Origin of the sequence: Wocania ichthyoenteri Th78, from assembly GCF_000789235.1 — a bacterium.
GTDB lineage: Bacteria > Bacteroidota > Bacteroidia > Flavobacteriales > Flavobacteriaceae > Wocania_A > Wocania_A ichthyoenteri.
On record NZ_KN525716.1, the window covers coordinates 3,083,500 to 3,314,185 of the forward strand.

Consider the following 230,686-nt stretch of genomic DNA (forward strand, 5'->3'; position numbering starts at 1 on the left):
ATAATTAAACTTAAAAAAAACTGATACTAATGCAAAAGCTAACAAACAAAGAAGAAGAAATTATGCATATTTTATGGAAGCTTGAAAAGGCTTTTGTAAAGGATGTTCTTGCAGAAATTACAAACGATAAACCGCATTACAACACTCTGTCGACTATTATAAGAAATTTGGAATATAAAGGTTTTGTAGCTTACAATGCCTACGGAAAGACGCACCAATACTACCCTATTGTTACTAAAGAGGATTATAAAAAACGGTTTATGACTGTGGCTATTGATAATTACTTTAACAACTCGTATAAAAATATGGTATCGTTTTTTGCGAAAGAAGAAAAAATAAGCGTGGACGAGCTTAAGGAGATTATTGCATTAATTGAGAAACAAAAATAACCATGGAATATTTACTTAAAGCCAGTGCTGTTATTGCTATTTTTTACGTGTGTTATAAATTGTTTTTACAGCGTGATACGTTTTTTCAGTCTAACCGTTGGTTTTTGTTAATAGGACTAATTACTGCTTTTACGTTGCCTTTTGTGGTTATTCCTATTTACATTGAATATACACCAATGCCTATTGAAAATTTTGTAATTAATGATGCTTCTGCTTTAGTTGAAGTTGATGAAGAGCCTTTTAATTTATGGCAATATGCTTTTATTGTATATATAATTGGAGTTATTGTGTTTTCAATTTGGTTTTTGATACAATTGGGCTCGTTAGCATTGCTTATTTTAAAAAACAAAAAGCACAAACAAAACGGATTTACATTTATTGAAACTCAAAACGAAACACCTCCTTTTTCGTTTTTTAGATGGATTGCGTACAACCCAAGTCAGTTTAATAATGAAGAGTTAAAACATATTATTACTCACGAAAAAGTACATGTAAAACAATATCACTCTATAGATATCATCATTTCACAATTAGCAGCTATTGTGTTTTGGTTTAACCCTGTAACATGGTTTTACAAAAAAGATTTACAACAAAATTTAGAGTTTATCGCAGATTATAAAACGCAAAATTCTACAAGCTGTAAAATAAGTTATCAGCATTTATTATTAAAAACAAGTGTGCCTAATCAGCATATAGCATTAACCAATAATTTTTATAATTCATTAATCAAAAAACGAATCGTTATGTTACACAAATCAAAATCGAAAAAAATTAATCTTTTAAAATATGCTTTGGTTTTACCTTTTCTCGCTCTGTTTTTAATGGGGTTTAATACTGAGGAGGTTTATATCTCAAAGATTTTAGAGGATAATAAATCTGAAAATGCGAAAATTTATAATTCAAATTTCAAAACTAAAATAATTGCGAAAAACTTTACTGACGACGATTTAAACCAATTAAAATCACAATTAGAGTTAAACCAAATTACAATAGCTTTTAGTGATATTATAAGAAATAGTAATAATGAGATAATCAAATTAACTATAAATGTAAAAAACGCTAAAGGAAGTGCTGGCACTACATGGTTCAATAAAAACAAACCCATACCAAATATTGAAGTTGGAGAAAATAAAAAAGGTGTAGCAATAGCTAGAACAGTTTTAAACGCTAATGAAAAAAAGACGCTGCTATTAAAAAACCTTAACTTAAATAACATTAAATCAGAAAATAAAACTGAACCAAAGCCAAACGTTTCAAAACCTAATAAAGCCCCTCAGCAAATAAAACCTTTCAAAGCAACCATTACCAAAGATTTAACTGAATCGGATTTCAACAGGGTTATTAAAGAAGGAAAAAACCATGGAGTAACTTTAAAATTTAGTAAAATAAAACGAAACTCTAAAAACGAAATTATTGCAATTCATGCAGAGTTTAAAAATAAAAAAGGATCAGGGAACTTTGATTTAAATGGCAAAAATCCCATCAAATCATTTTCATACAAACAAAACAATGAAGGTTTTGGCTTTGGTACTGAGTGGGAAACAAAATTTATAGTTGGAAAGCCAATGCAAAATGTGCAAGTTATTGGATGTGGCGATGTTAAATTTAAAGAAGGTAATAAAATAGTTTCTTCTGATAGTATAATATTCAACAAAAATAACAATACAGCGTATGCTTTTGGAATTCATTCAGACTCAATAAATAAAAGTCCTTGGAAAATAACTGTTGGAACAAACGCAATAGATTCAATTAAAACTACACCTTGGAAAACAACAATAGGTTATCCCACATCAAACATAATAGCATATAGTAATTCATTAAAAACAAAAGACAGCAAAACCCCACTTTACATTTTAGATGATATAGAAATCACTGAAGAAAAAATGCATGCTGTTAATACAAATGAAATAGAATCTATTACTGTACTTAAAGACGATATAGCCATCGCATTGCATGGCGATAAAGCAAAACATGGTGTTATTATTATCAAAAGTAAAAACAATACAACCTCAAAAATTAAAATAGGAAAACCTCTTAATTCAACTAAAATAAAAACTAATGGCAACAGTAAAATTTATATTTCTACTGATGATGACAAAACACCTTTATATGTTTTAGATGGCAAGAAAATTAAAAAAAATAAGTTTGAAAATATTGACCCAGAGAATATTGAAAGTATAAGTATACTTAAAGGTGATTCTGCCATTGAAAAATATGGTAAAAAAGCAAAAGAAGGCGTTGTTGAAATTACTACCAAAAAGAAAAACTAAATCTACTAAAATATAATGTTAAAAGACACTCTTTTCTGAGTGTCTTTTTTTTGTGCTAAAATTTAAAAAAAAAAGACGAAACAGCTAAATTCCTTCATTTTTTAAACAAAACCTCCCTTGGTTTAAAAAAATCAGTCTAAAAAACGCCTACAAATATTACATATTATAACAATTAACACAATTAATGCTTTAAAATTAAAACTTAAATAAAGAAAGTCACATTAATATTGAAATCAAAACTGTTTTTTTAATTACAAATCAGCATTCAATTTCATAGATTTAGCTAAAAACGTTTGGTAAACATATTCCCAAATATATATCTTCAAAAAACATTGATAATATTAAACCAATTACTAACCTTTAAAACCATAAAATTATGATCACACTTGCTAAACTTATAATCGATATTATCTTCATTATATTCTCGATTATATAAATTCAAAAAAAGGTAAAGCTTAGTCTAGAATAAGTTTTACTATTTTTACCTTCTAAGAAGGTTTTTAAATATGAAAAAGCAAGTATTCAAATTTTTAGCAAAGGTTAATAAAACAATCTTACCAAGCTATACTAAAAAACGATTAGATTTAGCCAAAGCCACTAAACTGCAAATGGTAATTTTTGGTTGGCGGGTTTATGTAACAAAAAATGCTTTAGATTAAATTAGTACAACTTTTAAGGTGTAGTCGCTTTATATAGAGTTGCATTAGACTTTGAAGATATACTATATTTACAATCTGCTTCTAAAAAAATCGATTCGCCTTTACTAATGGCTAACGCGTTATCGCCTTCTACAATTTCTGCTTCACCATCAATAACAATTAAAATTTGAGCTGTTTTTGCTTTAGATTGATAAATGTCTGATTTATTTAAATCTATTTTACTCAACTTAAAATCTGGTGCTGGCGTTTTGTAAATCCTCTCAATACCATCATTTTGCAAATTTCCTTGCATGACATTAGGTATGGTTTCTTCAAAAGCAACATGCTTTAATAACTCAGGCACATCAATGTGTTTTGGTGTTAATCCACCTCGCAAAACATTATCTGAATTTGCCATAAGTTCCATGTTTTGACCTTCAAGATATGCATGTGGAATTCCGGCGTCCTGAAAAACAGCCTCTCCTTTATTTGCTTTAACGATGTTGAAAAAATAAATAGAATAAATTCCTTTATCTAAAGTTTTCTTATCTGTTGCAGTATCAACCGCTTTTGCAGCCCAATAATCAGGACTTGATTTATCTAGTTTTCCCTCAGAATACAAAGGTGTAATACGGTTTAATAATGGCGTTAACATGCGGTTAGTTTCTTCAGTAGATTGCTCCATCACTTTTTTGTACAAACCTAAATAACCTTCAGTTTTAAAAACTGGTAATAAATTAACAAACTCTGGGGTTTCATTTAATCTTTCGGTTAATTTATCTTTAGATAAAAACCCGTGTAGCAACCAAAACTCACTAAGTGCCACCATAATTTCTGGTTTGTGGTTATCGTCTTTATAATTTCTATGAGATGCTGTTAATGGTATTCCTAATTCATTTTCTCGCTTAAACCCTCTTTCAGCTTCTATTTTTGTTGGATGTACTTGAATAGATAACATATCATTTACATCCAACACTTTAAATAAAAAAGGTAATCGTCTAAAGTTTTTAGCAACTTCTGTTCCTAAACTTTCTGCACTACGAGAAGCCAAATAACTATCTAAGTTTTGACTACCACTCGCAGTAGAAATTACAGAAGGTGCGTTTACGTGAGCGCCTAACCAATATTCTGCACATTTATCGTGATTGCTTTCAATTCCTAATAACTTAGGAATAAATTTAGTTCCACCCCAAGCATAATTTTGAATTTTTCCTTTTAGAGCAAATAATTTCGACATATTTTTTTGTTATTGATTAGTGCTATGCAAATTTAAAACTAAACATATCAAAAGCGAAATAAAACAGGAAAAGCTTAATACGAATTAGTAGATTTTTAAAAAAAAAAGTATATTAAAACAAAAAATGCAACAAACCATTCTATAGTATGTTGCATTTTTATTTCGTGACCTCGACTGGATTCAAACCAGTAACCTCTTGAGCCGTAATCAAGTGCGCTATTCAGTTGCGCCACGAGGCCTTTTTTGTGGGTGCAAATATAGTATTTTTATTAAAACTGCACCAAATATTTATTTCAAATTTGTAATTCATTACTTTTGAATATGTCAAAGGAATTATTAAAACAAAAATTTAATCATCTTTTAGATGACAATCTTATTGAAGAAATCTATGTATCTGGAGTTTTTAAAACCTTCAAAAAGCGAGATATTATTATAGATATTAATCAAACATTAAACCACATTCCGCTTTTATTAAGTGGTAGCATTAAAATTTTAAGAGAAGATAACGATGGGAACGACTTACTTATTTATTTTTTAGAATCTGGAGAAACTTGTACCATGTCGCTTACCTGCTGCATGGGAACATCAAAAAGTAAAGTTCGCGCAGTTGCCGAAAAAGATTCAAACTTAGTAATGATTCCCGTTAGCGTTATGCAAAAATGGTTTCACAACAACGAGAGTTGGAGAAATTTTATTTTAGAAAGCTATCAAACACGCTTTAACGAAATGCTTGAAACTATCGACAATCTTGCTTTCATGAAAATGGATGAGCGCTTATACAAGTACTTAATTAATAAAACGAAGTTAGATAATTCAAAAACCATTATTGTAAAACATCTAGATATTGCAGAAGATTTACACACCTCTCGTGTAGTAATTTCTCGATTGCTTAAACAATTTGAAAATGAAAAAAAAATTAAGCTAAGTAGAAATAAAATTGAAGTTTTATAATATATTTTTGGGCGTTACCACAACACTTCGACTACGCTCAGTACAAGTGGTCGGGCTTTCACTACTCAATCTTTTTGCAAAAAAAGCAAAAAGATTTCAAACATTTAGCCTGCTGTCAGCGCAGTCGAACCGTTCAATCCACAACGCAAACCCCGTATTAATAACAATCAGTTATAACCCATTAAGTAACATATATTACAAAGTAAAGCTAAAAATCAATTTACCTTTGTTTTTTTAATTCATAATCCATGGAATACATTTTAAATCCTTGGCCTTGGTATATTACAGGCCCTTTAATTGCCTTTGTTATGGCATCACTACTTTATTTCGGAAAAACTTTTGGAATGTCGTCAAACCTCAGAACTTTATGCACAATAGGTGGTGCAGACAAATTTTCAGATTTTTTTAAGTTTAATTGGAAAGATCAAGTTTGGAATTTAATGGTCGTTTTTGGTGCCATTATAGGCGGTTTTATTGCAACACAATACCTATCCAATAATGCGGTTACCAACTTAAATCCAGAAACAGTTACTGAATTACAACAAATGGGATTTAAAAATGCTGGCGCAACATTAGTACCAAATGAAATATTCAGTTTAGAAACATTAACATCAAAGAGTATACTATTATTAATTATTGGTGGTTTGCTTGTTGGTTTTGGCACAAGATATGCCGGTGGCTGTACTTCTGGTCACGCCATTACAGGCTTAAGCAGTTTACAAAAACCATCGCTAATTGCTGTTATCGGTTTTTTTATTGGCGGATTAATTATGACTAACCTTCTTTTACCTTTAATTTTTTAGTTATGAAGTTTTTTAAATTTTTATTAGTTGGTATTTTCTTTGGTATTGTGCTAGTTAAATCTGAAGCCGTCTCTTGGTATCGTATTTATGAGATGTTTCGTTTTCAATCCTTTCATATGTATGGTATTATAGGAACAGCAATTGCAACAGGTATTCTATTTTTACAAATATCAAAAAAAGGATATATAAAAAGCATAAAAGGCACAGATATTATTGTTCCAAAAAAAGACAACGGACTAATTAGATATATTGTTGGTGGCACAATTTTTGGGTTCGGTTGGGCACTTATTGGCGCATGCCCTGGACCAATGTATATATTGTTAGGCACTGGTGTTTTTAGTATGCTTATTGTAATAGCTGCTGCTTTATTAGGCACATTTATTTACGGTGTCCTAAAAGACAAACTACCGCATTAATGGATACAACACAGCTTTTAGGGTACATTGGCGCATTAATAGTTGGTTTAGTTTTAGGGCTAATTGGAGGCGGGGGGTCCATACTTACCGTACCTTTATTAGTCTATTTGTTAGGCTATAACCCCATTATTGCTACGGCATATTCCTTATTTGTTGTTGGCACAACATCTATGGTTGGTACGTACCAAAAACATAGAAAAGGCTTAGTCGATTTTAAAACAGGTTTAGCATTTTCTTTTCCATCGTTTATAGCCGTTTATTTATCACGTAGATATTTAGTTCCAGGCATTCCAGACACCCTTTTCACCATAAGTAATTTCTCTTTAACAAAAGAAATGAGTATCATGGTATTTTTTGCCATTATCATGCTTTTGGCTTCCATTTCTATGATAAAAAACAAAAAAGAACCAGATGTTATAACAGAAAAACAAGCGTATTACAAAACCTTTATTCAAGGGTTAATAATCGGTACTATTACAGGACTAATTGGTGCTGGAGGCGGTTTTCTATACGTACCTGCACTTGTACTTTGGGCAAACATTCCTATGAAAAAAGCCGTAGGAACTTCATTAATTATCGTTACTATTAATTCGTTAATAGGCTTTATTGGTGATATACAAACCCTCGAAATTGAGTGGATATTTCTACTTACTTTCACTTTAATTTCTGTTATTGGAATTATAATTGGTGTATTTCTTTCAAAATTTATAAGTGGAAAAAAACTTAAAAAAAGCTTCGGATTTTTTACATTAATTATGGCAGTTTATATAATATATAAAGAAACCAATTAAAGGAATGTGACAAAAGTCACAAATGAGACCAATTTGGTTTCATATTTTTGAATGATTATTATGTTGAAATGATTTTCGATTTCGCAGAAATGAAAAAGTTTATAAAATGAAAATAGAACAAATTTATACAGGTTGTTTAGCTCAAGGCGCATATTATATTGAATCTAATGGCGAAGTTGCAATAATTGACCCATTACGAGAAACACAGCAATACGTAGACAAAGCAAATAAAGAAAATGCTAAAATCAAATATGTTTTTGAAACACATTTTCATGCAGATTTTGTTTCTGGCCATGTCGATTTAGCTAAAAAAACAGGTGCAACAATTGTTTTTGGACCTAGTGCAAAAACAGATTACGACGCCTATATAGCAACAGATAATGAAGAGTTTAAATTGGGTGATGTAACCATAAAAGTATTGCACACACCTGGGCATACATTAGAATCGGTAACCTTCCTTTTAATTGATGAAAATGGTAAAAATCATGCTATTTTTTCGGGTGATACTTTATTTTTAGGTGATGTTGGTCGACCAGATTTAGCTATAAAATCAGATCTTACTAAAGAAGATTTAGCAGCAATGTTATATGATTCGTTACGCAATAAAATTATGCCTTTAGAAGACGATGTTATTGTTTATCCAGCACATGGTGCAGGTTCGGCTTGCGGTAAAAATTTAAGTAAAGAAACTGTTGGTATTCTTGGTGAGCAGAAAAAAACCAATTATGCTTTGCGCTCAGATATGACGAAAGGAGAATTTGTAGAAGAAGTGCTTGATAGTATTCCACCACCACCTCAATATTTTGCAAAAAATGCAATGATGAATAAATCGGGTTACGATACTTTTGAAACCGTTTTACAAAAAGGCGATGTCGCTTTAAATGCTAAAGATTTTGAAGCTATTGCCAATCGAGAAGATGCTTTAATACTTGACGTTAGAAACGAAAAAGACTTCGTGAAAGGACATATACCAAACTCCATATTTATTGGTATTCATGGTGGTTTTGCACCATGGGTTGGTGCACTAATTACCGATTTAAAACAATCCATTTTACTAGTCACACCAAAAGGAAAAGAAAAAGAAACCGTTACACGATTGTCTCGTGTGGGTTACGATAATACTTTAGGGTATTTAGATGGTGGCATGGAAACATGGAAAGCTGCTGGAAAAGATATTGAAACTATCGAGTCTATTTCGGCAGAAGAGTTTTCTAAGCGATTTAAAAATGAAAACATTAGCACTCTTGATGTTAGAAAAGATGGCGAATATAAATCTGAACATTTAGAAGGTGATAATGTGCAACATTTTCCATTAGATTTTATTAATGATAATATGAATGCTATTAATAGCCACAAAACATATTACATACATTGTGCTGGCGGTTATCGTTCGGTAATAGCGGCATCTATTTTAAAAGCGCGTGGATTTAATAATTTAGTAGATATTGTTGGCGGATTTGGAGCGCTTAAAAACACCAATTTACCAACAACAGATTTTATTTGTCCTTCAACTCTATAAAACATGGAAGCTACTCTAAAAATACAAAACTTAAAATGTGGTGGTTGTGCTAACACCATTATTACTAAATTAGATGAACTCAATCATTTATCAAAAATTAGTGTTGATAACACAAATGATTCTGTTTCTTTTAATTATTTAACTGAAGAGGATTTTACAGAAGCTAAAACTTTATTAGCAAAACTTGGTTATCCTATCGTTGGAGAAAAAAACGCCTTAACTACAAAAGCAAAATCTTTTGTGAGTTGCGCTGTAGGAAGAATAAGTAAATAAAAAAAGGCTCTGATTAAATTAGAGCCTTTTTTTATACAATTTCTGCACTTAAACCAGCTTCGAGAAGCATGGAGCAGCGTGGTTTTAAATCTTTATATTCCCCTGTTTTAACGGTGCATTTCCCGTTGTGATGCACAATAATCGAACACTGTTCTGCTTGCTCTGGCGTGTGTTCGCAGGCATAAATGAGGGTATCTATAACATAATCGAAGGTATTAACTTCATCGTTGTAAAGCACAATCTCATTTTGAGTTATTACTTCTTCTTTTAAAAGTAATTCTTCTGATGTTTTTTCTCTTGTACTCATTTGTAATTTTTATACTAATTTAAAAATTTTAGCGAAACCCAATTGTTTCTTTCTAATTTTTCTTCAAATTTTAACAAATTCTTTTCACATTCAGTTTTTATGATAGGAATATCATCAGCATAAAATCCGCTTAAAAACAACATGCCATTTTTGTTTAAGCAAGCCGCATAAGTTTTCATATCTTGTAGTAAGATATTTCTGTTAATATTAGCAATAATTATATCGTAAGACTTATTTACCAGCAAACTCGAATCACCTTCTAAAACGGTAATATAACTACTATTATTACGCAGTATGTTTTCAATACTGTTTAGGTAACACCAATTATCGTAATCTATAGCATCAATTGGTTTTGCGCCTTTCATTTCTGTAAGAATTGCCAAAACGCCAGTGCCACAACCCATATCTAAAACTGATTTATTGGTAAAATCGTTTTTTAATATATGCTGAATCATCATGTGTGTGGTTTCGTGATGTCCAGTGCCAAAACTCATTTTGGGCTCTATGATGATATCATATTTGGTATCTGGTTTTTCATGAAATGGTGCACGAACAGAACACAAATTATCAACAATTATAGGATTGAAATTCTTTTCCCATTCAGCATTCCAGTTAACTTGCTCTATATCATTAAAATCATAACTAATCTCAAATTCATCAGAATTCAAAATTTGAATGTCATCAAGAATACTTTTGTTCCATTCTTCTTTTTGAATGTACGCTGTAACACCATCTTCGTTTTCTACAAAACTTTCAAAACCTGCATAACCCAATTCTGCAATTAGAATTTCTGTTGCTGGTTGCAATGGTTTTACTTTAAAGTAGTAACCTATATAAACTGTATTAGACATTGGTACTATTATTAATTTTTGCAAATATGTGCGTTAACAGTTGCAGTGGCATCTTTTTTGAGGCACGAGAAAAAGATATAACACTTCGACTACGCTCAGTATAAACTGCAAGTGCAACCCCAAAATTTTTATTTGGGGTAACGCCAAAAATAATATTTTAAAATGCGTTTACGATAGCAAAAAAATCGTCGGCATTAAGTGCTGCTCCGCCTATTAAACCACCATCTACGTCTGGTTTTGAAAAAATTTCTTTAGCATTTGTAGGTTTACAGCTCCCACCATAAAGAATGGAGAGATTGTTAGCTACTTCATTTCCGTATGTATTTGCTATGATTTTTCTTATAAAGGCGTGCATGTCTTGTGCTTGCTCTGGACTTGCTGTTTCGCCTGTGCCAATTGCCCAAACTGGCTCGTAAGCCAATACTATATTTTTAAATGCTGAAGCTTCTAAATGAAATAAGGCATTTTTAATTTGGTTTTCAACTATGTTTTCTTCGTTTCCAGATTTTCTATCGGCTAATTCTTCTCCAAAACAGAAAATAACTCGCATGTTATTAGCTAGTGCTGCATCTACTTTTTTAGCTAACATATCATCGGTCTCGTTAAAATAAGCGCGACGTTCACTATGTCCTAATATAACAGTTTGTACACCTACACTTTTTAACATGTTTGCACTAATCTCACCCGTGTAGGCACCATTCTCGGCAAAGTGCATGTTTTGTGCAATAACTTCTATTTCTGAGTTTTTAAGACTGTTATAGGCTTGCCATAAATTTGTTGCTGTTGGAGCAACCATAACCTCTGCATTTGTTGTTTTTATTTGTGCTTTTAAAGCTGTAATTAAAGCTTCGGTTTGAGATAAATCGTTATTCATCTTCCAATTTCCTGCTACAATTTGTTTTCTCATGTGAGTTGGTATTAAATTTTATATATTTTGAAGTATTGTGTTTTTCTGATTTAATCTAGAATTTAAATACAAAAATACTACTTTTTTATGGCTTGAATTAACTTGATATCGTCTGCTTTTATTGCTTTAAATAATTCTATATTTCCTGCTTTATTTATTACCATATATCTAGGAATCCAGTCTAAATTTACAAATTTACCAAAAGCTCCTTTCCAGCCAGATTGCATAAAATAGTGAGTGCCTTCTACATTGTACTTTTTAATGCCTTTTTTCCAAGCTTCTTGACTTTTATCTAAAGATAAAAACATATAAACAACATCTTTGTATTCGGATTGTAATGTTTTTACTTTTGGCATGCCTTTTATACAGTCTTTGCACCAAGATGCCCAAATATCTATAACTATTGTTTTTCCTTTATGGGTTTCTAAAATGTCTTTGAAAGCTATATTGTCTCCATCTAAAGTTATAAACGTGTCATTTAGGGCACCTTCTGAGAATTGTGTTGGTACTTCTGTATTGCAACTAAAAATACTGAGTAATAAAATTATTAAGTAATTCATCTTTTTCATTTTATAATGTTAATTGTTCTGTTTTTTCACCACAAATTCACTAATGCTTTTAGTGAACAACCTACTCGTTTTTCAATATAACCTCAACAATTCCAGTGTAAACTGTATTGTTTTCAGTATTATACTCTTTTAATGCTATCGCATTTTTATTAGCATTAACGCTTTCAATCAACGTGGTGTCTAAAGCCTCGACTTGTTCTTTAGTTGAAGGTTCGTCGTTGATAAAATAGGCAATAATTCCTTTAGCTTTTTTTGGTTCTGGCTTTCTTTCAACTTTTGGTAACTCCAAATCATCAATATCATTCCAATGTACTTTTTGTTTTACAGTTCCAGCATCTAATTCTAAAATCCCGGGGTTAGAACGCACTACTGTTTTAAGTGCTTTTTCATCACAGAGATACCAGTTAAAATCTAAATTATAGGCTTCGTTTATACGCTGTTTTACATCGTTACCAGATGCTGTTAATCCTATAACTTTATAACCATTTTTAATCGCTTCATCAGTTGTTGCTTTTAGTTTTAAAGCACCCTCTTTTTCAATTTTTTCTAAACTATATGAAACTATAACGATTAGATTTTTTTCACTTAAAAAGTGCTCAGTTAAATCTTCATCATCAGTTTCAATTGAAAAATCTAAAACTGGTGGTTGATAAGCTTCTCTAATAACTTTAGTCTCTACACCTACATATTCGCCATCAACAGTTGGATAGCTTCCGTCTGTAACAATTTCTTTTTCTTCACCATTAATATTAAATGTCCATGTGTATTCTTGAATAGCTTTTGGTGCGTCCTCTGGAATTATCATGCCCTCATAAATATTATTTCCAATTTTATAGGCTCTAAAATCTATTGTTGGCAAATGCATCAGTACATGATAGCCAAACCATAAACTAACCACAAAGCTTAATAGTGCTAGAATTGTGGTTGGCAATTTGCTAAATACAGGTTTTATGTGTTTTAATCCAAAGACTAAAATCAGGATAAAAAACAGTAATATAATGTCTTTTGTGAAGCTCTCCCATGGTGTTAGTTTTAAAGCATCGCCAAAACAACCACAATCTTTCACCTTATCGAAATAAGCTGAATAAAAGGTTAAAAATGTAAAAAATACAATCATTGCTAACAAACTCCAAACAGTGAGTTTAGGTTTGTAACCAATGAGTAAAAATACACCTAAAACGACTTCGAAAACCACAACAAGAACAGAAATACCTAAAGCATATGGTATTAAAAACTCTATGTTTAAAACATCTGCACTAAAGTATTCTTCTAGCTTATACGAAAACCCTAAAGGATCATTTAACTTTATAAATCCAGAAATGATAAATAAAACACCGACGAATATTCTACTTAATGCTACTAATATTTTCATATTACTCTTTTAAATGAATTAATGCAAAAACTGCATAATTAATCATGTCTTGATAATTAGCATCAACACCTTCGCTTACCAAAGTTTCACCTTTGTTATCTTCAATGGTTTTAACGCGTAATAATTTTTGCAAAATTAAATCGGTTAAACTGCTTACCCTCATATCGCGCCAAGCTTCTCCGTAATCATGATTTTTATCTTCCATAAGCTTTTTGGTAATAGCAGCTTGTTCGGTGTATAGTTTTGTAGCCTCTTCTGTAGTCATATCGGGTTGTTCAACCACACCTTTTTCTAACTGTATAAGTGCCATAATACAATAATTAATTATACCAATAAACTCACTTATTTCGCCCTCATCTACCTTTCTTACATCGTTTTGTTGTAAGCTCCTAATGCGCTGCGCTTTTATAAAAATCTGGTCAGTTAACGAGGGTAAACGTAATATTCTCCATGCACTACCGTAATCACTCATTTTTTTAATAAATAAACTTTTACAGGTATCTATTACAGCATCATATTGTTTTGAAGTATCTTGCATCTATAAAATCAATTTTGTGTAAATTTCGCTTAAATTGTTTAAAGTTCAAAAGTTTAGTGTTTAAAGTTTTGGAGTTTATATTTCTACTTTCAAGTTTAAAGTTTTAGGTTTGGAATTTGATATTTTAAATATTGAGATTTTAAGATTATGACCATTAATTGCAAAGGACAACTCATCGATTTATCATCACCAAAAGTGATGGGGATTTTAAATATTACTCCAGATTCGTTTTACGATGGTGGCTCTTATAAAAATGATAAAGACATTTTAAACAAAGTTGAAAAAATGCTTAATGAAGGTGCAACATTTATTGATGTTGGTGCATACAGTTCGCGTCCAAACGCAAATCATGTTAGCGAAACTGATGAATTAAAACGCATATTACCCATCGTTAATTTGATTTTGAAAGAATTTCCAAAAGCCTTACTTTCTATCGACACTTTTAGAAGTGAGGTTGTGAAACGCTGTATTGAAACAGGCGCTAGTATGATTAATGATATTTCGGCAGGAAAATTAGATGATACCATGTTACAAACTATCGCTGATTTAAAAGTACCATACATTATGATGCACATGCGTGGTACTCCGCAAAATATGCAAGAGCAAACGCATTATGATGATTTGATAAAAGACATCATATTTTATTTTTCTGAACGCATTGCAGCTGCACAACAATTAGGTATTATTGATATGATTATAGACCCTGGTTTTGGTTTCGCAAAAACTCTAGAACAGAATTTTGAAGTTTTAAATTATTTAGAATTATTTAAAATGTTAGACAAACCTATTTTGGCTGGTGTTTCCAGAAAATCTATGATTTATAAAACTTTAAAAACCTCAGCTAGTAATGCTTTAAACGGTACAACGGCTTTAAATACGGTGGCTTTACAAAAAGGCGCTTCTATTTTACGAGTGCACGATGTTAAGGAAGCTATGGAGTGTATTAAATTGACTAGATTGTTAGATTGTTAGAAATTATGAAGCATATATTTTTCTTAATTATTTTATCTATTTTCTTTTCCTGTGGAAAAGAAAAAGTGATTTTACTGCCAGAAATAACGCATTCTGAAATTACCGATATTAAGGATGTTTCTGCTGCTTATTTGTTTTATGATGAAATTCAAAAAGATAGTGTTGAGCTCAATAGAAAAAACTTAATTGTTACCACAAATTGGTTGGTAAATGTGGATAAGCGTTTAACGCTAAAGCAAGTGATTCCCCATATTAAATTCCTACAAGAGAAAAAACAAAACTCCAGCCATAAAAACGAAAAGGCTAAAAACTATTTTACTTGTAATGATATTAGTAGAAAAAACCTCGGGTTTATTGAGTTTACGGATGTGATTTATCATAAGGAATCTTCAAATGATTATTTTAACAAAAATTCAAACTTAAAGCTTTCTGAATCATCTATCGGAATCAATTTTAACTCCACTGAAAACATAACAATTATAAACCCTAATTCTGATTCGTTTATATTTCAAACAAACGAAAATAATCTTATTAATGATTTAAAAAAGATTAATAATAATTCTAAAAAAGCGTATTTGAATTTTAATAGCTCAATAAGTTTTCAAGATTACATCTCATTAAAGTCATTAATTTTATCAATTGAAAAAGAATCAATAGACATTTCAAATAACGAATTTATTTATTAACCATATTTTACTAAATTTACCAAAACCCACTGCCTTTGGAAATTTTTAAAGACCTTTTAAAATTCACAGTAGTCGATGTTATCGATGTTATTTTAGTTGCACTTCTGCTCTACTATATTTATAAACTTGTAAAGGGTACTGTTGCCATCAATATTTTTATTGGTATCATCATTATTTATCTTGTTTGGCGATTAACCGATTTTTTAAACATGGAACTCCTCACTGGTATTTTTGGTGGTTTTATGAAAGTGGGAATTATTGCCTTAATAGTCGTGTTTCAGCCCGAAATTCGTAAATTTTTGCTCATGGTTGGTTCTACAAATTTTAGTAGGCGACGCAAGTTTTTACAACAATTCAGCTTTATAAAAAACGAAACAGGAGACGAAACCAATGTAGATGCCATTGTTTCGGCTTGCGTTAAAATGGGAGCTTCAAAAACAGGAGCTTTAATTGTTTTTGAACGTAATAACAACCTTGATTTTTTATCATCTTCTGGTGATGAAATGAATATAAAAGTTACTCAACCTATTATAGAAAGCATCTTTTTTAAAAACAGCCCGCTACACGATGGGGCCATTATAGTAAACAATAATATTGTAAAAGCTACACGTGTTATTCTACCGGTTAATAACGAAAAGAACATACCACAACGCTTTGGTTTACGTCATAGAGCCGCTATTGGTGTTACCGAAAAAACCGATGCTTTAGCTTTGGTTGTTAGTGAAGAAACTGGACATATTTCTTATTTTAAAGATGGCGAATTTGTAGTTTTTGAAAATACTAATCAGCTTAACGATATGATTAAAAAAGATATAGCTTAATGAAATGTAGAAATTGCAACAACAAGCTAAGAACCGATTTTAGCTATTGTCCAGACTGCGGATCCAAAATTGTTAGAAATAGGTTGACTGCTAAAAGCTTAAGCTATGATTTTTTAGAACGTTATTTTAATCTGGATAACACATTTTTAAAGACTATATGGCATATGATAACTAAGCCTAAAGATGTCTGCGGTGGTTATATCTCTGGCTTGCGAAAAAAATATTTAAATCCTGTGAGTATGCTAGCCATTTCATTGACATTGTCTGGGTTTATTCTTTTTTTAATGAAAAAAATTGCTTGGAGTGATATTGATTTTTCAAAAATAAGTTACGCACAAACGAGCTCTGGGGGAGCTGGAACTGAAAAAATCATGTCTTCAACCATGGAATATAGTTCTTTGCTTTTTTTATTTTACATTCCAATTTTAGCATTTGCTAGTTATTTATTTTTCAATAAACAAAAATATAATCTCGCTGAGCATATAGTTACTTCAATATATGCCTTAACTAGTTTTAGTATTATTTCAGCAGTTTATGCTATAGTAGTATTGTTAATAAGCCCACAGTTTTATATAAACACAGCTCTTATTTACTCATTAATAATGGTTTTATTCTGTGTTTATGTCGCTTATAAAAATTCTATGAACACTCTAAAATCTTTGTTTTGGAGAGTTCCTATGTTTTTGCTAATTTTTTTAGTGGGTTATATGGGCATTTCAATTGTGACTGTAGCAATTTTATTTCTTACTGGTGAAATATCAATTCAAGACTTTACACCTAAATAAATCGTCTAAGCCACTTCCTCTTTTAAAAACTGTACTTCGTATAGATTTTTATAATAACCATTATCTTTCTTAAGTAATTCTTCGTGGGTACCTTGTTCAACAATTTCGCCAGCATCCATAACTATAATTTTGTCTGCTTTTTTAATGGTTGCCAACCGGTGTGCAATAACAATTGAAGTACGCCCTTTTGTAATTTTATCGGTAGCATTTTGAATAAGTTGCTCTGAGTATGAATCGACTGACGATGTGGCTTCGTCTAATACCAAAATACTAGGATTAGTTACATAAGCGCGTAAAAATGAAATCAATTGTCGCTGACCAGAAGATAGCATCACACCGCGTTCTTTTACATTATAATGATAACCATTTGGCAAACTCATAATAAAATCATGAATACCAATGTCTTTAGCAGCTTGTTGGACATCTGCTTCAGTAATTTCTGGATGATTAAGCGTAATATTATTTAAAATAGTATCTGCAAACAAAAACACATCTTGTAAAACTACTGCAATTTGTGAACGTAAAGATGCTAAAGTGACCTCTTTAATATCAATACCATCAACTGCAATTACGCCATCTTTTATTTCGTAAAAACGATTTAATAAGTTTATAATTGTCGATTTTCCTGCGCCAGTTGCTCCCACAATAGCAATGGTTTCTCCAGTTTTTACTTTAAAAGAAATGCCTTTTAAAACTTCTTCATTTTCAACATAACTAAAATAAACATTTTTAAATGCAATATCACCTTTAAAACCTTCAGCAACATGTATTCCTGTATCGTCAATTTGCGACGTTGTATCAATAACTTTAAATACTCTGTTTGCAGCAACCATACCCATTTGTAGCGTATTAAACTTATCGGCTATTTGTCTAAGCGGTCTAAACAACATGGGGATAAACATTATAAAAGCCACTAAGGTCCCTTTGGTTACACTGCCTTCTAAAACCACATTTAAGCCGCCGTACCACGCTACCAAACCAATAGTAATTGAGCTTGATAAATCTGCTAAAGGAAAAAATATAGAGTTATACCAAACGGTTTTTAACCAACCTTTTTTATGGCGTTCGTTAATGGCTTTAAACCTTTTATATTCTGTGGTTTCTCGAGTAAAAAGCTGTAATATTTTCATTCCCGTTAATCGTTCTTGCACAAAGGAGTTCAAGTTTGATACTTCATTCCTTACTTCCTCAAAAGCTTTTTTCATGTATTTCTGAAAAATACGAGTCGCATATAATAATAGTGGCAACATTACTAATACGATTAAACTCAACTTTAAATTCGTATAAACCATAAACCCGAAAACAACAAACATGGTTAGTAAATCTCTAAAAATCATAAACAAACCCTGACCAAATATATCTGCGATACGTTCCATATCTGTTACGGCTCGTGTTATTAAAACACCAACCGATGAGTTGTCATAATACTTCATTTTAAAACGAAGCAAATGGTTAAAGAGTTTTACGCGAACATCCATCACTAAGTTCTGACCTAACCAAGCTGCATAGTAAATAAATGTGAGTTGAAATAGGGTTTGAAAAACTAAAACCCCTAACATAATGGTAATGTAAAACAGGAACTTATCTGGGTTTTCGCCAGCAATACTATCGTCAATGGCAAATTGCGTTAATTTAGGCGTTGCAGCACCAAAAACAGCCAACAATATCACCAATAATAACAACCCAAAAAAGACCGCTTTATAAGGTTTTATATATTGAAAAAGACGTGTGAATAACTTTATGTCGAAAATATTTTCTTTCTTCTTACTCATTTATAGTTTTATATCGTCTGGATATTCAATTTTTGTTAAATATAACGCTTGCGCAGGCACCGAAAAACCAGCTTCACTTCTATTTTTAGATTTAATAATAGTGTGTAAATCTTCAATAGTAGTTTTACCTAAACCAATATTAATCATTGTGCCAACAATAGCTCGCACCATATTACGTAAAAATCTATCGGCTTTAATTGTAAATTGCAGCTCGTTATTTTTAATAACCCATTCTGCTTTCATAATATTACAATAATACGTTTTTACATCGGTATTACTTTTTGAAAAGCATTGAAAATCTTTATAATCAAATAAAATTTTTGAAGCTTCATTCATTTTTTTAACATTCAAAGCTTGCTTCACATAAAACGTATTATTAAAAGTAAACACATTTTTCTCTAAAGTTATTCTATATAAATACGTTCTGCTTAACGCATTAAAACGTGCATGTGCATCATCTTTCACTTTAAAAATATTATGAATAGCAATGTCTTTTGGTAAAAACGAATTGAGCTTAAAAATTAAATTAACGTCATTCAACTCCTCATTAGAATCAAAATGAGCAAACATTTGCGATGCATGGACTCCTGTATCTGTTCGTCCTGCGCCCATTACAGAAATTGGTGTTTTTAACACTGTAGATAAGGAGCTTTCTAAAACTTCTTGAACAGATATGGCTGTGGGCTGATTTTGCCAACCATGATACGCATCACCATTATAAGAAAGTTCTATAAAATATCGCAATTTGTTTATTCTTTTTATGAACCAACAAAGATAGACAGATTTGTTATTCCACCGAAAACAGTTGTCTTAATTAAATATTAAAAGATTCTTTTTGGGCGTTATCCTAGCCTTTCGACTACGCTCAAGGCGGTAGGGCAGGTCGGGCTTTCCGATATATCTTTTTAAAACGTCGTGGCGAGGAGTGAGCGCCGTGGCAATCTGTTACATTTTAGTTCTAGTGTTAATTTAAGGTTAGCTATTTTTAAAAAGGATGTCACTGCAATCTCTAACGCACTTATTTGCTAATTTTTGTTTTAGTATTGAAAAGTTGTTTTGTTTTTGTGAAGGTTCGTTTACCGTGTTTGGCTATGTTTCGTTGCGTGAAAATCCGCGAGGATTTTCCGCCGTAAACCGAAGATAGCAAATTTACAAGGACTTTCAGATAGGAAAGTCAGAAGCAATGTGTTATAGCCGGTGTTAAACGACTTAACTTATTATTTTTTTTATGACAAAGTCAATAAAAGTCCACTACCTAGTAAGAGTTTATAACCAATTAAAAATAAGTAGTTAATAAAACGCCTTTCATATTTCCATTAAACACAATTAATTTTTAAAATATTCCTTTTCTTTGCATTACAATACAACATTATGAGTCAAGAAGTTTCAAAACGTTATGCGCAACGTGGTGTTTCGGCATCAAAAGAAGACGTACACAATGCTATAAAAAATATTGATAAAGGATTATTTCCAAAAGCATTCTGCAAAATAGTGCCAGATTATTTAACAAATGATAATGATTATTGTTTGATTATGCATGCCGATGGTGCAGGAACAAAATCATCATTAGCCTATATGTACTGGAAAGAAACTGGAGATATTTCAGTCTGGAAAGGCATTGCGCAAGATGCTCTTATAATGAATATTGACGATTTATTGTGTGTTGGAGTTACTAATAATATTATGCTGTCTTCAACTATTGGAAGAAACAAAAATTTAATTTCAGGAGAAGTGCTTTCAGCAATCATTAATGGTACAGAAGAGTTGCTAGAAGACCTAAAATCGTTTGGAGTAACCATTCATTCCACTGGCGGTGAAACTGCCGATGTTGGCGATTTAGTGCGTACAATTATTGTAGATTCCACAGTTACCGCAAGAATGAAACGTAGCGATGTTATTGATAATGCGAATATTAAAGCTGGCGATGTTATTGTTGGTTTAGAAAGCTTTGGGCAAGCCACTTACGAGAAAGAATATAACGGTGGTATGGGAAGCAACGGATTAACATCTGCTCGACACGATGTGTTTAATAAGTATCTTGCAGAAAAATATCCAGAAAGCTTTGATGCTTCGGTGCCAGAAGATTTAGTGTATTCTGGCAATATTAAGTTAACTGACGAAGTTGAAAATTCACCAATCGATGCAGGTAGGTTAGTGTTGTCTCCAACACGAACTTATGCGCCTATTATAAAAGCTATTTTATCTAAATATAATGCTGAAACAGTGCACGGAATGGTGCATTGCTCAGGTGGTGCTCAAACTAAAATTCTTCATTTTGTAGATGAGTTTCATATTGTAAAAGATAATATGTTTCCTATTCCGCCACTATTCAAATTAATTCAAGAACAGAGTAAAACCGATTGGAAAGAAATGTACCAAGTGTTTAATTGTGGTCACAGAATGGAGCTTTATGTAACTCCAGAAATTGCAGATGACATTGTTTCAATATCAAAAACGTTTAATGTTGATGCAAAAATAATTGGTAGAGTGGAAGCTTCTAAAACTAAAAAACTAACAATAAAATCTGAGTTTGGGGAGTTTAATTATTGATTTTAATACTTTTTGTTACATTGGAATGGTTTTTGATAAAATGATGTGTTAATTATATCCAACCCTAATTATGAGAAATACGTTTTTAGCTTTAATTTGTTTGTGTGTTCAATTTGCATTTGCTCAACCCGATTCTTTATTTATAAAACCCATTACGCCTAAAGATGAGCTCAAGGAGTTAAGACCAGAATGGACTCAAAAAAACAAAGCTACTTTCGATTTAAGTGAAGTTGCCTTTGTAAATTGGAATGCTGGTGGTAGTAACTCTATATCTGGTTTGCTTGGTATTAGGTCTGAAGCAAATTACAAAGACAAATATTTTTTTTGGAACAACAACGTATCAATGCGTTATGGAATAAACAAGCAGCAAAGCAGAGAGGTTAGAAAAACGGATGATTTATTCGAAATTAATTCTAATATTGGTTATAAGCCAGATAGTATTTCTAATTGGTTTTATTCAGCAAGACTTAATTTTAAAACGCAGTTAGCAAATGGTTATAAATACCCAAATACAGACGAGCCTATTTCAAGGCTAATGGCTCCAGGTTATTTGTTTTTTGGTGGTGGGATGGAGTATGGAAAACATATTGAAGAATTATCTTTTTACTTTTCGCCAGTTACCTTAAAAGCGACTTTTGTTTTAGATGAAGATCTCGCAAATGCTGGATCTTTTGGTGTAACGCCAGCAGTTTTAGATGAAAATGGAAACGTAATTGTTGATGGTGAACATGTTAGAAAAGAAGTGGGTATTTTAGTAACGAACAGTTATAAAATGCAAGTGGCAGAAAACATATCAATGGTACACCAGGTAAATTTATATACTGATTATATAAATAATTTTGGTAATGTTGATATGGATTGGCGAGTGGACTTTGATTTTAAAGTAAACAGTTTTATTAGAGCTACTTTAGGTTCTCATTTAAAGTACGACGACGATGTTAAAACAACTAAGCCTTCAGAAGTTGAAGGTGAGTTTGATGAAGCTGGTGCAAAAATACAATGGAAGCAGTTTTTGGGTATTGGTTTCGCGGTAGATTTTTAAAATAGTTAACTCTATTTTTGTTTAAAAAACTTGTTAACTTTTTGATGTTGATAAATTTTTAACAACCTGTTAATTAGTTTTTTAGGTATTTTATTTTGCAAACTTTATGATTTTTATCATGTTTTAAGTTGATTTTTTTTAGTTTATTTATAGCTTGTTAAATAATCTATAGTGAACTAAAACCGAAATCAACTTATGAAAGTAAACCTCACCAAAACTCAATCTAAAACTTACACACAAGATGAAGCTTTTAACGCTGCTTTAAAATACTTTAAAAATGATGATTTAGCGGCTCGCGTATGGCTAAATAAATATGCCTTAAAAGATTCAAAGGGTAATATTTATGAGCTTACTCCAAACGATATGCATCGTAGAATAGCAAAAGAAATTGCTAGAGTGGAAGCCAAATATGCAAATCCTTTAAAAGAGGAAGACATCTTCAGTCTAATTAAAGACTTTAAATATATTGTGCCTCAAGGAAGCCCCATGGCAGGCATAGGAAATCCGTTTCAAATAGGTTCATTATCAAATTGTTTTGTGATTGGTAACTCTGGAGAGTCTGATTCTTACGGAGGTATTATGAAAATTGACCAAGAACAAGTGCAACTTATGAAACGTCGTGGTGGTGTCGGTCACGATTTATCGCATATTCGCCCTAAAGGCTCTGGAGTTAAAAATTCGGCTTTAACATCTACAGGACTTGTGCCTTTTATGGAGCGTTATTCTAATTCAACAAGAGAAGTAGCGCAAGACGGTAGGCGAGGAGCGCTAATGTTATCGGTGTCTATTAACCATCCAGATTCTGAAGATTTTATCAATGCGAAGCTAGAACAAGGCAAAGTTACAGGTGCCAATGTATCGGTTAGAATTGACGATGAATTTATGAAAGCCGTAAAAAACGAAACCCAGTACACTCAAAAATATCCTATATTTTCAGATAATCCAAAAGTGTCAAAGTCTATTGAAGCCAATTCCCTTTGGAAGAAAATAGTACATAATGCATGGAAATCCGCCGAACCCGGGATTTTATTTTGGGATACTATTATTAACGAATCCATTCCAGATTGTTATGCCGATTTAGGTTACAAAACGGTATCTACAAATCCGTGTGGAGAAATCCCTTTATGTCCGTATGATTCTTGTAGATTATTAGCAATCAATCTGTTTTCTTATGTAGAAAACCCTTTTACAGAAAACGCTTCGTTTAATTTCGAATTATTTAAAAAACATGTCGCGTTTGCACAACAAATTATGGATGATATTATCGATTTAGAGCTTGAAAAAATCGATAATATTTTACAAAAAATTGATTCGGATCCTGAATTGGATGAAGTTAAAGCAACCGAGCGTAACTTGTGGGTTAATATAAAAAGAAAAGCTGAAGAAGGTCGTAGGACAGGTGTTGGTATTACAGCAGAAGGGGACATGTTGGCGGCTTTAAATATTCAATATGGAAGTGAAAAAGGCAATGCATTTTCTTTAGAAGTTCATAAAACGATTGCTATTGAAGCTTACAGAGCATCGGTGCATTTAGCAAAAGATCGTGGTGCATTTTCAATTTTTGATGCAGACCGTGAAAAAGACAACCCATTTATACAACGCTTAAAAGAAGCCGATAGTAAATTGTATTACGAAATGCTAGAATATGGTAGACGTAACATTGCTTTATTAACCATTGCTCCAACAGGAACTACCAGTTTAATGACACAAACTACCTCGGGGATTGAACCGGTATTTATGCCTGTTTATAAACGTAGAAGAAAAGTAAACCCAAACGATAAAGACGTGCGTGTAGATTTTGTTGATGAGGTTGGTGATTCTTGGGAAGAATACGTCGTATTTCATCATCGATTTAAACAATGGATGCAAGTAAATGGTATTGATACGTCTAAAAACTTTTCACAAAGCGAATTAGATACTTTGATTAAAGAATCACCTTATTATGGCGCCACATCAAACGATGTGGACTGGTTAAGTAAAGTGAGTATGCAAGGTGCTATACAAAAATGGGTAGATCATTCCATTAGTGTAACCATCAATTTACCAAATGATGTAACAGAAGATTTGGTTGGCGATTTATATTTAAAAGCGTGGGAGGTAGGTTGTAAAGGCGTTACCGTTTATAGAGATGGTTCGCGTTCTGGGGTTTTAATTTCTAATGAAGAAAAGAAAGAGGAAACCGATGATAAATTAACAGCTTTTCCTATGAAGCGACCTCAAATTTTAGAGGCTGATGTGGTTCGTTTTCAAAATAATAAAGAAAAATGGATTGCTTTTATTGGTTTGATAGATGATAAGCCATACGAAGTATTTACAGGGCTTGTAGATGATGAAGATGGTATTTTAATTCCGCGTTGGGTTAACGAAGGGTTGATTATTAAAAACAGAAATGAAGATGGTACATCGCGTTACGATTTTCAATATAAAAATAAAAGAGGTTATAAAACCACTATTGAAGGCTTGTCGCATAAATTCAATCCAGAATTTTGGAACTATGCAAAACTATTTTCTAGTACGTTGCGCCACGGTATGCCAATTGATAAAATTGTAGATTTAATTAATAGCTTACAACTTGATACCGAATCGATTAATACATGGAAAAATGGTGTGGCTCGGGCTTTAAAGCGTTATGTGGAAGATGGTACCAAAGCTAAAGGACAACGTTGTGATAATTGCAAATCAGAACATTTAATTTATCAAGAAGGTTGTTTAACCTGTAAAGATTGTGGCTCTTCTAAATGTGGATAGTCATTAAGTTTTAGTTAAAAAAAAGGAAGTCAATAGGCTTCCTTTTTTTATACAAACTCTTTCAAAATTAAAAGAAACGGAATGCTAAAAAATAAGTCAATTAGGTATAAGAAAGCAAATAGTTTTAAGGTTGAAATACCTGAATTTTTATAACATGCAAGTTTCCGTTTGGCATTCGTTTCATTTAAAAAATACCATAAAAAAGCAACTAATAATAGCTTTACAATTGCAATTGGAATGATTTCATATTTTAAAAAAGCCAGAAAAGTATTTATTCCAAAAGACCACAAAATTAATGGTCTGTAAAAAATGAATATGGAAAATAATTGCTGCATAATTACTTAAATAACGCACTTGATACAAAAATATTCTAACAATTACATTATAACAGCCGTAGGATTGTATTAAAAATTCATAAATTATCGTATTTTTGGCTATCAATAAAACAGGCAGATGTTAGAGAAATTACAAATAGTAAAACAACGTTTTGATGAGGTTAGCGATTTAATTATCCAGCCCGATATAATTACCGATCAAAAGCGTTATGTTGAGCTAAATAGAGAGTACAAAGACTTGCGAATTCTTATGGATAAGCGGGAGCAATATATAGAGTTTACCAATAATTTAGCAGAAGCTGAAGCCATTACTTCAGATGGTAGTGATGCAGAAATGGTAGAAATGGCTAAAATGCAATATGACGAAGCTAAAGAAGGTATTTCGAAATTAGAAGAAGAAATAAAAGTACTCTTAATACCTAAAGATCCTGAAGATGCTAAAAATGCTGTGGTTGAATTACGCGCAGGAACTGGTGGAGATGAAGCCAGTATTTTTGCAGGCGATTTGTTTAGAATGTACACCAAATATTGCGAAAGTAGAGGTTGGAAAGTTGATACTGTAGATTTTAGTGAAGGCACTAACGGTGGCTTTAAAGAAATCCAATTTGAAGTTTCTGGCGACGATGTTTATGGTACATTAAAGTTTGAAGCTGGTGTGCATCGTGTACAACGTGTACCACAAACCGAAACTCAAGGGCGTGTGCATACAAGTGCAGCAACTTGTATGGTATTTCCAGAAGCCGAAGAATTTGATGTAGAAATTAATCCAAAAGATGTACGAATCGATTTTTTCTGTTCGTCTGGTCCTGGGGGGCAGTCTGTAAACACAACTTATTCTGCGGTACGATTAACACATATACCAACAGGTTTGGTGGCGCAATGTCAAGACCAAAAATCGCAACATAAAAACAAGGAAAAGGCTTTTAAAGTGTTGCGTTCGCGTTTATACGAAATGGAGTTGGCTAAAAAGAATGCTGAAGATGCCGAAAAGCGAGGCAGTATGGTAAGTTCTGGTGATAGAAGTGCTAAAATTAGAACCTATAATTATTCACAAGGTCGAGTTACAGATCACAGAATTGGTTTGACACTTTACGATTTAAGTAATATTATGAATGGAGATATTCAAAAAATAATAGATGAATTAATGCTAGCTGAAAACACGGAGAAGTTGAAAGCTAATGATGATGTAATCTAGGTTTTTGGTCTTAGGTATTAGGTGTTGAAATAAGAATTATATTTAATGAGAAACTTTAGGGAATTAGATGTATGGAAAGATTCAATAGTACTAGTAAAAGAAGTTTATGTTTTAATAGGAAAATTGCCTGAATCAGAAAAGTTTGGTTTGAAATCTCAAATATCAAGATGTGTAGTTTCAATACCTGCAAATATCGCTGAAGGTTGTGCGAAAGATTCTCAAAAAGACTTTGTTCGATTTCTCCAAATAAGTTTAGGTTCTGCTTTTGAATTAGAAACCCATTTTGTAATCTGTAAAGAACTATCTTTTGTAAATGAAGAAGATGAAAAAGTATTGAAGGAGAAAATTAATATTCTCCAAAGAAGAATTAATGCCTTGATAAAATATTCAAAGAGTCAGTTTTAAGACCCGAAACCAATGACCCAAAACCAATTAACAGAAGAAATTAAAAAAAAGAAATCCTTTCTATGTATAGGATTAGATGTCGATTTAAATAAAATCCCACTGTATCTTTTAAAGGAAGATGATCCCATATTTGCATTCAATAAAGCCGTTATCGATGCGACGCACCACTTATGTGTAGCCTACAAACCCAACACCGCATTTTATGAAGCCTACGGATTAAAAGGGTGGAAGTCTTTAGAAAAAACCATTAACTATTTAAACGTAAAGCATCCTGAAATTTTTACAATCGCAGATGCTAAACGTGGAGACATTGGGAATACAAGTACGATGTACGCAAAAGCTTTTTTTGAAGACTTAGCATTCGATTCTGTGACTGTTGCACCGTATATGGGTAAAGATTCGGTTGAGCCTTTTTTAACCTTTAAAGATAAACATACTATTCTTTTGGCATTAACGTCTAATCAAGGCGCTTTCGATTTTCAAACCAAAACAGTTGATGGAAAAGAATTGTATAAACAGGTTTTAGAAACCTCTAAAACTTGGGAGAATTCTAAAAACTTAATGTATGTTGTTGGTGCTACAAAAGCAGAATATTTAGCAGATATTCGGCAAATTATTCCAGATAGTTTTTTGTTGGTTCCTGGTGTTGGTGCCCAAGGAGGGAATTTACAAGATGTTTGTAAATATGGAATGAGTGAAAATATTGGTTTGCTAATTAATTCTTCTCGCGGTATTATTTATGCGTCAAAAGAAAGAGATTTTGCGCAAGCCGCAGCGTTAAAAGCTAAGGGACTTCAAAAACAAATGGCTGTTGAATTGAACCGTCATTCTGAGGAATCACGTTAGTGATGACGTAAGAATCTTATCCTATGGAATTCAAAGACCAACTCAATCGTAAAGTTCAAATAAGAAAAACACCAAAGCGCATCGTGTCGCTAGTGCCAAGTCAAACCGAATTGTTAGTCTATTTGGGTTTAGAAACGAGCATTGTTGGTATTACAAAATTTTGTGTGCACCCTAAAGACTTATTAAGGAGTAAAACAATTGTTGGAGGAACTAAACAAATAAAGCTTGAAAAAATAAAAGCTTTAAATCCAGATATTATTCTTTGTAATAAAGAAGAAAACACTAAAGACCTTGTTGAAGCTTGCGAGCAAATTTGTAATGTCCACGTGTCTGATATTTTTAATATTGAAGATAGTTTAGAGTTGATTAATCAATACGGAACAATTTTTAATAAAAAAGAAGACGCTCTAAAAATTACAAATGAAATTCAAAAAGAAACGGATGATTTTAAAGTTTTCATTCAAAAAAAGCCAACTTTAAAAGTGGCTTATTTTATTTGGAAAAACCCATGGATGGTTGCAGCAAATGATACATTTATTAATTGTTTATTAGAGTTGAATAAGTTCGAAAATATTTACAAAACTAAAAAACGTTACCCAGAAATAGAACTTAACGGTGCGACAATTAATAAAGATGTAGAAGTAATTTTATTGTCAAGCGAACCCTTTCCTTTTAATAATTCACATAAAAAAGAAGTACAAATGTTTTACCCCAATGCTCATATTGTTATAGCAGATGGCGAAATGTTTTCGTGGTACGGCTCAAGACTCACAAAAGCGTTTACTTATTTTAAAAACTTGCGCTTAAATCTTGAGGCGTTTCAAGCTTTGTAGTATCATCTACAAAATTCGCAATTTTAGTTTCTAATTCTTTTAAACTAATTAATTTATTTAGGTTGGGTTTAATTTTTCCAACTCTACAAAAATGTGGATTCATAACGTTCTTTTTTATATATAAAGTACGTATTTATCAGTCTTTTAGATGTGACTAAAAAGTTAAAAAATTGCTAAACTTATACAGATGTTTGAGTTAATTCTCTAGATAAATATTTTAGCCTATTAAGTTTATTAAGAAGTTTTATAGCTCTGTATTCCGAAATATCACTCAAAGCAGAATCGGTTTGACGAAAATTATAAGCTTGCTCAATAAGTTCTTTGTAACGTTTATTAAGTTTTGTTTGATTGCTTTTTATAATGTCAATTCTGTTCATCTTACTATTTGAAAGTCAAGCTATTAAATATACGTTTTTTTATTTGAAAACTAAAGGCGTAATTCAATAAATTTTGAATTGTAAGTGTTTATTTTTTGTAAAAATGATTTTAAAAATCAATATTACAAATAGTAAAAGTATTATTGTTGCTTTTGGTGGGTTGTTTAAATAACTAGGTTTATTCTATATAATAATACAAAACATTTTTATTTTAGAATTGACTAACTACTTTAAGGAGTAAAGCAGTCGGTGCAATTATTAATCCTAAATAAAATATATATTTTCCGTGTTTTCTATCGTTTTCCGAATAATAATAAACTTTTTGTCCATTTGGTAGAGTTTTTTTAGAAGTCCAAAAAAAATAACCAATTATTAAACCCAAGAAGCCGCTTAAAAGAGAAAAAACGTATCCTCCAATAATCCAAGGCTTTTGGTTTCCTTCAGGTTTTGCTAATTGATTTATGCGTTCATTTTTTAAAGAATTCAATAAGTCTTTGTCTATTGACTTGCCCCTTTGAGTTAATATCTTTTGAGCTAAAGTATAGTTAAATGCATTCCATTCGTCAGATTTTAGCAAAACTTCATAAAGTTCTTCATTTGTAAATTCAAATAAATAATAATCTTTATCAATTTGGTCTATTAAAGTTTCTGCATTTTTTTCTAAAAGTTCATCAGCCTTTTTAAAGTCTGATTGCTTTATTAGTATTTCAATTTCGTTTTGTAGAGTGTTCCCCGAAAAAGTAACATCAACTGGAGGAACGTTGTCTGCAAGGATTGATTCGATTCCATTTTCTTTCAACAAATCTTTTAATTCATTAGCTTGTTCTAAAGTTGGAAATTTTCTAAATATCGAATAACTTACTCCCATTTATGGTTGTCTTTTAGATGTTTTATAACTAAAGTTGTTTTTGAAAATAGTTTTCTAATCCTGCAAAGCAAAAACCTTCTTCAATAAATCTGTAGTTCTTGATGATAGTTTGGTGCGGATTTCTTTTTCTTCAACAGCAATCATAGTGTAAACACCTTTTAAAGCTTCGCCAGTAACATAATCAGTTAAATCTGGGTTTACATTATTTGTAAAAGGGATATTGTTGTATTTATTAATCAAATTTTCCCAAATCTGGTCGGCACCAACTTTACTAAACGAGTTTTTTATAACAGGATTGAATTTATCGTATAAAGCGGTTTGTGTTTTACTAGTTAAATATTGTGTTGCGGCATCATTATTTCCTAATAAAATATTTTTTGCATCGGCAAACGTAATACCTTTAACGGCGTCAATAAAAATGGGTGTTGCTTCTTTTACAGCATCTTCAGCAGCTCTGTTAAGTACTTTTAAACCTTCATCGGCTAATTTACTTAAACCAATATCTCTAAGCGCTTTATCAACTTTTTGTAATTCTTCGGGTAATAAAATTTTAACCAATTCATTTTTATAAAAGCCGTCGGTTTGTGTTAGTTTCGTTACTTGTTTGTCTATTCCAAAGTCTAAAGCTTGTCGTAATCCAGAAGCAATTTCGGTATTTCCAATACCTCCACTTTGTGGTAATTGTTTTGCTATTTCTTGTAATTCTGCACATGCAGTTAAATTGAATATTAAGAAGACTGCTAAAAATTTACGAATCATAATTTATGTTTTATATATTTAACAAAGATATATTTTTACAAATGAAGTTATTTCAAATATTATGCTTAATATTTTGTGTTTCATTGTTTAATTGTGAAGCTAACAAAAAGAAAGAAGCAGAGAAATTAACCGAAAAACCAATGCAATACATTACGATTTTAGGCATTGCTCAAGATGCTGGATTTCCTCAAATTAATTGTAATAAAGTGTGCTGCGAAGCCTTTTATAAAGGTGAAGAATCAAAGAAATTAATTTCGTGTTTAGGTTTGGTAGATTTAGAACACAGCAAAAAATGGTTGTTTGATGCCACTCCAGATGTTGTAGCACAAACACAGTTGCTAAAAACGCATTTAGATAATAATAAAGTGATTGATGGTGTGTTTTTAACGCATGCACATATTGGGCATTACACAGGATTGATGTATTTTGGAAGAGAGGCTTTAGGCGGAAATAACATTCCAGTTTATACGATGCCTAAAATGAAAATGTATTTGCAAAATAACGGTCCGTGGAGTCAGTTAGTAAGCTTAAATAATATTGATTTGAAAACGCTCCGAAATGATTCGACAATCACATTAAATTTAAAATTAAAAGTAACACCCTTTTTAGTGCCGCATCGCGATGAATTTTCAGAAACGGTTGGTTATAAAATTGAAGGACAAAATAAATCAGCTTTATTTATTCCAGACATTAATAAATGGCAGTTATGGGAGAAAAGTATTATTGAGGAAGTTAAAAAAGTAGATTATGCCTTTTTAGATGCTACTTTTTTCAAGGAAGGTGAAATACTAAGACCTATGAGTGAAGTTCCACATCCGTTTATTCAAGAAACCATTAAGTTATTTGAAAAGGAATCAAATGCAACTAAAAACAAAATTCATTTTATACATTTTAATCATACTAATCCTACGTTAAAAGACAAGCACAAATTAAAAGATAGTATTCAAAACTTAGGATTTCATTTTGCTAACCAAGGTGCTATTTACAACTTGTAGTTAATAAGTATACTTTTAATGAAAGGCACCTTGAGAGAAAGATGCCTTTTAGTAAAACTCCAATTAATCCCTTAATTAGCGACTTAGGTTTTATCGTTATTTTCTTAAGACACTAAGAAAAAAATAAAGTCACATCTTAATTTTAAGTGTCAAAAAACGAAAATTTAAAGCTTTATATAATTTAATATAAATGGCCTAATTTTTTGAATATTCCGTAAATTTGCAACACAAAATTCAAGATTCTTTAAGAATGATACAAGTAACACCTTACAAGCCAAAGTATAAAGTTAGAATTGTAACCGCAGCATCACTTTTTGACGGACACGATGCATCCATTAATATTATGCGTCGAATTATTCAAGCAACTGGCGTAGAGGTAATTCACTTAGGTCACGATAGAAGTGTTGAAGAGGTTGTAAACACAGCTATTCAAGAAGATGCTAATGCTATTTGTTTAACCTCGTATCAAGGAGGTCATAACGAATATTTTAAGTATATGTTCGATTTGCTTAAAGAAAGAGGCGCAGAACATATTAAGATTTTTGGCGGCGGCGGCGGTGTTATTTTGCCATCTGAAATCAAGGATTTAATGGATTATGGGGTTACTCGTATTTATTCGCCAGATGATGGTCGCGAAATGGGCTTACAAGGCATGATTAACGATTTGGTTAAGGAATCTGATTTTGGAATAGGAGATACTTTAAATGTCGATATTAAAGATTTATCAAAGAAAAATCCAAAAGCAATTGCACGTGTCATTTCTTCAGCTGAAAATTTTCCAGAAGTAGCCAAAGCAACTTTAGACAAAATTCATAAAAAAAATAAAGATTCTAAAACTCCCGTTCTAGGAATTACAGGAACTGGTGGTGCAGGAAAATCGTCGCTAGTTGATGAATTAGTACGTCGTTTTTTAATCGATTTTCCAAAAAAAACAGTGGGTTTAGTATCTGTCGATCCCTCAAAAAGAAAAACTGGAGGTGCACTTTTAGGTGATCGTATTCGTATGAATGCGATTAATTCTCCACGAGTTTATATGCGAAGTTTAGCAACGCGTCAATCTAATTTAGCCTTATCTAGATATGTAAACGAAGCTGTTGAGGTTTTAAAAGCTGCTGAATACGATTTGATTATTTTGGAAACTTCTGGAATTGGACAATCGGATACCGAAATTATAGAACATTCAGATGTGTCATTGTATGTAATGACTCCAGAATTTGGTGCAGCAACACAGCTAGAAAAGATTGATATGCTTGATTTTGCTGATTTAGTAGCGATTAACAAATTTGATAAAAGAGGTTCTTTAGATGCGTTGCGTGATGTAAAAAAACAGTACATGCGTAATAATAATCTTTGGGATACACCACAAGATGAATTGCCTGTTTTTGGAACGATTGCGTCTCAATTTAACGACCCAGGAATGAATACGCTTTATAAAGCCATCATGGATAAGTTAGTTGAAAAAGCAGGTTCTGATTTAAAATCTACTTTTCATATTTCTGATGAAATGAGTGAGAAGATTTTTGTAATTCCGCCATCTAGAACACGTTATCTGTCTGAAATTGCTGAAAATAATAGAGCTTATGATAAAAAAGCAAATGAGCAGGTTGAAGTTGCTCAGAGACTATATGGGGTTTATAAAACAATCTGTTCAGTCGCTAATGTCACCTTGAGCACAGTCGAAAGGTCTTTCATTGGAAAATTAGGTTTAATTGAAGATGAGATTTTGAACCAAGTTCAGGATGACAGTTCTAAGCAATTTGTAGGTTTATTGATTAAAGAATTCGACAGAGTAAAACTAAATCTCGACCCATACAATTGGGAAATAATTACAGGTTGGGATGAAAAAGTAAACACATATAAAAACCCTATTTATTCTTTTAAAGTAAGAGATAAGGAAATAAAAATTGAAACACATACAGAATCGTTATCTCACACGCAAATTCCAAAAGTGGCGTTACCAAAATACCAAGCTTGGGGTGATATTTTAAGATGGTGTTTACAAGAAAATGTACCAGGAGAGTTTCCCTATGCATCAGGATTATATCCTTTTAAACGCACCGGAGAAGATCCAGCGCGTATGTTTGCTGGCGAAGGTGGTCCAGAACGTACTAATAGACGTTTTCATTATGTGAGTGCAGGGTTACCTGCTAAACGTTTATCGACTGCTTTTGATAGTGTAACACTTTACGGAAACGATCCAGATTTACGTCCAGATATTTATGGTAAAATCGGGAATGCTGGAGTTAGTATTTGCTGTTTAGACGATGCTAAAAAACTATATTCTGGTTTCGATTTAGCAAATGTAATGACATCGGTGAGTATGACCATTAATGGTCCTGCACCCATGTTGTTAGGCTTTTTTATGAATGCTGCAATCGACCAACAATGCGAGCTTTATATTAAAGAAAATGGTTTAGAAAAAGAAATAGAAGCTAAAATTGTAAAAATCTATAATGAAAAAGGAATTGAAAGGCCAACATATAATGGCGATTTACCCGAAGGTAATAATGGATTAGGATTAATGTTATTAGGAGTTACTGGAGATCAAGTATTGCAAGTAGATGTTTACGCAGATATTAAAAGGAACACGATTGCACAAGTTAGAGGAACCGTTCAAGCCGATATTTTAAAAGAAGACCAAGCTCAAAACACCTGTATTTTTTCAACTGAATTTGCTTTGCGTTTAATGGGCGACGTTCAGGAATATTTCATAGAAAATAATGTACGTAATTTCTATTCAGTTTCTATTTCCGGTTACCATATTGCAGAAGCTGGAGCAAACCCAATTACGCAATTAGCATTGACTTTATCTAATGGTTTTACTTACGTGGAGTATTATTTAAGCAGAGGAATGGACATCAATAAATTTGGTCCAAACTTATCGTTCTTTTTCTCTAACGGAATCGATCCAGAATATGCTGTTATTGGTCGTGTAGCGCGAAAAATTTGGGCTAAAGCCATGAAACATAAATATGGAGCCAATGCAAGAGCGCAAATGCTAAAATATCATATTCAAACATCTGGACGTAGCTTACATGCTCAAGAAATTGATTTTAACGATATTCGTACAACGCTTCAAGCCTTATATGCTATTTATGATAATTGCAATTCGTTACACACCAATGCTTACGACGAAGCCATTACAACACCAACTGAGGAATCTGTTCGTCGTGCCATGGCAATTCAGTTAATTATTAATAAAGAATTGGGGTTAGCTAAAAATGAAAACCCAATACAAGGTTCTTTTATTATTGAAGAATTAACCGATTTGGTTGAAGAAGCTGTTCTTTTAGAATTTGATAGAATTACCGAACGTGGGGGTGTTTTAGGAGCCATGGAAACCATGTATCAACGTTCTAAAATACAAGAGGAAAGTTTGTATTATGAAACTTTGAAACATAATGGGAAATTCCCAATTATTGGAGTAAATACGTTTTTAAGTTCTAAAGGATCTCCAACGGTTATTCCTAAAGAGGTTATTCGTGCAACTGAAGACGAAAAACAATTTCAAATAAAAACATTGGAAAATCTTCATAAGTCAAACGATACAAAAACCTTATTAAAAGATCTTCAGATAAAAGCTGTTAATAATGAAAACATCTTTGAAGCTTTAATGGATGTCTGTAAAGTGTGTTCTTTAGGTGAAATTACTTCAGCCTTATTTGAAGTAGGTGGGCAATATCGAAGAAATATGTAAGCAGGATTCCAGTTTAGTAGAGCAAAGCGATTACTAAATTGTGAATATCGCTTATGCTGAGAACAGTTGAAAAATATTTTAAAATTTCATTATAAATGCATCTTTTTTGTAAAAGTTTCGTCTTATAGATGTAACATTAAAAAAGAATAATTATGAAAAATAACGAATGTACTTGTACTTGCGATAGTTGTACAAATGGTCAATGTAAAAATTGTACTTGCGAATCTTGTAGCTGTAGTGGCTGCAATTGTTAGATCTTAATTTTTATGAGCGTTGGTAAATACTTCCAACGCTCATTTTATCTTATGAATACAAATCACATTTGGGAAACATATCATCAAGATGTTAAGCAATTTCTTCTATCAAGGATAAAAAACGAAGAGATTGTAAACGATGTGCTACAGGACACATTTATTAAAATACACACGAAACTCGATTCACTTCAAGACCACAAAAAGCTTAAATCATGGGTTTTTACTATTGCTAGAAATACCATGTTAGATTTTTTTAGAACGAATAAAATAAGTGCCGAATTTAAGGAGCATGATACTCAAATTGAAGAAGAGCCTTCCAATCATAACGAAAAAGATTGTCTTTACGGAATTATTAAAAGGCTTCCTAAAAAGTATCGAGACCCTTTATTTTTGGCAGACATTAAAGGAAAGAAACAAGCAGAAGTTGCAGAACAGTTAAAACTAGCCTTGCCAACTGCAAAATCGAGAATTCAACGTGCTAGAAAATTAATTGCACAAGGGTACATGGAATGCTGTGACTATAAAATGAATCAAAAAGGCCATTTAATTGGAGAAGTTAAGACTAAAGAAGATTGTAAAATTTGTAACTAATTTATAAGGTCATTATCCAATTACGTTGCAATTTTTTAAATTTTTTCAATTCTCTACGCAAAATTGGTAAAAAATCTCTCCCATTACTATTAGATTGTTCTAGGCGGTATGAGTTTTTATAAAGCATATTTGTAATACGCTTAAGTGAGGCAATATGTTTATGTTTTCTCTCTGAAAAACGCTCTAATTCTGCGTTTACAATTTCTGGAACTAAAGCCACAGATTGTTGAACAATATCACCTGAAAAATAAATATGAATATCTTCAGATCCATCGTCTTTTAAAACAGATAAATCTTGATTTAAGTAGGCAGATATATTTTGCGACAAGGCAAAAATATCTAATGCTTTTTTATAAATCGGTAATTCCGATAGGTTTTGTGGGGTATTAGATAACATGTTTATTTTTTCTTAAGCAATTTTATCAAAATTACTCACAAGAATTCATATTATTCTTTTGATTTTAAAGTAAATGTGTATATTTACTTTAAATATTAATGTTTTATAGTCTAATTTGTTTAAATGAGTATTGATAGCCTTAATAAGAAGATTTTGAAGTGTTTACAGCAAAATGCTAGACAATCTAATGCAGAAATTGGTAGGCAAGTAGGCATTAGTTCTCCAGCAGTTTCTGAGCGCATAAAGAAGATGGAAGATTTGGGTATTATTGAAGATTATAAAACCATGGTTTCTCCATTCGATTTGGGTTATCAGTTTAAAGCTATTATTACATTGCGTGCTTTTATGGGTAAACTAAAACCGTTTTTAGAAAAAGTAAAAACCTATGACGAAGTTATAAATTGTTACCGCATCACTGGCGACGAAAATATAGTTATGGAAGTGGTTTTAAAAAACCAAAAACATTTAGAGGTTTTTATAGATCAGCTTATTACTTATGGGGAAACTAAAACACAAATTGTTTTATCGCGAGTAGTAAAACAAAAAGAAGTTAAACCGGTTTAATAAGTTGTTTTTTTGTCCTCAAATTTTTTTTAGCGAAAACTACTTTATTCGCCAAGGTGGATTTTTTCTGTTTTTACCTGCTTTATATAAAATAATTGAGTTACCGTCCAAATCGTTTAAATGTGCTTCGCGCCATAACCACATTTTATCTTCAGGTTCACTTGTAAATATAATGTCTTTTGATTTTAATTGTTCTACTAATTCATCAAGGTAATCATCTTCAAAATAGATAGTAATGCCATGTCCTTTTTGTAATTCATCTACTTTATGAATTGAAAATGTTGAGTTTCCGTTAGGACATTCAAATCTTACATAACGTGGTAAGGCATTAACTATTAAAATTAACCCTAACTTTTTATAAAATTCCGTCGCTTTTTCAACGTCTAACGACGGAATTGTTATTTGGTTTAAATCCATAATATTTCTTTTTCTTCTTTTATTAATTGTTTTTTCTTTTTAGCATTTAAGTATTGTTTTAAAAAGAATAATAAAAACACACAAAGTGCAGCAAGACCAGTAATAATATACCATGTGTTATCAAATCCTAATTTATTTGTCATTTGTAATCCAGCATTATGCCCAAAAATATGAGCGATTGAAAAAGCGATAGAATATAATGCCATATACTCACCTTGATTTCCTTTTTTTGCTCTATCCATGGCAAAAGCATTAGAAAAAGGAAATGCTATCATTTCTCCAAAGGTCATTAAAAGCATACCAATTATTAAAACACCAACCCAAGATGTAAAGTTTAATATAATAAAACTTAGTCCAGTAAGGATAGCTCCAAAAAGCATTAACCCAGTTTTAGTAAACGTTGTATTTTCTAACCATTTTATTAGAGGCATTTCAAAAGCAAAAATTAAAAACCCGTTCATTCCTAAAAGAATACCAATCTCCAATTCTGTTAATTGATGAGCTTCTTTATAATAGATTGGCATTGTTGAAAAATATTGTAAAAACACAACACCAAACAGTACCATAGCTGCTAAAAATATTAAAAAAGCCTTGTCGTGGTATGCTGATTTTGGGTTTAGGACTTTTATATCATCTAATGTTTTTGTTGTTTTTGGATTCAATACATTTATTAATACAAATGTTGCTAAAATACATGTAATGCCATCTACCCAAAATAAACCACCATAGCTTAAAGTTGTAATTATTATTCCTCCAATAGCAGGGCCAGCTGAAAAACCAAGATTAATAGCTAGCCTAATTAAAGTTACAGAACGTGTTTTGTTTTCTGGTTTGCTATAAGCACTTAACGCCACAAACATGGCTGGACGAAACATATCTGCTACCAACATAACTAAAAGAATACCTACACAAAAAGAAACAAATGTTGTTAAAAATTGCAATGCAATAAACATTAAACCAGTAGTTAACAGGCTAAATACCATAACTTTGTAGTATCCAATTTTATCAGTTAATCGACCGCCTAACCAAGAACCAATTACAGACCCTAAACCAAAAGCACTCATAATCCAACCAACATCACTTAGGGTAAAGTTTAAACTTGTTGTTAAATAAAGCGATAAGAACGGAATGACCATAGTTCCAGCTCTATTAATTAATGTTATTAAAGCGAGCCACCAAACTTCTCTAGAAAGCCCGCTAAACGTGTTTAAGTAATTGTTAAATAATGTTTTCATTAGTTCTGATTGTTCAAGTTGTTGTTTCTACATGTTTTGATTTTAAATTTGAAGTCTAAAGTTGACTAAAAATAAAAAGTCCGACTGTGAAGTCGGACTTTTTAATATTGTAATATTTTATAATCATATCACCACAATATATAATAAGCCCAACACCTTGTCTTTAAACAAGAGGTCCATTGCTTTCTATAAATTGTGACGTTACTACGCATTTTTACTTTTTTGATGCTTCAAAGCTAAAAAAAATATTCTTAAGTTGTACTTTTGAAATGAATAAAATTTAAAAAATGAAAAATTTAGTTTTACTATTCTTAATAATTTCAGTAGCTGGTTGTGCACAAGAAAAGAGACCTATTTTGGGTGAAACCGAATTTCAAAAAGAATTAAATGCCGAATATAAAGATGCTACAACATCGCCTTTAAAAGATGAAGATAGAACCATTTTTCAGGGTTTAGATTTTTTTAAATTCGATTCTACTTATGTGGTTACTGCAAGTTTTAAAAGAACACCAAACGAAAAAGTTTTTAAAATGAAAACGACCACAGACAGAAAACCAGAATATGTTAAATATGGGGAATTGAATTTTAATTTAAAAGGAAAAGACTACACGTTAAACATTTATCAAAACCTAGGTTTAATTGAAAAAGATGGATATGAAGATTATTTGTTTCTACCTTTTTTAGATGAAACCAATGGGTTAGAAAGTTATGGTGGCGGACGCTATATTGATGCTAAAATACCCAAAGGAGATACGATGATAATAGATTTTAATAAAGCCTATAATCCGTATTGCGCTTATAACGATAAATATTCTTGCCCGATTGTACCAAGAAAAAATTATTTAAAAACTGGGATTGAAGCTGGAGTTAAAGCTTTTGAGAAGCATTGAGTTTTGTGAGGTTCGTTTACCGTGTTTGTATAAGATTAGTTGCGTGTTTTGTGTGCGAGGATTTTCCGCAGTAAAATCAGATGTAACAAAAGTGCACGGACTCTTAATAAAGCACTAAACTAAGCATTATTTTTATATGGCGTTTATTTCGATATTTTTTCGATATTTTCAATTAATTTATTGGTGACAGATATTGCAATTTTGAATTCATCAATAATTTGATTTGTAGTGTCGGTAAATTTAATCTTTGCTTTTTTTAAATGTGAGTATTTAATCGGCAAGTTTGATACTGAATTTCGCATAACCTTTACTCCATTAATAGCATTTTCCATTGCAGGTATTATTGGTCTTAAACTATCAGAAGTGTCATTAAGTTTTTTATAATTTTTAGTAATATGAAAACTCATTAATGTAGCTTTTTCATAAGCATAAATTCCACGTGCATAATGAAAGGAAAAGTCATCAATTTCTTTATTTAATTTTAAAGTAATAGAATTCATAAATTCAGCGTATTTTTTCACTGTTCTCAAAACACGTTTATCAAATTCAGTTAACCCTTGTTTTCCGTAATTATCAATTACATTATTGTTTTCGGTTGTTTTTTTTCCAAGAAGAGTTACCAATTCAACAATATTAGATGTTGCTTCTCTAAAAAATTTCGAGGACTCTGATTCTTCAACAATTTTTTGAAGCTCTAAATCTGTAATTGAGCCGTTTTCTATATCTGTTAGGAAATTATTAGGTTCGGCTCCTTCAATAATATTAGTAAGCTCATCAATTGATTTGACATCTAATTCTTTTTTTTTGGAAACTGAAATTTTCCACTGTGTTTTGGTTTTTTGAAGAGTTGTTTTTGTGATGTTTTCCCAGTATGTTTTATCATCATCAGGTAGATGTCCAACTAGAATTACAGGGACATTAAAATTGAGCCAATAATTATAATGTATTTTTGATACATAATGTGTTAAATGATTTTCACTAATATGGAAATTTCCTTCTCCTGTTTTAATTTGAGCTGCAATGAATTGACCAGTTGGATTTCCGTTTGTAGATTGCTCTATTAAGGCATCTATTCCGACATCAACAATTGGTTGCTCGCGAAAAATCCATTTTACTTCCTTCGTAAAAATGAATCCAGTCTTATAAATTCCTATTCTTTCGGTGTTACTATCTCTCATTTAGTTTAATGCCATATAATGTTGTTTTGCGGATATGAAATCGTTTTATGTTTTATATCCGACGGTAAATGAAGGTAACCGAAATTTTTTACAAAGTCAAATTTCACTTCACCAAAAAAAGTCCCAAAAAAACAGCTAAAAATCCAATAACAAAACTTGCAATGGTATAAATAGCAAAACTTGTAAAATCGCCCGATTTTAAAAATAGATGGTTTTCGTAAGCAAAGGTAGAAAAGGTTGTAAAGCCACCACAAAACCCAGTGGCTAGTAATAAGGTTTGATTTTGTGTTAGTGTATCGTTTTTTGCTGCCAACCCTAAAATAACACCAATAAGTAAACTGCCTATAATGTTTGCAGCAAATGTGCCGTAAGGTATTCCAGTTGTTGTAGAGTTCAAATATTTACCAATTACAAAGCGTAATACACTACCAAAACCACCACCAACAAAAACTAATAAAAGTTGTTTCATTTATAATATTATTCTTTTATTGGAATATAAATTTCGGTTATCCAATCTGCTGGATTTGGTTTACTCGTCGGGTCTGTTAAATACACTTCCAAAGCTGGTAAATTATGTACCTCTTCAAAATTATTCTCTTTTATATGTTTAGTGGCCGTTTCCCAAGCTTCTTTTAAATTGTTATAATCTCCATTTAGAGTAGTTTTTATAGCTTTAAATGGTTGTAATTGTCCGGTTAAAATATTGCTATCAGTTGTAATTATTTTTTCGGTAGTCGGTACACAATAAGAAAACATGACGGCATTATTTTCTTCATCCCATTTATGATAGGCTACAAAAGGAGACCCAGCCATATTTATATTGTTTTTCAAAGCATACTCAATAATCTTAGGCAGCATTTCTGTCATTTTATTTTCTAAATCACTTATTTTGCAAGAGGTTGTGTTATATAAATAATAACCCCCGCTATGATTAGTAAGTCCATTAACAGTAACGCTGTATTTTTTCATACTAGCAATAACAATACTATCTAATTTCTCAAGGCTTCGTTCGTAGTGCGGACCAATTTGTTTTTCCATGCCACCCATTAGAATAGAGAACATTTTAAAAACGAACGGTAAATTTTTTCCAGAAATACTCCATTTAGCTTCTGTTGAACCATCATCGTTGGGTATAAATTTCCAACTCACATCTGATGACGGAAATTCAGCAAATTGCATCTCTTGTTTTATTGAAGTGTTAGGTACTGTTTCAGTAATTTTCATCGTACCAACACCATCTTTATCTTCCCAAGAGTACGATCCGTTAACGCCTTTGGTTTGTTCAGATAATGTAATTTTCATATCAGGGTCTGCTTCAACCCAAGACGACCATGCTTCCCAGTTTTTAAGGTCGACAACATTATCGTAAATAATTGAAACGGGTGCTTTTATGGTTCGAGTTCTGGTAACTTCAAATTCATTGGGTTGTACAGCAATATAAATGGCTGAGCCAATAATGCCTATTAGCAATAAAAACAGGATGTATTTTAGAGTTTTCATGTGTTTATGATTAATGATTTTTAATAGTCACATGTAGCATCCATATAATCATTTTTACTAAATACTTACCATTTATTAATGGATGTTTCATCTTGAAAAAAATTAAAATAATAACGAAAATCAAATATAATCATTTTAATCTTTGATTAATAAATTATTACATTTGCTGCTCTAAAATTAAGTATTTAATAATTGAGTTTATTTATTTTGAGAAAATCATAAATTATTTAAACTTAATTAGCTTCATTTTATTGAATAACTAAAAATAAAAATAAATCAATGAAACTAAAAACAGTATTAAGTTTTGCTTTAGTAGCAAGCTTTTTGTTATCGTGCGGAAATGATAAATCTGAAAAAACTAGCGATAGCATGAAAAAGAAAGAATCAACAGCATTTAACCACAATGTTGAGCAATTTGCAGATATTAAAATATTGCGTTATCAAATTCCTGGGTGGGAGCAACTTACTTTAAAAGAGCAAAAATTGGTCTACTATTTAACGCAAGCAGGTTTGGCTGGAAGAGATATGATGTGGGATCAAAATTACCGACATAATCTTAAAATCAGAAAAGCATTAGAGCATGTTTATGCAAATTATAAGGGTGATAAAACAACTGATAATTGGAAAGCTTTTGAAACCTATTTAAAGCGTGTTTGGTTTAGTAATGGTATTCATCACCATTATTCAAACGCTAAATTAGAACCAGAATTTTCATCAGATTATTTAAAAGAATTATTAGCAGAAACTAACGCAATTTTAGAAGGCGAAGCTTTTGATGTAATTTTTAATGATGCAGATTCTAAAAAAGTAAATCAGGCAAAAGGCGTTGATAATGTGGCGCTTTCAGCTGTTAATTTTTACGGACCTAATGTAACTAATGCCGATGTAGAAAGTTTTTATAAAGCTATGATATCTCCAAATCCAGAAAAACCTTTATCCTATGGATTAAATTCTCAATTGGTAAAAGAAAATGGTGTTTTAAAAGAACGTATTTATAAATCTGGAGGTTTGTACGGCTCTGCAATCGATGAGATTGTTAAGTGGCTAGAATTGGCAAAAGGTGTTGCCGAAAACGAAGCTCAAGGTAATGCTCTTGGGTTGTTAATTGAGTATTATAAAACAGGTGATTTACAAACGTGGGATGATTATAATGTGGCATGGACAGCTGCAACTGATGGTAATGTAGACTATATTAATAGTTTTATTGAAGTATATAACGACCCTTTAGGATATAGAGGGTCTTATGAGAGTATCATTCAAATTAACGATTTTGATATGTCTCAAAAAATGAAAGTTTTATCGGATAACGCACAATGGTTTGAAGACAATTCACCTTTAATGGACGCTCATAAAAAGAAAAATGTGGTAGGTGTAACTTACAAAGTGGTTAATGTTGCAGGAGAAGCTGGTGATGCCTCACCAAGTACGCCAATTGGTGTAAACTTACCTAATGCCAACTGGATTCGTGCCGCTGTTGGTAGTAAATCGGTCTCCTTAGGTAACATTATTCATGCCTATAATAATGCAGGAAGCACAGGACGTTTAAAAGAATTTGTGCATGATGAAGAAGAATTAAAATTAGAAGAAGAACATGGACAATTAGCAGATAAACTGCACACGGCATTACATGAAGTTATTGGGCATGCATCAGGACAATTAAACCCTGGAGTTGGAGAAACTAAAGAAACTCTAAAAAATTATGCATCAACTCTTGAAGAGGGTCGTGCAGATTTAGTGGGGCTTTACTATTTGTACAATCCTAAATTACAAGAATTAGGATTGGTAAAAGATTGGAAATCAGTTGGTAAATCCGCTTACGATGGGTATATTAGAAATGGATTAATGACACAGTTAATTCGTTTAAACTTAGGCGATGATGTTGAAGAAGCACACATGCGTAATAGACAGTGGGTTTCGGCTTGGGCTTTTGAAAAAGGAAAAGCAGATAACGTTATTGAAAAAGTAACTCGCGATGGTAAAACTTATTTTAACATTAACGATTACAATAAATTACACGATTTATTTGGGCAATTGTTACGTGAAACACAACGTATAAAATCTGAAGGCGATTATGCTGCAGTTGAAGCTCTAGTTGAAGGCTACGGTGTAAAAGTAGATCAAGCAATTCATGCTGAGGTTCTAGAGCGAAACAAACAATTTACATCGGCACCATATAGTGGTTTTGTAAATCCTGTTTTAGTTGCAGAAAAAAATGAAGCTGGAGAAATTATAGCTATTAAAGTAACACAACCAGAGACATTTCCTGGTCAAATGTTAGAGTATAGTAAAAATTATAGTTTTTTACCTGAGGTTAATTAAACTCTTTTAAAAAAGTAAACAAAAAAACAGACCTTTTTTCAAGGGTCTGTTTTTTTGTTTACGCTAAACGCTAAAAGAATTAAATTAAAAATAATAAGGATGGCAATGATTAAAAGTATTTTCATGATTTAGGCTTCTCTAGTTATTATCTAGATGTAAAATTTAACATTTGGTTGCGTCAAATCTTACATTTATTTATATAACAGTTAAAAACCTTTTTTTCCTAGTTTTTATATTTTTTTAATACCTAAAAAAGTTATCATATAAAAGTTATTGCTTAATTATACGTTTATTAGTAATTTGATTTTTAGATTTAAGTCTTAAAATATAGATGCCTTTTGAAAGTGCTGAAATATCTAATGTTTTGCTTGGCGATTCAATTTTTGATATTATTTTTCCAGTAATATCTATTATTTCAGCATACTCTATTTTAGATTTAGATATTAAATTTATGAGATTTTTAGCAGGATTTGGAAATATTTTTAAGTCTAAGTCATTTGTTAATGAAGAGGCAGATAAAGTGCTTTTATCAACTTTAAACAACCAATAATCTGTGTCACCAACAGGAGCTTCGGTGTTGTCTCCAGATAATTCGTCTACACTACTAACCACTACAAAATTACCATCGCTGGTTTCAATTATTTGCTCAGGATATTCTGTTGAGTTTGTACCATAAGTTTTGTCAGCAACAAGGTTTCCAGTTGCATCTAATTCTATCAACCAAATATCATTACTATTGCTATTTTCGGTTTTGTCACCAGAGATGGGAGACAATGATTCTGCAGCAAATACATAGCCACCTCCTGTTTTTTCAAAACCATAAGGTGTGTAATCATCATCCGATCCACCAACAGTATTTTGCCATTGAATATCTCCAGTGCTATTCGTCTTTATAAACCATAAATCGAAACCACCATTTGTGTTTTCTGTTTTTTCGCCTCCTATATTAGAGTCTGTATCTCCAGCTAAAAGATAACCACCATCTGATGTTGCAATTAAGCATGAAAGCGCAGTAACCGAAGTAGATGTGCCTCCGTATGTTTTTTGCCAATTTATTGTATTAGTGTTACTTACTTTTACAACCCAGTAATCTTCATTATTACTTGTATTAACAGTTTTATCGCCAGAAATACCTGATTCTGCTATTACTCCTAGTATGTAACCACCATCAGGGGTTAATAAAACACTCCTAACTTCTTCATCGGCATCACCGCCTAAAGTCTTGTCCCATAAAAGGGTTCCTGTGCTGGTTATTTTTATAGTCCAAACGTCGGTAAAACCCCGCGAGCTTTCAGATTTATCGCCAGAAATATTTGAAGCAGAGTCTCCAGTAATAATCAAATCGTTAGTAGCTGTTTCTTTTAGATCAACACCATACTCATCATCAGCACCACCAAAAGTTTTATCCCAAATTTTTGTTCCAGAACTATTTATCCTAACAATCCAAAAATCGTAACCTCCTTTTGAGTTTTCAGATTTATCGCCAGAAATACCTGAGTTAGAATCACCCACAATTACAAAATCACCATTTGCAGCTTCAATAGCAGATACTGGATATTCGTTACCGCTACCACCAAAGGTTTTATCCCATTCTACAACTCCAAGACTGTTGGTTTTTACAATCCAATAATCGCTTCCTCCTCTTGAGCTTTCAGATTTATCACCAGAAATTCCTGATTCGGATACACCAATAATTAAAAATCCACCATCAGAGGTGTAAATAACATTTTCAACATCATCAAATGTATTTCCTCCAATTGTATTTTGCCATATAATTTGAGAGTTTAAGTTAAAAGATGTAAAGATTGTAAATACGAAAAAGAGTAGTAGTTGTTTCATATAGAGTGTTTTAAATGGTTGGTTAATAATATAGCTATTGTTACTAAAAGAGAATAACAATTTAGAAATTTCATTTACTTGTTACATGATAAAATAGATGAAAGGCTAATAAATTCGAACAAAACCCCTATTTTAAAAGAAACTTAATAGCAACAATAAATAGAATAAATGAAATAAAAGCAAGCAACATCCAAGAACTACCTTTATAAAAACGTTTGTGTAGTTTTAAATCTTTTCGGTAAGTAAAACCAATAATGATAGCAAAGACAATAAAAAATAAAACTCCGAAAATGATTTGACCTTTACTAAACATATAGTTATTTTTATGCAAATTTAATGAAAACACTAAAGATTTCCTTCTTCAAGGAAATGAAAAAATAGTTTATTTATGAAAAATAAAATTGAAGCCGTAAAAGCATTTCATACTGCATTTAAAATAGGACACAGAGAAACGCCTAAAGCAGATTTAGGATTAGCTAAAAATATGTTGCGTTATAAGCTCATGCGAGAAGAAAATGAAGAGTATTTAGATGCGGCAAATAATAATGATTTAGTTGAAGTTGCAGATGCGCTGGGAGATATGCTTTATATTTTATGTGGAACGATTATAGAACACGGTATGCAATATAAAATAGAAGAAGTGTTTAACGAAATTCAAAGAAGTAATATGAGTAAACTAGGTGAAGATGGACAACCTATTTATCGTGAAGATGGTAAAGTGCTTAAGGGGCCAAATTATTTTAAGCCTAATATTGAAGCTATATTAGATAAATAGATATTATACCCTTTCGTCATTCTGAATTTACTTGTTCTAAACTTGTTTCAGTATTTCAGAACCTCAGAAAAAACATGATTAAAAAAAGAGAAGTATTTTTAACTTCTCTTTTTTTAATTCGTTTGAGTATCGCCTTCCCTTTGGGAAGGAATAGGGAAGGGCTTTTTAAACATTATACCTCCATCCAAAAGGATCTTCAACTTTGTTAGTTTGTATATCGGTAATGCGCTTTTTTAAAGAACTCGCATACGTATTTTCTAATTCTGGTAAATCAAAATCTTCATCTTTATAACCAAATCCAGCTATTGGAGAAATTACCGCAGCAGTACCAGCTCCAAACATTTCTTTTAACGAACCATTCTTTGCAGCTTCTACAACCTCGCTAACTGAGATTTTTCTAACTTCTACATTAATACCTTCAGTTTTTGCTAACTCAATAATACTTTTACGAGTAATACCATCTAAAATTCTATCGCTGGTTGGACCCGTAATAAGTGTGTTATTTATACGAACAAAAATATTCATCGCACCAGCTTCTTCAATATATTCATGTGTATTGTCATCTGTCCAAATAACTTGTTGGTAGCCTTTTTCAATGGCTAATTGTGTTGGATAAAACTGTCCTGCATAATTTCCACCTGCTTTAGCAAAACCAACACCACCGTTTGCAGAACGCGAATATTTTTCTTCAATTAAAACTTTTACTTTTCCAGCAAAATAAGCACCTGAAGGGGCGGTACAAATTATAAATTTATATTCGTCTGCTGGTGATGCATGAAACCCTTTGCCAGTAGCAAAAACGAAAGGTCTTATGTATAATGAGCTGCCATCTTTTTTAGGAATCCAATCGCTATCAACTTTCAAAAGCGCTTTTAAGCCTTCCATAAAATAAGCTTCTGGCAATTCAGGAATTGCAAGACGTTTTGATGAAATATTTAAGCGTTTAAAATTATCTAAAGGACGAAATAATAGTACATTATCATCTTCATCTTTGTAAGCTTTCATACCTTCAAAAACAGATTGTCCGTAATGAAAAATCTTAGCAGAAGGGTCTAAAGTAATAGGCGCATAAGGCACCACTTTTGGCGCTTGCCATTTACCATCTTTATAATCACATTCTAACATGTGATCAGAAAATGTTTTTCCAAAACTTAAATGGTCAAAATCTACATCATTAATTTTTGTAGTTTTTGTTTTTATAACCTCTATATCATTGATTAAAGCATTCATAATTTGAGTTGTTTTATGGTACAAATTTAAGTAAAAACGTGATTAAAAAATGATATATTTGTAACAAATCGCTTAAAATTGAAAATTATATACTATGAAATCAATTACCTTAATAATTGTCTGTGTATTCATGTTAAATTCTTGCAAAAACAAAGATGAAAAGCAGCAAGAAACTCCAGTTGAAGTAGCAAAAACGGAGTACACCTCTTTTGGAAATACTATAATTTCTGATGATGCTATTGAAGCTGCATCTATGGCATCGCACTATAAAACTATGAATGTTGGTGATAGTATCAATTCTAAAATAGTGGCAACCGTTAATAAGGTTTGTCAAGCAAAAGGCTGTTGGATGACTTTAGATTTAGGAGATAAAGAAGAAGTAATGGTGAAGTTTAAAGATTATGCCATTTTTATGCCTAAAGATATTGAAGGAAAAGAAGTTATTATAAACGGTAAAGCTTATGTAAAAGAGGTTTCGATAGACGAACAACGTCATTATGCAGAAGACGAAGGGAAATCAGCCGAAGAAATAGCAAGCATTACCGAACCGAAAAAAACGTACTCGTTTGAAGCCGACGGCGTATTATTAAAACAATAGTTTGCAACGCGAAATTGTAATAACAGCAGATGGTTCATCAACCATTCATTTGCCAGAATGGGGTGAGCAATACCATTCTAAGCACGGTGCAATACAAGAAGCCTATCATGTGTTTATTAAACATGGGTTGCATCATTATTGTGATTCTGAACAAATCGAAGAACCTCATATTCTTAATTCAAAAACAGATATTTTAGAAATTGGTTTCGGCACAGGTTTAAATGCTTTTATTACTTTATTAGAAGCTGAAAAATTAAAGATTGATGTTGACTATTTTGGAGCTGAAGCGTATCCAGTTTTAATGGATGAAATCAAACAATTAAATTATTCAAAAGAACTAAAAGCCGAAAATGAAGTGTCTCATTTTAATAAATTACACGAAGTTTCTTGGGAAGCATCTCATAAAGTCACATCTCATTTTTCATTAACAAAGCAAAACCGATTCTTTTCAGAAATAAAAGAAAAAGATTGTTATAACATTATTTATTTTGATGCTTTTGGTGCGCGTGTTCAACCAGAATTGTGGACAGAAAAAATATTCCAAAATATGTTTGATGCTCTTAAAACTAACGGTGTTTTAGTCACCTATTCTGCAAAAGGCAGTGTTAGGCGCGCTATGGAAACTGTTGGATTTAAAGTTGAACGTTTACCTGGGCCACCTGGAAAACGTGAAATGTTACGCGCTTGTAAAGAAGCGTAACATTCAATGGCTTCAAAAAATAAAGTAGAATTTTATAATTTACAATAACAAGTAAGTTTAACGTCATATTGAACTTGTTTCAGCATCTCATCATGTTTTAAATTATTAAAATGAAAACTGATGTCACCTTGAGCACAGTAGAAAGGTCTTTAAAAAGTGAATTTATAATTAGGTTTCAACTATAGTTTATCTTGAGTACACAGTTGAAGGGTCCAACCTTACAATGGGTTAAAAGTTAAAACCCCGTTAAATCTGTTAAACCAAATATAAATGTATAGTTATTGAAGCTTACATTTTGTAACTTTATGTAAAAAGGAATTATGCGCGTTTTAATAACAGGAGCTACAGGATTAATAGGGCAGGAGATTGTTAAGCTTTGCCATGAAAAAGGCATTGCTGTAAATTACTTAACTACAAGTAAATCTAAAATTAAGAAGGCTGAAAATTACCAAGGTTTTTATTGGAACCCTAAAACACAAGATATTGACGCAAGCTGTTTTGGTGCAGTTGATGCTATAATTCATTTAGCGGGCGCTACCGTTTCAAAACGATGGACACCAGCTTATAAAGAAGAAATTATTTCTAGTAGAATTAATGGCACACGGTTATTAATTAATACTTTAAAAGGCGAACCACACTCTATAAAACAAGTGGTTTCAGCAAGTGCTATTGGTGTTTATCCAGATTCTTTAATTCATTATTACGATGAAACTTTTAATGATTTTGATGATTCATTTTTAAGTGATGTCGTACAAAAATGGGAGCATGCCGTTGATGGCTTTTCGCAAGTTTGCATTACCGTTTCTAAAGTTAGAATTGGTTTAGTGTTATCAAATAAAGGTGGTGCTTTACAAGAAATGGTAAAACCGATAAAATTTGGTTTGGGTGCTGCTTTTGGTAGTGGAAAACAATGGCAATCGTGGGTACATATTAACGATTTAGCACGTATATTTTTATACGTTTTAGAAAATAAACTAAGTGGTATTTATAATGGTGTTGCGACAAACCCAGTTACCAATTTAGAATTAACAAAAACCATTGCTAAAGCATTGGGTAAGCCTTTGTTTTTACCAAATATTCCTAAGTTTTTTATGAAACTTGCTTTAGGTGATATGCATACTTTATTATTTGATAGCCAGCGTGTTAGCTCTAAAAAAATTGAAGATAAAGGCTTTCAATATGAAGCACATCATTTACAGTCTGCTTTAGAGGATTTGTTGGGATAGAAATAATTTTTTAGAGTGTTTCGTTTAACGGTTAGTGTATAAAATGTATTTTACATAGTATTGTAGGTATGTATTCTTTATTTGGTATGTTTTTTATTCTTGTTGTAAGCAGAAGTAATAATCTTTTCTAGAATTTCGATGTTTACATCAGCAAGTTTGTTTATATATAGACATATATTGCCTGTTTTATGTTTACCTAAATTATTTAATAATTCTTCCTGATTTTCAAAACCATTTAATACATACAAAACTAAATGTTGCTTTCTAGGCGAAAAGGAAGCCAAAGGTAGCTTTGTTTCCCGTCCACTTTCGTATTTGTGCACATAGCTCCCGAATCCAATTATAGAAGGACCCCATTTTATGGGTTTCATGTTTGTAATTTTATTCATCATTTCCACAATTACAAGTCCATCTTTTTGCCTTGTTTCATTTGGAACGGATTTTATGAATTCCATTACGTTGCTATTTGTTGGTTTCATTTCTTTATTCTCTAGATGTTTTTATATTACCTACAATAATCAACGAATATAAATTGTTGTTTAGAATTGTTTACATCCACCGTCAAACGAAATTAGCTAATTTTTCTAGCAAAGCCAAGTGGCAAAAATCAAAAGTAATCTACTTTTCAACCGCAGTCAACTCTGCAATTTTACAAATAACTTGCGTTGCTTTTATCATGCTTTCAACGGGTACATACTCGTAACGCCCATGAAAGTTATGCCCGCCAGCAAAAATATTCGGGCACGGTAATCCCATATAGCTTAACTGTGAACCATCGGTACCACCACGAATGGCTTTTATAAGCGGTTCGATATCTAATTGTTTCATGGCTTCTTCGGCAATATCTACAATATGCATTACAGGTTCTACCTTTTCTTTCATATTGTAATATTGATCTTTTATGTCTACAACAATAGCTTCTATTCCATATTGCGAGTTTAACTCAGCTGCTAATTTTTCAAATAATGCTTTTCTAGCTTCAAATTTCTCTTTATCGTGGTCGCGAATTATATATTCTAAAATAGTTTCTTCAACATCTCCATGGATATTATGTAAATGGAAAAACCCTTGATAGCCTTCAGTATGTTCGGGTGTTTCTAAACGTGGTAAGGAGTTAATAAATTCGGTAGCGATGTACATAGAATTTATCATTTTTCCTTTGGCATATCCTGGATGCACAATTTTTCCTTTAACTTTTACTTTAGCACTAGCAGCATTAAAATTTTCGTATTCTAATTCTCCTATTTGGCTACCATCCATAGTGTAAGCCCAATCTGCATCAAATTTTTCTACATCAAACTTATGTGCACCACGACCTATCTCTTCATCTGGCGTAAAACCAACTCGAATCTTTCCGTGTTTAATTTCTGGGTTCTTAATTAAGTATTCCATTGCCGAAACAATTTCGCAAATACCGGCTTTATCATCAGCACCTAAAAGGGTTGTGCCATCTGTAGTAATTAAAGTTTGTCCAATATATTGGCGTAAATCATCAAAATAATCTGGCGATAACACAATGTTTTCTTCTTTATTTAATAAGATGTCTCCACCATGATAATTTTCAAAAATTTGAGGTTTTACATTAGCACCAGTAAAATCTGGTGAGGTATCAAAATGAGAAATAAATCCAATAGTTGGTACATCATGTTCCACATTGCTTGGTAAGGTTGCCATAATATATGCGTTATCATCAATAGTAACATCGTACATACCAATGGCTTTTAATTCTTCGGCTAATTTATTGGCTAAATCCCACTGTTTTTTGGTGCTTGGTGTGGTGTTTGAATTCGGATCCGATTCAGTATCAATAGTGACGTAACTGATAAATCGTTTTATAATGTGTTCTTTTGAAATCATTTTATAATACTTGAGTGAGAAAATTAATAGCCCATTATGGGCTTAAAGTTACGACTTATAAGTTTTTTAGCTTTTTAAATTGCTCATTTTTTTAATTAGAAGTATTTTTGCATAAATAATACTGATGTACAAATTATTACTTCGTCCGCTATTCTTTTTATTCGACCCAGAAAAGATTCATTATTTTACGTTTTCATTAATAAAATTCACTTCTAAAATACCTGGATTTACTTCGATATTTAAAAGTTTATATGTTGTAAATGATAAGCGATTAGAACGAAAGTTATTCGGTTTAACCTTTAAAAACCCCGTGGGTTTAGCAGCAGGTTTCGATAAAAATGCGGTATTGTACAATGAGTTAGCAAACTTTGGATTTGGTTTCATTGAAATTGGTACGGTAACTCCAAAGACACAAGCTGGAAATCCTAAAAAGCGATTATTTCGATTAAAAGATGACCAAGGGATTATTAACCGCATGGGCTTTAATAATGAAGGTTTAGAAGCAGCAATTACTCAATTAAAAAAGAACAAAGGTAAACTGATTATTGGCGGAAATATTGGAAAAAACACCCAAACCAAACCAGAAGATTACACTAAAGATTATTTAGAATGTTTTAATGCCTTGCATCCTTTTGTTGATTATTTTGTGCTAAATGTAAGTTGCCCAAATGTTGGGAGTCATGCCAAATTGAATGATAAAGATTATTTAGAAGAATTGATAAATGCTGTACAAAACGCTAATAAAACTTTTAAAAAACAGAAACCCATTCTTTTAAAAATAGCACCAGATTTAAACAATAATCAATTAGATGAAATTATTCAATTGGTTGCCGATACTAAATTAGATGGCGTTATTGCAAGTAATACCTCGATGGATAGAAGCGGATTGAAAGCTTCTCAAAAACAACTGGAAAGCATTGGTAACGGGGGTTTAAGCGGGCAGCCTATAAAAGAAAAAAGTACACAAGTCATTAAATATCTTTCAGAAAAAAGTAATAAAGCGTTTCCCATTATTGGCGTTGGCGGTGTACATTCAGCTCAAGATGCTCTAGAAAAAATTAGTGCCGGAGCAGATTTAATTCAAGTTTATACAGGCTTTATCTACGAAGGCCCAAGTTTAATTAAAGGGATTAACAAAGCGATTTTAAAAGAAAGCTAAGTAGTTTGTTTATTTGATGATTTTTTTAAGAACTCTAGATTTGCCATCATTTAAAATAAGTAAGTAAGTCCCAGATGGTAAGTTGCTCATATCTATTGGCCGTTTTGATACTGTACCAGATAAAAATGTTTGACCCACTAAATTAGAAATGTTGTAGTTTGAAACTAATTCTGAATCATTAGTTTTTACATAAAGTAAGTCGTTTTTAACAGGATTTGGATATACTTTAAACGTTTCGTCTGATATTGGTGTATAAATCGTTTTAATAAAAACATCATCAATAGCAATATCGCCTTCCCAACTAGAACCTCTAATAGCTATAAATCTAACTTTTATAGTTTGATTGGTATACGAAGATAAATCGACAGATTTCGTTAAAAAAGCATCATTTTGATTGTTCTGTTGACTGCCAATTATAGCAGGAATAACATCGTTAATATAACCAGTTTCGGTTTTTAAATCCACATGTAATTCACCTATGCCACCTCCAAACATATGGTATGCAAATTCAAGTTCAGAGTTTTCTTTGTCAATAGTGAAACAAGGTGAAATGAATTCGGCAACATCACCAGGTTCGGCACCAGAAGCTTCAGCATAAATATATTTGCCTAAAATGTCGTTGTTAGTATTGTCGTTATTTGGACCCGTATTATCTGTATAAGTTTCACCAAAATTAGCATACCAATTATATCCGTTTTTTGATACATCGTTGGCTGTCCAACCATAATCTCCTGCTATTTCAAAACTATCAAAATTTTCATCTAACATATCTGGCTGCGTACCAACTTTAATGTATTTTGAGTAGATTTTACTTATAGATTTTGATTTGTTTGTAACCCTTAGTGTTACATCGTAAATTCCAGAATTATAAGTATGTACAGGGTTTTGTGTTGTGTAATCAATTATTCCATCAGAATCAATATCCCATTCCCATTTAGTAATATTTGAGCAATCGGTTTTAAAATGAACCGTTAAATTGTCTTCGCAAGTTTGACTTACATCTGTACTAAAATCGGCATTAAACGAAGGGCATGACAAATAGTTTTTAGTTGTTTGGTAAAAGGCATACATACGTGCCAATTGCTGCTGTGTAAAATGAGTTCTGCATCCTTTTTTTGAATACGACATCATATTCTGTGTATCTGGATTAAAAGTATCTCCGTGAGCATCAGTTTCTGTGCCAGTATATTTGCAAAAATTATTTACATTTTTATCTGTAAGTTTCGGGTCTGCTGGTGTATCGCAAATACCATCACCATCGGTATCGCAATTACTACCATCTACTAACTCAGTAGTTAAGGTTTCATTTTTTGGCCCGTGAGTATGCATTAATGAGAAAAAATGCCCCATTTCGTGTGCTAATGAAGAACCGTTAGTGGCGCAGTCATTTTTCATAACAATAACATCTTGTCTTGCAACATTATTGCTGTAACCACATATATTTTCGTCTGAAGTGTTTTTAATATAATCTGTAAAATAAATATTAATTAAACCCGCAACGTTATGCTTTTCGGTTAATGTGTTTTCGTCTTTTTTGTTAAAATGACACAACCTATCATCATCAATATAATTAATACCATCACATAAAAAAAACTCCATTAAGGCATCTTGATAAATTTCGTTTAGGTTAGAGATAGCATCATTAAGTTCAGGAATACTTAATCCTCCAGTTCCATTTGAATTTCTAATTATATGTGCTTTTACTGGGATTGCGTTTATGGTTTTTACAGGGATATCGCCTTTGCTTAATTTCGCATTTAAAAACTCTTGTTCAAAGGATTTAATCTGAGGTTTTATACTTTGAATATATTTTATAGATTCTGCAGAAGTTATGGTGCCGCAATTAGTTTCAGTATTTTGACTATACAGAACACTAGTGAATGTAAAACATACTAAACAAAAAAGAAATTTAATTCTTAAAGTGAAAATATTCATTGGGGCAAACATTTACTCAAATGTATATCTAATTGAATATTTTGTATAATAAAAACGTTTAAGCGTTATATTTTATCGGTTATGTATAATTATTAACTTAAAATCAGTTAATTACTAGTTTTTTAGTCATGCTTTTATTGGCAGATTTTAAACTTAAAAGATAAACCCCTTTGCTTAAATGAGACAAATCAATCTCTAGTTTTGATAGTCCTTTTTCAACTGGAATATCTTTTACTAATCGCCCCAAAATACTGTAGATTTTTGCAGATTTTAACTTGATATTTTTAATGTTTGAAAGTGTTACTTTTCCTTTCGTTGGATTCGGATAAATAGTAGCGTTTTCTAAAGCCTCAACAACATCATTACTTAAAGTAGAATCTATATAGTTAAAAGTAACTGTTCCTATTCTATGGCTCATGTTACTATTTATACCGTCAAATGGAGGCATATTAGATAGACTTGTAATAACACCTAGTGGGTTTGTTGCAGGATTACTTCCTGAATAACCACTTCCATCTTCTGTACCTGCATCATAAGGAAACACATCTACTGTAAAAGAAGTTTTCCAGCCATTATTTACGGCATTGTTACCTGACCTTAAATTTTCACTATTAATAGCAATAAACCAATCTGGACTAGGAGCAATCATTGAAGCAAGACTTACAAAAGGATAATCTGCGCTAACTTGAATATTTTTAGTAATAGTACCTTGTGCAGCATTTAATCCGCCACCTATTTCAAATTTATCAGCATCTGCATTAGCAGTAACCTCGCTTTGAAAAGCACTCGTGCTTCCTGTTTCTGCTATCGATTCAATGCCAGCAGAAGCAGCAGCTCCCATTTCTAATATAGAGTTTGCTGTTTGATGAGTGGCAATAGCTAATTGCGACCAATGTGCATTCCCTGGTAAGGGAATTGTACTAACACCATGTACTGGATCTCCAGCTGGAGTTTCCCAAAAACTTTCAAAAACAATGCTATAACTAGCAACACTTTGTGCGTAGCAATTAATAGAAATAAATAAACAAAAAAGTAAGCCTGTAAAAGAAGTAAAGTTTTTCATGAGTTTAATAGCTAGTGGATTTATAAAGATTTAAGTCTGATTTAATTACTATCCCTTACAAAATAATAGTATTTTTATCGTCGAATTTTTATTTGTTAAATGCCTAATAAAGTAAAAATAATTGAATGCCCTCGTGATGCTATGCAGGGTATAAAAGATTTTATTCCAACTGCGAGTAAAGTGCAGTATATACAATCGTTATTGCGTGTTGGGTTTGATACTATAGATTTTGGGAGCTTTGTATCACCAAAAGCTATTCCGCAAATGGTAGATACAGCCGAAGTTTTATCGCAATTAGATTTAAGTAAAACAATAAGTAAATTATTAGCTATTGTAGCCAACCAAAGAGGAGCAGAGAATGCTTCAGTTCATAAAGAAATTGATTATTTAGGCTATCCGTTTTCAATTTCCGAAAACTTTCAAATGCGTAACACCCATAAAACCATTTCGCAATCCGTCTTAATTTTAGAAGATATCTTAAATATTGCAGATAAGACTAATAAAGAAGTTGTGGTTTATATTTCTATGGGATTCGGTAATCCTTACGGCGATCCGTGGGATGTAAATATAGTAGGCGAGTGGACAGAGCGTTTAAGTAAAATGGGTGTGAAAATTCTATCGCTTAGTGATACTGTTGGCACATCGAATCCAGAAAGCATCAATTATTTATTTTCTAATTTAATACCGCAATACCAAGATATAGAATTCGGAGCACACTTGCATACGACACCAACTACTTGGTTCGAAAAAGTTGATGCTGCTTACAAGGCAGGATGTATGCGTTTTGATGGTGCCATACAAGGTTTTGGAGGTTGCCCAATGGCAAAAAACGAGTTAACCGGTAATATGCCAACCGAAAAGCTATTATCCTATTTTACTTCGCAAAAAAGTAATAATTTAAATGCGCTTAGTTTTGAGAGTGCTTACAATGAAGCTTCAAAAATATTTAATATATACCATTAATTTTGTTCTAATTATTTCATTTTCAGTTTATAAAGTAATCTTGTCTATTTTTATTTAAAATAATTCTAAATAAACTTGTATAATCTAACATTCAGTTTTATTTTTGCAATCGAAAATAACAACCTATTTATAATTAGTCTAAATAAAAACTGATGAAGAATACAATTACAATTTTAACATTATTAATAAGTGCTTTCACTTTCTCACAAACAGTAAGTCAAGATACGACTTCAACAAAAAACCAACAACAAAATGCAGCCCAAAACATTTTAAATGGTACAGCTTCAAAAGGTATTACTGTTGGAGGTTATGCACAAATAGATTACAATCAGCCAGAAGGCGCAAATGGTAAAATGGATGTACACCGTATGGTTATGCTTTTAGGTTATAAGTTTAACGATAAAGTTCAGTTTGTTACAGAAATTGAATACGAACACGTTAAGGAAGTGTATATCGAGCAAGCTTTTTTAAACTATAGTTTAAACGATAATGTAAATATTCGTGGTGGTTTAATGCTAGTGCCAATGGGTATTGTAAACGAATATCATGAGCCAACAACTTATAATGGTGTTGAGCGACCTAATGTAGATAAAAGCATTGTACCATCAACATGGAGAGAAATTGGTGTAGGTGTAACTGGTAAGTTTAACGACGCTAATCTACGTTATCAAGCCTATGTTTTTAACGGATTTACATCATTAAACGGTACTAAAGCTTTAGGTGGAAGTAACGGTTTGCGTAATGGCCGCCAAAAAGGAGCAGAATCTACAATTAATACACCAAACTTATCTGCTAAAGTAGACTATTACGGACTTCCTGGGTTGCGTTTAGGGCTTTCTGGTTATTTTGGAAGAACCCAAGCTGAAGATGATGTAGATATGATTGATGGTTCAGATGTTGGAATATCAATGTTTGGTTTAGATGCTAGATACATTAACAAGCGTTTCTCGGCAAGAGGTCAATATATTCACGCATTAATTAGTGATGCTACTGCATATAACAACTTAAATAGTGCCAATTTAGGGAGTGAACTTAAAGGATGGTATGCCGAGGCTGCTTACAATTTATTGCCACTATCTAATACTCAAAAACTAGATGCTTTTGTACGTTACGAAATGTACGATACACACGCCGCAACCCAAGATGCAGGCATTACAAGAAACTTAGGTTATAACAGAAACGAGTGGACAACTGGTTTAAGTTATCATGTTGCGCCAGGCGCTGTAGTAAAGGCAGATTATCAAATTTTCGATAATGACGCTATTGGCAATGAGTCTAAAGGGCAGCTAAACTTTGGGTTAGGGGTTTGGTTCTAAAAAAATAATTTGGGCGTTACCACAACCCTTCGACTCCGCTCAGGGCAAGTGGTCGGGCTTTTACTACTCGCTTCCTCCTACGTCGGCGAGCTCAAACAGACCGTTCAATCCCTAACGCGGTCAAGCACAGTGGTTACTCACCAAACCTAAATTTGGTGGTTAACCATTTGGCTTGTAAAACAAATAAAAAAGAATACTTTTGCAATATGAATTTTAAACACATTTCATTATTATTAATAGCATTTTTTTTAATGGCTTTTGGACTTCCAAAAAATATTCAAAAAAAAGTAGATAAAGAAATTAAAGATGTTTTTAATATCGAAACGTTTTTGTTTAACACCAAAATAATTCCTTCAGAAATTGCAAAAAAACTACCTTCTAAATTTGGAGATAATAACTTATTCAAAATAGAATCAAATAGCAAATTTTTAGGATACGCCTACGTTTCAAAAGCACCAAGTAAAACTGATGAGTTTGATTATTTAGTATTATTAGATAAAAATTTAGTGGTTTTAAAAGCCAAAGTATTAGTATATCGAGAAGATTACGGTGGAGAAATTGGTAGTAAACGTTGGTTAAAACAATTTACAGGTAAAACCCAGCAAGACGCTTTACGTTATGGCGATAATATAGTCGCTATTTCTGGAGCAACTATTTCGGTGCGTGCTATGACTAATGCTATGAACGATTTATTAAAATCGTTAAAAATCCTTCACTCAAAAAACATATTGTAAATGCAGCTAAACGGATTAATATTTACGCTTCCTAAAGAGATTAAATTATTAATCGGTGCTTTTATAATTGTACTAAGTATTGGGTTTTATACAGGTTTATTATTTGTTGGAGAAACCTCTTCAGCAAATCCAAATGGTATAGAAGAACAATATTTGGGAAACGAAAATGATGAAAATGCCACAGTAATGCGTTTTAAAAAAAGCGATAAAGAAATGCTTACATTGGTACATAATCATATTTTATCAATGTCTATTATTTTCTTTTTGGTAGGGCTTTTAGTTTCCATAACTAAGCTGAATAGAACCTTTAAACTATTTTTAATTGTAGAGCCATTTGTATCTGTTGTACTTACTTTTGGCGGACTTTATTTATTATGGAAAGGTATGCTTTGGATGAAGTATATTGTTATGTTTTCTGGTATATTAATGACGCTTACTTTTTCGCTCTCGGTATTAATTATACTAAAACAATTACTTCAAAAAAGATAGCTTCAAATATATTTTCTCGTACTTTTATCAAGACATGAGATGGATTTTAATTTTTGCCTTTATTCTTTTTAATAATTCGGTTTCAGCCAAAGAATGGCGAAACCTAAGAACCTACCAAAACACCACTTTAAAACAAAACCTATCTCCATCCGATTGGTTAAAATCTGACCGACTAAAAAACACAATGGTTTGGCAGCTCGCTAATGAATATAATTTAACTAACAATTTACCAGATGAGTATTATAAAATAAATGAACGAAAGGATTTTTACAAATGGTTGTATCAAGAACTCGATAAAAAAGGGCATGAAGTGGTTTGGGTAAAAATGGCACATTATATTTCTACTAAATTGCGCAAAATGGAGTCTTTTCCATATTCATTATTTTTAAATATAAAGATTTTAGAATATGCTAATTCGGGCAGTAAACAGGTTTTTAATAAAGCCTTTGTGGAGTTAAATTCAATTTACAAATCAAATAGAATTTATAAAGGAAATCTAGCCATAAAATGGGATGAAAACATGTTATACAAAGAGCAGTATAAATGGATTGATGGTATTTATAAAACTATGGATAAAAGCAGTTTAAAGAAAATACAACGCATCGCAAAGGGAACATTTTTATACGGACTGGTTGTGCCTAAAGCAATTCGGTTTAAAGGCAATCTTTCAAATGCTGAGGCACGATATAATTATGCCTTTAATTACCTTAGAGTATATTGCGAAAACAGATATAAATAATTAACAATTACTTTATATAAATATTGTATATTTGCACGCAATTATAACGTAATTGCACAATGACTTCACATCAAAACAAATTAGTAGGAGAAGGTTTAACTTACGACGACGTACTTTTAGTTCCAGCATTCTCAGAAGTACTTCCGCGCGAAGTTAATATTCAAACAAAATTTACACGTAACATTACCATTAATGTCCCTATTATTTCGGCAGCCATGGATACCGTTACAGAAAGTAAAATGGCAATAGCAATGGCGCAAGAAGGTGGTATTGGTGTGTTACATAAAAACATGACTATTGAGGCTCAAGCTTTAAAAGTTAGAAAGGTTAAGCGTGCAGAAAGTGGTATGATTATAGATCCAGTAACGTTGCCACTTACCGCTAAAGTTAGTGATGCTAAACAATATATGGCAGAGTATGGTATTGGAGGTATTCCTATTGTTACTGAGGATGGCACATTAAAAGGGATTGTAACTAATCGCGATTTACGTTTTGAGCATGATAATGCTAGACCAATTGTTGAAGTTATGACAAGCGAAAATCTAGTAACATCTTCTATTGGAACCTCATTACAAGATGCCGAAAAAATTCTTCAACAACATAAAATCGAAAAGTTGCTTATTGTTGATGATAGTTTTAAACTTTCTGGGTTAATAACCTTTAGAGATATTACAAAAGTTACCCAAAAACCTATAGCAAATAAAGATGAATATGGGCGTTTACGTGTGGCTGCTGCTATTGGTGTTACTGGTGATGCTGTAGATAGAGCAGAAGCTTTAGTTAATGCAGGTGTAGATGCTGTGGTTATTGATACCGCTCACGGACATACAAAAGGAGTGGTAACCGTTTTAAAAGAAATAAAATCTAAATTCCCAGAACTTGAAGTTATTGTTGGAAACATTGCAACAGGTGCTGCTGCTAAATATTTAGTTGAGGCTGGCGCAGATGCGGTAAAAGTTGGTATTGGCCCAGGTTCAATCTGTACAACACGTGTGGTTGCAGGTGTTGGTTTTCCACAGTTTTCTGCAGTATTAGAAGTTGCCGAAGCTATAAAAGGAACAGGTGTTCCGGTAATAGCAGATGGTGGAATTCGTTATACAGGTGATATTCCAAAAGCTATTGCAGCTGGAGCAGATACAGTGATGTTAGGTTCGCTTTTAGCAGGTACTAAAGAATCTCCAGGAGAAACTATTATTTACGAAGGAAGAAAGTTTAAGTCGTATCGTGGTATGGGGTCTGTTGAAGCTATGAAACAAGGTAGTAAAGATCGTTATTTTCAAGATGTTGAAGACGACATTAAAAAATTAGTACCTGAGGGTATTGTTGGTCGTGTACCTTATAAAGGCGATTTATACGAAAGTATTCACCAGTTTATAGGTGGTTTACGTGCAGGTATGGGCTATTGTGGAGCTAAAGATATTGCGACTCTAAAAGAAACTGGACAGTTTGTAAAAATTACAGCTAGTGGTATTAATGAAAGTCATCCACACGATGTAACTATTACTAAAGAATCTCCTAATTACTCGAGATAATTTCTAAGGGTTCGTTTAGTGGTTTTGTATATAAATAATAGCGATTTGAATTTAAATTCAAATCGCTATTATTTATTAATCTTGTTTGTAACCTTATTTACTTACTTTGTAGTTTCCGGGAGTAAATTCAAAAGTTTTCATTAGTCTATTCCAAGTATTACTTTGAGATATAGTCAGTGTTAAATAGCAAATTTCTTCTTTAGAAAAGTAACTAGTCAAATTATCAAATAATTCTTGAGAAATTGGACTACTTTTTAGTTTTGTTAATGTGTCAGTAAATAACAAAACAAGTCTCTCTTTTTCTGAGAAATAAGGCGTTTCTTCCCAAACACATAAAGAAGATAATCTTAGTTCCGTTTCTTCAAAATGTTTCAACTCTTTGTAGTGCATATCTACACAGTAGGCACATCCATTCATTTGAGCAGTTCTTAATCTTATCATTTCTATCAATTTTCTATCTAAAGTAGAATTGATAATTGAGTCTTCAATAGTTCTTAAGTTTTCAAACATTCCATTTGGGATGTCTTGATAGGTAATTCGTTCCATAATTTTATTGTTTAATGATTTATGAAGCAAATTTATTGTGTCTCGTTACTGTAATGATTAAGGTATCTTAAGAAATGAAATTTTTAATTTTTTCTCAGTTCGCTTAAATATTCAGGAGTGATTTCTAGGTAGGATGCTATCATATATTGTGGAACTCTTTGAATGAAGTTTGGGAAATGTTTTACTAAATCATTATATCTATTTTTACTTTTCATTTGTAAATAAATATCATTTTTACGTTGAATAGCAATCAACATATTTTCAGTAATAATTCTGAACAGTCTTTCGAGTTTAGGAATAGAAATGTAGAGTTTTTCTAATTCCTTCTTATCAATTATCAATATTTCAGTTTTCTCAAGTGCTTGAATAGATATAGTAGAGGGCGTTTTTTTTATAAAACTTTCCAAATTTGTTACCCACCAATTTTCAATGGCGAATTGAGTTATTTTTTCATTGCCTTTGTTGTCAATATAAAATGAGCGAACTAAGCCACTTACAATAAAATATTTACTGTTGCATATTTTTCCTTCTTGAAGAATGTAATCTTTCTTTTGAAATAATTTTGGTGTTAATTTCGAAAATATTTCATCTATTTCAGCATCACTAAATTTAACATATCGATTGAAATATGCTTTGATTTGGTCTTTCATTTAGGATGGTTTTTTATTGTTTTTATGCAAAGATAAAGTTCCGCTTTAATGAACTTTATTGGATGTTAAATGAAGTTATAAGCTTTTTTCTTATAAAGTCAAATAGTTATTACGACAATTTTTAAATATATAATATAAACTTTATCAAAAAGTAACACGAATACTTACATTTGGTGTAATGCCTAAAGAGTGGTTTTCAACTTTATTAATCATATTATCAGCATCTAAAGAGTAGTAAGTGTTAATTATGTTTTTTTGATTAAAAATATTCCAAACCGAAGCACCAACAACAGCTCGCGATCTGTTAAAAATATTAAACGAGTAAGTTGTAGAACAATCTGCGCGTAAATAATTGTCTAAATTACTACCGTTTGGTGTGGTATAAGTAATGGTGTTATCGTCCGGATCATCATTTGCATAATCAGGCAATGTTGTAGGTTTTCCAGAGCGCCAATTTAACCCTAACGCAAATTTAATGTCATTATACGTATACACTCCAGAAAGTGCTAAAGCATGACGAATATCAGCATTGTTAGGAAATGAAATACCGCTATTCAAATCAGGAAAGGTATAATCGTTTTTGCTGTAAGAATAGCTTAACCATGTGCTAAAAACATTATTAAATTGTTTGTTTACCAAAAAATCAACGCCTTTAATTTGGTAACTTCCAACACTGTTTACAAACTGATATTGGTTTTGAAATCCTTGACTACGAGTACTAATACCATTAACTTTTTTAAGATAGCCTTCAGCGCTAATCATCAATTTGTTTTTGTTATAATGCAAACCAACTGAAGCTTGTTTACTTTTTATAATAGGAACAGGTTGAATATTTTTATTGTTAATAGTAATAACCTCGGGGTTATTATTCGATAAAATCCATCGTCTGTTTTCAATCCCTAAAAAATCGTTTTGTAAATCGATAATTTGAGATGTGGTTTGGCTTTTAAGTTCGCTCAATAATTCAAATCTAAAATTGTTTAAAAACCGCTGACTAAAACTTAAACGCGGTTCATTTATAGTCATGTTGAATTTCGGAAAATGGTTTATTCTATTCCCAAATTTCAAATTGGTTTTTGCATCGTTTGATAAAAAAGCAGCTTCGGCATAAAGTGAATGACTCCGCACAACATCTCTTATAAAGCTTCTAAAAATCGGATTATTTACATCTTCAAGGTTACTAATCCCAACTTCGGTAAATTGATAGCCTCCATTTAGTTTTAACTGATTATTGTGGTTGTAATTAATATCTAATTTTGCCGAACCATCAACGACTTCATTTTTTTGAATTAATCGTTGGTTGTTTATTATATCGAAATTAATAGCGTCTAAATCATAATTAGTAACATATACTTGCGCAGTGGTTGAAAGTTTTGAAGTCCAACCTCTGGTGTAGCTTAATCCTAATGCAGAATTACGTTGCGACAATTTGCTGTTTAAAGCTTCGTTTCTGTCATTAATATTGGCTAGTTCTTCATAATTTAATTTGTTGTTTGCGTTTAAAAAGTGAAACCGAATTTTATCTTTTTTAGTAATGTCATATAGAAATTTTGCAGTAATATCGTAGAAATAGAACTGTTCGTTTTTGTCAATAGCTTCATCATCTTGATTAAAATTGGTTAAATCTGAATCTTGAAAAACACGTTTTTTATAAAGATTGTAAGTTGGTGTGGTAATCAAATCTGTTACCGAACGACGCATGGAAATTTGCAATTCGGTATTATACGATAAAGGAATTTTAGCAAAAACATCGGCATTAATTAAATTAAATCCACCGCCAGCTTTAAACACATTGTCAATATCATTGGGTAATTGCATATCGATAATACTAGAAATACCATCGCCATATTTGGCGCGTGTTCCGTTTTTTGAAACGTTTACTTGTTTTGTGGTGTATGGATTGAATGCTGAAATTAATCCAAAAAAATGTCCAGATTGATACATTTTAATACCATCCCAAAGCAGCAAGTTTTGGTCGTGCGTACCTCCTCGAATATTAATATTCGACACGGTTTCGTCAATACTTAAAACTCCTGGAAGCGATTGAATGGTTTGTAAAACATCAGGTTCAATTAAACCTGGAAGAATACCAAAAGTTTCTGGTTTTATGGTAATGGAGCCATCGTTTAATTTTGTAATCCCTGTGGTTAGATAGTTGGTTATTATGACTTCGTCGAGTTTTTGAATGTTGTTTTGCAGACTTAACGGTTTATTAATTTTAATGGCGACAAATCGATTGTCTAACAATTCAAAATCTAGCTTCGTTTCATCTTTAAGAACATCTAAAACTTCAATTAAAGTTAAATTTTCATCTGGAATTGTTGCTTTTTTATTATGAATGGTCGCATCAGCATAAGAAAAACTAATGTTATAGCGGGTTTCAATAATTTTTAAAACGACAGTAAGTGGGTGCTTTTCTTTTTGAATAGTTTGAGAACTTAAATCCAAAACATTCAAAAAAAACAATAGTATAAAGATAGAACCTGTACCTTTTCTACTCACGTTTTAATGTTATAGTATTGTTGGTTTTACTATGGGTTAAGTGTAAAGGTAAGGTAATAGATTCAATTGCAGTATCTAAACTATCGTGTGGAAAACCACCTGTAAATAGTTGATTGGTATCAACATTTGTTACATCAAAAGTAACGTTGTATTGTCTTTCAAATTCTGCAATAACTTCTTTAAAAGGTAAACTTTTAAATTGGCTTTCGTTATTTAACCACGAAGGTGTTGTACGGTTTTCTTTTTCTTTAACAATAATTTTCCCATCGATAATTAAAAAACGGTCTCCCAGTTTTAATTTTGTTTCTTGAGAATTGTGCGTTACGCCAACTAATCCTTCGTAGCAAATAACCTCAAAATAATTGTCCCGTTGTTTTACATTAAATTGAGTACCATAAACCGTAACGGTTCCTGATTTTGTAATAACTTTAAATGAAGAGCCTTTGGCAACTTTAAAAAAAGCTTCGCCATTAAGTTCTACTTCGCGCTCGTGTTTCCAATTGTTTTTATTAAATGCTAACAACGATTTTGCATTAAGTGAAACACTAGAAGCGTCTGGTAATTCTATAGTCGTTTTTTGGGCAAATTTAGTAGTAATCGTCGTGTCTAAAGTGGTTGTGTAATAGTATAAACTAAAACAAACAGCAAGTATTGCAGCAACACGCATTAATGGTTTTACCCAATGTATAGTCTGCTTTTTAGAGCGTTTAATTTTAGATAATACGGTTTCTAATTCGGTAGACGTATTAAAATTATCAGCCTTAAAAGCTTGCACGCTGTTATTTAACTTTACTAAATCATCGTAATCTTCAAGGTTTTTAAACGCTTCAAGTTCCTGATCATTTAGATTGTTATTTAACCATTTCGATATTAAAATTTCTTTGTCCATAATTCTTATACAACTATATAACAGTTAACTTTTATTTTTTCCTACCCTTGGAGTGATTTTTTTTAAATTAATATTTACTTCCCAAGTTTTAATATTCTTATAGCGCCTTGAACTACTAAAATAAAAACGATAGTTCCAATGATCAAGTCAGGTTTATTCGAATTAAGCCAGTTGACTAATAATCCAGCAGAAATAACACCTAAATTGATAATGATGTCATTTGAGGTGAAAATCATACTTGCCCTCATATGTGCTTCTTTTTTGCTTTTAGATTTTTGGAGAAGGTAAAGGCAAACACTATTTGCTATTAAAGCTAAAAAGGAAATAATAATCATGGTAGAAAAGTTGGGAAGATTTTCTGTGCCAAAAAAGCGCCTTAGTACTTCCAAAAAACCGATAATGGCAAGCGTTATTTGAAAATAACCTGCAAGTTTTACTACACGCTTTTTTGTTGATAATGTTCTGCCAACTGCTAAAAGGCTTAACCCATATACGAATGAATCAGCAAGCATGTCTAAACTATCTGCAACAAGTCCCATTGACTTGGAAATGATTCCAGTTGTCATTTCTAAAAGGAAAAACAAGAAGTTTATAGATAAAACAGCCCAAAGTAGTTTTCTTTGGTTAGAATTTTCTATAAATTCAATTTGTTCACTGTGTTCGGTTTTTAATTTTTTTTCGCCTAAGTTTAATTGGGCTATAGATTTTTCAATTTGGTCAATTTTCCCAATATGAAAAACTGTTAATATTCGGTTAGGAATGTCAAATTCCAAATTTTTAATACTAGAAATTCCTTCTAATTTCATTCGAATTAAATTTTCTTCAGAAGGACAATCCATTTTATTGATTTGAAATAACGTTTTTTTCATCATCACAACTCCTTAATATCCTCCCTCAATTTCGCCAAAGCACCATAAATCCGTTTTTCAACCGCTTTGGTCGATATGTCTAAAAGCTCTGCAATTTCTTTAAAACGTTTTCCTTCAACTCTATTCATCATAAAAGCAACACGTTGTGATTCGGTTAAATTTGCTAAGGCTTTTTGTAACTTGTCATTATACTCAGTTTCCTGCATTAAAAACTCAGGGCTTTCGTTAGTAGACATTTTCGGTTTCGTTTGCTGGTATTTTAGCACTACTTTTTGGTGTGCCGCTTCATTCAACATTAAATTATTGGCGGTAGTAAATAAAAAACTTTTGGCTTTGTCTGGAGAAATCTTCGCGCAGTTTTGCCATAACTTTATAAAAGCTTCTTGCGTTTTGTCTTTTGGGTTTAGCAACTCGCCAAACTTATAGTATAAAAAGTTGTGTAAATCTTTAGCGTGTTTATTAAATATGGAAGAAAAAATACGTTCCTCGCAAATATTATCGTGTAATTGTTTCTCCATTGTAATTAGCTGTTAATACTACTAAAATAAGCTTTTTTAGAGTTTATAATTTGGAATTTTTTAAATTTTTTTAAAAAGTAGGGTAGGAATTTTTAAAGTTATCTTGTTTTATATTCAAAATGCTATGTTTAACCCAAATTTTAATATTATGAAAACTAAAATTAGTACTTTATTGCTATTACCTTTTTTTGCCCTTTTAATGTTTACATCTTGTCAGGAAGAAGTTGTTGACATTACACCACCAGCAGAGACTGAAGCTCTTACAGCTAGTGCTCCATTAACGGCGCTAATGAGTTCTGCTTCTAAAATGGATGGCTCTAAAGACAATATTATTGACAGAGCAAGTTGTTTATCTATTAAATTACCTGTTACGGTTGTTGTTAACGGACTCGAAATTATTATAGATTCAGAAGAAGACTATAAAGTGATTGAAGCTATTTTTAATGAGTTTGAAGAAGATGACGATCGTTTAGATATCATCTTTCCTATTACAATTATTACAGCAGAACATGACGATATTGTAATCAATAATGCCGCTGAATTAAAAGAATTTGTTGATGAATGTAAAGGTGAAAATGAAAATGACGACGATATAGAATGTATCGATTTTAAATATCCAATTTCTTTTTCGATTTACGATGCTAACTTTCAAGTTATTGATGTGATTACTGTTGAAAATGATAGACAATTGTATAAATTCATTAAACGTGTAAAAGAAGGAGAAGTGTTTGCAAGTCTTAACTTTCCTGTAACTATGGTTTTAGCTGATGGCACAGAAATAGTTGTAAATAATAACCAAGAGCTAGAAAGCACTATTAATGAAGCTAAAGACACTTGTGATGAAGATGATGATAACGATTATGGCGACGACGATTTTACAAAAGAACGTTTAGACGAATATTTAAAAATTTGCCCATGGGTTGTACATGAGTTTAAAAGAAACAATCAAGATAACACTACTGATTATAAAGAGTATGCTTTAAACTTTAAAGAAGATGGTGTTGTGAAAATGCGTGCTAGAAATGGTGATATATTAACTGGTACTTGGAGTACTCGTGTAACCCCTAGAGGCGCACTTTTAAAATTAGAATTCGACACCTTAGCAGACTTTACTTTAGAATGGATTGTTTACGATATTGAATACGGTAAAATAAAACTATACGAAGAAGGTGGAAATAGAATTATCATGAAGAAAAACTGTGATGTGGTTATTGACATTACTAAAGAAAGAATTGAAAACTACTTACAAGAATGTTTGTGGAGAGTTGCCAGATTACAGGTTGATGGTAACGATAATGATAAAAATTATATAGGAACACCATTAAAATTCTTTGCTAATAATGTTGTTAAAATTCGTGTAAATGGAGAGTTTGTTGAAGGTACTTACGAAATAGGAGTTAGAAACGCTGGTTTCATCTTACAAATTACTTTAGATGGCAGACCAAATTTAAAATTAGAATGGTTTATTACATTCTTAGAGCCAGGTGTGATTAAGCTTGAAAATGATAACAATCAAATGGTTTTAAGAAGACACTGTCCAGATGGTGATAGCGATATAAATTATATTGATGATGTACTTGTAACTGGAGAATGGGAAATAGCTTTATATAAAGATGGCGATGTAAATAAAACGGATGAATACTTTATGTATACAATTAATTTCTTAGAAAACGGATGGATTAAAGTAACCGATCCTAATAACGGAATTATTGATGGTAATTGGTTAGCTTATAGATATGAAGGTTTGCATTTAGGAATGCATTATGGTATTGAGCCACCGTTTCAAGTGTTAAACCACAGATGGAAGATTTTAGAAATTAATCCAAATAGAATAGAGTTAAAAGATTTAAGCTCAACAGGAGAAATAGAACGCATATTAGTCCTTGAAAAGAAAGCATAATTATGTTTTTGGTGAAAAAGGAAACTCATCTTTTCGGTTGGTTAGGTTAATTATTAAGTAAGTTTCCTTTATATAGGCTGTCAAATTAAAATTTGGCAGCCTTTTTTATTCTTCTTTTTTATAGAATGTTACTTCTATAATACGCTTCAAATCCTTAAATTTGCATTTCTTAAAATTTCAATAAAAATTATGTTTAATAATTTAAGCGATAAATTAGATAAAGCCTTACACGTTCTTAAAGGACATGGAAGCATTACAGAGGTAAATGTTGCCGAAACTTTAAAAGAAGTTCGTCGTGCTTTACTTGATGCCGATGTTAACTTTAAAATAGCCAAAGAGTTTACCAATAGAGTTAAAGAAAAAGCTTTAGGGCAAAACGTACTAACAACGCTTCAACCAGGGCAACTTATGGTTAAGATTGTTAAAGACGAACTTACCGAACTTATGGGAGGTGATGCCGAGGGTATTAATCTTTCTGGTGCGCCAAGTGTTATTTTAATGTCGGGTTTACAAGGTTCTGGTAAAACAACGTTTTCTGGTAAGCTTGCTAATTATCTTAAAAATAAAAAAACTAAGAAGCCACTTTTAGTAGCCTGTGATGTGTACCGTCCAGCGGCGATAGACCAATTACATGTGGTTGGAGAGCAAATTGGTGTTGAGGTTTTCAGCGATAGAGGAAACAACAATCCGGTTGCCATTTCTAAAGCTGGTATTGCTCATGCTAAAGCTAACGGGTTTAATGTGGTAATTATAGATACCGCAGGTCGTTTAGCTGTTGATGAGGTGATGATGACCGAAATATCGAACATACATAAAGCCATTCAACCGCAAGAAACATTGTTTGTTGTAGACTCTATGACAGGGCAAGATGCAGTAAATACAGCGAAAGCCTTTAATGATACGTTGAATTTTGATGGTGTTATTTTAACCAAATTAGATGGTGATACACGAGGTGGAGCTGCTATTTCAATTAAATCTGTAGTTAATAAACCTATTAAGTTTATTGGTACGGGAGAGAAAATGGAAGCTATTGATGTGTTCTATCCATCGCGTATGGCAGACCGTATTCTCGGAATGGGAGATGTGGTGTCGTTAGTTGAAAGAGCACAAGAACAATTTGATGAAGTTGAAGCTAGAAAACTTCAAAAGAAAATAGCGAAGAACCAGTTTGGTTTTGATGATTTCTTAAAACAGATTCAGCAAATCAAGAAAATGGGTAACATGAAAGACCTTGTTGGAATGATTCCAGGTGCTGGAAAAATGATTAAAGATGTTGATATTGATGATGATGCTTTTAAAGGTATTGAAGCGATTATTCATTCTATGACACCTAAAGAGCGAAGTAACCCTTCTGTTATTGACGCGAGTAGAAAAAAACGCATTGGTAAAGGATCGGGTACATCAGTTCAACAAGTAAATCAGTTGTTAAAACAATTCAACCAAATGAGCAAAATGATGAAGATGATGCAAGGTGGTGGCGGTAAAAAAATGATGCAAGCTATGAAAAACATGCGTTAAATAAGTAAACAGCATTCAGTAGCAGTACTCAGAATAAAAAATAAAATTCATGGATTTTAAAAAACTTATGGCTTATCAAAAATCGTTTGATTTAGCTATGCTAGTTTTTGAAATCTCAAAATCCTTCCCTAAAGAAGAAATCTATTCTTTGACAGATCAAATTAGAAGAAGTTCACGTTCAGTATGTGCAAATATCTCGGAAGCTTATAGAAAAAGGAGATATCCGAAACATTTTATAAGTAAACTTACAGATGCTGATGGCGAGAATTCCGAAACCAATACATGGTTAGATTTCGCATTGGCTTGTAACTATATTTCGTCTGAAGATTATACGAAATGTTCAGAAGAAGGTAAAGAAATTGGGAAGCTAATAAATTATATGATTAACAATCCAGGGAAATTTGGAGTAAAAAGTGAAAACTAATTATAAGCATGAGTAAGTTGACAGAGTAAGAAACTGTGACTGCGACTGCGACTGAAAACTATTTTATAATGACAATTTTAGACGGAAAAAAGACTAGTAACGACATTAAAGAAGAGATAGCTGATCATGTAAAGTCTATGGTTTCAAAAGGAGAAAGAGTACCGCACCTAGCTGCAATTCTAGTGGGGTCTGATGGTGCAAGTATGACTTATGTAAATGCCAAAGTAAAAGCTTGTAAGCTTGTTGGATTTAATTCTACACTTATAGAGTTGCCAGAATACACTTCTGAAGAAGCTTTACTTGAAAAAATAAATGATTTAAACACAAATGATGAAATTGATGGGTTTATTGTGCAATTACCTTTACCAGAACAAATTGATGAGCAAAAAGTTTTAATGGCAGTAAATCCTGATAAAGATGTTGATGGATTTCACCCTACAAATGTTGGAAAGATGGCTTTAAGTTTACCAACTTTTTTACCAGCAACACCTTACGGAATACTTGAGTTATTAGAACGCTATCAGGTTGAAACTTCAGGTAAAAATGTTGTGGTTATGGGAAGAAGCCATATTGTTGGTCGCCCTATGAGTATACTGATGAGTCAAAAAAGAAAAGCAGGTGATGCTACAGTAACCGTGGTTCATAGCCGATCAAAAAACTTATTAGACATTACCAAAAAAGCAGATATTATAGTTGCAGCTATTGGGATTTCGGAATTTTTAACAGGCGATATGGTTAAAGAAGATGTGGTTATTGTTGATGTAGGAATCACTCGTGTTCCTGATGCTACAAAGAAAAACGGATATAGATTAGCAGGCGATGTGCATTTTGAAAGTGTAAGCAAAAAAGCAAGTTATATTACTCCAGTTCCAGGAGGCGTTGGTCCTATGACGATTGCAATGCTACTTAAAAATACATTGTTAGCAAGAGAAAGACACTCAAATTAATACATATACTTTTGTTAAATTGCGTTATGGATTATCTTATTTATAACGTAATTTTTTTATTTAAAAGAGTTGCTATTGGTAGTTTTGAGCATATACTACCAATTCTTTTTTCGGTTATATTTTGTATTTTATTTATTAAATACTCCAGACAAAAATTAAGTAAAAAGCAACAGCAGAAAGCGTTACACGTATTTGGGTGGTTGGTTTCTTTTACCGTACTAGCATTTCATTTATACAGCATAGGTATGGGTAATTACAACATTACCACAGATTTGCCTTTGTATTTGTGCAGTTTAATAGCATTGTTAGTTCCCATATTTACTCACTACAGAAAATTTTGGATGTTCGAAATATTAACATTTTGGATTATTGCAGGAACCACACAAGGCGTTTTAACACCAGATATTCATGAAGGATTTCCAACATTCGACTATTTTAGGTATTGGGTAGTTCACCTAGGGCTTTTAATAATAATTTTTTATGCCATTTTTGTATTTAAAATGAAACCAACTTTTAAAAGTATTTTTAAATCGTTTTTTGCATTGCAGTTCTACGTTATCTTTATGGTAATTATCAATTTCACATTAAATGCCAATTATTTTTATTTGAATGAAAAACCACAATCGGCATCCGTATTAGATTATTTTGGGGAATGGCCATTTTATATAATAGTTGTGCAAATAATAATAATCCCCTATTTTTTACTGATTTATTTTCCTTTTTATATAATTGAAAAAAGACGTAAAAGAAACTATCAGTTATTTAGCAAATAACTGATTTATATCTTTAAAGGCTTTAAACTCTAAAGCATTACCAGATGGATCATAAAAAAACATAGTGGCTTTTTCGCCTACTAAACCTTCAAACCTAATGTAAGGCTCTATAACAAATTCAATATTTTTACTTTTTAAATCCTCCGCGAAAGCGTGAAAAATGTCCCAATCTAAAACTACGCCAAAGTGGGGTACAGGAACAGCCTTTCCGTCAACAGCATTGGTGTGTAAATCACTATCAGATTTTGGTTTGTAATGAATAACTAATTGATGCCCAAAAAAGTTAAAATCTACCCAATGGTCACCACTTCGCCCTTCTTCACAATTTAAAATATCACGATAAAACGTTCTACAAGTTTCTAAATTGTAAACTGGAATTGCTAAATGAAAAGGTGATGCCATGTTGGATATACTTTTACTTTTTTATTCTATTTGTAGATGCTATATATTCTTTGTTAGATGTGCTAATTAATCGATTTAATTCACTAAGCTCATCTTTGGTGAGTTCCCTGTATCCGCCTAAAGGCATATCGAGTTTTATATTCATTATTCGAATACGTTTTAAGGTTTCAACCTCGTAAGTTAAATATTCGCACATACGACGAATTTGCCTGTTTAATCCTTGAGTTAAAATGATGCTAAACGTATTTGAATTTATTTTTTTGACTTCACATTTTTTTGTCGTTTTCCCTAAATCTTCAAGATAAATACCGCTAGACATTCTATTAATAAACGTTTGCGAAATAGGTTTATCAACCGTAACAATATATTCTTTTTCGTGATTATTACTGGCTCGAAGAATCTTGTTTACAATATCGCCATCGTCTGTTAAAAGGATTAAACCTTCGCTGGGTTTGTCTAATCTACCAATAGGAAAAATGCGTTTTGGATAGTTAATATAATCGATAATATTATCTTTTTCCACACTTGTATCTGTGGTGCAAACTATTCCGACGGGTTTGTTAAACGCTAAGTAAACAAAAGATTCTTTAGTGTTTTTAATTTCTTTTCCATCAACATGTACAATATCATTTAGCGAGATTTTTGTTCCCATTTCTGGCACTACACCGTTAATGGTAACTCTACCAGCTTCAATTAATTTATCTGCTTCTCTACGCGAGCAATATCCAGCTTCGCTTAAAAATTTGTTGATTCGTTTTAATGCTTCACTCATGGCTCAAAAGTACAATAAACTTAGGTGTTTAAAAATTCTATTATATGATTATAGACTTTATCTGATTTGAGTCCGTGACCAAACCCCATGGTTTTAATTAGTTCGGCATTTTGGTAATGTTTTTTAATTTCTAAAGCATCTCTGTAAGGAATAATCCTGTCTTTTTTATCGTGAATAATTAACCCCTTTGCTTGAATATTTTTCGAAAAATTTGCTACAGTAAAATATTCTGGTAAATAACCAAAATGTTTTAAATAGTATGTGTTAATAGCTTTAATAACATTTTTATTAAACCCCATCATGCTATTATAACTTTTAACCAAGCCAATAAAGTTTGAAGGAGCTCCTAGTGAAATTAATTTTTTAATCGATAATTTATTGTTACTATCTAATGCAATAGCACTAGCAGTACCACCAACAGAGTGCCCAATAATAGTATCGACTTTAAACTGCTTTAGAGTAACATTAATGCATTCTGAGTATAACAAAGCGTTGAATGTTTTGCTGCCAGAATTACCATGAGCAGGTGCATCTAAGGCAATAACGGTATAATCTAAATTTCGAAGTATCTCGATTAAATCTTTCCACCTAAAAGAGTTGCTTTCCCAACCATGTGCAAGTAGAACGGTTTCTTTATTTCCTTTCCAGTGATATGTTTTTAGCGTAAAATCATTGTAAATAATGTCTTTTTCTATAGCAGATTTTAAATAGTTTATTTCCTCTTCTTTTAGCTTACCTTTTCTTGGTTTTGAAAAAATATAAATGGCTATTTTTGCTGCACGTGAAGATGAAAAATAACTTATAAGGTTTATAGAAAAACCAATAATTTTTGGAAGATACTGCTTCATTTAATCCTCTCTATTTACTAAATTCATAGAAAATGCAGGCGTGCAAATGGCAATATATTCGCAAGTTTCTTTAAACGGATTGGAATATTGTACTCTTGTATTTTTTTTAATTTTGATAGATTCACCAGCTTTTAAAACAATGGTTTCGCCATCAATAATAAATTGTTTTTTGCCTTTGATAATGAATGTGTATTCATCAAATTCTGGAGTTTGAAAAGGCTCGCTCCAACCTGCTGGCGCTTTCATATGCGCGAGACTTATTTTAGAATTCCTATCGGTTGCTATTCCAAAATGTTCACTTATAATTTTACCATCTGTAGTTGGTACAACAAAAGGCTTATTTTGTATGGTGTATTTTTTTTGAGGCATATTTTTATTGTAATACAATTTTTGTTAATTCGATTATTTCATCGGTTTCTTCTTAATCATTCCTCCTTTTAAATCTTTAACAACACCCATAATAACAAAGGCTTTTTCGTCAATCTTATCAATTTCAGTTTGTAGTTTAGCAAGTTCTAATCGTGTAACAATAGTATAAATTATGTCTTTATTGTAGCTTTCACCATTACTTCCAAAGCCACCTTTTCCTGCATAAATGGTGCAAGCACGTTGTAATTTTTTTACAATCATAAGTCGCAACTCTTCATGTTTGTTCGAGATTATAGTAACGCCTACATATTCTTCAACACCATCAACCACAAAATCTACGGTTTTTGCTGCTGCTAAATATGTTAAAATAGCATAAAGCGCTGTTTCCATAGATAAAATATAACCACCTATAGAGAAGATTATAATGTTAATAAGTAACAATACATCGCCAATAGTAAGCGATAATTTTCTGCCCAAATAAATGGCTAAAACTTCGGTGCCGTCAATAACGCTTCCACCTCGCATAGACATTCCAATTCCTAAACCTAAAAAGAAACCACCAAAAACGGCAATTAATAATTTGTCCTCTGTAATAATTGGATAGTCTACAAAATGAACAACAAATGCTAAAAGTGTAATGGCTGCAATACTTCTTAAAGCAAACTTATTGCCTATGGTTTTAGAAGCTAGAAATACAAAAGGAAGGTTAACTAAGACTAATAATAATCCTAAATTTAGGGATGTTATATGTTCTAATAATAGTGAGATTCCTGTGGCGCCACCATCTATAAATTTATTAGGCAATAAAAAACCTTTTAAACCAAAACCAGCAGAAAATACACCAATTAATATGAAAATATATTCTTTGATACCATGAGATAATTCTACTTTTAGTTTTCTAACAGCAGGAGCAAGTTCATTTATATTTACTGGTTTGTGTGTGTTTTTATCTTCAAGCCTTTTGCGAGCGATATTAACTAAAAGCTTTGAGAATAAAGGGTTCATAAAGTTTTCTTTTATTATAGTTTACTCCAATTTAAAAAAAAGTATTTTACTTTTGCATCATCAGGAATATGTGCAGATTCAATATTTAAATTCATATCGAAACGAAGGTTTGCAGGTAATTCTTTCTTATCAATTGTAAAAGCAGCATTAATGTCGTTTACAGAAATTACAATAGAATTTATTAAATTATCTATTCTTGAAATTTTATAATTATTAGTGATGTCTTTAAAAGTGCTTAAAGTTGTTATGTTTTTATCGGTTTTAAAACGAGGATCGAAAATTTGAACACTTTCAATAACCGAAGTAGAATCTAAAGATTGTCTTGGGGTTAACGATAATAGTTTTTTACCACCCTTTTCAAAAATTTTAACGTCACTATTGTTGCCAGTAAATTCATCACCACTAATAAATTTTACAACTGAATCTTTACTGAAAACAAATTCTAAATCTTTAACTTGTGTAGAATCGGTTAGTGATCCAATATGATGCTTACTAATTTGAAATGGGTCTTGTTCCTTTTTACAACTAACTACAAATAGGGTTAAGATTATGAGGCTGAAAATTGATTTGTGCATTGATTATTTTTTATTAGAATTATTGAAGTGTTGATATGCGATTATTTTTTTAAGACTTTATTTAAAATGCCAAAAACACTTCTTATAAATGTAGCACTTGTAAGTACTTTTACTACGGGATTAATACGTGTACTCCTTTGTCTGGATGTTGATACGCGTTGTTTAGATTCAGCTTTTTTGAGTGCTTCTCTTTCACGTTGTGCCTTTTCTTTGGCTTCTTCTGCTTCGGCTTGTTTTATTTTTTCGTTAAGCATTTCGTAAGCACTTTCTCTATCAATAGTTTCATTATATTTTTTAACCATTTTAGATTCAGATAATAAATTACTCAATTCGCCATCGGTTAAAACATCCATTCTGCTCATTGGTGCACGCATCATGGTTGCGGCAAGTGGCGTTGGTCGTCCTTTTTCATCTAAAGCCGAGACTAAAGCTTCACCAATACCTAAGGATGTTAAAACTTCGGTAGTATCGTAATACTCAGAATCTGGATAATTTTGCGCCGTTAATTTAATGGCTTTTCTATCTTTTGCCGTAAAAGCTCTTAAAGCATGTTGCACTTTTAAACCTAACTGACTTAAAACAGCTTCGGGGACATCGGTTGGGTTTTGGGTTACAAAATACAATCCGACACCTTTACTACGAATCAATTTTACTATGCTTTCAATTTGATTTAATAATGCTTTTGATGCTTCGTTAAAAATTAAATGTGCTTCGTCAATAAACATGATAAGTTCTGGTCTATCGCTATCGCCTTGTTCTGGGAAAGTTGAATAAATTTCAGCCAATAAACTTAACATAAATGTCGAAAATAATTTTGGTCTATCTTGAATATCGGTAAGTCTAATAATGTTAATATAACCTCTACCATTATCATCAACTCGTAATAAATCGTCAACATCAAAAGAGGTTTCGCCAAAAAACAAATCAGCACCTTGCTGTTCAAGTTCTACAACTTTACGTAAAATAGCACCTGTTGATGCTGTTGATATTCTGCCATAAGCTTCGGTAAATTCTTTCTTACCTTCATTTGTAGCGTATTGTAGTATTTTTTTAAAATCTTTTAAATCAAGAATTGGGTATTTATTATCATCACAGTATTGAAAAATAACAGCAACAACACCGGATTGCGTTTCGGATAAATCTAGGATACGCGATAATAAAACAGGCCCAAATTCACTAACAGTTGCTCTTAGTCTAACTCCATCTTGCTCAGAAAGTGTTAAAATTTCAACAGGAAATGATTTAGATTCAAACGGCAATCCAATTTTTTCGTGACGTTCATCAATTTTAGGATGCCCAGGACTTGGTTGCGCTAATCCGCTTAAATCACCTTTTATATCCATAAGTAAAACGGGAATACCTTTATCACTCAAGTTTTCGGCTAAAACTTGTAACGATTTGGTTTTTCCTGTTCCAGTAGCTCCTGCAATTAAACCATGGCGGTTCATGGTTTTTAAAGGAATTTTTACATGTGCACCTGTAACAGTTTCACCATTTAACATTGCAGCTCCAATAGGAATAAAATCGCCTTTGGTGGTGTTGCCCTCAGAGATATGCTTAAAAAAAATGTCCTTATTACTCATGCCTAATAATTTTGCATAAAAATACAGGAAAAATGAAGAAGAAAAAAATAAGGTTTTTAGTAAATAAAGTTAATTATTTTATTCTTTCAATGTAAATATTTGAGGTACCAACACTTCTAAAATTTGCTGGAGCACTATTTCCACCTCTTATGGTTTGTACACTTATGGTTTGTCCAGCTATAATATTAAAAACCTCGGTTATATGTAATGATGCTTCATTATGGTTATTAGCACGCCTTACATAGCCTGTATTGGCAATAGCTCCTGTTGGTGTTCCATTAATTGCTAATCGAGCCTCTACAGAAACACGCTGATGAGCACTGTTACCCACACTTGGCACAGTGTAAGCAATATTAGCAGTAATTTTATACCTTCCAGTAGTGTTTATAGTTATTGTATTTCCAGATTGGGAATACAACGTAGTATCATCATTCCAATCTAATAACCCAAAAATAGGAATATTAGTATATGACGAAGAGTTTAAATTAGACGTTATATCTATGTTACTATATTTTACAGAGTTTCCATGAGAAATTTTGCTCCAGTCTGGTATTGCCGTGGTACCACAATTAAACTGAAACTCATTTAAATCAGTATTATATATCATTAACCCGTTAGCTGGATTAACTATAGCATTAATTTGAACTGTAGTAAGTCTAGGGATAAGAACACCTTTGTCTGTAGATTCTACATCAAGTATAGACGATTGATCTGGATTTGTTGTGCCAATACCAACTTGAGCGGCACTGTAATAATAGCTGCAGCAAAGCAGTATTATTAAATACGCAGTTTTTTTCATTTGAGAGAGAGGTTGAGAGCAATTTACTTTATGATTTTAATAAGACACGAAAGTAGGTAATTTCATTTGGAAATCAAAATAGCAAATTTATAATAGGAATACGTATCTTTGCAAACTATGAAAAAAGAGCTTCAAAGTTTAGTTGATAAAGGTGAAATGTTACCATTAATGGAAGAGTTTTATACTATCCAAGGAGAAGGGTATCATAAAGGAACTGCGGCTTATTTTATCAGAATTGGAGGATGCGATGTTGGATGTCATTGGTGCGATGTAAAAGAAAGCTGGAATGCCGATTTACATCCGCCAACCCATACAAACAAAATTGTAGAAAATGCAAAAAAATATAGTGACACTATTGTAATAACTGGAGGAGAACCTTTAACTTGGGATATGACACTTTTAACTAATAAGCTTAAAGCTGAAGGCTTACAAATACATATTGAAACCTCTGGCGCTTATAAATTGACAGGAACTTGGGATTGGATTTGTTTGTCTCCGAAAAAAATGAAACTTCCAACTAAAGAGGTTTACGAAAAAGCACACGAACTTAAAGTGATTGTTTATAATAAAGATGATTTTCGCTTCGCTGAAGAACAAGCTTCTAAAGTAAATAAAGATTGCATTTTATATTTGCAACCCGAATGGAGTAAACGTGATAAAGTTGTTCCAGAAATTGTAGATTATGTAATGGCAAATCCTAAATGGAAAGTGTCGCTACAAACACATAAGTATTTAAATATCCCATAAATTAAAAAAGCCTTGAATTTTCAAGGCTTTTTTTATATTTGTAATTACTTAGTAAAAGGAACAGTTAATCTTGCGGTTCCCCAACCCAAATGCATATTTACACCATTGTCAGCTTTATCAAATGCTATAGAGAAAGCTTCTATGGATTCTTCTGATGAATTTAAAGGCACCGACAAGCGAGCAACATCATTAGCTTCCTTATAAAAATAAGAACCCCAAACATTTAAATCTTTACTTATTATTGCAGTACATTCTTCTTCTCCAGGAATTATGTAAAATGTGTAAGTGCCAGCTTTTACAGTTTTGTTACCTAATTTCATATCTGTATAAAGCGTTAATTCTGCTGCTTCATTGGCACCAGTTCTCCAAACCTTTCCATTAGGAGCTAGAGTTTCTAAGTCTCTTCCTTTTAATTGTGGTCTGCTGTAAATAATTTTTATAAGCTTATTTGATTCTTTATAGCTAGCAGGATAAGCAGCAGCATCCATTGGACTTTTGTCCATTTTAGGAAACTCTTGGGCATTCACATTAGTAGCCAATAGCATAATAAATGCAAAGGCAATAGTTGTAATACATGATAATTTTTTCATAATGAGTTTTTAAGTTTTTATAATGGTTTAAAGGTAAAGCGTTATTGTCTTAAAGTTTTTATAAAAGTCATTTCAGTATGTTAAAGTTTACAATATTCAATAAAATATTTATAAAATACAATGTTTTAGTTTCATATTTATGTTAATATTAACTATTTGATTTTAAATTGAAACTAATTAGTCGACTTATGTTTTTATAATAAAACTATAATAGCATTTTTGTATCATTAATTAGAATAAAATATATTAAAAGATAAAGATTATGTGTGGAATTGTATGTGCATTCGATTTAAAGCAAAAGGCTGAAGATTTAAGACCTCAAATATTAGAAATGTCTAAAACCATTCGTCATCGTGGACCAGATTGGAGCGGAATCTATAGTGACGACAAAGCAATAATGGCACATGAGCGTTTGGCTATAGTAGATCCAGCCTCAGGAAAGCAGCCACTATTTAGTGAAGATAAAAAGTTAATTCTAGCAGCAAACGGTGAGATTTATAACCACAGAGAATTACGTAAACAGTTTGAAGGTAAATATACATTTCAAACAGAAAGCGATTGCGAAGTTATTTTGGCATTGTATAAAGAAAAGGGAGTAGATTTTGTAGATGAAATGAACGGTATTTTTGGCTTCGCTATTTACGATGTTGAAAAAGATGAATATTTTGTAGCAAGAGACCACATGGGAATTATTCCACTTTATATAGGTTGGGATCAAAACGGAACATTCTATGTAGCTTCAGAATTAAAAGCTTTAGAAGGTGTTTGTACTAAAATAGAATTGTTCCCTCCAGGTCATTATTTAAGCAGTAAAGATGGTGAGTTTGTAAAATGGTATAACAGAGAATGGACAGAATATGATGCTGTTAAAGATAACGAAACCAGTATCAGCGAGATAAAAGAAGCGCTTGAAGCTGCTGTACACAGACAATTAATGAGTGATGTACCTTATGGTGTTTTGTTATCTGGTGGTTTAGATTCATCTGTTACTTCAGCAATAGCGAAAAAATATGCAGAAAAACGTATAGAGTCTGATGACAAACAAGCGGCATGGTGGCCACAATTACACAGTTTTTCAGTTGGGTTAGAAGGCTCGCCAGATTTAGCTGCAGCACAAAAAGTAGCAGACCATATTGGAACCATTCACCACGAAATAAAGTTTACTATTCAAGAAGGATTAGATGCTATTCGTGATGTGATTTATAACCTAGAAACTTACGATATTACTACGATTAGAGCTAGTACGCCTATGTATTTAATGGCTCGTGTTATTAAATCGATGGGAATTAAAATGGTGTTATCTGGAGAAGGAGCAGATGAGTTGTTTGGTGGTTATTTGTACTTTCATAAAGCACCTAATGCTCAAGAATTTCATGAAGAAACGGTACGTAAATTAAGTAAGCTGCACATGTACGACTGCTTACGTGCTAACAAAAGTTTAGCAGCTTGGGGAATTGAAGGTCGTGTTCCATTTTTAGATAAAGAATTTATGGATGTTGCGATGAGGATTAACCCTCAAGACAAGATGATTAACGGTGAGCGTATGGAAAAATGGGTAGTACGTAAAGCTTTTGAAGATATGTTGCCAGAAAGTGTAGCTTGGAGGCAAAAAGAGCAATTTAGCGATGGTGTTGGTTATAGTTGGATTGACACGCTTAAAGAGGTTGTTGACGAAGCTGTAAGCGATGAGCAGATCCAAAATGCACATTTCAGATTTCCAATTCAAACACCGCAAAACAAAGAAGAGTTTTATTACCGTTCTATTTTCGAAGAGCATTTTCCGAGTGATGCAGCAGCTTTATGCGTACCACAAGAGCCTAGTGTAGCTTGTAGTACTAAAATAGCTTTAGAATGGGATGAGGCCTTTAAAAACATGAATGACCCATCGGGTAGAGCAGTAGCAAAAGTTCACGATGATGCGTATTAATTGAGTATTCAGTTATATATTTTTATTAGTAAAGACCAGCATTTTTGTTGGTCTTTTTCATTATAATAAAATCTATAATATGCGATTTAAGGCGTTTTATAATTTTTTAAATTCAAGAATGATTAAAAAAGCATTAAAATTAATTTTAAGACACTTTTTAGTCGATTTAAGAGCGTTTTAAGTAATTAACAATTGTTGATAATTATTAAGTAAACTCGCTAAAAGGCTTTTTAAAGGCTTTGTAATTTTGTATATTTGTTTGTATTCAAAAGGATGCTTTATAGCGTCTTTTTTTGTGAAAAAAATAACCAGAATAGATCATAAATAATATAAATATGAGCGAAAAAAAAGAAGAATTTAACAAGCATAATTATTCGGCAGATAGTATTCAGGCTTTAGAGGGTATGGAGCACGTGCGTATGCGTCCATCTATGTATATTGGAGATGTTGGTACGCGTGGTCTACACCATTTAGTTTATGAGGTGGTGGATAACTCAATTGATGAAGCTTTAGCTGGACACTGTAATAATATTACAGTAATTATTAACGAGGATAATTCGATTACTACTGAGGATGATGGTCGTGGTATTCCTGTAGATTTACATAAAAAAGAAGGGGTTTCTGCACTTGAGGTTGTTATGACTAAAATTGGAGCAGGTGGTAAGTTTGATAAAGATTCTTATAAGGTCTCTGGTGGGTTGCACGGTGTTGGTGTTAGTTGTGTTAATGCACTATCTGAACATTTAAAAGCAACTGTTTTTAGAGAAGGTAAAGTTTATGAGCAAGAATACGAGCGCGGTAAAGCTATGTACCCAGTCAAACATATTGGCGAGACTGATAAAAGAGGAACTACAGTAACCTTTAAACCAGACTCAACTATCTTTACACAAACACTAGAGTATAGTTACGATACTTTAGCAAGTCGTTTACGGGAATTGGCTTATTTAAATAAGGGAATTACTATTCATTTAGTAGATAAAAGAACTAAAAAAGAAGATGGTGAATATGAAGGTGAAACATTTCATTCTACTGAAGGACTAAAAGAATTTATAAAGTATTTAGATGCAACTCGTGAGCCTTTAATGAAAGATGTGATTGCTTTTGAAGGTGAAAAAAATGGGGTACCTGTTGAGGTAGCCATGATTTATAATACATCGTATGCTGAAAATTTACACTCTTATGTAAACAATATTAATACACATGAAGGTGGAACACATTTGTCTGGATTTCGTCGTGGATTAACACATACATTAAAAAAGTATGCAGATGAATCTGGAATGTTAGATAAGTTGAAATTTGATATTGCAGGTGATGATTTTCGTGAAGGCTTAACTGCTATTATTTCGGTAAAAGTTCAAGAACCACAATTTGAAGGTCAAACCAAAACCAAATTAGGAAACAGAGAAGTTTCTGCAGCAGTAAGTCAATCTGTTTCAGAAATGTTAACTGATTATTTAGAAGAAAACCCAGACGATGCTAAAATTATTGTACAGAAAGTAATTCTTGCGGCTCAAGCGCGTCATGCAGCTCAAAAGGCTCGTGAAATGGTGCAACGTAAAACGGTAATGAGTATTGGAGGTTTGCCTGGGAAACTATCTGATTGTTCTGAGCAAGATCCTGCAAAATGTGAAGTATTTCTTGTTGAGGGAGATTCGGCAGGTGGAACTGCAAAGCAAGGTCGTGATAGAGCGTTTCAAGCTATTTTGCCATTAAGAGGTAAAATCTTAAACGTTGAAAAAGCGATGACTCACAAGGTTTTTGAAAACGAAGAGATTAAAAATATATTTACAGCACTTGGTGTAACTATTGGTACTGAAGAAGATAGTAAAGCTTTAAACCTTTCAAAGTTGCGTTACCATAAAGTAGTAATTATGTGTGATGCAGATATTGATGGTAGCCATATAGCGACGTTAATCTTAACGTTCTTTTTTAGATACATGAAAGAGTTAATTGAAGGCGGACATATTTATATTGCAACACCACCATTATATTTAGTAAAACGTGGTGCTAAAAAACAGTATGCTTGGTCTGATAAAGAACGTGATGAGATTGTTTCAGAATTTGGAGATGGATCAAAAATACAACGTTATAAAGGTCTTGGAGAAATGAATGCAGAACAACTTTGGGATACTACTATGAACCCAGAATTTAGAACGATGCGTTTAGTTCAAATAGATAATGGTACTGAGGCAGATAGAATTTTCTCAATGTTAATGGGAGACGAGGTTCCTCCTCGTAGAGAATTTATTGAGAAAAATGCTATTTATGCTAATATTGATGCTTAAATAATAATTTATAAAATAAAAAAATAGGCTATCTTTTTTCTGATAGCCTATTTTTTATTGTAATATGTTTAGAATAAGCCTAAACGTACATTTGGAGTACTTACGTTTACTCTCGTGTTTATAGTACTTCTTCTAGGATATCTCTCATAGTAATATCCATCGTACCTGTAATAATAAAATGTTGCGTGGTGATAATAATAATCACTATGATGACAATTATGGCTACAATGCTCGTAATGTTCTGCATAGGCATCTTTTTTACCCTTCATATAAGCTTTATAGGCTTTTCTATCTTTTCTTTTTAAATTACTTTCATAATTTTTTTGATCTTTCCAAAAGGTTTCTTCTTCTGCTTTAGTTTCTGCACTAAATTGTTGTTCATATTTAGCATCTTCTAATGCTCTTTTTTGATAATATGATTTTTTATCAATTTTTGTTTCATTTGACGATTCAGAATCTTGAGCTTGTATCACAAATGAAAAACTTAGAACAATAATAAATACTGATGTTTTAAATATTTTCATGACTTAATAATTTTAATGTTATTAATAATTGACTTTCAATATTAAGACACCTTAAACCTTTTTTACCCTACTATTATTTTAATTTAAATTTGAAAAGTGTAGTTTAAATTATACATCTATGATTAATAAACCTCGTAGGTTTATATATAAAAAGACCATCAAAACTATTAGTTTTGATGGTCTTTTTGGTTTGAGTTCTTAAGTTTAAAAATCAAAGCCCAATGAGAATTACCATACTCTATTTTTTGGACTTCCTTCGTCGTAAACATTACCCATTCCTATATGATAACGAATGCCTAAAGATACTCCTGAGTTTGTTTTAAAACCACCACCTAAGTTTATACCCCAATCATAGTTGCTAGGGTTAAATTCTTGAGAGGTATCAAATAAACCAAAGCTGCTATCAAACTCTTCTTTATGAGAAATGGCTAAACCAATTTGAGGACCAGCTTCTAAAAAAAAGTTTTCACTTGGATATATTTTTAGTAGTAATGGTAGATTTATATAATTTAATTTTTGGGTAAAAGTGCCGCCATTATCTTGTAATTCGTAACCTTGTTGTGAGTATAATAATTCAATTTGAAGAGCAACACTTTCGTTTAAAAAAGATTCTCCATAAAAACCCACATGAAATGCATGTCTTTGTCCGGTTTCAGTATCGCCATCAAAATTAACAGCTGCTAAATTATAGCCTAGTTTTATACCAGCATTAGACTTAGTTGAGTTTTTATTTTCTTGTGCTTTTGCATTAAAAAGCACCGTTATAATTAATATTGTTGTTAAAAATTTAGTTTTCATATTTCTATAATTTTGAGTTAAAAAAAATTATTTCCCGCCATTAGCTTGCAAATCAGCTATACATTGCGAATCTAATTGTGGGGCATTACTATTTCCAATTAAATTTGATAGACCATCTCCAGTTTCTGCAGACCAATACATTAAGCAGCTTTCAACATTACAATGTTTAGCATGCTCTGAATCTTCATGGTCATTAACCATATCTGAACCCAGGTTTGTAAGACCTAAAATATGCCCAAACTCATGTGTTATAACTGTTGTTTCTAAAACACTTCTATCGGGTTCAAAAGTACTATTGCTTAAATCTTTAATAGTTTCTTCAAAAATCACAAAAGAGGTGTTTCTATAAGCAGTGCCTAAAACAGCACTATTATTAGTATTTTTGTCTGACTCTCCATCTGCAAAAAATGCCCAAACGGCTATTTGATTATTTGTGTTGTATTTGGTTCTATTTGCATCTTCAATAGTTATAATATCTTGAATAGTGTATTTTGTTTTTCCAGTAGGTGTAAAAGCTCTTTTTTCAACAGTAATCCCATTAGGCTTAAAAGTTCGAGCTTCTAAAAATGATTTAAAATTATTAATAGTATTTTGGGTAGGTTCAAACCCTTCAACATAAACAACTTCAATAACCATACTTTTAAATATATTATCAGATAAAAGATCGTTAGATGAAGATCCTGTTGCTTTTTGATTCGCAGTTATATTTACATTATCTGTACCATTATCAAGGTCTGTATTAGTTATGTCTTCTTTAGAACAAGAATTTATAAAGGCTAAAAGCAAAAGTGTTATTAAAAATTTATGTTTCATATAGTTGTTTTTAATTGTTAAAAACAGCTGTCTATTCTTGACAGCTGTTTTACCATAACATACGTAACAAATGCGAATCTAGTTTTATATTTGGGCTAATACTAGAGTTATTGCAGCATTTGTTGTGCTTTGCAGAGAGATCGAACTTTCGGAGTGGCTTGTAACTTCCCATGTATTATTTAATAATTCGAAAGTAGCATTTCCTGAAAAAGTTAGATTTAAAAACACTTCAAGCTCTGATGTTACGGCATATGTACCTTGTACATCATCAATAGTTGCATTTACTGTATGTTTTGCTAAACATGTTAAATCGTTAGCAAAATCTATAGAATAGTTAGCATAATCATTAGCTGTATCAACACCAGCTGTTACAAATGATTCTACTTTAAATGCCCCATCAACTAAAACACCTTCTAATGTATTAGCGTTTTCTTCAGCCTCTTCTTTTAGTTTGTCTGTAGCTAAACATTCAGTAATTTGAGTTTTTAAATCAATATCGCTTGTAATTTCTACTATAGTATCTCCATTTAAAGTAGCTGTTATTGGATAATTAATAGCAAACTTTTCATCATTACCAAAGTTATTCATATAGGTGTACAATTGTTGCTCAGATTCAATAACAACACTACCTGTTTGCTCTATGTTTAAGTTGTAAGTTAGAATGGTTATTGGGAAATCTATATCTAAGCAATTAATAGCATCTTCAGCATTTTGTTCAGCCTGTTCGCAAGCATTCATAAGTGCATCATATTCCGTTTGATTTGCAATCTGTACTTCTGTATAATTACTTAACTTTACTGAAAGTGGGAATTGAAATTCAATAGAATCTTGATCATTAGTAAGTTCTCCAAGTATGTTTAAAACTAAGTTATATTGAGATTCGCTAACAATAGTTATTTCCGTGTTGTTAATTGTTGCTGTAACTGGTAATAAAATAGAAGAACAAGACATGCCATCTAAAAAATCGTCAAAACTACCATCGTACATTGATGAGCGTTCTAAATTACTTGCTGTTTCTGAGTTTGCTGAATTTGTGTTTGGATTTTGTCCATTTTCATTATCAATTTCATCTTGACAAGATGTTAATCCTAAAAATGATAGAAATAAGATTGCTGTAAATAATTTTAAGGTTTTCATAATACTAATTCTTTTTTTTTGGGTTTATATATTTTTTCTTTTTCATAGCGATTTTTTCGCCTTTCTGTAGATAAGACAACTGTATTTAAATTTACCCTACCATAAACTGATATTTTTTTTAATTACTTTATATAACTTAATGTTTTTAGCATAATTGTGTTTTTCAAATTAAAAACAGCTGCCAAATTTTGGCAGCTGTTTTCATAACATAAGTTACAAATGCAAACTTAATTATATTTGGGCTAAAACTAAAGTTACAGCCGCATTTGTTGTGCTTTGTAAAGAAATTGAGCTCTGAGAATAACTTGTTACTTCCCAAGAATTATTTAGTAATTCGAAAGTAGCATTCCCAGAAAAGGTTAAGTTAAAATACACTTCTGTTTGTGAGGTTACCTCGTAAGTACCTTGTACATCTTCAACTGTTGAATCTACTGTATTCTGTGCAGTACAAGATAAATTGCCAGCTAAATCAATGGTATAATTGGCATAATCATTTGCTTTTTCAATACTTGCATCAATAAACGATTGTACTTTAAAGGTTCCTTCAACTAAAATAGCTTCTACAGTTTTAGCATCTTCTTCAGCTTCTTCCATCTCATCTTCTATAGCAATGCATTCAGTAATTTTAGTTTGTAAGTCTAAGTCGCTTGTAATACTAATTACTGTATCACTGTTTAAAGTTGCAGTAATTGGGTAATTAACGGTGAAATATTTATCGTTACCAAAGTCATTGATGTAAGCATATAATTCTTCTTCAGATTCTATAACAACACTACCATTTTGATTAAAATTTAAATTATAAGTGAATATAGTGATTGGGAAATTGATATCTAAACAATTAATAGCGTCTTTAGCAGTATTTTCAGCTTGGTTACATGCAATTATTAACGCATCATATTCTATTTGATTTGCTATTTGAATTTCTGTGTAATTGCTTAATTGAACAGATATTGGAAAATGTAAAACAACTTCATCGTCATCGTTATTGTATTCAGATAAAATATCTATCACTGTTGAATAATCAGACTCGCTAATTACATTAACTTCAGTTCCATTAACGGTAGCCGTAACTGGTAATAATATAGATGAACAAGATACGTTATCTAAAAAGTCATCAAAACTACCATCATGCATAGACGATCGTTCTAAATTTTGTGCTGTTTGAGAGTCTGCTGCATTTGCCTTCGAATTGTCTCCATTAATTTTATCGTCTTCATCTTGACAAGATGTAAATCCTAATAAAGACATAAATAAGATTGCTGTAATAAATTTTAAATTTTTCATGATATTAATTTTTTGGGTTATTATTTTTGCGATTTTTTCGCTTTCTAGAAGTAAGACAACTCTTTTTAAGTTTACCCTACTTTTTAAAATATTAATTCAATTATTAAATGAATTGAAACTAAAATGCAAATTGTTAATATTATTTTTAAAATGATTTCAATTACTTTAATTATAATTTCGTTTTTCATAGCATACTTTATGATTTCATACAAACTATAGACAGCTAAAAATAAATTTACCCTACTTTTGTAATTGTTTTTTAATTTTAAGATTTAGATACCTATTTAGAATGACAAATAATGACTCCAAACTTTGTGAAGAGACTTACTTTAATAAATTTTATTTAGAGCACATTCAGCATGCTAGTAATTTTGCGTACTATAAATGTGGTGATAAGAATAATGCATTAGACTTGGTTCAAGATGCATTTTCTAAAATTTGGGAGAATTGTTCTAAAATAGATTTTACAAAGGCAAAAACATATTTATTTACTACAGTTAATAATTTGTTTTTAAATAAAGTAAAACATAATAAAGTAGTTTTAGAATACGCAAAAGCTGCTCCTTATATTGATAAAACAATTGAAAGTCCAGAATATTTATTAGAAGAGGAAGAGTTTAAAAAGAAATTACAAAATGCCATATCATTATTAACTGAAGCACAGCGTGAAGTTTTTTTATTAAATAGAATAGACGGAAAAAAATATAGAGAAATAGCTGAATTGTTAGAGATTTCTCAAAAAGCAGTTGAAAAAAGAATGTCTGGCGCACTAAAAATTTTAAGAGCACATATAGAAAATATTTAATTAGGGTAGGGTAAATATATATATAGGTGTCTTAGTTATAGAATGAATTAAAAATGAACAAAGAAAGCGACATATTAAAATGGTTTGACGGAGAAATCTCTACTATTGAGATTAAAAAGTTATATCCAGATGAAGACTTTTCTGTACTAGAAAAGGCAGGCTTTTATTCCAAGCAAATTGATGCGCCTAAAGTTGATGTACAAAAAGCTTTATCAGATTTTAAAACTAGAACATTTAAAAAAGAAGAGCCTAAAGTAATTCCTTTAAATTTTCAATCGTTTTTAAAGATAGCTGCCATTTTGGTTGTTATGTTAACATCGTCTTATTTTTTATTCTTTAACAATACAAAATCATATTCAACAGAAATTGCCCAAACAGAAACGTTTAAACTGCCAGATGATTCTGAAGTTATTTTAAACGCACAATCTAAGCTATCCTTTAATAAAAAAGAATGGAAAAAAAGCAGAAGTCTTGATTTAGATGGTGAAGCATTTTTTAAAGTAATAAAAGGAGAGAAATTTACCGTTCATACAGATGTAGGTAGCATTCAAGTTTTAGGAACACAGTTTAATGTAAAAGAGCGTGCAAATTATTTTGAAGTACAATGTTATGAAGGCTCTGTAAGTGTTACACATAATAAAGAAAAAGTGATACTTACACCAGGAAAATCATTTAGAGTTATTAATAACGAAATTGATTTAACTAAAGACTTTAATGCTGAAAACCCATCTTGGTTAGCTAAAGAGTCTTCATTTGATAATGTGCCACTTTGGCAAGTTATTAATGAATTAGAAATTCAATATAATATAATTATTGATGCTTCAAAGGTCGATGTTACTAAAGCTTTTTCAGGAAGCTTTACGCACGTCGATAAAAATATTGCGTTGCAGTCTGTAACCATTCCGCTTAAATTAAGCTATAAAATAAATGGCAATAAAGTTGAGTTCTATAACTATGCTAAGAACTAAATACCTAATAATTTTATTTACTGCCTATTGTTCTTTTTCCTTTGGTTTTCAAACTGAAGAAAGGATGCCTTTATTGGATTTAATGCAGAAATTAGAAAAACAATTTGATGTTAAGTTTTCCTATTCGGTAAATGATGTAAGTGGTGTTTTGGTTAACACACCGAACAAATCAGATACATTAAACCAAATTATTGACACTTTAAATGCTACAACACTTTTAAATTTTAAATTTCTTAACGAGCGTTATGTAACCGTTTCTACCATCAATAAAACTATATCTATTTGTGGCGTTTTGGTTTCAGAAAAAAACAAAGAACCTTTACTTGGAGCTTCAGTTTTAATTAGGAATACAACAAAAGGTGTTATTACAAATATTGACGGCGCTTTTAATTTGAATGAAGTTGATGTAAATGAAACTATAATCATATCCTTTTTAGGTTTTGAAACACAACTTTTTAAAGCTGCGGATTTAATGTTATTGCAAAACACTTGCAAAACAATAGAAATGCAAGTGAAAAATGAAGAACTCAATCAGGTTTTAATATCAAAGTTTTTAACCACTGGTTTACAAAAACGCATAGATGGGAGCACTATTTTAAATACGGAGAAGTTTGGCATTTTACCAGGGCTTACAGAACCAGATATTATGCAATCTATTCAAGCTTTACCAGGGGTAGAAAGTGTTAACGAAAGTATTGCAAACATTAATGTCCGAGGAGGTACGAATGACCAAAACCTAATACTTTGGGATGACATTAAAATGTATCATTCTGGACATTTTTTCGGGCTTATATCTGCTTATAACCCTTATTTAACAAACAAAGTTACAGTTGCCAAAAACGGTACTTCAAGCGAATTTAGTGATGGTGTTTCTAGTACCATTAGTATGTCAACAAAAAACAAAATAGAGGACGTTTTTACTGGCGGTTTAGGTATTAATTTAATACATGCCGATGCTTTTTTTGAAATACCATTAAGTGAAAAATTAGCGTTGCATATATCTGGAAGGCGATCATTTACAGATGTTTTTAACTCACCGACTTACGATACTTATTTTGAGCGTAGTTTTCAAGATAGTGAGTTGACTACTAACAGCGATAATATAAGTGAAAGCAACAAGTCGTCTGAGTTTTTCTTTTACGATTATACAGCAAAACTGCTTTTTGATTTTAATGAGAATCATAAATTTAGAGCCAATATTATTGGCATAAATAATAATTTAGATTACACTGAAAGCTATACCAATACTGATGATGAAACGGAATCTAAAACTAGTAACTTAAAGCAACAAAATTTAGGTATTGGAGCTAGCTGGAATGCCCTTTGGAGTAATAAGTTTACAACAAATTTTAATGTTTTTTACTCAAAATATAATGTTGATGCTGTTGATTATAGAATTGAAACCGATCAAAAACTAACGCAAGCAAATGAAGTATTAGAAACTGGAATTAAGCTTAAAACTAATTTAAAGATTAATAATTACTTAAACCTTTTGAGTGGTTATCAATTTAGTGAAATTGGTATTTTGAACGAAACCACTGTAAGTGCACCTTCTTATGATAAAACTAAAAAAGATGTATTGTTAAATCATGCGATTTTTAGCGAAATAGAATTTAAAAAACATAATACTTATCTCAGATTAGGGGTTAGAGGGAATTATTTTCAAAAATTCAATAAAATTTTGATAGAGCCTAGATTAAATTTTAGGCAAAAACTAAGTCATTATTTTGCATTAAAGTTACAAGGCGAATTTAAAAACCAATCTGCAACTCAGATTATAGATTTTCAAGATGATTTTTTAGGAGTTGAAAACCGCCGTTGGATTTTAGCTAATGAAAAAGAAATAAAGATTTCTGAAAGCAAACAAGCCTCTTTAGGTTTTGAGTATAATCAAAACAATCTAGTGATAGATGTAGAAGGTTTTTATAAAGTTGTTGAAGGAATTACAGCTTCTAATCAAGGGTTTTATAATAATTTTCAATACTTAAATGCTACAGGAAGTTATCATGTAAAAGGAGTAGAATTTCTTATAAACAAAACAGCAAATAAATATAGTACATGGTTAAGTTATACTTATAGTATTAATGATTACAAATTTGAAAGTTTTACGCCATCCGTTTTTCCCAATAATGTAGATATTAGACATTCGGTGTCTTTGGCTTTTAATTATGATATTGTAGATAACTTAAAAATATCAATTGGTGGTATTTGGAGATCTGGTCATCCCTACACAAAACCAGTTGAAGGAAATGAAACCATACAGAATGGTAATAACACAGTAGTCAATTACGATTTGCCTAATAATGAAAATTTAGATAATTTCATGAGATTAGATGCTTCGGTTAAATATAATTTTAATATTTCAAACACCACTAATGCCTCTATAAGTGCAGGAGTTATTAATCTTATTAATAAGAAAAACAGTATTAACAGATATTATGAGGTAGATCCAGAGAACTCTAACTCAGCTATTCAAATAAACAATAAATCCCTTGGTTTAACCCCAAATTTAAGTCTAAGAATAAATTTTTAAAAAAAGAATCATTATAAAAAAATCGACAAAAAGTAATATTTTAACGATTAAACGTTGTTTTATGTGATTTTTTTTATATTTTTGTCAAACCTAAATCTTAAAATAAAATGAAAAAGTTAACTCTACTTATGTTGTTTTGTATAGCAACAATTACTTCAAAAGCACAAGATATTGATGCACTTCTTGCTGCTGGTGTCGATAACGCAGAACGATTTGCTAATGATTATTTAGCACCTGGAACAGATGGTTTAATATATAGTATGAATGCCAACTGGTTTAATACGGCTGATGCTAAACCTTTGGGAGGTTTTGAAATTTCTATTATTGCTAATGCTGCAACAATACAAAATAGCCACAAATCATTTTTAATGAATATTGCTGATTATAACAGTAATCCAGATCAGGATTTTACAGTTGAGTTTGCTGATCAATCCAATACAAAAATGGTAGCAACTGCTTTAGGTGAAAATAGTTCAGATATAAACATTGTAGTAACTTATGATGATCCTATTTTAGGAGAGCAACAAGAAACTATTACCTTGCCTAGTGGTATTGGTTCGGGTACTGCCAATCTATTGCCAACAGCATTTATTCAAGGCGCATTAGGACTTAGTAAAGGCATAGAAATTAAAGCGCGTTTTATTCCTAAAATTGATACTGATGATGTGGATTTAAGTATGTACGGAGCTGGATTGCAAATGGAATTTACAAAATGGCTACCTGCAGATAAACTACTGCCAGTAGCAATATCTGGTTTAGTTGCTTACACGCATTTAGATGGCTCTTACGATTTAACAGATTCATCTGGAATAAGTGGAAATAATCAACGCTTAGAAAATGATACAAATACTTGGTTGTTTCAATTAATAGCCTCTACCAAATTACCAATAATTAACTTTTATGGTGGTTTAGGATATATCAAGGGTAAGTCTGAATCGGATTTATTAGGAACTTATACTGTTAATAACGGGCCTTTATTTTCTGAGACAATAACCGATCCTTTTTCAGTGTCAAGCGAAGTGTCTGGAGTTAGAGGGACTATTGGTACCAAATTAAAATTAGGCTTTTTCAGATTGAATGCCGAATACCATTTAGCCGAATTTAATGCCTTTTCAGTAGGTATAAACTTTGGGTTTAGATAAAACTCTTTTTTGTAAAATAAAAAAAAGATATTTTAATAATTTATGTTTTAGTTAGTTTATATTAGTTATTTGAATTTAAAGTGCAGGATTTAATCTTGCACTTTTTTTATTTACAGCATTTAAATTCATACTTTTGTTAACCAAAATTAATAGCTTTTAAAACAAACAAAAGTCATGTTTTAAGTAAATAAAAAGCATGAATTTTGACTAGAATTTATAACAAATCACAAATCATTTAAAAAATAAACTTATGAAAGTTACAGTAGTTGGAGCAGGTGCAGTTGGCGCTAGTTGTGCAGAATATATTGCAATTAAAGACTTCGCTTCGGAAGTTGTTTTGCTAGACATTAAAGAGGGCTATGCCGAAGGTAAAGCTATGGATTTAATGCAATGTGCATCTTTAAACGGGTTTGATACTAAGATTACAGGTATCACAAACGATTATAGTAAAACAGCAGATAGCGATATTTGTGTAATTACTTCTGGAATTCCTCGTAAACCAGGAATGACTCGCGAAGAATTAATTGGGATTAATGCAGGTATAGTAAAATCAGTATCGTCAAGTTTAATTGAGCATTCTCCAAATACAATTATTATAGTAGTAAGTAATCCTATGGATACGATGACGTATTTAGTTCATAAATCAACTAACCTTCCTAAAAACAGAATTATAGGCATGGGTGGTGCTTTAGATTCTGCTCGTTTTAAATACAGATTAGCCGAAGCTTTAGAAGCTCCAATTAGCGATGTAGACGGTATGGTAATTGGTGGACATAGCGATACTGGTATGGTGCCATTAACATCACATGCTACACGAAACAGTATAAAAGTATCTGAATTTTTAAGTGAAGACAGATTAAATCAAGTAAAAGAAGACACCAAAGTTGGTGGAGCAACATTAACTAAATTATTAGGTACCTCGGCTTGGTATGCACCAGGTGCAGCAGTTTCTGGATTAGTACAAGCTATTGCTTGCGATCAAAAGAAAATGTTTCCATGTTCAACTTTATTAGAAGGTGAATATGGTTTAAGCGATTTATGTATTGGTGTACCAGTAGTTTTAGGCAGAAATGGTATAGAACGTATTGTAAATATAGAACTTAGTGATGCCGAAAAAGCACATATGCAACAAAGTGCTGAAGGTGTTAAGAAAACTAATGGCTTACTTGAGTTTTAAAATTAAATCTTTTAAAATAGATATTTACGTAAAGACTGTAGAAATACAGTCTTTATTTTTTATATACTCAAAAAAAAAATAGGATTTCGGAGAATTTAGGGTTGACATTTTTTCTTTTATCGAAGCAAAATTTTAAAGCATAGCTGTAGTTACGGAGATAAATTTTAATAAAGAGAAAAGGAAAAAGATGGGTATAAAAATTAGGAATACTATTAGTTTTGAGTATATTTGGCGCATGAAGGCAAAATGGTACATTAGTGCTTTAATTATTATACTTACTCTATTTGGTGCTATTTCTCAGCAGCAAATTACTGTGCCAAATCAAGAAATTGTATTACAGTTTACAAATACTTCCATAACATCTCAGGACACTCAAAATACTATTGCTATTGTAAAAAAGCAATTGCAAGATTTAGGTGTTAGTAATATTAAAATAAAGGAAGAAGAAAACGGAAAGCTAGTAATTACTTATTACAGTGATACTGATGTAGCCAGTATAAAAAAGACCTTTACAAAAGAAAAAAACATAGTTTTAGATTATGCTTTTAGTAATCAAAATGAAGACTCTTCAAAGCTTCCTTTTGATGAAGAGAAAATCAGCTATAATCTTGATGTTTATGAAATTCAAAACGGAAGTGATGTTGAATGGGATTTAAACGGTGTTTCTGTTGTTGAGTTAAAAGCTGAAAGCAATAGATTTTCAAATCCAAATATATATGCTTTTATTAATGCTGTTGAAATAAACAAAAGCATTGAAAAAGTAGCCTATAAAATACACTATAATATTGCCATTGCAATAGACAATACTTCATATAAAATACCTGAAGTTAGAGCTGGACCTTTAGCTTAAATTCAGAAAAATTAGCTTTTATAATCAACCCAAGAGCTATCAAAATTATTAAAACATAAAATTGTCAAATCCCACGAAGTCAAAGATTCATGAATATAATATTATGAATTAAGAATCAATAAATAAAGTGGGAAACTAAAACACAAAAAAACACAAAATGCAAAATAAAGGATTAGTAAAATTATTTGCGCTTTTGTTTGGTTTGGTAAGTATTTACCAATTATCATTCACATTCAAAGCCAATCAAATTGAGAGCGAAGCTCAAGAAATCGCTATAAATAAAATAGCCGATACAGAGGAAAACTACAGAGCAAAAAGAAGCATTGAAGAAACAAACTACTTAGAATCTATAGCCACCGATACCGTTTATAATATAGGTATTGCAAAATTCACTTATAATGATGTGAAGCAAAAAGCTATGAATCTAGGTTTAGATTTAAAAGGAGGTATTAACGTAATTTTACAAGTATCGGTTAAAGATATCTTAAAAGGATTGGCTAATAATACTAAAGACCCTGTTTTTAATAAAGCATTAGATGATGCTACAGAGCTTCAAAAAGATAGCCAAAATACGTATTTAGAAGATTTTTTCGTAGCATTTGATGCGATTAAAGGCGATACCAAATTAGCATCTCCGGATATATTTTATACCAAAGCATTAGATGGTGAGATAGATGGAAGTATGACTGATGATGAGGTTAAAGGTATCATAGAAACTAAGATTGATGAATCTATTGTATCTGCTTTCGAGGTATTGCGCAAACGTATTGATGAGTTTGGTGTAACGTCTCCAAACATACAACGTTTAGGGAATTCTGGTCGTATTTTAGTAGAATTACCAGGAGTTAAAGATGTTGAGCGTGCTACGGGATTATTACAAAGTACGGCACAATTAGAGTTTTGGGATGCTTATAAAGGTGAACAATTCTTTCCGTTTTTAGTACAAGCTAATGAGGTTTTAAAAGACATTGTTAAAGTTGATGAAGTGGTTGAGGATGTTGAGTCTCAAGATGAAGAAAGTGCAGAAGATTCACAAATTGATGCGCTTTTAGGAGAAGCTGAAACCGATTCAACTGCAGTTGCAACAGTAAACCCATTATTCGATTTAATAAAAGGTCAAGGCTATCAAGGAGGTCCAGTTATTGCAAGCTTCGAATTAAAAGATAGAGAAACAGTATTAAACTATTTAAGTTTACCCCAAGTTAGAGCTTTATTACCAGCAGAACAACGTTATGCGAAATTTGCATTTGGTAAACCAGACAAGGACAGTGAGCTTGTAGACTTATATGCTTTAGTTGGTAATAGAGAAGATGTACCGCAATTAAGTGGTGCTGTGGTAACTGATGCTAGTAACGAATTTAGTCCAGTAGGTAATAAGTCTGAAGTTGCCATGCAAATGAATGCAAAAGGGGCTAAGATTTGGGAAGAAATGACTGGTAGAGCATTTACTCAAGGCAGTCAAATAGCCATTGTTTTAGATAATATTGTGTATTCTGCTCCGGGGGTAACTACAGGACCAATTTCTGGAGGGCGTTCTTCAATCTCAGGAGATTTTACATTAAACGAAGCGATAGATTTAGCAAACGTATTACGTGCTGGTAAATTACCAGCATCAGCAGATATTATTCAAAGTGAAGTGGTAGGGCCGTCATTAGGTCAAGAAGCTATTGATAGTGGTACTAAATCATTTATGATTGCATTAGCATTAGTTTTACTTTGGATGATTTTTTACTATGGTAAAGCAGGTGGATTTGCAGATGTTGCTATGATATTAAACATCTTATTAATCTTTGGTATTTTATCGGGGTTAGGAGCTGTATTAACATTGCCTGGTATTGCAGGTATTGTATTGACTATTGGTATGTCGGTTGATGCCAACGTACTTATCTTCGAGCGTATTCGAGAAGAAATAGTTAAAGGTAAAGGGCAAAAAGAAGCCATTCAAGATGGATTTAAAAATGCCTTATCTTCAATTTTAGATGCGAATATTACAACAGGTTTAACGGCATTAATCTTATTTATTTTTGGTACAGGACCAATTAAAGGATTTGCAACTACCTTATTAATTGGTATTGGAACATCGTTATTTACGGCTATTTTTATTACAAGATTATTGGTAGACTGGTATGTAAACAAAGGCGGAAAATTAGATTTCTCAACAGGATTAACTAAAAACCTGTTTAGAAATATTAGTATTGAATTCTTAAAGAAACGTAAAGTAGCTTATATTATTTCTGCAACATTTATTATAGTAAGTTTAGGTTCTCTATTTACTAATAGTTTAGACCAAGGTGTCGATTTTGTTGGAGGTAGAACCTACCAAGTACGTTTTGCACAAGATGTTAGTGCTTCAGAAATTACATCAGCGCTTTCTGATGCTTTTGGTAGTGCAGATGCTAAAACCTTTGGTGATGCTAATCAATTAAAAATTACAACTAAGTATAAAGTAAACGAAACTGGAGCTGAGGTTGATGAAGAATTAAGAAAAGCATTATATACAGCATTAATACCACATTTAGATGGTGTGTCTTACGAAGATTTTATTAGTGATGCCGATACGAAAACGGTTGGCTTAATGAAGTATTATAAAGTAAGTCCAACCATTGCCGATGATATTAAACAAGCCTCATTTTGGGCTATTTTAGGGTCGTTAATTGTAGTATTCCTTTATATCTTATTGCGTTTTAAGAAATGGCAATACTCATTAGGTGCAGTAGCAGCTGTTTTTCATGATGTATTAATTGTATTAGGTGTATTCTCATTAACCTATAAGTTTATGCCATTTAGTATGGAAATAGATCAAGCATTTATCGCTGCTATATTAACGGTTATTGGTTATTCATTAAATGATACAGTGGTAGTATTCGATAGAATTCGTGAATTCTTTAACGAGCACACAGCTTGGAAATTCGATAAAGTGGTTAACGTATCATTAAGTAGTACATTAAGTAGAACACTAAATACATCATTAACAACGTTAGTAGTATTATTAGCCATCTTTATTTTTGGTGGTGATTCTATTAGAGGCTTTATGTTCGCCTTAATTGTAGGTGTAATAGTTGGTACCTACTCATCGTTATTTATTGCAACGCCAATAATGTACGATTCAGTAAATAAATTAGAAGGAAAAAAGAAGAAAGACTAACTCAAATTTTTTTCTTTATAGTGAGAAGCCTATCATGTATTTGATAGGCTTTTTTTTATTGTTTTACTCATTATTTTATAAAAAGACCTATAGGATTTTTAAGACCTAACAAGTATAAAGTTGAGGTGTAAATCTCTATTTTTAATGGTTTTCTTTTAAAAACGCTTTAGGAAATTTAGACTTAAACCTATTTAATCTAGGGATAGATACATTTCTGATATAAGAATTATTAGGATTTAATTTTTCATAATCTTGGTGGTAATCTTCGGCTACCCAAAATTTTTGAAAAGGATATACTTCAGCTGCGATTTGGGCATTCAAGGCTTCAGCTAGAGCTTCTTTTTTCTTTAAAATAATTTGCTTTTGAGTTTCATTTTGATAAAAAATAATAGAACGGTATTGAGAGCCTATATCATTGCCTTGTCCGTTTACTTGTGTAACATTCTGTGAAGCAAAATATACATCAACTAAAGTTTTAAAACTTACAATTTTTGGATCGTAAATTATTTCAACAGCTTCGGCATGACCTGTTCTCCCTGTATTACTTGATGCATAAGTTGGGTTTTTTGTATGTCCGCCAGCATATCCTGAAATAGATTCTTCAACGCCTTTAACACTTTCGTAAATAGCTTCAACACACCAAAAACAACCGCTAGCAAAATAAGCACGAGCTTTACCATTTTTAATGGGTACTTCAATCGGTTTAGCATTAATTACATCTTGTTGCTTTTTGTTAACCTGTGCTGTGTTTTGGCAACTAAATAATAAGACTACTATAAATAAAGGAATCAACTTGTTCATTTTGTGTTTTTCTTTTTTTCAATAGACGAATAAAAATACAAAACCTTAATAATTAGTGTGTAAAAGTTTTATTAAATAAAAAAGCCTTTCGTTACGAAAGGCTTTTAAAAATTTATGTTTTTAAACTGGAATTAAAGTTTTGCAAACATTTTTTCCATTTTTGCTTTTTGCTCATCTGCTAAAGCAGCATCAACTAAAATACGACCACTATGCTCGTCTGTAATTACTTTTTTACGTGAAGCAATTTCTACTTGAACTTGCGGCGGAATAGTAAAGAAAGATCCTCCAGAAGCACCTCTTTCAATAGCTACTACTGCTAAACCGTTCTTAACGTTTTTGCGAATTCTATTATAGGCAGATACTAAGCGCTCTTCAATTTGTGTTTTATAATCTTCAGATTTTGAGATTAAAGCTTGTTCTTCTTTTTCTGTTTCTGCTAAAATAGCATCTAACTCACTCTTTTTGTGCTTAAGGTGGTTTTCTCGCTCTTTTACACGTTCTTTAGTCTCAGCTATAACTTCTTTTTTCTGTTCTATTTGAACTTTGAATTCTTTGATATGCTTTTCAGCTAATTCAATTTCTAATTCTTGAAATTCAACTTCTTTAGTAAGCGAATTAAACTCTCTGTTATTCCTAACATTTTTTTGTTGCTCGCTATACTTTTTAATTAAGGCTTTAGCTTCTTCAATAAGATTTTTCTTTGAAGTAATATCGTTATCAATTACTTCTAAACTACCCATAAGTTTTTCTAACCTAATGTTTAGTCCAGCAACTTCATCTTCTAAATCACGAACTTCTAATGGAAGTTCTCCACGAACATTTCTTATTTCATCTATACGAGAGTCGATGAGTTGTAAATCGTATAAAGCTCTTAAGCGCTCTTCTACAGTTACTTCTTTCTTTTTAGCCATACTTTAAAAATACTTAACAGGATTGGTATTTGTCTTTGATAAAACGACTGCAAAATTAGTAATTTTTTTTGTAAGATATGCTACTAAAAGGTTTTTTGTGAACTGTTCGCTTTCATAATGTCCAATATCTGCCAAAAGTATGCTGCTTTCTGCTATAAAAAAATCATGATATTTTAAATCAGCAGTTATAAATGCATCAGCACCAGAGGCTTTAGCTGCTTGGATTGCAAAACTACCCGAACCGCCCAAAACAGCTACTTTTTTTATGGGTTTGTTTGTAAAATCAGAATGTCTAATGCATGCGGTATTCATTTTAGTTTTTACGTGATTTAAAAAGCTTGATGCTTCCATTGCTTCTTTAAATTCACCAATCATACCCATACCAATATTTTGGTTTTTATTTTCTAAAGTCGTTATTTCATAAGCAACTTCTTCATAACTATGAGTTTTAAAAAGCGTTTTGAGTATTTTAGATTCTAAATGCTTAGGGTAAGTGATAGATATTTGAGTTTCTTCTTCGGTATTTAAAATATCTTTTTCGCCAATAGTTGGATTTGAATTTTCGTTGCCTTTGTATGTTCCTAATCCTTCAATATTAAAGCTGCAATCATTATAATTACCAATATTTCCTGCACCCACATTAAATAAAGCAGTTCGCAATTGTTCTGCTTCATTTTTTGGTGCATAAGTTATTAATTTTTTTATGGTTTCGCTTTGGGGAATTAAAATTTGTTTGTTTATTAATTCTAATTGATTACAAATCATATCGTTTACACCTTGTAAAGCATTATCTAAAGCGGTATGTATAGCGTAAATAGCGATGTCGTTTTTAATGGCTTTTAAAACCACACGCTCTACATAATTTTTGCCGGTGAGCTTTTTTAAACCTTTAAAAATGATAGGGTGGAAGCTAACAATGAGATTGCAGTTTTTTTCAATAGCTTCGTCTACAACAGTTTCAAGTGTGTCTAAAGTGGCTAAAACACCAGTTATTTTTGCGTTTTTATCACCTACTAAAAGCCCTACATTATCAAAATCTTCGGCGTAAGCCAAAGGCGCGAGTGTTTCTAAATGATTTATGACATCTTGAACTATCATATTATTTTTTGGTATTGATTTAAAACAAATATAAATATTATATTTTCGTAGCTGTGAAGCTAATTAGAAAAATATTATTCCCGCTTGTTCCTATATATTATTTAGTGACTTGGTTGCGAAACAAATTATATGACTTAGGAATTAAAAAATCTGTATCATATAATTTCCCTGTAATATGTGTTGGTAATTTAAGTGTTGGTGGTACTGGTAAAACACCTATGATTGAGTATTTAATTAAACTGCTTAAAAATGATTTTAAATTGGCTACACTAAGCCGAGGTTATAAACGTAAAACAAAAGGATTTCAATTGGCTGATGTAAATTCGACTGCAGAGTCTATTGGTGATGAACCTTTTCAGTTTTATAATAAGTTTAAAAATGATATTTTGGTAGCTGTTGATTCGGATAGAAATAATGGCATTAAAAACTTAAGAAATTTAGAAAATAAACCTGAGGTTATTTTACTTGATGATGCGTTTCAGCACCGCAAAGTAATAGCTAGTTTTAATATTTTACTAACTACTTACAATAATATTTATACTGAAGATTTTGTGTTGCCAACTGGTAATTTACGCGAGCCTAAAAGTGGTGCCAAACGTGCAAATGTTATTATTGTTACTAAATGCCCGAATGATTTAAAAGAGTCTGAGAAAGTTGTTATTTTAAATAAATTGAAATTACAAAGTTACCAGTTTGCTTTTTTTAGCTCAATAGCATATTCAAATGAAGTTTTTTCTAATGATACATCTAAAAATTTTGAATCTTTACATGATTTTACTTTGGTTACTGGAATAGCAAATGCAAAACCTTTAGTTGATTTTTTAGAAGCTAAAAATTTGAGATTTGAACATTTAGACTTTAAAGACCACCACGAGTTTTCGCAACAAGATATTGTTCTTTTAGAAAAGCAAGAATTAATTATTACAACTGAAAAAGATTATATGCGACTAAAACAGCATGAATCTTTAAAAGATAAACTGTTTTATTTACCAATAACTGTTGTTATAGATAATAAGATAAAGTTTAATGAATTAATTAAGCAAGCAGTTAAGCACTAGTAGAAGAGTTCTTTTTTGAAGCTAATGCATTATAGAGTTTTTTCTCAAACTCTTCTTGCTTGAATGGTTTAGGTATAATATCTGTAAAACCTGCTTCTTCAAACTCATGCATTTTATCTTCAATAGTTACAGCGGTTAATGCAAAAATGGTTAGTTCTTTATCAAAACTTCTAACAATTTTAGTAGCTTCAATTCCACTTATTCCTGGCATGTGTATATCCATCAAAATAATGTTATACGCATTGGTTTTAATCATTTCTACAGCAGCCTCACCATTATCAATAATATCGCATTTAAGATTCATTTTAGTAAGAATCTTTTTAGTTATCATTTGATTTATTTTATTGTCCTCAACTACTAAAATTTTAACATTAGTTAAATCTAATTCGCTGGTGTCTCCGCTAAAATAAGTTGGTGCTTTTTCTTTAATTTCTTCTACAGATGTGTATTCTAAAGGAATTTCAAAATAAAAAGTTGTGCCTTGTCCTAATTCACTTTTTAAATAAATATCCCCTTTTAAAATCTCAATTAAGCCTTTAACAATAGAAAGTCCTAAACCAGTGCCACCATATTTTCTATTAATTTGAATAGAGCCTTGGGAGAAACTTTCAAACATATTGTCTTGCTTTTCTTGGCTAATACCAATACCATTATCTTCTACTTCAAAACGTAAAGTATAGGTGTTATCACTTTGGTCAATTTTATAAACTCTAATCCAAATATCTCCATCTTTTGTAAATTTAATAGAGTTACCAATTAAGTTTATGAGTATTTGAGAAATCTTTAATTGATCTGCTATAAAGTTTTCAGGTAAATCTGCATCGTACTCAAAATGAATTTTAATATTGTTGTCTGAAGCTGAGTTATTTAATGCTAAAACAATATTGTTTATTTTCTTTTTTAAGTTGAAGGATTCTGGCTCGATATCTACTTTATTCGCTTCAATTTTATTTATTTGAAGAATATCATTTATAAATGTAAGTAGATAATCTCCTGAAAATTTAAGTGATTTTAAATGCTGAACTTGTTCTGGTTTTGGGTTTTCGTCTAGTAACATATTGCTTAAACCCGTTACAGCATATAGAGGTGTACGTAATTCGTGTGTCACTGTAGATAAGAAATTAGCCTTAGTTTTTGATGCTAATTCTGCCTTTTCTTTTGCAATAATAAGTTCTCCATTTTTTTTATGAAGCATATTGTTGGTTTTTAACCTTATGTTATTGTTTTTGTAAAGTGATAAGGTTAATAGGGACAATATGGTAATTAATGCGACACTTAAAATGGATATTAAAGTACTTAAATCGTTTTTGTTATTAGCTTCTTCTAATTCTTTAGCTTGTTTTTTGTTTTCCTCTGTTTTATCAGCAATTAAATACTGAACCTTTTTATCTGGCGATAAATTTGCTCGTTTAACAGCTCTAAGAGAATCTGATAGTTTTATATGTGCTTTTAAATAATTATTAGATAGTTTATAATCTCCAATGTTTTGATTTATCTCACTTAAAATTAAATAACCATCATTTAAAATATTGGCATATTTATTTTCTTTAGCAATTTGTATACCTTCACTAGCAAATTCTAATGCTTTTTCATTATCACCTAAGACACTATATATTTTACCATGATTTACTAATCCGTTACTTTGAATTTTTAAATAGTTATTCCTTTTTGCTAATGCAACTGCTTGCTCATTAAGTACTCTAGCTTTTCTAAAGTTTTTTAAACTCATATAAGTTTGTGCTTCGGCAAGTAAAACTTCACCTAAATTTTTGTTTAGTTCTTCTTCTTGAAATTTAGATTTTGCTGCGGTATATTGATCTAATGCTTGATAGTAGTTCTTTTTGCTTAAATAAATATCGCCAAAAACTTTACGGGATTTACCAATATTTATATTATCGTTTATTATATTTTGTACTTCTATTGCTTTATTTATAGATTTTATAGCATTATCTTCTTCTTCAATAATAAGTTGTAATTCTCCTTTTATTGCATAAATAATACCTTCGCTTTTTTTGTTGTTTGCATTTATTGCAATTTCTAAAGCTTCGTCAAGTTTTTTTTGAGCTTCGTAATAGTCGTAGCTTTCTATATCGTATTTAGCTTGCGTAATACGATAATCTATGTTGTTTTGAATAATTTCAGGGTCGTTTTCAATAGTGTTTTGAGAGTACAAGCTGAAGCTTATCAACATTAAAAAAGCATATATATAATTTTTTGTCTGGGGCATTTATATTTATTATTCTCGACAAATATAATTATTTTATCGATAAAAGCACATTTTTTTCCGACAAATTACACATTAAGTCGATTATTCTTTTAGAATATCCAGTTTCATTATCGTACCAACCTATTATTTTTACCATATTTCCGATAACAGATGTCATTTGAGAATCAAATATACAAGAATGTGCGTTTCCAACAATATCTATTGAAACTATTGGGTCTTCCGTATATTCTATAATGTCTCTATATTGGTTTTTTGAAGCTTCTTTAAATGCTTCATTTATGGTTTCAATAGAAACTTCTTTTTTTACATTAAAAGTAATATCTGTTAGCGAGCCATTTATGACAGGGACTCTAATACCGCAACCTCCAATGACATTGGCAAGATCGGGAAAAATTTTTGTTAATGCTTTAGCTGCACCAGTTGTTGTTGGTACAATAGATTGACTTGCTGCTCTTGATCGACGTAAATCGCGATGAGGCTGGTCGTGTAAACTTTGGTCTGTTGTGTATGAGTGTACCGTTGTTATGTAAGCTTGATTAATACCACAAAGTTTATTGATTACATCAATCATTGGTGCCGCATTGTTGGTGGTACACGAGGCGTTTGAAATAATGGTCTCTGTACCATCAATAATAGTATCATTTACACCAAGTACAATAGTTTTAATATCATCTTCTGCAGGTGGTACGCTTAAAATGATACGTTTTGCGCCATTATTTATATGATGTTGTAAATCGGGGAGAGTTTTAAATTTCCCCGAAGCTTCAATTACAAAATCAACATTAAAAGGTGTCCAATCTATTTGTTTTGGATGATTAGAATTTAAAAGTGGGATTTTTTTATTATTTACAATAATATTATTCTCATCATGAGAAACAGTACCATTAAATAACCCGTGAACACTATCGTATTTAAGTAGATGGCTTAAAGTTTTCGTGTCTGCTAAATCGTTTATAACAACAACTTGGATGTTTTTATAGTCTTGTAGTAATCTAAAAACACGTCTGCCAATTCTTCCAAAGCCATTAATGGCAACTTTAATCATAAATAAATAAATAAATAAATAATTAATTAATGTGTTTTTGAGCTTTATATGACGAGCGTACTAAAGCACTACTTTCTACATGACGAAAACCTAACTCTAAACCAATGTCTTCAAACTCTTTAAACTGCTCTGGATTAATAAATTGTTTTACAGGTAAATGCTTTTTACTAGGTTGGAGGTATTGCCCAATGGTAACTACATCAACATCATTGTCTTTAAGGTCATGAAGCGTAGCGATAACTTCTTCTCTAGTTTCGCCTAAACCAAGCATAATACCAGATTTTGTTCTGCGTTGCCCTTGTTGCTTTAAATATTTTAAAACACCTAAGCTTCTATCGTATTTTGCTTGTATGCGCACTTCGCGTGTTAGGCGTCTAACGGTTTCAATATTATGAGAGACTACTTCTGGAGCGACATCAATAATTCTATCAATATGTTGTTCAATCCCTTGAAAATCTGGAATTAAAGTTTCTAAAGTCGTTTCAGGATTCATTCGTCGAACAGCTTTTACAGTTTCTGCCCACATAATGCTTCCCATGTCTTTTAAATCATCTCTATCAACGCTAGTTAAAACTGCATGTTTAATCTTCATTAATTTAATAGAGCGTGCCACTTTTTCTGGTTCGTCCCAATCTACCGTTTCTGGTCGTCCAGTTTTAACACCGCAAAACCCGCAAGAACGTGTACAAATATTACCTAAAATCATAAAAGTTGCAGTGCCTTCTCCCCAGCATTCACCCATATTTGGACAGCTTCCTGAAGTACAAATGGTATTTAATTTGTATTTGTCGACTAAACTTCTTAGTTCGGTATATTTCTTTCCTGTTGGAAGTTTAACGCGTAGCCATTTTGGTTTAGCCTGTCTTTTGGGTAATATATTTGAAGCTGTATCTGTGTTCATCTAAATATCGAATTTCAAAAGCACAAAGATACAAAGTATTCTATTAAAAGTATCTTATAAAGTAGTTAGAAACCAAAGACTAAAACCTATTAAAAAAGCAATGCCTAGCCAGCTTAAAGCATCTAGTTTCTTTGATGGACGCCATTCTTTGGGTGTATGTTTACTAGAAATAAGTATATAATTTACTATGGCGAAAAATGGTGCTGTTAAGAATGATAGTATAGTAGCAATTTTAATAAGTAAACCCATTTCTGAAGCTAAAAAAATAAAAATGCCAATAGTTCCTAATGAAAGAAGTCCTATCCAAAATAGATAACCAAAATTTGTATGTTTTTTAAAAAGTAGTTTTGTTGTTTTCGCCATGGCTCTAGGTGTGGCATCTAGTGTTGTTAAAGTTGTACTAAACATAGTTGTAAAAGCTGCAATACCAATAATAATATATGCCCAACTCCAATTACCTAAACTAGTTTTGTACATATTTATTAGCTGATTAGAAAATTTACCTGCTGAATTACTAAATGATTCTCCACTGTTAAACATAACTAATGCACCTAATAGTAAAAAACCTATTCCTAGTATAATGGTACTAATATAACCAACATTAAAATCAAATATTGCAGATTTCGGACCAAATTTTTTAATGTTTTTTTTCTTTTCTACAACCCAAAGTGAGTTAATTACAGAAATATCTAATGGCGCTGGCATCCAACCCATAAAGGCTATCAAAAATGCAATTTCAATACTGTTTATTGGAAGTACTTGATTAAAATTAATAGGTTCTGTATTATTAATTAATGCTAAACTTACTGCTAAAATTGTAGTAATAGTTAATATTATAATTATAACCTTCATAAGGTTATCTAATAATTTATATTTCCCAGCAATAAGCAGGATTAAACAAATAATTATAATAATAACAGTCCATATTTCTATACTAAAAAAAATTCCAAATAGTGACGAAGCTAAACCTGCGGTTACAATAGTTACAGCGGTTTGAATTGTAAACATTGTTGCAAAAGTTATAATATAGTAAGTGACTAAAACGCCTTTTCCTAATTTTTTGTAACCATCCAAAAGGCTTTCTCCAGTAGCAGATGCATATCTTGGTCCAAATTGAAAAAAGGGATATTTAAATAAGTTTATTAATAGTAATGCCCATAATAAACCCAAGCCAAAATCGGCACCAGCACGAGTAGATTGTACTAAATGTGAAACACCTATAGCTGCACCAGCAAATAGCAAACCTGGACCAAGGTTTTTGAGTTTGCTAATCATTGCTTTTTATTAATAATTTCTGCCAATAACTTTTTAGCGCGAAGAAGCTTAACTTTAACATTATTTATTGGTTCTTTAAGTTCTGCTGAAATTTCTTTATAGCTTAACTCTTGAAAATACCTTAAATTTATAACTTCTTGATAATGAGGTTTTAGTTTTTTAATATCGCGAAGTAATTTGGCTAAATGTTGCTCGGTAATTAACTTATCTTCTGGCGAAGGAGATTCGTCTAAAACTTTAAATGCGTCTCGATCATCTTTTGAAATAACTTGAGTGATTGAGTTTTTTTCCTTCCGCAGTAAATCAATATGAATATTTTTTGAAATGGTAATTAACCAGGTTTTAAACTTGTAATTATCATCAAACGTTTTAATTTTATCAAAGGCCTTTGAGAATGTTTGAATAGTGATGTCTTCAGCATCATTCTCATTTTCAGTACGTTTTAATTGAAATCCATAAACGTTATCCCAAAACATATCCAATAAATAGTTGAATGCTTTTTGATCATTTTTTTTAGCGCGTTTTATTGCTTCCTCTATTTCCAATGGTTAGGTTTTGAAATAAGATTGTTTATAAAGATAGTTAATTGTGCAATAATTAAAAAGATTTCTAAGAAAGGAATCAAAATCAAAAGGTCTTCTTCATTTAATTTTTTTGTTGAAAACCCAAGAGTAAAATATTGCACAATGATTCGTAATAAAAGTAAAGAAATTACTATTTGCCAATTAAAATGAAACACCAATAATATTGAGGCTAAAACCCAGAACAGTAAGTTTAAAAGATAGATTAAAGCCAATAAAATTTTATGGCTTAGTTTATAATATTTGGCTGTAGAAACATGTCGCCTTTTCTGTTTAAACCAGTTTTTAAATGTTGTTTCTGGATTAGATTTTGTAAAACTATGTTTTGAAAAACAAATTGAAGTATTAGTTATGTTCGAAGCTTGGTTTATGAATAAATCATCATCACCAGATCGAACTTTCATGTGACTCATAAAGCCATTTGCATTAAAAAACTCGGTTTTAGTATAAGCTAAATTTCTACCAACACCCATATATGGAATACCTATTTTCGCAAACGAAAAATATTGAATAGCAGTAATTAAGGTTTCAAATCTAATAAGTTTATTTAAAAATGAATTTTTAATTTTTGAATACGCACCATAACCTAGAACAATTGTCTTTTTTGTGTTAAAATGAGAACACATTTCAGTAATCCAATGTTTTGAAACTGGCTTACAGTCAGCATCTGTAAATAATAAATGATTGTGTTTAGCTGCTTTTATGCCTAGTGTTAAAGCATACTTTTTGTTGCCCCAAAAGGCTTCGTTGTTTTTTACATCAACTATTTTTATGTTAGAATGTTGAAGTGCAAAGGCTTCCATTACTTGAAGTGTTTCATCATGTGAAGCATCATTAATTAATACAACCTCAAAAGTTGAATAATTTTGAGATATAATTGAAGGTAAAAATGTTTTTAAATTTTCAGCTTCATTTTTGGCGCAAATAATAACTGAAACAGGAAGGTTTTGTAGAGTACTCTTCTTTTGCTTTAGAAAAGCAAATTGCCCTAAAATAAATAAATAATAAATAACTTGAAAAAAAACTACAACAATAAATGTGTAGAATAAATAATCAAGAAAACCCATAAACAATTAAGAGTGTTGAGGTTCGTTACAGTCACTAAATTGATCAGGTGTTTTTCCACAAAAACCACAAGCTTCTCCATCTTTATTTAATACAGGGTTTTGACTTGCACAAGTGCCAGCAAACTTGCCATCTTTTTTTGCCCAAATTTTTATGGCAATTCCAGCAATTGCTATACCTAGTAAAGCAATGGTAATTAAAAGGAGTTTCATTTAGATAAAAATATTTTGTGCAAAGATAAAGCTTTTAACACTAATTTTTAAAGCGTTTAATGTGTTTAATGTGACATTGTTGCTTTTTCGTGTCTAACGTTTAATTATTATATTTAATCATCTAACCATTAAAATTATTTAATTATGAAAAAATTATTTGCAGAATTTTTCGGAACATTTTGGCTTGTTTTTGGAGGCTGTGGTAGTGCTATTTTTGCTGCTGGTTATCCAGATTTAGGAATAGGTTTTGTGGGCGTTTCTTTAGCATTTGGACTTACAGTTTTAACTATGGCTTATGCCGTTGGACATGTGTCTGGAGCACATTTTAATCCTGCGGTGTCTTTAGGTTTATGGGCAGGAGGTAAGTTTCCTGCAAAAGATTTATTAAGTTATATTATTGCTCAAGTTATTGGCGCTATCGCTGCAGCAGGCGTATTATTCTTAATAGTTTCTGGTAAATCTGATTTTATTGATATTGGTAGTTTTGCTGCCAATGGTTATGGTGATTTGTCACCAGGAGGTTATAGTATGGTGTCGGTTTTGGTTACTGAATTTGTTTTAACCATGTTTTTCTTATTAATTATTTTAGGAAGTACGTACCCTAAGGCACCTAAAGGGTTTGCGGGTATTGCAATTGGTTTAGCGTTAACGTTAATACATTTAATAAGTATTCCAATTTCTAATACGTCTGTTAACCCTGCTCGCTCAACAAGTCAAGCATTATTTGCAGGAGGCGAGTTCACTAGTCAACTATGGTTATTCTGGGTAGCTCCAATTGCGGGTGCCATAATTGCTGGTTTTATCCATAAAGTTTTTTTTGATAAAGAATAGTGAAAAAACTAAGAATTTTATAGCATAAAAAAGCCTTATTTTATTAAATAAAATAAGGCTTTTTTTTAATTATTCCTATTAATTTATTGCTATTGCAGACTAATTTGTGCCACAGAGTTTTCTACTGATGCAATACTATTTCCGCCTTTAGGCTCAATAGTAATTTTTAAGGCTAACGCATCTTCTGTATAAGGAAGTGATTTAAGTTGTCTGTCAGCTTCACTTAAAATACCTAAACTCACCATTTTGCCTTGCAATTCAGCCCAAATTTGGTAACATTGCTCTTCTGGCAATTGAGGTAGCGAAACCACATCAATCATAGATGTTTTTTCTTTAGGGTTTATGTAGGCTACAGTTTTTAAATCTTTTGCACGCTCGTTTCCTTTAATAATGTATTTTTCGGTTTCAGGATTATTAAGCTTTAAAAGCTGTCTCATCACATTATCAAGCATTTTATTGTTTTGTGCAATATCACTACGTAAATCAAAAATTTCATCTACAACTACTTGGTTTTCTTCAGAGAGCTTTTGATTTTGAGAGTAAAACAAATAAGATGTCCCAGCAAAAATTAGTGCAGCAATACTAGCAGCAACACTAAATTTGTACCATTTCTTAGATTTGTATGAGGTGTTTAATTTAACAACAGGTTTCTCATCAAGGGCTTCTAAAATATTATTTAAGATGCCTTTAGGTGCTTCAACAGCATTGCTTTTTGCAACTATTTCTAAGTTGTTTTGTAACGTGTTGTATGTGTTCTGTACTTCTGGGTATTTTAAAATATAAGTTTCAACCATTTCTGTTTCAGCAGAAGTAGTTTCACCTAGTAGATATTTTTCCAATAGGCCAGAACTTAAAAAAGTATTTATTTTCTCATTCATGACTTTATTTTTTAAGGATTATATATTTTTTTCAATTCTCGTAATCCAATTTTTAATCTCGATTTTATAGTTCCCAACGGAATATCTAATTCGTCGCTGGCTTCTTGTTGTGTCATGCCCTCAAAAAAGAGTGCATTAATCACTATTTGATATTTCTCATCTAAACTACTAAGGTGTTTTTTTATATCTAAAACATCTTGATTTAATTCTCCTGACGATACTTTATATACGGCAGAAGTCTCCATTTGGACTTCTTTTCCTGTTTTATTCTTTAAAGAGCGAATTTTGTCGATAGATGTATTATAAGCTATTCTGTATAACCAAGTAAACAATTTTGCTTTGCTAGCATCATATTTTTTTGAATATCTCCAAATCTTTACGAAAGTTTCTTGTAGTACATCTTGTGCCGTATCATCATCTGCTATTACTTTTTTAATAACACCGTATAATGCATCTGCATAGTTTTCATATAATAATGTTATGGCTTTTTTATCGCCATTTTCAAGTAAATTAACTATGTCTTTTTCTATGGGTGAAATCAAGATAAATTTGGTTTAAACAAGATGTTTATAGGTTAGTAATAAAATCAAAGTTAGAAATTTCTTTTAGATTATAAGATATTTACTTCAGCTTCTATTGAAATACCAAAGAGTCTTTTAATGGTTTTTTGAATTAATTTTGAAAGATTTAAAATGTCTGAACCTTTGGCATTTCCATAGTTTACTAGTACTAAAGCTTGATTTTTGTGTACGCCATAATCGCCAAAACGTTTGCCTTTAAAACCTGCCTTTTCAATAAGCCAACCCGCAGGAATTTTTATTTCATCTTCAGAAATTGTATAATTTGGGATGTCTTTAAAATTCTGGACTAAAGTATTATAATGCGCTTTTGAAACTATTGGGTTTTTGAAAAAACTACCACTATTTCCAATCTCTTTTGGGTTTGGTAATTTGCTTTCGCGAATAGCTATAACTGCTTTTGAAACCTCTTGAATTGTTGGACTTGTAATTTGCATTAATTCAAGCTGAGAAGTAATACTTCCGTAATTAATATTGAGTTTATGTGTTTCTTTTGAAAGTTTAAAAGTTACATTAGTAATAATGTATTTTCCTTTTTCGTGTTGTTTGAAAATGGAATTTCGATAACCAAAATTGCAATCCGCTCTTGAAAATGATTTTATTGTATTGCTTTCTAAAGAAAGACCTTCGCAAGCTATAAACGTATCTTTTAATTCCACACCATAGGCACCAATATTTTGAATAGGTGCAGTACCAACATTACCAGGAATTAATGATAAATTTTCAATACCACCAAAATCATGATTTAAACACCAAAGTACAAATTCGTGCCAGTTTTCTCCAGCATTTGCTTTTACTATTACTGAGTTTTCATCTTCAGAGATTATAAAAATGCCTTTTAAATTAACATGAATAACTAAGGCTTCTTGGTTTTTGGTAAGTAACATATTACTGCCGCCTCCTAAAATAAGTTTGTCTGGGTAACCCTTTAGTAATAGAATGTTTTTTAATTCATCAAGATTAGAAACCGATACAAAATGTTTTGCAAGCACATCAATACCAAAAGTATTGTAAGGTTTTAAAGATATGTTTTCTTTAATCTTCACTAGTCTTTATAAACCTTTAAGGCTTCTTTTAAAATATTTACGGCTTTAACTAGGCTTTCTTTTTTAAGTACATAGGCAATACGTATTTGGTTTAAACCAACACCCGGAGTTGAGTAAAACCCACCTGCTGGAGCAACCATAACGGTTTCGCCATTAACATCAAAATCTTCTAAAAGCCATTGCGCAAAATCATCCGAATTTTTTACAGGTAATTCTGCTATGCAATAAAAAGCACCTTTTGGTTTTGCTACTTTAACACCATCAATTTTTTGTAATTCGCTAATTACAATGTTTCTTCTTTCAACATATTCTTCAATAACATCATCAAAATAACTTTGTGGTGTTTCTAAAGCAGCTTCACTTGCAATTTGTGCTAATGTTGGCGGACTTAAACGTGCTTGAGCAAATTTTAATGCCGTTTGTATAACCACTTTATTTTTAGATACTAAACAACCAATGCGTGCACCACACATGCTGTACCGTTTAGAAACTGAATCAATCATTATAGCATAATCATCTAAACCAGTTTCTTGCATTATAGAATAATGAGTGTTACCATCGTAAGCAAATTCTCGATAAACTTCGTCGGCAATTAAAAATAAATCATGCTTTTTAACAATAGCAGCAAGTTTTTTAATTTCTTCTTTAGAGTATAAATACCCCGTTGGATTTCCGGGATTACAAATTAAAATAGCCTTAGTTTTTGAAGTAATAAGCTTTTCGAACTCCTCAATTGGAGGTAATGCAAAATTATCTTCAATTTTAGAAATTACAGGTACTACTTTAACACCTGAAGCTGTTGAAAACCCATTATAATTGGCATAAAAAGGCTCGGGGATAATTATTTCGTCATCTACATCCATAATGCTACCAAAGGCAAATAACAAGGCTTCGCTTCCACCAGTGGTTACAATAATATCATCGTGGTTAACATTAATATCATGCTTTTTGTAGTAAGCCGAAATTTTTTGTCTATAAACCTCCGATCCTTCAGATCTTGAATAAGCCAAAACATCAATATTACTATTTTTTACAGCTTGTAAAGCAATTTCTGGAGTTTTAATATCGGGTTGCCCAATATTCAAATAATATATATACTTACCATTTTTTACAGCTTGTTCAGCAAATGGAACTAATTTCCGTATAGGAGATTGAGGCATTAATAGCCCTTTTTTCGAGATTGTTGGCATTTAAAAGTATTTAAAGTACAAAGTTGAGAAAATTATCTTAAAGTTTTTTTAAAAAATAGCTATAAATGAGAAAGCTATTGTAAAGATTAGTAAATTGATAAGAGAAATATTTAGCATGTGTATATGAAAAAAGGCTTAGCTCTTATTTTGTTGTTTTTTTGTTTGAGTAATCTTGCGTATTCACAAGGAAAATTTGTTATCCAAAATAAAAAAAGATCAGATAAAATAAAGTTTAGATTAATAAATAATTTAATTGTTATTCCTGTTGAAATTAATGGTGTAGAGTTGTCATTTTTATTAGATACAGGTGTTAGTAAGCCTATTATTTTTAATTTTTTAAATGTTTCTGATACTTTAAAAATTAAAGACACTAAGAAAATATTTTTAAGAGGTTTAGGCGAAGGCGAGTCAGTCGAGGCTTTAAAGTCAAAAAATAATGTTTTTAAAATTGGAGATGCTATTAAGTTAAACCAAGACTTATATGCAGTATACGATGCTAATTTAAATTTTGCACCAAGATTAGGCGTTCCAATTCACGGTATTTTAGGTTTCGATTTTTTTAAAGATTTAATTGTAGAAATAAACTATTCTCATAAGTATTTAAAAATAACGGAACCAATTAGTTATCGGTATAAGGGGTGCAGAAAATGTGAAAGATTTAATCTGGAGTTTTACAACAATAAACCCTATATAAATACGAAGGTTAGAATAAATAACAAATTAATTCCTGTAAAGTTATTAATCGATTCTGGCGGTAGTGATGCGTTGTGGTTATTTGAAGATGATAGTTTAGGAATAGTGTCTAATAATAAATATTTTGAAGATTTTTTAGGACATGGACTAAGTGGGAGTGTGTATGGCAAACGTTCTAAAATTGACGAATTTTATTTAAAAAGTTTTGTTTTTAAAAAAGCAAATGTGGCATATCCAGATTCTACATCTATTTCCTTTGCAAAAAAGTTTACTGGGCGTAATGGAAGTTTAGCTGGTAATATTTTAAAACGGTTCAATATTATAATGGATTATAGAAATGCCATAGTAACCTTTAAAAAGAATGGATATTTTCAAGAAAAGTTTAGCTATAATAAAAGTGGAATAGAATTAGCACATGATGGTGTTAGGTTTGTAAAGGAAAGAGAAAATTTCGTTCCAAGTAATAATAATTTGAGTAATGAAACTAATCAAAACGGAACAAGAATTGTTTTTGATGCACGTTACAAATTTTCACTTAAACCTGCTTACGCAATAGTAGAGCTTAGGATAGATTCGCCAGCGTATAGAGCTGGATTAAAAAATGGTGATATTGTTTTATCAATTAATGGAAAGCCAGCCCATCAATACACATTACAGCAAATAATGTATATGTTTTATGATGATGATGGAAAAAGAATAAAACTAAGAATAGATAGAGAAGGCATTATTTTAAACTACTCATTTTTGCTAGAAGATTTTTTTAAATAAAAAAGTCCAAACACTAATAGTGTTTGGACTTAATTTTTAAGACTATTAAAGTACTATTGTTCCATAACACTTTTGTTTTTCTTATCTAGTACACTTTCTTTGCTAGAATCTACAACAAGTCCTTTTATTTTTAAGGCAACTGTTGGCGTTTCAGCATTAGAAATAACAGTAATAGTTTTTCTTATAGGCATAACTCTTTTTGTGTCATATTTTACTTCTATTTTGCCAGTTTTTCCAGGTAAAATTGGTTCTTCTGGTTTTTTAGGTATAGTACAACCACAAGTAGAAGATACTTTCGAGATTATAAGTGGCGCATCACCAGTATTTGTAAATTCAAAAACTCTTACACCATCAGCTCCTTTTTCAATAGTTCCATAATCTATAGTATCCGATTTAAACTCTATTTTCGCTACTTTGTCTTGCGCATTTACTGAGAAACTAATCAGTCCGATAAATAAAATTGTAATTAATTGTTTCATTACTTTTAATTTTAAATTCAAGTCAAACATACTTACTTTTTCTACAATCTGCAAAAATATTAGATGTAATGCACGTATGTTAACATATTCAACTTAGTTATAAGTACATACAACTTTTCTTTATTTGCAATTAAAATAATAAAGAATCACCTTTATCAATGACAGTTATAACTTTCGTCTGATGGTTTATATTTGATATAATTATCAAACGTAATTCATATTTCAAGAGTTCAAACTAAATGTAAACTTTTCATCATGCTCATTTCATAGAAAAAGAAATATAAGTACTTTTGCACATCAACATTCAAAAACTATTCCAAAGTATGCAAATTCCATCAAAATACGATGCAAGAGAGGTAGAAGGTAAGTGGTACGATTACTGGATGAAACATAATTATTTTCATTCAGAGCCAGACGAAAGAGAGCCATATACCATTGTAATTCCACCACCAAACGTTACGGGCGTATTACACATGGGGCATATGTTGAATAATACCATTCAGGATGTGTTAATTCGCCGTGCACGTTTACAAGGAAAAAATGCATGTTGGGTTCCTGGTACAGACCACGCATCTATTGCTACCGAGGCTAAAGTAGTTGCTAAATTAAAGGAGCAGGGTATTGACAAAAATGACTTATCACGAGATGAATTTTTAAAACATGCTTGGGATTGGACGCACGAATATGGTGGTGTTATTCTAGAACAGTTAAAAAAACTAGGTTGTTCGTGCGATTGGGATAGAACAAAATTCACCATGGATGACGACATGAGTGAAGCCGTTATTAAGGTTTTTGTTGATTTATATGAAAAAGGCTTGATTTACCGCGGATATCGTATGGTGAATTGGGACCCTGAAGCTAAAACAACTTTGTCAGACGAAGAAGTAAATCATGTTGAACGGACTGACAAATTGTACTATGTAAAGTATAAAATTGAAGACGAAGATGGATTTATAACTATTGCAACAACACGTCCTGAAACTATTTTAGGTGATACTGCTGTTTGTATAAACCCAAATGATGAACGTTTTACAAGTTTAAAAGGTAAAAAGGTAATTGTACCAATTTGTAATCGAATTATTCCCATTATTGAAGACGATTATGTTGATATTGAGTTTGGTACAGGATGCCTAAAAGTAACACCTGCTCACGATGTTAACGATAAAGAAATAGGCGATAGGCATAATCTTGAAATTATAGATATCCTTAATGAGGATGCTTCGTTAAATAGCTACGGATTGCACCATGAAGGTAAAGATAGAGTAGTTGCTAGAAAAGATATAGCCAAAGAATTAGACGATATGGAAATTTTGGTTAAAACCGAAGATATTACCCATAAAGTTGGGACTAGCGAGCGTACACATGCTGTAATTGAGCCCCGTTTAAGCGATCAATGGTTTTTAAAAATGGAAGAATTAGCTAAACCAGCTTTAAAGGCAGTTTTAGATGAAAATCCTGAAATTAAGCTATTCCCTAAAAAGTTTGAAAATACCTATCGCCATTGGATGGAAAATGTTCGCGATTGGAATATCTCACGTCAATTACTTTGGGGTCAACAAATCCCAGCATACTATTATGGTGACGGAAAAGAAGATTTTGTTGTAGCAGACACTATTGATGTAGCTGTTGAAAAAGCTAAAGAAAAAACTAACAACCCCCAGCTAACAACTAATGATTTGCGTCAAGAAACAGACGCACTTGACACTTGGTTCTCGTCTTGGTTATGGCCAATGAGTGTGTTTGATGGTATTAGAAACCCAGAAAATGAGGACATAAAATACTATTACCCAACCAACGATTTAGTTACTGGGCCAGATATTTTATTCTTTTGGGTAGCGCGAATGATTGTTGCTGGTTATGAGTATAAAAACGAAAAACCTTTCGAGAATGTATATTTAACAGGTTTGGTGCGTGATAAACAACGCCGTAAAATGAGTAAGCAATTAGGGAATTCTCCTGATGCTTTAAAACTTATTGAACAATATGGAGCTGATGGTGTTCGCGTTGGGTTATTATTAAGTAGTGCAGCAGGAAACGATTTAATGTTCGACGAAGCCTTATGTAATCAAGGTAAAGGATTTGCTAATAAAATATGGAATGCTTTCAGATTAATTAATGGTTGGGATGTAGCTGATATTGAGCAACCAAAGTCCTCTAAAGTAGCAATTGATTGGTTTGAAACTAAATTTCAAAAAGCTTTAACTGAAATTGAAGATCATTTTAGTAAATACCGTTTGAGTGATGCTCTAATGAGCATGTATAAGTTAATTTATGACGATTTTTGTGGATGGTTTTTAGAAATGATAAAACCAGCATATCAACAACCTATTGATAAGAAAACTTACGATGCTGCCATTTCTATTTTAGAAAATAATTTAAAGATATTGCATCCGTTTATGCCATTTTTAACCGAAGAAATCTGGCAACATATTACAGAACGTACTCCAGATGAAGCTTTAATAGTAGCAAAATGGCCAGAAAATAAAACGGTGAATAATACGTTAATTTCTGAGTTTGATTTTGCATCCGAAGTTATTTCAGGCATTCGTACCATTAGAAAACAAAAAAATATAGCTTTTAAAGATGCTATTGGATTTTCGATAATTAATAATGAAAATTCAGGTAAAACCTTTGATGCTATTATAGCTAAATTAGGTAATCTCGAAAATGTTGATTATGTTTCTGAACCAGTTGAAGGCGCTTTAACTTTTAGAGTAAAATCGAATGAGTATTTTGTGCCCATGGCTGGAGCCATTGATGTTGAAGCTGAAGTTAAAAAGTTAACCGAAGAGTTAAACTATACCGAAGGCTTTTTGAAATCGGTACAAAAGAAACTCTCTAACGAACGTTTTGTAGCTGGTGCACCCGAGCAAGTTGTAGCAAGCGAAAAGAAAAAAGAAGCAGATGCTTTGGCAAAGATTGAAACATTAAAAGCTAGTTTAATAAGTTTAAAGTAAACTGATTGGCTTTCGTAGTTTTTTAATTTTGTTTCTTTATAAAATAAATTTAATTATGAAAAAAATTTTTATAAAACTACTATATACTTTTATAGTATTACTAATTTTTACTTCTTGTAAGGAAAATGATGCTATAAAACAAAATGCATTAAATGATGCCATATCAGTAGTTAAAACTGAATACGCTCCAGATAAGCGAGTTGCACTATTTAATGTAGAAGCTATAAAACAAAAGGGAAGTTATTTATTAAAAGGAGAAAGTAACTTAACCAAAGCTGTTAGTGCATTAAAAGACAAATTAAAGGCGAAAAGCATCAGCTTTATTGATAGTATTCAAATGTTACCTTCAAAAGAATTAAATGGAAACATATTTGGTTTGGTTAATATTTCAGTTGCAAATTTAAGAAGCAAGCCAAAACATTCAGCAGAATTAGCAACTCAAGCGCTTTTAGGAACGCCTGTTAATATACTTAAGAGAGAAGGTAGCTGGTCGTTAATACAGACCCCAGATAAGTATTTAGCTTGGGTTGATGATGGAGGAATTGTAGCAATCACTACATCCGATTTATCATTTTGGAAATCTTTACCTAAAGTTATATATACAAATATAACAGGGAGTACTTATTCAAAATCAAATAAGGAGTCTCAAATTATTTCAGATATAGTTGCTGGTAATATTCTAGTTCTTTTAGATGAAGAAAATGGATTTTACAAGGTAGAATATCCTGATGGTAGAATAGCTTTTATCAACAAAAACGAAGCGCAGTTATATAAAGATTGGTTACAAAAAACGAAGCCATCAGCAGAGTCTTTAATTGCTACGTCAAAAAAACTAATGGGCTTACCCTATCTATGGGGGGGGACATCAACAAAAGGTGTTGATTGTAGTGGATTTACAAAAACAGTTTATTTTTTAAACGGTATGGTTATTCCAAGAGATGCTTCGCAGCAAGTTCATACTGGTGAATTAACTGATGAAACAAAGGATTTTACTCAATTAGCCTCTGGTGATTTATTGTTTTTTGGTAGAAAAGCAACCGATTCTACTGCAGAAAGAGTAGTTCATGTAGGGATGTGGATTGGTAACAATGAGTTTATTCATTCTTCTGGAAAAGTAAAAATAAGTAGTTTCAATAAAAATGCTTCAAACTTTGATGAGCATAACTTAAATAGATATCTACGTTCTAAAAGAATTTTAAACAGTAAAAGTGATGCTATTATTAACTTAAGTAGCACTGCTCTTTTTAAAGATTAAAATCAGGGTTTTAAGTAGTTAATGTACCGTTACTTTCTATACAAAAAGTAATTGTTTACCAAGTTTATATATTCTTGTTTGGCTTCGTCTTCGGTAATGTTTTCAGTTTGAAATAGAGCATTGGTTTTAAAGGCATTAATTATGGGCTTTTTGCTCCGTGGTTTCCCATAATCATTGGTGGCTCTTTTGTAGTAAGCGTAGAGCTTTAAAAGCGTATCAGCAGGAAAAGGATCAGTATGTGCATTTACACGATTAACTGCATCTAGAAACTCTATGTCTAATTCACTATTACTCATTAATTTCTGCAATAATACTTTCTCCACCACGTACTTTTTGGTTAAGCTGCACTTTTATTTTGGTGTTTAAAGGTAAAAATAAATCAACCCTCGAGCCAAATTTTATAAATCCAGAATCTGCACCTTGAATAGCTTTGTCGTTTTGTTTTGCATAATTAACAATACGTTTTGCTAAAGCACCAGCAATTTGCCTATAAAGTACTTTTCCATAGGTTTCATTTTCTACAACAACGGTTGTTCGCTCGTTTTCTTCACTTGCTTTAGGATGCCATGCTACTAAATATTTACCCGGGTGATATTTACTAAAAATCACATTTCCACTGATTGGATAACGCGTTACATGTACATTTATTGGCGACATAAACACGCTGACTTGTAGGCGTTTTTCTTTAAAATATTCTTTTTCAAAAACTTCTTCAATAACCACAACTTTACCATCAACTGGAGAAACTACTTGCTTATCGTTAAAAGAAGTAAGTCGTTTTGGGTTTCTAAAAAACTGTAGAATCAATATAAAGAAAGCTAGAAGCACAATTAAAACAAGAGTTCGTAGCCACGAAATATTTATAAAACTATCAACTAGTAAAAACGTTGCAACAATTATAACCAGTGTTACAAATATAATTTTATGTCCTTCTTTATGAAACATATTGTAAAATTCTTAAAAATAAATAAATAAATGGCGCAGCAAAAATAATACTATCTAGTCTATCTAGCAATCCACCATGTCCAGGCATAATAATGCCACTGTCTTTAACATGGGCTTGTCGTTTAAATTTCGACTCAATTAAATCGCCCAAGGTTCCAAATACACTAATAATAATACTTAAAATTAACCAATTCGTAAAGTTTAGTGTCTCTGTAAAGGTAGCAATAAAATAACTTGCAATACAGGAAAAAAACAAACCACCCAAGAACCCTTCGACGGTTTTTTTAGGTGAAATTTTTTCGAATAATTTTTGCTTTCCAAAATTTTTACCAACTAAATAAGCGAACGAATCGTTAACCCAAACTAAAATAAAAGATCCTAATAATATACTTGGATTATAGGTATGATGATAATTTGCAATTAATATTAAGAACACAAAAGCGCTCGAAATATAAAAGGTTGTAAGGATAAATCGTTTAGAACTAAACAGCGGAATAGTTTTTTCTGAAAACAAATCTTTTATTAAAAATAACTTCACAAAAATGGTAATTACCATTAAGATTTGTGTGGCTTCATCTAAACCTGTATTAGTGTTTAATACGACTTGCCAATAGCCAAAAACTAAATAAAGTAAAATAAAAAGAAAATAAGGAATAATACTTTTTAGTTGAATAAGCTTTTTGAATTCTCCCATGCAGATTAGCCCAAAAATAAAGAAAAGGATGATTAATGTATGCTCGTTAAATAAACAGGCTATTAATAGTAAAACGTAAATCAAACCAGATATGGCTCGTATTAAGGTTTCTTTCATCTATTTATAAATCTTCTAAAAGTAATAGGTATAAGTTTTTTGCACTACTACCATAACTTAAGAAATCTTTATCATCATTAGATTTAAAGTGTTTTATGGTGGTGATATTTGTTGGGATTCTTTGTCTGTTTTTAGATTTTATGCCACGTAAACCCTCACCAATATTTTCTACAATTTGACTTGTGGTAGCAAAAACAATAAAATTTATAGGAAGTTCTGGGAGTTTCTTTTCGTATATCTGTTTTGAAGAAATTAGTAAAGAACCATCATTAGCAATTAAGTTTTCGCAAGTGGTTAAGAAAAAAGTAGAGTCGCTTATTCTTGTGGTAGTTTGAATATTTGAATTTTTGAATTTATCTTTTAAATTTTCATCTAATAAAAGTGTCTTTTTGTCATTCCATTCGTTTTCATCAATAATACTTTCTAAGTTTTGGTAGATTTCATTTAAGTCTTCACAATACAGAAACTTACCACCATTAGCTTTAAAGTTTATGGTAAACCTTTCATCTATTGGTAGTTTTATTTCAGGCATATATTTGCCTCTATCATTGGATTTCAGCTCTTCCTGTGAACTATCAGACTTAGAACCAAAAATTTTTCTAAAAAGACTCATTTAGGTTGATGCTATTAACTCATTTTTTTAGGGGTTTATCAAATATAAAAAATCTTAAATTAACCATAGGCTTAATTTAAGATTTTTACTAAAAGCTTAACAAAATTAATTAAAATCTATTCCTCTTCTTCTGTAATTTCTTCTTTTTTAATTTCGGCAGGGCTTTCTTTTTCAAAAGGGCGTTTGCCAAATATTTTCTCAAGGTTATCTTTAAAAATCACTTCTTTTTCTAGAAGTACTTCTGCAAGTTGTGTTAATTTATCTTTATTTTCTTCAAGTAATTTTAAAGCTCTTTGATACTGTTTTTCAATGATTTCAGAAATTTCTCTATCAATTAATTCTGCTGTTTCTTCACTGTAAGGTTTTGTAAACCCATATTCGCTTTGTCCTGAAGAATCATAGTATGTTAAATTTCCAATTTTATCACTCAACCCATACACAGTAACCATAGCTCTTGCTTGTTTTGTTACTTTTTCTAAATCGCTTAAAGCACCAGTTGAAATTTTATCAAAGATTACTTTTTCAGCAGCGCGACCACCAAGGGCAGCACACATTTCATCAAGCATTTGTTCTGGACGAACGATTAAGCGTTCTTCTGGTAAATACCACGCAGCACCTAATGATCTGCCACGAGGCACAATAGTAACTTTAACTAAAGGAGATGCATGTTCAAGCATCCAGCTTACAACTGCATGACCAGCTTCATGAAAAGCAACAGCTTTTTTCTCGCTAGGAGTTATGATTTTATTTTTCTTTTCTAAACCACCAATAATTCTATCTACAGCATCTAAAAAATCTTGTTTATCAACTGCTTTCTTACCATTTCTAGCAGCAATTAATGCAGCTTCGTTACAAACATTGGCAATATCTGCTCCAGAGAAACCTGGGGTTTGTTTTGAAAGAAAATCAATATCTAAATCTTTAGCCTTCTTAAGTGGTCTCAAATGCACTTCAAAAATTTCTTTACGCTCACGAACATCAGGTAAATCAACAAAAATCTGTCTATCAAAACGTCCAGCACGCATTAAAGCTTTATCTAAAATATCTGCTCTGTTTGTTGCAGCAATTACAATAACGTTTGTGTTTGTGCCAAAACCATCCATCTCTGTTAATAGTTGATTTAGTGTGTTTTCACGCTCGTCGTTACTTCCGGACATAGCATTTTTACCTCTAGCACGACCAATGGCATCAATTTCATCAATAAAAATAATTGAAGGTGATTTTTCTTTAGCTTGTTTAAATAAGTCACGAACACGAGAAGCGCCAACACCAACAAACATTTCTACAAAATCTGAACCAGACAATGAGAAGAAAGGTACTTTAGCTTCACCTGCAACAGCTTTTGCTAATAAGGTTTTACCGGTTCCTGGAGGGCCTACAAGTAATGCGCCTTTAGGTATTTTTCCTCCTAAAGTGGTGTATTTTTCTGGAAATTTTAAAAAGTCTACAATTTCTTGAACTTCTTCTTTTGCACCTTCTAAACCTGCAACATCTTTAAAACTGGTTTTAACTTCGGTGTTTTGGTCGAATAGCTTTGCTTTCGATTTTCCGATGTTAAAAATCTGTCCGCCAGCACCACCGCCAGCACCACCAGACATACGGCGCATAATGAAGATCCAAACACCTATAAGTAAAATGAAAGGTAGAATGCCTAATAGGAAATCACCCCATACATTTTCTTTAGTATCTAAACTAAGTATATCATATTTATTAATGGCTTTTAAATCATTTTCAAAATTTTGAAGGTCGCCAATTTCAAATTTATAATTGGGTAATTTTGTTGCCGATGGTATAAATGTTTTAGGCTTTGAGTTTTTGTGAATCTCTTTTTCCTGAGCATCCTTTGTTAGATAAACTTGGGCTATACGCCTGTTTATGATTTCAACTTTTTCAACATCATTATCTTCAGCGTATTTAAAAAATTGAGAAGGCGTAATAGTGCCACCATCTTGATAGCTGCCACTACTGAATAGTTGAAAACCTAAAAAAATTGCTAATACAATACCATAAATCCAATACGGACTAAACTTAGGTTTCTTTTCTTTTATATTTTTTTTGTCGTTTGCCATGTGTTTTTAGTAACTAGTTTCTATTACTGTTGTTTTTGCATCTCCCCAAAGACTCTCAATATCATAATATTCTCGAATGTGTTTTTGAAACACATGTACAACAATATTTACATAGTCTATTAACACCCATTCGGCATTATCTAAGCCTTCTGTATGCCAAGGGTTATCTTTTAACTCTTTACTTACCTTTTTTTGAATTGAGTTTACTATGGCGTTTACTTGTGTGTTTGAAGTACCTTCGCAAATTATAAAGTAGTCGCAAACTGTGTTTTCTATATCTCTTAAATCTAGGATGTTTATTTCTTTACCTTTAACATCTTCAATGCCATTTATTATAACAGATATTAATTGATCTGGGCTTATTTTTTCTTTCGCCATTAATTTTTTTTAATTTGTGCAAAGTTATTATTTTTTTAGTTCTTTATACTTTAAAATAATCATAAGATTTTAAAGCTTTAAAATAACTTGTAAATGCGTATAATCAAACTTGATGCCATCGATTCGACAAATTCTTTTTTAAAAGAAATGATTTGTACTGAAACTGTCGCCGATTATACTATTGTAGTAGCAGAATATCAAACAAATGGGCGCGGGCAAATGGGGACTAATTGGGACTCTGAAAAAGGTAAAAACCTTATGTTTAGCTTGTTTAAAGATTTAAGTATTCATGTTGTTGAATTTCCTTTTTATATTAGTATGGCTATTTCTCTAGCTATTTTTAAAACCTTAAAGGCTTTAAATATTCCAGATTTACATATTAAATGGCCAAACGACATTTTGTCAGCAGACAAGAAAATTTGTGGAATATTAATAGAGAATGTCATAAAAAATAAGCTTAACTCTACAATTATTGGTATTGGAATTAATGTAAATCAGACGGAACTTAATAATCTTCCTCAAGCATCTTCTTTAAAAAACATTACAGGAGTACATTATAATTTAGATGAAATCTTACATCGTATTATTAAACATACTAAGGAATATTCTAAACTTTTACAGCAAGGTAAATATGATGCTGTTAAAAATGAATATGAAGCTAATTTATTTAGAAAAAACAAACCTTCAACATTTAAAAATACTAATGGTGATTTATTTTCTGGGTTTATAATAGGTGTTACCAAGTACGGTAAACTACAGGTGCTTTTAGAAGATGAAATTGTTAAAAAATTTGATCTTAAAGAAATTACTTTAATGTACTAAATAGCCTTTGGAATACTAGTAGCCAGAGTTTCAATAAATTTACTTATTGGACCTTTAATCATCATTGCCATCATAGGGTTAAAGTCGCCAGTAAATTCTAACTGCACTTCGCTAGAACCATTTGCTGTTTCAATTATATTTCCAATAAGCGAAAAATCTAATTTACCACCAGCAGCACCTAAAACAATTTTATTTGGAGCAATAGCTTCTTTCTTTTTAAGTATTATTTCTGGCATACCTTTTAAAGCAAAAAGAAATTTGTCGTTATCTAAAATTTCAAATTTACTTATGTTTTCTGGCATTAAAGATTCAAAATTTTTAACATCAGATAAAAAATCAAAGACCTCCTGTGGTGATTTGCTAACATTAATTTTGGGCGATTCTAAATTCATTTTGTTGTAATTTGTTTGTCGTTAAGCTATTTAGTCGTGCACCTTAACAGTTTTACAACTAAACAACATACTTATGTTATCAATTAGCGTTCCATTCACTAGGACTGGTATTCCATTCAGACAAAGTTTCCAGTTCTTTTTGAGATATATAATTAGTTTCTAAAGCTTGCTCAAGTAAACTTTCGTAATTGCTTAAGGTATGAAGGTTTATGTTTTCTTTTTTAAAATTTTCAGTAGCCACATCAAACCCATAAGTAAAAATGGCAACCATTCCTTTTACATTAATATTGGCATCCTTTAAAGCTTTCACGGCGTTTAAACTGCTTTTGCCTGTGCTAATTAAATCTTCAACAACTACAACATTCTGTCCGCTTTCAATAAAACCTTCAATTTGGTTTTTGCGTCCGTGCCCTTTAGCATCAGGTCTTACATAAATAAAGGGCAAGCCCAAATACTCTGCAACTAAAATACCAATGCCAATAGCGCCAGTAGCAACACCAGCAATAACATCTGGTTTGCCGTAATGTTTTTCAATTTGCTTAGCCATAACTTCGCGAATATAGTTGCGAATAGGAGGAAAGGACAATATAATTCTGTTGTCGCAATAAATTGGTGATTTCCATCCAGAAGCCCATGTAAAAGGTTCTTTCGGACTTAGTTTTATAGCATTAACTTGTAATAAAACTTCGGCGGTTTTTCTTGCGGTGTGTTTGTTAAAAATCATAGGCGTAAAATTACACATAAATTTATTTTTATTTAGCCGAAGATTGATGAATAAAATTATTTTTTTTAACAATAGTTGAAATGTGCTTAAAAATGATATTTTTACCAAAACAAAATAGTTAAGTAAAACCTACAATGCACAAAATTTTTGTTAACGATAAACCTTTAATTTTAACTACTAAAGTTGAAAAAGAAGATGGCTTTAAAAATTATTTACTTAAAACAGTAGATATGGGCAAAGTTATTAGAAAACTTAACAGAACAAAGCTTAAAGAGGTTAGACTTATTGGGAAAAAAGAGGAAAAATTACTTAAAAGATTTCTTAAAAAGTTACCTAATGTTATTGCGGGAGGTGGAAAAGTTTATAATGATAATGGCGATATTTTATTTATTTATAGAAATGATAAATGGGATTTGCCTAAAGGAAAAACCGAAGGTAATGAAAGCATTGAGAGAACAGCTATTAGAGAAGTTACTGAAGAAACTGGAGTTAGCGGATTAGAAATTACAAAACCTTTAGAAACAACATACCATATTTTTAAGCGTAACGGACGGTATAAAATAAAGATAACTTACTGGTTTGAAATGAAAACAAATTTTAAAGGAAAACTTTATCCTCAAGAAAATGAAGGGATTACTAAAGTTGAATGGCTTAATAAAGAGCAAACAAAAAAAGCCTTAGAGAATAGTTATGCTAATATTAAGTTATTAGTTTAGGAGTTTTATTAAATGTTTTAAGAATCTGGAGAGGTATTTATGAATTCTGTGTTTACTTAGTATAGCTTATACTGTCTCCAACTGAAAGTTTCCAAGTGTTAACTAAACCCGCATTAACCTCCAAAACATATTTAGCGGGCGCGTTTGATGACAGAGAACTTTCATCAAAGGGTTTTGCATTTTTTTGAAAACTTACTATGGTTTTATTGTCGCTAATAAAAATTAAATCTAAAGGAATTTTAGTGTTCTTCATATAAAAAGAACGCTCCCTAACATCATCAAAAACAAATAGCATACCTTGGTTATTTTGCATAGAACTGCGGTACATTAAACCTGTTTGGGTTTCATATTCGGTATTTGCAATTTCAATATCTATAACTACTTTTGTTGAGTCTGTGGTTGTTTTAAAAAACGTGAGTTCACCTTCTTTTGTAAAAATAACCTCAGTTTGCTTAATTATTTTTTTATCATCTTTACAAGACGATACACATAATAAAACTAGCAATACTAAAAATAATTTTAAGGACTTAAGAAACATCTTATTAGGTAGCCGTTTTTGGTTTATAAATAAACATAAAATATAGACCAATTAGTATAAACGGAATGCTTAACCATTGTCCAGTGTTTAAACTAAACCAGTTAATATATTCGTCACCTTGTGGTTCTTTAACACGTTCAACAAAGAAACGAATTGTCCATAGTAAAATTAAAAACAATCCAAAAAGAAAACCAGTTTGGTCTTTTTTAGAAGTTTTAGAATAAAAATACCATAAAATTAAAAATACAAAAACATAACTAAATGATTCGTATAATTGTGCAGGATGTCTGTACGGAACAGCTTCTAATAATTCAGCAAATTGAGGATTATCAGTTACTGCTGCATAAGCTTTTTGTACATCTTTAATGCCAGTGAGCTGAGTGATTTCTCGTTTATAATATTCATCTTGAATAAACCGAACACCAAAACTAGAATCTGTTACTTTTCCAATAATTTCAGAATTAATAAAATTTCCAATTCTAATAAAAACAGCACCAGAAGCGACAGAAATAACCACACGATCTAAAATCCAAAGTAAAGATTTGTAGTTGTATTTTTTACGATACAAATACATACCTATAATAATACCAATGGCAGCTCCATGACTTGCAAGTCCTTGAAAACCTGTAAACTCGAAGCCGCCTTTAAATTTAAAAGGAAGAAAAATGCTAAAAAAGTCTTCGGTTATTAATTCGGACTGATAAAATAAAACATGCCCTAAACGCGCACCAAGCATAGTTGCCAAAACCGTATAAATAAATAATGGATCTAAATAGGTTAGCGATACTTTTTCTTTAGTAAAAATACGTTTCATAATATACCAACCTGCAACAAAAGCAATAACCCACATGAGGCTATAAAAATGAAGCTTAAAATTGCCAATTATATCAATGCCAGTTACTGGGTTCCAATCAAATTTTAAAAAATGCATAGGTTTTGTTTTTCAGCGTAAAGATAAGGTTTGCTATACTTTTTTTGAGATTATTTAACAATTTCTAAAATTTCTACTTCAAAAATTATATTTGATCTTGGTGGAATACCTCTATTTCCTGCTTCGCCATAAGCCAAATGATATGGTATAAATAAAGTTGCTTTATCACCAACATTTAACTGTTGTAAGCCTTCTTTAAAGCCTGAAATCATTCTTGCATTTGGACTCAAATCTGCAGTTAAGGGTTGATATTTATCTGCAAGTTTACGTTTTTCGTTAACCACGTCAAGAGCTTCTGCTATTTTTAAACTGCTTGTTTCTAGTAGTTTACCGTTTTCAAAATAAACAGCATAATGCGTTAAAACTTTATCGGTTTCTTTTAGTTTTTTTCCAGTTCCTTTTTCTGTAATTGTGTATTGTAAACCAGAAGGTAAAGTAATAGAAGCTTCCTGCTGTTTGTTAAATTTTTCTTTAGTAGCTTTTAAAATAGCTTCTGCTTTTGCTGCTTTTTCTTTTTCTAAACGCTCAACTTCGGCAAAATGATTAATGAAAATTTTTGGAGCATCAAACTTTTTAGCGTCTTTACCTTTTCTAATAATATTTAATTCATCAATAATAACATCTTTAATAGGTTTATTTCTTGAGCCAACTTTTACATTCGAAATCGTGTCAAGAATATCAAGCCCTAGGACTAATTCACCAAAAACACTATGGACATTGTCTAAATGAGGTTTTGGAATTTCGGTTATAAAAAACTGACTTCCATTTGAGTTTGGCCCTCCATTGGCCATAGATAAAACACCAGGTTTATCATGTTTTAAATCAGGGTGAAATTCATCATTAAACTTATAACCAGGATTTCCAGCTCCTGTTCCAAGAGGATCTCCACCTTGAATCATGAATTTATCCATAACTCGATGAAAAGTAAGCCCGTTATAGAATTTTTTTTCTTTATAGGCACTATCAACCATGGTGTTCGTGCCTTCTGCTAACGACACAAAATTTGCAACCGTAATAGGTGTTTTTTTGTAATTTAATTTCGCAACCATAACACCTTTAGTGGTTACAAATTCTGCATACATACCATCTTCAAGATCTGGGTATTGTGCTTTGCAAGAGGTTAAGCTTATTACTAAAGCTAAGCCTAAAAATTTAAAAATTCGCATGATTTAATTGGATTGATTTTGGGTAATTGAATTAACGGTTACTTCGCAAATTAAAGGCGTATTTGAACCTATTTTATTTTGGTCTCCATAATAGCCATAAGCTTTTTGAGAAGGAAATAAAAAAGTAACGGTTTCGCCTGTTTTCATAAGTTTTAAACCTTCACGTAAACCTGTAAACAATTCTTCTTGATCCATGGCATAGGTTTGTGTTTTAATATCTGCTTTAGAATAAATTAATGCGCCATTTAAGTCTTTTATATTATAATTATAGGTTATAATATCACCAAAATTGGGTGTGCTTAAAGTATCGGTTTCTGCTTTAGTATTATAGTAATACCAAAAACCACTTTCAGAGGCTATGTAATTGTTATTCTTTTTAAGCGTCATAACTTCCTGAATTTTAGCTTGCTCTTTAGCATTTAATTGCTTGTTTCGCTTTACCGAAGCATCAATAAAAGAACCTGTTTTTACTGAAATGGGTTTTCTGGCTTCTGGAGTTTTGCAACTATATAAGAAAAGTAGTGCAAGTATTATGGTTAATTGTTTAGTCATCATTTAGGGCTTTATTATAACTAGGCAATATACTAATAAATTTTTCTACGGTATTTTTTAAAGATAATTCGCTTCGTCCACCAGCAGCATTTGTATGTCCGCCACCATTAAAATGCGCGCGAGAAAATTCATTTACAGAAAAGTTACCTTTTGATCGTAATGAGATTTTTATAATATCTTCTTGTTTATCTTCAATAAAAATAGCTGCAAAAACAATATTGTCTAACGATAAGCCATAATTAACAACACCTTCGGTATCTCCTTTTTTATAATTGAACATGTTTAGTTCGTCTTGAGAAAGTGTTATATAAGCAGTTCGTGCTTCTGGAATGACTTTTAAATTACTTAAAGCACAGCCCAAAAGTTGCAATCTTTCGTAGCTATTAGTATCGTAAACATTATTATGAATTTCAGCATTATTTGCACCTTTTTCAATCAGTTTTGCAATAATTTGATGCGTTTTACTTGTCGTTGAAGGAAACCTGAAAGAACCTGTATCGGTCATTATACCAACATAAATACAAGTAGCAATGTTAGAATCGATACGACTTGTATCTCCTAGCATATCTATAAAATGATAAATCATTTCGCAAGTTGAGCTCATGCTTACATCAGAAAACATATAAGTTGCATAATCATCTGGAGCTTGATGATGATCAATCATAATTTTTAAAGCCTTACTTTCTGCTAAAACGGTTTCCATATTTCCTGTTCTATGAAACGCATTAAAATCTAAAGTAAAAATAATATCGGCAGATTTGATAAGTGTTTCGCAAGCTTCGGTTTGAGAATCGTGTTTTAAAATATGGTCATTTCCTGGTATCCATTTTAAAAAAGTCGGATAATCATTAGGAACCATAACTGTAGCATTATGCTTGTGTTTTATTAAGTAATGATATAAGGCTAGCGTAGAGCCTATAGCATCTCCATCAGGATTTCTATGCGGTACTATAACTATATTTTTTTGTTTAGCTAGTAGTTGTTTTATGTGCTTTATGTCTTCTTTTGTCATAGGTAGCGAATATACAATTTTTTAAAATTGGTTAGACTTGTATTTAATTAGAAATACATTACTTTTGCACGAAAATAAAAAATATATAATGGCAACAAACAGAACATTTACTATGCTTAAGCCAGATGCTGTTGAAAAAGGACACATTGGCGCAATATTAGAAAAAATTTCAGCTTCGGGATTTAGAATAGTAGCAATGAAATTAACGCAAATGACAAAAGCAGATGCTGAAGCATTTTATGCAATACATAACGAGCGTCCGTTTTTTGGTGAGTTAGTTGAATATATGACTCGTGGCCCAATTGTAGCGGCTATTTTAGAAAAAGATAACGCCGTTGAAGATTTTAGAACCTTAATTGGTGCAACAAATCCTGCTGATGCTGCCGAAGGGACTATACGTAAATTATATGCAGCTTCTATTGGAGAAAATGCTGTACACGGAAGTGATAGTGATGATAATGCTGCTATTGAAGGCGCATTTCATTTCTCAGGTAGAGAGATGTTTTAATTAGCATTAAGAAAATAATATAAAAAAATCCCGCAACATCGTTGCGGGATTTTTGTTTTAAAAAAGTATAGTTTCCCGTTTTCACAGGAATGACAAATTTATTAGAGCATCTGAGATTTTTTATCTCAGATTGTCTTTTCTTAACTAAACTACTTTTACGTTTACGGCATTTAACCCTTTTCTACCTTCCTCTAAATCAAATTCTACTAAGTCGCCTTCGCGAATTTCATCGATTAATCCAGAAATATGGACAAAGTGCTCTGTGTTTGAACCTTCTTCTGTTATAAATCCGAATCCTTTAGAATCGTTGAAGAATTTTACTGTTCCTTTACTCATTGTATTATAAATATTAAATTAATTATTAATGAGTATACAAACTTTATGCCACAAAAAAGCCCATCAAATATAATGATAGGCTCTTAATTGTAAATTAAAGTATATGTATTAGATTACTTTTACGTTTACGGCGTTTAATCCTTTTTTACCTTCTTGTAAATCGAATTCTACTGCATCACCTTCACGAACTTCATCGATTAATCCAGAAATGTGTACAAAATGTTCTTTGTTGTTGTCGTCTTCAGTGATAAATCCAAATCCTTTAGAATCATTGAAAAACTTTACTGTTCCTTTACTCATTATTTAAACTATTAAATTAATATATTTTTGTAAAGATAGTGCCAATTAATTTATAAACCACTATAAACAAAAAAAGTCTACCAAATTGATTGGTAGACTTTTAGTTGTAATTGTTAAAAGTATATTCTTAGATTACTTTTACGTTTACGGCGTTTAATCCTTTTCTACCTTCTTGTAGATCGAATTCTACTGCATCACCTTCACGAATTTCATCGATAAGTCCTGAAATGTGTACGAAATGTTCTTTGTTGTTGTCATCTTCAGTAATAAATCCAAAACCTTTTGAATCGTTGAAGAATTTTACGGTACCTTTACTCATTGTATTTGTATTAAAATAATTAAGCCTCAAAGATAATACAAATTATAATAACTTGTTTCTTTTAATTAAAAAAAATCTATTAAATTTAAAGATATAATCATCTTAAAACCAGTTTTTTAATAAGATTTTTACCTAATTCTTCATTAAGCATATCAATTATTTTTTGTTTACCGTAACTTAATTCTTCTCTTAATACACTCGAATTTAGTTGTATATAAAGGGTGTCGCGCTCTAAATTTACAGTTGTGGTGTAGTTGTTTACGCCATTGCCCATAAGTTTAGCCCAAGCATCGGCAACATTAACTTTGTTTAGGCCTTTTTCTAGTTTGTTAGTTTCTACAAATTCTTTTAATGCGTCTTGTATGCTAATATGTTCGTTGTTACGTTTTGCCATAAAACTGTCGTATTTTTTGTAATATTTTTTTGGGCGTTACCACAACACTTCGACAAGCTCAGTGCAAGTGGTCGGGCTTTTCTCTATATCTTTTTAAACGTCATTGCGAGGACGAAGGACGTGGCAATCTACCAAATTTTAGTTTACAACATAGTTTTTTCTCAATCAAATTTAAAAAGGATGAGTTTACCCTGAGCTTGTCAAAGGGTTGCTTCCCTAACCAATTATTTGCTATCTTGTTTTTTTTTATTTGAAAGTTATTTTATTTTTGGAAAGGTTCGTTTAATGTTTTTTAGGATATGAAATCGTTTTAATGTTTTATATCCGACGTTGTAGCACATTTGAGAAAAAAAATATGAGTAAAATTTTAAATTCAAGTTTTTTAATAATTATTTCATTTCTGACTTTAGGGAATTCGTCTGAATTGAAAACTCTGAATGAAGCTGAATATGAAAAAAACTTAAATATTGCGACTGAATTATATTTAACTAAAAAGGAAATACCTAAACCCGTTTTAATAAAATTAGTTCCTGAAAATTATGTTGAATTTGACATTTATTACGGAACAACTGGTCCTGACCACAAACTGGGAAAAACTGACTTTTTCTATGAAACTACTCGATTGATTTTTGAAGAAGTGACTTCTGGAAAAAATAATGATTTCTATTTGCCAAGTTTAAATTTAGCGAGTTTTGCAGATGGAGAATATGCAGAGAGTTTTATAGAGTATTTAGAGTTAATAATAAATGCGGACAAGGAAAAATTTTGTAAATCAATAAGTAGAATAAAATATAAAAATCGTAATCCGATTAAATTTTATTCGGAATTAAATAAATGTGAATAAAAACGTGCTACAACACCGTGTCCTATGAAAAGCACTAGCCTAGTTCTTCAAAGTTAATATTTATTTTTTTGATTATCTCATAATGATGGTTCTGTGGTGTTGGAATGTTGATAATTCCGATAGGATTATCAACATTTCAATCGCCTTTAAATAACTTGCTCCGCATCCTATATGTGATCCATTGTAAAACTTGATGGTCACCAGCATCTGTATGATCATAAGCTATAATAAACCTGGTCACTTGCTATAAATGTGTGATACCTATTAATCTGGTTCACCTACGGTGTTTTGTGATACAGGTTTTGCTACTTCTTTGTGAGCTTGGTTATTGATTTATATTATTCTATAACACCTATGGTGTAGGGTGTTTCTGTTTTTATGACCGCTAAGGTTCTACTCAATAATTTACGTGCTATTTTCACTATGATGCTCTTTACGTTCTTCCCTACATGTTTTCTATAATAAGCCTGCATCACAGGATCTGTTCGTATAGCTTGCCATGAGGCTTCTATAAAATAACTCCGCATTAATCGATGTGCTCGCATGGTGATGCCTGTGTGCCTTTGGTTGTCGCCACTCTGGTGAATTCCTGGTGCCAAACCTACGTAGCCCGCTAAATGTTTTATGCTCTTAAAGCGGCGCAGATCTCCCAACTCGCAGATGATACCACAAGCGACAATACCTCCTATTCCTGGAATACTACGTAAAAGATAATAGTCCTTTTTTATAATGCTTGCGACAATAAGCCCGAAGTTTGCTGGATACATCGCGTAATTCCTTATCTATAAATCTGAAGTTTCGCATTCTGCTATCCAAAGTCTCTCGAGCTGTAGGGTGGCTAAAAGTTAAGGCCTCTAGCCAATCTCTAAACTTATGACTCCAATGATCATTATCAAAGGCCTCTGGAATGCTTACACCAAAATATAATAACTGCATTTTTATATAACTCTTCACCCGTCTAAAATCCTTAACCAAATCGTTGCGTCTTCTAAAAAGACTACGCAGTTGCTCACGCTCTACATCTGGAATAGTAATACTCTCCAATCTTCCATCCTTTAGTTCTCGGGCTATTAATTGAGCATCAATCTTATCGGTCTTGGTAAAGCGTTCTTTTCCCTTGCGATGGATATCTGCTGGATTTACAACCAGTGAGCGCCAGCCATAATCCTCAAAGTTACGATGGGCATAATAGCCACAGCAGCCTGCTTCGTAAGCTATTGAAACTTCATGACCCTTAAAATGGGTAGTGACATACGTTTTTAATAACTCTGGCTTTGGGGGCATGGTAAAGGACTTGCCTGAAAATAAATCGGTCGCACAGTGAATTTTCCAACTACGTTTGTGAATGTCAATACCAATGTATAACTTTGGTTGGGCAGTAATTTGAGTGTTCATATCTTTTAAGTTTTTGTGAATTATAAAGATACTTGACTTACTGCTTTTTCATCGATGCTAAAAAAAATTGCTAGTTTTAGCCTACTTACGAAAATCCTCTCGGATTTTCTTGGTTAGTGTTATATTTAGTAACTTTATTGCTTAAACCACGCAACTTTTCCTACACAAACTCGTTAAACGAAGGTAACTGAAATTTTTTACAAAGTCAAGTAACAAACGAAGTCGGTATTACAATTTGTAGCTTAGTAATTAATTTAAGTTATAAGTAAAAAACATTCGTGAATTCGTGGCAAAAAAAATAGCATCACAACCTAAAAACCTCATAACTTTGATGCACTTGTTTTACAGCAGCTTCGGTACGTTCAGCATGTGTATCACTTATAAATAGTTGCCCAAAGTTTTCATCATCAACTAATTTAATAATTTGTGCGACGCGTTGTTCATCTAACTTATCAAAAATATCATCTAATAATAAAATAGGATTTACACCACTTTGTGCTTTTATAAAATCGAATTGCGCCAATTTTAAAGCGATTAAAAACGATTTTTGCTGACCTTGACTCCCGAATTTTTTAATAGGATGACCTTCAATATTAAACAACAAATCATCTTTATGTACGCCAACACTGGTGTATTGCAAGGCTTTATCTTTATTTATGGCGTTTTTTAAAAGGGTGTTTAAATTATTATCAAACAAATCGCTGTGGTAAACCAAATCAACATCTTCGTTACCATTACTAATGGCTTCGTAGCGTGCTTTAAAAATGGGAATAAAGGTTTTTAAAAAGGCATTGCGCTTTTCAAAAATTTCAGCACCAAAATCGGTTAATTGATTGTTGTAAATCTCTAAAGTATCAGCATTAAACGTATGGTTCAACGCAAAATATTTAAGTAACGCATTGCGTTGTGCTAATACTTTGTTATACTTAATTACATGACTTAAATAGCTTTTATCGCTTTGTGAAATTACAGAATCTATAAATTTTCGGCGTGTATCGCTGCCTTCAATAATTAAATCTCTATCGGCTGGAGATATAATAACTAAAGGCAAAAAGCCAATATGCTCGCTAAATTTTTCGTATGCTTTTCCGTTGCGTTTTATTACTTTTTTTTGTCCGCGTTTTAAGCTAATAATTACTTTTTCGGTTTTCTCATCTTTTTCATAGTCGCCATTAATTACAAAAAAAGCTTCGTCGTGTTTAATATTTTGAGTAGCTATAGGATTGAAATAACTTTTTCCGAAGGATAAATGATAAATAGCATCTAAAACATTGGTTTTTCCTATGCCATTGTTGCCAACAATACAGTTTATTTTAGTGTTGAAAGTGAACGATTTACTATCAAAATTTTTATAATTAAGTAACGAAAGTGATTTTAAAACCATACAAAAAGTAACATAAAAAGTATTAAGAAGCTGCGATGCTTTAAAAGGAAGTGCAAATTATTGAAAAATATCAAATAAATACCCTTTTAGTTATGAAGAAAAATTATATTTTTGCGCCACATTAATTATAACGAATAAATGGCGACTTACAAGAAAAAATATAAAGCTAAGAACAAAGCAGAGAAAGAACAAAACATTGAAGATGGCTCAACTACAGCTGAAGTTTTTAACACGCTAGACGAAACAGCATCAAAAACCGAAGCGTTTGTTGCGAAGAATCAAAAATACATTTTCATTATTATTGGTATTGTAGCTGCGGTTGTTTTAGGATCTTTAGCTTATAAAGAATACATAGCAAAACCAAAACAGTTAAATGCTATGAACGATATGTTTCAGGCTCAAAAATATTTTGATCAAGCTGTAAATGGCGTAGCAAAAGATTCGTTATTCAATTTAGCATTGAATGGTGGTGAAGGTAAATTTGGAATGTTAGATATTATTGAAGAATACAGCGGAACACCATCTGCAAACTTAGCGAGCTATTATGCAGGAACGGCTTATTTAAAGTTGAAGGATTATAAAAATGCAGTTGAACATTTAAGTAATTTTAAAAGTGATGATGAAATTCTAGCAGCATTAGCAAAAGGAAATATAGGTGATGCTTTTGTGCAATTAGACCAAAAAGAGGATGCTTTAAGTTATTACGAGCAAGCAGCCAAATTGCGAAATAACGAATATACTACACCAATGTATTTGCATAAAGCAGGAATTATTGCTTTAGATTTAGGGAAAGCTGACAAAGCATTAGCTTTCTTTAAAACTATTAAAGAGGATTATTCTAATTCTACAGAAGCTGCAAATGTTGATGTGTTTATAGGAAAAGCGCAAGTATTGGCAAGTAAATAATACCCATTTAATATATGATATGGCAACGGTAAATAAAAATTTATCCGATTACGATAATACAACAATCCCAAATGCGAGCAAATTTCGGTTTGGGATTGTTGTTTCAGAGTGGAACGATACTATTACTGAAGGCTTGTATAAAGGCGCATACGATACCTTAATAGAAAATGGTGTATTGCCAAATAACATTGTGCGTTGGGATGTTCCAGGAAGTTTCGAGCTTATTTATGGCGCAAAAAAAATGCAGGAGCAAATGGTAAATGCTGTAATTGCCATTGGAAGTGTTATTCAAGGAGAAACGAAGCATTTCGATTTTGTTTGCGAAGCCGTTTCACAAGGGATTAAAGACCTAAACGTTATTCGAGAAACACCAGTTATTTTCTGTGTACTTACAGATAATAACATGCAACAAGCCATAGAACGCTCTGGTGGAAAACACGGTAATAAAGGGACTGAAGCTGCTGTTGCTGCTATTAAAATGGCGGAACTTAGGAAAAATAGCTAGTTTAATTAAACACGTCACTACGAGTTTTACTTTTTTGTAATTAGCCTGTGCTAAGCGCAGTCGAAGTATGGCAGTCTGTTTAAAATGAAAAGATTGGCACAGTCATACTTCCTTCGCAATGACGTAATGATTTATATCGATTTTGTTAACAATTTTTGGCATCTCAACTTCTGTTTTCTGTCCGTTTTTAAGTATTTTTGATAAATAAGCATTTGTTATTTTGTTTAAACAACGAAAACATAAAACCTTTAATTATCAACCTCGGTTTTCTAACGAAGAAGAAAAGGATTCTAATTTAGAGGAGCGTACAGAAAAAGAATTTGTTTCAAAATGGAAACGAGAACGAAGTCCTAAATCAAAGATGGGTTTAAGTATGTCAATACGTACGCTAATCTTAGTTTTGGTATTATTATTGATTTGTATGTATATATTGGATTCTAAATTCGGGTAACTTTAAAAACTTTAGAAATTATGGGACTTTTAAAATTGCGTAAAAACAAAAAATTCAGTTATACACCACGTTACTATAAAGGAGAAGGTAGTCCGTTTGAAATAACGCATAAGTTTGACGAACACAGAACAACAGTTGGTAGTAATTCAGGTTTAAAAACAAAATTTAATAATGCTTTAGAAGATTATAAAAACCCAGACAAAAAAGCAAATAGGCGAATTTTGATTATAGTTGGCGTTCTTGTTTTGGTATTTCTTTTTATTATCGATTTCGATTTATCTATTTTCTTTTCTAAATAAATACATGGCAGACATTATTCAACTTTTACCTGACCACGTTGCTAATCAAATAGCTGCTGGAGAAGTTGTACAACGACCAGCTTCGGTAGTTAAAGAGCTTTTAGAAAATGCTATTGACGCAGGAGCAAATACAATTAAACTTATTATAAAAGATGCTGGTAAAACCCTTATTCAAGTTATTGACGATGGTAAAGGTATGAGTACTACCGATGCACGATTAAGTTTCGAGCGCCACGCCACATCTAAAATTAGAACAGCCGACGATTTATTTCAGCTGCACACCAAAGGCTTTCGTGGCGAAGCTTTAGCAAGTATTGCTGCCATTGCTCATGTTGAGTTAAAAACTAAACAGGAGCAAGACGATGTTGGAAGTACTATTGTTATTGAAGGGAGTAATGTAACATCGCAAGAGGTAGTGGTAACCCCAAAAGGCACATCAATTTCTGTAAAAAATCTGTTTTTTAATATTCCTGCACGACGTAATTTTTTGAAGTCGAATACGGTTGAATTACGCCATATTATTGATGAATTTCATCGAGTAGCATTAGCGCATCCAAATATTAGTTTTGCTTTATATAACAATGGAAGCGAAGCGTTTAATTTACCAATTAGTAAGTACAGACAGCGTATTGTAAACATCTTCGGAAATAAAACCAATGAGAAATTAGTGCCTGTTGAAGAAGATACCGAAGTGCTGAAAATTTCAGGATTTGTTGGTAAACCCGAGTACGCAAAAAAAACCAGAGGCGAACAGTATTTTTTTGTTAATGATCGCTTTATAAAAAGCGCATATTTAAACCATGCTATAGCATCAGCTTTTGATGGTTTGCTTAAAAATGGTACACACCCCAGTTATTTTTTAAACTTAACAGTCGACCCGCAAACCATTGATATTAATATTCATCCCACAAAAACAGAAATAAAGTTTGATGACGAGCATACGCTTTATGCTTTATTACGTTCGGCAGTAAAACATAGTTTAGGGCAATTCAACATTGCACCTGTTCTTGATTTTGAAAGAGATTCAAACCTCGATACACCCTATAATTATAATAAAACAGATACAAATACACCAACGATTGAAGTCGATAGAAGCTTTAATCCATTTCAAGAAGAAACACAATCTAAAGCTAGAGCAGTGGCTTACAAAAAAGAACCCGTTGCAAGTTGGGAGAATTTATATGTGGGATTAGAATCGAAAGGCACAAAAACACAACAAGATTTTAGCGAGGTTCATTTTGAGAGTGAAGAATCTACAGGCTCTATATTTAATGATGATAAGCAAGTTGATAAAATCCAAACCACCTATCAGCTTCATAACAAATACATAGTAAGTACCATTAAATCTGGTATGTTAGTTATCGATCAACACCGTGCGCATCAACGTGTTTTATACGAAGATTTTCTTAAAAACATGACGATTAAAGAAGCCGTAAGTCAGCAATTATTATTTCCGCTTCAGCTTCATTTTTCAATCCAAGACATTGAAATAATAAATCAATTAAAAGAAGATTTAGAACATACAGGTTTTATATTTTCTAGCGTTAATAAAGAATCAGTTGAAATTATAGGTGTTCCTGTAAGTGTACCAGAAAGCGAGGTGTCTATTATTTTAGAACAGCTTATTAGCGATGTGGAAAACGAGGTACCCGATACGCATTTTAGTGCTACCGATTTATTAGCAAAATCGATGGCAAAAAGTTTGGCGATTAAAACAGGACAATCTTTACAAAAAGATGAGCAAGAGCATTTGGTAAACCGTTTATTTGCTTGTAAAGAACCTAATGTGTCGCCTACTAATAGAACAACATTTGTAACGATGAGTGTTGATGAATTAGATAAAAAATTTATATAAATATGATGAGAATTTCAGATACCGTTAAGCATTTAATCATTATTAATGTGATTATGTTTATAGGGACTATGTTTATTGGAGGAAATTTGTTTTCCAATTTGTTTACGATGTATTTTCCTAAAAATGAAGCATTTCAACCTTGGCAAATTATTACGCACATGTTTATGCATGGAAGTTTAATACATATTGCTCTTAACATGTTTGGACTTTGGATGTTTGGTTCTCCAGTAGAGCAAGCCCTTGGTTCTAAGCGTTTTTTGTTTATTTATTTTTCTGCAGGTTTAGGAGCATTAGCACTTCAACTAGGTGAATATTATTTTAGATTTTTGCCTAGTTTCAATGAGTTGATAACCTCTGGTATATCTGAAGCAGAGATACTTAAGTCGTTGTCTTCTGGTGTTCCACCAACTGGGGTTAGTACACTTCAATTCAATCAACTAGAAGATATTTTTCAAATTTATAATACTGGTATGGTTGGAGCTTCAGGGTGTTTGATGGGAATTATAGCAGCTTTTGGTATGATGAATCCGAACGCAGAATTAATGTTGATTTTTTTACCAATTCCAGTTAAAGCTAAATATTTTATTCCTGGTATTTTAATAATTGAAACAATTTTGGGATTATCTGGACAATCTATTTTTGGAGGTGTAAATATTGCGCATTTTGCTCATGTTGGCGGAGCAATAACAGGTGCCATTATTATGTGGTATTGGAAAAAAACACAGTTTAATAAAAACCGTTGGAATTAAAATGACATCACTCTCTCAAGACATAAAACATAAATTATCTAATCTTAATGTATTAGAAAAAATTATAGCCATTAACGTTGTTGTTTTTGCTATTGGATTAATTTTTAAAAATGGACTTTCTTGGTTTGAATTACCAAGTGATTTTTCTGATTTTATTCTAAAACCGTGGTCAATTATTACTTATGCTTTTTTACATGGTGATTTTTTCCACATCCTATTTAACATGCTTTGGCTTTATTTTATAGGGCGTATGTTTTTAAATTTATTTAGTGCTAAAATGGCGCTTAATATTTATTTTCTTGGTGCTATTTCTGGCGGATTATTATACATGCTTTGTTATACTTTATTTCCAAACATATTTGGCGCTAATTCAAGATTAGTTGGTGCATCTGCTGCTGTTAGAGCCTTATTAATTTTTATTTGTGCTTATATGCCAAATCAAGAAGTACGCTTTTTTACGTTTAGCTTAAAGCTTTGGTATGTAGGTGTTGCTATTGTTGTTTTAGATGTATTAGGCTTATTTGGTCTTAACGCTGGTGGTAATTTAGCGCACTTGGGTGGTGCTTTATTAGGGTATTATTACGCAAAACAATTATTAAAAGGTAAAGATATAGGTAAAGGTTTCGAGAAACTTATGGATGCTTTTGTAAGTCTATTTAAACCTTCAAAAAAATCACCTTTAAAAACGGTACACAAAAATAAAACTAAAGTTGGTGGTTATACTAAAGGCGAATTTAATCAGTTTAATAATCAGAAAAAAATAGATGTTATATTAGACAAGATTAGCAAAAGCGGTTATGATAGTTTAACTGCCAAAGAAAAGGAGTTTCTTTTTAAAGCAGGAAAGTAACTTCGGTCATCACTCATCAAGATTAACGCCATGAAAAAACTAAGTTTTATAAATAAAATTATTTACTTTATAAATGCAGTTTTCGCTATCCTTCTTTTGTTATCATATCTTTTGCCTTTTGCATCTCCTAAAACATTTTCGGTATTATCTGTTCTTAGTTTAGGCGTTGCTTTTTTAATTTTGTGTAATGCTCTGTTTTTTTTATACTGGCTCATTAAACTTAAAAAGCAATTTATATTATCGTTTGTAGTGCTTTTAATTGGCTATATATTTTTTGGATCGTTATATAAATTTTCATCTTCAAAACATATTGAAAATCCTAATAACTTTAAAGTAATGAATTATAACGTGAGGTTATTTAATCTTTATAATTGGATTCCTGAAGATAGTGTAGAAACTAACATTGTTGATTTTATTAGAACCGAATCACCAGAAATTTTAAGTGTTCAAGAATATCATCCGCATAAAAACATAGATTTATCTTTTTTTAAATATAAATTTGAAAAGCTTTCTGGTAAAAAAACAAAGTACGGACAAGCCATTTTTTCGCAATATCCTATTATTAATTCTGGCTCTATTGAATTCCCTGAAACAGCTAACAATGCCATATTTGCTGATGTTGTAAAAGGAATGGATACTATAAGAATTTATAATATTCATTTAGAATCATTACGTATTAATACCAAAGCCGAAAGTCTTAAAAAAGAAAATTCTGAACGTCTTTTTAATAGAGTCGGTACCACGTTTAAAATGCAGCAGTTTCAAGCCGAATTATTTTTAATGCATAAAAAGCAATGCCCATACAAAATGATAATCTGTGGCGATTTTAACAACACTGCATTTTCGTATGTATATAGAAAAATTAAGGGTAATTTGAATGATGCTTTTATTGAAGGAGGCAATGGTTTCGGGCGGACTTACGATTTTAAATTTTTCCCTATAAGAATCGATTTTATTTTAACTGATGATGCTTTTTTAATTAATAGATTTAAAGCTTATAACGCCCATTATTCTGATCATTATCCGATAATGACTACTCTGAGTTTAGAGTAATTACGTCATTGCGAAGGAGGAACGAAAGCCTGTATTGAGCTTAGTCGAAATATGGCAACCTGCTTGTTGTAAACTATTCACATAAAACTACAATCCACCACATCTGCAATAATATGAATAACTAATCCTAAAGCTACTAATCTAGATTTTTTAGGAATTAATAGAAACAGATAAAATGTTATGGCAAAATAGGAGTGAAGCGGATGAAAGCCTATACTGCATCTATTTGGGTCAAAAACGGGGTTCGCTAATAAATGATCTAAATCTATTAGCATACCAGAAATCATAATTAAAAAAGCAAATTTCCAATTCGGTTTATACCAAATTAAAGCTACAAAAAGCGGAATTAAAAAATGACATCCATAATGTGCAAATGTTTGTAACATTATAGTGGTGTTAAGGTTTGAGATTCTAAATAATTTAAGGCATTTGGACCTTCATTAAATAACAAGTCTAAAATACTCAAATTAGGAATAAAACCGTGCTTATTGCTAAATACTTGTGTGTAAGTTTCAAATGGTTGAATTTGTTCTTTTTTAACATTTACTAAGTATCTAAAATCTGTTTTATTTTCAATCGTTTTCTGGAAAACTTGAGTTTTAGAAGTGTTTAATTCTAATTGTAAACACTCACAAATAACCTCAAAACATGTCATGTTAAAATCTAAAATATAATCTGATTTTAATTCAAATAAAGGCTGAAGTTCATCTTCATAATATTCAAAAAAAGGAGACGTTCTGTAAGCTGAAAGTAATGATTTCCAATGAAGACTTTGCCATTTTTCTTTATTAAAAATTTTAACGTCCTTATATTTTTGACGATTTTTTTGAGTATAAATTACAGGAATATTTAAAGCTAATTTTCCGTTAGCACCATAAATATAAGTGCGATTTCTGTAAGTTTGTTTTACAAAATTATCATCAACTTCAAATACTACCTGTTCTGAATTTACAATAGCAACAAAATGTGCAATACTAGGGAAATATGTTGGATGAAGTAGGATGCTCATTCGTGGATGCGTTTATTTGTTGATTTGATAGTTCCGTAACGCATTCAACTTATTAGTTATGCTTTCAATTTGTTCTCTTAAATTTTTATATTCTTTTGAATTGATGAACTCCAATTCGTGTGCAATAATAATTTGGTTTAAAACTTCTACAGCGGAACTAAATGCCATAATTGTAAAATGAGCTTTGTCTTTATTCGTTTTTCTTGCAGATCCTTCTGCTATATTTGAGCAAACTGAAATTGAAGCTCTTCTTAATTGAGAAGTTAAACCAAACTTTTCGCCAGAAGGAAATTTTTTAGTGATTAGATACATGTCTTTAGTGAGTTTTTTAGACTCAATCCATACCTCTAGTTTTTCAAAGCTATATGTGAACATCTTTTTTAATATCAGATAACCAAATAAACAAAAAACAAATCAACTTTTCTTCTTGCGTGCTCTCCACTTATTAAACCCAATATACCCAAATAGGAAAATTAAAAAAGGAATAAAATAAGACGTAGCTTTTCCAGTGCCGCTAACCGTCGTAAAAAAGCGTTCCCAGCGCGGGTTTTTAATACCGTCCCAGCTCATCCAAATAAACACAGGTTTGCCTAAAACATGATCAAAAGGGACAAAGCCCCAACGTCTGGCATCTATAGAGTTATGGCGATTATCTCCCATCATCCAGTAATAGTTTTGTTTAAAAGTATACGTGTCTGCAACTTTACCATTTATAAAAATTTGATTGCCTTTTACTTGTAATGTGTTGCCTTCGTATTCTGTAATTACGCGTTTATAAAGTGGTAAAACTTCTAAATTAATATCGATGGTTTTACCTTCTTCTGGAATGTAAAGTGGTCCAAAAAAATCAACATTCCAATTGTAATTCGGATCATGTGGAAAAATATCAGAGTCTCTTTCTCCTTTTACTTGTTTATTTGGTGTAATGCTAGCAACATTTGGATGATTTTTAAATTTAGCTAATGCTTCATCAGAAATGGCTGAAAAGTAATAAGTGTTCTGCTGGTTTGTTATACCAAATCTGTCAGTAATGTCGTAGCGTTCTTTAAGGTATTTGGCATTAAATTGATTGGTTTTTGGTTGCACTAAATAACTAAACTGTAGATGCGCTCTATCTGGTAACTCATTTTTCTTTCCATTTATATAAACATAACCATCACGAATTTCTAAAGAATCACCAGCAATAGCAACGCAGCGTTTTACCAAATTGGTTTTTTTATCAATAGGTTTATAGTAGTTTCTATCTGGAGTGAAATCATCCATATTTCGAAGCGTGTCTGCAGGTTGATTAAAAACAACAATCTCGTTTCTATCAATTTTCTCAAACCCTGGTAATCGTAAATATGGCAATTGTAATTTATTTATCCACGATGTTTTTCTTTCTTCAAAATGATCGTTAAATAAATACGATTTCTTATTTAAAACAGGAATGGTATCGTGTACCATAGGGGCTCCAACAGTCGTCATAGGTATTCTGGCACCGTAATGAAACTTGCTAACAAAAAGAAAATCGCCAACTAACAATGATTTTTCTAAAGATGACGATGGAATAGTAAAGGGTTGAATAAAATACGTATGTACAATGGTTGCGGCAACAATAGCAAATAAAATAGAACTTGTCCATTCGCCAGAACCCGATTTTGGTTGCAAATCTCTTTCTTTTATATAGGTAGCATCTGCGACATAATTTAAATAGAAGTTATAAAATCCAAGAGTTATAACGGCTAAAAAGGTGTCGAGGTATGTGTTTTTTCCAAAGCTTCTTGCGGTTTCTACCCATACTACCATTAACATAATGAGGTTTACAATGGGTAAGAATAATAGAATAATCCACCACCAAGGGCGATTTATTATTTTCATTAAAATAACACCATTATAAACAGGAACGAAGGCTTCCCAGGCTTGTCTGCCTGCTTTAATATATAGTTTCCAAGTGCCTAAACCGTGAATTACTTGAATAATCAAGATGAATATAAACCATTGCGTTAGCGTCATAACTTATTTTATTGATAATTGTCTAATGACAATTGATTTGTTTTATTGATTTGTTTGTTGCAAATTATATTATGCTGTTACATATAAGTTAAACATTAACCTATATTTAACACGTCGTTCATAGTGAAAACACCTGTTTTACCCACAATCCATTCTGCTGCAACTACAGCTCCTAAAGCAAAACCTTGTCGGTTGTGTGCTACGTGTTCTATAGATATAGAGTCTACTTCACTCTCATAACTTACGGTATGTGTTCCTGGCACATTTTCAATACGTTTTGCTGTAATTGGAATGACTTTTTCTCCGTTTTCATCTAACTTCCAGTTATCGAATCCTTCATGTTGAGAAATAATACCATCTGCTAAAGATATCGCTGTTCCGCTTGGTGCATCTAATTTTTGAGTGTGATGAATTTCTTCCATCGAAACGTTATATTGTTTTAACGCGCTCATCATTTTTGCAAGTGTTTTATTCAACTCAAAAAAAATATTAACACCTAAACTGTAGTTTGATGCATAAATAAAAGCACCATCTTTTTCTTTGCATAAATTTAGGGCATCATTATATTTATGTAGCCAACCTGTAGTACCAGAAATAACTGGTACGTTATTATTTATACAATTAGAAATATTATTGAAAGCAACATCTGGGATACTAAAATCTATGGCAACATCGGCTTTTGTAATATCGTAGTCTGTATCGTCTTTATCTACTGTTAAAACAATATTATGCCCGCGTTTAATGGCTATTTGTTCTATGGTTTTCCCCATTTTACCATATCCGAGTAAAGCTATATTCATATTGTATGTTTAATGCCCATTATGGGCTTAGAATTTAAAGTTTAAGGTTAACCCGAGATTACTTGTAGCATCTCTTTTATTTATTTCATAATGTGGCGCTAATGTTAAATTTTCATCTACATTATATTGCAATAAATGTGCATCTACATTGGCATCAATAATATTTAGAGCATACAAGCCGACGGTTACTAAAAGTGAAATTTCTTTGTTTTTTCTGAATAATTTTTGAGCACGACGTAAACCATCATCAGTAACTCTAGGAGTTGGTAGTTGGTCGCCATTAGCATCTAAATAAAATTCATCATTTGTAAAACCTGCTAATCTGCTTTTGTAAGCATCGCGGTATCGGTTGTATTCTTTGTTGTTGGTGGTATAAAAATAGATTCCAGTACCCAAAGCCGCATAAACTAAAGGTATTTTCCAATATTTTTTGTTGTAAGCTTGCCCTAAACCTGGTAAAATGGCTGAGTAAAATGCTGCTTTTGCAGGTGATAATGGGTTGATAGGGTCTTTGATTTTAATAATAGAATCTACAACAACTTCTTTAGGTAAATCTCCCAGTTTTTTATCATCATCTTTATTTTGAGCTAATAATGAAAAGCAACTTATAAGTAAAAATATTATTGTTATTAAAATCTTATTTAGCACCTTGAACCAATTTTTTAATACGATTAAAATCTTCTTCAGAATGAAAAGGAATCGTTATTTTTCCTTTTCCGTTTTTAGAGACTTTAACGTCAATTTTGTGTCCAAAGTATTCTGAAAATGCTGTAATTCCTTTTTTTATAAATTTTGGCACATCTTCATTATCTTCTTTCTTAGAAGGTATTTCTACATTTTCATTACTATTAAAATTACGCACTAAACCTTCCGTTTCTCTAACCGATAATTTATTAGAGAGTATTTTTTCGTAAATATCTAGTTGAATCGATTGGTCTTCAATAGTAATTAAAGCGCGCCCGTGTCCCATAGAAATAAAACCATCGCGCATACCCGTTTGTATGATAGGGTCTAGTTTTAATAAGCGTAAATAGTTAGCAATGGTAGAGCGTTTTTTTCCAACACGCTCGCTCATTTGCTCTTGGGTTAAATTAATTTCGTCGATTAAACGTTGGTATGAAAGCGCGATTTCAATAGGGTCTAAATCTTGGCGTTGAATATTTTCAACCAAAGCCATTTCCAACGATTCTTGATCGTTCGCAATTCTTACATATGCAGGAATGGTTTCTAATCTTAATAATTTTGAAGCTCTAAAACGGCGTTCCCCAGATACTAATTGGTATTTGTTTAATCCTAATTTTCTAACTGTTATGGGTTGAATAATGCCTAATTCTTTTATCGAAGATGCTAATTCCCGTAATGATTCTTCACTAAAATTTGTACGTGGTTGAAACGGATTGACTTCAATAAAATCTAAATCCAGCTCAACAATATTACCTATAACTTTGTCGGCATTTTTATCTTGAACAGATTGAATATCGTTACTCGGGTCTTTTAAAAGTGCCGATAAACCTCTGCCTAAAGCTTGTTTTTTAGTTGCTTTAGCCATAATTTAGGAATTTTTATTGATAATTTCTTTTGCCAAACTTAAGTAATTACTCGCGCCTTTGCTACCTGCATCATAATTAATTATGCTCTCACCATAGCTTGGTGCCTCGCTTAATCGCACGTTACGTTGTATAATGGTTTGGAATACCATATTGTTAAAGTGCCTTTGTACTTCTTCTACCACTTGGTTAGATAATCTTAAACGCGAATCGTACATAGTAAGCAATAAGCCTTCAATATCTAATTCTGGGTTGTGAATTTTTTGTACACTTTTAATAGTATTTAAAAGTTTCCCTAAACCTTCTAAAGCAAAGTATTCACACTGAATTGGTATAATTACAGCATCAGCGGCAGTAAGGGCGTTTAATGTTAATAAACCCAAAGATGGCGCACAGTCAATTAAAATATAGTCGTAATCATCTTTAATTTCAAGTAGGGCTTTTTTTAGCATGTACTCACGCTCATCTTTATCAACAAGTTCTATTTCAATAGCCACTAAGTCAATATGAGCAGGAATAATATCTAAGTTTGGTGTTTCGGTTTTTACTATAGCTTCTTTTGCCGAATTAGAATGCTCTAAAAGCTGATAGGTTCCTATATCTACAGATTCTACATCAATTCCAATTCCAGAAGTCGCATTTGCCTGAGGGTCAGCATCAATAAGTAATACTTTTTTTTCTAGAACTCCAAGAGAAGCTGCTAAATTTATAGATGTTGTTGTTTTTCCAACACCACCTTTTTGGTTGGCAATTGCAATGATTTTACCCATTAATGATTTGGTTTTATTAAGCGTAAAAATACAATTATTTATGAGGAATAAAAACCGAACTTGTTAACATTCGATTAGCTACATTTTGTTGTGAGAAATCTCTATTTTTTTGTTAAATTTTTAACAAAAAAAGACAATTAGTTATCTTATATTTACAAAAACATCAAATATACATTATGAAAAAAATTAATTATCTACTAAAAATTTCACTTTGCTTTATCTTATTAGTTTCATTTTCAACAGCTGTTGAAGCTCAAATTAAAAAAACGGCAAGTGTTGAAGGTATTACAGAATACAAGCTAGATAATGGTATGAAAGTACTATTATTTCCAGATAATTCTGCACAAACCATTACAGTTAATATAACCTATATGGTTGGTTCTCGACATGAGGGTTACGGCGAAAAAGGAATGGCTCATTTGTTAGAACATATGGTTTTTAAAGGCACGCCAAATCATCCAGATATTCCTAAAGAGTTAACCGAACGAGGTTCTAGACCAAACGGCACTACGTGGTACGATAGAACTAATTATTACGAAACGTTTAATGCAAATGATGAAAACTTAGATTGGGCTTTAGATTTAGAGGCTGATAGAATGGTGAATTCATACATTGCTAAAAAAGATTTAGAATCGGAGTTTTCAGTTGTAAGAAATGAATTTGAAAGTGGTGAAAATTCGCCAACAGGTGTGCTCATGAAAAACGTTATTAGTGCTGCATTCTTATGGCATAATTATGGACAATCTACTATAGGAAATCGCTCTGATATTGAACGTGTGCCTATTGAAAATTTACAAGCTTTTTATAAAAAATATTACCGTCCTGATAATGCTATTCTTATGGTTACAGGTAAGTTTGAAGCTGATAAGACTTTAGCTTTAATTGAGAAAAAGTTTGCTGGTATTAAAAATCCAGAAACACCATTAAGAGATGTTCCAACTATTGAGCCTGCTCAAGATGGTGAAAAACGTGTTAATTTAAGCCGTGTAGGCGATCTGCAAGTTGTATCGGCATTATATCATACACCAGCTGGATCTCACGAAGATTATGCAGCATTAGCAGTTGCTGAAGAAGTTTTAACTGATCAGCCTTCCGGGAGATTATATAAAGCTTTAGTTGATGGTAAAAAAGCATCTAGTCTTTGGTCTTTTTCTCCGTTTACAAAAGAACCGTCGTTTTTATACATAAATGTTGATGTGCCTTCAGATAAGTCTTTAGCTGAAGCAGAAAGTACATTGCTCTCTGTATTAGATGGTTTAAAAGACAAACCAGTTACCGAAGAGGAAGTTAAACGTGCTAAAGCTAATTTGTTAAAGCAGATAGATCAGATAAGTAGAAATTCTGCTTATTTGGGAACGTATATGAGCGAATTTATTGGTGCTGGCGATTGGAGATTAGCCTTTATAACAAGGGATAGAATTGAAAGCATGACTGCCGAAAAAGTAAATGCTGCAGCACAACGCTATTTAATAAATACCAATAGAACTGTTGGTAATTTTATTCCAACAAAAACACCTATTCGTGTAGAAATTGAGCATACCGATGGACTTGATGCTTTGGTTTCTAGTTATAAAGGAAAAGAAGGTTACGGAGCAGGAGAAGCGTTTGATGTGTCTTACGAAAATATTCAAAACCGATTAGATTCTGGAACTTTAAATAAAACACCTATTGAGTATGGTTTTATTAAAAAAAATAACAGAGGTAAGTCTGTAACATTGTCGTTTACTATTAGAAACGGTAATGTGAATGATTTTATGAATAAAGGAAAAGTTGCTAGTTATACTGCAAGAATGCTTAACAAAGGCACACAGAATAACTCAAGACAAGATATTGAAGATAAATTGAGTGCCTTGAAATCGTCTGTAGGTTTTGGAGGTTCTAATGGTCGTGTAAATGTATATGTTAGTTCTACCGAAGAAAACCTTATGGAAACTTTAGCTTTAATGACAGATATGTTGAAGAACCCTAAATTTGACGAAGCAGAGTTAGAAAAACTTAAAACCCAAGAATTAGCTGGTATTGAACAAAATAAAACAGAACCGCAATTTTTAGCTCAAAAGAAATTAGGAGCACTTAATCAAAATTATAAAAAAGGACACCCACTTTATAAAACAAGTTTAGAAGAAGATATTGAAGCTATTAATAATGTTACAGTTGATGCTATTCAAAACTATTACAACGAGTTTTATGGCATTTCAGATAATGCAACATTAATTGCAATAGGTAATATTAATGAGCAATCATTAAAAGATTATTTCGAAAAAGAATTTTCAGATTTTAAATCTGATAAGCCTTACACACCAATATCTGATAAATATATAGCGAATAATGCAGCTAACGAAAAGATTAAAACTCCAGACAAAAAGAATGCTATTAGTATTGGTGTTTTAGCTTTTGAAGGCAGTCAAGTTGACGAAGATTATGCTGCTTTACAAGTTGCAGGATCAATTTTTGGTGGTGGATTTTTAAATTCAAGAATAGCAGGACGTTTACGTCAAAAAGATGGTATTAGTTATGGTGCTGGAGGTTACGTAAATGCAGATGCGGATGATAAAGATAAAAAATCATCTATTTTGGTTTATGCTATTTATGCGCCAGAAAATGCAGCTAAAGTGCAGAAAGGTTTTAGTGAAGAAATTGAACGTTTTATTGCAGATGGTATTACAGAAGATGAGCTTAAAGTTGCCGTTACAAGTTGGGTACAAGGGCAAAATGTATCAAGAGCTAAAGACAATGAATTATCTTCTACAATCAACAATAATTTATATTATGATAGAGATATGATGTTTTATAAAGATATTGAAGATCGTGTTACTAGTTTAACTGTTGATGATGTAAATAAAGTGATTAAAAAATACTTTAAAACCTTTGATAATTGGACGGTTGTAAATGCTGGAGATTTCGAAAAGTCACCAGAAATAAAAACAGACAAAAAAGTAGACTAAGAACTATCTTGATAACAAAAAAAGCCAATTGATATTTTTATAAATTGGCTTTTTTTTATTCTGTAAAAATATAAGGTTGTGTCCAAGCGTTTTCAAACAGTAAATCTTCAATAGGATTTTCGTGTAATTTTGAAGATGTTATTTTACATCTTACATAAAGCATATTATTTGTTAACTTAAAACTAGCTTTGCTACTTTCAAAAGAAGCAAATTCTTCAGGTTCAGCTTGTCCTTTTTCACATCCAATAAACGATATTTTATAAGTCGTGTTTTTATATTCTTTAACTTGAACAGAAAGGGTGTTGTTTTCGAATGTTAAGTCTTTTAATTCTACACCAGTACTCGCATAAAACTGTCCAACTTCCATAGCATCTATTATCGATTTTGGGTTGAGTGAATCGGCTTGCACCATAATCCAACCTCTACCAGCATTACTCCACTTACTGCCTTTTCTGTGGTAATGATGAGAATCATCGGTAGCAAGTCCGTACATTAATGGCTTGTTGTTTTCAATGTAAGCCATATTGATATAATCCCACATTAATTCTGTAGAAATATGCTCGTTATTTCCAGAGTTATGTACTGCGGGGTGACCATTATAAACCTCAAAAAACTGTTCGTTTTTCAACCCTATCATATCTTCAAGATTAATGGCATATCCAAAATTTGGGTGGTTAATATGAGCGATTATTGGAGTGCCGAATTCTTCTTTATGTTTTGCTACTTCATCTAAATTATTTTGCATAACTTCTAAAACACTATTGCCAGCTTGCGGATCTATTTTTCTTTTAACATTGGTAGCATTAATATGTATGGGCTTACCATTGTAGCTGTCTGTTATTTCTTCAGATTGAATGATTAAAAATTTACCATCTTCTTCAAATTTGGGTTTATATTCTTTGTAGGTTTTTAGTCTGACTTGAGTTCTGTTTAAGGAATCCTGTTTATGTTTAACCCAATCTGAACCATAGGTATTCAAATAATTTTTAAAGGCGTTTTGATAAATGGAATCATTAGAAATAGTTTTCCATTTTTCGCCTTCTGCTAAAGTATTATGATCTGTTAAAGCCACAAATTGATAACCGTTATTTTTATACCAATCCATAATAACCTCTGGGAATTCGTCGCCATCACTCCAATACGAATGGGTGTGTAAGTTTCCTTTATACCATTGTTTTTCAGAAGAAGGTTTGCTTTCGTTGCAAGCAAAAAATAAAATAAATATTGCTAGTGTTGATGTTTTTAAAGTGTTCATTTATTAAGGGTTTAAAAAAGTGATATAGCTAATATATGGAAAATGAACTTTGTTGAAGATTTGTTTGGAGGTTATTCATTGTTGTAAAACGTTTTTATTCAGACTAAAATCGGTAACCGATACTTATTGCGCGACGATTGATTATATTATGGTCTGTTTTATCAGCATTAAATAAATTTCCTCCCATTCCAAATAAAGCCTCAAAAGTAATTCCGCTTTTGGTAACCCATTTGTATCCAATACTTAAACCAGGTGATAAATCAATTACATCAGAACCTTCATTTGCTGTTAAATTTCCATTTACATCTCTTAGCTGTTTTCCATCAACAGAACCTATTGTTGCAAATCCTTCAGCAAAAAAACCTGAGGCATATTTCTGAGCAAAGTATCTTCTGTAAAAAGGCGTTATTTGAAAATTTACATCCTCATCGTATTTTTGACTAAAAGCATACAATCCAGTTATTCCTAATGATGACTTACTATTTAAATTTCTTTCATAAGTTCCTTCAAAAAGCCCCAATGATGTAGAATAAACATTAAGTTTTATTTCATTTTTATTTTCTAATGATTTAGAAATTGTTTTATTTTGACTTTGTCCATTGACAGAAAGAATTGAAAATAGCATAGCTATTATTAAAAAGGGTTTTTTCATAAAATGTAGATTTAAATTGTTTTATTAAGTTTAATTATTAATATGCAATAGGGTTTATGTTATTATCAACGTAATATTTTGAGTGTCGCAACCCTTTTCTTATCAGCCAAATAGCTAAAATTATTTCTTGTAATAAAATAGGAGTTGTTATAATTATATATTCAGTTGAAATGACTTCAATCAGTTGAAATAAAATTAAAAAGCTAGCAGTCATTATTAATATATTTCCTGTTATTCCCCATGTTGATAACCATATAGGGATATTTTTTTCTTTATAAAGTATACTGTATAAAAGTAAGTTTCCTAATCCTGTTGCTATAATTACACCCAAATGATTAATTAAATTTCGAGAAAGTTGTAATATTTCACCAACTGTTTCATAAAATATTAAATTTGAATTTATTCCAGTTGTGTATTTTTCACTCAAAATAATAAATGCTGGTAATACTATTATTCCTATTAACTGAAATACTCCAGCCATAAATCGAAATCCAACAAATCCAATAGAAAGAATGCTGTTATACTGTTTTAATATAGGATACAATATTAATGCAAAACCAATAAAAATTGGAATTAGAAGAAATTGAAAAAGTGCACTAATTAAAACTTTAGTTTTATTTAGATAAATAATTTCAAGATATTTTTCATCTTCAACAGAAGGAACAACACTTAAAACGCCAGCAATTATTCCAATAAAAATTAGAGTTCCTGCTATTCTTGAAATTTGTTTACTTTCCATATACTGCAAAAGTATATGGATATAATTTTCATTTCATTGACTATAGTTAAGAAATTATTTTTTTGTTTATTATTCTCTTTTTTATTCTACTTAACGATTCTGCTTTAATACCTAAATAACTAGCAATTTGGTGTTGAGGAACTCGTTGAATTAAATCAGGTCTTTTTTTTAGTATATTTAAGTATCTTTCTTCTGGGCTAGATATTTTAAACTGAGCAAAGGTGTCTTGATTTTTAGCCATTATTATTTCCCCAATCACTCTAGATAAAGATTCTAATTGTGGATATTTTTGAAATGTTTCTTTTTCCAATTTAGGATTACCTATACTAACTATGACATCTTCCATACATTCTAAATAATAATTTGATGGTGTGGATTTTCCATAGTTAGATGGTGTAACTACTTGTTCCTCCGTATAAAATTCAATGGTTTTTTCTTCTCCATTTTCAATTATATAGCTCCTTATACAACCTTTTAATAAGAAATAACATTCATTTGAAATATCCCCTTCTTTAAGCAGGATTGTCCCTTTTTTAAAACTTTCAATAAAAGTACTTTTTGTAATTGCATCTTCTAACTCATTAGTGATTTTAGTGTATTTTGAAAGGTGTTTTAATATTTCGTTTTTCATGATTAGATGGGGTTTGGTAATGTTTTACAATGCTTTACTGATATGAATTCGTTTTAATACTTCGGCTTTTCTCAGCACAGGTATTTTATATCAGCCGTTAAATGAAGGCAAGTGGTTTTTGCATTAAGAATCAATATCAACTAATCAATCAAAATTTCCAATATCTTAATAGCAGCATCGCTAATTTTTGTGCCAGGACCAAAAATAGCCACAGCACCAGCATCAAATAAATATTGATAATCTTGTTTTGGTATTACGCCACCAACAATAACCATAATATCATCGCGTCCGTAATTCTTCAAAGCTTCAATAACCTGAGGAACAAGCGTTTTATGACCTGCAGCAAGCGAGGAAACCCCTAAAATATGCACATCGTTTTCTACAGCTTGTTTTGCTGCTTCTTGTGGTGTTTGGAATAATGGCCCAATATCAACATCAAAACCAACATCGGCATAACCCGTGGCAACTACTTTTGCGCCACGGTCATGTCCGTCTTGTCCCATTTTTGCAATCATTATTCGTGGTCGTCGCCCATCTTGTTCGGCAAAAACATCTGCTAATTCTTTGGCTTTTTTGAAGCTTTTATCGTCTTTTATTTCTTTACTATACACACCAGAAAATGATTTAATTTGTGCTTTGTAACGCCTAAAAACAACTTCTAAAGCATCACTAATTTCTCCTAAAGTTGCTCGTCCGCGTGCAGCTTCAACAGCTAAAGCTAATAAATTTTCTTGTCCTGTTCGTGCTGCTTCGGTTAATTTCGATAAAGTCCCATTAATTTTATCATTATTTCTCTCAGCTTTTATCTTATTTAAACTTTCAATTTGTTGATTACGAACCGTTTGATTGTCAACTTCTAAAGTCTGAATAGGGTCCTCTTTCTCTAATCTATATTTGTTAACACCAACAATGATATCTTGACTAGAATCTATGCGTGCTTGTTTACGTGCAGCAGCTTCCTCAATTCTTATTTTGGGAATACCTGCTTCAATAGCCTTGGTCATACCACCAAGTTCTTCTACTTCTTCAATTAAAGTCCATGCTTTTTGAGCAATATCATGAGTGAGTTTTTCAACATAAAAACTACCCGCCCAAGGATCAACAGTTTTTGTGATTTTTGTTTCTTCTTGTAAAAATATTTGTGTGTTACGAGCAATTCGTGCTGAAAAATCGGTTGGTAAAGCAATGGCTTCGTCCAACGCATTGGTGTGTAAAGATTGCGTGCCGCCAAAGGCAGCAGCGGTAGCTTCAATAGTTGTTCGCGCTACGTTATTAAATGGGTCTTGCTCAGTTAAACTCCAACCACTGGTTTGGCAATGTGTGCGTAATGCTAAAGATTTTTCATTCTTAGGATTGAATTGTTTTACCAATTTAGCCCATAACATACGTGCTGCTCGCATTTTGGCAATTTCCATAAAATGATTCATGCCAATAGCCCAGAAAAAGGATAGACGCGGTGCAAAAGTATCAATATCCATGCCTGCATCTAATCCTTTTCTAATATATTCTAACCCATCTGCTAGGGTATACGCGAGTTCAATATCGCAAGTTGCACCAGCTTCTTGCATGTGGTAGCCAGAAATACTAATGCTATTGAATTTTGGCATGTTCTTGCTAGTATATTCAAAAATATCAGAAATAATTTTCATTGAAGGTGTTGGCGGATAAATGTATGTATTACGCACCATAAACTCCTTTAAAATATCATTTTGAATAGTGCCAGCAAGCTGTTTTGGTTTTACACCTTGCTCTTCGGCAGCGACAATATAAAATGCCATAATGGGCAAAACAGCACCATTCATAGTCATTGAAACCGACATTTTATCCAATGGAATTTGGTTGAAAAGTGTTTTCATATCTTCAACCGAATCGATGGCGACACCAGCTTTTCCAACATCTCCAACTACACGTTCGTGATCGGAATCGTAACCACGATGCGTTGCTAAATCGAATGCAACAGATAAGCCTTTTTGTCCAGCTTTCAAATTACGTCTGTAAAACGCATTACTTTCTTGCGCAGTACTAAAACCAGCATATTGACGAACAGTCCAAGGTCTGCGAACATACATCGTACTGTAAGGTCCACGAAGGTTTGGTGCAATTCCAGCAACAAAATTAAGATGCTCAATATCTTGTAAATCGTCTTTTGAATAATCTGATTTTACAGGAATATCTTCAGCTGTTAAAAAAGAGCTATTGGCTATTGACTTTTGGCTTTTAGCTACTGACTTAATTGTTATGTGTTGCAGGTTTTTTCTAGACATTTTATGTTTACACGATTGTATATTTTATTGAGGTAATTTATTAAAATCTACTTTTTGCACAGGTTTTTCAGCATTAACTTTCGACAAATTTTTGTTAAATAGATTGGCATAAAATAAATCAAAAGCAACGTAAGCTGCTAAGTATTTATCTTTTATAACATCTCTATAATTTGACGTTAATGGTGCGCCAAATGGTTTCGGACTCATACTATTTACCTTTAATAATGAATTAAATGTTGTCTTTAACTCAGCATTTTGCATATTTATTGAAATGCAATTAATTAAAGCACTGTTATAATTTAAGTAGCTTTTTGGATTGCTGGCATCCCATAAATCATCTTCATTTTTTAAAACCTCAAAAACTTTTACTGTATGAGGCGATACAATGTTTTCGTATTTTATTCTGCCGTAAATGGCATTTCTAATAAACTGACCATAAGCTTGAATTAAGGATGCATTAGGATTGTTTTTTCCGTAAAAATTTAAAATATCATTTTCAAAAGTAAATAAGGCTTCGCTATATAATTTGGAGTTTACGTTTTCGCAACTTAAAACCAAACCTTTATCGGCATATTTGTATTCTGATAGTGTGTTCTCTTTTTTACAACTTATCAAACTGATAACTAATGTGATTACAATAAGTTTAAAAAATGGTGTTTTCATGGGTAATATAAAATTTAAGTTATTCTGTTTTTAATCTGTTTTGTTCTAAGGTTTCTGCTAGTCGTTTTTCAATAATAGGCTCAATCAGAGCCTTTCTTGAATTGGTTTTTACAAACGGATATAATTCCAGTTTGTGTTTCATTTTGTCGTTGGTATTTGGATGTTTGTTACTTCCTAAAAGTACTTCTTCACCAGCATCAAATTGTTGTTGTTCTTTAGTTGCGCTTTCTTTTATTTTTCGTTGAATTGTGCCTTCTTTCAATTGTTTTAAAAAACCACCATTTGCTTCAATATCTTTAAATAATTCTAAAGCTTTTTCGGCAAGTTGATTAGTTAAATTTTCAATATAATAAGCACCATCGGCAGGATTATTTACTTTATCAAAATAGCTCTCGTGTTTTAAAACAAGGAGTTGATTTCTAGCTACACGCTCACCAAATTCATTGTCCTTATGATAAATAGCATCATAGGGCAAATTGCAAATAGTATTGGCACCACCTAAAATAGCACTCATGCATTCGGTTGTGGTGCGTAACATGTTGGTATTGTAATCATAAAGTGTTTTGTTGCGTTTGCTTGGAGTTGCTATAATATGACAATCTGAATTGATATTATATTCTGAAGCTAGTGTGTTCCACAGGATTCGTAAAGCTCTAAGTTTTGCAATTTCAAAAAAATAGTTGGTGCCAACTGAAACTTTAAAGTTTACATTAAGAGATTGCCATGTCATTTCATTCCTCGCAATGACGGTATTATTTAGATGATTTAAATACTCGTTTGCATGTGCTAAACTGTAAGCGAGTTGTTGCACCATATTTGCTCCAGCATTTTGGTATAATGATGAATCTACACTAAACGTATTTGTGTTTTTAACAATAGATTCAAAATGGTTGTGGTCGCTTTTTAAATTGTTAAACCAGTTTCCAGATTTAGCTAGATTTCCTATAATATCTGTTTGAATTTGGATTCCTGCCTTCGCGGGAATGACAGAAAGTTGTTTAACATAATCTTCATTTAAAAACTGTAAATCAAAATAAAGAAGGGTAGATGTAAGGTTGATGTTTTTTAATAAATCTTCAATGGAAACTGAATCATTTGGAATAATAAATTTGATGCTTTCAGCGCCTCTTTCAATGGCATTAATTGCTTTTAGGTTAGACTTTTCAATATCAGCAACAAAAATAGATTGACAAATTTTCCACTGTGTGGCTTTGGTGTTTGATGGTTTTAGAGGCTCATTGAATTCATCTGAATGATAAAAAGGTTTCACCGAAACCCCTTCGTTAGAATTCCAAATTAACGTATCGTTATAATCGGCACCTTTTAAATCAACTTGGATTTTTTGTTTCCATTGTTTAGCCGACACCGCTTCGAAATCATCAAACAAGAGCTTAGTCATCTTTTTTAACTTTTAAACTGTCTTCATATTCAATTATAAAAATTTCCTCATTTTCCTTTTTCATATAATATTCTTCGCGAGCAAATTTTTCTAAGCCTTCTTCTGTACTTAATTTTTTTATGGCTTTATTGTCTTTTATTATTTCTCTTTTGTAATATTCTTTTTCGTTTTCTAAAGCTTCAATATCGGTATTTAATTCATGATGAATTAACCACGAATTCGTATCAAAAAACAGCATCCATACTGCAAAAACTACAAGGATAAGTATAAACCAATTTTTAAAAGGTTTTAAATATTTGTTTTTATTGAATTGTGTCATTACAATTTTTCATTAATAATAGTTTTAACAATATCTATAGCAACAGTGTTGTATTTGTTGTTTGGAATAATAATATCTGCATATTCTTTCATAGGTTCAATAAACTGATCGTGCATGGGTTTTAAAGTGTTTTGATAACGAGAAAGAACTTCGTCTAAATCTCTGCCACGCTCAGAAATATCGCGTTTTAATCTGCGAATTAATCGCTCGTCTGTATCTGCATGCACAAATATTTTAATATCGAACAGCTTTCTTAATTCAGGGTTCGTAAGTATCAAAATACCTTCAACAATCATTACTTTTCTAGGATGCGTTAAAATAGTATCACCTGTTCTATTATGTTTTACAAACGAATAGACAGGTTGATGTATTGGAATGCCTTTTTTGAGTTCTTGTAAATGCTGGGTTAACAAATCAAAATCAATAGATCTTGGATGATCAAAATTTATTTTAACACGCTCTTCATAGGACAAATGTGTTGTATCTTTGTAATACGAATCTTGCGAAATTACGCCAACTTCTCCTTCTGGAAGTTCGTTTAAAATCTGATTAACAACTGTTGTTTTTCCGCAACCTGTGCCACCTGCAATTCCTATAATTAGCATTTAAAAAATGTTAGTTTGGTATAATACAAATTTAAGATTATTTATTCGGAATAATTTTAACTATACCAACATTTTCTACACCAACATAAATATAACCATCTGGACCTTGTCGTACACTGCGTACACGACCAATTCCATCAAGTAATCGATCTTCTTTAATAACTTTATTATTCTTTATAATGCATCTATCGAGATATTGAAATTTTAAAGAGCCCACTAAAAGATTACCTTTCCAATTGGGATAAATGTTACTAGTTATAAATTCCATTCCACTTGGAGCAATAGAAGGAGTCCAATGGTGAATTGGTTGTTCCATTCCAGGAGCTTCTGTAATTTCGGTAAATTTTGTACCACTATAATTTATGCCATAGCTAATTACTGGCCAACCATAATTTTTGCCAGATTCAATAATATTTATTTCGTCTCCACCTCGTGGTCCATGTTCGTGTGTCCAAATCTTACCAGTTTCAGGATGTTTTACCATGCCTTGTGGATTACGGTGTCCATAAGAGTAAATTGCTTTTTTTGCATTTATTTTATTTGTAAAAGGATTGTTTTTAGGGATAGTACCATCATCATTTATTCTATAAATCTTACCACAATCTTTTGTAATATCTTGCGGATTTATATCTCGATTTCCACGATCTCCAATAGAGAAATATAAATATCCGTTGTTGTCAAACTCTAATCTAGATCCAAAATGTTGTCCACGATTACTGTTGGGTAAAGCTTTGTATAATATTTCTATATTTGTTAGCGCATTGTTTTTAAGTTTTGCACGCATTATAGAGGTGTTGGCACCATCATTGTTATCGTTTGATGAAGAGTAAGATATGTAAAGCCAACCATTATCTTTATAGTTTGGGTGCAATTCAATATCCATTAAACCACCTTGACCAAGTAACTCAATTTTAGGTAATCCTAAAATTTTAGATTTTTCACCTTTATTAAAATGAATTAATTCTCCAGCTTTTTCGGTAATAATCATAGAACCATCGGGCAGAAAAACAAACCCCCAAGGGTTATTAAGTTCTGTAACTATGGTTTTGTAAGAATGCTCAATATTTACAGGTGTTTTATCTTGTGCACAAGCATTAAAACTAAATAGAATTATAGCTGCTAAAAAAAAAGATTTAATAGTCATGATTTTTAATATTAAATGTAACCACAATTTACTTATAATTATTGTTTGTTTATAAAGAAAATCTATATATTTGCAGCCGTTACATTTTTCGGGGTGTAGCGTAGCCCGGTTATCGCGCCGCGTTTGGGACGCGGAGGTCGCAGGTTCGAATCCTGCCACCCCGACGAACCTAGTATCAGGTTTAATCAAAACACTGTTAATCGTATGATTATCAGTGTTTTTTGTTTTCACACATTTTATTTGATATCAAATAAAAGCATCTAATCTCAATAAAAAGGTGTGCAAATCGGTGTGCAATTGTTCACTGAAAATGTAGTAACTTTAAAGAGCTTTAAGACATAATTTGACTTTCGTCTTTACAAATTATTGTTTAACAAAAAGTCATTTAAAATGAAAACAAAAAGCACCTTCGCGGTTATTTTCTTTACAAGAAAATCAAGAAGCAATCCCAATCAAATTTCCATCTATGCCCGTATTACCGTAAGCGGCAAACGCTCGGAAATGAGTTTAAAACGGAGTATTGAACAAAACCAGTGGGACAATACCAAAAATAGAGGGCGGGGCAATTCAGAAACTGCCAGAATCTTGAACGCTTATTTAGATGGGGTTTATAACAAACTTCTTCAATGCCATAAAGAGCTTATGGAAGAAGATAAGGTGCTGTCCTCCGATGCCATCAAGTCCCGATATTTGGGAGAAGATGACAATAGTAAAACCTTAAAAGAACTCATTGCTTATCACAATGGCAATATGGTTCACGTCCTGAAAGCAGGAACGATGAAGAATTATTATACAACAGAACGATACTTACAGAAGTTTTTGAGGAAGAAAAAAAGATTAAAAGATATCTATTTGAAACAATTGAACTTTAGGTTCATCACTGACTTTGAACACTACCTAAGAACCTATAAGAACTCCAAAAAACAATTGATGTTATCCAATAATGGAGTCATGAAACATTTGGAGCGTTTCAAGAAAATGATAAACCTGGCCATAAAACTAGAATGGATGCATAAAAACCCATTCAGCCAATTTCAGTTAAAATATGATAAATATGATAGAGCATATTTAAACGAAAGAGAACTGGAACTGTTAGAAAACACAGAATTCAATAGCGGACGTTTACAAAAAATAAAAGATTGCTTTGTGTTTTCTTGTTACACAGGATTATCCTATATCGATGTAAAAGAACTGGCAGAAAGCCATATCGTAAAAGGCATAGACAATAACAATTGGATTTACACCAGACGCGAAAAAACAGACGAACAGGTAAAAATACCAATACTCCCTAAAGCTTGGGCAATATTAGAAAAGTATAGGGTCGACAAAGAACAGAATATTACAATGAATTTGTTGCCCATAAGTTCCAATCAAAAAACAAATACCTATTTAAAGGAAATTACAAAAGCCTGTGGTATTCATAAAAATATTTCTTTTCATGTCGCTAGACATACGTTTGCGACTACGGTTATGTTGTCCAATGGCGTACCTATAGAAACGGTATCTAAGCTTTTGGGACATGCCAAACTCTCGACAACCCAAATCTATGCCAGGGTCGTGGAAACTAAAATTAGTGAGGATATAAGTAACTTACTGAAGAGATTTAAAAAGAAAGAAGAAAATAAAAGTGCTTAAAACAACTTTTTAAGACTTAAAAAAGAATTTTCTTTCAATGCGCTTTTCAATAAGTTATGGGATTGTCTTGAAAGGAAATTTTGAGTTTTTATAAAATTCGGGTCTTGAAATATGATAATTTATAGGGGTTGTTATTAATAAAATCCCTTACAGTCAATAACTTATCCCTTACAGATAATTTTTTGTTCCGAACTTTACCATATCAAATCAAAAGATATGAATCGTTCGCTAAAATTTCGAAAATGGATACCATTTGCGGTCAGTATTCTATATATAATATTATTTGCATATGCAACAATTAGTAAGTTTCTAGATTTTGAAAACTTCAAAATACAATTGGGGCAATCACCTATGCTCACTAACTTCGCAGAGGTCATAGCTTATGGTGTTCCAACCTTGGAATTATTGCTGGCCATTGCATTAAGCATACACAAATTCAGAACCCTTGCCCTATATGTAAGCCTAGGGCTTATGACCGCTTTCAGTATGTATATTGCAGCTATACTCAACTTGAGCGATTTTGTACCCTGCTCTTGTGGCGGTATCTTGGAAGACTTAGGTTGGACAGAACATTTGATCTTCAACCTTATCTTCGTGCTTCTAGGTTGCATCGCCATTATTCTTAGCAGCCAAGACCAAAAGACAGACGCCAACTCTAACAATACCAGCCCGAAGAGACACCCTTTGATTAAAATTAGCAGTATCGTATTACTATGCTCTAGTCTTGTATTGGGCTTGTTTTCCAATACAAATTATAAAAACCATTTGCCTGGAAGTTTTATTCGCTTATTTCCGCCACATCCTATTTCAGAAATCAAAGCGAAGATATCCTTAACAAAAGACGAATTTCAGTTTGCAGGAATCACCAAAAACAATATATATCTGCATAAAAAAGGAAATCCCCTTGAACTCTTACAGCTCGACTATAACCTTTCTAAAGCGGATACGATTCTTTTAAAGGTACCCAAACCATACCAGCTTAAGCATAACAGAACGGCGATTGCCATAAATGATCTTGGGGTGTTCATCACCGATGGCGCCAAACCCATTCTCCTAAAAGGTAGCACGAACAATTGGAAGCTCAAGGCGGTGGATCTAAAAAACAATCATTTTAATTCCGCAACCGTGATCGACACCAACCTTTTGGCTGTGACCAAACTAATTCCCCAAAAAGGCCGCCTTTTAGGATTGTTAAACACGAACGTGCTTACCATTGACCTAAACCCTTTGGCGCTAAAAAAACAAGTCGATGGTTTTTTCTGTACCGATGGGTTTTTGCATTATAATCCCGAGCTTCAAAAACTCATATATACGTATTACTACCGCAATGAATATATCCTGCTGGACAAAAACTTAAAGGTAGCAGCCCGATATAATACCATAGATACCACGACCACAGCCCAAATAAAAATCAGGGAAGCAGCAAGTAAAGAACAGCGCTCTATGGCTACACCACCTCCAGTGGTCAACAGTAGGGGTTCTTCACAACAATACTGGTTATTCAACCAATCGAGAATTCGTGCTAAAAACGAATCCGAAAAACAGTTCAATCAAGGGAAGGTCATCGATGTATACCATTTAAAAAAGGGAATGTACAAACACAGTTTTTATATCCCAAACCTAGAAGGGCAATCTCTTAAGGATTTTAGAATTGCCCATGACCAGCTCTTGGTATTATATCCAGATAGAATCGCTAGGTATGCCCTAGGCAAAAATTACCTCGGACTATTATAAACACCAGAAGCCATGGTCAAGCCTTAAAAATATTTTACTAGTAGAATCAGGCGACGAGACCGAATACCTGTAGAAAAAAGTAGGTCGTATGTTTAATCTTAAATTTTTAAAATCATGAAAAGGATTCAAGGAATTTTAACCGTTGCTGCTTTTGTAATTGCTATTGGTGGCGCTTTTGCGTCTAGCCAACTGGATATCCTATCGGTATTCAAAGCGCCTACAAGCGGCGGAACGTGTCAAACGGCAACGCTGCCCCCAAATTGTGGTACTGTCGTGGGACCAACGTGTACGTTGGGCATTAACACGTATTACCAGACCAAAAATGCTCAAGGTCAGTGTGAAGATGAATACTATTTTAATAATTAGTAATGTTTTAGTATTCTAAAAAGAGTGGTCTACTGCGTAGACCACTCTTACTAAAAAAGTAAACAATGTAATTAGCTTTGAGTATCCCTAATGACTATGACCTTCATAGCCTTTGTCTTTTGCTCCAACAACAAACCATGTTTTTCAAGTGCTTTTTTAAGTGCATCAAAATCAGTAAGTATGGTGTCCAGTTCTATATCAATATTTTCAGTAATGCCGGTTTCATCCAAAAAGGGTGGTCCTGATTGATTATTTCCCCAAAGAAGCAATAAAATTTGCTTTATTGACATATTAATATATTTTGAATAGGTCAACCCGTTTCCTTTGTAAGCGGACATTCCGCCTTTGGTAATCAAATTCTTTTTCCCTTTTTCAGTAGCTTTTAATGCCCAATAAGGCATTTTACGTGTTTCTACGGATACGTCATAACCAAAATAATTTTTTAAATCGCGCTGCATGATCCTTTGGTTATCCAATGTATGGGACAAACGATTATCTGGCACCATCAAACTATAGCAGTATATATGCTCCATCCGCTTATTATCGACAAAAAAGAGAGCGGTATCTTTTATGTCTAGAATAGGTTCGTACCAATATTCCCCATAACAATTTGGGTGTGTCTTATAGCGGTTTGGACTATTTTGAACCGTATCTCCATAAGCTATCTTATATAATTCTTTTAAAGACACATTGATAACCTGGCAAGCCATTTTGGAGCTTCCGTTGTTGGGCTTAAAATACCCAAAAGACTTAGGGACAATATCCCTTTTACCTCGTGTTAATAAAGATCTATACATAAAATCATCATCTTCTCCACCATTGCCATTGATAAGCAGCGGTTGCTTTCTATCAAAGCTATTGAACTTTTCTTTGAACTGGGTGACGTTCAGGTTTAGCTCAACATCCAAGGGTTCTGCTTTTAAAAAAGATTCTATGTTTTCGGGTGTCAGGGCTCTGCTTCCTGTAATAGCCTGTACGATGCCCTTTTCGTCAATCCAAATGATGTGGGGAACTACTTGTATCCCTAGTTTATCGAACAACTCGACACTATAGGATATGGGGATTTCTAAGTCGTATCGCTTTCGGTATTTTTCATAAATATCACGGGTGCCATCGTAGTGTTTGCCTTTATTTCCAGTCACCAACATAAGTTCCACCCGGTTCTTAAATTGCTTGTTGAGCTTATCTACTTTCGGAAAACTGTAGATGCACAATTTACAAAAGCGGGTCCAAAAATCCAGGATTACGAATTTTCCCTTCAGATCTTCCAGGCTTATTTCTTTGTCTCTGTGGTATTCAATATTGGTCAGTACAATATCCGGCATGGGCTTTCCAACGGTCGGAAATACTGCCTCCTTGTTTTCCTTTGTCACCAGGTCGTTTTGTACCGTGTCATCCTGTTTGTTTTTGGAATTATCGGCGTTGCATGCTACCAGCAGTAGTATCAACACATAAAAAAATCTTTTCATCATAGTTTTTATTTAATATCTGTTTATATATAAATCTGTCCCATAAAGCCTAATAACCGGGATTTTGGGTCATGTTCGGATTGTTCTGCAACTCACTTTGCGGAATGGGAAATAACACATCGGTAGGTTGCCACCCCGGTTTGATAATAGTACGACTCCATTAGCGCCCCGAGAGCCATAGATAGCGGTAGCATCTGCATCTTTAAGTACTTCTATGCTTTCTACATCATTCATATCAATACCGTTTAGAGCATTGCCTCCTCGAGTGATGCCATACCCGATATTTGAGGTGAGTACCTCAGTATTCAAGGGCACACCATTGACAATATATAAGGGCTCGTTCCCACTGGCAATGCTATTGCGCCCCCGAATCTGGATATTAAAACTGCCACCAGGCACTCCTGTGTTTTGAGTAATAAACACCCCTGACATGCGCCCTTGAATAGCGGATAACGGATTTGCTATGGGCTGTTTTTCTATACCCTTTGAAGTAACCTTGGAAATACTCCCAGTACTTTTTTTCTTGGAAACCTTATAGTAACCCGCGTTGATATTAACGGCATCCAAATCGGTGAATTCGGGTGTAAGAACAACATTGATTAGGTTTCTGGCATTTATGGCTATTTCCTGCGTGCCGTAGCCTATATACGAAAAGACCAAAACAGCTTGGGATGGCGCTTCTATTTGGTAGTTGCCGTCAAAATTGGACACTACGCCTGTATTGGTATTTTTGATTTGGATGGTTACGCCCGCTAAAGGTACACCAGCATTGTCGGTAACTTTACCTTTAACCAATTGCTGCTGATGGTTTGGAGTAAATACTTGATGTTCTTTTTTAGCAGCGTACGCAGAGCTTAAGGAAAATATTGCGATGCCCAAAATAATAAAGGCATACTTTAAGGCGCGCAAACACCTTGTAACATAATTATTTTTCATAATTTTGAATTAAGTTTAACATTAGTTTGTTGAATTAATGCCTCCTATGAACCCGCAAAAGTTATTTAGGAGGCTTTCATGTTTTTTAGTGTCTATTCATGGGCAGTTTAAGGCTTTAATGGTTTAACTTTTTAATGTGGCTTCCAGCAGCCCTTTGCTATGTTTTTTGATAAATTGTAGTTTATAACATGACTAACTCTATAACATAGAAAACAGAGGGCCTTTGAAAGCACGGGTACTTAGCTATTAATATATCCTAGGTTCGGATGCCATTGAAAAAGATGAATTGTGTGGTTATGGGATAGAGAAATGGAAAATGTAATCCGAAAGAGAGATGTATCGTTAATCCCATAACAAAGTGGTCTATACTGGGTTTTTTGGCTTTTTCTTAAAGAGAATGTCAAACACGGAGATACCCCACTTGTGAAAATGTTTTGGAAGTTCTCTAACCGTTATTTTACAAAATTTGTGTTGCATTCTGTTTTAGTTTAACTATTTAATTTAAAATAAATGAGAACAACGCTAAGAAACGTTAAGTTTAAACCAAAATGTATAGATACAAAAAAGCGTGAAACTCAACTTACCAATCTGAGGTACTGGTATACCTTGCACCGATAAGAGAGCTCACGCCTAGGTCGTGAGCCAATCTACTTATCATCTCAGGTGCAAAAATTACCAGTTTTCAGATTGAGAATCAAAGCGACAGCTTCAAATATTTTCTATACGAAGAATCGCAAAAATAGACCTTTCTTTTGGAAAGGATAATCAAATATAAACAAATTTTTCAACTACACAAACGTCGTTGAATTATTTTTTTTAATTACCGTCATTTGACTCTATGATTGCGAATGAAGATATCTTATATTACACTACTTCGATTGAAATGGTTCTTAAAGAACTTAGAAAGGAGAGGGGGGTTGCCCAGGGAAAAATTAACGGATTGTCTCAATCTGATGTGAATATAGAATTTGCTCAAAAATATGAAATCACTCTAAATATGGGAAGGATGGAGTCCAAGCCTAATTTCGGAATGAATAAATTACTCTATCTCTGTGATTATTTTGGGATATCAACGATTGATTTCTTTAAAAGAGTTTTGAGTAAAGAAAAAAATGAAATCATTGAATTCATAAAAGCAAAAGAAGAAGATAAAAGAAAACGAAAAAGAAGGAAGAAACCAACAAGTAAGTAAGAGCCAATAAAAGTAGATTGGATTTTTATTTCCTTCAAGCACAAAATCCTGTATATATAAGTAATCCATTAAGTGGTTAATAGGCAATTTTCTACCAGATGACCAATTGGAAACTTATGACGCCGTATAGAAACTATTATTATCAGAAGAACATTCATCAGAAACCAAATAAATCCCATTCCAGCCCATTCCCCTGCATTGCGTAAACACTCCATTTCGGAAAAAGCGCTTCATTAAATGAAATCTTGAACACAAGCCCAAAATGCGAAAAAACATTTTAGGCTCAAGTTCACTTGACCAGAATTTCAATTGATAAGAAGTGTTTCAATTTAAGCTATTCAAAAAAAGAGCTATTTATAATCTGGAGATATAATATAAGCCTTTGATTTACCCCTGCCATTTTTTAATAAAACCTTATAGTAAATAAGTTTGTCTATTTCGCTGTTGAGCATTGGAATACTAATAGGGTCGGGGAGTAGTGTTCTTATTTTATAAGCACTAACCTTATTATGTGATATAACAATATTGACTATGTTTAGTTGTCGATTAGTAAGGTCCATGTACAAACATAAAGAAATCATATAAAATTAAAAAGCAACACTAGTATTCATACAATATTCCCGAAATATAAACGTCGCAAAATATTTCTCGGAAAAGGGACGCCATAAAGCCGTTCGTGCCTCACTTTTTATTGCGTTTCCTTTCCGCTCCAAAATTTTGTCTTCCGTTTGGTGTGCGCTCGAATATTGTTTAATTTAAAATCATTTAATTATGGAAACAAAAACAAAATCGAACGGAAGAGTAAAAAAAGAAACTGCAACCGTTAAAAAGGACGTTAAAAAGCAATTTACGGAAGAAGCGATTGGACAAGTGCAAAAAACCAAACAGGCCATTGTGAGCAAAGCGACCATTGATTTGGCAGACCGCATCCAAAAATTTGAAAAGCTGCGCGGACTGGCTACCCAACGGGAACGATTGGTACAGACCCTGAACGAGCTGACGAAGTTCAATTACAATCAAGGCGATTCGGCTTCATTTTACATTAGGGACTCTCATAATCTGGAGTTCAAGACGACGAATACCAATTTGATCAAGTTGGTAACAACACATTTACAATCGACTTTAGAGGTTCGTAAAGAAGAAATCGAAAATGCGATTATACAGTTTGAACTGTAACCGGATTTTCAATGAACCATTAAAACCTGTTCGAAAGAATGGGTTTTTTTATGTTTTGATTTTTTATTGTTGAAATAGAACAACTCTCAAAACATCGAGTTGTTTCCAATTCAACAATGCACCATGTATTTTTAATCAATTTTTTAAAAAACAAAATGATTAAGCCAAAAAATCAACAATGAAAAGCCAGTCAATTATTGGCGTGGAATATTTCGAATCTGACGTTTCTTTTTTCAATATTTCAAAAAACCATAATTTTTAGCTTTAAATCACATCGTTTGATACATAAATACATTTTTGATTTACTCAGAAAAACCGTACTTTGATATGGCTAGCAATCCAGTAAAAGGGCAACTGATTTTTCGTCAGTTGTTGAGGATTTTGTCAAGCCAAAGCTTGACGGAATCTGCTAAGCAAGAGGGTAACACGCGAAGCGATGTTACTTTCTGTATATTTAACTGATAATTAGTTAAATAAAAGTGTTTTTAGAAATGTTGATTTTTATAATTTAGTGCAAAAACAAAATTGAGCCTAGTAAAATAGGGGATTCATTGTAACAATTCAATAAAATATGGATGATTTTACTACGATTCGATTAAAGAAAAAAGTCATTGAAAAATTCAAGGGATATTCCAAAAAGACCAGCCCTAGCTATTCTGAAACATTGGATTTTATGATTGCCTTTTTTGAAGATACCGGTCTTTCTCCTTATGATACCATGAACAATCCTATTTTGTCTTGTACGATTTCATTAAATAAAAGAACAGATGCAGTAGCGGCTATTTTAAGAAACATTGAGAAAACACAATTGATACCTACTCGTAAAATATTGGAATCCTTATTTGAAGAGGGAGAGAAAGAAGAACCAGTATATATTGAACGAACACAAGGGGAAATAGAAGCTTCTAAAACCAAAACCGAAAAATCATTAGATTACTACTCTAAGGAATTAGATAAAAACAGAACGGAGCTATATATTGTTAAGACTGAATTTAGTAATCTCTTAAGCGATTTGATTTACATTAAAAGAGCATTTGGGAAAAGTTATTATCGATTGGATATCTCAAAAGAAAAAATTGAAGATCTTAAGTCAAACTTTCTCTGAATGTCTTCGATCAAACCTGTATAGGAAAATTAGTGCTCTGATGGCTACAGACTTTTCTAGCAATATAAATGAGGTAAAAAAAAGACATTTTTTTTTAATTATAATCTTCTTGAAAAGCTTTGAATTAACTTTTGTTAAGTTTTATAAATAATTTACTATTTCCAGAAGGGATTACATTCGTTAGGTATAGAAACTTATTAAATCCAATAAACATAGCAAGTCCTGAAATATGGCAACAGTTTAAAATTTAATTTACACTGATAGTTTGTATATCATCTTTAGGTGTTTTTAAGGTCATAATGAGTATCCTATTATATATCTCAATGATGGTAGTAAGGCATAACCAATCTGTAACTGCTCTTTGATTTTAGATCCATTAAAAGTCTGATAACTAGATTAATTGATTTGTTATTTGATTGTTTTCTGATAGTTTAACTAAATTTTCACCCAGTATAAGTTTAGATAGTACATGTCAATAGCTTAGATTATTTATCTTTAGCTGTTGGTGTTATTTTGTATTATAAATATCAACCAATTGAAATTTTGGTGAAAATTTCTTTAGCTTCTTATTTTAATTAGTTCGTACCTACAGAGTTATAAAATATAAAAGGAATTAAGAGTTTAATAAATTTGGGACTCTTCGTATGGGAAAATATTGCAGAAAACTATATTTATTAGCTTATTACAATTATTTTTATTTAATTTGTATAACATAATACATAATCATTAAAATAATATATAGAACTCTCCCTGTGCTATATATTAAATTATGTATCTGCTAAATAATATCTTCTCTCAAATATTGGGCAGTACTTAAATAAATTAATCTAAAGGCTAAAAAGAGCTTGCTTGTGCAACTTTAAAAAGGTTAATGGTAACTAAATAGTTGATTAAAAATAAAATTATGTCACTTGTAAAAGCTTTAGGGTGTATCTTGGTTTTAGCAATAGCTGGACTTTTGGTGGTATTGCCTAATGTTAATATAACTGATTATATGCAATCTAGCATTACCAGTAAATTTATGGTTTTTGCTTATAGCTGCTCGGTAATAACAGTAGGTTTTTTAGTCATGTTTTTTTTTATTAAAACCAAAGCAATTCATATCTCAAAGTTAGATATAGCTCTTTTTTTATTAGTCAGTTATATCATAATTAATAGATATTCTATCCAGCCCGAACACGTATATTCTATTCGCTTTTTCGAATTACTAGGCTTAAGCATTTTGTATATCATTTTAAGAAACCTACAAGTAAAAGTATATGCATGGTTTTTATTTGCCATTATTATTTCAGGTAGTGTTCAAGCAGTTTATGGTAACTTACAAATACTTGGGTTTTACCCATCAAATCATTCTGGGTTTAAGCTTACAGGAAGTTTCTTCAATCCAGGGCCTTATGCAGGCTTTTTAACTATAGTGTATGTAGTATCATTTGGTGTATACTTATACAAAGAACATTTTATCCAATTTTTAAATCTAGATTTTAAAAACAAAAAAGTTTCTAACACTATAAAATATGTGGTCAAAAATATTTTATTACTTGCTTTAATAAGTATCATATTAGTAGTTCCTGCTACGCGCTCTAGAGCTGCATGGATAGGTGTGCTATTAAGTAGTATTATTCTATTAGAGCTTCGATACCAGTTTGTAACAAGACTATTAACAAAAGTAAACTATACTAAAAGAATCGCTTTAGTAGTTTTAACTATTTGCATAATGTGCATTGGACTATTTAGTGCTTATCAATTTAAAAAAGGATCAGCAGATGGTCGTTTGTTTATTTGGAAAGTTACTACTGAGATTATAAAAGATTCCCCTATTGCTGGTTTGGGTCTTGATAGGTTTAAAACCTATTACATGAATTATCAAGCAAATTATTTTGTTAAGCATGGTGAAACAATAGAAGCTTTTGTAGCAGATAACACTTATTACGCTTTTAACGATTGGTTGCAGTTCTTTACAGAACAAGGCGTTATTGGCTTGATACTATTGTTATTTCTAATTTATGTTTTACTAAATATAAAAACAATTACTGAGTATACTATTATTAAATTTTTGGTATTAACAACGTTTATAGCAGCAGGTATTTTTGCTAGTTTTTCATACCCAATGCAAATTTTGCCTTTTAAATTGGTAATTGTATTGATGTTGAGCTTGATAGCATTGTTAGATACAAACAAATATGCAATTAAAATAAAACAAAGATTAAGGATTATTGCCCTTAGCAAAAGCATTTTAGCCATTATAATAATCTTATTTTTAATAGAAGGTATTCCATATACTAAAAAAGTGTCAGAGGCATATAAAAATTGGAAAACAGCTTTAAACAAATATCAATATAGCGATTATGTAAGTGCAATAGATAATTATAAAAAAGCTTATCCTATATTAAAAAACAATGGTGATTTTTTAATGAACTATGGTAAGGCACTTACTATGAACAAAATGAATGATGAAGCCATAGAGATATTGGAAAGAGCAAAGCTCTACCTAAATACCACAATACTAGAGACCGCATTGGGAGATGCTTATAAAGGCACTAAACAATTTAGTAAAGCGGAAACCGCTTATTTACATGCAGCAAATATGATTCCATCACGATTTTACCCTTTGTATTTACTTGTAAAACTTTATGATGAAAACGGAGAAGGTAATAAAGCCGTTGAGTTGGCTAGGGATATATTAAAAAAGAAGGTTAAAGTACCCTCAACAGCTATTAAAGAGATTAAAGCAGAAATGAGGAACATTATCGATAGAAATAAAGATAAACAATATTAATAACAAGTAATTATGCGCAACACAATAAGTAATATAAACCTAATTCAATACAGAGGTTGCCTCTCTTTAGTTTTGTTGCTTCTACAAATAACATTGTTTCACGCCCAAAACCCTTCAGATCAATTAGCCAATCAATTACACGAAGCATCAAAAAATCATGCTTCAGAGTCTGTGTATGTACAAAGTAGTAAAGGTATTTATGAAACAGGCGAGGATTTATGGTTTAAGGGCTATGTATTGAACAGTCAGTATCTATCACCTTCAACACAAAGTAAAACCTTGTATGTTCAGCTTATAGAAAGCAAAACCGAAAAAGCCGTTTGGGAAGAAAAATACGAGATAGAAAACGGATTTGTAAACGGACATATTTATGTACAGGACACCTTACGAGAAGGTCGTTACACTTTAGCAGCTTATACACGGTATTCATTTTATGATGATAAACAACCTATAAAATCCATCAGGCAATTACAAATTGTAAAAGACATTACCAAGTACCATCAATTAAAAAAACAGGATACTTTAGTCAAAACTGAAACCAAAGAAATTGTTATCGATTTTCAACTTTTTCCTGAAAGTGGACATTTGGTATCAGGAATAACAAGTACCATTGCTTTTAAAGCTGTAGATACATTAGGTATACCCAAATCTGTATCTGGCACTTTATATGAAAACAATGTTCCCATAACCAAGATAAAAACAATACATGCTGGTATGGGTCGTTGTAACTTTACTCCAGATGTCAACAAGCGTTATCATATAGTATTAGATTCGTTTACAACTAAAAAACAGTACACGTTGCCAACTATAAAAGCCGATGGTTATGTGTTGCAACTGGTTAGTAATACCAAAGACCACTTAACCCTTAAAGTTTCAAAAAGCACAAGTCAAAAAGAAACTTTGTATTTAAGGGTTCAAGTAAGAGGTGTGGCGTATAGTGTTGCACAAGCAACCATAACCAAAGAGCGGTTAATAAAGATTCCTCTAAATGATATTCCGCAAGGTATAGCAGAAGTAACCTTATTTAATCAAGAGTTTGAGCCTGTGGCAGAACGCCTAGTCTATATAAACCAGGACCAAAAGTTAAACATAAAAGCAGTATTGGATAAAGGAGAATACCTTACCAAAGGCAACGCAAAATTAAAACTAAAAGTAACCGACCAACACAACAACCCTGTAATTGCTCATTTAGGGTTAAGCGTTTTTGATGATTTTTACAACAATCCAAAAGATACTAAAACCATAGAGACCCATTACCATTTATCTGCACAATTAAAAGGCAGAATATACAACCCAAGTTATTATTTTAATCCAGAGAATACTAATAGAAAACAAGCATTAAACTTATTGCTTTTAACCCAAGGATGGCGATGTTATAAATGGAATGAGGAAAACTTAAAATCACAAAACCAGTTAAAAACAGCATTGGTAACAAATGGAATAGAAGGAAAGTTTACTTATATAAAAAAAGGAAAAAACAGTCCTGAGCAAAGTTTTATTGTTGTTTATGATCCGCTTGAAGAACAAAACAAATCAATGATTCCATTAGATACTAATAACAGGTTTGTTTTAACGCCTTCCCATTTAAAAATAAGTAGAAGGTTATTTATTAAACATTTTGGCACAAAAAAGGATAAGATATTAATATCTATTAAAGACCCTTTTCTGGCTATAAATAGTATAAAAAAACTAAAGGATTTTGGTTACCCAATAGCACCTGTTACCGAGAAAAGTGAAGTCAACGAAACTAAAACGCATAAATGGCAATCGATAAAGGATGCCGTTAAATTAGATGAAATTCAACTAGTAGCTAAGAAAAAAGGTATTGTTAAAAGAGATAAATATTTAGCAAAACTAGATAGTTTGGCTAAGCTAGATATGGCTGGCGGCGATTACGTATGCAAGCTTGATAATTATTTTAATTGCCCAATTCATCCTTTTGGTGATAATAGTAAAAGACCCGTAGAAGGCGAAGTATATTTAGAGCTTCAAGTAAGGGAAAAAGGAAAAGGAGGTGCTTGGTTTAAACCGATTGGTGCACCTATCGTAGGGAGGCATGTGTTTAGAAACCCTGAACTTCCACCATACCAATATCCAAAATTAACAGATGCGTATCTTTTAGAAAAGTTTAATATAATACAAGCAAAAGGGTATTATACTAAAAAAGAATTTTTTAATCCCATATATGATAAAACAGAACAAACCGATGGTTTTCCAGATTATAGAAACACGCTGTATTGGAAACCTGATATAATAACTAACAACAAAGGAGAAGCCCAATTAGAATTTAGTGTTTCCAGTATCAACTCCAAATTTACAGGCGTTATAGAAGGTGTAAATGATAATGGCGAATTAGGAAGACAAACCTTTGAATTTTACGTTAGAAAAAGAGAATAAAAACCTCTGAGTTTAAAAAAATAAAAAGATACAAACCATATTAATTTAAAATATAAGCCTATGACATAGACCCTATCACCCAGAGGAAGAATTTTTTTCGTGCAAATTACGGAATTTTATAAATTGAAGATTGTGTAATTAATTTCAAATTTTCACTTTAATACAAATTCTTAAAACCACTTTAAACCAAAGGGGTTATAATGTTCTAAAAGTAGCATTCCATAAGACTTTACAAAACAATAAAACAAAGGAATTTAAACTCCTTTAAATTAATTATTTAAAAATTTAATATTATGAAAAAAATAATAGGAATTTCAGCAATAGGTATATTTGCTATGGTATTATTTGCCAATACAAATAACCTAAGCAATAAAGGCGATTTAGATTTAGCCAGTTTAGCTACTTTAAACCAAGCAGATGCAGAATGTAACCCAACACCCTATGGGAACTTTTATAGTTGCAATGCTTTTAATAGATGTGCTTATAACCCTTCTTCGAGTAATGGGTGTTATGAGAATTAAATAGAGCTTGATTTAATTAGACAGATTCATTTTTTTGTGAATCTGTCTAATATTTGTTCAAAAAAGCTTATAGAAAATATAAGTATTTATAGCTGAATTTTTAGCTGCAATAGAATAATTCTGTAAGCTTTAGTTTTTAATTAGTTTAAAACGCATACGTATGAAAACACATATTTTAGTCTTAATTACACTTCTCTTTTACTCATGTACAGACAGTGTGAGTATAATGAATACCAAAAAAGGCCAAATGAAAGCTGTTAAAGAGTTAAGACAGGTAAGTGCAAAATCTTTTTTGTTGGACACAGATACAGCACCTAAACCACTATACATTCAAATGATTAATGATTCTTTGGGAAACAGACAACTTAGCTTTTTAAATAATTACAATAACTCTATTTATATTTATAATTATGAAACTCCAGAATTTATAAAGAAAATAACTTTTGATAAAAATGGACCGAATGCCGTAAAAAAACCTAAAGGATTTCATATAAAAAACACAGATTCAATTTATATATATAGCGATTTTTTATTTGAGGTATTGTTGGCAAATAATAAAGGGGAAGTATTAAATAAAATATCTCTTACAGGAGGTGCTGATCCAAGAAAGTCGTCACTCTGGACAAGTACATACGCCACTTATTATGTAAAAACTGTAACGCCCTTTATAGAAACACCTAAAGCATTATTATTAACCGGATTATTTGAAAATGATATAACTGACTCAACAATTAACAAGTTTAAGTTTACGGCACATATAGATTTTAAATTTGATAAAATAGATTTTACGCATACATATCCACCTTCGTTACATGGTAGTGATATTGTATGGGGTGGTGGTCTTTTTTCAGAGGTATTTCCTCAGCTTCACCCAGATGGAAAAATAATAATCTATAGCTTTCCTGTATCTCACGATCTATATATAGCAGATATATATGGGAATACATATAAAAAAGTTTATGCAGGTAGTAATTTTGCAAGCACTATAATGTCTTTGCCAAAAAAACATATAAGATCGAAAGAAAAAGTAAGATCTAATTTTGTGAGACAAGACATGTATGCTGCTATACTCTATGATAAGTTTCGTAAAGTATACTATCGCTACCTCAGAAAAGCTATACCTAATGCGCCATTAAATCAATCTTGGAAGGAAAAAGAAATTGCAGTAATAATTATGGATAAAGATTTTAATTATTTAGGAGAAACTGTACTTGGAACTGAACGAGAATGGCATTGGCAAAATTCTTTTGTAACTAAAGAAGGACTCAATATTGAATATCTTGACAATAGTGATATAGATGAAGTAAACCTAACCTTAAAAATATTTATTCCAGAGGACATTTAAATACAAAAAATTATGAAAAATCTAACACTCTGTATTATTGCTTTAATTTTTATTACATCTTATTCTTGTAAAAAGAATGAAAAAGAAATTGAACAAGATTATTTAGAATCAATAATAGATAAAATGGATATAAATGACAACATAAAATGGGTGATTGTATTACCTGGTCTTGGGTGTCATGGCTGTATACAAGAAGCAGAAGCCTTTATGAAAGAACACATTGAAAACAAGGACATTTTATTTGTACTAACTAAGATAGAATCTTTTAAAATATTGCAAAATAAACTGGAAATTAAAATTAAAGACTATAAAAATATACATATTGATAAAAAACATGAGATTAGTTTCCCAACTGATAATGGGGTATATCCATGTATAATAGAACTGGACAATGGCAAAATAAAATCATATGAATTTCAATCGCCAAATAACAGTTATGCTTTTGGAAAATTGGAGTCCAAAATATAAGAGATATGTTAGAAAGTTTTTGCTTGATACTGATAAAGAAATTAATAAATGTTTACTAAAACGAAGTTATTAGCATGTGTGAAATCAATATTAACTTTTGGATTATTGTTAGTGTTTCTTTAAATAAAAAAGAAGCAGCAGATATAAAAGAAGTTCTTAATAAGAAAAGAGCATACCTATCCGAAAGAGTGGGGTAAATATTAAGGCTTTTGTTCCGCATAATCTCAATTTATATACACGTTAGTGAAGTAGTTATAAATGATATAATTGAAATTAAATAAATCTTTTTACAACATGAAACTTGCAAAATCAAATAATGTTTTTAATCAAAGAAAAGCATTGTGTTTTGTTAATATGAATGCTCACTACCCTGTGTTGAAAGAGGTATCACATATTTTACAAACTGAGTGTAATACTATGATTAGTTTCTATTTTTACTCATCTCTTTTTGATTTGACAAAAGAAATAAGTGATGCAAAAACGTTATTGTTCGATACTATTGTAAATAATGATTTTGATAAAAACCATGTAAACCTAACAAGCTATAAACCTATTAGACAAGAATTAAACAATAACACTCTTACTTCTATATTCAGAAAAATCAAAGAAAATAAAAGAAAAATCAAAGAAATGAATGGGGTTATTAATAATATTAAGCCTAGCTTTGTTTTGATATCTGATAACACAATTAATTATGATATTTCATTATTTGTCAAAGCTTGTAAAATAAATAGTGTTGATGTTTTTTGCGTACCTTTTGGACTAATTGTGCCAAATTGTATTCTTGAAAGATTAGAAAAAAACTCTCTTAAAAGTTCAAAAAGTTCTATAAAGAGTATTGTTTCTAATATTTTTCCAAAGTATATCTTAAAAAAGAATGGAAATACTTATCTGCCAAAATCACTTACTTCAATTGCTGGATTAGAGCTTATTAAAGCTGGTTCTAAAAGACCGTGGACATGGAATGCACATAATATTACTGGAGTATTTGTGGATTCAGTTTTTTCTAAAGAATTTTGTCTAAATCAAGGGCTACCTTTAGATAAAATAATTTTAACTCAGCCAATTGAAAAAAGTAGTTATAAAAATAGTTTATCGAGAGAAGAACTTACTCAAAAACTATCTTTAGACCCTAATTTACCTATTTTACTTTTCAATGTCCCTGCTCCGCTTTTAGGGCTTATAAATTTAAAAGGGTGCGACTTTAATGACCCAAAATCTATTATCTATGCTTTTCTTAAGCTACCTACATCAATAAGGGGTAATGCAAATTTAATATGGACTTTACATCCTAGGTTAAAAAAAGAAGATTATCTATTTGTGGAATCAATGGGTATAAAAATAATAGAGACCTCTGGGGCTAAATTGATTTCTGCTTGTGATGTATTTATAGGAAACGATTCTACACTTTTCAAAACAGCTTTGTTTATGTCTAAACCTATTGTAAATTATCAAGTATTTGGTCTAAAAACTGATATTTTCAAGAATGAAAAAGGTTATTACACTGCAAAAAATAAGCATCAGTACATCAATCTTCTTGAAATGTTACTTCGTGATATTAGTGTTTACAATAATGCGGCAAAAGAAATTGATTATAAACGTTTTGGAAACGATAAATCGTATCCTGAAATTCATGAATATTTAAACCAATTATAAAAATGAAAAAAAACTTTGTTCTTTTTTTTAAAATAATCAGTTTTGTTTTGCTTTTTTCTTGTAGTAAGAAGCCTTCTAATCTTGATAAAGCATTGGAGCATTCAGGCAATAACAAGATAGAGTTGGAACGAGTAATAAATCATTACAAGAAAACAAAAGATACATTGAAAATAAAAGCAGCAGAATATTTAATTAGTAATATGTTGTATAAACAATCAAAAAGCTATAGGTATGTTGATAAATATGGACAAAATAAAATTCTTGATTATAAAAAACATACGACAGACGAATTAAATGACTTAATAAATAAAGAAGGTGGTTCATTTAGAATAACTAGTACAAGAGAAGATGTTAAAAGTATAACAGCTAAATATTTAATTACAAACATAGACTTAGCATTTAAAGTGAGAGAAGAATATCCATGGTGTAAGCAACTATCTTTTGATGAGTTTTGCAATCAAATACTTCCTTATAGACTTGTTGATGAACCCTTAGGAAACTGGAGATCTTATTATTATACGAAACATAAAGAAGAACTAGACTCTTTAAAAAAGGTAAATACTTCATTATCAGACATCATATTTTGGTTTAATAAAAAGTATAAAAAAGAATACATTAGTTCTACATCAATTGTTCCAGGAAACTTTTCGTATAAAACATTTGAAGAAATTGGAGGAGGAAATTGTGCTGATTTGGCTCAAAATGCGGTAAAAGTAATGAGAGCATGTGGTATACCATTACATATGGATATTGTTACTTATCATGGAAAAGTTAATGGTAATCATGTATATAATAGTATCGATTTACCAAATGGAGACTTTTACTTTTTTTCTCCTTATGAGCGTGCACCTGAGCGGCGAGATTGGAGAGCTCATAAAATAATGAGAAACACTTATAAGATACAAGAAAAAGAAATATATAAATATCTAAATTCTAAAGAAATTCCCTTAGATGAGTTGTTTGTAAATCCTTTTTACAAGGATGTGACCTCTTATTACTTTCCTACAGCTAATATTGATATAATTCCGAACGAAGGGACATCTAGTGAAGACTTACTCTATTTATGTACTTACAATAAAGGTTTTCATGCTATATCTTGGAGTGCCATGAATAATAAAAAGTTCCATTTCAAAGATGTAACAAAAGAGTTATTGTATTTTCCTATGATTTATACTAATGGGCAATATGAAGCAATGTCAGATCCTTTTATACTTAGAGAATCTGGAGAGAGACAAATATTAACTCCAGTTATAAATGAAAAAATTACTTTAAAAGGTGTTAAAGTATTACAAATAAAAAAGAACATTACTGATTTAAGTAAGGAGTACAAAGTTTTTTATTGGGATAAAGAATGGGTGTTTGTTAAAAAAGTAAAAGCTATTAATGATAAAACTTTAATAATTGATGGGCTTCCTAAGAATGGACTATATTTAATTTCTGGCGAGGGTTATCACGAAAATTTACAGCGTCCTTTTACTTTTATAAATGGTGTTTTGGAGTATTGGTAAATTTAAAGTTTTGACTACAGTGAGCAATCCGTGTAAACTCAATATCAATTATAAGAAAAGATGAACATAACAGCATTAATTCCTGCAAGAAAGAACTCTGAACGATTTCCTGGGAAGAATTACACCTCATTTCTAGATAAGCCTTTATTTATTCATTCAGTTGATTTTGCAAAAAACTCTGATCTGATCAACGAGTTTTATGTTACCACCAATGACGAAAGGATTATTTCAATTTGTCAGGAAAAGAGTATTCCATATATTGAACGTCCTAACCAATACAGTAGAGCAACTTCCACTAATTCTGAATATATTAAGCACTTTTTAGACACAATAGCTTTAAAAGATGATGTATTACCAGATGTATTAGTTATCCTGCAACCGACAGATCCTTTTCGTAAAGACTATTTCCTTAAAGAGATGATAGAACTATATTTCAAACATACAGCAGATTGCGTGTTTACAGTAGTTAAATGTAAAACAAAGATGGGGTGTATAAAAGAAGGTGTCTTCCTTCCTTCTAATTATAAATTTGAGCAACGGTTTCAAGATATGGATGATTTTTATGAGGAAAATGGAATGTTTTATCTAATTAATGTGGATACCTTTTTGCAAAGAAAAAGTATGCATGGAAAAATCAACGTACCTTATATTATTCCAGAAATATATCGAAATATGGATATTGACACAGAACTAGAATTGAACATTGCTGAATTGATTTATAAAAGGATAGTCTTAAAAGAGAGTCTGATTATTGATAAAATATGACTTTATATAATTTAAGAGAGAAATAGAAAAACTATTTAATGAACAAAAAAAATAAAATATATACTGTAATTTTAATTCTATTTTTATTATTACTTCTTGGTTTATGGTGGTTAAGCCTATTATTTGTGGTGTTAGTTTTGTTGTACTTTATTTCTTTAAAATTAATACATCTAATTATATATCCTTTTTTAAAAAAAACAGTAAAAAGCTTATTTTTATTCCTATTTATATTTATCGTAGCAATTAATGTTAAGTTACTTCTTTTTGATATCTACAAAGTACCGAGCTCATCCATGAATAACACATTGTATACTAATGATGTTATAATAGTTAATAAATTAAAATATGGACCAAAATTACCACGCTCCCCTTTTGAAATTCCTTGGGTAAATATTGCGCTCTATTTTAATAAAAAAGTAAGAGCACGTATGAATGTTAATTTGTGGGAGTATAAACGACTCTCAGGTACTTCTAATTTGCGGAATGGAGATGTTGTTGTGTTTACAATGTTTAAAAAAAACATGACTATAGTAAAGCGTTGTATGGGAATAGCTGGAGATACCATAATTATTAAAGAAGGAGACGTTTATGTAAATAATAAATATTTTAGTCCTTCTAGCCTTATTCTAAATAATTATGAGTTTAAAATTAATAACAAAAAAGTATTCTTTCGGAAATTAGATTCTTTAGATTTAGATATTGTTATTAGTAGAGCCCAAACAGACTTTTATAGAGCAACGATGTCTATTGAAGAAAAAGATACACTTGAAAAAATGGATATGATAAAGGGTTTAACAATAATTACAGATTCTATTACATCTACAAGTACTGCTTATCCAAATTCTAATTACAATCAATGGAATTTTGACTACTATGGGCCTTATATTATCCCTAAGAAAGGGATGATGATACCTTTAAACCAAAAAAATTATGCACTATATAATAAAGTTATAAATGATTATGATGGTGTTACAATAAAGAGTATTGATGGTTCTTATTTTATAAATGATATAGAAGTGACATCATATACTTTCAACCAAGATTATTATTTTATGATGGGAGACAATAGGAAAGGTTCTATGGATTCTAGATATTGGGGTTTAGTGCCAGAAGAACGTATTATTGGTAAAGTACAATGTGTGCTATGGTCTAGTTATCAAGATGAGCTTCAATGGAAACGGTTATTAAAAAAAGTTGAATGATTATACATGAAACTAAATCTATTTCCTTTTACAGTTCTCATCATTTTTATTTGCTTATTCATTATTGGAGCTAGCCTAATCCCATTGTTGAGCATTCAACTCATTCCAAACAAACTAATGAATTTTAAGCGTTTATTTTGGTTGGCAATAAAGTAAAAGAGAAAAAAATAACCTTTAAACTATAGAGTTAGCAGAAATAATTCATTGGTATACAATAGATACATTTGAGAAATAATTTTCAAGAAGAAATCGAAAGAAGATAAAAATCTATGTCCTTAGAATCTTTGTGAAATATTAAAAAAAGCAAAACAAACAGTACAGCCATTAGCTATAATTGAATTGATAATCGCACCATCATTAGATTTTGAATTGAATAAAAAAACGATTAATAGATTCTTAAAGAAGAATGGGTAATTTAGAAGATATTGAAATTAAGCAATTAAAAGTTCCATGTAGCATTTAAAAAAAGCAAAAGTTTGTATTTACTATATATTTATATTAATTGTATCTTTATAGTGTTAAAGGTAAGTAAATTATATCTTTAAAGTTCTTTATATTGTTTTAGTGTGCAAATAGGTGTGCATAATTAAAGAAAACAGTTTAATCGACTGTATAATAGTGTTATATGAAATGGTATTTAAGTCTGCCACCCCGACAATAAGCCATTACAAATGGCGTTAAAAACCTTGTAAATCTATTGATTTACAAGGTTTTATTGTTTTACGCTATCATAGAATTTGATAACGTTTGATACAGTTCGGTTAACAGTTTAAAAAAACAAAAAGTATGAACCGAATATCTTTCGTATTGAATATTGGAACAATCTTTAAAAATTCTTCTCGTTGAAAATTTTTATACAGGCAAAATTTATAAGATAAGGGAGACGATTTCAATTAAAATCGAAACTAAATGGCTGGCTAACAGTATGCAGAATATCATGGTGTTATTGTAAAAGATAAAGTATGGTTTTTGTGGTTATTGAATTCTACTCAAATACTCTTCTAAATTATCAGTTATTGCAGTACTCTTTTTAAAATCTTTAGGTGTTTTTTTAAAATATCTTTTAAAACATTTTGAAAAGTATTTTGGATCATTAAAACCAGTCATAAATGCAGTTTCAGATATTGAATATCCATGCTGAGTAATAAAAACAGCAGCCTTTTTTAAACGAATTATTCTAACATAGTCTACTAGACTGTGACCTGTTAAAGACTGACATTTTCTATAAAGCGCTGAATAGCTCATATTAAGCGAATCTGCCAATTCTTCCATTTTAAAATTGGCTTGATCTAATCTTAAATTTATTTCTGCAACTAAATTTTCTAGAAACAATTCGTCTTGAGATTTTTCTACTCCTACATTTGGACGGCTAATTATTTCTTTTCTATATTTTGATATAATATGTTCTTTTGATTGTATAATGTTTTTTACTTTAAGTAAAAGCTCATTAGTGTTAAAGGGTTTATTAATATACTCAATGGCTCCAGATTTTAAACCATCTATTTTTGAGTTTGTTGAGTTTTTTGCAGTAAGTAATATTACAGGAATATGCTTTGTTAACTGATTTCCCTGTAGTTTATGGCACATTTCAATTCCATCAACTTTAGGCATCATAATATCACTCAAAATCAAATCAGGGTAGTAGGTTTTAGCGTAATGATAACCTTCTTCTCCATTTTCAGATAATAAGATATTATACTGATTAATTAAAAGTTCTTTTAAAAATGCCTGCAAATTATAATTATCTTCAACAATAAGTATTGTTTTTTTAGAGATATTTATATTATCATTTTCTAGTAAATTATCGTTATTATCTGTATGCGTAATTATGTTAGATTCCTCAAAATTGCTAGTTGTAATTCTTTCAGATTCATGATACGCATTTTCAGTAATTGGTATATTTACAGTAAATGTTGTTCCTTCATTTTGTATAGAATCAACCTGTATTTTACCTTTATGCAAATCTACTAACTCTTTAGTTAGGTTTAATCCTATTCCAGATCCTTTATTCTTTTTGCCAATATTAGATTGATAAAATAATTCGAAGATGTCATTTAATTCTTTTTTTGGAATTCCAGGGCCAGAATCTGTTACAGATATTTTTACTCGTTTCTTAGAATTGGTTGGGACTACATTAAGTTGAATAAAGCCATTTTTGGGAGTGAATTTAAAAGCATTTGAAAGCAGGTTGTATAAAATATGCTCTACTTTTTCTTTGTCATACCATGTGTAATTCATGCTATTAGGGCAATTTATTACAAAATCAATTTTTTTATTTCGTGCCAATTCTTTAAAGGATAAAGATATGCTTTCAATATCGTTGCATAGTGAGTTTTTAGTTACGAACAGCTTTAATGTGTTGAGTTCTTTATTTCTAACTAGTGTTAATTCTTTTGCTATTTTAGAAAGGCGTTGTGCGTTATTAAAAATGATATTTAAACGTTGTTTAAGTAGTAAGTTTCCATTTTGTTCAGAACGCGTTAACATATCATTTAAAGGGCCAAGAATTAAAGTTATAGGTGTTTGAATCTCATGAGACATTTTTGCAAAGAAATTCATCTTTGCTTCATGTATTTCATTTTCTTTTTTGTGGCTCACCTTTTCTAGAAATAATTTTTTTCTTAGCAAGTACCACCGTTTCATTCCATATACTAATAATATAATAATAAAGAAATATAGAATGTATGCTATAGGTTTATTCCATAAAGGTTGTTCTATTTCAATATTTATACGTTTTGCTGGGATATCCCAACTGTTTTGTTTTGATCCTGCTTTTACCTCGAAAGTATATTTGCCCGCAGGAATGTTAGTATAAGTAGCCATGCGTTCGGAATGGCTAGTAATCCAGTCTTTATCAAACCCTTTTAGTCGGTATGCGTAATAATATTTTGGATTAAGAATATTATCAATAGCCGAAAACCGAAATGAAAAAGAAGACTGATTGTTTTTTAGTTTTAATGATTCTATATTATAAGTACCAGTATTAATAGCAGAAGGAATTAAAGAATCAATAGGTTGGTTAAGAATCTCTATATCATTTATATATAATTTAGCATAAGATTCTTTTTTCTTTAATCCTTTTGGGTTAAAATAATTAACTCCTTTTATACCACCAAAATATAGTACTCCCTGTTTATCTTTAAAGGCGCTTCGAGATAAAAAGACATCATCTTGAAGCCCATCAATACTATAATATGTTTTAGCAACAGAATTCTCAATATCTAAGCAAACAACCCCGTTACTTGAGCTTAACCATAAGTTATTACCATCAACAATTACAGCGGCGATATTTACTGCATTAATAGATTCAATATGTTCAAAAGTACTATAGGTTTTATTTATGGTATCAAACTTTAAAAGTTCTCCATTACTATTAATTAACCATAATTCGTTGCCTTTACCTACGGACATGTATTTTACGCTCGATACTTCATCATGGTTATTATCATTAAAATACGATTGTTTAATAAAGGTTGAGTTTTTGAAGTTATCAATATTTTCATTTAACTTAAAAAATCCACCTTGATATATGCCTAGCCAGATAATACCATTTTTGTCTTCAACAATACTTTCTAAAATAGAACCTTCCAAACCATGTTTGTTATTTTCAAAAGATGCTAGTAGTTCTAGATTTTTGGAATATACATTTATGGATATATTAGACCCCACCCATATACGTCCTTCAGAATCATTAAAAAGAGTTCTAATATCTGTAGCCTCTTGCTTTTTCGAATTAATTATATCTATTTTCTTAAAGGTATTGTTATTTGTGTTATGAAAATGTAAGCCATTTTTATAAGTTCCAATCCAGATATTGGATTTTGAATCTTCAGCTATAGATTGTACGTAAAATCCTTTGTTTAAAGCAATATTATTAAAATATTGTGTTTCCTTTATAAAGGTGCTATTTTTATCATTAGTTACTTTTGTTAAGCCAGAGCCATCTGTACCTAACCATAAAACATTTTTAGAACTTTTAAAAACTGTTAATATTCTCTGAGGTGTTTTACTAGCAGAACCACTGTGGTAACCAATATTATTGTTTTTAAAAGGGAGCACATTAAGTTTTCCGTAATTGGTGGATACCCATATGTTTTTATGATTATCTTCACTAATATCTAAAATAGTATTACTGCCTAATGAAAATTCATTAGAATCATGTTTCGTAAACAAATCAATCTTTCCGTTTTTTGAATTGATTTTATATAATCCACCTCCATCTGTTCCTCCCCAAATATTTCCATTACTGTCACAAAATAAGGATAAGAACATTTCTTTATTAATATTAAATCTTTCTTTACTAAAAAGTCTATCTTGAATAAATTCCTTATTAATAGGATCATATACAAAAAGTCCATAGGTTTCAGTACCTATCCATAGTCTATTGTTTTTATCGGTTGTAAATATTAAGTTTCCAGGATAATCAGTAAATGGGCCAATTATTTCATTAAGCGTTTTTGATTCTAGGGAATAGTTATAGACCTTCCCATTTATAGTACTTAAAAACAATTCATTAGGAGTCACTAAATCTATGTCCATTATACTCTTTAGAGGTGCATCCTGATTAAAAACAGAACCTATCTTTTTAATTTCAGAATTGGAGTAATTGTACAGTATGCTATTGTTTGAAATGAGCCAAACGCCATTGCTTTTAGCACACATTTTACTTATGGGCTCTTTTATCAAAGCTGTAATGTTTTCGAAACTATTATTTTTTATATCGTATTTACTTACTAGTCCAGATTTTGTTAAAACCCAAATGTTCTTTTTATAGTCAGTAATTATATTGTCTATCCTATCATTTTCTTTCCATTCATTAAAAATGGTTTTGTTTTTTATTAATTTGTAATTGTAGCCATCATATATTAACACACCATTTCCACATAATATCCATATATTCCCTAAAGGATCTTGCACTGTTTTAGATACCCAAGCAAGTTTATTATTTAAAATCGGAGAAATATGATTGAAATTAGTATGATTCTGTCCAAACAAAAAACTTGAACAGCATAGAAACAATCCTAAAAAGAAATAGCGTTTTAATGCGTGCATTGAATTTATATTAATTTTTATAAATAGATAAGCTATTTAGAAATAGTTTATAAAGATATTAATAAAATTTATCTAGAATATATTGATGCTTATCAATACAAATTAAAAAGGAGGTCAAATTCACATAAAAAGTGGATTATTTCCTCAATTCCTATCTAAATAAGGTATAATACACCAAAACGCTTAAAATGTCATCATCATAATAATATGGATATATCATATTTGAGAACAATTTAACATTAAAATAAAATTTTATTAAAAATATATGAATTCTAGACGCAATTTTGTTAAAAAAACAGCACTAGCTGGCGCAGGCGTATCGATTATGCCAAATTTATCATTTGGTTCAAATTTTGGTTTAAGCCAAGACAAGTTAAAAATAGCTTTTATAGGAGTAGGCTTACGAGGAACAAATCATTTAAATAATGCATTACAAAGAAAAGATTTAGAGATTACTGCAATTTGCGATGTAGATTCTAATCGTATAAAAATAGCTTTAGATAAAATTAGCAAAGCCGGATTTACAAAGCCAAAAGTTTTCGGCAACTCAGATTACGATTATAGAAACTTATTAGATTTAAAAGATGTTGATGCCGTTATTATTTCAACACCTTGGTTATGGCATACAAGAATGGCAGTAGATGCTATGAAAGCAGGGAAGTATACAGGTTTAGAAGTATCTGCAGCAAATACACTTGAAGAATGTTGGGATTTGGTAAATACGCATGAAGAAACAGGCTCTCATTTAATGATTTTAGAGAACGTAAATTACCGACGCGATGTACTAGCTGTATTAAATATGGTAAAACAAAATGTTTTTGGCGAGTTGTTGCATTTTACTTGTGGTTACCAACATGATTTAAGAGGTGTTAAATTTAACGATGGAAAATCAGCTTATGGCAAAGGTGTTGAGTTTGGCGAACAAGGAATTTCAGAATCAGCTTGGAGAACACAACATTCATTATTAAGAAATGCAGACGTATACCCAACACATGGTTTAGGACCAGTAGCGGTTATGGCTGATGTAAATAGAGGAAATCGGTTTGTATCTTTAACCTCACATGCTACCAAAGCTATAGGCTTAAATAAATATATTGTTGACAATGGAGGGAAAGATCATCCAAACGCAAAATTAAAATGGAAACAAGGAGACATTATAACCTCGACCATAGAAACGTCTAACGGAGAAACTATTATTGTTACACATAATGTAAATACACCACACCCATACTCTTTAGGCTTTAAAGTTCAAGGAGTTCAAGGGCTTACCGATTTTGATTATCACACACAACGTATTCATGTTGAAGGTACAACAAAAGGCCATGGATGGGAAGCAATGGATGCTTGGTTTGAAAAATACGATCATCCACTATGGAAAAAGTATGGAGCCAGTGCCACAGAAGCAGGTCATGGAGGTATAGATTTTTTTGTTTTAAATGCTTTTGTAGAGTCTGCCAAGGAGAATATAGCACCCCCTATGGATGCCTATGATGCTGCAGCTTGGAGTGCAGTTACACCACTATCAGAATTATCTATAGAAAACAATGGCGAGCCACAAGATTTTCCAGACTTTACCAGAGGTAACTGGATAAAGCGTAAACCTTATAACTGGATGAAAGAAACATATTAAAATCAATTAACAACTAAATATAACTAAAACTAAAAACTATTTTATGAAAAAACTATTTACTTTTTTAGTGTTATTATTAACGGTTTGTTTTTGTTTTGAAGTACATGCACAAAGTACGAGCAAGACAATAACAGGAACTGTTTTTGATGATAACAGTGCGCCAGCAATAGGCGTAAACATTATTGTAGAAGGAACATCTACAGGAACTACGACAGATTTTGATGGTAATTATTCCATTAAAATACCAGATGGAGGAACAGCACTTACGTTCTCTTTTATAGGATATAAAACTCAGACTGTAGTAATTAATAATCAAACCACTATTAATATAACATTAGAAATTGATACTTCTACTTTGGATGAAATAGTAGTTGTAGCTTATGGTACACAAAAGAAAGAAACAATTACTTCTTCTGTTGTAGAAGTTAAGGCTGATAAATTAGCCGATGTAACTACTCCTGAGGTTGCAACTATGTTACAAGGTAAAGTAACAGGAGTACAAGTATTGCCTAGTACGGGTTCACCTGGATCTTCTCCGAGTATTATTATTAGAGGAAGATCTTCAATTAACTCTACTAACTCTCCATTATGGGTAGTAGATGGTGTTATTATTGGTAATAGTGACCCTAAGCTTAACCCTAATGACGTCGCAGGCATTTCTGTGTTAAAAGATGCCTCTGCAACAGCTTTATATGGTAATAGAGGAGCAAATGGAGTTATTATAGTAACTACAAAAAGAGGTAAGATAGGTGCTAAGCCACAGGTTAAAGTGTCTATAAAAACAGCTGTCAACCAATTTAATCCTGGGAAATTTGAGATAATGAATTCTCAGCAATTATTTGATTACCATACCGAGTTGGGAAATACTAACGGATGGTTTACAGAAGATTTACTAGAAAGGGATTATGATTGGATAGACGGAGCTACTCAAGATGCTTTTGTAAAAGATGCCTCTATAACATTTACATCGGCTACAGATTCACATAACTTATTTTTATCTACAGGTTATTATAATGAAGAAGGTACTGTAATAGGTAGCGAGCTTGATAGATATACATTTCGTACTAATTTAGATTATAACATATCAGAGAAGTTAACTATTAAGCCAAAAATCAATTTTGTGTTTGATAGAAGAGATAATTCAAGAGGAGCTTCTTTATATGAGGCTTATACGAATATGCCATGGGATTTACCCTTTGCAGCAGATGGTTCTGTGGTAAATGCTACACAATCACAAGGTGATGATTGGCTAGGTAGAGATAAAAGAAACTTTTTCTATGATAGACAATGGAATTATACAGACTCAAGATCATTCGATTTATTTGGTAGTTTTGATTTTGAATATAAATTATTACCTAACCTAACCTTTATTTCTACAAATAACTTTAGATACGGTAACTTTGAATCTTTTTCTTATACAGATCCACGGTCTAACGGAGGAGGAACAACAAACGGTTCTATAAATGATTTTACCTTCAGAAACTTAACAAGATTTACAAACCAAATGTTAAAGTACTCTAACACGTTTAATGAAAATCATACAGTTAATGTTTTGGCAGCATATGAATATAATGATGGTAGTTCAAAAAATGTATCTACTACCTCAGAAAATGTGGTTGTAAATGGAGAAGTACAAAGTGTAGGTTTAAAACCAGCTGGGGCTGACGGTAATGCAGGAGAATTTGCACAACAATCTTTCTTGTTTTCTGCAGATTATGATTATAAAGGCTTGTATTTTGTAAAAGGATCTCTAAGAGTTGACGGTGCTTCAGCTTTTGCTAAAGACTATCGTTATGGTGAGTTTTATTCTATTGCAGCAGGTTGGAATATTCACAAAGAAGACTTTTTTAACATAAATCAAATAAATACCTTAAAACTAAGAGCTAGTCATGGAGCAGTTGGTAACCAACCAGGAGGCTTTGGATTTTTAAGTACTTATGATGTTAAATTTCAATATGCTGGCATAATTGCAGCAAAACCACTTCGATTAGGAACAGAAAACTTAACTTGGGAAAAAGCAATAGAAACTAACGCAGGTATAGATGCAACATTTTTTAATGCTGTAGATTTAACTGTAGATTATTATAACAAGGAAAACTCTGGATTACTTTATTTTAGAGCATTATCAGATCAGACAGGTTTTAGTGGTAGATTTGAAAATGTTGGATCAATCACAAACGAAGGTATAGAGGTTGCAATAGCGGCAGATATTGTAAACAAAGAAGATTTTGGTATTAATGTAGGCTTTAATGTAAGTTTTAATAAAAATAATGTAAAAGAGCTTGCAGATGGCACTGATATTATAAGCGGATCGACCATTCTTAGAGAAGGTGAAGAGTTTGGTACTTTCTACATGAGAAAATGGTTAGGTGTTAATCCAGGAGATGGAACACCAGTTTATGAGGTAGTAGACGCTGATACTGGTGAAATTTCTACAACAAACGTTTATAATGAGGCCACGGTTCAAATAGCTGGTACTTCAAATCCAGATTTTACTGGAGGTTTTAATACAAATATTAGATATAAAAACTTTTCATTAAGCTCTAATTGGAGTTTCTCTTACGGAGCAGAGTTATATAATTCTTCTCGTAATTTATTTGATTCGGATGGATTCTATTTGCAATTTAACCAAATGGTACTACCTGAAGGATGGAGCAGATGGCAACAACCTGGTGATATTGCAACACACCCTAAACCTAGAGTTGGAGGTTATGCAGGAAGTAACCAAACATCTACACGATATTTAGAAGATGGAAGCTATTTGAGATTAAATAATGTAAGACTATCGTATGACATTCCAGAATCTATACTAGATCGTTTAGGTATTGCTGGAGCAAATATTTATATAACTGGAGATAACTTAGCCACTTTTACTAAATTCACAGGTGTAGACCCAACAATTGGAGGAGCTGGTGGTTCAGTAAGCTTAGGATATCCTATCCCAAAGCGTTATGCATTAGGTCTTAATATTACGTTTTAATTAAATAAAAATTTAAGCATGAAAAAAATAATTTATATATCACTACTAGCAATCACAGTTGTATTTACTTCATGTGATTTAGATAGAAGTCCTTTTACTGAAATATCAGCAGATGATTTATTTAAAGACCCTGGAGCTGCTCAAGCAGCTACCCTTGGTAATTATTTATTCTTAAAAGGAGATAAAGGTTACGACGGTTGGTCAGACGATTTACATAGAATGTCTGAATACTCAGGAGATAATGTCATGATAAGTGGTGGAACTACAGATCCATTGTTCTTTTTTTATAACTATCAGAGAAACCCAAATAATTCAAGAAATAATAGATTTTGGAGTAATTCTTTCAAGGCCATTGTTGGGACAAATAGAGTTATTGAAAGTTTAACAGAAGGTAATTCTGATGAAGAAGATCAAGTTATTGGAGAAAACTATTATATCAGAGCTTTGGTATTCTTCCAAATGGGAAATGTTTTTGGAAAGCCTTACAATCAAGGTACTGAAAACTTATCAATTCCATTAAAACTAACCTCAGAAATAACTGATTTGCCAGATAGAAATACTGTGGGAGAAGTTTACAATCAGGTCATTGCAGATTTATTGAAAGCTGAAGCTTTAATGAATGAAAACAAAAGTGCATCTTTTGCTACAAAAGAAGCAGCACAGGCATTATTATCTCGTGTTTATTTATATATGGGCGATAATGCAAAAGCCATTGAGTATGCAGATAATGTTATTAATTCTGGACGCTATTCACTTTTACCTTCAAGTCGTTTTGCAGTAATGAATACCTTAGCCCCTGCAGAAAATGAAGAAGCGATATTCTCTATCACTTTAACAAAAGACATTGATATACCTGGAAATGAAGATTGGTTTACAATAGGCTCTTTTTATGCGAATATAGATGGTGTAGGTTGGGGAGAAATGTATGCTTCGCAAACCTATCTTGAGTTAGTTAATCAAGATACTGGCGATTTAAGAAAAAGCTTTATAGATCCACAATATTTACTTAATGGAAATGGACAAAAAATTCCAGCCGTATATTGGGTAGATAATGCTTATACATATCAATTTAGACGTACTACAGATACTGGCGGTACTATTACTTTAGAAGATGGAGGAAGTACATATACTTTAGAATCTGAAACAGTTAATAATAGAACGCAGTACTACTTCAATGGAGCCAATGGGCGTCAAGATGTTACTTTTGATTTTGATATGGATAAGCGTAATGGATATCCTAAATTCTTTATTCTTAAAGCATCTCAGCAAGAGAATGATTTACATCTTTGGTCACCAACAGTATCTCGTTTAGCCGAAATGTACTTAAATAAAGCTGAAGCTTTAGCTAAACAAGGGTCAGACCAAGCAGCTTTAGATAACATAAACGTATTAAGAACTAGAGCAAATGTACCTGGTTATACTTTAACTATGCTTCCAGTTGGAAAAACAGTTCTGGATGTTGTATTAGATGAGCGTCAATTAGAGTTAGCTTTTGAAGGGCATAGGAAGTTTGATGTCTATAGAAATGGAAGAACAATGAATAGAAGGTATCCAGGAACGCATTTAAATAATGCAAGTCCATTTTTTGAAATAGAAGCTACTAATAATGTTATTATTGAGTTTATTCCTGAGCAGCAAATATTAATACAGCCATCTTTAATTCAAAATGATTAGTATAAAACCTCAAAAGGTATTTAGAAATTATAATGAAAATTTGGAACATATAAAATAAATAGAATTTATGAAAACATTAATAATACATAAAAAGATAACATTCAAAATAGTTGCTTTTGTTACAATAGTCTTAATGGCAATTACATATTCATGTACGCCAGATGCGGTGCATATAGATACGAGTCTTAAATTACCTCCAGTGACATTAGATACTTCAGATTGGGTAGTTACCGATTATACAAGTCAGGAAGATAACGATGGAGAAGGAGCAGGTAACGGACGAGTATTCAATACCTTTGATGGAGATCCAAATACATTTTGGCATACTTGTTGGAATGGCTGTACTGCGGTTCCTCCACATTACTTTGTTGTAGATATGCTAGAATCTAAAAAGATTGGAGGATTTGTTTTTATGCAAAGACAATCACTTTCTAGAAACATTGAGATTTGTTCGATAGATATTAGTGATGATAATTCCAATTGGACTTCTTTAGGAGAATTTACTTTAGAAAAAACAAAATCAGCACAAGATAAACCTTTAGAGCAAGAAGTTACTGCTCGCTATTTTAGATTTAATGTTGTTAAAGTTTATGATGGAACAAATAATGCAGCCCTGGCTGAAATAGGGCTTTATTTTTAAAGCACCTTAATTTAAGCATAAGCCCAAAATATTTTTTTTGGGCTTATATTGTTGTTTTTAAACTCATATTGAGCATAATATCAGTATTTTAAAGTAATAGTGATAATTTTATTAGAAATTAATACTTGATGAAAAAACATATTCTTTATGGATTATTAATCTGTTTAATGTCATGTAATAATGGCTTAGATAGTCTGGATACAGATAAACTGTTTACAAGTATTCCGTCAGATATATCAGGAGTAACATTTGAAAATAGAATTTTAGAATCAGAAAAACTTCATTACTATAAATATTTATATATATACATAGGAGGTGGTGTAGCTGCAGCCGATTTTAACAATGATGGTTTGCAAGACCTTTTCTTTACCTCAAATATATATCCTAATAAGTTATTTTTAAATAAAGGTGATTTTAAGTTTGAGGACATTACAGAACAAGCTGGTATTGTAAAACGTACAGGTTTTGATGCGGGTGTATCCATTGCAGATATAAATAATGATGGATTTGTTGATATTTATATTAACAGAGCAGGCTGGTATACTGGAAATGAAAGATTGGCTAATATGCTATACATCAACAACGGAAACCTAACATTTACAGAGCAAGCAAGTAAATACGGTATAGCCGATACAAATAGATCAATATCATCTACTTTTTTTGATTATGATAAAGATGGCGATTTAGATTTGTATATAACCAATGCACCTTCAGATTTTAATTTATCAGGAGCTTTGTTAGATTTAGAGAAGATTCCAATTCAAAAGGAAAAGATAGAAAATTCAAAAAGCGCTGATAAGCTTTACAGAAATAATGGAAATGGCTCTTTTGAAGATGTTTCAGAAGCAGCAGGGATTATCCCAGATTTAGGATTTGGACTTCACGCCCAAGTTGGCGATTTAAACAATGATGGTTGGCCAGATATTTATGTGAGTAACGATTTTATTATGCCTGATTTCGCTTATATAAATAATGGAAACGGAACTTTCACCGATAAAAAAGAAACGCTTTTTAAGCACATTTCATACTATAGTATGGGTGCAGATTTTGCAGATATAAACAATGATGGATTGTCAGATTTGATGGTTGCCGATATGAGTCCAGAGGATTATGTGAGGTCGAAAACAACCATGTCTATGATGTCTATAGATCGTTTTAATACCATGACAAGTAATGGGTATCACCATCAATATATGCATAACGTACTTCAACTAAATAATGGTGGTAATTCTGCATTTAGCGAAATAGCAAATTTGTCTGGTATATCTAAAACAGATTGGAGTTGGGCAACGTTATTTGCAGATTTTGATTTAGATGGCTACAACGATTTATATGTAACCAATGGTATTTATAGAGATGTAGTAGATAGAGATGCTAATAACGAGATAAACAGCTATATTAAAAAAAACAAAAACACATTAACTGAGAAGGATTTTTACAATTTCACTCAAAAATTACCACAGCAAAAGCTAACCAACTATTTTTTTAAAAATCGGGGTAATTTACAATTTGAAAAGATTAACAAAGAATGGGCAAACGAGAAACCAACATTTTCTAATGGAGCTATTTATGTAGATTTGGATAATGATGGTGATTTGGATATTGTTACAAATAATTTAGATGAGAATGCTACCATTTTAAGAAATAATGCGAGAGAAAACAGCGATAATAACTTTTTGCAGTTCACATTTAATGGGCCGACCAATAACAAATTTGGTGTTGGAGCAACGGTAAACATATATCATAAAAATGGTGAAATTTTAACAAGACAACTCATAAATTCTAGAGGATATCTTTCCTCAGTCTCTAACAAACTCCATTTCGGGTTAGGTATCGAAACCACTATACCAAAAATTGAAATTATATGGAATGATGGTAAATCTCAAATTCTTAAAGATGTTTCTAGCAATCAAACTATAATCTTAAATTATTCAGAAAGTGACAATATCTTAGTGGAAGAAGTGAGTCATGCTGATAATAAAAAGCTATTTGCTGAAAACACTTTTAATTTTAAGCATACTGAAATACCTTTTAGTGATTATGACAAACAGTTATTACTACCACATAAACTTTCGCAAACAGGACCTGCAATAGCTAAAACAGATTTAAATAATGACGGTTATGATGATATTTTTATTGGCGGTGCACATCAAGAATCGGGGCAATTGCTAATAGCAAATAAAGAAGGTGGTTTTGATGCTATTAATATATCAGATTTTATAAAAGATAAAAACTATGAAGATGTAGCAGCTTGCTTCTTTGATGCCGATAATGATGGCGATCAAGATTTATATGTTGTAAGTGGAAGTTATGAGTTTGCTGAAGGTTCAGATTTACTTCAAGATAGGCTTTATATAAACCAAGGCAATCTTAATTTTAAACGTTCTTTTTCAAAAATACCAATTATTAAAACTGCGGGTTCAGTAGTAAGAGCTTCAGATTTTGATAATGATGGTGATATAGACTTGTTTGTTGGTAGTCGTGTCATCCCTGGAAAATATCCTTATGCACCAACCAATTTCTTACTCATTAATAAAAAAGGGGTTTTTAAGAATAAAATGGCATCAATAGCACCAGAAGCAGAAACAATAGGAATGATTACTGATGCCCAATGGGTTGATATTGATAATGATTCTGATGATGATTTAATTATTACTGGAGAATGGATGGGTATTGAGGTCTTTACAAATCAAGATGGTTTACTATCAAAAAATGAGACTTATAATTCTTTATCTTCTACCAAAGGATGGTGGAATTCTATAGTAATTGAAGATGTTGATGGAGACGGAAATAAAGACATTATTGCAGGAAACTTGGGTCTTAACTACAAGTTTCATGCATCAAAAGAAAAACCTTTCCACGTTTATACAAAAGATTTTGATGGTAACGGTACTGAAGATATTATGCTTGCTAAATACTATAATGATAAGCAAGTACCAGTTAGGGGTAAGGGTTGTACAGCGCAACAGATGCCTATTCTAAAAGAGAAAATAGGAACTTATAGTGAGTTTGCCAGTTTAGATTTACAAGGCATCATTGGTGATGGACTTCAAACTTCATTACATTATGAAGTGACAGAATTTCAATCGGGTATTTTTATAAATAAAGGAAATGGGCAATTCAGCTTTAAGCCTTTTCAAATAGAAGTGCAAAAATCGCCAATAAATAGCATTGTTTATAAAGATTTTAATGGGGACAACATTAAAGACCTTTTAATGGCTGGGAACAACTATCAATCTGAAGTAGAAACAACGCGTGCAGATGCTGGAATAGGAGCGTTTTTAAAAGGAACTGTTACTGGGGATTTTAATTATGTACCTAATAATCAAATAGGGCTCTACGCAGATTCAGATGTTAGAAACATGGCATTTTTAAAAACAAAAGAAGGTAGTCTTTTGTTAGTTTTAAATAATAATGATAAACACCAATTATACAAAATATCTAATAAATTATAATATGCATATAGTAAATACACGCCTAAATTTATTGAGTTCAAATCTCTTTTTAATATTTTTAATTCATATTTTAATTTCTTGTAGTTCATGTTCTAAAAATGATGCTTCTACAGAAGCAGAAGAAGAAGAAGAAACTAAAGCTCTAAGTTTAACTAAAACTATTCCTATTGGTCCTAATAGTTGGGTTATGAATAATCTCGCTCAAGACCAAAATATAATTTCTGAATCTGGCATCCAGAATTGGTCATCCTTAGATGATGTTATTCGTACCTATGTAAAAACAGGAGCTGGTGAATTAAATGTGGGATTAAAAATGAAATCTTCAGAAGGTTCATCTAAAATTAAAGTTACCGTTGGTAATACTTCCAAGGAAATAACGAGTTCTAATACAACTTATAAAACAGAAGAAATTGGAACATTTACAGTGCCAGCTGGTTATAATTATATAGAAATAAAAGGATTGGAAAAATCAGCAGCAAATATTGTTGAGATTAGCGATATTCTTTTTGGAGGTGCTGCCATTGCTTCAGGAGTAACTTTTAATCCCGCAAGTAATTTTTATTTTGGAAGAAGAGGGCCTTCTGTACACATGGGTTATGATGAGCCATCAGGCAAAGATGTACAATGGTTTTATAACGAAGTTACAGTTCCTGAAGGAGAAGATCAGCTTGGAACATTTTTTATGGCTAATGGACATGCACAAGGCTATTTTGGTATGCAAGTTAATTCTGCTACCGAAAGACGTGTGTTATTCTCAATATGGAGTGCGTACAGTACAGACGATCCAAGTCAAATTCCAGAAGATTACAAGGTTACTAATTTAGGAAATGGAACAGGTGTAACGGTTCAGGATTTTGGTAATGAAGGTTCAGGTATACAATCTTTTATTGATGTAGATTGGAAAGCTGGTGTGACTTATAAATTTTTGCTAAAAGGAGAACCTTCTAGTGTATCTGGATCTACAGATTACACAGGATATTTTTATGATCCTGAAGTTGGAGATTGGCAATTGATAGCAAGCCTAAGAAGACCAAAGACCAGTAATCATTTAGAAAGGTTACATTCATTTTTAGAAAATTTTAATCCTAGTACAGGAAATCTTTCAAGACGTGTTAATTATGGTAATCAATGGGTATACACAACTGATAATTCATGGACAGAAATGACAAGCGGAACATTTACCGCAGATGCTACTGCAAGTAACGGCGATCGATTAGATTATGAAGGAGGTACTAATGGCAATACCTTTTTTCTAAAAAACTGCGGTTTTTTTAATGCTAATGTACAGCCTAATACACCATTTTCAAGAACTGCATCTGGCACTTCACCAAATATAGATTTTACTTCTTTAGAAACCCCTAAGCTTCCAGACCCTCCAGCTGAGGTGACATTGTTAGATAGAAGCTCGTGGTCAGTTATAGATTATAGTACTCAAGAAGATAAAGGAGGGGAAGGAGAAACTGGACGTGCGGCAGATATTTTAGATGATAATTTAGACACATATTGGCATTCTTGCTGGAATGATTGTACTGCAACTTTACCACACCATATTACCATAGATATGGGAGCTCAAACAGAAGTATTAGGTGTAAGGTTTGCCCAAAGACAGACTTTATCCAGAACAGTGAAAAATATTGAGATACAGGTAAGTACAGATAATTCGAGTTGGTCTTCGTTAGGCAACTTTGAGTTACAAAATATAAAAGAGGTACAAGATGTGAATTTTGCATCATCAGAAACATTTAGATATTTAAAATTTATTTCTACATCATCACATGATGGTACAAATAACGCTGCAATGGCAGAAATTAAAGCATATATTAATTAGTAATATATTGTTTATTTTGAGTTAGTTTTGGTTAAAGCCTCTGAGAAATCAGAGGCTTTCTTTTTAAACTTGCAATAAAAAAGTGAGTGTATTTATAGTCAACCAATAATTCTGTAGGCTAAAGCGATGGACAAATCAAAAAACAAAATTGGCTTATAATGCACTCAAAGTTTCTTATGTCAAGTCTCTAAAAAAAAGTAAAGGAGGTCTTAAAAAAAGTAACCTTTTGAATTACCAAGCTATAAATTACAGTAAAATATCAAAACGCATTTTATATTTAAGGCGTAGATATTATACTTAGGTGAAGACTGCTTAGTGTCATATAAATTATAAAACTCAGATTTCATGATTTATTTGTTACGTATAATTTTTTTCAGTGAATAATACTGAACAATAATATTGTTTTGTATATTTATATTTGATGTTGTTATCAGAGTATTATAGGTCTGAAATGAGAAGTACAAAATAAAATAATGAAAATGAGAATAATTAAGTACACAGTAGTGTTTATTTTTTCCCTTGTAATGTTAATTGGTTGCGGAGGAAAAGAAGGAAAGAAGAAAGAAGGATTTACGTATGAAAACAAAAAAAGTACGACAAAAAAAGTTGAAGAAAGCAGCCTAAGTGAAGTGGTTTTGACCTCTAATGATTTAATGCAGTTTAATAAAACTGAAATTAAGGTAAAAGCAGGTAAAAAGGTTAAGTTAACGCTTAAGCATATAGGTAAGTTAGAGAAGAAAATAATGGGACATAATTTTGTGTTACTGAAACAGGGTGTAAGTATTTCTGCATTTGGGAACCATGCAGCCACCTTTGCTGAAAACGAATATATTCCTGAAGATACTAAAGATATAATTGTCCACACCAAACTAATAGGGGCTGGAGAAACAACGGTGATAGAATTTGATGCTCCAGCAGTTGGCGAATACGATTTTTTATGTAGTTTCCCTGGACATTATGCTATTATGAAAGGTAAATTTATTGTAGAGTAATTTATAATAAACCACACCATTTTTACCAAAAAAGTCTGAGATTTATATCCTCAGACTTTTTTGGTTTTATAGCATTGATGCAACGATTAACGATTTTTTTTTAGTTTAATTTTTTTCAGTGAATAATACTGAACAACAGTATTGATATAAATATCTATATTGTATGTTTTAACAAGATATATTTATGAAAATCAAATTTTTATTAATCCTTGTCCTTTTTGGGTTTTGTCTATCTGCTCAAGAAGAAATAAAACTCGATAACTTAAACGACTTCAAAACACAAGCCGGAAACTGGCAAATAGTAGGTGACGTAACTGTAAATAGGTATGTTGACGTGCATCACGAAGCAACAGAAGAAAACGATTCAAAAAAGAAAAAGAAACGCAGAAAGAAAAAAAGAAATGCCATTGAGCCACCAAAAGCCATTGAGTCAACCCCAGGAACAGGGATTCTTTTAAATATAAATGACAAAGAAAAACATGATGCCTTAATTACCAATTGGGAACACGGAGATTTACTTTTGGAGTTAGAGGTGTTGCTTCCAAAAGGATCAAATTCTGGGATTTATTTTCAAGGGCGCTATGAACTGCAGTTAAAAGATAGTTGGGGCGTTAAAAACCCCTTGGGGTCAGATATGGGCGGATTTCATAACAATTGGGAAACAGATGAAGATAAAATTTTCAGAGGTATACCGCCAACTAGCAATGCTTCAAAAGCACCGGGGTTATGGCAAACATATAAAGTGCATTTTCAGGCACCACGATTTGATGAGACGGGTAAAAAAATATCGAACGCTAAATTTATTTCAGTCGATTTAAATGGTGTTCGAATCCATAGTAATGTCGAAGTACCAATTTATACCGGCGGCCCTATTGAAAAGAACGAAGTGGCCAAAGGCCCACTATTAATACAAGGAAACCACGGACCCGTTGCCATCAGGGATTTTAAATATCAATTATTGAAAGAATCTTCAGTGGAGCTCACATCACTGTCGAACGTTATTTACAAAGGCGCCTTTAAGGGATTGGATGAATTGAACGAAAATGCTAAAGTGGCAACCGGAAAATCCAATAAAATTGATATTCTTAGTGTTGGTGAAGAAGATGAATATGGTATTATGTATATAGGAACTTTGGATGTTGCCGAAGAAGATGATTATACAATTAGCGTGGGTTATACCGGAGGTGTAAAGCTTATTGTTGATAACAAAAAAATTGTAGAAGATAATTCTTCGAGCGGTCAAGCTGTGTTAAATGAAGATATGACCTTATCAAAAGGAACACATAAGTTCATCCTAATTAATATTAAATCTGCTGCGTGGAGAGCACCACGATTAGGTTTGTCAATTAAGAGTAAATCGACCAATTCAAAAGATTTTCATGCTTATGATTCTTATCCGCCCAATATAAATACGGTATCTCCAATTTTCGTACAACCGGATTCTAAACCCCGTTTGTTAAGAGCCTTTGTGAGTTTTAATGGCGATGGCAAACGCTTGTCGCATACCATTGGTGTTGGTACTCCAGAAGGTGTCAATTATATTTACGATTTAGGAGCAGGTAACCTTGTTGGTGTTTGGCGAGGCGAGTTTGTAGATGCAACACCTATGTGGCACAGCCGTGGTGATGGATCGTTTAAACCTAAAGGTGCCGTTCAATGGACGTTTTTAAACCAACCTATTGCGCAACTTTCAGATTTGAATATTGCCTTTCCAGAAACAGGAACAGCTCCAGAATTTGTTTCAAAAGGCTACGTAATAGATAAAACCAATTGGTTGCCAGTCTTTAAATACCGTTATAAAGATGTTGATATTGAAAATAGAATCACACCAGATCCTAACAATAATTATGTGGTTCACGACATTCAATTTTCAAAATCCGGATTAACAAATTGGTATTGCAAATTGGCTTCTGGCGAGGTTGAAAAAATGTCTGACGGCGCTTATCTTATAAAGGATAAACAATATTATGTTAAAGTACGCACTGGTCAAATTCCTATAGTTCGAAAAGTTAACGGAGAAACAGAATTGATAATTCCTGTTGATGGTAGTAACATTAAATATGAAATAATTTGGTAATGATGAAAAACAAAGTAATTCATAATAAAATTAAAGTAATAATCGTGTTGATTGTGATTGGTTTTTCACAAATTGTACTGGCTCAAAATGCACCTAAAGAAGAGGATTACTACCGCATAACAAAAGTGCCCACTCCAGAAGGGGTTAAGGTTGAAGGCGGCGGTGTTTTGTCGTTACCCGATGGCACCATTGCGGTTTGTACCAGACGTGGCGATGTTTGGATTATCGAAAACCCAACCATGGTAAATGGCTATCCCTCCAAATTTATAAAGTTTGCATCCGGATTGCACGAACCTTTGGGTTTGGCCTATAAAGATGGCGCGCTATACACGGCACAACGGGGAGAACTCACTAAGCTTGTAGATACTGATGGTGATAGAATAGCCGATGTTTACGAAACGGTTTATGCATGGCCATTATCAACACATTATCACGAATATTCTTTTGGTCCCGTTTTAGCTCCAGACGATGCTTTTTTTGTAACAGCCAATGTAGCTTTTGGAAATGAAGAGTGGTGGCGTGGAGAAAGTCGTGTGCCATGGCGCGGATGGACCATGAAAATTTATGAAGATGGCCGTATGGAACCCTGGGCTACTGGAATGCGTTCGCCAGCGGGTTACGGACTTATTGATGATGAATTGTTTTATACCGATAACCAAGGCGATTGGGTTGGCTCTGGAGGTATGTGGCACTTGCCTAAAGGCGTGTTTACAGCACATCCGGCGGGTCTTAAATGGAGCGAGCATAAAGATTCGCCTATAAAGCTTACCGAAGAAGCATTTTATGGTAAAATTGATAAACGCCAAGTTAAAAAAAATGGACGCTACGTTAAACCTGAAAATATTATAGATGAAGAAGACCCCGATTTTGTTTTTGAAGCAAAAGCATCTTTTTCCGAAGTGCAATTACCTGCAGTGGTATTGCCTCACGGTATTTTGGGTATTTCAAATTCCGAAATAAAAGTGGATAAAACAGGAGGGAAGTTTGGGCCATTTAGCGGACAGGTTTTTGTTGGCGATATGGGACAGAGTAAAATAATGCGTGTGGTTCTTGAAAAAGTAAAAGGCGAATATCAAGGTGTGGCTTTTGATTTTAGATCGGGTTTCCAATCGGGTGTGATGCGTATGGATTTTGACCAAAGCGGGAACCTTTTTGTGGGTGAAACCAATAGAGGTTGGGGATCAGCCGGAACTACAAATTCTGGTTTAGAGTTCCTCACATGGACAGGTAGAGTGCCTTTTGAAATGAAAAGCGTAAAATCGATGCCTGATGGTTTTGAGATTGAGTTCACAAAACCAGTAGATAAAAGTTCTGCTGAAGATTTAGACTCGTATCAAGGTAAAAGCTATATTTATAAATATCATGCCGCTTACGGAAGTCCGCAAGCCAACCTGGAAACCATTAATTTAAAAGGGGTTAAAGTTAGTGACGATGGTTATAAGGTGCGCATTGTAACTGATAATTTAAGACCATTTTATGTGCACGAAATAGCCTTATCTGGCGTTAAGGAAAAAGAATCGGGCCAGTTAACTTTACATCCAACATTTTACTATACTTTAAATAATATTGCTGAAGGCGACAAGTTAGCATTATCTCAACTTTCAACCAAACGATCTTCAAGTATTAAAAAGAAAGTTGCAAAAAAAACTAAGGCCTCTAAAACAGCCGTAGCTAAAAAAACAAAAACGGTTTTAACTGATGCACAGGTGCAACCGCTTTTAACCAACAATACTTGTGTAGCTTGTCATCATAAAGAAAAAAGACTTGTTGGGCCTTCTTTTAAATTAATTGCAAAACGTAATTATACTGATGAGGAAATGGTAAAACTTATTTATAATCCGCAGCCTAAAAACTGGCCGGAATATGCCACACCAATGGCGCCGATGCCTCAGGTTCCAAAAGACGAAGCGCTTAAAATTGCGGCTTGGATAAATGCTTTGGATTGATGGTTTAAAAAAGAATTTTCTGCATTATTGAGTAACATCTGTCTGTCTAAAAAGTTAGAGGAAGAGAAGATTTAGTGATATTGAGTTTTATTTATTACATAAAAATGCTCTTATCTAGTTGTTTTTCAGTCTGGACGGGACTCATTGACCTCCAGTATAATGTGCTTTATATCAGAGTTCTAACTTGAAAAAACTGTCTAAAACAATTAATAAAATTACTTTCATCTACCAAAATACTAATTACAAACAACACTTAAATACTTATAAATAAATTGTTCACAATGGTAATATTGTATTGATTTTATATTATTTTCACTACAAACTACACATCAGATATAATATTAAATAAAATCTAATCAATGAGAAAATTAATTATTCTAATATCACTTATAATTCAGTCAAACTTTTCTCATTCGCAATATATTGATTCAGATTTAAGGAAAGTATTTAGTTCTGTTGTTCTAATAGGTGACTCCATCCCTAAGATACATGTAATAAATGGTAAAAAGTATGATGTATATTTACATGATAAATTAACAAATAAATTAATCCATTTTAAAGACCAATCTTCAGGCTCTGGCTTTCTAATAACAAAAGGGCTAGATGATTATTTGATTACGGCTGAACATGTTGCAAGAAACATAGGTGCTAATGGATTTATACGTTTCAGAAACATAAAAGACAAGAATATAGAAATTAAAATAAGTGATTTATTGCCTGAACATGCCAAAAAATTAGATTGGGTTTATCATCCAATAGCCGACGTAGCAGTTCTTCACTTAGGGTTAAATCAAAAAGATTCATTATATAAAAAAAATATTGGATTAAGCTTTTTAAACTTTGATGAAATCAAGAGTAATTTCTCCACACTAGACAGGTATGGAGAACTGACTGTTCTGGGCTTCCCGTTAAACCATATTTTATCTAAAAAAAACTATTCTCCGATTACAAAAAATTTAAGACCTGCAAGTGATATTATTTCATTAAATCGTTTTGATAAAAAACATATAACTAATGAGTTTTTTCTTCTTGATGACCCTAGTATTTCAGGTTTTAGTGGAGGATTGGTAATTGAAACCTTCCATCATTCTGTAGAAAAATCGGGTAATAATTATACTATCAAGCCTAGTATATTGGGGCTAGTGCATGGAACGGTTAATGGGAAAAGTGGAGGTTTTGCAGCAATACTGCCTTCAAAATATATCATTGAAGCTATAAATATGGCACCATCAACATCCGGAAAATACACATACAGATATCCAGATGGCTCAATTTGGAGTGAAGTTATACTCAAAAATGGTTTACATTGGGAGGTCATAAGTAATTTTAATCCAAACGGCAAACCCCAAGAAAAAGGAAATCTAAAAGATGGAAATGGTTCCTTTTACAGTTACAATGAAGAAGGTACCTTAATTTACATATACATGTATAAAAAAGGTGTTCTTACTAATATAGAAGAAATTAAAGAATAAACATATTAATAATTTTGTACATGCTTTAAATGATAAACACAACTGACTTTCTCAGATGAACATTGGGTTACTAGTATCTATTTAAAGTTAGTAGATACAAAGTATTTCTGAATAAACAAAAAATCTAATTAAAGATAAAAGCACATAATAAACTTACAATGGGGGCAATTTTTTATGTTAATAATCAATACGAATTAGAAAAAACAATTTGGTCATGTAGTAAAGGAGATGAAATACATATACTAAGAGGAAATTATCCAGTTTTAATTTCCAAGCCAGGAATTAAATTTTATTTTCCTAAAGATTTCTCGGTTACAATAGGTTGCATTCCTCATCCCATTCAAGGTATTATAAAAACAGCAACACCTAAAGAATCTCCTTTTTTTGGATTAACTGCTAAAGGACACTTCCATCCTAATTTTAACATTGAATTTCATAATTTAAAGATGGATTACGATTTAATAAAAACCAAAATAGTTTATACTATTACCCTTCCTTTTCCATTAAATATTCCAAAGGATACGGTAATAGTATCACAGAATGGAATAATAATTCAGTTCAAAGAGAATTTAACAGATAAAAGCAATAGTAATATTATTAGTCATAAATCGCATAAACCTCCAAGTATTGGAATCAATTATCCAAAGGCTGTTATAGAATGCAGCTATTTAAGTTCAAAGCCTGTAGATATCTTAAAATATAGATACGAATTAGAAAATAGCGATACTATTATTATGACTACTCCTGATTTAATTGTTAGAGAGAAAAAAGACTTTGAAACGTTAACAGATATTATATCAGTTAATAAATGTCATCCAAAAATAAAACTTGATATCATTGAATATAAAGTTTTACTTTCTATTAATAGATTCATAAAATCTTATTCAAAATCTATAAATGAAAACATAGTCGATGTTTTGAGTATAACCAACTTTCAAGAAACAAATCTTAGAACTATTATTTCATCTAACAAAAGAGTCACAGAGTATATCTCATATAATTTAAACAAACCCACAAAAAAATTAAATGCTCTTGAATTTCTTGATATGTGCAGTAATAATATATCTGACCCTGACTATCCTCTTTCAGATTATATTGAAACCTCTTTAAACAGATTAGAGTATCATATAGCTACATTAGGTATGTATCAACTTTTTGAACAATTATGGAATAAACAAGGTAGCAAATATAATTTTATACAAAATTTTGGATTGTCCTTGTCAGCTGTTAAATATATCCATGAAATGATAAATGCCAGAAATAGCATTGTACATGAAGGGGTTTGTAAAACTCAAAATGGTAGTGGAAATCAAAAATTTAGAAATATACTTGGAGCCGAAGAAAAAGAAATGACTGAGTACGATATCTACATTAAGCAAAGACCATTTTATTGGTTCTACAATGGAATATTAGAAATGTTATCTGTTAAATAAAAATCTGGATTTATTTTTGAAACACCAATATATTGATAAATAGTCATACTATAGAGTCTTCACTAGACCGCAAGATTTTCACACACAATTAATGTTTTTCAATAAAAAAAGGGTATCAATTAAAACTGACGCCCTTTTTGATTTATAATAATGACATGACTAGTGCTTATAATTTAACAAAATCCAATTCGCGTTAGCTATATATTGCTTTTTGTCTTTCTCATTTTTAAATACTAAATATAGCGAAGCTTCATTTACTTTAGGTTTTACGGGTATTTTGTAATACGTCATTTGGCCTTTATCTTTGTTGAAATATTTTAAATGGGTTTTACCAATAAGATTTCCGTTAGGGGCGTTTTCTCTAATTTCAATAGCACCTTCGTAAGCATAATTGCCCGCAAAAAAGGCAGCGAATTTTATGCTTTCCAACCCTTTTAAAGGCACCGCATCAAATTTTAGGTAGGAATTATGAACAATAGAGCCTACAAGGTTTTCACCTTCGGCATTCCAATTTCCTAGGCCTTCACTTTTTTCAATGGCGCTTTCGGCTTGGATTTTAGGCGCTATAAAAATAATTTGGTCTCTGGCCGAAAGTGTGGATTCTGGTTGTCCGTCGTTGCCATTATCCAAATAAGAAGCCATTAAAACGTATATGCCTTCATTTTTACTGCCCATGTGTTCGTTAAATGTAATACTGCCTTTTATGGGCAATTGTTTTCTTGCTTTGGCTTTGCTTGGTTTTAGCGATAAAATATAGGTAACCATTTTTTCAACCTCATCTGGTTTTAATTGGGGATGTGCGGACATCATGGTTTCTCCCCAAACACCGCTTCCGCCCTTTATGATTTTACTGACTAAATAACCAGCATCTTTGGTGGTGTACTTATTGGCAATCTCGATGTAAGTGGGGCCATTTACCTTTTCGTTGGTTGCATGACAAGCTTTACAATCGCTGCCGTCAATAAGTTTTCTGCCTTCGGGCACCGTGTTTTGTTGATGCCCCAAAGTGGCTTTTATTAAATCGTTTCCTTCCGGAATGTAATCTAAAGTTACTTTTACTTTATTGGCATCAATAGAGCCATCTTCGGTACTTCCGTCTTGCTTGTCGTTAACAATTACGGTGTAATTGACTTTTTTATTATCCCAATACGACTTGTTATTGGGCTCAATTTGAATGCTTATTTCGGGCGGGTCGTTACCTATCAAAAGTTTGGTGTTTGCCGTTGATGTTTCGCCTTCTTTATCGGTTACTTTTAATTGGACGTTATACGTGCCGGATTGCTTAAAGGTGAACGAGGGAGTTGCTTCTGTTGATTGCACTTCGTTATTGGTAAAGGACCATGCGTAAGTCAGTTTATCATTATCATAATCTACAGACTCCAGCCCTGAAAAATTAACCGTTAATGGTGCGGCTCCAACCGTTTTATCTGATGTTATTTTGGCGATTGGTTTTCTGTTTCCTCGTATATATGAAACTCTATTTAAACGCGCATCCAGGTTTTGGGTGTTCCATTTTTGACCATATTCCAAAACATATAAATTTCCGTCTGAACCAAAAATCATGTCCATTGGATGCGAAAATTCGGTGTTAGGCATAAACGGTTCTGCTTTTTTGTAATTGTGGTTTTCATCAAGCGTCACTACATAAATCCAATCTCTCATCCATTCGTAAACTATAAGTTTGCCTTCAAAATATTCGGGAAAAGCATTGGCGTTGGCATTAGGGTAATTTGAAGCGTGATAAATAGGACCCGCCATAGGGTTTACACCGCCAACACCCAACCACGGGAATTCCTCAGATTTGTCATAAGAATACCAAATGAGTGATTCCTGAGCTACGGGAAGTTCTTTTAAACCCGTATTATTTGGTGAATCATTAACTAAATGATTAGGGTCAAATTTTGCTCCTGATTCTTGAGTTGTAAAATTATAGTCGTTATAAACTTGATTGTTCCCTCTGGTGTAAGGCCATCCCCAAAACCCAGCTTTTCTAGCTTGGTCAAATTCGCCCATGCCTTTTGGTCCTCTGTTTGGGTTTCCTGTCCCAGCATCAGGACCAACATCTCCCCAATATAAATAGCCTGTTGCACTATCAATTGAGGGTCTGAAAGGGTTTCTACAACCCATCACATAAATTTCCGGTTTTGTGTTTGGTGTGCCTTTGGGGAACAGATTGCCCTCTGGAATGGAATACGTGCCATCGTCTTCAGGTTTAATCCTTAAAATCTTTCCTCTAAAATCGTTGGTGTTGGCAGCCGATTTTTGAGCATCCCAAAGCGCTCTCCCTTCGCGCTCGTCAATGGGTGCATAACCTGACGATTCAAATGGGTTGGTGTTATCGCCCGTTGTGATAAATAAATTTCCATTAGGCCCAAACTCTAAGGCACCACCGCTATGGCAGCATTCCCTAATCGTGGGAATTTTAATTAATATTTTTTCAGAATCTAAATCCAGTTTTTTGTCGATCAAATTAAAACGTGAAACATGTTGCAAAGGTTCGTCACCTGGTGCTGAATAAAACAAATAAATCCAATGGTTAGTTTTATAATTGGGGTCTACCGCCAAACCCAACAAACCATCTTCGTTGCCATAAAATAAATCGAGTTGCGCAATGGTTTCGGTTTGTTCTGTTTTAAAATCAAATAATTTTAATGCGCCTCGGCGTTCGACAAATAAGATGCCTTCATTTGGTAATTCATCCAGTTCCATAGGCTCATTCAAATTGAAGTCTAACACCTGTTTTACAAATCGATTTTCTGGAGGTATGCGATCCGATGTTGCTTTTGTATAATCGAGCGTGTTTTTACCAATGGCATATTTAATTCCACCTAATAAATGATTTAAAAATGTTGGGTTTTTATAAGTTTCGTTTGTGTGTCCCATTTCGGTATAAAAAGCACGACCACCATCAAATTTATGATACCAAGAAATGGGATGATTCTCGCCATAAGTGCCTCCTTCATAAGTGGTTTCATCTATAGTAATGAGTACATTAATATCTGGATTAATACTTTTAAAGTTATACCATTCATCTTCTTTTATCCAAGGCGTTTCAATGATTTTGGTTGATTCATGATTTTTATCTATCACATTTAGTGTTGCTTTTTGTATTCGCGGATGTCCTTCAAAATAGGCGCCAACAAGTTTGTTATACCAAGGCCATTCATATTCAGTATCGGTAGCAGCATGTACACCTATAAAACCTCCTCCAGCTTGTATGTAACGTTCAAAATCGGCTTGCTGTACTTCATTTAGAATATTGCCTGTAGTATTTAAGAAAACGACTGCTGAAAATTGTTTTAAAGAATCCTCAACAAAATATAGGGAATCTTCAGTGGCAACCACTTTAAAGTTATTTTCTTTTCCCAGTTTTTTCAATGCTGTTATTCCAGCTTCAATTGAACCGTGTCTGAAACCTGCCGTTTTACTAAATACCAGTATTCTTTCTTCTTTTGTGCCACATGAAATGATCAAAATACTTATGATGAAAATCAGAATGGATTTTATAAATTTAGGTTTCATTTTAATAATAGTTAAGTTAAATATTGGTTGTTATATATAGCTGTTAATAAGCTGTTCCAAAAGTTCTTGTTTGCCGCTTTTCAATTCGGTTTTTCCATTTTTAGAAGCTAATTGATATAAGTCTTTTAAGCTTAGTTTGCCTGCTTCAAAACCCTTACCCGAACCGGAAGTAAACGACTCATATCTTTTTTGCTTCAGTTCTAAATAATTGGAATCAGACAGTATTTTTTCTGCAGTTAAAAGTGCTCTGGCAAAGGTGTCCATACCGCTAATATGCGCTATAAATAAATCTTCCATATCGGTAGAATTCCGTCTTGTTTTAGCATCGAAATTAATACCGCCATGTTCAAAACCCTTGTTTTGCAAAATAATCATCATTGCCTCAGTGACTTCGTATATATTGGTTGGGAATTCGTCGGTATCCCAGCCATTTTGATAATCGCCTTTGTTGGCATCAATGCTTCCCAACATATTCGCATCGACCGCTACTTGTAATTCATGGGCAAAAGAATGACCTGCTAAGGTGGCGTGATTGACTTCTAAATTTAATTTAAAATCCTTTTCCAAACCGTATTTATTTAGAAAACCCAATACGGTTGAAGCATCAAAATCGTACTGATGTTTGGTGGGTTCCATTGGTTTGGGTTCAATAAAAAAGGTGCCCGTGAAGCCTTGAGCCCTAGCGTAATCTCTCGATTTGGTTAAAAACATGCCTAAGTGCTCTATTTCCTTTTTCATGTTGGTATTATGTAGCGACATATAACCTTCGCGTCCTCCCCAAAACACATAGCCTGTTCCCCCAAGTGCTATGGTAGCATCAATGGCGTTTTTTACTTGTACGGCAGCCTTAGTTAATACATTAAAATCTGGATTTGTTGCAGCACCATTCATGTATCGCGGGTTCGAAAACACATTGGCAGTGCCCCAAAGTAGTTTAATACCGTATTCGGCTTGTTTAGCTTGGGCGTAAGGTAAAATTTGATGTAATCGTTTTTCGATGTCAAAAACACTTCCATCGCCAACTAAATCGGTGTCATGAAAACAGTAATAGGGAATGCTAAGTTTGTCGATAAACTCAAAAGCAGCATCCATTTTGTGTTTTGCAGCGGTTAAAAGATCCGTATTAGCCCAAGGAAACGTTTTTGTTCCGGGACCAAAAGGGTCGCCGCCTTCGCCACAGAACGTATGCCAATAAGAAACAGCAAATTTTAAATGGGCTTTCATTGTTTTGCCATTAATAACTTGGTTTTCATTATACCATTTGAAAGCAAGTGAATCTTTTGAATCTCTTCCTTCGTATTTAATTTTATTGATTTTTGGAAAGTAAGTGCTCATGTTAGTATGTTTTTTTTAATTCTTTTTCCCAATTATGATACGCATCTTCTATTTTAGATTGCATTTGTTTATTTGGTTGAATGGTTTCTAGTTTTTTAAACCGACTAAAAGCTTCGTCTGAAGATTTATAAACGCCAGCGCCAAGGCCACTACCAATTGCTGCTCCAATGGCGCCATCGGTATCGTATATTTCGATTTGTGCATTAGATAGGGTAGCTAGGGTTTCTTTAAAAATCCTGCTTTGAAACATATTGTTATTTCCAGCTTTTATAACATCTAACTTCAATCCCATGGATTTCATAATATTAATGCCATACTGAAAAGAAAAAACAATGCCCTCTTGTGCTGCGCGTAATACGTGCGCCTTGTTATGGATGTTAAAATTAAGATGTTTCCATGTGCAACCATTATTCGCATCTTCTAAAATACGTTCGGCACCATTTCCAAAAGGAAACACTTGCAAACCATTTGAGCCCACCTCAACAGTTTCAGCTAATGCATTCATTTCGGAATAACTCAAACCCTGGGTTATATTTTTCCGAATCCATGCATTCAATATGCCTGTGCCATTTATACAGGCTAGAACGCCATATCGTGGTTGCCCGACTTTATGGTTAACATGTGCAAATACATTAACACGCGAACGTAAATCGGGTTTTATATCATCAACAACACCATAAATAACGCCAGATGTTCCTGCCGTTGCTGCAATTTCTCCGGGTTTTAAGACGTTTAAAGATAAGGCATTGTTGGGTTGGTCCCCAGATTTGTAAGACACGGGGATGCCTTCGGGAAGCCCTAATTGGTTCGCAATTTCGTTTGTAATTGTGCCATGTGAACTAAACGTATCATGGATTTCAGGGATTAAAGTGTCTTTTAAATCATAATGGTTTAAAAGCGTCTCCGAAATTTTATTGGCTTTAAAATCCCAAAAAACACCTTCTGATAAACCGCTTACGGTAGTTGTAATTTTATTGGTGAGTTTCATTGCAATAAAATCACCGGGTAGCATTATTTTGTATATACGTTCAAAAATCTTTGGTTCATTATCTTTAACCCACTTTAGTTTTGAAGCGGTAAAATTTCCAGGAGAATTCAATAGTGTGTCCAAGCAGTAATTTGAGCCTAAAGTGTTAAAGGCTTCTTTTCCAATTTCCGATGCGCGACTATCGCACCAAATAATTGAAGGCCTTAGCACTTGTTTGTTTTTATCGACTAAAACAAGTCCGTGCATTTGATAAGAAATCCCTATGGCCGCAATAAGCGACTTATCTATTTTTGCACTTTCAATGAGTTTTGGAATAATTAATTTAACATATTCCCACCAAAGTTCAGGATCTTGTTCCGCCCATCCATTGCGATGCGCAATAATATCCATTTCGTCTTTTGGTTCGAAATTTTGAGCTATTATTGTACCATCAGAAACTTGCAATAAGCTTGCTTTTATAGATGATGAACCAATATCCAATCCCAATAAATACATCGTTAAACTAGTTTATTTGTTTTTAAGGTTTATGCTAAAAACTGTAATTTAATTTTAATAAAACCCTTCTTCGTAAAACGGGAAAAACCACAAAACTAGCATCTGGATTTGCGGCAATAAATTCAGGCGTTGCACCATTGGCATTGGCACCAAAACTATTAGCACCAAAAAAGTTGGCTAAGCCTTCTGAATTAAAAAGATTGGCTACTAAAATGTCTGCTGATAGGTTTTTGCTTATTTGATATCTAGCACCTGCGTTAAAAACACTATAGGCCGGAAGTTTAAATCCGTTTGAAACGTTGCCATAGCGTTTGCCCATAAACTGCCATTTTATAAAGGCTGAAATTTTATCTTTTTGATATTCGTTACTCAGATTAAACATTAACTTTGGATTAAAAGGAAGCGTGTTTCCTGAAAAATCTAAAATATTATCGTCACTTGTATCTACTGACCCTGCTGCATCATAAACTTTCCATTTAGTGGCTTTTGGATTTTGAAGAACCCCGTTAAAACGGAAGGTGAAATTTTGAACCGGCGAATAAACACTTTCCCATTCAAAACCAATCGTTCTTGATGTGTTAAATTGAATTGGCGTGTAGAAAATACTGTTATTGTCTGAATCAAATTCAAAATTAGCAATGCCAATATTTTTAAGCTGACTCCAAAATAAAGTACTTGTAAAAGAAAAATCTTTAAGATTATACTTTACACCAATTTCGGCTTGATTTATTTTTTGAACTTCTCCTTTTTTGTTGATGGGAACATTAGAGAAATTATTAAAATAATAGTTTAATTCTGGTGCTTTATTTCCTTGTGAAAACCTAGCAAACAAGGCGGCCTCGTCATCAATTTTATAGTTGATGCCACCTGAAAAAGACAGATAGCTGTAGTTGTAATTGAAATTGTCTGTTTGCCCTGTTGGAGCTAAAATACCATTATCGTAAGCCGTATTGTCATTTTCGTCTAAACCGCCATTTTGGGTGAATGGTGCAAAACGGTCTTTGCTACCTTTATGTTTAATGGTTTCGTAGCGTAAGCCTAAATCTAAATGAACGTTGTTGGAGACTTTCCATCGGTCATTAATAAACGTTGATACCTGACTTACTTTAGCCCTAGCGTTCACAAAAAACAAACCGCCGTAATTACTAACGCCGTTGGCATCTGATAATTCAATTACTGGGTCACCAGGATTTTCAAGCGTTACCTGTAGCATTCTTGGATTAGGTTCGTAGGTTACAAAGGCAAAACTTCCTTGTGTAAATAAAGAGGTGTCTGAAAAACCTAAAGCAAATCCTGTCGTAATATCATGACTTTCTAATGTTTTTTGCAAGGTAAATTGATTCATAAACTCGTCGGCTTTATTGTTTTTGTACCAAGCCGAGGTTCCCATAATGGCATCATTGGGCAAAGTGCCACTATCTAAATACTGTGCAGGTTGTCCAGCTAAAATACCGCTGTTGTTTACTCTAGCGAGTTCTGAGCCTGATTGCGCATCGCGAAAAATAACTTGCCCAATGGGGAAACTGGCACCACTAATAAAATAGGCTAGGGGGTTATTTAATGACACAAAGGCATTACTTATTGAAGTTTGCCAATTCGCATCTTTGGCAGAGAATTTAATGTTATTCTTTAGCAACCAATTATTGCCTAAGTCTTGGGAGATATCGAAGCCAAAAGCCAAATCTTTGGCATGAACACCTTGTGATGGATCAAAACTATTTGATGCACCTTGTGTAAGGTATCGCCCATCTGGAATACTGCCGTTAAAACTTGGCATTAACAGCGAGGTTGAACCAAAATCCTGACCGAAAGCTGGCGTAGGATTGTCCCAATCTGTGGCAGCAACACCGGTATATCGATTGGTGTAATCATCTAAAATCTTTCCATAAAATTTTAAATATCCAAAGTCATTCTTTTTAATGACATTAAATTTAAACTGGCCGCCTTTACTAAACGTGAAGTCTGTGTTTCTTGCGCCATCATCATGTCTGTAATGTCCGCCAGCATTAAAAAACCAGTTATTGCCTAATGGACCTCCAATATTGGCATCTATTTTATATAAAGCATTCCCTTCGCCCTGAATACCATTTGATAACTGGATGTCGCCGCTAAATTCGTTTTGAATGCCGTGGGACATAAAATTATAAATACCTCCGGGAGCATTGAGCGCCGTAATGGATGAACTTCCACCTCTTATGGCTTCCACTTTTCGGGTTGTTAAATCTAAACGATGGAAAAGGTCTGGACTGTAATACGAGTGTTGCACTAAGCTAACCGGAAGTCCATCTTCTTGAAGTGACACATAATACCACCCCGTATCGTCTTCAGCGGAAGCTGAAATACCTCGCGTATAAACTTTCGTGAATACTTCACCTGCTGAGGCATCGGTGAATGTTCCTGGTATATTTTGAAGCAAATTTGCCGTACCTTGTGGATACACTTGTTGCATGGCTTTTGAACTAAGTGTGCTAATTGAGGTACTGGATTCTAATTGAATTCTGGGATCAAAAGTTCCTGTAACGACTATGGTTTGTAAGTTTAGCAAATCTTCTTCCATATTAAATGAAAGTGTAACATTCTTTTGAGTGATTTCAATATTCTTTTTTATTGTTTTATGCCCTAAATAGGATATTGTTATTATATAGCTGCCTGAAGGAATATTTTGTATTTTAAAGATTCCATTAACGTTAGTTGTAGTTGTATAGTTGTTAGGGTTTAAAACAATATTTGCACCCTCTAAGGGTTTACCATGGCTATTTTTTACTTCTCCGTTGATATTAACTTGAGAAAAAACGGGATTACAAAACATACTTGTTATTGTAAGCAGAAAAAGCATTATAATTTTATTCATATTTTAATTTGAAAAATGTAAAGTTTTTAAATTTAAGTTTTTAATACATGACAAAAATTAAAAAGTGTCACATTGAGCGCAGTCGAAATACTATTAAAAACGATATTTTCAATGTCTTCGACTGCGCTCAGACCGACATCTCATATTCTATCAATTTTTGTTTCATACTAAAATTTAAGTTTTAGCTATTCTTTGAAAAAGCGTACTAATTACTGTTTTTTCTAATCTTTAATTGGTATATAATACCAAAAGCAGCTATTAAAAGTCCAATAAATTCTCTAGTGCCTTCTAAATAAGGTTTATCATAAACCATTTTGCCAAAAATTTCTTCTTTGTTTTCTGTTCTTAAATAATCAATAAATAATGAAAAATGAAATGCAGAATAAGCTAATAAGGTAGCTATTATTAGAATTAAAAATAGTGTAGGGATAGGTTTAAAGTTATGATACAGACATATAATTGCTACAATTAAATATATGGAAAACCATAAAACACCATCGGGATCATTTAATTGTAATAGTGCAAAAAGGATAAATAGAATACACAGAATAAAATTGATACTCTTTTTTCGTTTACTTAAAGGCTTAGTAAATTTCATTAGTTAGTGAATTATAGTGTCCAACCTTCACGATACGTTCTTTTTACAAATTGGTTTGCTTCGTCAAAATTTGTAATCTTCATAGTATCCCCATTCCATAATAATTTTTTTCTTCCAGGGTATTCAAAACCATTTCCTTTTGACTTTCTAAGGTTATAACTTCTAATAGCAAGGTTACCCATTAAAACGCTTTCTGTTAATGGTCCTGCAAAATCGAATGATGAGGTAAGTGCTTTGTGTTTTTCTTTACCAAAACCTTCTTTACAGGCATCAACCCATGAAGCATTATGTCCACTTTCAGGAAGTGTGCTTTTTTCTGTGTCTTCAAATGTTAAAACATCTCCATTATTCAAATACACTTTTGGAGCAACGCCATACGTTCCACAGGTCATAATCCCTTTGTCCCCAATCATAATAACGCCATTAGCACTATCATAATCTCCTATAGGATGATCTGCTGGAATTAAATCAGGATGGAAAGGCCTTAAACCACCATCAGACCATGTTAATGAAACTTCCGATTTATTTTTAGCTGATGCAGGAAACTTTAATTGTGTTCTTGATGAAGGTGGGCAAGATTCTGGTAAATATTCTGGAGACCAATCTTTTTTGAAAACTGCACCAACGCTACTTTCAACTTCAGTTGGGTAACCTAATCCCAAAACCCTAAACGGCGGGTCAATTAAATGACAACCCATATCGCCCAAAGCACCCGTTCCAAAATTCCACCAACCACGCCATTTAAAAGGATGGTATAAAGGATGGTAATCTACCATTTTAGCAGGTCCAACCCAAGTATCCCAATCTAAACCATCTAACAACGCTGGTTTTTCTGTTGGGGCATTTATGCCTTGAGGCCAAACTGGTCTATTAGTCCAAACATGAACTTTACTTACGGTTCCTATTTTACCTTCATCAAACCATTTAATCATTTGTTTCACGCCATTTCCAGAAGCCCCTTGGTTACCCATTTGTGTTACCACTTTGTATTTGTTAGCAGCTTTTGTAAGCATTCTAGCCTCATATATACTATGTGTTAATGGTTTTTGTACATACACATGTTTGTTTGATTTTATGGCAGCCATAGCTATTACTGCATGAGTATGGTCTGGCGTAGAAACTGTAACAGCATCTATATCTTTTGCGTTATCAAAAAGCTTACGATAGTCTCGGTATTTTAAAGCATTAGGAAATTTTTCCATCAGCCTTTTTGACTGATTCCAATCTACATCGCAAATAGCAGTAATGTTTGATGCACCATTATTCCATGCGTTTATAGCATCAGAATAACCCTTGCCACCACCACCTATAACTGCAATGTTTAGTTTATCACTTGGAGCAATAAACCCTTTTCCCATAACGTGTCTTGGAATTATAGAAATCCCTAATGATGTTAAAGCAGTTTTCTTTATAAAATCCCTTCTGTTATTTGATTTATGATTTTTTTTCATTTTTTAATATTTAAAAATTATCTGCTGCTTTATAAGCTTCAATAACTGCTAATTCACCTTTTTTACCATGAATTGAATTTCCATGTTCCATACCTAATATGCCTTTAAACTCTTTTGAATGAATATGTTTAAATATATTTTTATAATTTATTTCTCCTGTGGTTGGTTCGTTACGTCCAGGGTTGTCGCCGATTTGAAAATAAGCAATTTCGTCCCAACTGTTATCAATATTTGGGATTAAATTTCCTTCTTGAATTTGTTGATGATAAATATCGAATAATATTTTGCAGGATGGCGAATTTACAGCTTTACATATTTGATAAGCTTGTGGTGAATTGGTTAAAAATAACCCAGGATGATCTCTAAAATTCAAAGGCTCTAATACCATAGTTATATTATGAGGCTCTAAAATAGCTGAAGCTTGCTTTAAAGTTTCAATAACATGAGCGGTTTGGTAATCTATATTTTGACTTAAATCTACATGACCAGGTACAACCGTCATCCATTTTGCATTAACCCGTTTTGCAACTTCTACGGATTCTTTAATGTCCTTTAAAAATTCATTCCGCTTGTCAATATTTCCACTTGCGAGGTTAGGTTCCTTCCAATAAATTTTATGAGCTACAAATACGCCCATGGTCATATTTCTATCAGACATGGTTTTTGCCATCTTTTCTTGAGTTTCAACAGTACGTCCTTTCATACCGTTATCCTCAAAAGCGGTAAACCCTTGATTGGCTATAAAGTTTAATTGGTCAATAGGGTCGTCTCCTGCATGATTTTTAAACATGCCTAAATGTGGAGCGTAATTTAATTTGAAATTATTCATGGGCGTTTTTGTATTAAAAATATTCATAGCATTAATACCAGTTACGCTAATTCCTAATAAGGATGCCGTTGCAGTACTTTTTTTTATGAATGATCTTCTTTTCACTTTATGAGAAATTAGTTTTTCCAGGAATTGGAATAGGATAATTTCCAAATTCGTCAGGTGTAATTGGTGGCACAGAATCAAAAGTAAGAGTGTCTTCGTCTGGAACTAATTTATGCTCTATAGCCATGGCCTTATCCCAAGTTATTTCTTTTCCAGAGTAGGTTGCCATTCTGCCCATAATAGCTGTCATTGTACTTTTTGCACCATTCTCAGCGTCGCTAATAACCTCTCCATTTCGTATAGATTTGAACAAAAGATTGTGTTCTTGTTGATATGGATTAATATCATTTTCATTATCGTGAGTATAGATGTTTGTACCATCGTATTTTTTTAATCTTGTAGAACCACCTCCATCAGTATAAGAGGTTCCTAAAGTACCTTGAAAAGTTTCATCTACTCTATGTTTTGTTCCTGGTTGATGTCTACATTGGCTAGAAACTATAGCTCCGTTTTCATATTCGAATTCTACAACATGGTGGTCAAAAATATGACCATAATCTTTTCCTTTGCGAACTTCTCTACCACCAGTTCCGGTAGCTTTTATTGGATATCCGCCAATAAACCAGTTGGCAACATCTATATTGTGAATATGTTGCTCTAAAATATGGTCACCACAAATCCAATTAAAATAGTACCAATTTCTCATTTGGTATTCCATTTCGGTTTGATTTGCTTCGCGAGGTCTTACCCAAACTCCTGAACCATTCCAGTATACTTGACCAGATACAATTTGACCAATATCACCTTTTTTAATACGATTATATGCTTCAATACAACTTGCTTGATAATGTCTTTGAAGACCAACCACCACATTTAATTTTTTAGCCTTGGCAACTTTAGCGGCTTCTAATACTTTTTTAATTCCAGCAACGTCTGTGGCTAAAGGCTTTTCCATGAAAACATGTTTTCCTTGAGAGACGGCATACTCAAAATGCTGAGGTCTAAACCCTGGAGGTGTAGTTAAAATAACGACATCGGCAGCATCTATAGCCTTTTTATAAGAACCAAAACCCACAAACTTATGGGATGGTTTTACATTAAGTTTGCCTATTTGGAACATTTTGGTTAGGCTTGTATAGGCATTTTCTAACCGATCTTCAAAAGCATCAGCCATGGCTACTAATTCTACGTTTTCGTCTGCTTGTAATGCTTGACTTACAGCACCTGTCCCGCGTCCTCCACATCCTACAACAGCTAATTTTAATTTTTTAACTTTATTAAACATAGGGCTAGCTGTTAATAGTGAAGGTGTTAGTAAAAGGCCTCCAGCTGCTAAAGATGATCCCTTTACAAAATTACGTCTTGATAAATTGTTCTTTTTTTGATCCATGGTTTTAAGTTTTTAATTTAATCCGTAATCTTCGATTACAGAAAGCCAATATGTTTTTATGTCTTCTTTTGATGGTTGAATTTTTGGGCGTACTACACGAAAACCAACAAATGGTGCATTAGTATGCCACCAATTACTTTTTGGGATTTGAGGATCTCTTCGTTTCCATTTTTGTTTAGACAGACCTCTTGCGGTACAGCATAATTTGTCTTTTGTGTCTTTCCACGAACCTCCACGAACCACTCTTGGGTATAACTCTGAAGGTTTATTCCAAGGATTATTTTTTGGAGATGTTTTGTAATAGTTGGCGTCATATTGATCCATCACCCATTCTGAAACGTTGCCCAATAAATCATGAATACCTAACATGTTAGCTTTTTTTATTCCTGTTTTTTCATATTTATCATTGGTGTTTTCGTCAAACCAAGCTACACTTTTAAGATTAGAGTCTTCATCCGTTTTTCCTTTTTTACAAACGTATTCCCATTCGGCCTCTGTTGGTAATCTGTAAAACACACCTGTTTTTGAAGTTAGCCACTTGCAATACATAATAGCAGCATATTGCGTCATGTTTACAGCAGGATGCGTTTCTTTTCCCATGTTAAAACTCATATCGACATATGGAGGTGTTGCTCCAGAAACAGCATCAATTCCTAAATCATTTAATTTATTTTTATCTTTAAATTGTTCTTGTTCAAATTCACCAAATACAAAGGCATCGTATTGTTCCCAAGTAATTTCGTATTTACCCATCCAAAAATCATCAATTTCAACATCATGACTAGGTTTTTCATCATCTTTACGAGTTGTATCATTTGTGTTTGCTCCCATTAAAAATGCGCCTCCTTTTACGGCTATCATTTCAATGGTTATTTTTTCCCCTTTTAAATCTTGAGAATAATTTTCAAATTCTTGAGAGTGGATTGTTCCAATTTGAATGATGCAAAGAGCAGTAAAGACTATGCTTAAACTATTTTTCATCTTTTATAATTCTAATATTTCTATATTTTTAAATTCAACAGGATGGCTTTCACTTTGTAAAGAAATATATCCTTTTTTTAATGGTGCACCTTCTTTGCTTTTCCAGTAGGTTTCGTTGTAATCTACAGAACCTCCTATTTGAGGTTTGGTATAAGTGAGTACATTTTCTCCATTAATAAAGTGTTTAATAATGGAATCGTTTCTAACTTCAATTTCTAAATTAACCCATTGGTCTCCATTATAGGTTTTTGATGTAGAATTGACACAATGTGGGGTGAATAATTCATTATTCATTTCAACATGTGTCCCTGGGGTACACAAGTTACCTGTTGGTCGTTCACCAGTTTCTAATCCACCTAAAAGTTGAACTTCTATAGATACGGGAAAGTTTTGGTTTAAGCCAATATCTTTAGGGTTTTCACAATGAATCATAACACCGCTATTTCGTGTTGCCCATCCTGCGCCATCTTTTAATTGATTGCCAGTAAATCGGTATTGCATTCTGAATTTATAATTCGAAAATTCTTTATTATAGTAGATGTGACCGTAAGATTCGTTAAAGGTATCATTGTATTCATCATAATTAACTTTCATCACGCCATTTTCTACTGTAAAGGTGTTGTTGTAATTTTTACCTAAAGGCTGACCTTTAATTTTAATAGTCCAATCTTTTAAATCTTTACCATTAAATAGTTTTATCCAGTTTTCTTTTTGATGTGTTTCTGTAGTTTTTTTTTCTTCATTTTTACAGTTAAATAAAAATGATATACTTAAAACTATACTTAAAATAATATGTTTTTTATTCATATTTTATATAATATTAAAGAGACCAAGCTTTTCCTCCTGTAGCTTCACTTAAAGGAATACATCCTTTTTGAGACCCAGGGATAGGGTCGTAGGCTAATACATTTTCTCCAATTTGTTCACTTGTTTTAAATGCCCAAATGGAAGAGCTTCTTAAGTTATTTAAAGCTTGAAAAATTATTGCATCTTCATTTTTAGGGTCTTTTTCATCATCATAAGTCCTGTAAGTTAATTGTTGCTCTTTGCTTATTTTTAAATATTTAGCCAATAAGGTATCGTAATTTTTAGTTTCTAAATCGCTAACACCTTTTTTTGTTACAGGTAAAGCTTTCATTATAGCGGTTAACCCTTCTTTGTATTTTTTCTGTTTTAATTCATTATATGTTTTAGAAATATATAAATCTAAAAATTCAGGAACATTAACATCTAAAGCGCCAGGAATATTTTGCGTTTTTGGTAAAATAAGGTCGATTAAATTTTTTATAACAATACCTTCATCCAAAGTAAAAAAAGTGGGTACCCATAAATCAGCTTCAGTTTTGCAACTTTGCAACATACTAATAATTGTTGGTGTTGCAATAGTATAACCAATAGATAACCCCAACCCTTTTAAAGCATTTCTTCTATTCATAATTATTAGCTTTTATTTTTTTTGAATTGTTCTGCGGCATGATTTGCAGCCCTTGCTGTTAAAGCCATATAAGTTAATGATGGGTTTTGGCATCCTGAAGACGTCATGCAAGAACCATCTGTAACATATACATTTGGTACGGTATGTATTTGATTGTATTTATTTAAAACAGATGTTTTTGGGTCTTTACCCATTCTAGCTGTTCCCATTTCATGAATACCAATTCCTGGGGCATGACGATTATCAAATGTTTGAATGTCTTTAAACCCAGCATTTTTAAGCATTTCTGCAGCTTGTTGAATCATGTCTTCTCTCATTTTTAATTCGTTCTCTTTCCATTCGGCATCAAAAGTTACTGTTGGTAATCCCCAGTCGTCTAATTTGTCATAGTCAAGAGACATTTTATTATCATGGTTTGGCAAGCATTCACCAAAACCGCCTAATCCCATTCTCCAGTTACCAGGTTCTAATATTTTTTCTTTTAATTCTGCACCATATCCTAATTCTGCTATATGGTCAGAAATGTCTCCTCTTCCAGCACCTCCTTGATAACCATAACCTCTTATAAATTCTTTTTTCTCCGTTTCTTTATCCCCCAAATTTCTAAATCGTGGAATGTAAATGCCATTTGGCCTACGTCCTTTATAATATTTATCTTTAAAACCATCTAATTTTCCAGATGCTCCAGCACCCAAATGATGATCCATAATATTATGCCCTAGCTCTCCAGAATCATTTCCTAATCCATTTGGAAATCTTTCAGATTTTGATTGCATCAAAATGGATGTCGATGCAATAGAAGATGCACAGCAAAAAATAATTTCAGCATTAAACACGAAGTTTTCTTTAGTTTCGGCATCTATTACTCTAACACCTGTTGCTTTTTTTAAAGTATCATCATATATAATTTCATGAACTATAGAGTTTGCTCTTAAAGTCATATTGCCAGTGCGTTCTGCAGCCGGTAGAGTAGAAGAGTTACTGCTAAAGTAAGCACCAAAAGGACATCCGCGAATACATCTATTTCTAAATTGACAATTACTTCTTCCATCACGACTTTTATCTCCTGTAATGTGGGCTACTCTTCCTATGGTTAAAAGCCTGTCAGAATAGTTTTCTGAAAGCTTTTCTTTTAAATATTCTTCTACACAATTTAATTCCATTGGAGGTTCGAATACGCCATCAGGTAATTGTGAGAGCCCTAATTTTTCGCCACTTACACCTATGTATTCTTCAACTTTATCATACCATGGCGCAATGTCTTTATAACGTATAGGCCAATCTACGCCATGTCCATCTTTT

The 230,686-nt window shown here is 32.0% G+C and carries 207 protein-coding genes, 2 tRNA genes and 1 pseudogene (1 of these 210 cut by a window edge); 96 read left to right on the forward strand and 114 right to left on the reverse strand.

What is annotated here, in order from left to right; all coding sequences use genetic code 11:
• Positions 1–29: 29 nt before the first annotated feature.
• From RG22_RS13455 to RG22_RS13465, 3 genes are all read left to right on the forward strand, one after another.
• Entirely contained in the window at positions 30–389 is a 360-nt protein-coding gene (locus tag RG22_RS13455; RefSeq protein ID WP_034044167.1) for a BlaI/MecI/CopY family transcriptional regulator, read from the forward strand.
• A 2-nt stretch (positions 390–391) separates the two neighbouring features.
• Positions 392–2,659, forward strand: a complete 2,268-nt coding sequence (locus tag RG22_RS17340) for a M56 family metallopeptidase (RefSeq protein ID WP_052143746.1) — start codon at positions 392–394, stop codon at positions 2,657–2,659.
• A gap of 506 nt (positions 2,660–3,165) precedes the next feature.
• Positions 3,166–3,318, forward strand: coding sequence for a hypothetical protein (locus RG22_RS13465; RefSeq protein ID WP_034044169.1), 153 nt, complete (start codon positions 3,166–3,168; stop codon positions 3,316–3,318).
• A 13-nt stretch (positions 3,319–3,331) separates the two neighbouring features.
• Here the strand turns inward: RG22_RS13465 and manA are convergent, their stop codons facing one another.
• A complete protein-coding gene (gene manA, locus RG22_RS13470) occupies positions 3,332–4,534 on the reverse strand; it encodes a mannose-6-phosphate isomerase, class I (protein WP_034044171.1) in 1,203 nt (400 codons plus the stop codon).
• A gap of 165 nt (positions 4,535–4,699) precedes the next feature.
• Positions 4,700–4,773 (reverse strand) — tRNA-Arg (locus RG22_RS13475).
• Between the two features lie 82 nt (positions 4,774–4,855).
• Between RG22_RS13475 and RG22_RS13480 the strand changes: the two genes are divergently transcribed.
• The 6 genes from RG22_RS13480 (at position 4,856) to RG22_RS13505 (ending at position 9,287) form a co-directional block, all read left to right on the forward strand.
• Positions 4,856–5,485, forward strand: coding sequence for a Crp/Fnr family transcriptional regulator (locus RG22_RS13480; RefSeq protein ID WP_034044173.1), 630 nt, complete (start codon positions 4,856–4,858; stop codon positions 5,483–5,485).
• Positions 5,486–5,733: 248 nt separating this feature from the next.
• A complete protein-coding gene (locus RG22_RS13485; protein ID WP_034044176.1) occupies positions 5,734–6,288 on the forward strand; it encodes a YeeE/YedE family protein in 555 nt (184 codons plus the stop codon).
• Between the two features lie 2 nt (positions 6,289–6,290).
• Complete coding sequence (locus tag RG22_RS13490) at positions 6,291–6,704, forward strand: DUF6691 family protein (protein ID WP_034044180.1); 414 nt, start codon at positions 6,291–6,293, stop codon at positions 6,702–6,704.
• A complete protein-coding gene (locus RG22_RS13495; RefSeq protein WP_034044183.1) occupies positions 6,704–7,495 on the forward strand; it encodes a sulfite exporter TauE/SafE family protein in 792 nt (263 codons plus the stop codon). The genes RG22_RS13490 and RG22_RS13495 overlap by 1 nt, the downstream gene beginning before the upstream one ends.
• 106 nt (positions 7,496–7,601) lie before the next feature.
• Positions 7,602–9,014, forward strand: coding sequence for an MBL fold metallo-hydrolase (locus RG22_RS13500; protein ID WP_034044186.1), 1,413 nt, complete (start codon positions 7,602–7,604; stop codon positions 9,012–9,014).
• A 3-nt stretch (positions 9,015–9,017) separates the two neighbouring features.
• Positions 9,018–9,287 carry a heavy-metal-associated domain-containing protein gene (locus RG22_RS13505; RefSeq protein ID WP_034044188.1) on the forward strand — a complete coding sequence of 90 codons (270 nt, stop codon included), beginning with the start codon at positions 9,018–9,020 and terminating at the stop codon, positions 9,285–9,287.
• A 31-nt stretch (positions 9,288–9,318) separates the two neighbouring features.
• Here RG22_RS13505 and RG22_RS13510 read toward each other — a convergent pair whose 3' ends face one another.
• The 6 genes from RG22_RS13510 to RG22_RS13535 form a co-directional block, all read right to left on the reverse strand.
• Complete coding sequence (locus tag RG22_RS13510) at positions 9,319–9,594, reverse strand: ATP-dependent Clp protease adaptor ClpS (protein ID WP_034044191.1); 276 nt, start codon at positions 9,592–9,594, stop codon at positions 9,319–9,321.
• A gap of 14 nt (positions 9,595–9,608) precedes the next feature.
• Positions 9,609–10,445: a 50S ribosomal protein L11 methyltransferase gene (gene prmA, locus RG22_RS13515; RefSeq protein WP_034044194.1), complete on the reverse strand. Its 837-nt coding sequence runs from the start codon at positions 10,443–10,445 to the stop codon at positions 9,609–9,611.
• A 157-nt stretch (positions 10,446–10,602) separates the two neighbouring features.
• Positions 10,603–11,352 carry a triose-phosphate isomerase gene (gene tpiA / locus RG22_RS13520; protein WP_034044197.1) on the reverse strand — a complete coding sequence of 250 codons (750 nt, stop codon included), beginning with the start codon at positions 11,350–11,352 and terminating at the stop codon, positions 10,603–10,605.
• A gap of 77 nt (positions 11,353–11,429) precedes the next feature.
• Entirely contained in the window at positions 11,430–11,912 is a 483-nt protein-coding gene (locus tag RG22_RS13525) for a TlpA family protein disulfide reductase (protein WP_034046112.1), read from the reverse strand.
• A 70-nt stretch (positions 11,913–11,982) separates the two neighbouring features.
• Positions 11,983–13,293 (reverse strand): BT_3928 family protein, encoded by a 1,311-nt coding sequence (locus RG22_RS13530; RefSeq protein ID WP_034044200.1) that lies wholly within the window; start codon positions 13,291–13,293, stop codon positions 11,983–11,985.
• A gap of 1 nt (position 13,294) precedes the next feature.
• Positions 13,295–13,831 (reverse strand): DUF1599 domain-containing protein, encoded by a 537-nt coding sequence (locus RG22_RS13535; protein ID WP_034044202.1) that lies wholly within the window; start codon positions 13,829–13,831, stop codon positions 13,295–13,297.
• Between the two features lie 147 nt (positions 13,832–13,978).
• Here RG22_RS13535 and folP point away from each other — a divergent pair, with 147 nt between their 5' ends.
• The 4 genes from folP (at position 13,979) to RG22_RS13555 (ending at position 17,095) form a co-directional block, all read left to right on the forward strand.
• Positions 13,979–14,803, forward strand: a complete 825-nt coding sequence (folP, locus tag RG22_RS13540; RefSeq protein ID WP_034044204.1) for a dihydropteroate synthase — start codon at positions 13,979–13,981, stop codon at positions 14,801–14,803.
• A 5-nt stretch (positions 14,804–14,808) separates the two neighbouring features.
• The gene (locus tag RG22_RS17345; RefSeq protein ID WP_052143748.1) at positions 14,809–15,489 is read left to right on the forward strand and encodes a hypothetical protein; all 681 of its coding nucleotides are present in this window, start codon (positions 14,809–14,811) and stop codon (positions 15,487–15,489) included.
• A gap of 35 nt (positions 15,490–15,524) precedes the next feature.
• On the forward strand, positions 15,525–16,310 hold the full coding sequence (locus tag RG22_RS13550; protein WP_034044207.1) for a diadenylate cyclase: 786 nt from the start codon (positions 15,525–15,527) through the stop codon (positions 16,308–16,310).
• Positions 16,311–16,393: 83 nt separating this feature from the next.
• Entirely contained in the window at positions 16,394–17,095 is a 702-nt protein-coding gene (locus RG22_RS13555; RefSeq protein ID WP_162183652.1) for a DUF3667 domain-containing protein, read from the forward strand.
• 5 nt (positions 17,096–17,100) lie between these two features.
• Here RG22_RS13555 and RG22_RS13560 read toward each other — a convergent pair whose 3' ends face one another.
• Together RG22_RS13560 and truA are read right to left on the reverse strand one after the other, a co-directional pair.
• Positions 17,101–18,867 carry an ABC transporter ATP-binding protein gene (locus RG22_RS13560; protein WP_034044211.1) on the reverse strand — a complete coding sequence of 589 codons (1,767 nt, stop codon included), beginning with the start codon at positions 18,865–18,867 and terminating at the stop codon, positions 17,101–17,103.
• On the reverse strand, positions 18,868–19,611 hold the full coding sequence (truA, locus tag RG22_RS13565; protein WP_034044214.1) for a tRNA pseudouridine(38-40) synthase TruA: 744 nt from the start codon (positions 19,609–19,611) through the stop codon (positions 18,868–18,870). It abuts the gene before it with no gap.
• 627 nt (positions 19,612–20,238) lie between these two features.
• On the opposite strand from truA, the gene RG22_RS13570 reads away from it, so the two are divergent.
• The 7 genes from RG22_RS13570 to RG22_RS13605 all read left to right on the forward strand — a co-directional run bounded on the left by RG22_RS13570 (position 20,239) and on the right by RG22_RS13605 (position 28,821).
• Entirely contained in the window at positions 20,239–21,417 is a 1,179-nt protein-coding gene (locus RG22_RS13570) for an AIR synthase related protein (RefSeq protein ID WP_034044216.1), read from the forward strand.
• Between the two features lie 70 nt (positions 21,418–21,487).
• Positions 21,488–22,459 (forward strand): DUF3078 domain-containing protein, encoded by a 972-nt coding sequence (locus RG22_RS13575; protein ID WP_034044218.1) that lies wholly within the window; start codon positions 21,488–21,490, stop codon positions 22,457–22,459.
• 195 nt (positions 22,460–22,654) lie between these two features.
• Positions 22,655–25,207, forward strand: a complete 2,553-nt coding sequence (locus RG22_RS13580) for an adenosylcobalamin-dependent ribonucleoside-diphosphate reductase (protein WP_034044220.1) — start codon at positions 22,655–22,657, stop codon at positions 25,205–25,207.
• Positions 25,208–25,660: 453 nt separating this feature from the next.
• Positions 25,661–26,737, forward strand: coding sequence for a peptide chain release factor 1 (prfA, locus tag RG22_RS13590; RefSeq protein WP_034044224.1), 1,077 nt, complete (start codon positions 25,661–25,663; stop codon positions 26,735–26,737).
• A 45-nt stretch (positions 26,738–26,782) separates the two neighbouring features.
• A complete protein-coding gene (locus tag RG22_RS13595) occupies positions 26,783–27,142 on the forward strand; it encodes a four helix bundle protein (protein WP_034044226.1) in 360 nt (119 codons plus the stop codon).
• Positions 27,143–27,154: 12 nt separating this feature from the next.
• Positions 27,155–27,988 (forward strand): orotidine-5'-phosphate decarboxylase, encoded by an 834-nt coding sequence (gene pyrF / locus RG22_RS13600; RefSeq protein WP_034044227.1) that lies wholly within the window; start codon positions 27,155–27,157, stop codon positions 27,986–27,988.
• A gap of 23 nt (positions 27,989–28,011) precedes the next feature.
• Positions 28,012–28,821, forward strand: a complete 810-nt coding sequence (locus RG22_RS13605) for an ABC transporter substrate-binding protein (RefSeq protein WP_034044229.1) — start codon at positions 28,012–28,014, stop codon at positions 28,819–28,821.
• A gap of 179 nt (positions 28,822–29,000) precedes the next feature.
• Here RG22_RS13605 and RG22_RS13610 read toward each other — a convergent pair whose 3' ends face one another.
• From RG22_RS13610 to RG22_RS13620, 3 genes are all read right to left on the reverse strand, one after another.
• Positions 29,001–29,198 carry a Lacal_2735 family protein gene (locus RG22_RS13610; protein WP_034044231.1) on the reverse strand — a complete coding sequence of 66 codons (198 nt, stop codon included), beginning with the start codon at positions 29,196–29,198 and terminating at the stop codon, positions 29,001–29,003.
• 211 nt (positions 29,199–29,409) lie between these two features.
• Complete coding sequence (locus tag RG22_RS13615) at positions 29,410–30,066, reverse strand: putative signal transducing protein (protein ID WP_034044232.1); 657 nt, start codon at positions 30,064–30,066, stop codon at positions 29,410–29,412.
• A gap of 54 nt (positions 30,067–30,120) precedes the next feature.
• On the reverse strand, positions 30,121–30,825 hold the full coding sequence (locus RG22_RS13620) for a DUF4197 domain-containing protein (protein WP_034044235.1): 705 nt from the start codon (positions 30,823–30,825) through the stop codon (positions 30,121–30,123).
• A gap of 41 nt (positions 30,826–30,866) precedes the next feature.
• On the opposite strand from RG22_RS13620, the gene RG22_RS13625 reads away from it, so the two are divergent.
• The 3 genes from RG22_RS13625 (at position 30,867) to sigZ (ending at position 36,362) form a co-directional block, all read left to right on the forward strand.
• Entirely contained in the window at positions 30,867–31,820 is a 954-nt protein-coding gene (locus tag RG22_RS13625; RefSeq protein ID WP_034046116.1) for an MBL fold metallo-hydrolase, read from the forward strand.
• Positions 31,821–32,070: 250 nt separating this feature from the next.
• Entirely contained in the window at positions 32,071–35,517 is a 3,447-nt protein-coding gene (locus RG22_RS13630; protein WP_034044238.1) for a methylmalonyl-CoA mutase family protein, read from the forward strand.
• A 305-nt stretch (positions 35,518–35,822) separates the two neighbouring features.
• Positions 35,823–36,362 carry an RNA polymerase sigma factor SigZ gene (gene sigZ, locus RG22_RS13635; RefSeq protein ID WP_034044241.1) on the forward strand — a complete coding sequence of 180 codons (540 nt, stop codon included), beginning with the start codon at positions 35,823–35,825 and terminating at the stop codon, positions 36,360–36,362.
• Position 36,363: 1 nt separating this feature from the next.
• On the opposite strand, the gene RG22_RS13640 is transcribed toward sigZ, so the two are convergent.
• Positions 36,364–36,759, reverse strand: a complete 396-nt coding sequence (locus tag RG22_RS13640; protein ID WP_034044243.1) for a hypothetical protein — start codon at positions 36,757–36,759, stop codon at positions 36,364–36,366.
• 123 nt (positions 36,760–36,882) lie between these two features.
• Here RG22_RS13640 and RG22_RS13645 point away from each other — a divergent pair, with 123 nt between their 5' ends.
• Positions 36,883–37,323 (forward strand): Lrp/AsnC family transcriptional regulator, encoded by a 441-nt coding sequence (locus RG22_RS13645; RefSeq protein ID WP_034044245.1) that lies wholly within the window; start codon positions 36,883–36,885, stop codon positions 37,321–37,323.
• A 39-nt stretch (positions 37,324–37,362) separates the two neighbouring features.
• Here the strand turns inward: RG22_RS13645 and RG22_RS13650 are convergent, their stop codons facing one another.
• Together RG22_RS13650 and RG22_RS13655 are read right to left on the reverse strand one after the other, a co-directional pair.
• Positions 37,363–37,740 carry a VOC family protein gene (locus RG22_RS13650; protein WP_034044247.1) on the reverse strand — a complete coding sequence of 126 codons (378 nt, stop codon included), beginning with the start codon at positions 37,738–37,740 and terminating at the stop codon, positions 37,363–37,365.
• Positions 37,731–38,975, reverse strand: a complete 1,245-nt coding sequence (locus RG22_RS13655) for an MDR family MFS transporter (protein WP_034044248.1) — start codon at positions 38,973–38,975, stop codon at positions 37,731–37,733. The genes RG22_RS13650 and RG22_RS13655 overlap by 10 nt, the downstream gene beginning before the upstream one ends.
• A gap of 287 nt (positions 38,976–39,262) precedes the next feature.
• Between RG22_RS13655 and RG22_RS13660 the strand changes: the two genes are divergently transcribed.
• Entirely contained in the window at positions 39,263–39,865 is a 603-nt protein-coding gene (locus RG22_RS13660) for a DUF1684 domain-containing protein (RefSeq protein WP_034044250.1), read from the forward strand.
• Positions 39,866–40,008: 143 nt separating this feature from the next.
• On the opposite strand, the gene RG22_RS17350 is transcribed toward RG22_RS13660, so the two are convergent.
• From RG22_RS17350 to RG22_RS13675, 3 genes are all read right to left on the reverse strand, one after another.
• On the reverse strand, positions 40,009–41,043 hold the full coding sequence (locus RG22_RS17350) for a DUF4365 domain-containing protein (RefSeq protein ID WP_052143749.1): 1,035 nt from the start codon (positions 41,041–41,043) through the stop codon (positions 40,009–40,011).
• A 103-nt stretch (positions 41,044–41,146) separates the two neighbouring features.
• Positions 41,147–41,512 carry a fluoride efflux transporter CrcB gene (gene crcB / locus RG22_RS13670; protein ID WP_034044252.1) on the reverse strand — a complete coding sequence of 122 codons (366 nt, stop codon included), beginning with the start codon at positions 41,510–41,512 and terminating at the stop codon, positions 41,147–41,149.
• 8 nt (positions 41,513–41,520) lie between these two features.
• Positions 41,521–42,543 carry an SRPBCC family protein gene (locus RG22_RS13675; RefSeq protein ID WP_034044254.1) on the reverse strand — a complete coding sequence of 341 codons (1,023 nt, stop codon included), beginning with the start codon at positions 42,541–42,543 and terminating at the stop codon, positions 41,521–41,523.
• Between the two features lie 279 nt (positions 42,544–42,822).
• Here RG22_RS13675 and RG22_RS13680 point away from each other — a divergent pair, with 279 nt between their 5' ends.
• Entirely contained in the window at positions 42,823–44,862 is a 2,040-nt protein-coding gene (locus tag RG22_RS13680; RefSeq protein ID WP_034044256.1) for a dipeptidyl-peptidase 3 family protein, read from the forward strand.
• Between the two features lie 270 nt (positions 44,863–45,132).
• On the opposite strand, the gene RG22_RS13685 is transcribed toward RG22_RS13680, so the two are convergent.
• Complete coding sequence (locus RG22_RS13685) at positions 45,133–46,701, reverse strand: T9SS type A sorting domain-containing protein (RefSeq protein ID WP_034044259.1); 1,569 nt, start codon at positions 46,699–46,701, stop codon at positions 45,133–45,135.
• A 388-nt stretch (positions 46,702–47,089) separates the two neighbouring features.
• Between RG22_RS13685 and RG22_RS13695 the strand changes: the two genes are divergently transcribed.
• The gene (locus RG22_RS13695; protein WP_034044265.1) at positions 47,090–47,476 is read left to right on the forward strand and encodes a pyrophosphohydrolase domain-containing protein; all 387 of its coding nucleotides are present in this window, start codon (positions 47,090–47,092) and stop codon (positions 47,474–47,476) included.
• A gap of 165 nt (positions 47,477–47,641) precedes the next feature.
• On the opposite strand, the gene RG22_RS13700 is transcribed toward RG22_RS13695, so the two are convergent.
• Entirely contained in the window at positions 47,642–48,706 is a 1,065-nt protein-coding gene (locus tag RG22_RS13700) for a branched-chain amino acid aminotransferase (protein ID WP_034044268.1), read from the reverse strand.
• A gap of 94 nt (positions 48,707–48,800) precedes the next feature.
• Here RG22_RS13700 and RG22_RS13705 point away from each other — a divergent pair, with 94 nt between their 5' ends.
• From RG22_RS13705 to RG22_RS13715, 3 genes are all read left to right on the forward strand, one after another.
• On the forward strand, positions 48,801–49,304 hold the full coding sequence (locus RG22_RS13705; protein WP_034044271.1) for a DUF4920 domain-containing protein: 504 nt from the start codon (positions 48,801–48,803) through the stop codon (positions 49,302–49,304).
• 1 nt (position 49,305) lies between these two features.
• Complete coding sequence (mnmC2, locus tag RG22_RS13710) at positions 49,306–50,004, forward strand: tRNA (5-methylaminomethyl-2-thiouridine)(34)-methyltransferase MnmC2 (RefSeq protein WP_034044273.1); 699 nt, start codon at positions 49,306–49,308, stop codon at positions 50,002–50,004.
• A 320-nt stretch (positions 50,005–50,324) separates the two neighbouring features.
• Entirely contained in the window at positions 50,325–51,230 is a 906-nt protein-coding gene (locus tag RG22_RS13715; RefSeq protein WP_034044275.1) for a TIGR01777 family oxidoreductase, read from the forward strand.
• A 77-nt stretch (positions 51,231–51,307) separates the two neighbouring features.
• Here RG22_RS13715 and RG22_RS13720 read toward each other — a convergent pair whose 3' ends face one another.
• A complete protein-coding gene (locus tag RG22_RS13720; protein WP_034044276.1) occupies positions 51,308–51,709 on the reverse strand; it encodes a DUF1801 domain-containing protein in 402 nt (133 codons plus the stop codon).
• A 139-nt stretch (positions 51,710–51,848) separates the two neighbouring features.
• On the reverse strand, positions 51,849–53,087 hold the full coding sequence (gene pepT / locus RG22_RS13725) for a peptidase T (protein WP_034044278.1): 1,239 nt from the start codon (positions 53,085–53,087) through the stop codon (positions 51,849–51,851).
• A 124-nt stretch (positions 53,088–53,211) separates the two neighbouring features.
• On the opposite strand from pepT, the gene RG22_RS13730 reads away from it, so the two are divergent.
• Positions 53,212–54,246, forward strand: coding sequence for a quinone-dependent dihydroorotate dehydrogenase (locus tag RG22_RS13730; protein WP_034044279.1), 1,035 nt, complete (start codon positions 53,212–53,214; stop codon positions 54,244–54,246).
• Positions 54,247–54,255: 9 nt separating this feature from the next.
• On the opposite strand, the gene RG22_RS13735 is transcribed toward RG22_RS13730, so the two are convergent.
• Together RG22_RS13735 and RG22_RS13740 are read right to left on the reverse strand one after the other, a co-directional pair.
• Complete coding sequence (locus tag RG22_RS13735) at positions 54,256–56,181, reverse strand: M43 family zinc metalloprotease (RefSeq protein WP_162183653.1); 1,926 nt, start codon at positions 56,179–56,181, stop codon at positions 54,256–54,258.
• Positions 56,182–56,284: 103 nt separating this feature from the next.
• Positions 56,285–57,244 carry a T9SS type A sorting domain-containing protein gene (locus RG22_RS13740; RefSeq protein WP_034044284.1) on the reverse strand — a complete coding sequence of 320 codons (960 nt, stop codon included), beginning with the start codon at positions 57,242–57,244 and terminating at the stop codon, positions 56,285–56,287.
• 99 nt (positions 57,245–57,343) lie between these two features.
• Between RG22_RS13740 and RG22_RS13745 the strand changes: the two genes are divergently transcribed.
• From RG22_RS13745 to guaB, 6 genes are all read left to right on the forward strand, one after another.
• On the forward strand, positions 57,344–58,207 hold the full coding sequence (locus RG22_RS13745) for a hydroxymethylglutaryl-CoA lyase (protein ID WP_034044286.1): 864 nt from the start codon (positions 57,344–57,346) through the stop codon (positions 58,205–58,207).
• Between the two features lie 152 nt (positions 58,208–58,359).
• Positions 58,360–59,523, forward strand: coding sequence for a porin family protein (locus RG22_RS13750; RefSeq protein WP_034044289.1), 1,164 nt, complete (start codon positions 58,360–58,362; stop codon positions 59,521–59,523).
• Positions 59,524–59,729: 206 nt separating this feature from the next.
• Complete coding sequence (locus tag RG22_RS13755; RefSeq protein WP_034044290.1) at positions 59,730–60,257, forward strand: FMN-binding protein; 528 nt, start codon at positions 59,730–59,732, stop codon at positions 60,255–60,257.
• Positions 60,258–60,746, forward strand: a complete 489-nt coding sequence (locus tag RG22_RS13760; protein WP_034044291.1) for a hypothetical protein — start codon at positions 60,258–60,260, stop codon at positions 60,744–60,746.
• 34 nt (positions 60,747–60,780) lie between these two features.
• A complete protein-coding gene (locus RG22_RS13765; RefSeq protein ID WP_034044293.1) occupies positions 60,781–61,485 on the forward strand; it encodes a hypothetical protein in 705 nt (234 codons plus the stop codon).
• A gap of 59 nt (positions 61,486–61,544) precedes the next feature.
• Positions 61,545–63,017 (forward strand): IMP dehydrogenase, encoded by a 1,473-nt coding sequence (gene guaB, locus RG22_RS13770; RefSeq protein WP_034044295.1) that lies wholly within the window; start codon positions 61,545–61,547, stop codon positions 63,015–63,017.
• A 93-nt stretch (positions 63,018–63,110) separates the two neighbouring features.
• On the opposite strand, the gene RG22_RS13775 is transcribed toward guaB, so the two are convergent.
• From RG22_RS13775 to RG22_RS13800, 6 genes are all read right to left on the reverse strand, one after another.
• Positions 63,111–63,563, reverse strand: coding sequence for a carboxymuconolactone decarboxylase family protein (locus RG22_RS13775; protein ID WP_052143750.1), 453 nt, complete (start codon positions 63,561–63,563; stop codon positions 63,111–63,113).
• Between the two features lie 83 nt (positions 63,564–63,646).
• Positions 63,647–64,213 carry a Crp/Fnr family transcriptional regulator gene (locus RG22_RS13780; RefSeq protein ID WP_034044296.1) on the reverse strand — a complete coding sequence of 189 codons (567 nt, stop codon included), beginning with the start codon at positions 64,211–64,213 and terminating at the stop codon, positions 63,647–63,649.
• Between the two features lie 144 nt (positions 64,214–64,357).
• Positions 64,358–66,715 carry a TonB-dependent receptor plug domain-containing protein gene (locus RG22_RS13785; protein ID WP_244462152.1) on the reverse strand — a complete coding sequence of 786 codons (2,358 nt, stop codon included), beginning with the start codon at positions 66,713–66,715 and terminating at the stop codon, positions 64,358–64,360.
• Complete coding sequence (locus RG22_RS13790; RefSeq protein ID WP_034044297.1) at positions 66,708–67,604, reverse strand: FecR family protein; 897 nt, start codon at positions 67,602–67,604, stop codon at positions 66,708–66,710. Before RG22_RS13790 ends, RG22_RS13785 begins: the two co-directional genes overlap by 8 nt.
• 74 nt (positions 67,605–67,678) lie before the next feature.
• Complete coding sequence (locus RG22_RS13795; RefSeq protein WP_034044298.1) at positions 67,679–68,473, reverse strand: cation efflux transmembrane domain-containing protein; 795 nt, start codon at positions 68,471–68,473, stop codon at positions 67,679–67,681.
• Positions 68,474–68,475: 2 nt separating this feature from the next.
• Entirely contained in the window at positions 68,476–68,991 is a 516-nt protein-coding gene (locus RG22_RS13800) for an RNA polymerase sigma factor (RefSeq protein ID WP_034044300.1), read from the reverse strand.
• Positions 68,992–69,139: 148 nt separating this feature from the next.
• Here RG22_RS13800 and RG22_RS13805 point away from each other — a divergent pair, with 148 nt between their 5' ends.
• The 5 genes from RG22_RS13805 (at position 69,140) to RG22_RS13825 (ending at position 74,553) form a co-directional block, all read left to right on the forward strand.
• Positions 69,140–70,891: a hypothetical protein gene (locus RG22_RS13805; RefSeq protein ID WP_156113390.1), complete on the forward strand. Its 1,752-nt coding sequence runs from the start codon at positions 69,140–69,142 to the stop codon at positions 70,889–70,891.
• Between the two features lie 189 nt (positions 70,892–71,080).
• Positions 71,081–72,409 carry a signal recognition particle protein gene (gene ffh / locus RG22_RS13810; RefSeq protein WP_034044301.1) on the forward strand — a complete coding sequence of 443 codons (1,329 nt, stop codon included), beginning with the start codon at positions 71,081–71,083 and terminating at the stop codon, positions 72,407–72,409.
• A 49-nt stretch (positions 72,410–72,458) separates the two neighbouring features.
• Positions 72,459–72,833, forward strand: coding sequence for a four helix bundle protein (locus tag RG22_RS13815; protein WP_034044303.1), 375 nt, complete (start codon positions 72,459–72,461; stop codon positions 72,831–72,833).
• Positions 72,834–72,901: 68 nt separating this feature from the next.
• Positions 72,902–73,780, forward strand: a complete 879-nt coding sequence (locus tag RG22_RS13820) for a bifunctional 5,10-methylenetetrahydrofolate dehydrogenase/5,10-methenyltetrahydrofolate cyclohydrolase (protein WP_034044306.1) — start codon at positions 72,902–72,904, stop codon at positions 73,778–73,780.
• A gap of 26 nt (positions 73,781–73,806) precedes the next feature.
• Entirely contained in the window at positions 73,807–74,553 is a 747-nt protein-coding gene (locus tag RG22_RS13825) for a YwaF family protein (protein ID WP_034044309.1), read from the forward strand.
• Here RG22_RS13825 and RG22_RS13830 read toward each other — a convergent pair.
• From RG22_RS13830 to RG22_RS17355, 8 genes are all read right to left on the reverse strand, one after another.
• Positions 74,539–74,955 carry a VOC family protein gene (locus tag RG22_RS13830; RefSeq protein ID WP_034044313.1) on the reverse strand — a complete coding sequence of 139 codons (417 nt, stop codon included), beginning with the start codon at positions 74,953–74,955 and terminating at the stop codon, positions 74,539–74,541. The two genes, RG22_RS13825 and RG22_RS13830, sit on opposite strands and share 15 nt — an antisense overlap.
• 13 nt (positions 74,956–74,968) lie before the next feature.
• Positions 74,969–75,727: a 23S rRNA pseudouridine(2604) synthase RluF gene (gene rluF, locus RG22_RS13835; RefSeq protein WP_034044315.1), complete on the reverse strand. Its 759-nt coding sequence runs from the start codon at positions 75,725–75,727 to the stop codon at positions 74,969–74,971.
• A gap of 20 nt (positions 75,728–75,747) precedes the next feature.
• Positions 75,748–76,575, reverse strand: a complete 828-nt coding sequence (locus tag RG22_RS13840; RefSeq protein WP_034044317.1) for an alpha/beta fold hydrolase — start codon at positions 76,573–76,575, stop codon at positions 75,748–75,750.
• Positions 76,576–76,944 (reverse strand): cupin domain-containing protein, encoded by a 369-nt coding sequence (locus RG22_RS13845; RefSeq protein WP_034044319.1) that lies wholly within the window; start codon positions 76,942–76,944, stop codon positions 76,576–76,578.
• A gap of 33 nt (positions 76,945–76,977) precedes the next feature.
• On the reverse strand, positions 76,978–77,949 hold the full coding sequence (locus tag RG22_RS13850) for a YitT family protein (RefSeq protein ID WP_034044320.1): 972 nt from the start codon (positions 77,947–77,949) through the stop codon (positions 76,978–76,980).
• 14 nt (positions 77,950–77,963) lie between these two features.
• Entirely contained in the window at positions 77,964–78,524 is a 561-nt protein-coding gene (locus tag RG22_RS13855) for a hypothetical protein (protein ID WP_034044322.1), read from the reverse strand.
• A 41-nt stretch (positions 78,525–78,565) separates the two neighbouring features.
• The gene (locus RG22_RS13860) at positions 78,566–80,107 is read right to left on the reverse strand and encodes a helicase HerA-like domain-containing protein (RefSeq protein ID WP_034044324.1); all 1,542 of its coding nucleotides are present in this window, start codon (positions 80,105–80,107) and stop codon (positions 78,566–78,568) included.
• Positions 80,108–80,180: 73 nt separating this feature from the next.
• A complete protein-coding gene (locus tag RG22_RS17355) occupies positions 80,181–80,906 on the reverse strand; it encodes a hypothetical protein (RefSeq protein ID WP_052143753.1) in 726 nt (241 codons plus the stop codon).
• Positions 80,907–81,023: 117 nt separating this feature from the next.
• Here RG22_RS17355 and RG22_RS13870 point away from each other — a divergent pair, with 117 nt between their 5' ends.
• Complete coding sequence (locus RG22_RS13870; protein ID WP_034044325.1) at positions 81,024–81,653, forward strand: 7-carboxy-7-deazaguanine synthase QueE; 630 nt, start codon at positions 81,024–81,026, stop codon at positions 81,651–81,653.
• 44 nt (positions 81,654–81,697) lie between these two features.
• Here the strand turns inward: RG22_RS13870 and RG22_RS13875 are convergent, their stop codons facing one another.
• A complete protein-coding gene (locus RG22_RS13875) occupies positions 81,698–82,243 on the reverse strand; it encodes a DUF2911 domain-containing protein (RefSeq protein WP_034044328.1) in 546 nt (181 codons plus the stop codon).
• Positions 82,244–82,505: 262 nt separating this feature from the next.
• Here RG22_RS13875 and asnB point away from each other — a divergent pair, with 262 nt between their 5' ends.
• On the forward strand, positions 82,506–84,170 hold the full coding sequence (gene asnB, locus RG22_RS13880) for an asparagine synthase B (RefSeq protein WP_034044331.1): 1,665 nt from the start codon (positions 82,506–82,508) through the stop codon (positions 84,168–84,170).
• 335 nt (positions 84,171–84,505) lie between these two features.
• Positions 84,506–86,455 carry a DNA topoisomerase (ATP-hydrolyzing) subunit B gene (gyrB, locus tag RG22_RS13885; RefSeq protein WP_034044334.1) on the forward strand — a complete coding sequence of 650 codons (1,950 nt, stop codon included), beginning with the start codon at positions 84,506–84,508 and terminating at the stop codon, positions 86,453–86,455.
• Between the two features lie 68 nt (positions 86,456–86,523).
• Here the strand turns inward: gyrB and RG22_RS13890 are convergent, their stop codons facing one another.
• The 5 genes from RG22_RS13890 to RG22_RS13910 form a co-directional block, all read right to left on the reverse strand.
• Positions 86,524–86,979 (reverse strand): hypothetical protein, encoded by a 456-nt coding sequence (locus RG22_RS13890; RefSeq protein WP_034044336.1) that lies wholly within the window; start codon positions 86,977–86,979, stop codon positions 86,524–86,526.
• Between the two features lie 228 nt (positions 86,980–87,207).
• Positions 87,208–87,777, reverse strand: a complete 570-nt coding sequence (locus tag RG22_RS13895) for a porin family protein (RefSeq protein WP_034044339.1) — start codon at positions 87,775–87,777, stop codon at positions 87,208–87,210.
• Between the two features lie 27 nt (positions 87,778–87,804).
• Positions 87,805–88,590 carry a zinc metalloprotease gene (locus RG22_RS13900; protein ID WP_034044341.1) on the reverse strand — a complete coding sequence of 262 codons (786 nt, stop codon included), beginning with the start codon at positions 88,588–88,590 and terminating at the stop codon, positions 87,805–87,807.
• An 84-nt stretch (positions 88,591–88,674) separates the two neighbouring features.
• Positions 88,675–89,727, reverse strand: coding sequence for a hypothetical protein (locus RG22_RS13905; RefSeq protein WP_034044344.1), 1,053 nt, complete (start codon positions 89,725–89,727; stop codon positions 88,675–88,677).
• Between the two features lie 231 nt (positions 89,728–89,958).
• Positions 89,959–91,011 carry a hypothetical protein gene (locus RG22_RS13910; RefSeq protein ID WP_034044347.1) on the reverse strand — a complete coding sequence of 351 codons (1,053 nt, stop codon included), beginning with the start codon at positions 91,009–91,011 and terminating at the stop codon, positions 89,959–89,961.
• Between the two features lie 289 nt (positions 91,012–91,300).
• On the opposite strand from RG22_RS13910, the gene RG22_RS13915 reads away from it, so the two are divergent.
• From RG22_RS13915 to secDF, 7 genes are all read left to right on the forward strand, one after another.
• Positions 91,301–91,816, forward strand: coding sequence for an RNA polymerase sigma factor (locus RG22_RS13915; RefSeq protein ID WP_034044350.1), 516 nt, complete (start codon positions 91,301–91,303; stop codon positions 91,814–91,816).
• Between the two features lie 53 nt (positions 91,817–91,869).
• A complete protein-coding gene (locus RG22_RS13920; protein ID WP_034044352.1) occupies positions 91,870–92,784 on the forward strand; it encodes a FecR family protein in 915 nt (304 codons plus the stop codon).
• Positions 92,771–95,317 carry a carboxypeptidase-like regulatory domain-containing protein gene (locus tag RG22_RS13925; protein WP_034046128.1) on the forward strand — a complete coding sequence of 849 codons (2,547 nt, stop codon included), beginning with the start codon at positions 92,771–92,773 and terminating at the stop codon, positions 95,315–95,317. The genes RG22_RS13920 and RG22_RS13925 overlap by 14 nt, the downstream gene beginning before the upstream one ends.
• A 107-nt stretch (positions 95,318–95,424) precedes the next feature.
• The gene (locus RG22_RS13930; RefSeq protein ID WP_034044354.1) at positions 95,425–96,459 is read left to right on the forward strand and encodes a DUF6588 family protein; all 1,035 of its coding nucleotides are present in this window, start codon (positions 95,425–95,427) and stop codon (positions 96,457–96,459) included.
• Positions 96,460–96,709: 250 nt separating this feature from the next.
• Positions 96,710–97,636 (forward strand): malate dehydrogenase, encoded by a 927-nt coding sequence (mdh, locus tag RG22_RS13935; protein WP_034044355.1) that lies wholly within the window; start codon positions 96,710–96,712, stop codon positions 97,634–97,636.
• 187 nt (positions 97,637–97,823) lie between these two features.
• Entirely contained in the window at positions 97,824–98,486 is a 663-nt protein-coding gene (locus RG22_RS13940; RefSeq protein WP_034044358.1) for a hypothetical protein, read from the forward strand.
• Between the two features lie 157 nt (positions 98,487–98,643).
• Positions 98,644–101,631, forward strand: coding sequence for a protein translocase subunit SecDF (gene secDF / locus RG22_RS13945; RefSeq protein WP_034044359.1), 2,988 nt, complete (start codon positions 98,644–98,646; stop codon positions 101,629–101,631).
• Positions 101,632–101,772: 141 nt separating this feature from the next.
• Here the strand turns inward: secDF and msrA are convergent, their stop codons facing one another.
• From msrA to RG22_RS13960, 3 genes are all read right to left on the reverse strand, one after another.
• Positions 101,773–102,432 carry a peptide-methionine (S)-S-oxide reductase MsrA gene (gene msrA, locus RG22_RS13950; protein ID WP_034044361.1) on the reverse strand — a complete coding sequence of 220 codons (660 nt, stop codon included), beginning with the start codon at positions 102,430–102,432 and terminating at the stop codon, positions 101,773–101,775.
• 131 nt (positions 102,433–102,563) lie between these two features.
• On the reverse strand, positions 102,564–103,343 hold the full coding sequence (locus tag RG22_RS13955) for a zinc ribbon domain-containing protein (RefSeq protein ID WP_034044364.1): 780 nt from the start codon (positions 103,341–103,343) through the stop codon (positions 102,564–102,566).
• Positions 103,344–103,346: 3 nt separating this feature from the next.
• Complete coding sequence (locus tag RG22_RS13960) at positions 103,347–104,441, reverse strand: Nif3-like dinuclear metal center hexameric protein (RefSeq protein ID WP_034044366.1); 1,095 nt, start codon at positions 104,439–104,441, stop codon at positions 103,347–103,349.
• 53 nt (positions 104,442–104,494) lie between these two features.
• On the opposite strand from RG22_RS13960, the gene lpxK reads away from it, so the two are divergent.
• Complete coding sequence (gene lpxK, locus RG22_RS13965; RefSeq protein WP_034044369.1) at positions 104,495–105,499, forward strand: tetraacyldisaccharide 4'-kinase; 1,005 nt, start codon at positions 104,495–104,497, stop codon at positions 105,497–105,499.
• On the opposite strand, the gene RG22_RS13970 is transcribed toward lpxK, so the two are convergent.
• From RG22_RS13970 to RG22_RS14000, 7 genes are read right to left on the reverse strand one after another with little or no spacing between them, the layout of a single operon-like run.
• Positions 105,489–107,726, reverse strand: a complete 2,238-nt coding sequence (locus tag RG22_RS13970; RefSeq protein WP_034044371.1) for an ATP-binding protein — start codon at positions 107,724–107,726, stop codon at positions 105,489–105,491. The two genes, lpxK and RG22_RS13970, sit on opposite strands and share 11 nt — an antisense overlap.
• Before the next feature lie 28 nt (positions 107,727–107,754).
• A complete protein-coding gene (gene gap / locus RG22_RS13975) occupies positions 107,755–108,771 on the reverse strand; it encodes a type I glyceraldehyde-3-phosphate dehydrogenase (RefSeq protein ID WP_034044373.1) in 1,017 nt (338 codons plus the stop codon).
• A 22-nt stretch (positions 108,772–108,793) separates the two neighbouring features.
• Entirely contained in the window at positions 108,794–109,672 is an 879-nt protein-coding gene (lipA, locus tag RG22_RS13980; RefSeq protein WP_034044376.1) for a lipoyl synthase, read from the reverse strand.
• A 54-nt stretch (positions 109,673–109,726) separates the two neighbouring features.
• Complete coding sequence (locus RG22_RS13985) at positions 109,727–110,947, reverse strand: Nramp family divalent metal transporter (protein ID WP_034044378.1); 1,221 nt, start codon at positions 110,945–110,947, stop codon at positions 109,727–109,729.
• On the reverse strand, positions 110,944–111,492 hold the full coding sequence (locus tag RG22_RS13990) for an RNA polymerase sigma factor (protein WP_034044381.1): 549 nt from the start codon (positions 111,490–111,492) through the stop codon (positions 110,944–110,946). The genes RG22_RS13985 and RG22_RS13990 overlap by 4 nt, the downstream gene beginning before the upstream one ends.
• Complete coding sequence (locus RG22_RS13995; RefSeq protein ID WP_034044384.1) at positions 111,483–112,595, reverse strand: glycosyltransferase; 1,113 nt, start codon at positions 112,593–112,595, stop codon at positions 111,483–111,485. Before RG22_RS13995 ends, RG22_RS13990 begins: the two co-directional genes overlap by 10 nt.
• A 6-nt stretch (positions 112,596–112,601) precedes the next feature.
• Positions 112,602–112,805: a membrane or secreted protein gene (locus tag RG22_RS14000; protein ID WP_034044387.1), complete on the reverse strand. Its 204-nt coding sequence runs from the start codon at positions 112,803–112,805 to the stop codon at positions 112,602–112,604.
• A 144-nt stretch (positions 112,806–112,949) separates the two neighbouring features.
• Between RG22_RS14000 and aqpZ the strand changes: the two genes are divergently transcribed.
• Entirely contained in the window at positions 112,950–113,636 is a 687-nt protein-coding gene (gene aqpZ / locus RG22_RS14005; protein WP_034044389.1) for an aquaporin Z, read from the forward strand.
• Between the two features lie 89 nt (positions 113,637–113,725).
• Here the strand turns inward: aqpZ and RG22_RS14010 are convergent, their stop codons facing one another.
• The 4 genes from RG22_RS14010 to RG22_RS14025 all read right to left on the reverse strand — a co-directional run bounded on the left by RG22_RS14010 (position 113,726) and on the right by RG22_RS14025 (position 117,328).
• On the reverse strand, positions 113,726–114,514 hold the full coding sequence (locus RG22_RS14010; protein ID WP_034044392.1) for an anti-sigma factor: 789 nt from the start codon (positions 114,512–114,514) through the stop codon (positions 113,726–113,728).
• Positions 114,515–114,525: 11 nt separating this feature from the next.
• Positions 114,526–115,056, reverse strand: a complete 531-nt coding sequence (locus RG22_RS14015) for an RNA polymerase sigma factor (protein WP_034044394.1) — start codon at positions 115,054–115,056, stop codon at positions 114,526–114,528.
• A gap of 68 nt (positions 115,057–115,124) precedes the next feature.
• On the reverse strand, positions 115,125–116,138 hold the full coding sequence (gene murB / locus RG22_RS14020; RefSeq protein ID WP_034044395.1) for a UDP-N-acetylmuramate dehydrogenase: 1,014 nt from the start codon (positions 116,136–116,138) through the stop codon (positions 115,125–115,127).
• Entirely contained in the window at positions 116,138–117,328 is a 1,191-nt protein-coding gene (locus tag RG22_RS14025; RefSeq protein ID WP_034044396.1) for a pyridoxal phosphate-dependent aminotransferase, read from the reverse strand. The genes murB and RG22_RS14025 overlap by 1 nt, the downstream gene beginning before the upstream one ends.
• A gap of 123 nt (positions 117,329–117,451) precedes the next feature.
• Here RG22_RS14025 and RG22_RS14030 point away from each other — a divergent pair, with 123 nt between their 5' ends.
• On the forward strand, positions 117,452–118,789 hold the full coding sequence (locus RG22_RS14030; protein ID WP_034044397.1) for an aspartyl protease family protein: 1,338 nt from the start codon (positions 117,452–117,454) through the stop codon (positions 118,787–118,789).
• A gap of 53 nt (positions 118,790–118,842) precedes the next feature.
• Here RG22_RS14030 and RG22_RS14035 read toward each other — a convergent pair whose 3' ends face one another.
• Positions 118,843–119,268 carry a DUF1573 domain-containing protein gene (locus RG22_RS14035; RefSeq protein ID WP_034046130.1) on the reverse strand — a complete coding sequence of 142 codons (426 nt, stop codon included), beginning with the start codon at positions 119,266–119,268 and terminating at the stop codon, positions 118,843–118,845.
• A 323-nt stretch (positions 119,269–119,591) separates the two neighbouring features.
• On the opposite strand from RG22_RS14035, the gene RG22_RS14040 reads away from it, so the two are divergent.
• Positions 119,592–122,225: a valine--tRNA ligase gene (locus RG22_RS14040; RefSeq protein ID WP_034044399.1), complete on the forward strand. Its 2,634-nt coding sequence runs from the start codon at positions 119,592–119,594 to the stop codon at positions 122,223–122,225.
• Positions 122,226–122,280: 55 nt separating this feature from the next.
• Positions 122,281–123,480, forward strand: coding sequence for a C40 family peptidase (locus RG22_RS14045; protein WP_034044402.1), 1,200 nt, complete (start codon positions 122,281–122,283; stop codon positions 123,478–123,480).
• Positions 123,481–123,509: 29 nt separating this feature from the next.
• On the opposite strand, the gene RG22_RS14050 is transcribed toward RG22_RS14045, so the two are convergent.
• The 6 genes from RG22_RS14050 to rsfS form a co-directional block, all read right to left on the reverse strand.
• Positions 123,510–123,776, reverse strand: coding sequence for an acyl-CoA-binding protein (locus tag RG22_RS14050; RefSeq protein WP_034044404.1), 267 nt, complete (start codon positions 123,774–123,776; stop codon positions 123,510–123,512).
• The gene (locus RG22_RS14055; RefSeq protein WP_034044407.1) at positions 123,769–124,425 is read right to left on the reverse strand and encodes a phosphatidylserine decarboxylase family protein; all 657 of its coding nucleotides are present in this window, start codon (positions 124,423–124,425) and stop codon (positions 123,769–123,771) included. The genes RG22_RS14050 and RG22_RS14055 overlap by 8 nt, the downstream gene beginning before the upstream one ends.
• Positions 124,415–125,236 carry a phosphatidate cytidylyltransferase gene (locus tag RG22_RS14060; protein WP_034044409.1) on the reverse strand — a complete coding sequence of 274 codons (822 nt, stop codon included), beginning with the start codon at positions 125,234–125,236 and terminating at the stop codon, positions 124,415–124,417. Before RG22_RS14060 ends, RG22_RS14055 begins: the two co-directional genes overlap by 11 nt.
• A 4-nt stretch (positions 125,237–125,240) precedes the next feature.
• Entirely contained in the window at positions 125,241–125,849 is a 609-nt protein-coding gene (locus RG22_RS14065; RefSeq protein ID WP_034044412.1) for an LUD domain-containing protein, read from the reverse strand.
• Between the two features lie 116 nt (positions 125,850–125,965).
• On the reverse strand, positions 125,966–127,918 hold the full coding sequence (gene ftsH, locus RG22_RS14070; protein ID WP_034044414.1) for an ATP-dependent zinc metalloprotease FtsH: 1,953 nt from the start codon (positions 127,916–127,918) through the stop codon (positions 125,966–125,968).
• Positions 127,919–127,924: 6 nt separating this feature from the next.
• Positions 127,925–128,296 (reverse strand): ribosome silencing factor, encoded by a 372-nt coding sequence (gene rsfS / locus RG22_RS14075; RefSeq protein ID WP_034044417.1) that lies wholly within the window; start codon positions 128,294–128,296, stop codon positions 127,925–127,927.
• A 93-nt stretch (positions 128,297–128,389) separates the two neighbouring features.
• Here rsfS and RG22_RS14080 point away from each other — a divergent pair, with 93 nt between their 5' ends.
• The gene (locus RG22_RS14080; protein ID WP_034044420.1) at positions 128,390–129,118 is read left to right on the forward strand and encodes a biotin--[acetyl-CoA-carboxylase] ligase; all 729 of its coding nucleotides are present in this window, start codon (positions 128,390–128,392) and stop codon (positions 129,116–129,118) included.
• Here the strand turns inward: RG22_RS14080 and RG22_RS14085 are convergent.
• Together RG22_RS14085 and pyrE are read right to left on the reverse strand one after the other, a co-directional pair.
• The gene (locus RG22_RS14085) at positions 129,115–129,510 is read right to left on the reverse strand and encodes an SRPBCC family protein (protein ID WP_034044423.1); all 396 of its coding nucleotides are present in this window, start codon (positions 129,508–129,510) and stop codon (positions 129,115–129,117) included. The genes RG22_RS14080 and RG22_RS14085 overlap by 4 nt on opposite strands.
• Positions 129,511–129,589: 79 nt before the next feature.
• Positions 129,590–130,234, reverse strand: a complete 645-nt coding sequence (gene pyrE / locus RG22_RS14090) for an orotate phosphoribosyltransferase (protein WP_034044425.1) — start codon at positions 130,232–130,234, stop codon at positions 129,590–129,592.
• 134 nt (positions 130,235–130,368) lie between these two features.
• Here pyrE and RG22_RS14095 point away from each other — a divergent pair, with 134 nt between their 5' ends.
• The gene (locus RG22_RS14095) at positions 130,369–130,950 is read left to right on the forward strand and encodes an NUDIX hydrolase (protein ID WP_034044428.1); all 582 of its coding nucleotides are present in this window, start codon (positions 130,369–130,371) and stop codon (positions 130,948–130,950) included.
• Between the two features lie 52 nt (positions 130,951–131,002).
• Here the strand turns inward: RG22_RS14095 and RG22_RS14100 are convergent, their stop codons facing one another.
• From RG22_RS14100 to RG22_RS14120, 5 genes are read right to left on the reverse strand one after another with little or no spacing between them, the layout of a single operon-like run.
• Entirely contained in the window at positions 131,003–131,455 is a 453-nt protein-coding gene (locus tag RG22_RS14100) for a DUF192 domain-containing protein (protein ID WP_420804780.1), read from the reverse strand.
• 37 nt (positions 131,456–131,492) lie between these two features.
• Positions 131,493–132,419 (reverse strand): prolipoprotein diacylglyceryl transferase, encoded by a 927-nt coding sequence (gene lgt, locus RG22_RS14105; protein WP_034044434.1) that lies wholly within the window; start codon positions 132,417–132,419, stop codon positions 131,493–131,495.
• A gap of 50 nt (positions 132,420–132,469) precedes the next feature.
• Entirely contained in the window at positions 132,470–133,585 is a 1,116-nt protein-coding gene (locus RG22_RS14110) for a peptidylprolyl isomerase (protein WP_034044436.1), read from the reverse strand.
• A 3-nt stretch (positions 133,586–133,588) separates the two neighbouring features.
• Positions 133,589–134,137, reverse strand: a complete 549-nt coding sequence (gldI, locus tag RG22_RS14115) for a gliding motility-associated peptidyl-prolyl isomerase GldI (RefSeq protein WP_034044440.1) — start codon at positions 134,135–134,137, stop codon at positions 133,589–133,591.
• Positions 134,130–135,149: a DHH family phosphoesterase gene (locus tag RG22_RS14120; RefSeq protein ID WP_034044443.1), complete on the reverse strand. Its 1,020-nt coding sequence runs from the start codon at positions 135,147–135,149 to the stop codon at positions 134,130–134,132. The genes gldI and RG22_RS14120 overlap by 8 nt, the downstream gene beginning before the upstream one ends.
• An 88-nt stretch (positions 135,150–135,237) precedes the next feature.
• On the opposite strand from RG22_RS14120, the gene RG22_RS14125 reads away from it, so the two are divergent.
• Positions 135,238–135,657, forward strand: a complete 420-nt coding sequence (locus tag RG22_RS14125; protein ID WP_034044445.1) for a nucleoside-diphosphate kinase — start codon at positions 135,238–135,240, stop codon at positions 135,655–135,657.
• 144 nt (positions 135,658–135,801) lie between these two features.
• On the opposite strand, the gene RG22_RS14130 is transcribed toward RG22_RS14125, so the two are convergent.
• From RG22_RS14130 to RG22_RS14145, 4 genes are all read right to left on the reverse strand, one after another.
• Positions 135,802–135,993, reverse strand: coding sequence for a cold-shock protein (locus tag RG22_RS14130; protein WP_034044446.1), 192 nt, complete (start codon positions 135,991–135,993; stop codon positions 135,802–135,804).
• A 108-nt stretch (positions 135,994–136,101) separates the two neighbouring features.
• On the reverse strand, positions 136,102–136,293 hold the full coding sequence (locus RG22_RS14135; protein WP_034044448.1) for a cold-shock protein: 192 nt from the start codon (positions 136,291–136,293) through the stop codon (positions 136,102–136,104).
• Positions 136,294–136,420: 127 nt separating this feature from the next.
• Positions 136,421–136,612: a cold-shock protein gene (locus RG22_RS14140; RefSeq protein WP_034044451.1), complete on the reverse strand. Its 192-nt coding sequence runs from the start codon at positions 136,610–136,612 to the stop codon at positions 136,421–136,423.
• Between the two features lie 97 nt (positions 136,613–136,709).
• Positions 136,710–137,006: a DciA family protein gene (locus RG22_RS14145; RefSeq protein WP_034044453.1), complete on the reverse strand. Its 297-nt coding sequence runs from the start codon at positions 137,004–137,006 to the stop codon at positions 136,710–136,712.
• 355 nt (positions 137,007–137,361) lie between these two features.
• Here RG22_RS14145 and RG22_RS14150 point away from each other — a divergent pair, with 355 nt between their 5' ends.
• Positions 137,362–137,850, forward strand: a complete 489-nt coding sequence (locus RG22_RS14150) for a hypothetical protein (protein ID WP_034044456.1) — start codon at positions 137,362–137,364, stop codon at positions 137,848–137,850.
• A gap of 338 nt (positions 137,851–138,188) precedes the next feature.
• Here the strand turns inward: RG22_RS14150 and RG22_RS17360 are convergent, their stop codons facing one another.
• The 3 genes from RG22_RS17360 to recF all read right to left on the reverse strand — a co-directional run bounded on the left by RG22_RS17360 (position 138,189) and on the right by recF (position 140,629).
• The gene (locus RG22_RS17360; RefSeq protein ID WP_081997730.1) at positions 138,189–138,617 is read right to left on the reverse strand and encodes a transposase; all 429 of its coding nucleotides are present in this window, start codon (positions 138,615–138,617) and stop codon (positions 138,189–138,191) included.
• Entirely contained in the window at positions 138,550–139,245 is a 696-nt protein-coding gene (locus RG22_RS14155; protein WP_052143755.1) for an IS110 family transposase, read from the reverse strand. Before RG22_RS14155 ends, RG22_RS17360 begins: the two co-directional genes overlap by 68 nt.
• A 304-nt stretch (positions 139,246–139,549) precedes the next feature.
• Entirely contained in the window at positions 139,550–140,629 is a 1,080-nt protein-coding gene (gene recF / locus RG22_RS14160; RefSeq protein WP_034044458.1) for a DNA replication/repair protein RecF, read from the reverse strand.
• A 138-nt stretch (positions 140,630–140,767) separates the two neighbouring features.
• Between recF and RG22_RS14165 the strand changes: the two genes are divergently transcribed.
• From RG22_RS14165 to RG22_RS14200, 8 genes are all read left to right on the forward strand, one after another.
• On the forward strand, positions 140,768–141,535 hold the full coding sequence (locus RG22_RS14165) for a tetratricopeptide repeat protein (RefSeq protein WP_034044461.1): 768 nt from the start codon (positions 140,768–140,770) through the stop codon (positions 141,533–141,535).
• Positions 141,536–141,554: 19 nt separating this feature from the next.
• Entirely contained in the window at positions 141,555–142,040 is a 486-nt protein-coding gene (ribH, locus tag RG22_RS14170; protein WP_034044464.1) for a 6,7-dimethyl-8-ribityllumazine synthase, read from the forward strand.
• Between the two features lie 220 nt (positions 142,041–142,260).
• Positions 142,261–142,491 carry a hypothetical protein gene (locus tag RG22_RS14175; protein ID WP_034044465.1) on the forward strand — a complete coding sequence of 77 codons (231 nt, stop codon included), beginning with the start codon at positions 142,261–142,263 and terminating at the stop codon, positions 142,489–142,491.
• A 20-nt stretch (positions 142,492–142,511) separates the two neighbouring features.
• Positions 142,512–142,790: a hypothetical protein gene (locus RG22_RS14180; RefSeq protein ID WP_034044468.1), complete on the forward strand. Its 279-nt coding sequence runs from the start codon at positions 142,512–142,514 to the stop codon at positions 142,788–142,790.
• 4 nt (positions 142,791–142,794) lie between these two features.
• Complete coding sequence (mutL, locus tag RG22_RS14185; protein WP_034044470.1) at positions 142,795–144,645, forward strand: DNA mismatch repair endonuclease MutL; 1,851 nt, start codon at positions 142,795–142,797, stop codon at positions 144,643–144,645.
• Between the two features lie 2 nt (positions 144,646–144,647).
• Positions 144,648–145,394, forward strand: a complete 747-nt coding sequence (locus RG22_RS14190; protein WP_034044472.1) for a rhomboid family intramembrane serine protease — start codon at positions 144,648–144,650, stop codon at positions 145,392–145,394.
• Between the two features lies 1 nt (position 145,395).
• The gene (locus RG22_RS14195; protein ID WP_034046132.1) at positions 145,396–146,244 is read left to right on the forward strand and encodes a rhomboid family protein; all 849 of its coding nucleotides are present in this window, start codon (positions 145,396–145,398) and stop codon (positions 146,242–146,244) included.
• A 30-nt stretch (positions 146,245–146,274) separates the two neighbouring features.
• Positions 146,275–147,297 (forward strand): endonuclease/exonuclease/phosphatase family protein, encoded by a 1,023-nt coding sequence (locus RG22_RS14200; protein ID WP_034044474.1) that lies wholly within the window; start codon positions 146,275–146,277, stop codon positions 147,295–147,297.
• 77 nt (positions 147,298–147,374) lie between these two features.
• Here the strand turns inward: RG22_RS14200 and RG22_RS14205 are convergent, their stop codons facing one another.
• From RG22_RS14205 to RG22_RS14240, 8 genes are all read right to left on the reverse strand, one after another.
• Positions 147,375–147,683, reverse strand: a complete 309-nt coding sequence (locus RG22_RS14205) for a DUF6122 family protein (RefSeq protein WP_034044477.1) — start codon at positions 147,681–147,683, stop codon at positions 147,375–147,377.
• Positions 147,683–148,306 (reverse strand): WbqC family protein, encoded by a 624-nt coding sequence (locus tag RG22_RS14210; protein ID WP_034044479.1) that lies wholly within the window; start codon positions 148,304–148,306, stop codon positions 147,683–147,685. The genes RG22_RS14205 and RG22_RS14210 overlap by 1 nt, the downstream gene beginning before the upstream one ends.
• A 12-nt stretch (positions 148,307–148,318) precedes the next feature.
• Entirely contained in the window at positions 148,319–148,681 is a 363-nt protein-coding gene (locus RG22_RS14215) for a four helix bundle protein (RefSeq protein ID WP_034044482.1), read from the reverse strand.
• Positions 148,682–148,720: 39 nt separating this feature from the next.
• The gene (gene lepB / locus RG22_RS14220) at positions 148,721–150,301 is read right to left on the reverse strand and encodes a signal peptidase I (RefSeq protein ID WP_034044484.1); all 1,581 of its coding nucleotides are present in this window, start codon (positions 150,299–150,301) and stop codon (positions 148,721–148,723) included.
• A 95-nt stretch (positions 150,302–150,396) separates the two neighbouring features.
• Complete coding sequence (gene dapB / locus RG22_RS14225) at positions 150,397–151,101, reverse strand: 4-hydroxy-tetrahydrodipicolinate reductase (RefSeq protein ID WP_034044486.1); 705 nt, start codon at positions 151,099–151,101, stop codon at positions 150,397–150,399.
• Positions 151,102–151,128: 27 nt separating this feature from the next.
• Complete coding sequence (locus tag RG22_RS14230; protein WP_034044489.1) at positions 151,129–151,749, reverse strand: DUF5683 domain-containing protein; 621 nt, start codon at positions 151,747–151,749, stop codon at positions 151,129–151,131.
• Positions 151,739–152,650: a ParB/RepB/Spo0J family partition protein gene (locus RG22_RS14235; protein WP_034044490.1), complete on the reverse strand. Its 912-nt coding sequence runs from the start codon at positions 152,648–152,650 to the stop codon at positions 151,739–151,741. Before RG22_RS14235 ends, RG22_RS14230 begins: the two co-directional genes overlap by 11 nt.
• Positions 152,651–152,653: 3 nt before the next feature.
• Complete coding sequence (locus tag RG22_RS14240; protein WP_034044493.1) at positions 152,654–153,418, reverse strand: ParA family protein; 765 nt, start codon at positions 153,416–153,418, stop codon at positions 152,654–152,656.
• A 176-nt stretch (positions 153,419–153,594) separates the two neighbouring features.
• On the opposite strand from RG22_RS14240, the gene RG22_RS14245 reads away from it, so the two are divergent.
• A complete protein-coding gene (locus RG22_RS14245; protein ID WP_034044495.1) occupies positions 153,595–156,363 on the forward strand; it encodes a M16 family metallopeptidase in 2,769 nt (922 codons plus the stop codon).
• A gap of 55 nt (positions 156,364–156,418) precedes the next feature.
• Here RG22_RS14245 and RG22_RS14250 read toward each other — a convergent pair whose 3' ends face one another.
• The 10 genes from RG22_RS14250 to RG22_RS14295 all read right to left on the reverse strand — a co-directional run bounded on the left by RG22_RS14250 (position 156,419) and on the right by RG22_RS14295 (position 166,034).
• The gene (locus RG22_RS14250) at positions 156,419–157,618 is read right to left on the reverse strand and encodes a PHP domain-containing protein (RefSeq protein ID WP_034044498.1); all 1,200 of its coding nucleotides are present in this window, start codon (positions 157,616–157,618) and stop codon (positions 156,419–156,421) included.
• Positions 157,619–157,721: 103 nt separating this feature from the next.
• Complete coding sequence (locus RG22_RS14255) at positions 157,722–158,270, reverse strand: DUF3575 domain-containing protein (protein WP_034044500.1); 549 nt, start codon at positions 158,268–158,270, stop codon at positions 157,722–157,724.
• Positions 158,271–158,307: 37 nt separating this feature from the next.
• Complete coding sequence (locus tag RG22_RS14260; protein WP_052143756.1) at positions 158,308–159,009, reverse strand: DUF4386 domain-containing protein; 702 nt, start codon at positions 159,007–159,009, stop codon at positions 158,308–158,310.
• Positions 159,010–159,055: 46 nt separating this feature from the next.
• Complete coding sequence (locus tag RG22_RS14265; protein ID WP_034044503.1) at positions 159,056–159,640, reverse strand: Crp/Fnr family transcriptional regulator; 585 nt, start codon at positions 159,638–159,640, stop codon at positions 159,056–159,058.
• A 140-nt stretch (positions 159,641–159,780) separates the two neighbouring features.
• Positions 159,781–161,904 (reverse strand): methylmalonyl-CoA mutase, encoded by a 2,124-nt coding sequence (gene scpA, locus RG22_RS14270; protein ID WP_034044504.1) that lies wholly within the window; start codon positions 161,902–161,904, stop codon positions 159,781–159,783.
• Between the two features lie 24 nt (positions 161,905–161,928).
• Positions 161,929–162,567 carry a hypothetical protein gene (locus RG22_RS14275; protein WP_034044506.1) on the reverse strand — a complete coding sequence of 213 codons (639 nt, stop codon included), beginning with the start codon at positions 162,565–162,567 and terminating at the stop codon, positions 161,929–161,931.
• 19 nt (positions 162,568–162,586) lie between these two features.
• Positions 162,587–163,966 carry a methylmalonyl-CoA mutase subunit beta gene (locus RG22_RS14280; protein WP_034044508.1) on the reverse strand — a complete coding sequence of 460 codons (1,380 nt, stop codon included), beginning with the start codon at positions 163,964–163,966 and terminating at the stop codon, positions 162,587–162,589.
• Positions 163,959–164,285, reverse strand: a complete 327-nt coding sequence (locus RG22_RS14285; RefSeq protein WP_034044510.1) for an FtsB family cell division protein — start codon at positions 164,283–164,285, stop codon at positions 163,959–163,961. Before RG22_RS14285 ends, RG22_RS14280 begins: the two co-directional genes overlap by 8 nt.
• Positions 164,285–164,890: a uridine kinase gene (gene udk / locus RG22_RS14290; protein ID WP_034044512.1), complete on the reverse strand. Its 606-nt coding sequence runs from the start codon at positions 164,888–164,890 to the stop codon at positions 164,285–164,287. The genes RG22_RS14285 and udk overlap by 1 nt, the downstream gene beginning before the upstream one ends.
• Positions 164,891–164,927: 37 nt before the next feature.
• Positions 164,928–166,034, reverse strand: a complete 1,107-nt coding sequence (locus RG22_RS14295; RefSeq protein WP_034044514.1) for a PQQ-dependent sugar dehydrogenase — start codon at positions 166,032–166,034, stop codon at positions 164,928–164,930.
• Between the two features lie 89 nt (positions 166,035–166,123).
• On the opposite strand from RG22_RS14295, the gene RG22_RS14300 reads away from it, so the two are divergent.
• From RG22_RS14300 to RG22_RS14310, 3 genes are all read left to right on the forward strand, one after another.
• A tRNA-Pro gene (locus RG22_RS14300) sits at positions 166,124–166,198 on the forward strand.
• A 226-nt stretch (positions 166,199–166,424) separates the two neighbouring features.
• Complete coding sequence (locus tag RG22_RS14305) at positions 166,425–167,669, forward strand: site-specific integrase (RefSeq protein ID WP_034044516.1); 1,245 nt, start codon at positions 166,425–166,427, stop codon at positions 167,667–167,669.
• 216 nt (positions 167,670–167,885) lie between these two features.
• Positions 167,886–169,403 (forward strand): MauE/DoxX family redox-associated membrane protein, encoded by a 1,518-nt coding sequence (locus RG22_RS14310; RefSeq protein ID WP_034044519.1) that lies wholly within the window; start codon positions 167,886–167,888, stop codon positions 169,401–169,403.
• Positions 169,404–169,840: 437 nt separating this feature from the next.
• Here the strand turns inward: RG22_RS14310 and RG22_RS14320 are convergent, their stop codons facing one another.
• The 3 genes and pseudogenes from RG22_RS14320 to RG22_RS14325 form a co-directional block, all read right to left on the reverse strand.
• Positions 169,841–171,241, reverse strand: coding sequence for a TlpA family protein disulfide reductase (locus RG22_RS14320; protein WP_034044523.1), 1,401 nt, complete (start codon positions 171,239–171,241; stop codon positions 169,841–169,843).
• A gap of 46 nt (positions 171,242–171,287) precedes the next feature.
• Positions 171,288–171,356, reverse strand: coding sequence for a RagB/SusD family nutrient uptake outer membrane protein (locus RG22_RS18150; protein WP_244462170.1), 69 nt, complete (start codon positions 171,354–171,356; stop codon positions 171,288–171,290).
• A gap of 47 nt (positions 171,357–171,403) precedes the next feature.
• A pseudogene (locus RG22_RS14325) lies at positions 171,404–172,174 on the reverse strand (TonB-dependent receptor plug domain-containing protein); the annotation flags it as partial.
• Between the two features lie 838 nt (positions 172,175–173,012).
• Here RG22_RS14325 and RG22_RS14330 point away from each other — a divergent pair.
• From RG22_RS14330 to lepB (RG22_RS14390), 12 genes are all read left to right on the forward strand, one after another.
• Entirely contained in the window at positions 173,013–173,366 is a 354-nt protein-coding gene (locus RG22_RS14330) for a hypothetical protein (RefSeq protein WP_034044527.1), read from the forward strand.
• Between the two features lie 771 nt (positions 173,367–174,137).
• The gene (locus RG22_RS14340; RefSeq protein ID WP_034044532.1) at positions 174,138–174,542 is read left to right on the forward strand and encodes a hypothetical protein; all 405 of its coding nucleotides are present in this window, start codon (positions 174,138–174,140) and stop codon (positions 174,540–174,542) included.
• Positions 174,543–175,113: 571 nt separating this feature from the next.
• Positions 175,114–175,647, forward strand: coding sequence for a BfmA/BtgA family mobilization protein (locus RG22_RS17365; protein ID WP_052143757.1), 534 nt, complete (start codon positions 175,114–175,116; stop codon positions 175,645–175,647).
• Between the two features lie 904 nt (positions 175,648–176,551).
• Positions 176,552–178,423, forward strand: coding sequence for an O-antigen ligase family protein (locus RG22_RS14350; protein WP_156113391.1), 1,872 nt, complete (start codon positions 176,552–176,554; stop codon positions 178,421–178,423).
• 12 nt (positions 178,424–178,435) lie between these two features.
• Entirely contained in the window at positions 178,436–180,820 is a 2,385-nt protein-coding gene (locus RG22_RS14355; protein ID WP_156113392.1) for a hypothetical protein, read from the forward strand.
• A gap of 293 nt (positions 180,821–181,113) precedes the next feature.
• Positions 181,114–181,341 (forward strand): hypothetical protein, encoded by a 228-nt coding sequence (locus tag RG22_RS14360; protein ID WP_034044538.1) that lies wholly within the window; start codon positions 181,114–181,116, stop codon positions 181,339–181,341.
• Between the two features lie 160 nt (positions 181,342–181,501).
• Positions 181,502–182,686, forward strand: a complete 1,185-nt coding sequence (locus RG22_RS14365; protein ID WP_081997732.1) for a DUF4221 family protein — start codon at positions 181,502–181,504, stop codon at positions 182,684–182,686.
• Between the two features lie 12 nt (positions 182,687–182,698).
• Positions 182,699–183,154: a hypothetical protein gene (locus RG22_RS14370; RefSeq protein ID WP_034044542.1), complete on the forward strand. Its 456-nt coding sequence runs from the start codon at positions 182,699–182,701 to the stop codon at positions 183,152–183,154.
• A 294-nt stretch (positions 183,155–183,448) separates the two neighbouring features.
• Positions 183,449–184,810 (forward strand): hypothetical protein, encoded by a 1,362-nt coding sequence (locus tag RG22_RS14375; protein WP_034044544.1) that lies wholly within the window; start codon positions 183,449–183,451, stop codon positions 184,808–184,810.
• Positions 184,811–184,812: 2 nt separating this feature from the next.
• Positions 184,813–186,318, forward strand: coding sequence for a hypothetical protein (locus RG22_RS14380; RefSeq protein WP_034044546.1), 1,506 nt, complete (start codon positions 184,813–184,815; stop codon positions 186,316–186,318).
• A 60-nt stretch (positions 186,319–186,378) separates the two neighbouring features.
• The gene (locus tag RG22_RS14385; RefSeq protein ID WP_034044548.1) at positions 186,379–187,083 is read left to right on the forward strand and encodes an acylneuraminate cytidylyltransferase family protein; all 705 of its coding nucleotides are present in this window, start codon (positions 186,379–186,381) and stop codon (positions 187,081–187,083) included.
• A gap of 38 nt (positions 187,084–187,121) precedes the next feature.
• Positions 187,122–188,285 carry a signal peptidase I gene (gene lepB / locus RG22_RS14390; RefSeq protein WP_081997733.1) on the forward strand — a complete coding sequence of 388 codons (1,164 nt, stop codon included), beginning with the start codon at positions 187,122–187,124 and terminating at the stop codon, positions 188,283–188,285.
• A gap of 975 nt (positions 188,286–189,260) precedes the next feature.
• Here lepB (RG22_RS14390) and RG22_RS14395 read toward each other — a convergent pair.
• Positions 189,261–193,337, reverse strand: coding sequence for a hybrid sensor histidine kinase/response regulator transcription factor (locus RG22_RS14395; protein WP_081997734.1), 4,077 nt, complete (start codon positions 193,335–193,337; stop codon positions 189,261–189,263).
• Positions 193,338–193,602: 265 nt separating this feature from the next.
• Between RG22_RS14395 and RG22_RS14400 the strand changes: the two genes are divergently transcribed.
• The 11 genes from RG22_RS14400 (at position 193,603) to RG22_RS14450 (ending at position 213,464) form a co-directional block, all read left to right on the forward strand.
• Positions 193,603–194,967, forward strand: a complete 1,365-nt coding sequence (locus RG22_RS14400; RefSeq protein WP_034044553.1) for a Gfo/Idh/MocA family protein — start codon at positions 193,603–193,605, stop codon at positions 194,965–194,967.
• Between the two features lie 43 nt (positions 194,968–195,010).
• Positions 195,011–197,947 carry a SusC/RagA family TonB-linked outer membrane protein gene (locus tag RG22_RS14405; protein WP_034044555.1) on the forward strand — a complete coding sequence of 979 codons (2,937 nt, stop codon included), beginning with the start codon at positions 195,011–195,013 and terminating at the stop codon, positions 197,945–197,947.
• An 18-nt stretch (positions 197,948–197,965) separates the two neighbouring features.
• On the forward strand, positions 197,966–199,621 hold the full coding sequence (locus RG22_RS14410; protein WP_034044556.1) for a RagB/SusD family nutrient uptake outer membrane protein: 1,656 nt from the start codon (positions 197,966–197,968) through the stop codon (positions 199,619–199,621).
• A 67-nt stretch (positions 199,622–199,688) separates the two neighbouring features.
• Positions 199,689–200,261 (forward strand): discoidin domain-containing protein, encoded by a 573-nt coding sequence (locus RG22_RS14415; RefSeq protein WP_081997735.1) that lies wholly within the window; start codon positions 199,689–199,691, stop codon positions 200,259–200,261.
• A gap of 128 nt (positions 200,262–200,389) precedes the next feature.
• Complete coding sequence (locus RG22_RS14420; protein ID WP_034044558.1) at positions 200,390–203,716, forward strand: VCBS repeat-containing protein; 3,327 nt, start codon at positions 200,390–200,392, stop codon at positions 203,714–203,716.
• A 1-nt stretch (position 203,717) separates the two neighbouring features.
• Positions 203,718–205,544, forward strand: a complete 1,827-nt coding sequence (locus RG22_RS14425) for a DUF3472 domain-containing protein (RefSeq protein WP_162183654.1) — start codon at positions 203,718–203,720, stop codon at positions 205,542–205,544.
• Between the two features lie 479 nt (positions 205,545–206,023).
• Entirely contained in the window at positions 206,024–206,536 is a 513-nt protein-coding gene (azu, locus tag RG22_RS14430) for an azurin (RefSeq protein ID WP_034046137.1), read from the forward strand.
• Between the two features lie 184 nt (positions 206,537–206,720).
• Complete coding sequence (locus RG22_RS14435; RefSeq protein ID WP_034044559.1) at positions 206,721–208,613, forward strand: 3-keto-alpha-glucoside-1,2-lyase-like domain-containing protein; 1,893 nt, start codon at positions 206,721–206,723, stop codon at positions 208,611–208,613.
• Positions 208,613–210,559: an auracyanin family protein gene (locus RG22_RS14440; RefSeq protein WP_204244192.1), complete on the forward strand. Its 1,947-nt coding sequence runs from the start codon at positions 208,613–208,615 to the stop codon at positions 210,557–210,559. The genes RG22_RS14435 and RG22_RS14440 overlap by 1 nt, the downstream gene beginning before the upstream one ends.
• Positions 210,560–210,918: 359 nt before the next feature.
• Positions 210,919–212,031 (forward strand): toxin-antitoxin system YwqK family antitoxin, encoded by a 1,113-nt coding sequence (locus RG22_RS14445; RefSeq protein WP_034044561.1) that lies wholly within the window; start codon positions 210,919–210,921, stop codon positions 212,029–212,031.
• Positions 212,032–212,189: 158 nt separating this feature from the next.
• A complete protein-coding gene (locus RG22_RS14450; RefSeq protein WP_034044562.1) occupies positions 212,190–213,464 on the forward strand; it encodes a hypothetical protein in 1,275 nt (424 codons plus the stop codon).
• Positions 213,465–213,623: 159 nt separating this feature from the next.
• Here RG22_RS14450 and RG22_RS14455 read toward each other — a convergent pair whose 3' ends face one another.
• The 12 genes from RG22_RS14455 to RG22_RS14510 form a co-directional block, all read right to left on the reverse strand.
• On the reverse strand, positions 213,624–216,986 hold the full coding sequence (locus RG22_RS14455) for a ThuA domain-containing protein (RefSeq protein WP_081997736.1): 3,363 nt from the start codon (positions 216,984–216,986) through the stop codon (positions 213,624–213,626).
• A 30-nt stretch (positions 216,987–217,016) separates the two neighbouring features.
• Positions 217,017–218,321 (reverse strand): xylose isomerase, encoded by a 1,305-nt coding sequence (gene xylA, locus RG22_RS14460; protein ID WP_034044563.1) that lies wholly within the window; start codon positions 218,319–218,321, stop codon positions 217,017–217,019.
• Between the two features lies 1 nt (position 218,322).
• Positions 218,323–219,804 (reverse strand): xylulokinase, encoded by a 1,482-nt coding sequence (locus RG22_RS14465; protein ID WP_034044564.1) that lies wholly within the window; start codon positions 219,802–219,804, stop codon positions 218,323–218,325.
• A gap of 34 nt (positions 219,805–219,838) precedes the next feature.
• A complete protein-coding gene (locus RG22_RS14470) occupies positions 219,839–222,655 on the reverse strand; it encodes a TonB-dependent receptor (RefSeq protein WP_034044566.1) in 2,817 nt (938 codons plus the stop codon).
• Between the two features lie 205 nt (positions 222,656–222,860).
• The gene (locus RG22_RS17370) at positions 222,861–223,253 is read right to left on the reverse strand and encodes a transmembrane 220 family protein (protein ID WP_052143759.1); all 393 of its coding nucleotides are present in this window, start codon (positions 223,251–223,253) and stop codon (positions 222,861–222,863) included.
• 11 nt (positions 223,254–223,264) lie between these two features.
• Positions 223,265–224,704, reverse strand: a complete 1,440-nt coding sequence (locus tag RG22_RS14480) for a Gfo/Idh/MocA family protein (RefSeq protein ID WP_034044568.1) — start codon at positions 224,702–224,704, stop codon at positions 223,265–223,267.
• A gap of 10 nt (positions 224,705–224,714) precedes the next feature.
• Positions 224,715–225,638: a hydroxypyruvate isomerase family protein gene (locus tag RG22_RS14485; RefSeq protein ID WP_034044570.1), complete on the reverse strand. Its 924-nt coding sequence runs from the start codon at positions 225,636–225,638 to the stop codon at positions 224,715–224,717.
• A 1-nt stretch (position 225,639) separates the two neighbouring features.
• Positions 225,640–226,968 (reverse strand): Gfo/Idh/MocA family protein, encoded by a 1,329-nt coding sequence (locus RG22_RS14490; RefSeq protein WP_034044572.1) that lies wholly within the window; start codon positions 226,966–226,968, stop codon positions 225,640–225,642.
• Between the two features lie 12 nt (positions 226,969–226,980).
• Positions 226,981–227,949 (reverse strand): formylglycine-generating enzyme family protein, encoded by a 969-nt coding sequence (locus RG22_RS14495; protein WP_034044574.1) that lies wholly within the window; start codon positions 227,947–227,949, stop codon positions 226,981–226,983.
• A 3-nt stretch (positions 227,950–227,952) separates the two neighbouring features.
• On the reverse strand, positions 227,953–228,756 hold the full coding sequence (locus RG22_RS14500; protein ID WP_034044575.1) for a 3-keto-disaccharide hydrolase: 804 nt from the start codon (positions 228,754–228,756) through the stop codon (positions 227,953–227,955).
• 13 nt (positions 228,757–228,769) lie between these two features.
• Positions 228,770–229,384 (reverse strand): gluconate 2-dehydrogenase subunit 3 family protein, encoded by a 615-nt coding sequence (locus RG22_RS14505; protein WP_034044577.1) that lies wholly within the window; start codon positions 229,382–229,384, stop codon positions 228,770–228,772.
• A 5-nt stretch (positions 229,385–229,389) separates the two neighbouring features.
• Positions 229,390–230,686, reverse strand: the 3' portion of a protein-coding gene (locus RG22_RS14510; protein ID WP_034044579.1) for a GMC oxidoreductase. The gene runs 419 nt beyond the window's last position; only the last 1,297 of its 1,716 coding nucleotides appear in the window; the start codon falls outside the window, past its right edge — the gene reads right to left on this strand; it ends in the stop codon at positions 229,390–229,392.

Excerpts from the sequence above, each read along its gene's own strand:
- RG22_RS14435 (WP_034044559.1), top strand. The coding sequence starts at position 206,721 with ATGAAAATCAAATTTTTATTAATCCTTGTCCTTTTTGGGTTTTGTCTA.
- RG22_RS13580 (WP_034044220.1), top strand. The coding sequence starts at position 22,655 with ATGAAAGTAAACCTCACCAAAACTCAATCTAAAACTTACACACAAGAT.
- RG22_RS13695 (WP_034044265.1), top strand. The coding sequence starts at position 47,090 with ATGAAAAATAAAATTGAAGCCGTAAAAGCATTTCATACTGCATTTAAA.
- RG22_RS13745 (WP_034044286.1), top strand. The coding sequence starts at position 57,344 with ATGCCTAATAAAGTAAAAATAATTGAATGCCCTCGTGATGCTATGCAG.
- RG22_RS13940 (WP_034044358.1), top strand. The coding sequence starts at position 97,824 with ATGGGTATAAAAATTAGGAATACTATTAGTTTTGAGTATATTTGGCGC.
- RG22_RS14330 (WP_034044527.1), top strand. The coding sequence starts at position 173,013 with ATGATTGCGAATGAAGATATCTTATATTACACTACTTCGATTGAAATG.
- RG22_RS13860 (WP_034044324.1), bottom strand. The coding sequence starts at position 80,107 with ATGAGTAATAAGGACATTTTTTTTAAGCATATCTCTGAGGGCAACACC.
- RG22_RS14440 (WP_204244192.1), top strand. The coding sequence starts at position 208,613 with ATGATGAAAAACAAAGTAATTCATAATAAAATTAAAGTAATAATCGTG.
- RG22_RS14200 (WP_034044474.1), top strand. The coding sequence starts at position 146,275 with ATGAAAAAACTAAGTTTTATAAATAAAATTATTTACTTTATAAATGCA.
- RG22_RS14480 (WP_034044568.1), bottom strand. The coding sequence starts at position 224,704 with ATGAAAAAAAATCATAAATCAAATAACAGAAGGGATTTTATAAAGAAA.
- RG22_RS13755 (WP_034044290.1), top strand. The coding sequence starts at position 59,730 with ATGAATTTTAAACACATTTCATTATTATTAATAGCATTTTTTTTAATG.
- RG22_RS13905 (WP_034044344.1), bottom strand. The coding sequence starts at position 89,727 with ATGAAAACCTTAAAATTATTTACAGCAATCTTATTTCTATCATTTTTA.
- RG22_RS14305 (WP_034044516.1), top strand. The coding sequence starts at position 166,425 with ATGAAAACAAAAAGCACCTTCGCGGTTATTTTCTTTACAAGAAAATCA.
- RG22_RS13765 (WP_034044293.1), top strand. The coding sequence starts at position 60,781 with ATGAGATGGATTTTAATTTTTGCCTTTATTCTTTTTAATAATTCGGTT.
- RG22_RS14145 (WP_034044453.1), bottom strand. The coding sequence starts at position 137,006 with ATGGCAAAACGTAACAACGAACATATTAGCATACAAGACGCATTAAAA.
- RG22_RS14370 (WP_034044542.1), top strand. The coding sequence starts at position 182,699 with ATGAAAAATCTAACACTCTGTATTATTGCTTTAATTTTTATTACATCT.
- RG22_RS14340 (WP_034044532.1), top strand. The coding sequence starts at position 174,138 with ATGGAAACAAAAACAAAATCGAACGGAAGAGTAAAAAAAGAAACTGCA.
- RG22_RS13570 (WP_034044216.1), top strand. The coding sequence starts at position 20,239 with ATGAGTCAAGAAGTTTCAAAACGTTATGCGCAACGTGGTGTTTCGGCA.
- RG22_RS14280 (WP_034044508.1), bottom strand. The coding sequence starts at position 163,966 with ATGACTAAGCTCTTGTTTGATGATTTCGAAGCGGTGTCGGCTAAACAA.
- RG22_RS14375 (WP_034044544.1), top strand. The coding sequence starts at position 183,449 with ATGAAACTTGCAAAATCAAATAATGTTTTTAATCAAAGAAAAGCATTG.
- RG22_RS13825 (WP_034044309.1), top strand. The coding sequence starts at position 73,807 with ATGGATTATCTTATTTATAACGTAATTTTTTTATTTAAAAGAGTTGCT.
- RG22_RS14320 (WP_034044523.1), bottom strand. The coding sequence starts at position 171,241 with ATGATGAAAAGATTTTTTTATGTGTTGATACTACTGCTGGTAGCATGC.
- RG22_RS13735 (WP_162183653.1), bottom strand. The coding sequence starts at position 56,181 with ATGAATATTTTCACTTTAAGAATTAAATTTCTTTTTTGTTTAGTATGT.
- msrA (WP_034044361.1), bottom strand. The coding sequence starts at position 102,432 with ATGAACAAGTTGATTCCTTTATTTATAGTAGTCTTATTATTTAGTTGC.
- RG22_RS13505 (WP_034044188.1), top strand. The coding sequence starts at position 9,018 with ATGGAAGCTACTCTAAAAATACAAAACTTAAAATGTGGTGGTTGTGCT.
- RG22_RS14000 (WP_034044387.1), bottom strand. The coding sequence starts at position 112,805 with ATGAAACTCCTTTTAATTACCATTGCTTTACTAGGTATAGCAATTGCT.
- RG22_RS17340 (WP_052143746.1), top strand. The coding sequence starts at position 392 with ATGGAATATTTACTTAAAGCCAGTGCTGTTATTGCTATTTTTTACGTG.
- RG22_RS14445 (WP_034044561.1), top strand. The coding sequence starts at position 210,919 with ATGAGAAAATTAATTATTCTAATATCACTTATAATTCAGTCAAACTTT.
- RG22_RS14060 (WP_034044409.1), bottom strand. The coding sequence starts at position 125,236 with ATGAAAGAAACCTTAATACGAGCCATATCTGGTTTGATTTACGTTTTA.
- RG22_RS14180 (WP_034044468.1), top strand. The coding sequence starts at position 142,512 with ATGGGACTTTTAAAATTGCGTAAAAACAAAAAATTCAGTTATACACCA.
- gldI (WP_034044440.1), bottom strand. The coding sequence starts at position 134,137 with ATGACTAAACAATTAACCATAATACTTGCACTACTTTTCTTATATAGT.
- RG22_RS13890 (WP_034044336.1), bottom strand. The coding sequence starts at position 86,979 with ATGAAAATATTTAAAACATCAGTATTTATTATTGTTCTAAGTTTTTCA.
- RG22_RS13630 (WP_034044238.1), top strand. The coding sequence starts at position 32,071 with ATGATACAAGTAACACCTTACAAGCCAAAGTATAAAGTTAGAATTGTA.
- RG22_RS13700 (WP_034044268.1), bottom strand. The coding sequence starts at position 48,706 with ATGAATGCTTTAATCAATGATATAGAGGTTATAAAAACAAAAACTACA.
- RG22_RS14245 (WP_034044495.1), top strand. The coding sequence starts at position 153,595 with ATGAAAAAAATTAATTATCTACTAAAAATTTCACTTTGCTTTATCTTA.
- RG22_RS14045 (WP_034044402.1), top strand. The coding sequence starts at position 122,281 with ATGAAAAAAATTTTTATAAAACTACTATATACTTTTATAGTATTACTA.
- RG22_RS13500 (WP_034044186.1), top strand. The coding sequence starts at position 7,602 with ATGAAAATAGAACAAATTTATACAGGTTGTTTAGCTCAAGGCGCATAT.
- ffh (WP_034044301.1), top strand. The coding sequence starts at position 71,081 with ATGTTTAATAATTTAAGCGATAAATTAGATAAAGCCTTACACGTTCTT.
- RG22_RS14405 (WP_034044555.1), top strand. The coding sequence starts at position 195,011 with ATGAAAAAACTATTTACTTTTTTAGTGTTATTATTAACGGTTTGTTTT.
- RG22_RS14365 (WP_081997732.1), top strand. The coding sequence starts at position 181,502 with ATGAAAACACATATTTTAGTCTTAATTACACTTCTCTTTTACTCATGT.
- RG22_RS14420 (WP_034044558.1), top strand. The coding sequence starts at position 200,390 with ATGAAAAAACATATTCTTTATGGATTATTAATCTGTTTAATGTCATGT.
- RG22_RS13680 (WP_034044256.1), top strand. The coding sequence starts at position 42,823 with ATGAAACTAAAAACAGTATTAAGTTTTGCTTTAGTAGCAAGCTTTTTG.
- RG22_RS14235 (WP_034044490.1), bottom strand. The coding sequence starts at position 152,650 with ATGGCTAAAGCAACTAAAAAACAAGCTTTAGGCAGAGGTTTATCGGCA.
- RG22_RS14130 (WP_034044446.1), bottom strand. The coding sequence starts at position 135,993 with ATGAGTAAAGGAACAGTAAAATTCTTCAACGATTCTAAAGGATTCGGA.
- recF (WP_034044458.1), bottom strand. The coding sequence starts at position 140,629 with ATGGTTTTAAAATCACTTTCGTTACTTAATTATAAAAATTTTGATAGT.
- RG22_RS13530 (WP_034044200.1), bottom strand. The coding sequence starts at position 13,293 with ATGAAAATATTAGTAGCATTAAGTAGAATATTCGTCGGTGTTTTATTT.
- RG22_RS14210 (WP_034044479.1), bottom strand. The coding sequence starts at position 148,306 with ATGAGCATCCTACTTCATCCAACATATTTCCCTAGTATTGCACATTTT.
- RG22_RS13915 (WP_034044350.1), top strand. The coding sequence starts at position 91,301 with ATGACAAATAATGACTCCAAACTTTGTGAAGAGACTTACTTTAATAAA.
- RG22_RS14205 (WP_034044477.1), bottom strand. The coding sequence starts at position 147,683 with ATGTTACAAACATTTGCACATTATGGATGTCATTTTTTAATTCCGCTT.
- RG22_RS13490 (WP_034044180.1), top strand. The coding sequence starts at position 6,291 with ATGAAGTTTTTTAAATTTTTATTAGTTGGTATTTTCTTTGGTATTGTG.
- RG22_RS14120 (WP_034044443.1), bottom strand. The coding sequence starts at position 135,149 with ATGACAAAAGAAGACATAAAGCACATAAAACAACTACTAGCTAAACAA.
- RG22_RS13855 (WP_034044322.1), bottom strand. The coding sequence starts at position 78,524 with ATGCACAAATCAATTTTCAGCCTCATAATCTTAACCCTATTTGTAGTT.
- RG22_RS13795 (WP_034044298.1), bottom strand. The coding sequence starts at position 68,473 with ATGAAAAAAACGTTATTTCAAATCAATAAAATGGATTGTCCTTCTGAA.
- RG22_RS17355 (WP_052143753.1), bottom strand. The coding sequence starts at position 80,906 with ATGAAAAAAACTGCGTATTTAATAATACTGCTTTGCTGCAGCTATTAT.
- folP (WP_034044204.1), top strand. The coding sequence starts at position 13,979 with ATGACCATTAATTGCAAAGGACAACTCATCGATTTATCATCACCAAAA.
- RG22_RS14455 (WP_081997736.1), bottom strand. The coding sequence starts at position 216,986 with ATGAAACCTAAATTTATAAAATCCATTCTGATTTTCATCATAAGTATT.
- RG22_RS14490 (WP_034044572.1), bottom strand. The coding sequence starts at position 226,968 with ATGGATCAAAAAAAGAACAATTTATCAAGACGTAATTTTGTAAAGGGA.
- RG22_RS13930 (WP_034044354.1), top strand. The coding sequence starts at position 95,425 with ATGAAAAAGTTAACTCTACTTATGTTGTTTTGTATAGCAACAATTACT.
- RG22_RS14400 (WP_034044553.1), top strand. The coding sequence starts at position 193,603 with ATGAATTCTAGACGCAATTTTGTTAAAAAAACAGCACTAGCTGGCGCA.
- RG22_RS13625 (WP_034046116.1), top strand. The coding sequence starts at position 30,867 with ATGAAGTTATTTCAAATATTATGCTTAATATTTTGTGTTTCATTGTTT.
- RG22_RS14465 (WP_034044564.1), bottom strand. The coding sequence starts at position 219,804 with ATGTATTTATTGGGATTGGATATTGGTTCATCATCTATAAAAGCAAGC.
- RG22_RS13595 (WP_034044226.1), top strand. The coding sequence starts at position 26,783 with ATGAGAAACTTTAGGGAATTAGATGTATGGAAAGATTCAATAGTACTA.
- RG22_RS14310 (WP_034044519.1), top strand. The coding sequence starts at position 167,886 with ATGAATCGTTCGCTAAAATTTCGAAAATGGATACCATTTGCGGTCAGT.
- RG22_RS13675 (WP_034044254.1), bottom strand. The coding sequence starts at position 42,543 with ATGAAAACTCTAAAATACATCCTGTTTTTATTGCTAATAGGCATTATT.
- RG22_RS14385 (WP_034044548.1), top strand. The coding sequence starts at position 186,379 with ATGAACATAACAGCATTAATTCCTGCAAGAAAGAACTCTGAACGATTT.
- RG22_RS14125 (WP_034044445.1), top strand. The coding sequence starts at position 135,238 with ATGGCAACAAACAGAACATTTACTATGCTTAAGCCAGATGCTGTTGAA.
- RG22_RS14360 (WP_034044538.1), top strand. The coding sequence starts at position 181,114 with ATGAAAAAAATAATAGGAATTTCAGCAATAGGTATATTTGCTATGGTA.
- lepB (WP_034044484.1), bottom strand. The coding sequence starts at position 150,301 with ATGACGCTAACGCAATGGTTTATATTCATCTTGATTATTCAAGTAATT.
- RG22_RS14470 (WP_034044566.1), bottom strand. The coding sequence starts at position 222,655 with ATGAATAAAATTATAATGCTTTTTCTGCTTACAATAACAAGTATGTTT.
- gap (WP_034044373.1), bottom strand. The coding sequence starts at position 108,771 with ATGATTAAAGTTGCCATTAATGGCTTTGGAAGAATTGGCAGACGTGTT.
- RG22_RS14255 (WP_034044500.1), bottom strand. The coding sequence starts at position 158,270 with ATGAAAAAACCCTTTTTAATAATAGCTATGCTATTTTCAATTCTTTCT.
- RG22_RS14380 (WP_034044546.1), top strand. The coding sequence starts at position 184,813 with ATGAAAAAAAACTTTGTTCTTTTTTTTAAAATAATCAGTTTTGTTTTG.
- tpiA (WP_034044197.1), bottom strand. The coding sequence starts at position 11,352 with ATGAGAAAACAAATTGTAGCAGGAAATTGGAAGATGAATAACGATTTA.
- pyrE (WP_034044425.1), bottom strand. The coding sequence starts at position 130,234 with ATGATTTTTAACAAACACACCGCAAGAAAAACCGCCGAAGTTTTATTA.
- RG22_RS14350 (WP_156113391.1), top strand. The coding sequence starts at position 176,552 with ATGTCACTTGTAAAAGCTTTAGGGTGTATCTTGGTTTTAGCAATAGCT.
- RG22_RS14095 (WP_034044428.1), top strand. The coding sequence starts at position 130,369 with ATGCACAAAATTTTTGTTAACGATAAACCTTTAATTTTAACTACTAAA.
- RG22_RS13840 (WP_034044317.1), bottom strand. The coding sequence starts at position 76,575 with ATGAAGCAGTATCTTCCAAAAATTATTGGTTTTTCTATAAACCTTATA.
- RG22_RS14500 (WP_034044575.1), bottom strand. The coding sequence starts at position 228,756 with ATGAATAAAAAACATATTATTTTAAGTATAGTTTTAAGTATATCATTT.
- RG22_RS14150 (WP_034044456.1), top strand. The coding sequence starts at position 137,362 with ATGAGTAAAATTTTAAATTCAAGTTTTTTAATAATTATTTCATTTCTG.
- RG22_RS13740 (WP_034044284.1), bottom strand. The coding sequence starts at position 57,244 with ATGAAAAACTTTACTTCTTTTACAGGCTTACTTTTTTGTTTATTTATT.
- RG22_RS14035 (WP_034046130.1), bottom strand. The coding sequence starts at position 119,268 with ATGAAACAATTAATTACAATTTTATTTATCGGACTGATTAGTTTCTCA.
- RG22_RS14415 (WP_081997735.1), top strand. The coding sequence starts at position 199,689 with ATGAAAACATTAATAATACATAAAAAGATAACATTCAAAATAGTTGCT.
- RG22_RS14165 (WP_034044461.1), top strand. The coding sequence starts at position 140,768 with ATGGCGACTTACAAGAAAAAATATAAAGCTAAGAACAAAGCAGAGAAA.
- RG22_RS13850 (WP_034044320.1), bottom strand. The coding sequence starts at position 77,949 with ATGAACCCTTTATTCTCAAAGCTTTTAGTTAATATCGCTCGCAAAAGG.
- RG22_RS13730 (WP_034044279.1), top strand. The coding sequence starts at position 53,212 with ATGTACAAATTATTACTTCGTCCGCTATTCTTTTTATTCGACCCAGAA.
- RG22_RS13455 (WP_034044167.1), top strand. The coding sequence starts at position 30 with ATGCAAAAGCTAACAAACAAAGAAGAAGAAATTATGCATATTTTATGG.
- mutL (WP_034044470.1), top strand. The coding sequence starts at position 142,795 with ATGGCAGACATTATTCAACTTTTACCTGACCACGTTGCTAATCAAATA.
- RG22_RS13875 (WP_034044328.1), bottom strand. The coding sequence starts at position 82,243 with ATGAAAAAATTATCATGTATTACAACTATTGCCTTTGCATTTATTATG.
- prfA (WP_034044224.1), top strand. The coding sequence starts at position 25,661 with ATGTTAGAGAAATTACAAATAGTAAAACAACGTTTTGATGAGGTTAGC.
- RG22_RS14080 (WP_034044420.1), top strand. The coding sequence starts at position 128,390 with ATGCGTATAATCAAACTTGATGCCATCGATTCGACAAATTCTTTTTTA.
- RG22_RS13815 (WP_034044303.1), top strand. The coding sequence starts at position 72,459 with ATGGATTTTAAAAAACTTATGGCTTATCAAAAATCGTTTGATTTAGCT.
- RG22_RS13970 (WP_034044371.1), bottom strand. The coding sequence starts at position 107,726 with ATGCCCCAGACAAAAAATTATATATATGCTTTTTTAATGTTGATAAGC.
- RG22_RS13715 (WP_034044275.1), top strand. The coding sequence starts at position 50,325 with ATGCGCGTTTTAATAACAGGAGCTACAGGATTAATAGGGCAGGAGATT.
- RG22_RS13830 (WP_034044313.1), bottom strand. The coding sequence starts at position 74,955 with ATGGCATCACCTTTTCATTTAGCAATTCCAGTTTACAATTTAGAAACT.
- crcB (WP_034044252.1), bottom strand. The coding sequence starts at position 41,512 with ATGAAACAACTTTTATTAGTTTTTGTTGGTGGTGGTTTTGGTAGTGTA.
- RG22_RS13650 (WP_034044247.1), bottom strand. The coding sequence starts at position 37,740 with ATGGATTTAAACCAAATAACAATTCCGTCGTTAGACGTTGAAAAAGCG.
- RG22_RS13660 (WP_034044250.1), top strand. The coding sequence starts at position 39,263 with ATGAAAAATTTAGTTTTACTATTCTTAATAATTTCAGTAGCTGGTTGT.
- sigZ (WP_034044241.1), top strand. The coding sequence starts at position 35,823 with ATGAATACAAATCACATTTGGGAAACATATCATCAAGATGTTAAGCAA.
- RG22_RS13620 (WP_034044235.1), bottom strand. The coding sequence starts at position 30,825 with ATGATTCGTAAATTTTTAGCAGTCTTCTTAATATTCAATTTAACTGCA.
- RG22_RS14050 (WP_034044404.1), bottom strand. The coding sequence starts at position 123,776 with ATGAGTAATAGTGAATTAGACATAGAGTTTCTAGATGCAGTTAATCGT.
- RG22_RS14140 (WP_034044451.1), bottom strand. The coding sequence starts at position 136,612 with ATGAGTAAAGGTACCGTAAAATTCTTCAACGATTCAAAAGGTTTTGGA.
- RG22_RS14285 (WP_034044510.1), bottom strand. The coding sequence starts at position 164,285 with ATGACACAATTCAATAAAAACAAATATTTAAAACCTTTTAAAAATTGG.
- pyrF (WP_034044227.1), top strand. The coding sequence starts at position 27,155 with ATGACCCAAAACCAATTAACAGAAGAAATTAAAAAAAAGAAATCCTTT.
- manA (WP_034044171.1), bottom strand. The coding sequence starts at position 4,534 with ATGTCGAAATTATTTGCTCTAAAAGGAAAAATTCAAAATTATGCTTGG.
- RG22_RS13560 (WP_034044211.1), bottom strand. The coding sequence starts at position 18,867 with ATGAGTAAGAAGAAAGAAAATATTTTCGACATAAAGTTATTCACACGT.
- RG22_RS13610 (WP_034044231.1), bottom strand. The coding sequence starts at position 29,198 with ATGAACAGAATTGACATTATAAAAAGCAATCAAACAAAACTTAATAAA.
- aqpZ (WP_034044389.1), top strand. The coding sequence starts at position 112,950 with ATGAAAAAATTATTTGCAGAATTTTTCGGAACATTTTGGCTTGTTTTT.
- dapB (WP_034044486.1), bottom strand. The coding sequence starts at position 151,101 with ATGAATATAGCTTTACTCGGATATGGTAAAATGGGGAAAACCATAGAA.
- RG22_RS14065 (WP_034044412.1), bottom strand. The coding sequence starts at position 125,849 with ATGAGTCTTTTTAGAAAAATTTTTGGTTCTAAGTCTGATAGTTCACAG.
- RG22_RS13805 (WP_156113390.1), top strand. The coding sequence starts at position 69,140 with ATGAAAACTAAAATTAGTACTTTATTGCTATTACCTTTTTTTGCCCTT.
- RG22_RS14195 (WP_034046132.1), top strand. The coding sequence starts at position 145,396 with ATGACATCACTCTCTCAAGACATAAAACATAAATTATCTAATCTTAAT.
- RG22_RS14040 (WP_034044399.1), top strand. The coding sequence starts at position 119,592 with ATGCAAATTCCATCAAAATACGATGCAAGAGAGGTAGAAGGTAAGTGG.
- RG22_RS14355 (WP_156113392.1), top strand. The coding sequence starts at position 178,436 with ATGCGCAACACAATAAGTAATATAAACCTAATTCAATACAGAGGTTGC.
- RG22_RS14135 (WP_034044448.1), bottom strand. The coding sequence starts at position 136,293 with ATGAGTAAAGGAACAGTAAAGTTTTTCAATGATTCTAAAGGATTTGGA.
- lipA (WP_034044376.1), bottom strand. The coding sequence starts at position 109,672 with ATGAACACAGATACAGCTTCAAATATATTACCCAAAAGACAGGCTAAA.
- RG22_RS13800 (WP_034044300.1), bottom strand. The coding sequence starts at position 68,991 with ATGGAGAAACAATTACACGATAATATTTGCGAGGAACGTATTTTTTCT.
- RG22_RS13775 (WP_052143750.1), bottom strand. The coding sequence starts at position 63,563 with ATGGAACGAATTACCTATCAAGACATCCCAAATGGAATGTTTGAAAAC.
- RG22_RS14190 (WP_034044472.1), top strand. The coding sequence starts at position 144,648 with ATGATGAGAATTTCAGATACCGTTAAGCATTTAATCATTATTAATGTG.
- RG22_RS13685 (WP_034044259.1), bottom strand. The coding sequence starts at position 46,701 with ATGAAACAACTACTACTCTTTTTCGTATTTACAATCTTTACATCTTTT.
- rluF (WP_034044315.1), bottom strand. The coding sequence starts at position 75,727 with ATGAGTGAAGCATTAAAACGAATCAACAAATTTTTAAGCGAAGCTGGA.
- guaB (WP_034044295.1), top strand. The coding sequence starts at position 61,545 with ATGACTTCACATCAAAACAAATTAGTAGGAGAAGGTTTAACTTACGAC.
- RG22_RS14265 (WP_034044503.1), bottom strand. The coding sequence starts at position 159,640 with ATGAAAAACGAAATATTAAAACACCTTTCAAAATACACTAAAATCACT.
- RG22_RS14085 (WP_034044423.1), bottom strand. The coding sequence starts at position 129,510 with ATGAATTTAGAATCGCCCAAAATTAATGTTAGCAAATCACCACAGGAG.
- RG22_RS14010 (WP_034044392.1), bottom strand. The coding sequence starts at position 114,514 with ATGAATGAGAAAATAAATACTTTTTTAAGTTCTGGCCTATTGGAAAAA.
- RG22_RS13870 (WP_034044325.1), top strand. The coding sequence starts at position 81,024 with ATGAAAAAAGAGCTTCAAAGTTTAGTTGATAAAGGTGAAATGTTACCA.
- RG22_RS13925 (WP_034046128.1), top strand. The coding sequence starts at position 92,771 with ATGCTAAGAACTAAATACCTAATAATTTTATTTACTGCCTATTGTTCT.
- RG22_RS17360 (WP_081997730.1), bottom strand. The coding sequence starts at position 138,617 with ATGTATCCAGCAAACTTCGGGCTTATTGTCGCAAGCATTATAAAAAAG.
- RG22_RS13575 (WP_034044218.1), top strand. The coding sequence starts at position 21,488 with ATGAGAAATACGTTTTTAGCTTTAATTTGTTTGTGTGTTCAATTTGCA.
- RG22_RS14450 (WP_034044562.1), top strand. The coding sequence starts at position 212,190 with ATGGGGGCAATTTTTTATGTTAATAATCAATACGAATTAGAAAAAACA.
- prmA (WP_034044194.1), bottom strand. The coding sequence starts at position 10,445 with ATGTCTAATACAGTTTATATAGGTTACTACTTTAAAGTAAAACCATTG.
- RG22_RS13645 (WP_034044245.1), top strand. The coding sequence starts at position 36,883 with ATGAGTATTGATAGCCTTAATAAGAAGATTTTGAAGTGTTTACAGCAA.
- azu (WP_034046137.1), top strand. The coding sequence starts at position 206,024 with ATGAGAATAATTAAGTACACAGTAGTGTTTATTTTTTCCCTTGTAATG.
- RG22_RS14240 (WP_034044493.1), bottom strand. The coding sequence starts at position 153,418 with ATGGGTAAAATCATTGCAATTGCCAACCAAAAAGGTGGTGTTGGAAAA.
- RG22_RS14495 (WP_034044574.1), bottom strand. The coding sequence starts at position 227,949 with ATGAAAAATAGTTTAAGCATAGTCTTTACTGCTCTTTGCATCATTCAA.
- RG22_RS14505 (WP_034044577.1), bottom strand. The coding sequence starts at position 229,384 with ATGAATAGAAGAAATGCTTTAAAAGGGTTGGGGTTATCTATTGGTTAT.
- mdh (WP_034044355.1), top strand. The coding sequence starts at position 96,710 with ATGAAAGTTACAGTAGTTGGAGCAGGTGCAGTTGGCGCTAGTTGTGCA.
- pepT (WP_034044278.1), bottom strand. The coding sequence starts at position 53,087 with ATGATTTCAAAAGAACACATTATAAAACGATTTATCAGTTACGTCACT.
- RG22_RS13910 (WP_034044347.1), bottom strand. The coding sequence starts at position 91,011 with ATGAAAAATTTAAAATTTATTACAGCAATCTTATTTATGTCTTTATTA.
- RG22_RS14410 (WP_034044556.1), top strand. The coding sequence starts at position 197,966 with ATGAAAAAAATAATTTATATATCACTACTAGCAATCACAGTTGTATTT.
- ftsH (WP_034044414.1), bottom strand. The coding sequence starts at position 127,918 with ATGGCAAACGACAAAAAAAATATAAAAGAAAAGAAACCTAAGTTTAGT.
- RG22_RS14110 (WP_034044436.1), bottom strand. The coding sequence starts at position 133,585 with ATGCGAATTTTTAAATTTTTAGGCTTAGCTTTAGTAATAAGCTTAACC.
- RG22_RS13760 (WP_034044291.1), top strand. The coding sequence starts at position 60,258 with ATGCAGCTAAACGGATTAATATTTACGCTTCCTAAAGAGATTAAATTA.
- RG22_RS13640 (WP_034044243.1), bottom strand. The coding sequence starts at position 36,759 with ATGTTATCTAATACCCCACAAAACCTATCGGAATTACCGATTTATAAA.
- udk (WP_034044512.1), bottom strand. The coding sequence starts at position 164,890 with ATGCTAATTATAGGAATTGCAGGTGGCACAGGTTGCGGAAAAACAACA.
- rsfS (WP_034044417.1), bottom strand. The coding sequence starts at position 128,296 with ATGGCGAAAGAAAAAATAAGCCCAGATCAATTAATATCTGTTATAATA.
- RG22_RS13510 (WP_034044191.1), bottom strand. The coding sequence starts at position 9,594 with ATGAGTACAAGAGAAAAAACATCAGAAGAATTACTTTTAAAAGAAGAA.
- RG22_RS13920 (WP_034044352.1), top strand. The coding sequence starts at position 91,870 with ATGAACAAAGAAAGCGACATATTAAAATGGTTTGACGGAGAAATCTCT.
- RG22_RS13465 (WP_034044169.1), top strand. The coding sequence starts at position 3,166 with ATGAAAAAGCAAGTATTCAAATTTTTAGCAAAGGTTAATAAAACAATC.
- RG22_RS13535 (WP_034044202.1), bottom strand. The coding sequence starts at position 13,831 with ATGCAAGATACTTCAAAACAATATGATGCTGTAATAGATACCTGTAAA.
- RG22_RS14055 (WP_034044407.1), bottom strand. The coding sequence starts at position 124,425 with ATGTTTCATAAAGAAGGACATAAAATTATATTTGTAACACTGGTTATA.
- asnB (WP_034044331.1), top strand. The coding sequence starts at position 82,506 with ATGTGTGGAATTGTATGTGCATTCGATTTAAAGCAAAAGGCTGAAGAT.
- RG22_RS13895 (WP_034044339.1), bottom strand. The coding sequence starts at position 87,777 with ATGAAAACTAAATTTTTAACAACAATATTAATTATAACGGTGCTTTTT.
- RG22_RS17370 (WP_052143759.1), bottom strand. The coding sequence starts at position 223,253 with ATGAAATTTACTAAGCCTTTAAGTAAACGAAAAAAGAGTATCAATTTT.
- RG22_RS14215 (WP_034044482.1), bottom strand. The coding sequence starts at position 148,681 with ATGTTCACATATAGCTTTGAAAAACTAGAGGTATGGATTGAGTCTAAA.
- RG22_RS14025 (WP_034044396.1), bottom strand. The coding sequence starts at position 117,328 with ATGCCAACAATCTCGAAAAAAGGGCTATTAATGCCTCAATCTCCTATA.
- RG22_RS14260 (WP_052143756.1), bottom strand. The coding sequence starts at position 159,009 with ATGGAAAGTAAACAAATTTCAAGAATAGCAGGAACTCTAATTTTTATT.
- xylA (WP_034044563.1), bottom strand. The coding sequence starts at position 218,321 with ATGAGCACTTACTTTCCAAAAATCAATAAAATTAAATACGAAGGAAGA.
- RG22_RS13655 (WP_034044248.1), bottom strand. The coding sequence starts at position 38,975 with ATGAAAACATTATTTAACAATTACTTAAACACGTTTAGCGGGCTTTCT.
- RG22_RS13845 (WP_034044319.1), bottom strand. The coding sequence starts at position 76,944 with ATGCCTCAAAAAAAATACACCATACAAAATAAGCCTTTTGTTGTACCA.
- RG22_RS14250 (WP_034044498.1), bottom strand. The coding sequence starts at position 157,618 with ATGAACACTTTAAAAACATCAACACTAGCAATATTTATTTTATTTTTT.
- RG22_RS17345 (WP_052143748.1), top strand. The coding sequence starts at position 14,809 with ATGAAGCATATATTTTTCTTAATTATTTTATCTATTTTCTTTTCCTGT.
- secDF (WP_034044359.1), top strand. The coding sequence starts at position 98,644 with ATGCAAAATAAAGGATTAGTAAAATTATTTGCGCTTTTGTTTGGTTTG.
- lepB (WP_081997733.1), top strand. The coding sequence starts at position 187,122 with ATGAACAAAAAAAATAAAATATATACTGTAATTTTAATTCTATTTTTA.
- RG22_RS14030 (WP_034044397.1), top strand. The coding sequence starts at position 117,452 with ATGAAAAAAGGCTTAGCTCTTATTTTGTTGTTTTTTTGTTTGAGTAAT.
- RG22_RS13780 (WP_034044296.1), bottom strand. The coding sequence starts at position 64,213 with ATGAAAGACCAAATCAAAGCATATTTCAATCGATATGTTAAATTTAGT.
- RG22_RS14275 (WP_034044506.1), bottom strand. The coding sequence starts at position 162,567 with ATGAAAACACCATTTTTTAAACTTATTGTAATCACATTAGTTATCAGT.
- RG22_RS13750 (WP_034044289.1), top strand. The coding sequence starts at position 58,360 with ATGAAGAATACAATTACAATTTTAACATTATTAATAAGTGCTTTCACT.
- RG22_RS17365 (WP_052143757.1), top strand. The coding sequence starts at position 175,114 with ATGGATGATTTTACTACGATTCGATTAAAGAAAAAAGTCATTGAAAAA.
- RG22_RS17350 (WP_052143749.1), bottom strand. The coding sequence starts at position 41,043 with ATGAGAGATAGTAACACCGAAAGAATAGGAATTTATAAGACTGGATTC.
- RG22_RS13900 (WP_034044341.1), bottom strand. The coding sequence starts at position 88,590 with ATGAAACATAAATTTTTAATAACACTTTTGCTTTTAGCCTTTATAAAT.
- RG22_RS13485 (WP_034044176.1), top strand. The coding sequence starts at position 5,734 with ATGGAATACATTTTAAATCCTTGGCCTTGGTATATTACAGGCCCTTTA.
- RG22_RS13720 (WP_034044276.1), bottom strand. The coding sequence starts at position 51,709 with ATGAAACCAACAAATAGCAACGTAATGGAATTCATAAAATCCGTTCCA.
- RG22_RS13615 (WP_034044232.1), bottom strand. The coding sequence starts at position 30,066 with ATGGGAGTAAGTTATTCGATATTTAGAAAATTTCCAACTTTAGAACAA.
- gyrB (WP_034044334.1), top strand. The coding sequence starts at position 84,506 with ATGAGCGAAAAAAAAGAAGAATTTAACAAGCATAATTATTCGGCAGAT.
- RG22_RS13525 (WP_034046112.1), bottom strand. The coding sequence starts at position 11,912 with ATGAATTACTTAATAATTTTATTACTCAGTATTTTTAGTTGCAATACA.
- RG22_RS14395 (WP_081997734.1), bottom strand. The coding sequence starts at position 193,337 with ATGCACGCATTAAAACGCTATTTCTTTTTAGGATTGTTTCTATGCTGT.
- RG22_RS13495 (WP_034044183.1), top strand. The coding sequence starts at position 6,704 with ATGGATACAACACAGCTTTTAGGGTACATTGGCGCATTAATAGTTGGT.
- RG22_RS13790 (WP_034044297.1), bottom strand. The coding sequence starts at position 67,604 with ATGGACAAAGAAATTTTAATATCGAAATGGTTAAATAACAATCTAAAT.
- RG22_RS13955 (WP_034044364.1), bottom strand. The coding sequence starts at position 103,343 with ATGGCTAAAAAGAAAGAAGTAACTGTAGAAGAGCGCTTAAGAGCTTTA.
- ribH (WP_034044464.1), top strand. The coding sequence starts at position 141,555 with ATGGCAACGGTAAATAAAAATTTATCCGATTACGATAATACAACAATC.
- RG22_RS13995 (WP_034044384.1), bottom strand. The coding sequence starts at position 112,595 with ATGGGTTTTCTTGATTATTTATTCTACACATTTATTGTTGTAGTTTTT.
- RG22_RS14425 (WP_162183654.1), top strand. The coding sequence starts at position 203,718 with ATGCATATAGTAAATACACGCCTAAATTTATTGAGTTCAAATCTCTTT.
- RG22_RS13985 (WP_034044378.1), bottom strand. The coding sequence starts at position 110,947 with ATGATTAGCAAACTCAAAAACCTTGGTCCAGGTTTGCTATTTGCTGGT.
- RG22_RS13820 (WP_034044306.1), top strand. The coding sequence starts at position 72,902 with ATGACAATTTTAGACGGAAAAAAGACTAGTAACGACATTAAAGAAGAG.
- RG22_RS14155 (WP_052143755.1), bottom strand. The coding sequence starts at position 139,245 with ATGAACACTCAAATTACTGCCCAACCAAAGTTATACATTGGTATTGAC.
- scpA (WP_034044504.1), bottom strand. The coding sequence starts at position 161,904 with ATGTCTAGAAAAAACCTGCAACACATAACAATTAAGTCAGTAGCTAAA.
- RG22_RS13705 (WP_034044271.1), top strand. The coding sequence starts at position 48,801 with ATGAAATCAATTACCTTAATAATTGTCTGTGTATTCATGTTAAATTCT.
- RG22_RS14295 (WP_034044514.1), bottom strand. The coding sequence starts at position 166,034 with ATGACTATTAAATCTTTTTTTTTAGCAGCTATAATTCTATTTAGTTTT.
- RG22_RS13960 (WP_034044366.1), bottom strand. The coding sequence starts at position 104,441 with ATGATAGTTCAAGATGTCATAAATCATTTAGAAACACTCGCGCCTTTG.
- lgt (WP_034044434.1), bottom strand. The coding sequence starts at position 132,419 with ATGCATTTTTTAAAATTTGATTGGAACCCAGTAACTGGCATTGATATA.
- RG22_RS13605 (WP_034044229.1), top strand. The coding sequence starts at position 28,012 with ATGGAATTCAAAGACCAACTCAATCGTAAAGTTCAAATAAGAAAAACA.
- RG22_RS13480 (WP_034044173.1), top strand. The coding sequence starts at position 4,856 with ATGTCAAAGGAATTATTAAAACAAAAATTTAATCATCTTTTAGATGAC.